This window comes from Sphingomonas gei, assembly GCF_004792685.1.
Classification (GTDB): domain Bacteria; phylum Pseudomonadota; class Alphaproteobacteria; order Sphingomonadales; family Sphingomonadaceae; genus Sphingomonas; species Sphingomonas gei.
This window is the reverse complement of the sequence record NZ_SRXT01000004.1, coordinates 450,086-616,624: the sequence shown is the minus strand read 5'-3', so window position 1 is coordinate 616,624 and position 166,539 is coordinate 450,086. Positions and strand designations below refer to the sequence as shown.

169 protein-coding genes, 1 pseudogene and 1 riboswitch (1 of these 171 running past the window's edge) are annotated in these 166,539 nt (G+C 67.3%); of the genes and pseudogenes, 73 read left to right on the top strand and 97 right to left on the bottom strand.

The features are described 5' to 3' along the window. From E5A73_RS12860 to E5A73_RS12755, 23 genes are all read right to left on the bottom strand, one after another. Positions 1 to 1,807 (bottom strand): ATP-binding protein (locus E5A73_RS12860; RefSeq protein WP_135964204.1); only part of this gene is annotated, 1,807 nt, incomplete at its 3' end. Continuing rightward, entirely contained in the window at positions 1,804 to 3,291 is a 1,488-nt protein-coding gene (locus E5A73_RS12855; RefSeq protein WP_135964203.1) for a hypothetical protein, read from the bottom strand. The genes E5A73_RS12855 and E5A73_RS12860, both read right to left, overlap by 4 nt. Positions 3,292 to 3,295: 4 nt before the next feature. Further along, positions 3,296 to 7,759, bottom strand: a complete 4,464-nt coding sequence (locus tag E5A73_RS12850; RefSeq protein ID WP_135964202.1) for a hypothetical protein — start codon at positions 7,757 to 7,759, stop codon at positions 3,296 to 3,298. 14 nt (positions 7,760 to 7,773) lie between these two features. Further along, positions 7,774 to 10,191 (bottom strand): hypothetical protein, encoded by a 2,418-nt coding sequence (locus tag E5A73_RS12845; protein WP_135964201.1) that lies wholly within the window; start codon positions 10,189 to 10,191, stop codon positions 7,774 to 7,776. A 12-nt stretch (positions 10,192 to 10,203) separates the two neighbouring features. Further along, on the bottom strand, positions 10,204 to 11,067 hold the full coding sequence (locus E5A73_RS12840) for a hypothetical protein (RefSeq protein WP_135964200.1): 864 nt from the start codon (positions 11,065 to 11,067) through the stop codon (positions 10,204 to 10,206). A 9-nt stretch (positions 11,068 to 11,076) separates the two neighbouring features. Beyond that, the gene (locus E5A73_RS12835; RefSeq protein WP_135964199.1) at positions 11,077 to 11,367 is read right to left on the bottom strand and encodes a hypothetical protein; all 291 of its coding nucleotides are present in this window, start codon (positions 11,365 to 11,367) and stop codon (positions 11,077 to 11,079) included. A 5-nt stretch (positions 11,368 to 11,372) separates the two neighbouring features. After that, positions 11,373 to 11,708 carry a hypothetical protein gene (locus E5A73_RS12830; protein ID WP_135964198.1) on the bottom strand — a complete coding sequence of 112 codons (336 nt, stop codon included), beginning with the start codon at positions 11,706 to 11,708 and terminating at the stop codon, positions 11,373 to 11,375. Between the two features lie 12 nt (positions 11,709 to 11,720). Beyond that, entirely contained in the window at positions 11,721 to 14,408 is a 2,688-nt protein-coding gene (locus E5A73_RS12825; protein ID WP_135964197.1) for a phage tail protein, read from the bottom strand. Continuing rightward, a complete protein-coding gene (locus E5A73_RS12820; protein WP_135964196.1) occupies positions 14,408 to 16,624 on the bottom strand; it encodes a putative baseplate assembly protein in 2,217 nt (738 codons plus the stop codon). The genes E5A73_RS12825 and E5A73_RS12820 overlap by 1 nt, the downstream gene beginning before the upstream one ends. Continuing rightward, the gene (locus E5A73_RS12815) at positions 16,624 to 17,043 is read right to left on the bottom strand and encodes a GPW/gp25 family protein (protein ID WP_135964195.1); all 420 of its coding nucleotides are present in this window, start codon (positions 17,041 to 17,043) and stop codon (positions 16,624 to 16,626) included. Before E5A73_RS12815 ends, E5A73_RS12820 begins: the two co-directional genes overlap by 1 nt. Further along, positions 17,040 to 18,683 carry a hypothetical protein gene (locus E5A73_RS12810; RefSeq protein WP_135964194.1) on the bottom strand — a complete coding sequence of 548 codons (1,644 nt, stop codon included), beginning with the start codon at positions 18,681 to 18,683 and terminating at the stop codon, positions 17,040 to 17,042. The genes E5A73_RS12815 and E5A73_RS12810 overlap by 4 nt, the downstream gene beginning before the upstream one ends. Continuing rightward, positions 18,680 to 19,363 carry a phage baseplate assembly protein V gene (locus tag E5A73_RS12805; protein WP_135964193.1) on the bottom strand — a complete coding sequence of 228 codons (684 nt, stop codon included), beginning with the start codon at positions 19,361 to 19,363 and terminating at the stop codon, positions 18,680 to 18,682. Before E5A73_RS12805 ends, E5A73_RS12810 begins: the two co-directional genes overlap by 4 nt. Further along, positions 19,360 to 20,448 carry a phage late control D family protein gene (locus tag E5A73_RS12800; RefSeq protein ID WP_135964192.1) on the bottom strand — a complete coding sequence of 363 codons (1,089 nt, stop codon included), beginning with the start codon at positions 20,446 to 20,448 and terminating at the stop codon, positions 19,360 to 19,362. The genes E5A73_RS12805 and E5A73_RS12800 overlap by 4 nt, the downstream gene beginning before the upstream one ends. A gap of 1 nt (position 20,449) precedes the next feature. After that, positions 20,450 to 20,623: a hypothetical protein gene (locus tag E5A73_RS21400; RefSeq protein ID WP_168355926.1), complete on the bottom strand. Its 174-nt coding sequence runs from the start codon at positions 20,621 to 20,623 to the stop codon at positions 20,450 to 20,452. Between the two features lie 10 nt (positions 20,624 to 20,633). After that, positions 20,634 to 22,040 carry a CIS tube protein gene (locus E5A73_RS12795; RefSeq protein WP_135964191.1) on the bottom strand — a complete coding sequence of 469 codons (1,407 nt, stop codon included), beginning with the start codon at positions 22,038 to 22,040 and terminating at the stop codon, positions 20,634 to 20,636. After that, on the bottom strand, positions 22,037 to 22,639 hold the full coding sequence (locus tag E5A73_RS12790) for a phage tail protein (RefSeq protein WP_135964190.1): 603 nt from the start codon (positions 22,637 to 22,639) through the stop codon (positions 22,037 to 22,039). The genes E5A73_RS12795 and E5A73_RS12790 overlap by 4 nt, the downstream gene beginning before the upstream one ends. Then, complete coding sequence (locus E5A73_RS12785; protein WP_135964189.1) at positions 22,639 to 24,291, bottom strand: phage tail protein; 1,653 nt, start codon at positions 24,289 to 24,291, stop codon at positions 22,639 to 22,641. The genes E5A73_RS12790 and E5A73_RS12785 overlap by 1 nt, the downstream gene beginning before the upstream one ends. A gap of 24 nt (positions 24,292 to 24,315) precedes the next feature. Then, the gene (locus E5A73_RS12780; RefSeq protein WP_135964188.1) at positions 24,316 to 24,768 is read right to left on the bottom strand and encodes a phage tail protein; all 453 of its coding nucleotides are present in this window, start codon (positions 24,766 to 24,768) and stop codon (positions 24,316 to 24,318) included. A gap of 12 nt (positions 24,769 to 24,780) precedes the next feature. Then, entirely contained in the window at positions 24,781 to 26,502 is a 1,722-nt protein-coding gene (locus E5A73_RS12775) for a phage tail sheath family protein (protein ID WP_135964187.1), read from the bottom strand. 34 nt (positions 26,503 to 26,536) lie between these two features. Beyond that, a complete protein-coding gene (locus E5A73_RS12770; RefSeq protein WP_135964186.1) occupies positions 26,537 to 27,337 on the bottom strand; it encodes a hypothetical protein in 801 nt (266 codons plus the stop codon). Next, positions 27,334 to 27,945: a Pvc16 family protein gene (locus E5A73_RS12765; RefSeq protein WP_168355925.1), complete on the bottom strand. Its 612-nt coding sequence runs from the start codon at positions 27,943 to 27,945 to the stop codon at positions 27,334 to 27,336. The genes E5A73_RS12770 and E5A73_RS12765 overlap by 4 nt, the downstream gene beginning before the upstream one ends. After that, positions 27,938 to 28,189 carry a hypothetical protein gene (locus E5A73_RS12760; protein ID WP_135964184.1) on the bottom strand — a complete coding sequence of 84 codons (252 nt, stop codon included), beginning with the start codon at positions 28,187 to 28,189 and terminating at the stop codon, positions 27,938 to 27,940. Before E5A73_RS12760 ends, E5A73_RS12765 begins: the two co-directional genes overlap by 8 nt. A 72-nt stretch (positions 28,190 to 28,261) precedes the next feature. Next, positions 28,262 to 29,275, bottom strand: coding sequence for a sigma-54 interaction domain-containing protein (locus tag E5A73_RS12755; RefSeq protein WP_168355924.1), 1,014 nt, complete (start codon positions 29,273 to 29,275; stop codon positions 28,262 to 28,264). Between the two features lie 540 nt (positions 29,276 to 29,815). On the opposite strand from E5A73_RS12755, the gene E5A73_RS12750 reads away from it, so the two are divergent. From E5A73_RS12750 to E5A73_RS12725, 7 genes are all read left to right on the top strand, one after another. Then, complete coding sequence (locus E5A73_RS12750) at positions 29,816 to 30,118, top strand: UBP-type zinc finger domain-containing protein (protein ID WP_135964182.1); 303 nt, start codon at positions 29,816 to 29,818, stop codon at positions 30,116 to 30,118. Between the two features lie 100 nt (positions 30,119 to 30,218). After that, positions 30,219 to 32,507, top strand: a complete 2,289-nt coding sequence (locus E5A73_RS21605; protein WP_206366480.1) for an FdhF/YdeP family oxidoreductase — start codon at positions 30,219 to 30,221, stop codon at positions 32,505 to 32,507. Further along, complete coding sequence (gene fdhD, locus E5A73_RS21600; protein WP_420822575.1) at positions 32,480 to 33,283, top strand: formate dehydrogenase accessory sulfurtransferase FdhD; 804 nt, start codon at positions 32,480 to 32,482, stop codon at positions 33,281 to 33,283. Before E5A73_RS21605 ends, fdhD begins: the two co-directional genes overlap by 28 nt. Then, positions 33,280 to 33,810, top strand: coding sequence for a molybdenum cofactor guanylyltransferase (gene mobA / locus E5A73_RS12740; RefSeq protein ID WP_135964181.1), 531 nt, complete (start codon positions 33,280 to 33,282; stop codon positions 33,808 to 33,810). The genes fdhD and mobA overlap by 4 nt, the downstream gene beginning before the upstream one ends. Before the next feature lie 220 nt (positions 33,811 to 34,030). Next, positions 34,031 to 35,575, top strand: a complete 1,545-nt coding sequence (locus E5A73_RS12735) for an alginate export family protein (protein ID WP_240700161.1) — start codon at positions 34,031 to 34,033, stop codon at positions 35,573 to 35,575. Positions 35,576 to 35,700: 125 nt separating this feature from the next. Beyond that, positions 35,701 to 37,797, top strand: a complete 2,097-nt coding sequence (locus E5A73_RS12730) for a TonB-dependent receptor (RefSeq protein ID WP_135964180.1) — start codon at positions 35,701 to 35,703, stop codon at positions 37,795 to 37,797. Positions 37,798 to 37,820: 23 nt separating this feature from the next. Next, the gene (locus E5A73_RS12725; RefSeq protein ID WP_135964179.1) at positions 37,821 to 38,534 is read left to right on the top strand and encodes a phosphatase PAP2 family protein; all 714 of its coding nucleotides are present in this window, start codon (positions 37,821 to 37,823) and stop codon (positions 38,532 to 38,534) included. 371 nt (positions 38,535 to 38,905) lie between these two features. Here the strand turns inward: E5A73_RS12725 and galE are convergent, their stop codons facing one another. Then, a complete protein-coding gene (gene galE / locus E5A73_RS12715; protein ID WP_135964178.1) occupies positions 38,906 to 39,904 on the bottom strand; it encodes a UDP-glucose 4-epimerase GalE in 999 nt (332 codons plus the stop codon). 70 nt (positions 39,905 to 39,974) lie between these two features. Here galE and msrA point away from each other — a divergent pair, with 70 nt between their 5' ends. Further along, a complete protein-coding gene (gene msrA / locus E5A73_RS12710; RefSeq protein ID WP_135964177.1) occupies positions 39,975 to 40,520 on the top strand; it encodes a peptide-methionine (S)-S-oxide reductase MsrA in 546 nt (181 codons plus the stop codon). 150 nt (positions 40,521 to 40,670) lie between these two features. Here msrA and E5A73_RS12705 read toward each other — a convergent pair whose 3' ends face one another. Beyond that, entirely contained in the window at positions 40,671 to 41,642 is a 972-nt protein-coding gene (locus E5A73_RS12705; protein ID WP_135964176.1) for an L-threonylcarbamoyladenylate synthase, read from the bottom strand. A 46-nt stretch (positions 41,643 to 41,688) separates the two neighbouring features. On the opposite strand from E5A73_RS12705, the gene E5A73_RS12700 reads away from it, so the two are divergent. Continuing rightward, positions 41,689 to 43,365, top strand: coding sequence for an acyl-CoA dehydrogenase family protein (locus tag E5A73_RS12700; RefSeq protein WP_135964175.1), 1,677 nt, complete (start codon positions 41,689 to 41,691; stop codon positions 43,363 to 43,365). A 97-nt stretch (positions 43,366 to 43,462) separates the two neighbouring features. Here the strand turns inward: E5A73_RS12700 and E5A73_RS12695 are convergent, their stop codons facing one another. Beyond that, complete coding sequence (locus E5A73_RS12695) at positions 43,463 to 44,563, bottom strand: GNAT family N-acetyltransferase (RefSeq protein WP_135964174.1); 1,101 nt, start codon at positions 44,561 to 44,563, stop codon at positions 43,463 to 43,465. An 87-nt stretch (positions 44,564 to 44,650) separates the two neighbouring features. Between E5A73_RS12695 and E5A73_RS12690 the strand changes: the two genes are divergently transcribed. Together E5A73_RS12690 and E5A73_RS12685 are read left to right on the top strand one after the other, a co-directional pair. After that, positions 44,651 to 45,109 carry a DUF2721 domain-containing protein gene (locus E5A73_RS12690; RefSeq protein ID WP_135964252.1) on the top strand — a complete coding sequence of 153 codons (459 nt, stop codon included), beginning with the start codon at positions 44,651 to 44,653 and terminating at the stop codon, positions 45,107 to 45,109. After that, entirely contained in the window at positions 45,106 to 45,513 is a 408-nt protein-coding gene (locus E5A73_RS12685; protein ID WP_135964173.1) for a DUF4345 domain-containing protein, read from the top strand. The genes E5A73_RS12690 and E5A73_RS12685 overlap by 4 nt, the downstream gene beginning before the upstream one ends. Positions 45,514 to 45,522: 9 nt before the next feature. Here the strand turns inward: E5A73_RS12685 and E5A73_RS12680 are convergent, their stop codons facing one another. Beyond that, on the bottom strand, positions 45,523 to 47,127 hold the full coding sequence (locus tag E5A73_RS12680) for an amidase (RefSeq protein ID WP_135964172.1): 1,605 nt from the start codon (positions 47,125 to 47,127) through the stop codon (positions 45,523 to 45,525). Positions 47,128 to 47,714: 587 nt separating this feature from the next. Here E5A73_RS12680 and E5A73_RS12675 point away from each other — a divergent pair. Continuing rightward, positions 47,715 to 49,619 carry a ribonucleoside-diphosphate reductase subunit alpha gene (locus E5A73_RS12675; protein ID WP_135964171.1) on the top strand — a complete coding sequence of 635 codons (1,905 nt, stop codon included), beginning with the start codon at positions 47,715 to 47,717 and terminating at the stop codon, positions 49,617 to 49,619. 64 nt (positions 49,620 to 49,683) lie between these two features. Continuing rightward, positions 49,684 to 50,055, top strand: coding sequence for an endonuclease domain-containing protein (locus tag E5A73_RS12670; protein ID WP_135964170.1), 372 nt, complete (start codon positions 49,684 to 49,686; stop codon positions 50,053 to 50,055). A gap of 68 nt (positions 50,056 to 50,123) precedes the next feature. Here the strand turns inward: E5A73_RS12670 and E5A73_RS12665 are convergent, their stop codons facing one another. Continuing rightward, on the bottom strand, positions 50,124 to 50,393 hold the full coding sequence (locus E5A73_RS12665; RefSeq protein WP_135964169.1) for a DUF2171 domain-containing protein: 270 nt from the start codon (positions 50,391 to 50,393) through the stop codon (positions 50,124 to 50,126). A gap of 68 nt (positions 50,394 to 50,461) precedes the next feature. Between E5A73_RS12665 and E5A73_RS12660 the strand changes: the two genes are divergently transcribed. The 5 genes from E5A73_RS12660 to E5A73_RS12640 are packed head-to-tail and all read left to right on the top strand — an operon-like array spanning position 50,462 to position 53,013. Continuing rightward, positions 50,462 to 50,794, top strand: a complete 333-nt coding sequence (locus tag E5A73_RS12660) for a hypothetical protein (RefSeq protein ID WP_135964168.1) — start codon at positions 50,462 to 50,464, stop codon at positions 50,792 to 50,794. Beyond that, positions 50,791 to 51,009 (top strand): hypothetical protein, encoded by a 219-nt coding sequence (locus tag E5A73_RS12655; protein WP_135964167.1) that lies wholly within the window; start codon positions 50,791 to 50,793, stop codon positions 51,007 to 51,009. The genes E5A73_RS12660 and E5A73_RS12655 overlap by 4 nt, the downstream gene beginning before the upstream one ends. Then, the gene (locus E5A73_RS12650) at positions 51,006 to 51,215 is read left to right on the top strand and encodes a hypothetical protein (RefSeq protein WP_135964166.1); all 210 of its coding nucleotides are present in this window, start codon (positions 51,006 to 51,008) and stop codon (positions 51,213 to 51,215) included. Before E5A73_RS12655 ends, E5A73_RS12650 begins: the two co-directional genes overlap by 4 nt. 5 nt (positions 51,216 to 51,220) lie before the next feature. Beyond that, positions 51,221 to 52,273, top strand: coding sequence for a ribonucleotide-diphosphate reductase subunit beta (locus E5A73_RS12645; protein WP_135964165.1), 1,053 nt, complete (start codon positions 51,221 to 51,223; stop codon positions 52,271 to 52,273). Continuing rightward, positions 52,270 to 53,013, top strand: a complete 744-nt coding sequence (locus E5A73_RS12640) for a hypothetical protein (RefSeq protein ID WP_135964164.1) — start codon at positions 52,270 to 52,272, stop codon at positions 53,011 to 53,013. The genes E5A73_RS12645 and E5A73_RS12640 overlap by 4 nt, the downstream gene beginning before the upstream one ends. A 267-nt stretch (positions 53,014 to 53,280) precedes the next feature. Here E5A73_RS12640 and E5A73_RS12635 read toward each other — a convergent pair whose 3' ends face one another. The 6 genes from E5A73_RS12635 to hrpB form a co-directional block, all read right to left on the bottom strand. Beyond that, the gene (locus tag E5A73_RS12635) at positions 53,281 to 53,592 is read right to left on the bottom strand and encodes a GIY-YIG nuclease family protein (protein ID WP_135964163.1); all 312 of its coding nucleotides are present in this window, start codon (positions 53,590 to 53,592) and stop codon (positions 53,281 to 53,283) included. Positions 53,593 to 53,690: 98 nt separating this feature from the next. Beyond that, positions 53,691 to 54,014 carry a DUF5615 family PIN-like protein gene (locus E5A73_RS12630; RefSeq protein WP_135964162.1) on the bottom strand — a complete coding sequence of 108 codons (324 nt, stop codon included), beginning with the start codon at positions 54,012 to 54,014 and terminating at the stop codon, positions 53,691 to 53,693. After that, entirely contained in the window at positions 54,014 to 54,274 is a 261-nt protein-coding gene (locus E5A73_RS12625; RefSeq protein WP_240700160.1) for a DUF433 domain-containing protein, read from the bottom strand. The genes E5A73_RS12630 and E5A73_RS12625 overlap by 1 nt, the downstream gene beginning before the upstream one ends. A gap of 11 nt (positions 54,275 to 54,285) precedes the next feature. Beyond that, entirely contained in the window at positions 54,286 to 54,870 is a 585-nt protein-coding gene (locus E5A73_RS12620) for a thermonuclease family protein (protein ID WP_240700159.1), read from the bottom strand. A 483-nt stretch (positions 54,871 to 55,353) separates the two neighbouring features. Beyond that, positions 55,354 to 55,635, bottom strand: a complete 282-nt coding sequence (locus E5A73_RS12615; protein WP_135964160.1) for an ETC complex I subunit — start codon at positions 55,633 to 55,635, stop codon at positions 55,354 to 55,356. A gap of 28 nt (positions 55,636 to 55,663) precedes the next feature. Then, entirely contained in the window at positions 55,664 to 58,117 is a 2,454-nt protein-coding gene (gene hrpB, locus E5A73_RS12610) for an ATP-dependent helicase HrpB (protein WP_135964159.1), read from the bottom strand. 61 nt (positions 58,118 to 58,178) lie between these two features. Between hrpB and E5A73_RS12605 the strand changes: the two genes are divergently transcribed. Next, complete coding sequence (locus E5A73_RS12605) at positions 58,179 to 58,394, top strand: hypothetical protein (protein WP_135964158.1); 216 nt, start codon at positions 58,179 to 58,181, stop codon at positions 58,392 to 58,394. A 36-nt stretch (positions 58,395 to 58,430) separates the two neighbouring features. Here the strand turns inward: E5A73_RS12605 and E5A73_RS12600 are convergent, their stop codons facing one another. After that, positions 58,431 to 59,444, bottom strand: a complete 1,014-nt coding sequence (locus E5A73_RS12600) for a polyprenyl synthetase family protein (RefSeq protein WP_135964157.1) — start codon at positions 59,442 to 59,444, stop codon at positions 58,431 to 58,433. 75 nt (positions 59,445 to 59,519) lie between these two features. On the opposite strand from E5A73_RS12600, the gene E5A73_RS12595 reads away from it, so the two are divergent. From E5A73_RS12595 to E5A73_RS12575, 5 genes are all read left to right on the top strand, one after another. Beyond that, positions 59,520 to 59,804, top strand: coding sequence for a chorismate mutase (locus tag E5A73_RS12595; RefSeq protein WP_135964156.1), 285 nt, complete (start codon positions 59,520 to 59,522; stop codon positions 59,802 to 59,804). After that, positions 59,801 to 60,514 carry a hypothetical protein gene (locus E5A73_RS12590; RefSeq protein WP_135964155.1) on the top strand — a complete coding sequence of 238 codons (714 nt, stop codon included), beginning with the start codon at positions 59,801 to 59,803 and terminating at the stop codon, positions 60,512 to 60,514. The genes E5A73_RS12595 and E5A73_RS12590 overlap by 4 nt, the downstream gene beginning before the upstream one ends. Positions 60,515 to 60,527: 13 nt before the next feature. Further along, positions 60,528 to 61,649, top strand: coding sequence for a glycoside hydrolase family 130 protein (locus E5A73_RS12585; RefSeq protein ID WP_135964154.1), 1,122 nt, complete (start codon positions 60,528 to 60,530; stop codon positions 61,647 to 61,649). A gap of 127 nt (positions 61,650 to 61,776) precedes the next feature. After that, entirely contained in the window at positions 61,777 to 63,345 is a 1,569-nt protein-coding gene (locus E5A73_RS12580; protein ID WP_135964153.1) for an alpha-amylase family glycosyl hydrolase, read from the top strand. Continuing rightward, positions 63,342 to 64,343, top strand: coding sequence for a glycosyltransferase family 4 protein (locus E5A73_RS12575; protein WP_135964152.1), 1,002 nt, complete (start codon positions 63,342 to 63,344; stop codon positions 64,341 to 64,343). Before E5A73_RS12580 ends, E5A73_RS12575 begins: the two co-directional genes overlap by 4 nt. Before the next feature lie 141 nt (positions 64,344 to 64,484). Here the strand turns inward: E5A73_RS12575 and smc are convergent, their stop codons facing one another. Genes smc through E5A73_RS12555 form a run of 4 tightly spaced genes read right to left on the bottom strand, consistent with a single transcriptional unit; the run spans position 64,485 to position 69,947 of the window. Next, positions 64,485 to 67,892 (bottom strand): chromosome segregation protein SMC, encoded by a 3,408-nt coding sequence (gene smc, locus E5A73_RS12570; protein ID WP_135964151.1) that lies wholly within the window; start codon positions 67,890 to 67,892, stop codon positions 64,485 to 64,487. A gap of 25 nt (positions 67,893 to 67,917) precedes the next feature. Beyond that, entirely contained in the window at positions 67,918 to 68,667 is a 750-nt protein-coding gene (locus E5A73_RS12565; protein WP_135964150.1) for a thioredoxin domain-containing protein, read from the bottom strand. A 30-nt stretch (positions 68,668 to 68,697) separates the two neighbouring features. After that, entirely contained in the window at positions 68,698 to 69,405 is a 708-nt protein-coding gene (locus E5A73_RS12560; RefSeq protein WP_135964149.1) for a thioredoxin domain-containing protein, read from the bottom strand. Beyond that, entirely contained in the window at positions 69,405 to 69,947 is a 543-nt protein-coding gene (locus E5A73_RS12555; protein WP_135964148.1) for a DUF721 domain-containing protein, read from the bottom strand. The genes E5A73_RS12560 and E5A73_RS12555 overlap by 1 nt, the downstream gene beginning before the upstream one ends. Before the next feature lie 28 nt (positions 69,948 to 69,975). Between E5A73_RS12555 and E5A73_RS12550 the strand changes: the two genes are divergently transcribed. Genes E5A73_RS12550 through nudC form a run of 3 tightly spaced genes read left to right on the top strand, consistent with a single transcriptional unit; the run spans position 69,976 to position 73,181 of the window. Then, the gene (locus E5A73_RS12550) at positions 69,976 to 71,022 is read left to right on the top strand and encodes an A/G-specific adenine glycosylase (protein ID WP_135964147.1); all 1,047 of its coding nucleotides are present in this window, start codon (positions 69,976 to 69,978) and stop codon (positions 71,020 to 71,022) included. Then, positions 71,015 to 72,301, top strand: a complete 1,287-nt coding sequence (locus E5A73_RS12545) for a serine hydrolase domain-containing protein (RefSeq protein ID WP_135964146.1) — start codon at positions 71,015 to 71,017, stop codon at positions 72,299 to 72,301. Before E5A73_RS12550 ends, E5A73_RS12545 begins: the two co-directional genes overlap by 8 nt. A gap of 10 nt (positions 72,302 to 72,311) precedes the next feature. After that, positions 72,312 to 73,181: an NAD(+) diphosphatase gene (gene nudC / locus E5A73_RS12540; protein ID WP_135964145.1), complete on the top strand. Its 870-nt coding sequence runs from the start codon at positions 72,312 to 72,314 to the stop codon at positions 73,179 to 73,181. Between the two features lie 133 nt (positions 73,182 to 73,314). Here nudC and E5A73_RS12535 read toward each other — a convergent pair whose 3' ends face one another. Then, complete coding sequence (locus E5A73_RS12535) at positions 73,315 to 74,205, bottom strand: prephenate dehydratase (protein ID WP_135964144.1); 891 nt, start codon at positions 74,203 to 74,205, stop codon at positions 73,315 to 73,317. Between the two features lie 101 nt (positions 74,206 to 74,306). On the opposite strand from E5A73_RS12535, the gene E5A73_RS12530 reads away from it, so the two are divergent. Continuing rightward, positions 74,307 to 75,005: a c-type cytochrome gene (locus tag E5A73_RS12530; protein ID WP_135964143.1), complete on the top strand. Its 699-nt coding sequence runs from the start codon at positions 74,307 to 74,309 to the stop codon at positions 75,003 to 75,005. A gap of 52 nt (positions 75,006 to 75,057) precedes the next feature. Here E5A73_RS12530 and E5A73_RS12525 read toward each other — a convergent pair whose 3' ends face one another. Then, positions 75,058 to 75,933 carry an LOG family protein gene (locus E5A73_RS12525; protein WP_135964142.1) on the bottom strand — a complete coding sequence of 292 codons (876 nt, stop codon included), beginning with the start codon at positions 75,931 to 75,933 and terminating at the stop codon, positions 75,058 to 75,060. A 33-nt stretch (positions 75,934 to 75,966) separates the two neighbouring features. Beyond that, the gene (locus E5A73_RS12520; RefSeq protein ID WP_135964141.1) at positions 75,967 to 76,629 is read right to left on the bottom strand and encodes an extensin family protein; all 663 of its coding nucleotides are present in this window, start codon (positions 76,627 to 76,629) and stop codon (positions 75,967 to 75,969) included. Positions 76,630 to 76,760: 131 nt separating this feature from the next. On the opposite strand from E5A73_RS12520, the gene E5A73_RS12515 reads away from it, so the two are divergent. The 4 genes from E5A73_RS12515 (at position 76,761) to E5A73_RS12500 (ending at position 81,896) form a co-directional block, all read left to right on the top strand. Next, the gene (locus E5A73_RS12515) at positions 76,761 to 77,639 is read left to right on the top strand and encodes an alpha/beta hydrolase (protein WP_135964140.1); all 879 of its coding nucleotides are present in this window, start codon (positions 76,761 to 76,763) and stop codon (positions 77,637 to 77,639) included. A gap of 202 nt (positions 77,640 to 77,841) precedes the next feature. After that, positions 77,842 to 79,002, top strand: a complete 1,161-nt coding sequence (locus E5A73_RS12510) for a phosphoserine transaminase (protein ID WP_135964139.1) — start codon at positions 77,842 to 77,844, stop codon at positions 79,000 to 79,002. A gap of 98 nt (positions 79,003 to 79,100) precedes the next feature. Further along, positions 79,101 to 80,678, top strand: coding sequence for a phosphoglycerate dehydrogenase (gene serA / locus E5A73_RS12505; RefSeq protein ID WP_135964138.1), 1,578 nt, complete (start codon positions 79,101 to 79,103; stop codon positions 80,676 to 80,678). Between the two features lie 123 nt (positions 80,679 to 80,801). Continuing rightward, positions 80,802 to 81,896, top strand: coding sequence for an ATP phosphoribosyltransferase regulatory subunit (locus E5A73_RS12500; protein WP_206366479.1), 1,095 nt, complete (start codon positions 80,802 to 80,804; stop codon positions 81,894 to 81,896). 24 nt (positions 81,897 to 81,920) lie between these two features. Here the strand turns inward: E5A73_RS12500 and E5A73_RS12495 are convergent, their stop codons facing one another. The 4 genes from E5A73_RS12495 to E5A73_RS12480 all read right to left on the bottom strand — a co-directional run bounded on the left by E5A73_RS12495 (position 81,921) and on the right by E5A73_RS12480 (position 87,081). Then, positions 81,921 to 83,351 carry a mannitol dehydrogenase family protein gene (locus tag E5A73_RS12495; RefSeq protein ID WP_135964137.1) on the bottom strand — a complete coding sequence of 477 codons (1,431 nt, stop codon included), beginning with the start codon at positions 83,349 to 83,351 and terminating at the stop codon, positions 81,921 to 81,923. Positions 83,352 to 83,393: 42 nt separating this feature from the next. Next, positions 83,394 to 84,389: an aspartyl protease family protein gene (locus E5A73_RS12490; protein ID WP_135964136.1), complete on the bottom strand. Its 996-nt coding sequence runs from the start codon at positions 84,387 to 84,389 to the stop codon at positions 83,394 to 83,396. A gap of 41 nt (positions 84,390 to 84,430) precedes the next feature. Next, complete coding sequence (locus tag E5A73_RS12485) at positions 84,431 to 86,818, bottom strand: ligase-associated DNA damage response DEXH box helicase (RefSeq protein ID WP_135964249.1); 2,388 nt, start codon at positions 86,816 to 86,818, stop codon at positions 84,431 to 84,433. 68 nt (positions 86,819 to 86,886) lie between these two features. After that, positions 86,887 to 87,081: a hypothetical protein gene (locus tag E5A73_RS12480; protein WP_135964135.1), complete on the bottom strand. Its 195-nt coding sequence runs from the start codon at positions 87,079 to 87,081 to the stop codon at positions 86,887 to 86,889. 94 nt (positions 87,082 to 87,175) lie between these two features. Between E5A73_RS12480 and E5A73_RS12475 the strand changes: the two genes are divergently transcribed. After that, positions 87,176 to 88,171 (top strand): ligase-associated DNA damage response exonuclease, encoded by a 996-nt coding sequence (locus E5A73_RS12475; RefSeq protein WP_135964134.1) that lies wholly within the window; start codon positions 87,176 to 87,178, stop codon positions 88,169 to 88,171. Between the two features lie 65 nt (positions 88,172 to 88,236). Beyond that, the gene (locus tag E5A73_RS12470) at positions 88,237 to 88,680 is read left to right on the top strand and encodes a hypothetical protein (protein WP_135964133.1); all 444 of its coding nucleotides are present in this window, start codon (positions 88,237 to 88,239) and stop codon (positions 88,678 to 88,680) included. Positions 88,681 to 88,696: 16 nt separating this feature from the next. Here the strand turns inward: E5A73_RS12470 and E5A73_RS12465 are convergent, their stop codons facing one another. After that, positions 88,697 to 89,101 (bottom strand): hypothetical protein, encoded by a 405-nt coding sequence (locus E5A73_RS12465; protein ID WP_135964132.1) that lies wholly within the window; start codon positions 89,099 to 89,101, stop codon positions 88,697 to 88,699. Positions 89,102 to 89,229: 128 nt separating this feature from the next. Between E5A73_RS12465 and E5A73_RS12460 the strand changes: the two genes are divergently transcribed. Then, on the top strand, positions 89,230 to 89,871 hold the full coding sequence (locus tag E5A73_RS12460) for a hypothetical protein (protein ID WP_135964131.1): 642 nt from the start codon (positions 89,230 to 89,232) through the stop codon (positions 89,869 to 89,871). 18 nt (positions 89,872 to 89,889) lie between these two features. Here the strand turns inward: E5A73_RS12460 and rpoN are convergent, their stop codons facing one another. From rpoN to E5A73_RS12430, 6 genes are all read right to left on the bottom strand, one after another. Beyond that, positions 89,890 to 91,398, bottom strand: a complete 1,509-nt coding sequence (rpoN, locus tag E5A73_RS12455; RefSeq protein ID WP_135964130.1) for an RNA polymerase factor sigma-54 — start codon at positions 91,396 to 91,398, stop codon at positions 89,890 to 89,892. Between the two features lie 122 nt (positions 91,399 to 91,520). Then, positions 91,521 to 92,297: an LPS export ABC transporter ATP-binding protein gene (gene lptB / locus E5A73_RS12450; protein WP_206366478.1), complete on the bottom strand. Its 777-nt coding sequence runs from the start codon at positions 92,295 to 92,297 to the stop codon at positions 91,521 to 91,523. A 115-nt stretch (positions 92,298 to 92,412) separates the two neighbouring features. Next, positions 92,413 to 92,967 carry an LptA/OstA family protein gene (locus E5A73_RS12445; protein ID WP_135964129.1) on the bottom strand — a complete coding sequence of 185 codons (555 nt, stop codon included), beginning with the start codon at positions 92,965 to 92,967 and terminating at the stop codon, positions 92,413 to 92,415. A gap of 2 nt (positions 92,968 to 92,969) precedes the next feature. Then, a complete protein-coding gene (gene lptC / locus E5A73_RS12440; RefSeq protein ID WP_135964128.1) occupies positions 92,970 to 93,611 on the bottom strand; it encodes an LPS export ABC transporter periplasmic protein LptC in 642 nt (213 codons plus the stop codon). Between the two features lie 41 nt (positions 93,612 to 93,652). After that, positions 93,653 to 94,273: a ribonuclease D gene (locus E5A73_RS12435; RefSeq protein WP_135964127.1), complete on the bottom strand. Its 621-nt coding sequence runs from the start codon at positions 94,271 to 94,273 to the stop codon at positions 93,653 to 93,655. A gap of 31 nt (positions 94,274 to 94,304) precedes the next feature. Beyond that, positions 94,305 to 95,117: a TerC family protein gene (locus E5A73_RS12430; protein ID WP_135964126.1), complete on the bottom strand. Its 813-nt coding sequence runs from the start codon at positions 95,115 to 95,117 to the stop codon at positions 94,305 to 94,307. A 207-nt stretch (positions 95,118 to 95,324) separates the two neighbouring features. Between E5A73_RS12430 and E5A73_RS21910 the strand changes: the two genes are divergently transcribed. Beyond that, positions 95,325 to 96,176, top strand: coding sequence for a cold-shock protein (locus E5A73_RS21910; RefSeq protein WP_135964125.1), 852 nt, complete (start codon positions 95,325 to 95,327; stop codon positions 96,174 to 96,176). Positions 96,177 to 96,357: 181 nt separating this feature from the next. Here the strand turns inward: E5A73_RS21910 and E5A73_RS12420 are convergent, their stop codons facing one another. The 4 genes from E5A73_RS12420 to E5A73_RS12405 all read right to left on the bottom strand — a co-directional run bounded on the left by E5A73_RS12420 (position 96,358) and on the right by E5A73_RS12405 (position 100,909). Then, complete coding sequence (locus E5A73_RS12420; RefSeq protein ID WP_135964124.1) at positions 96,358 to 96,714, bottom strand: VOC family protein; 357 nt, start codon at positions 96,712 to 96,714, stop codon at positions 96,358 to 96,360. Between the two features lie 428 nt (positions 96,715 to 97,142). After that, positions 97,143 to 97,976: a DMT family transporter gene (locus E5A73_RS12415; RefSeq protein ID WP_240700157.1), complete on the bottom strand. Its 834-nt coding sequence runs from the start codon at positions 97,974 to 97,976 to the stop codon at positions 97,143 to 97,145. After that, positions 97,973 to 99,268 carry a metal-dependent hydrolase family protein gene (locus E5A73_RS12410; RefSeq protein ID WP_135964123.1) on the bottom strand — a complete coding sequence of 432 codons (1,296 nt, stop codon included), beginning with the start codon at positions 99,266 to 99,268 and terminating at the stop codon, positions 97,973 to 97,975. The genes E5A73_RS12415 and E5A73_RS12410 overlap by 4 nt, the downstream gene beginning before the upstream one ends. 57 nt (positions 99,269 to 99,325) lie before the next feature. Then, entirely contained in the window at positions 99,326 to 100,909 is a 1,584-nt protein-coding gene (locus tag E5A73_RS12405) for a cisplatin damage response ATP-dependent DNA ligase (RefSeq protein WP_135964246.1), read from the bottom strand. 56 nt (positions 100,910 to 100,965) lie between these two features. Between E5A73_RS12405 and E5A73_RS12400 the strand changes: the two genes are divergently transcribed. Then, positions 100,966 to 101,790, top strand: a complete 825-nt coding sequence (locus E5A73_RS12400) for a metallophosphoesterase (protein WP_135964122.1) — start codon at positions 100,966 to 100,968, stop codon at positions 101,788 to 101,790. A gap of 152 nt (positions 101,791 to 101,942) precedes the next feature. On the opposite strand, the gene E5A73_RS12395 is transcribed toward E5A73_RS12400, so the two are convergent. Then, complete coding sequence (locus E5A73_RS12395; protein ID WP_135964121.1) at positions 101,943 to 102,299, bottom strand: DUF1428 domain-containing protein; 357 nt, start codon at positions 102,297 to 102,299, stop codon at positions 101,943 to 101,945. Between the two features lie 155 nt (positions 102,300 to 102,454). On the opposite strand from E5A73_RS12395, the gene E5A73_RS12390 reads away from it, so the two are divergent. Further along, the gene (locus E5A73_RS12390; RefSeq protein WP_135964120.1) at positions 102,455 to 102,769 is read left to right on the top strand and encodes a hypothetical protein; all 315 of its coding nucleotides are present in this window, start codon (positions 102,455 to 102,457) and stop codon (positions 102,767 to 102,769) included. A 122-nt stretch (positions 102,770 to 102,891) separates the two neighbouring features. Here the strand turns inward: E5A73_RS12390 and E5A73_RS12385 are convergent, their stop codons facing one another. After that, on the bottom strand, positions 102,892 to 103,386 hold the full coding sequence (locus tag E5A73_RS12385; RefSeq protein ID WP_135964119.1) for a Dps family protein: 495 nt from the start codon (positions 103,384 to 103,386) through the stop codon (positions 102,892 to 102,894). A gap of 111 nt (positions 103,387 to 103,497) precedes the next feature. Next, on the bottom strand, positions 103,498 to 104,052 hold the full coding sequence (locus E5A73_RS12380; protein ID WP_240700156.1) for a TMEM165/GDT1 family protein: 555 nt from the start codon (positions 104,050 to 104,052) through the stop codon (positions 103,498 to 103,500). Between the two features lie 220 nt (positions 104,053 to 104,272). Here E5A73_RS12380 and rpmG point away from each other — a divergent pair, with 220 nt between their 5' ends. From rpmG to thiC, 3 genes are all read left to right on the top strand, one after another. Continuing rightward, positions 104,273 to 104,440: a 50S ribosomal protein L33 gene (rpmG, locus tag E5A73_RS12375; protein WP_025560997.1), complete on the top strand. Its 168-nt coding sequence runs from the start codon at positions 104,273 to 104,275 to the stop codon at positions 104,438 to 104,440. A gap of 106 nt (positions 104,441 to 104,546) precedes the next feature. Next, positions 104,547 to 104,834 carry a hypothetical protein gene (locus tag E5A73_RS12370; protein WP_135964117.1) on the top strand — a complete coding sequence of 96 codons (288 nt, stop codon included), beginning with the start codon at positions 104,547 to 104,549 and terminating at the stop codon, positions 104,832 to 104,834. Between the two features lie 83 nt (positions 104,835 to 104,917). Next, a riboswitch (TPP riboswitch) is annotated at positions 104,918 to 105,028 on the top strand. A gap of 35 nt (positions 105,029 to 105,063) precedes the next feature. After that, positions 105,064 to 106,959: a phosphomethylpyrimidine synthase ThiC gene (gene thiC / locus E5A73_RS12365; RefSeq protein ID WP_135964116.1), complete on the top strand. Its 1,896-nt coding sequence runs from the start codon at positions 105,064 to 105,066 to the stop codon at positions 106,957 to 106,959. Positions 106,960 to 106,992: 33 nt separating this feature from the next. Here the strand turns inward: thiC and E5A73_RS12360 are convergent, their stop codons facing one another. Further along, complete coding sequence (locus tag E5A73_RS12360; RefSeq protein WP_168355923.1) at positions 106,993 to 108,057, bottom strand: ImmA/IrrE family metallo-endopeptidase; 1,065 nt, start codon at positions 108,055 to 108,057, stop codon at positions 106,993 to 106,995. 215 nt (positions 108,058 to 108,272) lie between these two features. Continuing rightward, positions 108,273 to 108,500 (bottom strand): colicin E3/pyocin S6 family cytotoxin, encoded by a 228-nt coding sequence (locus E5A73_RS22020; protein WP_420822574.1) that lies wholly within the window; start codon positions 108,498 to 108,500, stop codon positions 108,273 to 108,275. Positions 108,501 to 108,551: 51 nt separating this feature from the next. Between E5A73_RS22020 and E5A73_RS21395 the strand changes: the two genes are divergently transcribed. Then, positions 108,552 to 108,692: a hypothetical protein gene (locus E5A73_RS21395; protein ID WP_168355922.1), complete on the top strand. Its 141-nt coding sequence runs from the start codon at positions 108,552 to 108,554 to the stop codon at positions 108,690 to 108,692. 104 nt (positions 108,693 to 108,796) lie between these two features. Here the strand turns inward: E5A73_RS21395 and E5A73_RS12345 are convergent, their stop codons facing one another. The 4 genes from E5A73_RS12345 to relB form a co-directional block, all read right to left on the bottom strand. Next, complete coding sequence (locus tag E5A73_RS12345; RefSeq protein WP_135964112.1) at positions 108,797 to 109,102, bottom strand: type II toxin-antitoxin system RelE/ParE family toxin; 306 nt, start codon at positions 109,100 to 109,102, stop codon at positions 108,797 to 108,799. Next, entirely contained in the window at positions 109,092 to 109,355 is a 264-nt protein-coding gene (locus E5A73_RS12340) for a type II toxin-antitoxin system ParD family antitoxin (RefSeq protein WP_135964111.1), read from the bottom strand. The genes E5A73_RS12345 and E5A73_RS12340 overlap by 11 nt, the downstream gene beginning before the upstream one ends. A 69-nt stretch (positions 109,356 to 109,424) precedes the next feature. Further along, positions 109,425 to 109,724 carry a type II toxin-antitoxin system RelE/ParE family toxin gene (locus tag E5A73_RS12335; protein WP_135964110.1) on the bottom strand — a complete coding sequence of 100 codons (300 nt, stop codon included), beginning with the start codon at positions 109,722 to 109,724 and terminating at the stop codon, positions 109,425 to 109,427. Continuing rightward, a complete protein-coding gene (gene relB / locus E5A73_RS12330) occupies positions 109,721 to 110,077 on the bottom strand; it encodes a type II toxin-antitoxin system RelB family antitoxin (RefSeq protein WP_135964109.1) in 357 nt (118 codons plus the stop codon). Before relB ends, E5A73_RS12335 begins: the two co-directional genes overlap by 4 nt. A gap of 164 nt (positions 110,078 to 110,241) precedes the next feature. Between relB and E5A73_RS12325 the strand changes: the two genes are divergently transcribed. From E5A73_RS12325 to E5A73_RS12315, 3 genes are all read left to right on the top strand, one after another. After that, positions 110,242 to 111,165 carry a hypothetical protein gene (locus E5A73_RS12325; RefSeq protein WP_135964108.1) on the top strand — a complete coding sequence of 308 codons (924 nt, stop codon included), beginning with the start codon at positions 110,242 to 110,244 and terminating at the stop codon, positions 111,163 to 111,165. A gap of 193 nt (positions 111,166 to 111,358) precedes the next feature. Beyond that, positions 111,359 to 112,810 (top strand): ATP-binding protein, encoded by a 1,452-nt coding sequence (locus E5A73_RS12320; protein WP_135964107.1) that lies wholly within the window; start codon positions 111,359 to 111,361, stop codon positions 112,808 to 112,810. A gap of 65 nt (positions 112,811 to 112,875) precedes the next feature. Beyond that, positions 112,876 to 113,484 (top strand): hypothetical protein, encoded by a 609-nt coding sequence (locus tag E5A73_RS12315; protein ID WP_135964106.1) that lies wholly within the window; start codon positions 112,876 to 112,878, stop codon positions 113,482 to 113,484. Here E5A73_RS12315 and E5A73_RS12310 read toward each other — a convergent pair. Next, on the bottom strand, positions 113,448 to 114,413 hold the full coding sequence (locus E5A73_RS12310) for an alpha/beta fold hydrolase (RefSeq protein WP_135964105.1): 966 nt from the start codon (positions 114,411 to 114,413) through the stop codon (positions 113,448 to 113,450). The genes E5A73_RS12315 and E5A73_RS12310 overlap by 37 nt on opposite strands. Positions 114,414 to 114,493: 80 nt before the next feature. On the opposite strand from E5A73_RS12310, the gene E5A73_RS12305 reads away from it, so the two are divergent. Then, positions 114,494 to 114,766, top strand: coding sequence for a GNAT family N-acetyltransferase (locus tag E5A73_RS12305; protein ID WP_135964104.1), 273 nt, complete (start codon positions 114,494 to 114,496; stop codon positions 114,764 to 114,766). Position 114,767: 1 nt separating this feature from the next. On the opposite strand, the gene E5A73_RS12300 is transcribed toward E5A73_RS12305, so the two are convergent. Beyond that, complete coding sequence (locus tag E5A73_RS12300; protein ID WP_168355921.1) at positions 114,768 to 116,588, bottom strand: ABCB family ABC transporter ATP-binding protein/permease; 1,821 nt, start codon at positions 116,586 to 116,588, stop codon at positions 114,768 to 114,770. 93 nt (positions 116,589 to 116,681) lie between these two features. On the opposite strand from E5A73_RS12300, the gene E5A73_RS12295 reads away from it, so the two are divergent. Continuing rightward, positions 116,682 to 116,921 (top strand): hypothetical protein, encoded by a 240-nt coding sequence (locus E5A73_RS12295; protein WP_135964103.1) that lies wholly within the window; start codon positions 116,682 to 116,684, stop codon positions 116,919 to 116,921. Here the strand turns inward: E5A73_RS12295 and E5A73_RS12290 are convergent, their stop codons facing one another. The 5 genes from E5A73_RS12290 to E5A73_RS12270 form a co-directional block, all read right to left on the bottom strand. Next, a complete protein-coding gene (locus E5A73_RS12290; protein WP_206366487.1) occupies positions 116,922 to 117,863 on the bottom strand; it encodes a phytoene/squalene synthase family protein in 942 nt (313 codons plus the stop codon). It lies immediately after the preceding gene. Then, entirely contained in the window at positions 117,860 to 118,441 is a 582-nt protein-coding gene (locus E5A73_RS12285) for an LOG family protein (protein ID WP_135964101.1), read from the bottom strand. The genes E5A73_RS12290 and E5A73_RS12285 overlap by 4 nt, the downstream gene beginning before the upstream one ends. Beyond that, positions 118,438 to 119,916 carry a phytoene desaturase gene (locus E5A73_RS12280; protein ID WP_135964100.1) on the bottom strand — a complete coding sequence of 493 codons (1,479 nt, stop codon included), beginning with the start codon at positions 119,914 to 119,916 and terminating at the stop codon, positions 118,438 to 118,440. Before E5A73_RS12280 ends, E5A73_RS12285 begins: the two co-directional genes overlap by 4 nt. Next, positions 119,913 to 121,073, bottom strand: a complete 1,161-nt coding sequence (gene crtY / locus E5A73_RS12275; RefSeq protein WP_135964099.1) for a lycopene beta-cyclase CrtY — start codon at positions 121,071 to 121,073, stop codon at positions 119,913 to 119,915. The genes E5A73_RS12280 and crtY overlap by 4 nt, the downstream gene beginning before the upstream one ends. Positions 121,074 to 121,190: 117 nt before the next feature. Then, a complete protein-coding gene (locus tag E5A73_RS12270; protein ID WP_135964098.1) occupies positions 121,191 to 121,805 on the bottom strand; it encodes a glutathione binding-like protein in 615 nt (204 codons plus the stop codon). 77 nt (positions 121,806 to 121,882) lie between these two features. Here E5A73_RS12270 and E5A73_RS12265 point away from each other — a divergent pair, with 77 nt between their 5' ends. From E5A73_RS12265 to E5A73_RS12250, 4 genes are read left to right on the top strand one after another with little or no spacing between them, the layout of a single operon-like run. Beyond that, positions 121,883 to 122,473, top strand: coding sequence for a TetR/AcrR family transcriptional regulator (locus tag E5A73_RS12265; RefSeq protein WP_135964097.1), 591 nt, complete (start codon positions 121,883 to 121,885; stop codon positions 122,471 to 122,473). 11 nt (positions 122,474 to 122,484) lie between these two features. Beyond that, positions 122,485 to 123,036, top strand: a complete 552-nt coding sequence (locus E5A73_RS12260; protein WP_135964096.1) for a DUF2585 domain-containing protein — start codon at positions 122,485 to 122,487, stop codon at positions 123,034 to 123,036. Positions 123,037 to 123,066: 30 nt separating this feature from the next. After that, entirely contained in the window at positions 123,067 to 123,843 is a 777-nt protein-coding gene (locus tag E5A73_RS12255; protein ID WP_135964095.1) for a sterol desaturase family protein, read from the top strand. Next, positions 123,782 to 124,198: a DUF2141 domain-containing protein gene (locus tag E5A73_RS12250; protein ID WP_338112868.1), complete on the top strand. Its 417-nt coding sequence runs from the start codon at positions 123,782 to 123,784 to the stop codon at positions 124,196 to 124,198. Before E5A73_RS12255 ends, E5A73_RS12250 begins: the two co-directional genes overlap by 62 nt. A 176-nt stretch (positions 124,199 to 124,374) precedes the next feature. Here E5A73_RS12250 and E5A73_RS12245 read toward each other — a convergent pair whose 3' ends face one another. Further along, positions 124,375 to 124,686, bottom strand: a complete 312-nt coding sequence (locus E5A73_RS12245; RefSeq protein WP_240700154.1) for a LysR family transcriptional regulator — start codon at positions 124,684 to 124,686, stop codon at positions 124,375 to 124,377. Between the two features lie 74 nt (positions 124,687 to 124,760). Continuing rightward, the gene (locus E5A73_RS12240) at positions 124,761 to 125,237 is read right to left on the bottom strand and encodes a DUF1579 domain-containing protein (RefSeq protein ID WP_135964094.1); all 477 of its coding nucleotides are present in this window, start codon (positions 125,235 to 125,237) and stop codon (positions 124,761 to 124,763) included. 109 nt (positions 125,238 to 125,346) lie between these two features. Here E5A73_RS12240 and recQ point away from each other — a divergent pair, with 109 nt between their 5' ends. From recQ to E5A73_RS12210, 6 genes are read left to right on the top strand one after another with little or no spacing between them, the layout of a single operon-like run. Then, on the top strand, positions 125,347 to 127,119 hold the full coding sequence (recQ, locus tag E5A73_RS12235; protein WP_135964093.1) for a DNA helicase RecQ: 1,773 nt from the start codon (positions 125,347 to 125,349) through the stop codon (positions 127,117 to 127,119). Continuing rightward, complete coding sequence (locus E5A73_RS12230; RefSeq protein ID WP_135964092.1) at positions 127,116 to 127,607, top strand: hypothetical protein; 492 nt, start codon at positions 127,116 to 127,118, stop codon at positions 127,605 to 127,607. Before recQ ends, E5A73_RS12230 begins: the two co-directional genes overlap by 4 nt. Further along, positions 127,604 to 128,038, top strand: coding sequence for a protein tyrosine phosphatase family protein (locus E5A73_RS12225; RefSeq protein ID WP_135964091.1), 435 nt, complete (start codon positions 127,604 to 127,606; stop codon positions 128,036 to 128,038). The genes E5A73_RS12230 and E5A73_RS12225 overlap by 4 nt, the downstream gene beginning before the upstream one ends. After that, positions 128,035 to 128,424: a hypothetical protein gene (locus tag E5A73_RS12220; RefSeq protein WP_135964090.1), complete on the top strand. Its 390-nt coding sequence runs from the start codon at positions 128,035 to 128,037 to the stop codon at positions 128,422 to 128,424. The genes E5A73_RS12225 and E5A73_RS12220 overlap by 4 nt, the downstream gene beginning before the upstream one ends. A gap of 10 nt (positions 128,425 to 128,434) precedes the next feature. Next, positions 128,435 to 129,394, top strand: a complete 960-nt coding sequence (locus E5A73_RS12215) for a sterol desaturase family protein (RefSeq protein WP_206366475.1) — start codon at positions 128,435 to 128,437, stop codon at positions 129,392 to 129,394. Then, positions 129,331 to 130,911 carry a GMC family oxidoreductase gene (locus E5A73_RS12210; protein WP_206366474.1) on the top strand — a complete coding sequence of 527 codons (1,581 nt, stop codon included), beginning with the start codon at positions 129,331 to 129,333 and terminating at the stop codon, positions 130,909 to 130,911. Before E5A73_RS12215 ends, E5A73_RS12210 begins: the two co-directional genes overlap by 64 nt. Here E5A73_RS12210 and E5A73_RS12205 read toward each other — a convergent pair. From E5A73_RS12205 to E5A73_RS12190, 4 genes are all read right to left on the bottom strand, one after another. Beyond that, positions 130,889 to 131,515, bottom strand: a complete 627-nt coding sequence (locus tag E5A73_RS12205) for a hypothetical protein (RefSeq protein WP_135964088.1) — start codon at positions 131,513 to 131,515, stop codon at positions 130,889 to 130,891. The genes E5A73_RS12210 and E5A73_RS12205 overlap by 23 nt on opposite strands. 157 nt (positions 131,516 to 131,672) lie before the next feature. Then, complete coding sequence (locus E5A73_RS12200) at positions 131,673 to 133,082, bottom strand: ammonium transporter (RefSeq protein ID WP_240700153.1); 1,410 nt, start codon at positions 133,080 to 133,082, stop codon at positions 131,673 to 131,675. 14 nt (positions 133,083 to 133,096) lie between these two features. After that, positions 133,097 to 133,435: a P-II family nitrogen regulator gene (locus E5A73_RS12195; protein ID WP_100283106.1), complete on the bottom strand. Its 339-nt coding sequence runs from the start codon at positions 133,433 to 133,435 to the stop codon at positions 133,097 to 133,099. Between the two features lie 238 nt (positions 133,436 to 133,673). Further along, a complete protein-coding gene (locus E5A73_RS12190; RefSeq protein ID WP_135964086.1) occupies positions 133,674 to 134,354 on the bottom strand; it encodes a hypothetical protein in 681 nt (226 codons plus the stop codon). Between E5A73_RS12190 and E5A73_RS12185 the strand changes: the two genes are divergently transcribed. Continuing rightward, positions 134,353 to 134,568 carry a hypothetical protein gene (locus E5A73_RS12185; RefSeq protein WP_135964085.1) on the top strand — a complete coding sequence of 72 codons (216 nt, stop codon included), beginning with the start codon at positions 134,353 to 134,355 and terminating at the stop codon, positions 134,566 to 134,568. The two genes, E5A73_RS12190 and E5A73_RS12185, sit on opposite strands and share 2 nt — an antisense overlap. A gap of 265 nt (positions 134,569 to 134,833) precedes the next feature. On the opposite strand, the gene E5A73_RS12180 is transcribed toward E5A73_RS12185, so the two are convergent. Beyond that, positions 134,834 to 135,109 carry a hypothetical protein gene (locus E5A73_RS12180; protein ID WP_206366473.1) on the bottom strand — a complete coding sequence of 92 codons (276 nt, stop codon included), beginning with the start codon at positions 135,107 to 135,109 and terminating at the stop codon, positions 134,834 to 134,836. A 38-nt stretch (positions 135,110 to 135,147) separates the two neighbouring features. Further along, positions 135,148 to 138,333: an autotransporter domain-containing protein gene (locus E5A73_RS12175; protein WP_168355920.1), complete on the bottom strand. Its 3,186-nt coding sequence runs from the start codon at positions 138,331 to 138,333 to the stop codon at positions 135,148 to 135,150. Between the two features lie 342 nt (positions 138,334 to 138,675). On the opposite strand from E5A73_RS12175, the gene E5A73_RS12170 reads away from it, so the two are divergent. Together E5A73_RS12170 and E5A73_RS12165 are read left to right on the top strand one after the other, a co-directional pair. Continuing rightward, on the top strand, positions 138,676 to 139,509 hold the full coding sequence (locus E5A73_RS12170; RefSeq protein WP_240700152.1) for a FadR/GntR family transcriptional regulator: 834 nt from the start codon (positions 138,676 to 138,678) through the stop codon (positions 139,507 to 139,509). 90 nt (positions 139,510 to 139,599) lie between these two features. After that, positions 139,600 to 141,171 (top strand): aldehyde dehydrogenase (NADP(+)), encoded by a 1,572-nt coding sequence (locus tag E5A73_RS12165; protein ID WP_135964082.1) that lies wholly within the window; start codon positions 139,600 to 139,602, stop codon positions 141,169 to 141,171. A 67-nt stretch (positions 141,172 to 141,238) separates the two neighbouring features. Here the strand turns inward: E5A73_RS12165 and E5A73_RS12160 are convergent, their stop codons facing one another. The 5 genes from E5A73_RS12160 to E5A73_RS12140 are packed head-to-tail and all read right to left on the bottom strand — an operon-like array spanning position 141,239 to position 147,519. Continuing rightward, entirely contained in the window at positions 141,239 to 141,637 is a 399-nt protein-coding gene (locus E5A73_RS12160) for a GFA family protein (protein ID WP_135964081.1), read from the bottom strand. 44 nt (positions 141,638 to 141,681) lie between these two features. After that, on the bottom strand, positions 141,682 to 142,722 hold the full coding sequence (locus E5A73_RS12155; protein ID WP_168355890.1) for an aldose epimerase family protein: 1,041 nt from the start codon (positions 142,720 to 142,722) through the stop codon (positions 141,682 to 141,684). After that, entirely contained in the window at positions 142,719 to 145,190 is a 2,472-nt protein-coding gene (locus E5A73_RS12150; protein ID WP_135964079.1) for a glycoside hydrolase family 3 protein, read from the bottom strand. Before E5A73_RS12150 ends, E5A73_RS12155 begins: the two co-directional genes overlap by 4 nt. A 41-nt stretch (positions 145,191 to 145,231) precedes the next feature. Beyond that, the gene (locus E5A73_RS12145; RefSeq protein WP_135964078.1) at positions 145,232 to 146,755 is read right to left on the bottom strand and encodes an ABC transporter permease/substrate-binding protein; all 1,524 of its coding nucleotides are present in this window, start codon (positions 146,753 to 146,755) and stop codon (positions 145,232 to 145,234) included. Next, a complete protein-coding gene (locus E5A73_RS12140; RefSeq protein WP_135964077.1) occupies positions 146,752 to 147,519 on the bottom strand; it encodes an ATP-binding cassette domain-containing protein in 768 nt (255 codons plus the stop codon). Before E5A73_RS12140 ends, E5A73_RS12145 begins: the two co-directional genes overlap by 4 nt. A gap of 52 nt (positions 147,520 to 147,571) precedes the next feature. On the opposite strand from E5A73_RS12140, the gene E5A73_RS12135 reads away from it, so the two are divergent. Continuing rightward, the gene (locus tag E5A73_RS12135; protein ID WP_135964076.1) at positions 147,572 to 148,363 is read left to right on the top strand and encodes an SDR family oxidoreductase; all 792 of its coding nucleotides are present in this window, start codon (positions 147,572 to 147,574) and stop codon (positions 148,361 to 148,363) included. Here the strand turns inward: E5A73_RS12135 and E5A73_RS12130 are convergent. Next, positions 148,360 to 148,656 (bottom strand): annotated as a pseudogene (locus E5A73_RS12130) (4a-hydroxytetrahydrobiopterin dehydratase); the annotation flags it as partial. The gene E5A73_RS12135 and the pseudogene E5A73_RS12130 overlap by 4 nt on opposite strands. 38 nt (positions 148,657 to 148,694) lie before the next feature. Here E5A73_RS12130 and E5A73_RS12125 point away from each other — a divergent pair. From E5A73_RS12125 to E5A73_RS12110, 4 genes are read left to right on the top strand one after another with little or no spacing between them, the layout of a single operon-like run. Further along, on the top strand, positions 148,695 to 149,099 hold the full coding sequence (locus tag E5A73_RS12125; protein WP_240700151.1) for a metallopeptidase family protein: 405 nt from the start codon (positions 148,695 to 148,697) through the stop codon (positions 149,097 to 149,099). Next, positions 149,096 to 149,665: a heme ABC exporter ATP-binding protein CcmA gene (ccmA, locus tag E5A73_RS12120; RefSeq protein ID WP_168355889.1), complete on the top strand. Its 570-nt coding sequence runs from the start codon at positions 149,096 to 149,098 to the stop codon at positions 149,663 to 149,665. Before E5A73_RS12125 ends, ccmA begins: the two co-directional genes overlap by 4 nt. After that, the gene (locus tag E5A73_RS12115; RefSeq protein WP_135964072.1) at positions 149,662 to 150,306 is read left to right on the top strand and encodes a heme exporter protein CcmB; all 645 of its coding nucleotides are present in this window, start codon (positions 149,662 to 149,664) and stop codon (positions 150,304 to 150,306) included. The genes ccmA and E5A73_RS12115 overlap by 4 nt, the downstream gene beginning before the upstream one ends. Positions 150,307 to 150,332: 26 nt before the next feature. Beyond that, a complete protein-coding gene (locus tag E5A73_RS12110) occupies positions 150,333 to 151,004 on the top strand; it encodes a hypothetical protein (protein WP_135964071.1) in 672 nt (223 codons plus the stop codon). A 4-nt stretch (positions 151,005 to 151,008) separates the two neighbouring features. Here the strand turns inward: E5A73_RS12110 and E5A73_RS12105 are convergent, their stop codons facing one another. The 10 genes from E5A73_RS12105 to coxB form a co-directional block, all read right to left on the bottom strand. Continuing rightward, positions 151,009 to 151,878 (bottom strand): class I SAM-dependent methyltransferase, encoded by an 870-nt coding sequence (locus E5A73_RS12105; RefSeq protein WP_135964070.1) that lies wholly within the window; start codon positions 151,876 to 151,878, stop codon positions 151,009 to 151,011. 48 nt (positions 151,879 to 151,926) lie between these two features. Beyond that, complete coding sequence (thrC, locus tag E5A73_RS12100; RefSeq protein WP_135964069.1) at positions 151,927 to 153,318, bottom strand: threonine synthase; 1,392 nt, start codon at positions 153,316 to 153,318, stop codon at positions 151,927 to 151,929. Positions 153,319 to 153,434: 116 nt separating this feature from the next. Further along, a complete protein-coding gene (locus tag E5A73_RS12095) occupies positions 153,435 to 154,079 on the bottom strand; it encodes an SURF1 family cytochrome oxidase biogenesis protein (RefSeq protein ID WP_338112866.1) in 645 nt (214 codons plus the stop codon). A 106-nt stretch (positions 154,080 to 154,185) separates the two neighbouring features. Then, positions 154,186 to 155,070: a cytochrome c oxidase subunit 3 gene (locus tag E5A73_RS12090; RefSeq protein WP_135964067.1), complete on the bottom strand. Its 885-nt coding sequence runs from the start codon at positions 155,068 to 155,070 to the stop codon at positions 154,186 to 154,188. Positions 155,071 to 155,104: 34 nt separating this feature from the next. Further along, positions 155,105 to 155,638 carry a cytochrome c oxidase assembly protein gene (locus tag E5A73_RS12085; protein WP_135964066.1) on the bottom strand — a complete coding sequence of 178 codons (534 nt, stop codon included), beginning with the start codon at positions 155,636 to 155,638 and terminating at the stop codon, positions 155,105 to 155,107. Continuing rightward, the gene (locus E5A73_RS21390; protein WP_168355919.1) at positions 155,635 to 155,775 is read right to left on the bottom strand and encodes a hypothetical protein; all 141 of its coding nucleotides are present in this window, start codon (positions 155,773 to 155,775) and stop codon (positions 155,635 to 155,637) included. The genes E5A73_RS12085 and E5A73_RS21390 overlap by 4 nt, the downstream gene beginning before the upstream one ends. After that, positions 155,772 to 156,674 carry a heme o synthase gene (locus tag E5A73_RS12080; protein ID WP_135964065.1) on the bottom strand — a complete coding sequence of 301 codons (903 nt, stop codon included), beginning with the start codon at positions 156,672 to 156,674 and terminating at the stop codon, positions 155,772 to 155,774. The genes E5A73_RS21390 and E5A73_RS12080 overlap by 4 nt, the downstream gene beginning before the upstream one ends. 51 nt (positions 156,675 to 156,725) lie before the next feature. Further along, positions 156,726 to 157,013 carry a hypothetical protein gene (locus E5A73_RS12075; RefSeq protein WP_240700150.1) on the bottom strand — a complete coding sequence of 96 codons (288 nt, stop codon included), beginning with the start codon at positions 157,011 to 157,013 and terminating at the stop codon, positions 156,726 to 156,728. A 139-nt stretch (positions 157,014 to 157,152) separates the two neighbouring features. Then, positions 157,153 to 158,826, bottom strand: coding sequence for a cytochrome c oxidase subunit I (gene ctaD, locus E5A73_RS12070; RefSeq protein WP_135964064.1), 1,674 nt, complete (start codon positions 158,824 to 158,826; stop codon positions 157,153 to 157,155). Between the two features lie 4 nt (positions 158,827 to 158,830). Beyond that, positions 158,831 to 159,967: a cytochrome c oxidase subunit II gene (gene coxB, locus E5A73_RS12065; RefSeq protein WP_135964063.1), complete on the bottom strand. Its 1,137-nt coding sequence runs from the start codon at positions 159,965 to 159,967 to the stop codon at positions 158,831 to 158,833. A gap of 171 nt (positions 159,968 to 160,138) precedes the next feature. Here coxB and pyrE point away from each other — a divergent pair, with 171 nt between their 5' ends. The 8 genes from pyrE to E5A73_RS12025 all read left to right on the top strand — a co-directional run. Continuing rightward, a complete protein-coding gene (pyrE, locus tag E5A73_RS12060) occupies positions 160,139 to 160,723 on the top strand; it encodes an orotate phosphoribosyltransferase (RefSeq protein WP_135964241.1) in 585 nt (194 codons plus the stop codon). Further along, positions 160,720 to 161,445 (top strand): pyridoxine 5'-phosphate synthase, encoded by a 726-nt coding sequence (locus E5A73_RS12055; protein ID WP_135964062.1) that lies wholly within the window; start codon positions 160,720 to 160,722, stop codon positions 161,443 to 161,445. The genes pyrE and E5A73_RS12055 overlap by 4 nt, the downstream gene beginning before the upstream one ends. Next, entirely contained in the window at positions 161,442 to 161,726 is a 285-nt protein-coding gene (locus E5A73_RS12050; protein ID WP_135964061.1) for a hypothetical protein, read from the top strand. The genes E5A73_RS12055 and E5A73_RS12050 overlap by 4 nt, the downstream gene beginning before the upstream one ends. After that, positions 161,723 to 162,136, top strand: a complete 414-nt coding sequence (gene acpS, locus E5A73_RS12045) for a holo-ACP synthase (RefSeq protein WP_135964060.1) — start codon at positions 161,723 to 161,725, stop codon at positions 162,134 to 162,136. The genes E5A73_RS12050 and acpS overlap by 4 nt, the downstream gene beginning before the upstream one ends. Positions 162,137 to 162,141: 5 nt before the next feature. Then, complete coding sequence (lepB, locus tag E5A73_RS12040) at positions 162,142 to 163,017, top strand: signal peptidase I (protein WP_135964240.1); 876 nt, start codon at positions 162,142 to 162,144, stop codon at positions 163,015 to 163,017. Continuing rightward, positions 163,014 to 164,183, top strand: a complete 1,170-nt coding sequence (locus tag E5A73_RS12035) for an AI-2E family transporter (protein WP_135964059.1) — start codon at positions 163,014 to 163,016, stop codon at positions 164,181 to 164,183. Before lepB ends, E5A73_RS12035 begins: the two co-directional genes overlap by 4 nt. Positions 164,184 to 164,198: 15 nt before the next feature. Then, the gene (gene maiA / locus E5A73_RS12030) at positions 164,199 to 164,816 is read left to right on the top strand and encodes a maleylacetoacetate isomerase (RefSeq protein WP_135964058.1); all 618 of its coding nucleotides are present in this window, start codon (positions 164,199 to 164,201) and stop codon (positions 164,814 to 164,816) included. A gap of 113 nt (positions 164,817 to 164,929) precedes the next feature. Next, positions 164,930 to 166,539: the 5' portion of a TonB-dependent receptor gene (locus tag E5A73_RS12025; RefSeq protein WP_135964057.1), read on the top strand. 427 nt of this gene lie beyond the right edge of the window; 1,610 of the gene's 2,037 nt are visible here — the first part of the coding sequence; the start codon lies at positions 164,930 to 164,932; its stop codon lies off the right edge, out of view.

Here is a 166,539-nt window from a genome sequence, read left to right as displayed (position 1 = left end):
CGAGATCGGCGGCGGCGAGCGGACGCCCGGCCCTGCGCGCCCGCGTCGCCGCGCCGAGCACGACGTTGCGGATATGCCCCCCGGCGAGATCGATCGTCACCGAGAGCAAGTCGAGTTCCTCGGCCGCCACGCCGTGCCGGTCGCCTAGATGGGTCTCCCACAATGCCCGCCGGGCCGAAGCGCTCGGCAGCGGGAATTCGAGGATCGCGTCGAGCCTGCGGACAAAGGCGGGATCGAAGCGATCGCGGCTGTTGGTGGCGAGCACCGCGACTCCGTCGAAATCCTCGATTCGCTGGAGCAAGTAATTGGTCTGGGCGTTGGCGAAGCGATCATGCGAATCGCCGACATCGGTGCGCGCGCCGAACAGCGAATCGGCCTCGTCGAAGAACAATACGACATCGGCATGCTGCGCAGCATCGAGTACGCTGGACAGGTTCTTTTCGGTCTCGCCGATCCACTTGCTGGTCATCGCGGCAAGGTCGACACGGTAGAGCGGCAGCCCGACCCGCCGCGCGATCCAGTGCACCGCGAGCGTCTTGCCGGTGCCCGATTCGCCGGTGAACAGCGCACGCACGCCCGGCCGGTAGCGCGCGCGCAGCGAGCTGCCCAAGTCTTCGGAAAGCTGGTCGCGCAGCCGGATCCGGTCGATCAGCAATTCGAGTCCCTCACCCAGCTCGGGCGGCACCACCAGATCCTCGCGCTCGACCTGCGCCGAGGAGCGCCGCGCCAGCGAGTCGAGCTGGCTCGCCCCGGCATCGGCGGCAGCGACGAGGTCGGCCCAGCCCGGGGCGTCGCTGCCGAGCAAGGCGATGCGCTCGGCCACCTCGGCGATCCTGCCCGCGCCCTGGCGATAGGTGGTGGCCGCCTGCTCGGCGAGCGCGGCGTCGACTCCGCCGGCCTGCCACAAGGCGACGCGCTCGGTGCGGTCGGGCAGAGGCAGCGCCCATTCGGTCGACGGCAAGGGCGCTTCGATCACCCCCTCCATCCCGGCGAGCAGCAGCAACGGCCCGTCCCACGCGCCGAAATCCTCGATTCGGCAGCGCTCGCCCGGCCCGAGCGCGCGGCGCAGCACCGGCAGGCTGCCCGAAGCCGCCAGCCAGCAGACATGCTGCGCGACATGCTGCTGCTCGCCCAACACCACCGGCGCGAGCGCAAGCGTCTCGCCGATCAACGCGGCAACCGCCTCGCTCTCGCGCAGGCTCGGCGAGCGCAGCACGAGCAACGCCGGCGCGGCGCGCGCCGCGATCCGCGCGGCCCGCGCCTGCGCTTCGGCGACGATTGCCTCGGGCAGCGCCGTGCATCCGATCCGCAGCGGGTGGATGCCATCGGGCTCGAGCCGCCCGCCGCCCAATGCGGCGACCAGCGCCAGCGGCATGCCGATGCTGCGCTCGGCGAGCGGCGCGGGCTCGTCACCCAAATCGATCAGCCCGATCCGCGCGGCGGGGCCGCTCGCCAGAGTGACGCAATCGAGCCCGAAGGGAGCGAAGATCGTCGCAAGGAACCCGGCGAGCGGGCGCGCGCTGCCGACCGGGTTCTGCGCCTGCGCAACCAGCCGCGCGGTGCCGGCATCGGTCTCGACTGCGAGCATCAGCGCGGCGGCTAGCAACTCGCCGTCGCTCAGGCCGAAGCGGTCGGCCAAGCTGCAAAGCTTCGCGTCGTCATCCGCTGGTGCGCTCCGGATCGCGGCGAGCAGCGAAGCTTCGGAAACCGCCGGGCCGGCCGCGCCCTTCGCGCCGCATATGCTGCGCAGCATATGGAGCGCCAGCGCGCGCAAACTGCGCATCTCGGCAGGCAATGGCGCGGTCATGGTTCGCCCCGCTTTGCGTAGCGATACCGAATACTGAGCCCGAGCCAGTCGGTCCAGCCGGGGTCCACGTCGAGCGCGTGGCGGCGCAGCCGCAGATCGACCGATTCGGGATCGAAGCGGATTGCCAGCCGCTCTTCCGCCTGGCGCAGCCAGCCCGGGCGGCGGACGACTTCGTGGAGGCGAATTCGCGCACGGCGCCAGAGGTGGAAGTCCATCGCAACCCGCCACGGCCGAGCGAAATTGGGGTCGCCGGGTGCGCAGTCGACGAGCGGGAGCATAGCAGCATCCCCGGGTTCGACGTCAAAGTGCCGGCCGATCGCGCGGATCAGCCGCCGCCCGCCATCGGCCGCGGCGCAATCGGGATGATCCGCCAGCCATTCGCGAAAACCGAGCCGGATCAATAGCGGCACCACCAGCCACAGCCCGGCGAACGGGCTTTCGGCTTCGTCGAGCAAGCTCGGCAACGCGGGAGATGCAGCAAGCGCCTTCGCTTCCGACGCCGGGACCTGCGCCGGCTCGGGTATCGGCACCGTAGGCGTTGCCGCGTCGGCCCCACCTGCCGGGCGCGCTTCACTCAGGCGCTCGGCAAATGCTGCCGCAGCCGCATCGGCGTTCCGCTCCACCGCCCGGTGCGCGACCAGGGCCGCAGGAACCCGGCCGGTATCCAGCAGCCCGGCATAGCTGCGTACCGCTGCGGCCAGTTGTCGAGGTGCGAGCTGCAACGAAGGGCTCCCCCGCAACAATATCCGTTCGAGCAGGCGCCGTGCCAAGGGCGCCGCGACGCCGATCCGCAGCACCAGCTGTTCGATCGTCGCCACCAGCTTCTCGGGAAGGTTTTCGCGCATCGCCAGAACCAGCGCGATGGCGGCACGCTCGAGCGCCTGGGGCTCGTCGGCGGTCGTCGCGCTCGCCACGGCCGCATCACGCTCCGCGAGGGGATCAGCGGCGGCGATCGACAGTCGCGCCATACCCGCCACCATCTGCTCGGCTGCGGCGAACAGCAAGTCGATCCCGCCTTCCGCCGCAACTGCCTCGACCAGGGCGACGGGCTCGATCGCCCCGTCCCCCGCCAGCGCTTCGCCCAGTGCCGCCGCCAGCCATTCGCGCGCGGGGACGCCTTGCCAGTCCGGCACTGCCAGCCGCCAGAACCACGCGACCGGTCGGCGCCCGGCGATCAGCTCGCGCAGCAGCAGCCGCCATGCCTCGCCGCGGCTGGCGAACCACACGCAATTGGCGTCGCCGGCGCTGCTGTCGCCGCCGTGACGCCGCCCCTGCGTCGCCGTTTCCCACGCCTGGCGGAATTGCGCGCTGCGCCGGTCGGGCCGCTGGTCGGGCTGCGTGCGCCCGAGCGCGACGCGGCGAATCAGCACCAGCCGCTCGTCGTCGGGCCAGGACGTGCGGATCCCGTCCTCGATCGCGAACCGGGCCATCGCCGCGCGATCGGGGGGGCCGCGGAGCCGCAGCCGCGCGATCGCGACACTCACCGGCTCAGCCGGTCACGAGATGGAAGCGCAAATCGTTGGTCAGCGAAACCAGGCCTCCCAGATTCTGCGTCATCACTGCCATCGCATGCCCATCGACGATATCGTCGATCACCGCGCGCGAGACGATGCGATCGTTGCGGTCGCGGATCACCGTGATCATCCCCTTGCGGATGCGCGTGATGTCGAGCGCCAACTGGAAGCGCGTGCCGAGCACCGCGGGCGCCGGCGCCACTAGTCGCGCCGGGATGATCGCATCGACCGGGGCATGCGCGCTCATCAGCAATGCTATCCGCACCAGCTCGTTGATCGCGTTGACCGCTTCCTGTTGCGAGCGATCGATCCGTGCGAACAGCCAGTCGACAAAGCCCTGCAATGTCCGCCGGTCCGCGAGCGGCACTTCTGGCCAGCCGGGCAGTCCGGCCAGCGAAGCGAGCGGGGCCGGCCGATCGAATTCGGACAATATCTCGGCCCAGCCCAATCGTATCACCGGCGCGACTTCGGCAAAGGCGGCATGGAGGCAGGCAGCGACCTGGCCGATCGCTTCCATCTCGCTCGTCGCCATCCGAGTCAGCGTCGGCTGGCGATGGCGTCCGTCGATCAGATCGCCGATGCTGGCGGTCTGCTGGATCTGGACATGCGTCTGCGCGAGCGAGAGCGCCGTGATCCGGCTATAGTCGATCTGCGCGATCAGCGCGCGGCGGTCCTGCACCACGCGCTGCTGCGCGACGAACGCCTGCTGCACGCCGAACATGATCCGGTTGGTGGGGAAGAAGGTGCGCGCCAGGATCGGCAGCAGCGCGCGGTAGCGCATCGCCTCGATCGCGGCGCGCGCGGCTTCCAGCCGGTCGATCCGCGCCACTTCGCGGGCGATCGGCGGGAACCATTTGACTGGCGCATCGCGCAGCAGCTCGACGTAATCGTCGAGCTCTTCGGGCACGTCGGGATGCTCGCGGCGGCATGCGATGACCGGATCGGGGGCGAGTCCCGACGCCATTTCGAGCACCGGCGCCGAATCGCGATAATCGGCCTCGCGCACCCGGCGCCACGCGATCACCGAGACATGCGTTTCGAGCACGGCGCTGCGCCGGGCGTTGACCGTGGCGACGCGTGCCAGCTCTTCGGCATAAAGCTGTTGCGCGACGGCGACGTCGTGGCGCGCTTCCTCGACTTCGACATCGACGCTGCGCAGCCACGCCGCGACCTGATTGGCCTGGGCAAGGACGACCCCGCGAAGCGCGTCGATGCTGTCGCGCAGGTCCTCGAACAGCGCGAGCCGTCCCTCGACCAGCCGCATGATCGCGATGCTGTTGTCGATCGCCTTCACCGCCGCAGTGAAATAGGTCGATTCGTGCTTGTCCGCCGGCGTCGTGTCCATGTCGACGACTTGCGACACGCCGTCCTTCTTGGGCGGATTGATCACCTGGTCCAGCGTGACGAAGACCGGGGCATCGTCCGTGCTGTCGATCGTTCGGAAGCCGGGCATCGGCAAGTCGCCCAATGCGATGCCGCGGGGACGGAAATTGGCGGCGGTCGCGATGAGCGACGCCAGGGTGCTGATCACCGCCGCCTTGCTGCCGATCGCATAATCGAGCGCCATCGCCGCCGGCGAGGGCTTGATGCGTTCGGCGACGCTCAGCGTCCGCTCGACCAGCCCCGCGACAGGCCGCGATCCGCGGATGTCTGCCGGTTCGTAGCGATTCGAATTGAGGCCGATCTGGGCAAGCCCGATACTGGTCGGCGGTGCGAACGCCGTCGGCGTGTGAATGGCCGATATCGCAGTATTGATCGGCAGGATCGACAGCGGCATCGAGAACGCCATGGCCGTGGGCGCGGCGAATGCAGGTGACGCCAGCGCGTTGGTAGCGCTGGTGGTGAGCAGCCGCTCGCGCGCTTCCGCCACCGCCGCTATCGGTGCAATCGACACCAGGTCCAGCTTTGCGATCTTCGGCACGAACGCCGCCGCGGCCAGCTGGCTGCTCGAAGCTGCGGACTTCGCAGCCGCCGACTTCGCCGACGCTGCAGCCGCCGCCGCTGCGGCCGCGGCCGCTGACGCCGTCCCCCCCGAGGGGGTCGGGGTCGGCTCGATCGGTTCGAACGCCTTGATGCGATCGAGGAAGCCGGCGATCCCCGCGCTGGTTGCGCGCGCGCTTTCATCGCGCGCCGAGAGATCGGCGAGCGTGGGCGAGGTCACCAGCCGCGAGGCGGCGTCGGCGCCGAGCATATATTGGCGAACGCGGTAGATGTCCGAGCGCGCGCGGATGAAGCCGAGATCGATCGCATCGTTGGTCGCGTCGAGCCGCGCCCTGATCTGGCCGAGAAACGCGTCAATGCCCAGTTCCTCGAGCTGGGTGAGGTCCTGCCGCAGGAAGCCCTGCTTCCATTGATCGCGGAACGGATCCAGCGCCGCCACCTCGCGGACGCCATTTGCCTCGGCCGTGCCGAAATCCGGAACGACGATATTCTCGCGCCCGGGCACTGCCTTCCACGGCCAGCCGCTGCTCGGATTGGTCTGGCCGGCGGTGCCGGACATCAAGGCCGCCCCGGCGGGAGCATCGTCGGCGATGAAGGTGGCGACATTGCCGCTGGCGTCGGTCGTGCCGAACGGTCCCCATTCGACTTGCCCGCCGCGCTGGCCGAATTCGACGCCATTGACCAGGAAGCCGTCGAGCCCACCGCCATTGGCATCCCAGGCTTGCGACGCGGGCACCTCGAGCCGGGTCCAGCGGCCGACCGGGGGAAGCGCGCCCCCCGTGAAGAGCTTGCCGAAAAACCCGTCGGCGGCGCCCCAGAACACGCCCTTGCTGAAAATCGCCGTGAAGCTGGGGCTCGTCGCCTCGCCTAGCCGGAGCGACAGCCCGGTGAGTCCGGCCGCCGAATGGATCCGCACCCACACCCACACCGTATCGCTCTTGGCTACCGGCAGCGACGCCGCCGCGCCCGACATGGTGTGCAGCCGCACCGTAGCGCCGCCCTCGTCGAATCGGCGCGTGCGCGTGCATTCCACCGGCGGCTGATCGCCCGGATCGGGACTGTCCTCGCCCAAAGGCAGGTCGGAAGCGGGCCAGCGTACCGGCTGGCCCGAAATCGCCTCGTTGAGCCGGTCGAGCCGGCGGCGGCCGATCTCGCGCGTCGCCAGCCAGCCCGCCCGATCGGCAGCGAACGCGGCCATGGTGGTGGCGAAGCGCGGATCGGCGACTTCGATCTCGAGCAGATGCGGCTCGTAGACCGTGTCGGGCACCGGCACGAGCAGTTCGACTCGGTCGGGCGCACTGCGATTATAGCTGGCGAGCGCCGCTGCCTCGCGGATCGCCATGTCGAGATTGCTCTGCGGCACGGGGATCGCCGAAAGCGCGAAGCTGCCGGGGAAGAAGGTCTGGCGCCGCAGCACCGGATCGAACAAGTCGCGCGGGAGCAGTCCGACCGGGGGCAGCCGCACGAAGGTGTCGCGCAGCAGCACTTCGTCGAACGAGGGCTGCTCGACCAATTGGCCGACGAACTGGTCGATCCGCGCCTGCCACAGCCGTGGGTCGCCGGTCATCGGCACCAAAGCCGTGCGATTGCCCGGCGTGCCCCCGATCCGCACCACGCTGAACCGGTCGACGAATGCCAGCGACCAATCCGGATTGAAGCCGAGCGTGGCGAGCGGCACCCCCCAGGCATCCCAGGGATGCATGTCGTCTTCGCCGAACAATTTCTCGTTGTCGAACGCGGCATAAGCCAGGCGATTGCGCTGCGCCTTGTCGTAGCCGGGCAACGCATAATCGGGACTTCCGTCGGTCGCAGTGACTTCGGCCGGCCACAGGAACAAGGCGAGCTGCGCGCCATCGATGCGCTGCAAGTCGACATAGGCGTCATCGCGCGCATCGGGCGGGCAGGCATCCATCGGCCTGCCGAGGATCGTCGCCGTCACTGGCCGCGCGACGAGCACCGCGACATGCGGCAGCAGCGCACTGCGCGCGCTCGCCGCGAGCCCGCCGAGGCTGCGCCCGATGCGCCGCGGCAGCACCGGCCGCAGCCGATCGCCCCCCACCGGCGGTGAGACGGTGACCACGTCCGGGTCTTCATCCTCCTCGATCGCATCGGCGTGGTCTACGCGCAGAATCACCGGCAGCTCGGCGAGCTTCACCCGGCGGGCACTGCCGATGCTGATATCCTCGCCCGACACCGCGAGCGCGATCCCCGGCGAGACGATCAGCTGGACGAGTTCGGGCACGGCGCCGATCGCGCCCGGCTCGGCGGTCACTTCGAGCCCCGAGACGCTGCCCGGCGCGAGCGATAGGCCGTAGAGCCGCTGCATCCCCGAGCGCACGTCCTGCTCGGCGGTGAGCGCCTTGTCCGACACCGCGCGCCCCGCGAACGGGTGCATCCGCCGCCGCCAGACATTGGGCAGGTCTGGCCGGAGCGGCGGATCGCAGCCGATGACATGCTCGTCGGCGAACGCGCGATCGATGCGCTGGGTGACTTCCATGTGCCGTCCTCCGCTCAGCTCGTCGCGACGCCGCTGGTCAGCGCCTGGTCGATCGCACGCACGTCCTTGCTATCCACTGCCCGGCCGATCGCAGTGGCCAGATCGGGCAGCGCGCTCGCAGCCAGGGTGCGGAAGGCGCTGTCGAGCAGCAGCGCGCGCGCGCTCTCGCCGATCCACACCGCCTGCGCCGCGTTCGGCCAGCTCTCGCCGATCTGCGCCTGGAGCCTTGCCAGCCCCTCGCCCAGCCGCGGGTCGCTATAATCCTGCGCGACATCCATCACTTCGCCGTCGCCGAGCACGATGTCGTTGCCGGCGGCCAGCGTGAGATTGCCCGTCGAGGCAGCCAGCGCCAGCCGGTTGAGCCCGCTGCGCGCAACCGCCAGATCGGCGCTGGCCGGCTGCGCGATCCCGGCCAATGCGGGGTTCACCGTCGCCGCCCGCAACGCGAGCGCGGCCGCCGCGGGAACCAGCGACGGCGTCGCCTCGGCTGCGGCGGCCGCCTCCTTCTTGGTCAACGCCACGGCGGGCGCCGCAGCCATTGCCCTGCTCAGCGACGGCCCGGCGGTGAGCACGCTGGCATCGAGCAATGTCGGCCGCAGTAGCACCGGCGGCTGGACGATGATCGGCGGGGTCTCGCCGGGGGCCGGCTTTGGCTTGGGCGACTCGCCGCTGCTCGGCGTAGGCGCGGGAGTGGTGGTCGGCGCGGGATCGGTCTTGGGCAGATCCGCCTGGGTCGGGATCGCCTTGATCACCGCTTCGAGGTCCGCGATCACCGAGGCGGTGAGGATGTCGGAACCCGACACCGCACGCCCGCCGAGCAGCGCCATCACCCGCGCGGTGCCGAGCGCCGTCGCCCGCGCATTGATCGACGCGAAGCGCTTTTCGAGCTTGAGCCGCTTGAGCGTCTGCGACACCAGCCCGGCGACGATCACGTCGTCGCCGCTGATCGAGACGCCGTTGAGCGCGGCACCATCATACGCGATCGCGCGCCGCCGCGTATACCACAGCAAGGGCGGGCGGCCGTTGGTGGTCGGCAATGCGGCGATCGCTTCCTGCCATGCGGCATGCCAGGCCTGCATGGTCAGCGCCTCCGCCTGCGCCTGCGCTTCGGCCGCGGCGTCGCGCACCGCCGCCTCGATCCGCTTGGTCCGCTTGGCGATCAGGCTCGACAGCATGTCGAATGCCGGCTTCGACGCCGCAGCCGCCGGATCGGCCAGCGCCGGGGTCCGCGTCTTGGGCAAAGCATTGTTGAAGCGCTGGAAGCGCGCCCGCGTCACCGGCACCATCACCAGCACCCCGGTCGCGTCGATCTCCTCGGCAGTCGCCTCGAGATCGATCGGCGGCAGCGACAGCGATTCTTCGACCAATGCGCCGATCTCGTCGACCGGCACGAAGGCGATGTCGACATCCACCGTTGGGGGGAAGTAGAATTGTCGAAAGCCGAAATTGTCGGGCTGGATCGCCGCGGCGGGCAATTGCCCGGCGGGCGGCAGCGCGGCAAAGGCCTGCGCCGCGGGGAATACCGGCGGCATCGAGCGCGCGCGCAACTCGTCGAGCACGTCGTTCAGATGCGTGCGATGCTGGAGCACATGCGCCTCGGCGATCGCCCGCGGGCGCCCGCCGAACGCGACCTGCACCCCCGAATCGGCGCCGGTCTCGCGCCGCACCATCGCCATGTCGATCCAGCGGATCGTGCCGCGATCGAGCCCGATCAGCGCCAGCGGCAGCGCATCCTGCGACACGCCCGCGGGCTTGCCGAGGAAGATCTGCTTGGCCACCGCGCGCCGCGCCGCGCTGAGCGTCGCCGCGCCGCTATGATCGGGATAGGGGATCAGCGTGATCGCCGTCGCCTCGATGATGTCGCCATCCTCGACCGTGCGCTGCCCGGTGATGCTGCGCGGATAGGCGGCGATCGGATTGGCGGTGAACTCGACCGCGCGCAGCGCGAGCACGAACATCCCGCTGCGCCGCCCGAGCGGCACGCGCGGCTCGGCCGAAAGCCCGAGCGCGGCATCGAGCTGGCGAGTCACCGGCATGTCGAGGATCGGCACGTCCTGGCGCTTGCCGAGCATGACGACGTCGCCCGAAGGCGTGAGCCCGACTCCGGCCTGGATGCGCACCGACTGGCCGCGCACGCTGGCGGCGACCGCGACCTGCAGCCCGCTGATCACCCCCGCGCCGCTGGCGCGCGCCATGTCGGCCTGGCGTTGACGGACATAATCCTGGTCGCGGGTGAGATCGGCGCCGGTGAGGAAGCGGCCGTCGAAATAGCGCGGGCGTCGCCGCAGCCCGTCGAGGATCAGCGGACCGCCGGAGAGATCGTCCTCCAGCGAATCGCGCGAGACGGTGCCGCTGCCGGCGAGGCGCGCGGCTTCGGCACTGTCCGCCACTTCGATGATCGAGCGGCCGCTTGCCTTGGCGAGTTCGGTCATGGTCAGTTCCTCTCAAGGTTCGACGAGCGCCCCGGCGGCGGGCGCGCGGCCGCTCCATTTGCCGGGAAGGAAGATGAAGGGGCGGACACGGTTGTCGACCGACGGGCGCGCGGCATCGAGCGCCGGGCGGACGCTGGACGGCGCGTCGGCGGCGAGCTGCACCGGGATCGCCACCCGCGCGAGCAGTACCGCCGAGAGATCGGTGCCGGCGACTTGCTCGGCGAGCGGATCGAGCTCCTCGTCGCCGGCGCCGCTCAGCCCGGTATCCCAGGAACCGAGCACTGCGCTGAGCCTGTCGTCGTGACTGGCGGCGGCATCGGGCCAGTGATTGGCCGGGCTGGGGATCGGATCGGCTTCGGCGCGCAGCACCAATTGGAGCTGCGGCTCCTCGGCGAGCCGCGCCGGGACCAAGGCATCGAGCGCGTCGAACGGCCCCGACGCGACGCTCGGCGTCATCCCGCGGGCGCAGTCCTTGGCCGAAAGGAAGATGTCGGCGACCACCGCCACCGGAAAACCGACATTGGGCGCGCGGTGCACCGCGGTGCGCAGCTTGCCGGTCTCCTGCGCCGCGAACCAGTTCGCCAGGCGGATGCAATAAGGCTCGCCCAGCTCGATCAGCCGGCCATAGCGATCGAGCGCGACCCCGGGCTCGATGCGCAGCTCGAGATCGTTGTTCCCGGCGGCGGGCGCACGCACGCGCAGCCCGGCGATCGTGCCGAAGCCGGCGATATGGCGCAGCGCCATGGCGAGCCGGCCGCGATGATAGGTCTGCTCGTCCTGGAAATCCTCCGCCTGGAGCAGCACCCCGGTCGCGTAATTGACGCGTTCGGGTCTCAGCGGCGCTGCCAGGGGATCGGTGGCGAGGAGCGTGCTCATCGGCGATTCCTATTTCGGTCTGAGGTTGCGGAGGTTGAGGTTGCGCAGCACCGTGGGGCTGAGCGCATCGAAGGAGCGCAGGCTCTCGGGGTCGGGCGCACGCGTCGGCGGCGTCTCGGTCGGGTTTGGTTTGGTCGCCGGTTTCTCGACGCTGACCACCAGGCTGACCGGCGCGCTGGCATTGCCGCTGTCGTCGATCACGACCAGCTCGAACACGTGCCGCCCCGGATCGAGCGCATTCTCCACCACAACCGAGGGCTGCGACGTGGAAAAGGTTTTGCCGGGTGACAGCGTGACCATCGCGGTTACGCCGGATCCATGGTGAAGCGATATTCCTTGATCTTGCCGGTCGCGTCCTTCGAGCGCACGCCGGACAGGATGAAGCTGGCGCCCGGCGCCACCACCAGCGGCAGCGCCAAAATGTTGCCGTTCTTGTCGACAGCATCGAGCACCGCGGTCGGCCGGTCGGTATCCTGGACGATGACGTCGATCGAGACCTTGTCGGACTCGTTGCCGCTATCGTCGACCACGGTGAGAATGAAGGTGTGCTTCCCCGTCGACAGCGGATTCGACGCACTCACGTCGACGCTGACCACCGGGTCCTTCTGGACCACCGGCACATTGGGTTTGAACGTCGCCATTGTCGCTGCTCCTCAATCGTCCCACGTCCAGATGTGGCGGGTAATGTTGCTGCCGGGCGCGCCCTTCGATCCGATCGCGCTCAGCACGAAGCCCTGCCCGGCGCTGACCACGCTCGGCCCGCTGATCCGTGCGCTCGGCCGGATCGCCACCGGCCCGTCGGCGCGCTGGTCGAGCCCGCCCGAACCCGCGACGAAATCGCCCTCGCCAAGAATCGAGCGTCCCAGCCGCACCACTTCGAACGGCTCGGGCTCGTCGAGCCATGAATCGATACCGATCAGCGACGCAGCGCCGATGATCAGCGGGCGGCGCGCCTGATGCATGCTCGCCTCGACATGCGCCGGCACCGCCGCCTCGATGATATCCTTGAGCCGCGCCATTTCGTTCCGGTCGCTCACCCCGCGCACCAGCACGAGCACGCGGTGCGCGAGCCGCGCGTAGAATTGCTGCACCGCCTGGGTATCGCCGCTGCGCGCGCGATCGATCTCGGGGCGGAACAAGGAGAGCAGTTCCTGCCGCGCGACGTCGCCGAGGATCAGCGTATCGCCGACGAAGCTGTTGCCCGACTGAGTCAGCCCGAGCGTCAGCGGGTCCTCTTCCTCGTTGAGATCGGCGCCAAGGATCGTCGAGAAGGTTCGACGCAGGCGGAAGCCCTCGACCACCACGATGCTGCCGCGGGTCACGGCGCCGCCGGCGAGCATCGTACACGAACCGCCCGGCGCCATGCCGAGCGCCAGCGCGCGCGTTGCCGTATCGCCGAGGCTGGCGACGGCGAGCGCGCCCGGCGCCGGGGCACGATCGCCGGGATCGATCCGCGCGCCCTGATAGAGCCGTCCCCCGGTGCCCAATTCGAGCGCGGCGAGCAGCCCGCCCAAGGTGCCGTTGAGCGCGGCGGTATAGGGCGCGGCGAGCAAGGCCTGGCGGGTGCGCTCGGCGCTGTCGGCGGGGTCGATCGGAACCCCGATCCACCCCCCGATCCACGGCAGCGCAGCCTCGGGCGCCGCGGCGGGATCGGTCAGCAGCCAGGATCCGGCGATCCGTCCTTCGGTCTCGGTGAGCACGCCTTCATAGAGATGGAGCATGCGTTCGAGAAAGTCGTTGGGCGTCGCTGGCCCCGCCGCCACTGCATCGGGCCCGCTCAGCGGCTCGCGATAGAATGCCGGCAGATATTGATCCCGCCACGACAGGCGGTTGGCATAGATGCGCAGCGCGGCGAGCTCGGGCGTCGCCTGGCTGTCGCCTTCCAGCGTGACGTGCAGCCACAGATAGCGGCCGGTGACGCGGCGCACCTTGCGGTCGGTGTGCTGCAGCAGCACGGTCCACAGCCCGGCGCCGTTGGGGCGAGGGTCACAGCCCAGAGCGCTTTCGGCGAAGGGCACTTCGCTTGGCTGCGGCACCCAGCTGGCGCTCGGCACACCCTCGGCGCGCACACGGGCGATGCGGTGCGGCGCCCAGCCCGGCGTCTGCACCTCGCCCGGAAGCTTGGGCGGCACGCGGCTCTCGACAGCCAGCGCATGGATCGTGATCGCGCCGCCATCGGGCACCGCCGCATCGGCATACAGCCGGTGCCACACGCAGCCCGGCCGCCCGGCATCGATCGGCCCGATCAGCACCGATCCGGCGCGCGCATATTTGGCGCCCGAGAGCGCGCGGAGCGGGCGCTCGACCGTTGCCACCCCCGCCACCGCTTCGGCGAGATAATGCGGCACGGGGGCCAGGCGATTGGCGAACTTGGCGTCGGTCGGATCGATCAGCGGATGGATCTGCCCGCCCGGCGCGGTGACCAGATCGGGCGTCGGCGCGCCTTCGATCGGGTAGAGGAACGCCTGGCGCGCCGGCTTGCTGGCGTCGCCGGCCAGCACCGCGACGCGATCCTCGCCCGACCAGGCCAGCGAATAAGGGAAACGCAGCCCCTCCAGCCGGAAGCGCCGCGCAAACGCATTGCCTTCGAGCGTGAGGATGCTGGCATCCTCGCCCGGCGCCCATGCCAGCAGCGCGAGCTTTCCGCCGGGAGAGGCCGCCATCGCCACCACTTCATAGTCGCTCGCCAGCGGCGCAACCCGCGCGCGGATCAGCCGCGGCGGATTGCGATTGGGCTCGACCGGGTCGAATTGCGCCGGGTCGGCATCGCGCAGGCCGGCGAATTGCAGCGGATAGCCGCGCGCCCGGCCCAGCCGGCGGTGGAGCCTGTCGAACACCCAGACGCCGCCGCCGGGCATCGGCGCGACCAGGTCGGCACGGAAATCATCGCGCGCGATCCGCGCCGGCCGCCAGCGATCGCGCAAGTCGCGCCAGGTGAGCGCGCCGTCACGCGCGATATAGAGCACGTCGTCATCGCCGAGCGCGAGATCGCTCGCGCCGATCATGCTCGGCGGTTCGGCATAAGGCGGGTCGAGATCGGGCGGAAACAGCTGCATCGCCCCCGGCGCGAAGCCCGCGCTCTGCACAGTCCGTGTGGCACCGTCCCACCAGGCGAAACCGCCGAGCTGGTCGGCGACCGGCGACGGCGCCGAGGCTCGCGCGCGCGCCCAGGTCTCGACTTCGGCCAGCGCCGGCGCCGGCTGCTTTTCGGACAGCAGGACATGGCCGAGCGCGTCCTTGAAATGGAGCCGGTCCGCGATGAAGGGCGGCTTGGCCGAAGGCGCCAGACCGAAGTCCGCGCGTCCGGCAAGCTCCCACATCGGCAGGCCGTTGACGTCCATCAGCAGAGCTCCGGCACGACGGGGATGGCGAGGCCGCCAGCGCCGCTGCCGGCACCGGCATCGGCGCCGGGCGGCAGGCTGGTCGACGACGCGCTGCCGACCCCGACCGAGAGCATCGCCAGTTCGGGCAATTGCCACGCCGAAAGCGTGATCTGCCCGCGCCCGGTGCGATCCTCGGCGACCGGCAGCCAGCTGCGCCCGCGTGCCGAGCGCTGGAACAGCCGCACCGGCGCGACGCTGCGCACCCCGGGGACGCGCGCAATCGCCGTCTCGATCAGCCGGTCGTCGAGCGCGCGGCCGAGCGGCCAGCCCTGCCCGTCGGGGCCGCCCGGCGCGAGCGGCCAGAGGTGGCGGCGGATCACTTCGGAGACCATGTCGAGCACCGCGTCGCGCTGGCTGGCATCGACCAATTCGACCGCCGCGGTGACTCCGACGGGCACATATTCGGGCGCGATGACATAGAGCTCGGTGGCGAGCGGGCGGCGCGAATCGAGCCACGCATAGACGCTTTCGAGCATCGTCCGGTCGGCGCGCGGGCAGGGCTTGGCGGTGCCCGCGCGCTGCGGGATCACCATCACCGAAACCACGCCCGGGATCTCCCCCCGCCGCTGCTGCGGCTTGAACCGCTCGAGCACTTCGACGCGCGCGATCGGAACCCCGGGGGTTCGCAGCGCGAGTTCCTTGATGTCGCTCTTGGTCACCGCGCGACCGCCGTGCCGGATCATCGCCGGGATCCGCGCCTCGGCCTCCTCGATCCGCTCGGCATCGATCCCGCCGGTCATCGGCAGCGGCTGGTTGAGCTTGAGCTTGGGGGCACCGGCAGGCGCCGCCAGTCCCTTGAGCGCGCCGGGCGGGACATTGCCCTGCGTGCCGCCGCCGGCGCGCAGCATCACCACCTGGATCGCGCGGCCGGGCGCCGGCACGGCGCCGCGCACCCCGCTGCCGAAGCGGACCACCCCCGCCTCGCTGTCGAGGCTGTAGACGCGCTCGCCGCGCCCCGCCGCCTCGACATCGGGAACCTGGCGCCACGCGCGCATCCCCTCTTCTTCCTCGACTTCGAGGATCAGGCTGGCGGGATCGACCGAACTCGTCCCCAGCGGATAGCTTTGCCCCGAGCTGCCGGTGCCGCGCCCGATCTGCTGGCGGCCCAGCGTCTGCATCTGCTCGACCATGCCGGCATTCGCGCCCGCCCAGGCGAGCTTGTACGACGTGAGCCGTGCCGCAGGCAGCGGGCGGAGGCGCAGCCATGCGACGATGCGACCCGCCGTCGCCGGATCGTCGATCCGCGGCGGGCGATTGCCGACCCCGGCATTGATGTCGGCGAGCACGTCGTTGGTCGGCACCCCGAAATCGTCGGCGCCGGGCAGCAGCACGCGCGTGGTGCCCGGACGGATCAGCCCGCCGGTGCCGTCGGCGAGGATCTCGAGCGGGACATATTGGTCGCCGCCGCCCTGGCCGGTGCAGATTTCCCAGACATAGGGGATCGGCGCACGCGCCGAGATTGCCTCGAGCGTGCCGGGCATGGTGATCGCCGGCGCCAGGCCCAGGGTCAGCGCGACTCGGCGATTGTCGTCGCCCCCGCCCAAGGTCTTGGCGACCCTCTGGACCAGGGCGGCGTCGGGCGTCGCCGCGAGCAGGGCGATCCACAGGCAGCCGTCGATGCTGTCATGGACGAAGTCGCGCCCGGCCGGTTCGGCCGCGCCGTCAACGAACACCGGGGTGGTGATATAGGCAGTCGGCGTGCCCGGCGCGGTGTAGAGCTGGCGCAGATCGGCGACGAGGTCGGCGAGCCCGGCGCTCTCGCGCGCATCGGGCCGCCGCTTGAGATAGCAGCGCCCGGTCACCGGCTGGACGCTGAGCTCGGAAAGCAATTCGAAATTAACCGGTTTGGCGATCTTCGAGCGGATCGGCAGCACGACCCCATTGCTCTCCAGCGGGTCGTCGATGACGATTTCGACCAGCCCGCCGGCGGGTTCGGCGGCGCGCATCTGTTGGCCGAGCAGGCGCAGGAAAGCGAGCCGCTGGCGCTCGGGGATCAGATTGGCGCGATAGAGGATCGTGTCGCCCAGCCAGGCGAACAGGTCCACCAGCGTGCGTCCCGGGTCGCCTTCGCGGGCGTCGGTCCATTCGGGGGTGTGCGCCGGGATGCGGCGAACCAGATCGGCGACGAGATCGTCGAAGCTGCGATCGTCTAGGGCGGGAGGACGGATGGGCATCAGGCACTCCCCACGGGAACGCGCGCCGCGATCTGCCCGGACGCGCCGGTCGCGCGGATGCGATACGCGATGGTGACGATCAGCTCGCGCGGATCGTCGGCGGCGGCCACCGACACTCGGTCGAGCAGGATGCGCGGCTCCCAGCTGCCGACCGCCGCGGCGATCTGGGCCTGGGTGCGCGCGCGCACTTCGGTGGTGTTGGATTGATGGATCAGCCCCTCGAGCCCGGCACCGAACTCGGGCCGCATCAATTGCTCGCCCGGCGCGGTGCGCAGCACGCACTCGATGCGCTGGCGGATCGACGCCTCGAGATCGGGCCAGCCGAGCCGCCCGTCGCCATCGGGCACCGGCATCAGCGGCCAGCCGAGCGCCGGGCGGATGTCCGCCCCGCGCGACGAAGTGAGGATCGGCCCGCTCATGTGTCGCTCTCCTCGGGCGGCGCCGGCATCGGGATCGGCAGGCAGATCTTGATGAACATCTTCCAGCGCAGAAACAGGTCGAACAGCCCGAGGAAGATGTTGAGCACGATGAAGGCGCACAGGGTGATGATCGGCATCGAGAAGCTGCAGATGAAGCCGAGCGCGGGCCCGCTGGTCTTGCCGTCGCCGTCGGCGAGCTTCTTCAGATCGCCGTTGAGCATGTTCGCGATCGCCGGCGGCATCTCGAACGAGATGTTCGGCTTGACTCGCTTGAGTTGCGACATGTCGGGCAGCTTGATCTTGATGCCGGGGCCGTCGCCGTCCCACCAGGGCAGCACGCGGAAGCGCTCGCTGGGTGCGCTCCACACCAGTTTCTCGGCGCAGCCGTCATGGCCGCGGACGCGAACGAATCCGCGCACGACGAACTGATCGTCGAGCATCTCGAACTTGCCCGGCGAACCGGCGAGATCGGCATGGCGCTTCGAAAGGCAATTGAGCGCGGCCTGGGTGAGCTGGTTGCCAAGCGCGGTCTCGATGCGCGGCCATTCGAGCGGCATCTTGAGCGCGTCGTTCACATTGGGCTCGCGATCGATCAGGATCTTCGCCGCCTTGGCTGCGAAAGTCGCGGCGTCGGTGCTGCTGGTCACGCGGTTGCCGCTCTTGGTCAACGGCAGGCTGCTCGTGCGCAACAGCCCCATCAGCGTGCGCGCTTCGGCGCTGGTGCCGAACGCGTCGAGCTCGACGCTCAATTGCTGGAGGAACGTGCCGAGCGCATTGATCTGTCCCTGGTCCGCGGGCCGCGCGGTGCCGTCGGGGCGGTTGCCCGCGGGCTCGAGTGCATTCCATTTGCGGCGCAGCGCCTGGCCCGCGCGCGGCAGGCTGGTCGGCGCGCGCGGCTTGAGGAATTCGGAGAGGTGGCCGACCAGATCGGTGCGCGCCTGGCCTGACAGGCCGGCATAGTTGATCGGCGTCGGCGGCGCCGAGCTGCGCGCATTGTCCCCGACCGGGATCACGCCGAACAGGATCGTGCGACCCAATTTGGCGCAGATTTCGGGGGGGACGATGTACAGCGGCAGCACGTCCTCATGGAATTGCGGCCTGGCGCGGCGCGCGGCGACCTGCGCGCGCGCCGCGCGATTGGCGGCGTGGAACGCCTGATCGCCGCGAACCCCGGGATCGGCATCGGCATTGGGGATCAAGGTCCAGCCCGCGACCGAACGCGGCGCCTTCATCCAGCCGTCCCAGCGGCTGCCATGGACGCGGCGGATGACCATGCCCTTGTCGGCGAGCTTGCCGGGGTCAAGCCGTGGTGAACCGGGCTGGCGGCAAAACACTTCGAACAGCGCGATCTGCGCCTTGCGATGCGTCGGCAGGCCGAGCTCGAGCAGGTGATCGGTCGCGCCGCGCCGCGCGCCGCGCATCGCCGCCAGCGTGGTGCGCCAGTCGTCGGCATCGAGCTGATCGAACAATGCCTCGACGAAATTCTCGAGCGGCGCGGTCGCGATCAGCGTGGTCGCGTCGCCGCCGCCGAGCGGACGGATCACCGTTTCGTGCGCCGGCTGCGGGGGCAGCTGGCGCGCCAGCCGACGCGCGACGGCGGGATGCGGGCGCGGCGGCGCGGGGAGGAGCGCGGTCGTCACCATACGTTCCCCGTTCCCTGCGAATAGTTCGCCGACACCACCGAGCTGGCGATCAGCGTGTTGCACTGGATCGTTTGCGAGAAGGTCGCCATGCCGGTGTTGACGCTCACCGAGCTGGCGGTGACGGTGACGCTCGATGCCTGGACCTTGCATTGCGACGAGGTCTGGATCGAGATGCCGGAAGTACCCATCTCGATCGTGTTGCCGGCGACCTGGAGCTTGATCGACCCCCCGGCCTGATCGGTCAGCGTCGCCTTGGCGCCCGCCGGCGTCTCGATCTCGACCATTTCCTGGCCCGCGGATTCCTCGACGATCGCGATCCGCGTCCCGTTCTTGCCGCAGATCGCCCAGCGATCGACGGCATTGCCGGGCAAAGTCTCCGGAATCCCCGTCGCGCCGTTCCACAGGGTGCCGATCACGATCGGATTGGCGGTGTCGCCGGCGAGGAACTGGACGATGACCTCGCAACCGACGTCGGGAATGAAGAAGGCGCCGTAATTGTCGCCGGCGAAGGGCACTGCGACGCGCGCCCAGATCGGCGCCTCGCCTTCGGGATCGGCCGACAGCAACTGGATCTGCACCCGCGACTTGGACTGCGGATCCTGCACCGAGACGACCTTGGCGATATGCGCGCCCGCCAGCCATTGCGCAGGCGCGGGGAACAAGCCGACGGGGTTCATGCCGGATCTCCCAGATAGGCGCATTCCGCCTCGAAATCGGTGCGATAGCCGTCATCGCGATCGTAACGATGCACTGCGCGGGTGACGGCATATTGATTGGCGAAGCGCGGATTGAACCCGGCGAGCTCGACCCAGCTGCCGACGCGCAACTGACCATTGCCCTGCGCGGTGCCGAAAGCGCGGACGAAGGCGCGCGCGCGCCGCTCGCACTCGGTTTGCGCGATCGCCTGGGCATCGCCGCTGGTCATCGGCCCGAACCGGCCGAGATGCAGGCTGACCCGCGAGAATTTGGCCGAGAGCGTGTCCGCGCCGGTCTTGCCCGCGCCGGGCCCATAGCCGCCGGCCGGCTTGGTCTCGTTGACCGGATCGCCGCTCTTCGGATCGAAGCTGGCGATGCGGATCTCGCTGACCTGCTCGGATATGTCGGCAGTGACCCGGCAGGCGAGCAGGGTCGAGCCGGTCTGCAGCGGCACCAGCGTGCGCCGGTCCTTGCCCTTGCGCCCGACCTGCAGCTTGGCTGCGACGATCTGCATGTCGCAATCGAAGCGATCGAGGATGCGGCGCAGGAATGCGAGATCGGTCTCGTCGGTCTGCAGCCAGTCGCGCGCGATCGTGTCGACTCCGTCGCGCACTTCGGGGGTGAGGCTGTAATCGCCGGCGACTGCCTTGACGACATCGCCCAGCGCCTGCTGCTCGAACAGCTTCGTCCTGCGCTTGCGGCGCAGCGGGAACAGCCGGTCCTCGGCGAGGACGGTGAGCAAGGGCGGCGCATTCTCGCGGATCTCGGCTTCGAGCCCGGTGATCTGGCCGTCGAAGATCTCCGCCGCGCCGCGCTCGGCCGGGCCGGCGAACAGGCGGATCCCGGCGCCCAGATCGAGCGGCGAGCCGCTGCCCGAGGCGAACGTCACCGTGCCGTCGGCGGCACCGGCCGCGTCGATCACCACCAATTCGAGGCTGGTCATCCCGCCCGGCCCCTCGACGACGCGGAAGCGCTCGAGGTTCGGCGCGATCGACGGGTAATCCATCCCGCCGATTTCCAGCGTCGGTACGAAGCTCAGCAGGCTCTGGGGATCGTCGAGCGCCATGTCAGTCCGCCCACCGCCGCTCGACGCGGTGCTGCCGGCGCCGCATCGCCTGGTCGAGCCGTTCCATATCCATGTCGCGCGCCGGCCCTGCCGAAGCGCCGCCGCTCACGGACGCGGGTGCGGACGCCGCGGCGGGAGCCACTTCGCTCGTCATCTCGTCCACGATCACGCCCATCTCGAACCCCTCAGAAGAATGTCACGCTGCGGCTGGAATAGCTTTCGGCGACCACTGCCCCGCCGCCGACCAGCCGCCCGGTCACGTCGAAGCTCGAGCTCGACGTCACCATCGGCGGCGCCGGCGGGAGCAGGCGCTCGGGCTGGTAGCCCGAGCCCCAGCTCGTCGTCTTCGACACACCGAGCCCGGCAAAAGCGCCCTCGTCGGCGCGCATCCCCGCCGACGACCCGCCGAAGCTGGTCGTCGAGCTGGCGCTGTTGCGCGTGGTGCCGTCGAAGCCGGTGAAGCTGCTGTTGGTGTCGGTGTGGGTGACGCCGTCGAAGCCGGTGACGCTGGTCGTGGTCGAGCTGAACAAGCCGCCGTCGCTCGTACCGCCGAGCCCGCCGCCCATCGACATGCCGACGCCGCCCATCGACCCGCCCATACTCGATCCCATGCCGAACGACGCGCCCGCCCCAAAGCCCGCCGAAGCGCCGGCTCCCGCCGAGAAGCCCGCGCCCCCCGAGAAGCCGGCGCCCGCCGACGCCCCCGCCGAAAAGCCCGCACCCGCGGAGAAGCCTGCGCCGCCGCCGATACCGCCGCCCATCCCCGCGGCCATGCCGACGCCGACACTCCCGCCGATCCCCGCCGACGCGCTGAGCCCCGCCGACGCGCCCATGCCGAAGCCGATCGACGCGCCCGCGCTGACTCCGCCCGACATCGAGAAGCCGGCGGCGGCGGACAAATTGACGCTGGCCCCGGCCATCGCGGTGGCCCCGCCTCCGGCGCGCATATTCTCGACGCCGTTGAACGCCGCCAGTGCGCGGCCCGCTTTGGGGTCGCCCGCGCGCGTCGCCGCGGCGGTGAGGCTGGCGAATTTGGGCTCGGCCGGAAGCACGATCACGTCGGGCGGCGTAAAGGCGGGATCGGAGGCGCTGAAATAGCTCGCCGTCTTGCTCTTATAGTCGAAGAACGCCTTGCCATCGCCCTTCATGCTGAGCGTGATCGTCGCGCGCAGCGGCACGCCGTCCGACGACCAGTAATCGAGCGTCTCGGTCAGCGATTCGATGATGCCGGTGTAGGATGCCGTGCCCCAATGGAACGTGATCTTGGGGAGGCTGAGATTGGCCTCGTCCTTGGCGGCGCCGCCGTTCGCCGGCTTGGGCTTGCCCTTGCCGGTGGTGGCGGGAACGGCGGTGGCGAAGCTGCGCAGCGCCTTGACCTTGTCGCGCACGTCCACCCCGGTCTCGGTGGTGTCGAAGATCAGTTCGACGTCGAGCTTCGCCGCGGTGGCGCGGGCATGCTGCTCGGGCGGGTCCTCGCCGAACTGGTTGGTCAGGGTGACCCGCAGCGACGCGGGATTGAACTGGACGTTGACGTGCGTGTCGGAACCCGGTCCGGTGAAATAGGCGGCGGTGGCTTCGGGGGTGTCGCTCATCCGAGGACTCCCGCCATTTCCAGACCTTCGTGGACGAGGTGCAGTTCCTCGACCGCGACATCGGTGCCCTTGGCATTGAGGTCGCCGACGCGGAACTTGACCGGCATCGCGTTGCGCAGCCGCCAGCCCAAAGCGATCGCCGGCTCGGGCAGCTTCTTCGAATCCATCACGCGCTGGGTCTCGTCGCCGGCGCGGACCAGCCCGATCAGGACATGCCCGCGATTGGCCCTGACCGGGCGTCCGTCGATCGGAACCCCGCCGCCGCCCCGCGCCTCGGCATCGGCGCCGGTGAACACCGACCACCAGCGCCACAGCAATTGGGTGCGGATGATCCCGCGCTTGAGCACGACGGTGCCGAAGGTCACCGGGCCGGCGCGCATCGTCGTGCCGTAATTATGCCCGCCGACCTTGATGACCTTATGCTCCATCACTGCCTCGATCCCCGAGACTTCGGAGAAGCTGCCGACGAGCCCGGCATTGGTCGTGCCCCAGGGCGCGAAGCTCGAACCCTCGACCGGATCGATCGCGAGGTGGAATGCGAAATTGCCGTAGGGGACTCGGTTTTCCTCGGCGAGGTCCTTGCTCCAGCTCAGGGGCATCAGGCCGCCTCCCGCGTCGTCGCCGACGCCGCCTCGATGAGTTGCAGGACGACGGTGATCCGCTCGATCGGCTGCGCCGGCAGGAAGCTCAACGTCGCGATGACGCGGCCATTGTCGATATCGGACTGAGTCATCGTGCTGGCGTCGCAGCTGACGGTGAACGCCTCGTCGCGGCTGCGCCCCGCAAAGGCGCCGAGCGCGCGCAGCGAATCGCACAACGCCTCGAGCGCGGCGCGCATCCGGCCCCACAGGATCGGGCCCGCCGGCTCGAATACCAGATCGTCGCCGAGCGTGCGCGACGCGCGCAACAATATGCCCATCAGCCGCGAGGTGCCACCGGGACGCCAGGCGCGCTGCGGCGCCATCGAACTGTCGCTGAACAATTCGACTCGGCCGCGGCGCACCGCGAACAGCGACAGCCGGTCGCCGAGCCAGTCGGCCTTGCCGGGCAAGCCGCGCGCGAGATCGCTTGCGCCGATTTCGGGGACGAGCGCAGTCACGCTGCGCAGCGGTTCGCCGGCGGCGCTGCGGAACGCACCGCGCTGGATCGCCGAGCGCGCGATCACTGCCGCGAGCGCGCCTTCGGGGCTTTCCAGGCCTTCGGGCAAGTCGACCGAATCGGGTGTGGCGATCCACGGATAAGCGAGCTGCAGCCGCGCATTGCCGACCGCGCCGTCGTCGAGCAGCCGCAGCCCGGGACCGGCGAGATCGGGCCGGTCGAGCAGGGCGAGCGGCCAGCATTCCTCGCCGTCGCTGAACCCGCCTTCGGCGACGAAGGGCAACGGCATCGCCGACACCAGGGTCAAGTCGCGACGATGCGCGGGACCCTTGGGCCGGCCGAGCAAGTCGAGCGCGAAGCGAGTCGCGCGCGACCACATCGCATAGCCCTCGGCGTCGAGCCGCGGGGCGAGCAATGCCGGCCGCGCGACGCGTGCTTCGGGGGCGAGCTCCGGCGCGGCAGGGGCGCAGGGCTTGAAGATCTCGGGCGGCCCCGGCGGCTCCTGCGGCGGCGGCGCCTGGTGCGGCGCGCCGGCGCACAGGTCGATCAGGTCGGGCAGCAGCAGCAACGCCGCGTCCTCGACGGCATAAGCGACTGCGGCGCCGGTCCAGGTCGCCGGATCGGCAGGGTCGCTCGGGGAGCCCAATCCGCCCAGCCCGGCGAGGAGCGGCTGGCGCAAGGCGGCGTCGGCGGGCTTGTTGGTCTTCCAGGCGAGCAGCAGCCTTTTGGCCTTGGTGAACGCTTCGGGTCCCGCGGCGGCATCGTCGAGCGCGATCGGATCGCCGGTGCGCACGACATAGGCCTTGGCGCCGCCCTCGGCGAAGAAGCGCCGGACCGCCAGGCCGAGCGGGCACGGCACGCTCTGGTCCGAGCCGGGCCCCATCGGGCGCTGGTCCCAGGCATAGAGCGCGTCGAACTCCGACCAGCTCTCGACCGGCACCGGCAGCCCGAGCAGGCTGTCCATCCGCGCCGCCGCCGCCTTGAACACCCCCGTCGGGGTCCAGCCATCGGCCTTCAGCGCCTCGCGCACCCCCGCCGGCAGCGCCGCCGCCCGCCGCGCGACGCAGCCGACGAATATGGCGACATCGGCGCGCGACGACAGGCCCGGCGCCTGCGGCCGGCTCGTGGTGAAGGTGATGCCGGGCAACGGCATAAGGATGCTCCCCCTCGCTCGCCGCTATTCGGTGACGAACTCGAGGTCCTCGACCGCGACCACCAGTTCCTCCATCGCGACGTCGCTGCCTCCCTTGGCGGCGAGCGTCGGCCCGGTGAACTTCATCGGCCGCGCGTTGATCAGCTTCCACCGGAGCACCGCGTTGCGCTGCTCGTCCTGCAAGGTGATCATCACCGTGCGCTTGTGCGTGGGATCGACGCGGGTGATGCGGATCCAGTCCCAGAAATTGACCTGGCCCATGATTCCGCGCTTGAGCGTGACGTCGCCCGCCTTGTGCATCCCCGGGATCTTGCGGACCCGGTTCTCCTTGTCGTTGCCCTGGCGGTATTCCATCAGGGTGATCTCGGTGCCGATCCCCGACACGTCGGAGAAGCCGCCGAGGGCAGTATTTGCGGCTTCGTTGCCGTCGAATTCGACGATGAAATTATAGGCGCCGAACGGTGTTTCGCGTGGCATCGGGTTCACTCCTTATCCGCGGGCATCGGCCGTTTTCTGGCCGATGCGGAAGATGACGAATTCGGCGGGCTTGATCGCGGCAACGCCGACCAGACAGATCAGGCGGCCGTTATCCAGGTCGTTCTGGGTCATCGTCGTGCGATCGCAGCGGACGAAGAACGCTTCCTTCGGGCTGGTGCCGAGCAGCGCCCCCGAGACCCACTCATTGTACAGGAAATCGGAGACCGTGGTGCGCACATTGGCCCACAGAGCCTCGCCGTTCGGCTCGAACACCGCCCATTGGGTGCCGCGGTCGATCGACGCCTCCAGATACAGGAAGTATCGGCGGATATTGACGTATTTCCACTCGGGGTCCGAGCTGATCGTGCGCGCGCCCCACACCCTTATGCCGCGCCCGGACAAGGCGCGGATGCAATTGATGCCGAGCGGGTTGAGCACTTCCTGCTCGCCGAAGCGCACGTCGCGCTGCAGCGCCAGCGCGCCCGTCACCGTTTCGTTGGCGGGCGCTTTCCACACCCCGCGCTGGACGTCGTTGCGGGCATAGATGCCGCACACCGCGCCCGAAGGCGGCACGTCGATCAGCGAAGGCTGGCTGGGATCGGTCGCCGCGAGCGGATTGGCGATCGTGATCCACGGATAATAAAGCGCGGCATATTTGCTGTCGATCAGGCTCTTGAGCGACTTGACGCTGGGATCGGCAGTGACTTCGAGCCCCGGCGGGGTATCGAGCACCGCGATACGATAGGCGCGGCGCGCCTCGGCATGGCCGATCAGGCTCTGGTTGACCGCGGCCGGCAGCGGCGCTGCGAAGCTGGAAGCGCCCGGCGCCGCGACGATCGAGACATCCTCGAGCGCGAGCAGCGAATCGAGCGCAGTCTCGTAATCGGCCGAACTCGGGCCGCCGGTGCCGTCGCTGCCGCCGGTGAGCAAGACCACGCGCACGCCATTGGTAGCGGTGTTGATCAGCGCCGCGCGAACTTCGGCCGCGCTCGCCCCGGTGCCGACATCGAGGATGATCGGGTTGGTCAGTGCATCGCTCGCCGAAGCCGGCTTGGCGCCGAGCACGGCGTTGAGGAAGCGCGGATGTTTGGAATGCGCGCCGAGCCCGCCCGCTTCATAGACCGGGCCGGTCGGATCCTCGACCAGGACGCTGTAGCTCAGGATCGAGCAGGCATCGTCGGTCGCCGCGATCACATCGGTGGTGCCGACCACGAACACGTCGGTGCCGACGAGGACCAAAGTCCCCGCGGGCTGCTTGAGCGCCAGCTTCTTGGTCGTCGGCAGCGCGCTCTCGACGATGGTCACGCGGAAATTGGCGTCGCTCCCGGCGATCTTCGCGCCGGCGGCGGTGCGTGCCGAGAGCGTCAATTTCTTGGCGGCCGCCGGGCTGCCCGAATTGAGCACTATGCCCGCACCCGCCGCGGCCGCCGCCCCCAGGATGCGCGCGACATAGAGCCGCCCGCCGCCATTATTGAAGAAGGCCTGCGCCGCGAGCGCGAGGTAATTGCGCGCGGGATTGCCGGCGATGGTGAGGTCGTCGACGCCGCCATAATAGCGTTCATAATCGGCGAAGCTGGTCAGCAGCGGCGGCGTCGGATCGCTCGGCTCGAGGCTGACCGGGCCGCGCGCGGTCATGCCGACGAACGCGCAGGTGCTGGTCCCGACGCCTTCGATCGATTTGGCGCGGAAGCTCGTCTCTTCGACGAACACCGCTGGTGCAAGATATTCGGGCATTAAAGTGCCTCCTTCCGGGTGCGGTTCGGGCGAGTCATGGCGCCGTCCAGGTCAGCGCGAGGGAAAGCTGGCGGCCGGCCGCGATGCGGAGAGCCGTGCCGCTCGGGAAATTCGCCGGGAGCGCCGCGGCAAGCGCATCGGGATCGGGATGTCCGGTGGTTCGCATCGCGGCGTCGCGCGCCGCTGCGGAAACTTCGGCCGGAGAATGGAACAGGGCGACGGCAGGATCGGCATCGACGATCACGCGCGCGGCAATCTCGCGGTCGACCGTCGCGCCGGCGCCGGCGAAGCTCAGCGGCAGCACCGGGAACAGCAGCACCGCCTCGCCGCGCGCGTCGGTGAGCGCGCGCGCGGCGAACAGGCCATTGTCGGTCTGCGCGCGAACCAGGGCATGCTCGACCGCGCGCCCGTCGCCGGAGCGCTTGACCGAGACTCGCAGCAGCACGGCGCTGCCGGTCGGTTTCGCCGTGGCGGCAGCCAGCAATTCGATCGCTACCGGCTGGAACAGCGAACCCGCCTGGTTCAGATGCGCGGGATCGGCATCGCGCGGCAGCTGGAGCTTGAAGCGCCGCGGCAGATAGGCGCGGCTCGCCGGGGTGCAATCGAGCTGGACCGGCGTAGCGGCATGCGCCGGCGCGCTGTCGAAGGTGGAGGCATAGGTCTCGAAGCCCGTGGCCGCGGTCAGCGCATAGCGCCCGCCGCCCTTGGGTACCACCTGCACGCCGTCGCCGCGCACTTGCACCGGCCCGTCGACGGCGCGGCCATAGCCGTCGACAAAGGCGAGCAAGGCGAGTCCGCGGCGATCGAGCAGATCGGGGGCCAGCATCATCGTCACAGCGCCGGCTCCGCGATCGGATCGCCATCGGCGAAGGAGAAGCGGCTGGCCGCGACCGGCGGCGCATCGGCCACGGGCCGGTAACCGATCCGGATAACCCGTGCCTTGTAGAGCGCCGACAGATGATGCTTGAGCTTGAGCGCCTCCCACAGCCGGAACAGCCGCTCGGGATCCGAATCGTCGGGGACGATCTGCACGCTCTCACCGCGCGACCAGGTCGCGCCGCCGAGCAATTGGCCCTGATCGAGGATCGGATAGCGATCGAGTTCGAGCATCGCCCAGCTGAGCAAGGCCTGCTCCTCGAGCGTCGTCGTCGACCAGCAGGCGAGCACATAAGAGAGCTCGAGCGAGATACCCGCGCCTTGCGAGGGATCGCCCATCGGTCCGCGCCCGATCACGCTGTCCGAGCGGCCGACATGGTAGCAAGTCAGCGACAATCCCCCGGTCGGCGGCGAGGCGCCGGTGAGCTTCGACAGCGGGACATGCGCGATTTCCGCCGCTGCCGGCACCGGATCGAGCCGCCCTTCGGCCTGGAGCAGCGAGCGCCGCGCGCGCAGCACCGCCACGATCGACTCGCCGACGAGATTGACTGCGCCAAGCTCAGCCATGCGCATCACTCGCGAGTCTGCCGAATTGCTGCTGGTAGCGATCGATCGCGCCGCCGATCTCGCGCTGCATCGTCAGCAGGTATTCGGGGCTGGTGATCAGGCGGATCTGATGCGTCGGCACTTCGCCCGGCCGGATCTGGCCCAGATCGATCCGCACGTCGGACAGGCCGACCGCGAGGTGCATATGATTGAAGTAGAGACGCGCAGGCGCGCTGCGTGCTTCCCCATCATTGCCCTCGGTCATCCTCGTCCCCCGCACTCGCTGCGTCGCCGGACACTTCGCAACAGCCGTGCCAGTTGGAAAATGCGTGGAGGTTCAGCGCGTTAGCGCCGCCGGCCAGTGTGCCGCGGCGGCAGGGTGTGACAGCGCACCGTCACTCGCAGTGACAGGTGTTACGTCGGCAAAGTCTTCGGCATCGTCGACGCGGGCGCGCTCGAGCCGGCGATACAGAGTCATCCGCGAGCAATTGAGCATGCGGGCGGCCTCGGCCTTCTTGCCCTTGGCCCGCGCCAGCGCGCGCAGCAGCGTTTCGCGTTCGGTGCCTGGCGGAAAGCTCTCCGACGGCACCGGTCCGATGCCGATCGTCGGCGGCAGATCGTCCACGTCGAGCCGATCGGGATCCATCGCGACGACCACGGCGTGTTCGAGCGCATTGCGCATCTCGCGGACATTGCCCGGCCAGCCATGGCCCTCGAGCGCGGCGAGCAGCCCCTTGCTCAACGCCGGCACGGCCACGCCGATCTCCAGGCAGATGCGCTTGAGCAGAGCCCGCGCGATCGGGACGATGTCTTCGCGCCGGTCGCGCAGCGGCGGGACCAGCAACTGGATCACGGCGAGGCGATAATAAAGATCGGCGCGGAAATTGCCCTTCTCTACTTCGCCGGCGAGATCGCGATTGGTCGCCGCGACCACGCGGACATCGACGCGCACCGCCTTGGTCGAGCCGAGCGGGAATACTTCGCCCGATTCGAGCGAACGCAGGATCTTGGCCTGCGCCGCGGCGCTGAGTTCTCCAACTTCGTCGAGAAACAGCGTGCCCTTGTCGGCGAGGCGGAACTTGCCGGGATGCGCATGATTTGCAGAGGAAAATGCGCCCTTTTCATAACCGAACAATTCACCCTCGATCAAAGTCTCGGGGATCGCCGCGCAATTGACCGCGACGAGCGGGGCCTTGGCGCGGGTGCTGTTGCGATGGAGCATCAGCGCGACGACTTCCTTGCCGGTGCCGGTCTCGCCCTGGATCAGGGTCGTGCTGCACGGCCCGCGCAAGCGCCGGATCATGCCGCGGATATGCTCGATCGCGCGGCTTTCGCCGACCAGGTCGGTCACATCCGCCGAAGCGGCGCACGCACCCCTCCCCATGGCGAGCGGTTCGCGAAGATTTTCCATGCCGTCCCCCAAGAACGTAACCCGGTGCGACAACGGAGAATCGCGCGGGACTCGAATGGTCCGCGTCTGGCCCGTTGCCGGCGACAATAGATGCGACTTTGCGACTTGGCTTGGATGGACTCGACAATGCGCGGCCATCGGCAGCGAAGGTACCGCAATGGCAGGCATGATACAACGCAGCGGCCCGCAGCCCGCGCCTGCTACTGCAATTAAATCAACATTATAGTGACATGCCCGCTTTAGTCGACAAGTTCGGACATAATGGAGCAAACGTAGATCTTGTGAGAATTGCCCGACGGCAGTTTCACCCATCTCGCCTCGTCGATGTCTAAAATAACGATTTTGCTTGGGCTTACGGCGCATATCCTACAACCGGCTCGCCCGATTCATTCGAGACGCCGAAATCCGTGCGGGTCTGGCGGGGCGATCCCGTGTCGCATAAATGCAGGGGCGGATGCGCGCGCCGGACCAGGAGATTGCATGAATTCGTGTAGCCACAGCAATACGATCCACAACGTGAGCCCCAGCGCGCGCGGCTGCGAGGAATGCCTCGCGATCGGCAGCGCCTGGCTGCATCTTCGGCTCTGCCGGGAGTGCGGGCATGTCGGCTGCTGCGACCAGTCGCCGCACCGCCACGCCACCGCGCACTTCCACGCGACTCGCCACCCGATCATCGAAGGCTATGACCCGCCTGAAGGCTGGGGCTGGTGCTATGTCGACGAAGTCGAAGTCGACTTGCCCGATCAGACTCCGCAATCGGGCCCGATCCCACGCTATTATTGAAGCGGAAAGGCGCGGCCCGGCTCGCCGGTTCTGATACGAGCCGCCAGCGCGCCGGACCTTTGTCCGGGAAGGGCCGTTCCAAGCGGCGGAAGGTAACGACATGGCGAAGCAGCGTTCGGACAAGCCTGAGATCAAACCCTTTACCGGCCCGGCAGGCGGCTGGGGTTCGGTGCGCTCGCTCGCCGAGATCCTGCCGCGCGAGCAGGTCACGCCCGATGCGCTGCTCCAGCTCGGCCGGCAGAACAAGCCGCACGGCTTCATGTGCGTCAGCTGCGCCTGGCCCAAACCCGCCGATCACCACCCCGCCGAATTCTGCGAGGAAGGCGCGAAGGCGACCGCGTGGGAGCTGACGACGCTGCGCACCACGCCCGAATTCTTCCAGCAGCACACGCTGACCGAGCTGCGCAGCTGGAAGGATTATGATCTGGAGCAGCACGGGCGGCTGACCCATCCGCTGCGCTACGATGCCGCGACCGACAAATATGTCGCATGCAGCTGGGACGAGGCGTTCGACGCGATCGGCGCCGCGCTGCGCCCAGTCGATCCCAAGTCGGTCGCTTTCTATTCGTCGGGGCGGACGAGCCTCGAGGCATCGTACATGTACGGGCTGATGGCGCGGATGTTCGGCAACCAGAACCTGCCCGACAGCTCGAACATGTGCCATGAATCGACGTCGGTCGGGCTCAAGGCGGCGATCGGCGTTCCGGTCGGGACGACGCGGCTCGCCGATTTCGAGGCGTGCGACGCGATCTTCTTCTTCGGCCAGAATGTCGGGTCGAACGCGCCGCGAATGCTCCACGACCTGCGCAGCGCGCGCAAGCGCGGCGTGGAGATCATCACCTTCAACCCGCTCAAGGAGCGCGGGCTCGAACGCTTCACCGATCCGCAGAACCCGATCGAGATGGTCACTGGCGGCGAGACGCAGATCTCGACGCAATATCACCAGGTCAAGGCGGGCGGCGACATCGCCGCGATGCTGGGCATCGCCAAGTTCGTGATCGAGTGGGATGATGCCGCGCGCGCGGTGGGCGACCCGGCGGTGCTCGACCATGATTTCATCGCGCAGCACACCAAGGACTTCCACGCCTTTGCCGACGTTGCGCGCGCCGCCGCATGGGAAGACATCGAACGCGAGTCCGGGCTCGAACGCTCGGCGCTGGAGCAGGCGGCGCGCGTCTATGCGAAGGCGAAGGCCGTGCTCGCCATCTACGGCATGGGGCTGACACAGCATGTGAAAGGCGTCGAGAATGTCCGCATGGTCGTCAACCTGCTGCTGCTGCGCGGCAATATCGGCAAGCCCGGCGCGGGCCCGACTCCGGTGCGCGGCCATTCGAACGTCCAGGGCCAGCGCACCGTCGGCATCACCGAGAAGACCGAACTGGTCCCCGTCGACAAGCTCAGGGAATTGTACGGCTTCGATCCGCCGACCGAAAAGGGGCTCGACACCGTCGAGACTTGCCGCGGCGTGATCGACGGATCGGTCAAGGCGGTGATCGGCCTCGGCGGCAATTTCCTGCGCGCGGTGCCCGAGACCGCGGCGATGGAGGAAGCCTGGCCGCGGCTCGATCTGTCGGTCCAGATCGCCACCAAGCTCAATCGCAACCATCTCTTCGCCGGCAAGGTCACCTATCTGCTGCCCTGTCTCGGCCGCATCGAGGGGGACGTGCAGGCAAGCGGCCCGCAGGCGGTGTCGGTCGAGGATTCGACCAGCTGCATCCACGGCTCGCGCGGCAACGCCAGGCCCGCCAGCCCGCATCTTCTGTCCGAGCCGCGCATCGTTGCCGAGATCGCCAAGCGCATCCTGCCCCCCAATCCGCGAATCGACTGGGACCATTGGGTCGGCGATTATGCGCGGATCCGCGACGCGATCGAAGCGACCTATCCGGCGGTGTTCAAGGACTTCAACCAGCGGCTGTTCACCCCCGGCGGCTTCTGGAAGGGCAACAAGGCCTCCGAGCGGATCTGGCAGACGCCGAGCGGCAAGGCCGAATTCCTCGCGCCCACCGGGCTCAGCGCCACCGGCTTCGCCGACGCCGAGGGCCGCTTCCGGCTGATGACCCTGCGCTCGAACGACCAGTTCAACACGACCATCTACGGCTATCACGATCGCTTCCGCGGGGTGAAGGGCACGCGCGACGTGCTGTTCATCAACCGTGCGGACATGGCCGCGGCGGGCGTGTCGGAAGGACAGATCGTCGCGCTCGAAAGCGACGCCGGCGACGGCATCGCGCGCCGGCGCGACGGCCTGATCGTCACCCCCTACGATATCCCGCGCGGCTGTCTCGGCGCGTATTACCCCGAAGCGAACGTGCTCATGCCGGTCGAGCACCATGCCGAGGAAAGCCACGTTCCAGCCGCCAAATCGGTGCCGGTCCGGATCCGCGCCTGACTTCCTCGCTGCCCCTCGAATTTGAGCGTGTCGGCGCCGACGGGCGAGTCGACGTGCAAAAGCGCGCGATTGCGGAAGAAGTGCCCGTCGCGATCGAATGCAACGGCCTGGGCTATGCCGTGCTGATGGCCAGCCCCGGCGATTTGCTCGACCTCGGCCATGGCTTCGCGCTGACCGAGCGGCTGATCGACGCCGCCGACGACCTGATCGACGCCGAAGTCCACCCCGTCGATCGCGGCATGCTGCTGCGGCTGACCTTGTCGGCGCGCGTGGCTGGGCGCGTGGCCGACCGGGTTCGCCATCGCACCGCCGATTCGTCGTGCGGACTGTGCGGTGTCGAGAGCCTCGAACAGGCACTGCGCCCTTTGCCCCCGCGGCGGGCGCGCTGGTCGGGCGAGGACGCCGCGGTGTTCGCCGCGCTCGCGGCGCTCGACGCGGCCCAGCCCCTCGGCGCCGCGACGCGCGCCGTGCATGCCGCCGCCGCCTGCGCGCCCGATGGGACGATCCGGCGCGTCCGCGAGGATGTCGGCCGCCACAATGCCTTCGACAAGCTCATCGGCGCGATGCTGCGCGAGCGGATGGGCTGGGACCACGGCTTTGCCTTGCTCACGTCGCGTTGCTCGTACGAGCTGGTCGAGAAGGCGGCGCTGTCCGCTTGCCCGATGCTGGCGACCATCTCCGCCCCCACGGCGCTGGCGATCGCGCGTGCGCAGGAGGCCGGACTCGAATTGCGCGTGCTCGCGCGTCCTGATTCGCTGCTGCGGCCGGTGGCATGAAGCTGCTCGGCGCGATCCTCGCCGGCGGCGCCTCGCGCCGTTTCGGCAGCGACAAGGCCGATGCGATGCTGGGCGGCCGCAAGCTGGTCGATCATGTCGCCGACGCGCTGCGCCGCGACTGCGACGCGCTGGTGATCTGCGGACGCACGCACTCGCACATCGCCCGGCTGGAGGATCGCCCGGCCGCGGGGCTCGGGCCGCTCGGCGGGCTCTGCGCCGCGCTCGCATATGGCCGGGACGGCGGCTTCGACGCAGTCTTGAGCGCGCCTTGCGATGCGCCAGGCTTGCCGACAGACCTGTTTTTCCAGCTTTCGAAAGGCGGACCGGCGGCGCACGTCGCTGATCATCCGGTGATCGGGCTCTGGCCGTGCGCGCTCGCCGAGCGGCTGCAATCGCATCTTGAGCAGGGCACCGACCGATCGATGCGCGCCTGGGCACGCATCGCGGAAGCGGCACCGGTCGAACTCGCAGCCGCGATCTTCAACATCAATACGCCCGAGGATCTGGCAAAAGCGGGCCTGACCTAGCCCGCCCGAGGCGCTTTCGCGCGATAGGGAAATACCCGTAAGCCGCCGGGACGGCGCACCGAAGCCTCTATAATCTCTGGATGAACTTCGGAGATCAGTGATGGCGTTGCTTGCGCGGAACGTCGGCAGGCGCCTGCCGACCGGCACGGCAGCGAACGTTCAGTCGCTGCCGGCAATAGCCATGTGCCGTCCCCGCGTTCAATTTGCCGTTGGCGTCTCGTTGCTCGCGCTTCCGATCGCGCCTGCCGCCGCGCAGGCGCTGACGCCGATCGCGACCGAGCCGGCGATGCCAATAAGCGAGATCCTGCTTGTCGCTTCGACCCCAGGCAAGCAGGACCTGCCGCCCGCCCAGCCTTCGACGCCGCCCAGCGAGGCGACCCCCGAGCGCGCGCCCGCCAACCCGGCGGTGCGCGCCTATCCGCGTCAGGCCGACGGCCACGGAATCAAGCTCGGTGGATATAATCTCTCGCGCTGGGCCGAGGATTGGCGGCTGATGCGCGATCCCAAGAAGCGCGACGACATGCTCGACCGGCTCAAGTACCTTCCCTTCGACGACAAGGGCGCGCTTTATTTGACGCTCTCGGGCGAGGCGCGGATGCGCGTCGATTATTATTCGAACCCCGGTCTCGTCGACAGCGAATATCGAGTCGAGGACAAGCTGCGCCTGGTCGTCGGCGCGGATCTCCATGCCGGCCCGCTGCGGGTCTATGGCGAGCTCGCGCATGGCGGCCTTGCCGGACACAATTACGGAACGCCGACCGCCAAGTTCCGCGACGATTTGTTCACCCAGCAATTGTTCGCCGAACTGGGCGGCGCGGTCGGCCCGGCGATGCTGGGCGTACGCTATGGCCGGCAGGAATTCACCGATGGCCCCGCCGCGCTGATTTCGCAGAAGGACAACAACACCATCCGCACCGTCGAGCAAGGCGTGCGCGGCTGGGCGCAGCTCGCCGATGTGCGTATCGACGCGTTCGACTTCGAGCATGTCACGCTCGGCATGCAGGGCCTGAACGACGACATCTCCGATCGCGCAACGCGCTTTTCAGGAGTCACCGCCGGAATCGTGCTGCGCAACGACAAGACCCGCAAGCTGTTCGTCGATCCGTTCATCTGGCGCGAGCGCAACGACCGGCAGCGCTGGGGCAGCGTCACCGCGCGCGAGATCCGCCATTATTATGGCGCCCGCCTGTGGGGCAGCTATGACGCGCTGACGATCGACTGGACGATCGCGCGCCAGGACGGCGACTTCAACGGGCGCGACATCAGCGCGTGGAACGCGTTCCTCGCGCAGACCTGGCTGCTCGACGCGAAGGGCATCGCGCCCAAGGTCGGCGTGCATTTCGATTACGGCAGCGGCGCCGGCAGTTACGGGACCGGCACGCTCCACACCGGCCGCGCAATCACCGCGGGCACGGTCGGCTACAGCTATCAGAGCGCGCTGAGCCCGACCAATTTGCTGCAGGTCTCGCCCAACCTCACGCTCTCGCCGGCCAGGACAATCGACGTCACCATCGAGATCCAGCGCAACTGGCGCGCCAGCGACACCGACGCGGTCTATCGCGGCGCGGGCACTGCCTATGCCGGCACCCAGCGCGCCACCGGCAGCCATATCGGCGACACGCTCCACCTCCAGGGGACGTGGAAGATCACCCCCCGATTGTCGTTCGTCACCCGCTGGGAATATCTCGCCGCGGGCGAGGTGCTCGAGCAGGCCGGCTTCACGGACTCGCTGTTCATCGGCAGCTGGCTCAACTTCCGCTTTTGATCGCGCAATCTCCCCGCGAGGCCGGTGAATCGATTGGCCGTGCTTCGTGAGCGACAAAATCCCTTGATACTATATATCATCGCAGCTACCGCAGCGCAGCACGTCCTATCAGTCCGGGAACTTCCATGCTGCGTACTCTCTTGCTCGCCACCGCCACTCTGATCGCCCTCCCGGCGCACGCCGACGACAGGCCGTCGCCGGCGACATCTCCGGATGCGCCCGCAACCAGCGGTCAGGATCACGACCAGCCCGGCCAGGAAGTTGTCATCACCGGCACCCGCGCCCGCGCCACTGCCGATGTGCTCGGCGGCACGACGATCCTCGCCGCCGAGGAACTCACCCGCGAGATGCGCCCGACGATCGGCGAGACGCTCGCCTCGCAGCCCGGCGTCTCGGCGACATCCTTCGGCCCGAACGCCTCGCGCCCGGTGCTGCGCGGCTTCACCGGCGATCGCGCGCGGCTGCTGATCGACGGGATCGGCAGCATCGACGTGTCGAACACCTCGGCCGATCACGCCGCGATCATCAACCCGCTCACCGCCGACCGCATCGAAGTGCTGCGCGGCCCGTCGGCGCTCCTGTTCAGCCCGTCGTCGATCGGCGGCGTGGTCAACGTGATCGACAGCCGCATCCCGCGCCATTTGCCCGAGAGCCCGCTCCATTTCGACGGCATGGCGACCTATGGCAGCGCGTCGGACGAGCGCTCCGTCTCGGGCGCCGCCGACGTTCCCGTCGCGGGAAAGCTCGTCGTCCACGCCGATGGCAGCTATTCGAAGACCGGCGACCTGCGCAGCGGCGGCTATGTCCTGACTCCCGCATTGCGCGCGCAGGCTGCGGCCAGCGCCGACCCCGACGTCCAGGCGCTCGCCAGCCTCAAGGGCGAGGTCCCCAACACCGCCGCGCGGACCTGGGACATTGCCGGCGGCGCGGCGATCGTCGACGACCGCGGCAGCCTCGGCTTTTCGGTGTCGCGCTATGACAGCCTCTACGGCGTGCCGATCCGCTATTCGCTCGATCCGTCGGTCGAGGCCGAAGCGGTCCAGCTCCACGCCAAGCAGACTCGCCTCGACGTGCGCGGCGACATCACCACCGAGAGCGCGGGGATCCACCAGATCCGCGTCCGCCTCGCCGCCGCCGACTACCGGCACAGCGAAATCGAGGATACCGGCGAAGTCGGCACGACCTTTTACAGCCAGGGGCTCGAGGGCCGGCTCGAACTGGTCCAGGAAACCCATGGCGAGTGGGAAGGCGTCACCGGCGGCCAATTCTCGACGCGCACCACGCGCATCGTCGGCGAAGAGAAGTTCCTGCCGCGCAATCAGGCCGACCAATATGGCCTGTTCACCCTCCAGTCGCTCGATTTCGGCGCGTTGAAGGCCGAGGCGGCGCTGCGCTACGAGCATAGCGCGCTGCGGGCGCAGGCGGATGCGGATATCGGCAACCCGGTCTATGATCGCAGCTTCGACAGCCTGTCGGCGTCGCTCGGCGCGAGCTATGCGCTGGCCGATCATCTGCGCTTCGGCGTCAATGTCTCGCGCAGCGAACGCGCCCCGACCCCCGAGGAATTGTTCGCCAACGGCCCGCATGCCGGCACCCAGGCATTCGAGATCGGCAACCCCGATTTCTCCACCGAAAAGGCTTGGGGCGTCGAAACCACGCTCAAGGGCAGCGGCGACGGCTGGAGCCTGTCGGCAGCAGCCTATTACAACCGGTTCAGCGACTATATCTACGACGCGCCGACGGGGGCGACCGAAGATGGCCTGCCGGTGTTCCAGTACAACCAGGCCGATGCGCGCTATTACGGCTTCGAAATCGAAGGCTCGGCGCGGCTCGCTCAATTGGGCAGCTTCGCGATCAATGCCGACGCATTGTCCGACTTCGTCCATGCCGAGCTGATCGACCAGGGCCCCGTCCCGCGCATCCCGCCGCTGCGCGTGATGGGCGGGCTCGAAGCCCAGTCGGATGCACTCACCGGGCGCATCGAAGCCGAGCACAGCTTCAAGCAGGATCGCGTGACCGATTTCGAGACGCCGACCAGCGGATTTACCCTGATCAACGCATCGATCTCGTGGAAACCGTTCGGCGCGGATTCCAGCACCAGCCTGATGCTTTCGGCGAACAATATCTTCGATGTCGAGGCCCGGCGCCATACCAGCGTGCTCAAGGATTATGCCCCGCTCGCCGGCCGCGACTTGCGCGCGACCTTGCGAGTGCAACTCTAGCCTCGATGCGGCATTAGGGGCGGATGGAGACTCCGCCGCCCCAGCCCGTCACTGGACTCAAGTCCGAAGCCGCATCGTCGCGGCGTATTCCCTGGCCGATCGTCGCGCTGGCGGCGGTGGCGCTGCTGCTGCTCGGGCTGGTCTGGTTCGGGCACGAGATAATGGACGGCGACACCGCCGAGCTCGACCGCGTGGTCATGCTCGCGATGCGCGTCCCCGGCCATCCCGGACAGCCGCTCGGGCCGCACTGGCTGCCCTCGGCGGTGCGCGACGTCACAGCGCTCGGCAGCTCGACCATCCTGACGATGGTCGTGGTCGTCACGGCCTGCTTCCTCGCGCTGCAGGGGCGGTTCCGTTCGGCATTGCTCGTCGTCGCCGCGACCAGCCTGGGTGGGTTGGCAGTCACCTTCGTCAAGGCAGTGATCGCCCGCTCGCGCCCCGACCTGGTCGACCGGCTGATGGAAGAGACCTCGCACAGCTTCCCGAGCGGCCACGCCGCCAACAGCGCGATCGTCTATCTCACGCTGGCGACCCTGTTGTTCCCGCTGGTCCGCGGCTGGCGGATGCGCGGCTTCGTGCTTGCCGTGGCGATGCTGCTGGTCGGACTGATCGGGGTCAGCCGCATCTATCTCGGCGTCCACTGGCCCAGCGACGTGCTCGCCGGCTGGGCCTTCGGTGCCTGCTGGGCGTTGCTGTGGTGGGGCGTGGAGCTCAAGCTGTTCGCGAGGACGCCCTGATCATCCGTCACCCCGCCTTGTGCCGGGGTCCATCGAGCAGCACTGGAATCGCTCGGGCTCCGGAGGAGCCGGTCGCCACTTACGCCTGAAGTTCCCGCGGCAAGTGACCCCGGCACAAGGCCGGGGTGACAGTTAAGGTAGCGGCGCCCTTGCCACTCAGGCGGAATTGGCGTGTCATCGGGAGCGCCCCATTTAGCGACCCACTCCATCACTTTCTCGTGCGGAATCAATCGCCCCGCCACGATGTCCGCGTCGGCCTGCGCGTCGCGCAGAGCGTCCCATTCCTCCTCGGTCATGCCGGGGGCGGAAGCAGCGGGTGGCGCGGTTCGATGTTCACGGCACACGCGATATAGCACGCGCCCCGATCCGCGTCAGCCCTCGCGCTCGGCCAGCTTGCGTTCCCACGCCAGCGCATCCTTGACGATCCCTTCAAGATCGTCGTGCTTCGGCCGCCACGGCAAGGTGCTCAATATCTTGCTGTTGTCCGCGACCAGCGCATCGGGATCGCCCGCGCGGCGACCCTCCAGCTTGCGCTCGATCGTGCGGTTGGTCACGCGGTCGACTGCGTCGAGCACCTGGAGCACCGAGAACCCGCGGCCATAGCCGGCGTTCATCGTGTGGCTCTCCTCGGGCCGCGCGATCAGCAAGTCGAGCGCGTCGACATGCGCCGCGGCGAGATCGGTGACGTGGATGTAATCGCGCACCCCGGTGCCGTCCTCGGTGGCGAAGTCGGTGCCGAACACCGACACCGCGGCGCGCTTCCCCGTCGCCGCCTCGGCGGCGATCTTGATCAGATGCGTGGCGCCTGCGGTCGACTGGCCGCTGCGGCCCTGCGGATCGGCGCCGGCGACGTTGAAATAGCGCAAGGCGGCGTAGTTGATCGGATGCACCGCGGCGACGTCGCGCAGCATGAACTCGGTCATCAGCTTGGACATGCCGTACGGATTGATCGGCGACTTCGGGCTGTCCTCGGACACCGGTACCTGCTCGGGGATGCCATAGGTCGCGGCGGTCGACGAGAAGATGAAATGCTTGACCCCCGATGCCACCGCGCTCTCGATCAGCGAACGGCTGGCGACGGTGTTGTTGCGATAATATTTGAGCGGATCGCTCACGCTCTCGGGCACCACCACCGATCCGGCGAAGTGCATCACGGCGATCACGCCCTCGTCCCGCATCGTCGCGCGGATGGTCGCCTCGTCCTCGATATTCGCGACGACCAGTTTGGCGCGCTGGTCGACTGCCCAGTCGAACCCGGTAACGAGATTGTCGACCACCACGACCTTCCAGCCCGCATCGAGCAACGCCAGAACGGCATGGCTGCCGATATAGCCCGCCCCGCCCGTCACCAACACACTACCGTCGCGCATGCATCATCTCCCGTGGTCGCGATTGCGCATAGACGCGCCGCCCCTACATTTGGAAGCAAAGGAGATCAAAATGACTCAGGAAATCGCAACCCTCGCCGGCGGATGCTTCTGGTGCACCGAAGCGGTGTTCAACGACGTGATCGGCGTGAGCAAGGTCGAGAGCGGCTATATCGGCGGCAAGGTGGCCAACCCGAACTACAAGCAGGTCTGCGGCGGCGACACCGGCCATGCCGAGGCGATCCGGGTCACCTTCGACACCGACCAGATCCGCTATGGCGACTTGCTCGACATCTTCCTCGCGACGCACGACCCGACCCAGCTCAACCGCCAGGGCAACGATGTCGGTACGCAATATCGCTCGGCGATCTTCCCGCATTCCGCGGAACAGGAAGCCGAAGCCAAGGCCGCGATTTCGCGCGCGGCGGCGGATTGGCCCGCGCCGATCGTAACTACGATCGAGCCGCTGTCCGAATGGTATCCCGCCGAGGATTACCATCAGGAATATTGGCAGGGCGAAGGCCAGAGCAGCCCCTATTGCATGGCGGTGATCCCGCCCAAGCTGCGCAAATTGCGCAAGAGCTTCGCCAACCGGCTCAAGGAAAATGCAGCGGCCTGACCTTTTCGCCCCTCCCTGCAAGGGAGGGGATCAAGGGGTGGGTCAGAAAAGGTCGGGCTCGATGCCCGGCCTTTTCTTTTCTTCGAGCAGCTCGGAGGGCTCGCCTTCGGCTCGCACCCACCCCCTACCCCTCCCTCTCAGGGAGGGGAGTTAGCGCGGAAACGCCGCCCGTCGCAGCCGATCGTTGATCGCCACGCCGATCCCGCTCTCGGGCACCGGCGCCACGGCAATCGCCGTCGCTTTCGACGCATCCCCGCGGTGCAGCGCATCGAACAGATTCGCCGCCGCCTCGACTAGGTCGCCGCGGATGGACAGCGTATCGTCCCCGGGCACCGCGCCGAACCCGATCAGCCACTCGCCCGCGCGCCGCATCGTCGCGCCCAGCCGCAGCGGCTTGCCCGGCGCGTAGTGACTGTCGAGTTGGCCGGGTGCGGTAATCTTGTTCCCCTGCGAAGGCAGGGGCCCAGGGTTGGCAAGCGAGTCGCCTGGCGATTCTGGGCCCCTGCCTTCGCAGGGGAACAAGTCTGCCCGGCTCAAAGGCCCCGGCCGCAGGATCGTCCGTCCCATCACGATCGTCGACTCGATCCCAGCGCTCGTCGGCCCATCGTCGATCACCAGCGATATCCGCCCGGCCAGGCTCTTCGCGACATGCTCGGCCCGCGTCGGCGAAATCCCCCCGCTGGCATTGGCCGAAGGCGCCGCCAGCGGCACTCCGCTCGCATCGAGCAACGCCTGCATCGCCCGGTGGTCGGGCACCCGGATCGCGATCGTATCGAGCCCCGCCGTCACCAGCGAGGAAATCCCCGCCTCCCGCCGCACCGGCAGCACCAAGGTCAGCGGCCCCGGCCAGAACCGCCGCGCCAGCTCCCGCGCCGCATCGTCGAACACCGCCACGATCTCCGCCGCCTCGAGATCGGGGACATGCACGATCAGCGGATTGAAACTCGGCCGCCCCTTCGCCGCGTAAATCCCCGCCACCGCCCGCGAATCACTCGCATCGGCGGCGAGCCCATAGACCGTCTCGGTGGGCACCGCGACGCACCCGCCGGCGCGAATCAGCGCAGCAGCTTCGGCAATTGCGGCCTCGCCGTAGGGTAAGATGCGGGGATTTGTCGGGCTCACCCGACGGGCGCTATAGCGCGGCAAACAAGACGACAAGAGAGGCCTGATGTTCACTCCCGCCACTGCCGAGCAGCGCTTCGTACTCGATCACATCGTCCGCCTGTCCGAGATCAGCGCGGAGGCCGGCGAATTGGCCGATGCAGTGCTCGAAGGCGCCGGCGCTTTCGCCGCGGGTGAATGGGCGCCGCTCGACCGGCTCGGCGATACCCATGGCCCCAAATGGAGCGAAGAAGGCGTGACGATGCCCCCGGGCTACGCCGCGGCGTACAAGGCCTATGTCGAGGGCGGCTGGGGCACGATCGGCTCCCCGGCCGAGTTCGGCGGCCAGGGCCTGCCGGTCAGCCTGTCGATCGCCGTGCTCGAGACGCTCGGCACCGCCAATATGGGCTTCGCGCTCGCGCCGATCCTGACGGTGGGCGCGATCGAGGCGCTCGTCCATCACGGCACGCCCGAGCAGCAGGCGCTCTATCTGCCCAGGCTCGCCACCGGCGAATTTACCGGCACGATGAACCTCACCGAGCCGCAGGCGGGGTCCGACGTCGGCGCGCTCAAGTCCAGGGCCGATCCGGTCGGCGACGGGACGTTCCGGATCAAGGGCACCAAGATCTTCATCTCGTTCGGCGATCACGACATGGCCGACAACATCGTCCACCTCGTCCTCGCGCGCACACCGGACGCGCCTGCGGGCACCAAGGGCCTATCGCTGTTCCTCGTCCCCAAGATCCGCCCCGACGGCGCGTTCAACGACGTCCGCGTCATCTCGATCGAGCACAAGATGGGTCTCCACGCCTCGCCGACCTGCGTGCTCAGCTTCGGCGACCACGACGATTGCATCGGCGAGCTGATCGGCGGCGAGATGGGCGGCATCCGCGCGATGTTCACGATGATGAACAACGCCCGGCTCAATGTCGGGCTGCAGGGTGTCCAGGTCGCCGAGCGCGCCACCCAGCGCGCCGTGACCTATGCCCGCGATCGCATCCAGGGCGTCCGCGCCGGCGCGCCCGCCGCGATCGTCGAGCATCCCGATGTCCGCCGCATGCTGCTGCGGATGAAGGCGCAGACCCAGGCGGCGCGCGCTTTGGTCTATTACGCCTTCGGCCAGCTCGATCGCGGCCATGCCGGCGATGCCGCCGCCAAGGCGCGGGTCGAACTGCTCACCCCGCTCGCCAAGGCGCACGCCACCGATCTCGGCAACGAGGTCGCCAGCCTCGGCGTGCAGGTCCATGGCGGAATGGGCTATATCGAAGAGACCGGCGCCGCTCAGCATTTCCGCGACGCTCGCATCACCCCGATCTACGAAGGCACCAACGGCATCCAGGCCGCCGATCTCGTCGGCCGCAAGCTGGGCATGGACAATGGCGGGACGCTGTTCAGTCTGCTCGCCGAGATGCGCGGCGATGCCGAGGATGGCGAGCTCGCCCGGCTGATCGACGCCTGCGAGGAAGTCGGCCGCAACCTGCTCGCCTCGGATACCGACGATCGGCTGGCGGCGAGCTATCCCTTCCTGACGATGCTCTCGGTCGCGGTGTGCGGCTGGCTGATGGAGCAGCAGGGTCGCATCGCGGTACGCTTGGAAGGCGATCCGGCGTTCCTCAGGATGAAGGCCATAGCGGCGCGCTTCTATGTCGAGCAGATCGTGCCGGAGGCCATGGGGCTGAAGGCAGCCGCGATGGCGAAGGCGGACCTGCTCTACGCGATCGATGCCGAGGCGTTCGCGGCCTGAGACCCTCCAGCGTCATCCCGGCGAAAGCCGGGATCCAGACCCACTTGGGACGTCGCTTGTTACCCTGGGGCCCGGCTTTCGCCGGGGTGACGCATGTTTAGTTGAGCTCCGCCCGCCCGCTGCGCCGCCACACCCCGCGGAGCATCCGCCCCGCCAGCGCCGGCAGCCCCGGTCGCACGAACAGCCAGTCGCGGATCGCCGGGCCGCGCTCGGCGCCGATCACCCGCTTGTAGCCGCTGTCGCCCGCGCCCCAGTCGACGGTGGTGATACCATCCTCGATCCCGCGGACGAGGTTGCGATAGTAAAGCAGTTTGCCCGGCGAATGCTTGGCGAAGGCGGGATCGTAGCTGTTGGCGATCGCATATTTGAGCGCGCCGGCGTTGAGATCGAACGAGAAGGCCGCGGGCGCGCCGTCGACGCGCAGCATCGCCGCCCACATCATCCCGGCAACCACCGGATCGGCCGAAGCCGCGCGCCAGAAGCCGCCATGGCCTTCGCGAGTGAACTTGGCGTCCGAACCGTCGGTCCGCGCCGCGATCCAGCTCTTGCGTTCGATCTCGGCCAGCGCGTCGAACGCACCCGCATCCCAATCCCCACCCGAGACAAAGCGCCAGTCGAGCGCGCCATGCTCGCCGAGATGCTTCTCGTGGAAGCGGTTCTTCCGCAGCGTCGAGTTACGCGGCCAGGTGCCCTCGGCCTGCAGCGCTGCGATATCGAGCAGGAAGCTCTCCGCGACGAAGCGGTCGAGCACCGCCCAGCCCTTCGCGGTCGCCGCGGCCTTGAGCAGTTCGAGCGCCGGATCGCCGTCATAGATCGGGCCGATCCGCAGCGCATTGGCTTCGCGCGCCAGCCGCGCGAGCAGCGCCTCCCCCACCTCGACTCCGGCGTCGGAGCGCACCGGAAAGCTGCGGAACGGCCAATAACAGCCGGGCACGCTCGCCAGCCCGAGCCAGCCCGGCCCGGTACGCACGATCGGCAGCGCCGCGGCGGGTTCGCCTTCGCGGGTGACGGTCAGGGTCCGCGCCGCGCCGCCATAGGCCTGCAGCGCCGCGGCGAACCAGCCATAGCGCAGGAAACGGCGCGATTGCGCGGCGTGCGCCGCCACCTGGTCGATCCCCGCCGCCAGCCCGTCGACGCAATCGACCGTCAGCGTGGGCGGCAGGCGCGTGAATTCATCGAGCGGCATCGGCTTGGTCATCCCGCTTTCCTACGCCCGGACCGGTTACCAACCGGTAGATTAACCCGCTTGCGCTCGCCCGCGCGAGCCCGTCATAAACACCCGATGATGTCAGGCCCCTATCTTTCGACTGTCTCCGACACGATCCAGAGCGCGATCGCGCCGGTGTTCCTGCTCGCGGGCATCGGCGCGATCCTCAACGTGATGGTCGGCCGCCTGGCGCGGATCGTCGATCGGGCGCGCAATCTCGAGGAAATCCACCCGCGCTCGACCGGGCCCGAGCATGACCGCCATGTCTGGGAGCTGCGGCTGATCGACCGGCGCATCTCGGTGATCAACCAGGCGATCTTCCTGTGCGTGTCGAGCGCGCTCGCCATCTGCCTCGTCGTCGCCTTGATGTTCGTCTCGCGGCTGTTCGCGCTCCATGTCGGGGCAATCGTCGCGGTGGCGTTCGTCGTCTCGATGCTGCTGCTGATGGCCGGGCTCATCTATTTCCTGATCGAAGTCCGCATGTCGCTCGGCGCGATCCATGTCCGGCAGGAATTGCTCGAGCTCGACAGCAAGTGACTCCACTCGCCGAGAAGCGCCTGCTCCAGGGCGTGATGGCGATAACCCTGCTGCTGCCGCTCAGCGCCGCGATCGCCGGCGTCACCGGCGGCCCGCATTTCCTCGGCCATCCGCCGGTCGTCCCCACCGATCTCGACAGCCATTTCCGCTACGTGTCGGGGCTGTTCCTCGGCATGCTGCTGCTGTTCGCATCGTGCATCCCTGCGGTCGAGCGCAAGGGACCGCGGCTCCGGCTGCTCGCCTTGATGGTGTTCATCGGCGGCTTGTTCCGGCTGCTGTCGCTGGTCGCGATCGGCATGCCGTCGCTCGGCCACCGTATCGGGCTCGGCATCGAACTGGTCGAGCTGCCGCTGCTGCTGCTCTGGCAGATGCGGGTGGCGAAGCGGTTTCGGGCCGCCGACTGAACTACTCCGTTATCGAACTTTCCGCGGCCCCAGATCGGCCGGCACGCTCGGCAGATACCGCGGCGCCACTCGCGCATGCGTCGCCTGCTCATAGGCATAGCCCGCATTCAGCAGCAGCCCGTCGCTATACGCGGTCCCGATAAACGACAGCCCTGCCGGCAGTCCTTCGACCAGCCCCATCGGCACGGTGAGATGCGGATAGCCCGACACCGCGGGAAGCTCGCTCGCCGAGGGGCCGCTGAACTGGTCGCCATGCGCGGGGTCGCTCAGCCACGGCGTGCCATAGGTCGGCGACACCAGGATCTGCGCGTCCGCCGCCTTGAGCATCGCGTCGATCCCCTCGACCCCCGCCAGCCGCGCCGATTTCGCCCGCGCGCCGAGATATTCGGCATCCTTCGTCCCGCGCGTCTTCTCGGCCTTGAGGAAGCTCTCCTGCCCGAAGAACGGCATCTCCGCCGCCTTGTTGGCCTCGTTGAACTTAATGACGTCGGCCAGCGTCCGCACCTCGGACGCCGGCGTGCTCGCCAGATACGCCGCCAGATCGTCCTTCAATTCGGTGTAGAGCACTTCGCTCTCGGCATCGCCGAGCCCCTTCAATTCGGGCATCTTCACTTCGACCGGGATCGCCCCGGCGCCGCGCAATTCGTCCAGCGCCTTGTCGAACCGCGCGGCGAGCACCTCGTCCATCTCGGGCTTCCAATAGCCGACCCGCACCCCCTTTAGCGCGTCCGCCGAAAGCCCGGCGGCATAGTCGCGGCGGTATTTGTCTGCCCCCTTGGTGGCCGCATCCTTGGGATCGCTGCCGACCATCGCCGAGAACAGGATGGCTGCGTCCTTGACGCTGCGCGCCATCGGCCCCGGCGTGTCCTGGCTATGGCTGATCGGCACGACATGCGTCCGGCTGACCAGCCCCAATGTCGGCTTGAGCCCGACCAGCCCGGTCATCGCCGCGGGGCACACCACCGAACCGTCGGTCTCGGTCCCCACTGCGACCGCGGCGAGGCTCGCCGCCACCGCCGCGCCCGAACCGCTCGACGAGCCGCAGGCAGTGCGATCCAGCGCATAGGGGTTCTTCACCAGCCCGCCGACCGCGCTCCATCCGCTCATCGAATGGTTCGAGCGGATGTTGGCCCATTCGCTGAGATTGGTCTTGCCGAGGATCACCGCGCCCTGTGCCCGCAACTGCGCCACCATCGGCGCGTCGCGATTGGTCCGGTTGTCAGCCAGCGCAAGGCTGCCCGCGGTGGTCGGCAGCTCTTTGGTGTCGATATTGTCCTTGATCAGCACCGGGATGCCGTCCAGCGGCCCGCGCAGCCTGCCCGCCTTGCGCCGCGCATCGCTGGCGCGCGCCTGCTCGATCGCGTTGGGCGATACCGCGATCACCGAACGCAAGGTCGGGCCGTTTTGGTCGAGCATCCTGATCCGCTCGATATATAGCTCGGTGATCTGCTCGCTGGTTTGCTCGCCCGAGGCCATCATCGCTTGCTGCTCGTCGATGGACTTTTCCTGGAAGGACGCGACGGAGGACGGCCTTCCGCGTGTCATGACCTCCTGCGCCATCGCCGGCGCCGCAAGAACCATCGCCAATGCCAGCAGTCCCGTCCGCATCCGCATTCCCCCTTCGCGTAACGCGCAGCCTAAGTGGCTGACGCGACGGGCTCAAGCGCCGATAAACCGCCATCGTGCCGCCGCTTGCGCGCAGTCGCAAACTGTCGATGCGCCGGGCGCCAGCGAGGGAACGATCAGCACCCCCTCTTTCCTCCCCGCTGCGCGACGGAAAGGGCAGAACACACTACCCATTGTGTCCACCGATTCCTCCCCCAGTATATTTTTGCAGTTCGCGCTGTGTTCTCTTGCCTTTGCAGGACCCGAGGATTGACCATGCGTCGCGGCAGCCGGCGCCTGCGAACCGAGTCATTTTAGCGACGAAGCGTGTAGTTAAGATTGGATTTAACGCTTGTGCCCGGACTCGGTTTGGCACAATCTGTAGTGGTAAGACTAAGGGGCAGGCTCAATCACTGGTAGAACCCCTTCCGCATCCCCATATGCGGAACAGGTTCTGTCGTGTTCGGCTGCCGGCGCTGAGTTCGTATTTTGTTCTCGCGCGCAGCCTTGGCGATGCGTATCATTGCCGAGCCGCCCCGAGTCGCACCGAGCCTCCCGGAAGGAGGCGCGTGCAGAGTCGAAAAGGGTCGGATGCCATGGAATTCAGGGACACGGAAAACAGCGTGAACGATATTGTCGCCGAAGCCACGCCCCCCGAGACCAAGGCGAAGCCGCGCAAGGATCAGGACACCCGCAGCATCTCGCCGTCGCTCTACACGCTCGAAGTCGATCATTCGCGCGACGCCTTGCTCACCGAGTTCGGCAAGGAGACGCTCAAGGATCGCTATCTCCTCCCCGGCGAGACCTATCAGGACCTGTTCGTCCGCGTCGCCTCGGCCTATGCCGACGATGCCGCGCACGCCCAGCGCATCTATGACTACATCTCCAAGCTCTGGTTCATGCCCGCCACCCCGGTCCTGTCGAACGGGGGGACGGGTCGCGGCCTGCCGATCAGCTGCTTCCTCAATTCGGTGCCCGACAGTCTCAACGGCATCGTCGACACCTGGAACGAGAATGTCTGGCTCGCCTCGCGCGGCGGCGGCATCGGCACCTATTGGGGCAATGTCCGCGGCATCGGCGAGCCGGTCGGCCTCAACGGCAAGACCAGCGGGATCATCCCCTTCGTCCGGGTGATGGATTCGCTGACTCTCGCGATCAGCCAGGGCAGCCTGCGCCGCGGTTCGGCCGCCTGCTATCTCGACATCTCGCACCCCGAGATCGAGGAGTTCCTCGAGATCCGCAAACCGTCGGGCGACTTCAACCGCAAGGCGCTCAATCTACACCACGGCGTGCTCATCCCCGACGCGTTCATGGAAGCGGTGCGCGACGGCGGCGAATGGTCGCTCAAGAGCCCCAAGGACGGTAGCGAGCGCGGCAAGGTCGATGCGCGCGCGCTGTTCCAGAAGCTGGTCGAGACCCGCTTGGCCACCGGCGAGCCGTACATCGTGTTCAGCGATCACGTGAACGATACGATGCCCAAGCATCACCGCGATCTCGGGCTCAAGGTTTCGACTTCGAACCTGTGCAGCGAAATCACCTTGCCCACCGGCAAGGACCATCTCGGCAACGATCGCACCGCGGTCTGCTGCCTCTCGTCGCTCAACCTCGAGAATTGGGACGAGTGGAAGGACGAGAAGGGCTTTGTCGAGGACGTGATGCGCTTCCTCGACAATGTCCTGCAGGACTTCATCGAGCGCGCCGAGCCCGGCATGGAAAAGGCCGCCTATTCGGCCAGCCGCGAGCGCAGCGTCGGCTTGGGCGTGATGGGCTATCACAGCTTCCTCCAGGCGCGCGGGCTCGCCTTCGAAGGCGCGATGGCCAAGAGCTGGAATTTGCGCATGTTCAAACAGATCAAGGCGCAGGTCGACGAAGCGTCGATGCAGCTCGCGATCGAGCGCGGGCCGTGCCCCGACGCCGCCGACATGGGCGTGATGGAGCGGTTCAGCTGCAAGATGGCGATCGCGCCGACCGCGAGCATCTCGATCATCTGCGGCGGCACCAGCGCGTGCATCGAGCCGATCCCGGCCAACATCTACACCCACAAGACCCTGTCGGGCAGCTTCTCGGTCAAGAACCCCTATCTCGAGAAATTGCTGATCGAGAAGAGCAAGAATTCGGACGCGGTGTGGAATTCGATCCTCGAGCAGGGCGGCTCGGTGATGCATCTCGACTTCCTCAGCCAGGAAGAGAAGGATTGCTACAAGACCAGCTTCGAGATCGACCAGCGCTGGATCCTCGAGCTCGCCGGCGATCGCGCGCCCTATATCGACCAGGCGCAGTCGCTCAACCTGTTCATCCCGGCCGATGTCGAGAAATGGGACCTGCTGATGCTCCACTTCCGCGCCTGGGAGCTCGGCATCAAGTCGCTTTACTATCTGCGCTCGAAGTCGGTCCAGCGCGCCGGTTTCGCGGGCGGAGTCGAGGCCGACAACACGATCGAGAAGCCGCAGTTCAATCTCGGCGAGAGCACGGACTATGACGAATGCCTGGCGTGCCAGTGAGCTAATTCCCTCTCCCTCTGGGAGAGGGAGGGAGCCGCCGCAGGCGGCGGAAGGGTGAGGGCAGATGCGCCTCTATGCAAAGCAGCCGATTGGAACGGTCCCTCGCGCGCAGGCACTTCGGCGCGATGCGCCCGAACCTGAGAAGCGGCTGCTGCGCGGGCTACGCGAAGCCTTTCCGGCGTACAAATGGCGGCATCAGACGCCCGTCGGCGGGTTCTTCGCCGACATTCTCTGTTTCTCGGAAGCATTGGTGATCGAAGTGGATGGCGATACGCACGCCGATACAGTCGAATATGATGCTGCGCGCACTGCGGCGATCACAAGCGAAGGTCTTCGCGTGGTGCGTTTCAGCAATGCCGACGTAATGGCAAATCTCGACGGCGTGCTCGCCGTGGTCGCGACCGCACTTGAAACTGGAAAGGGCAACGCCGCATGAGCGACGCTGCCCTCACCCTTCCGGCGCTGCGCGCCTCCCTCCCTCTCCCAAAGGGAGAGGGAGTCAGCTCACCCCTCGGATTCTTCTTCCTCGAAGCTCACCGCCACGTCGGCGTTGGCGCTCAGCCGGACCTTGTCGCCCTCGACTTCGGCAACGAGCCCGAGCGAGATATAGTGATGGTGCCCGGAATGGCTGCCCTCGGCACCCTCGACCTGGGCGCCGCTGTCCTTCTTGGTGAGCTTGATCCGCTCGCCTTCGACCTTGTCGACGGTGCCGACATGGACGCCGTCGGCGCCGATGACTTCCATATGTTCTTGAATTGCGCTGGTATCGGCCATTGGGTCGCTCCTTGGGTTGGTTCGGCTCGGCAACGCACAAGCGCCGCGAACGATGCAGGAGATAGGAAATGAACCGTCTACGTAACAGTGCCGCACTCACCGCCTTGCTGCTGCTCGCCGCATGCGCGACCCAGGTCAGCAGCGGCGTGAGCCCTCAGGCGCCCGGCTTCCTGTGGGGGCTGTGGCACGGCTTCATCTTCCCGGTGGCGTGGTTCCTGTCGCTGATCATGCCCGACGTCGCGGTCTATGCCGTGCCCAACAATGGCGGCTGGTATGATTTCGGCTATTTCCTCGGCATCGTGGTGTTCGGCGTCGGCGCGCATGGCGGCGGCAAGCGAGTCGTCTATCGCGACCGCGTGATCCGCGAAGGCCGCCGCAATACGGTGATCGAGCACGAATGACGCGGAGCCTCGCCTTGATGGCCGGACTGGCCGGCGCCACCGGCGCGCTCGGGCTGACGACGCTGCTGCGCCCGTTGCTCACCCGCGCCGCTTTGCGCCTGCCGCAGGCCGAGGCGACCGGCTATGCGCTGCGCATCGCCGGGATGATGCTGTTCGCGCTGGGGCTGTTCCTCGGCGGCTTCGCGACCGTCGCGACGATGGCGGGGGCGGCATGAACGGGGCCCCTGCTATCGCCTTCACCTTGGTGGCAGGCACGCTTATCATGCTGTCCGGCACGCACATGATGCTCAAGCCCGCCTTTCAGCGTCGCCCAGACAGGCCGCCGCCGTCGCGTGAACTCGTCCGGACGTGGGGCTTCGTCAGCTTCGTTGTCGGAGCGTTCGCAGTTTTTTCCGCTTTTTCTCAGTTCGTCCCGGAGTAACCCGCATGCCTCTTCTCGAAGTCCGCAAGACCTACAAGCCGTTCGAATATCCCTGGGCGTACGAATTCTGGAAGCGCCAGCAGCAGATCCACTGGCTGCCCGAGGAGGTTCCGCTCGGCGAGGATTGCCGCGACTGGGCGCAGAAGCTCTCGGATCACGAGCGCAACCTGCTCACCCAGATCTTCCGCTTCTTCACCCAGGCCGATGTCGAGGTCCAGAATTGCTATCACGAGCAATATGGCCGGGTGTTCAAGCCGACCGAGATCAAGATGATGCTCGCCGCTTTCTCCAACATGGAGACGGTGCACATCGCCGCGTACAGCCATCTGCTCGACACGATCGGCATGCCCGAGAGCGAATACGGCATGTTCCTCGAATATAGCGAGATGAAGGACAAGCACGATTATCTGCAGCAGTTCGGCGTCGACAGCGACGAGGACATCGCCAAGACGCTCGCGATGTTCGGCGGCTTCACCGAGGGGCTCCAGCTGTTCGCCAGCTTCGCGATGCTGATGAACTTCCCGCGCTTCAACAAGATGAAGGGCATGGGCCAGATCGTCAGCTGGTCGGTGCGCGACGAGAGCCTCCACTGCGAAGGCATCATCAAGCTGTTCCACACCTTCGTGAAGGAGCGCGACTGCTACACCAAGAGCGTCAAGTCCGACATTCGCGAGATGTGCCAGACGACGGTGCATCTCGAGGACAATTTCATCGATCTCGCCTTCGAGCAGGGCCCGGTCAACGGGATGACGCCCAAGGAGATCAAGAAGTATATCCGCTACATCGCCGACTGGCGGCTGGGCCAGCTCGGCCTCAAGCCGATCTACATGATCGAGGAGCACCCCCTCCCCTGGCTGGCGCCTTTGCTCAACGGCGTCGAGCACGCCAATTTCTTCGAACAGCGCGCGACGGAGTATTCGAAGGGCGCGACGCGCGGGGCGTGGAACGAAGTGTGGGATTCGTTCGACAAGCGCCAAAAGGCGAAGGTCCCGGCGGCGAACGAAGAGGCGGACGACGGCGCGGATATGTTCTCGAAGGCGGGGATCGCGGCGGAGTGAGCGAGTCGCAAGCTGGGAGCGGAACAAAATCAGTAGCGGAACTGCTGATAGCTGTTCCTATCTTGCATCTTATTGCTACCAGTTTATTTTTAATTGGTTATTATTATTCCTTTGGCGGAAGATTGCATTCCTTCTCCACCTCATCGGATCTATTTGCTACATCTATTGGAAATGTTGGTTTCAATTATATATCTACGCTCTCCCCGGGAATCGTCTTTATCCTTTGGCATAGAGCGAATTTCGGAGCATGGTCTTTGCAGGATTCGGTGGATACGAAGCCTGCAGGGCCGGTGCGCGATGCAGCACTAGAACGTGCCAATTCTGATAGAACGTTTTTTCGATTTTTGGTAGGCCTGATGATAATATGCCAGTTAATTCTGGTAATTATAACTTACTTTAAGTTAGGGCATTTGCCATATTCGTTTATAGGTTTCTTTATCAGCATTCTGACGGTGGCTTATATCGTTTGGTACTCAGGCCGAATTAATATTCCGACCTTAACTATGCACATAATAAATTTTATTGTAATTATGTTGTTAACGTGCCTGTTTAATGGATTAACTAGTGGTCAATTTGACAGACGCTTGCTGTACAAAGACGCGATAAAAAATGCGGTCGTCTGTCCGCTTGGAGCAATATTAAGGCCGATTGGGGATAATTTTTTAGTACTTACTTCGGATAATGATTATGTGGTGAGCGACAAAGAATGCAAGATCGTCGGGAAACTTGCGAGATCATGAGCGCCTTATAGTCCGGTGAATAACTTCCAGAACACCATTAGACTTCAGCCAATGCAAGGTCGCCCAAGCTAGAGCTCTCCAGCTGGATTAAGTTGGGCTTCTACCCCCCGCCGCCAGCACCTCGCGACCCAATCTGCCGCATCGCTCAGCCACACCATGGATCCCGGAACAAGTCCGGGATGACGACGGGAGGGTGGCGGTGGCGAGCCCCGCCCCAAACCCCAAACCGTCACTCCCGCCTCGGGCCGGGGTCCAACGCGCCGCGCATCACTCCGCCAGCGGCGGCAGCCCCAGCCCAACCGCAAGGTCGTTCCATTCCGGGTTCTGTCGCTCGATCAGGTTACGCTTCCAGTCCCGCCGCCAGAGCTTGACCCGCTTCTCGCGGGCGATCGCGCCTTCCATCGAGTCACCGGTCTCGAAATAGACCAGCCGGTGGATGCCATACTTCTTGGTGTGCCCGTCAAACGTGCCTTCGCGGTGCTGGATAATCCGCGCGACCAGGTTCGACGTCACGCCGACATACAGCGCACCGTTATAGCGGTTCGCCAGCAAATAGACGCAAGGCGCGCGCTCGATCATCGGATGCCCAGCCTGACGCCCGATAGACCCCGGCACAAGGCTGGGGTGACTGGAATAGACGTAGATCACACCAATCCGGATGCACTTGGGCCGCCCCCTCAGCGCACCTCCACTAGCCGCTCGCCCTGCTCCAGCCGTTCGAGCAACGGCGCCCATCGCAGCGACAGCCATTCGCGGAGCGCTCGATTGGTGATGTTGCCGCAGCGCAGCCACACAAGCTGATAGTCGAGCGGCGGATAGCGAAGTGCAAAATCATCGTCCTTGGTGATCAGCACCAGCGCTTCGGCAGCCGCGACTTGCGCGATCTCCGCGTCGGCAGTCTGCCCACCGAGCCGCGCAGTGACATGTTCGGCTTCGAATCCGCGCTCCGCGAACCAACTACACAGCGCCGGCGGCAACTGCGCGTCGATCAGGAACCGCATCAGGCGGCTTGCACCACCGAATGGTCGACCGCCCGCGCGCCATAAGCGAGGCAGGCCGAGATATCCTCGCGCGTGAGATAGGGGAAGTCCGAGAGCAGTTCGTCAGCGCCCGCACCGGCTGCCAGCGCGTCGAGTATGTCGGACACCCGCATCCGGGTCCCGGCGACGATGGGCCGGCCGCCGCACACGGCGGGATCGATCACGATGCGCTGTTTCGCCATCCCCGCAAGGTGCGCAGTGAGGCTGGTCAAGTCAACCACCCCAAAACCCCTCAGCACCACGGCCGCCGCCGCCCCTCCCAAGGCCGCGCCAGTCCCTCCGCCACCAGCATCCCGCCCAGCGACTCGCCACCGCGCAGCACCACGCGCAGCTTCCGGCCATAGCGATCGGTATCGCGGTCGGCCATGGCCAGCGTGATCGGCCCCGCGCTCAGCAGCGCCCGCAGCCGCCGCGTCGCCTGCGCGCCGAGCTCGGCCTCCAGCGCGCAACGCGGCGGGTGCGTCTCCGGCGTGTCGATATCGGCGATGCGGATCTTCTCGCCGTCGATCCAGAAGGTGTCGCCATCGACCACGCAGTCGCGTCCGCCGCCGCTGTGACACAGCCCGAACGCGCGCGCCGGCAGTGGCGCCTCGGCGTCGAGCGCAAGCGCCGGTGCGGCATCGACCGCAGGCGCGGCAGCCGGCCGCGCGCCTGCGAACCGGTCGGCGCTGGTCCAGCCGAACCCCAGTGCGCCGGCAATCGCCAGCACGGCGAGCACTCCCTGCGGCGTGGCACGCCGGCGGCGCGGCGCATCGCGCCAGCGGACCGCGTGCCGGCGCGCCGCCGCCTCGCGGTGGAATTCGGGGGAATGGCGCACGCGGCTCTCCGGTACTGGTCGCTGTGCGAGGCTAGCCGGCATGTCCCTGCCAAAGGCTTACCGTCGCCAAGTCAGGGGTGCGGCCGAAGGCGCGTCACCCGGCTGCTGGAAATGTAGGATTTCGCCTGATACGCCAAGGGCGACTCGCCGCCGGGTCCGCTCTTTGCCATCGTCGGATCGATCGATCGCGCATGCCGCGCCTTCGCACCTTTGCCCGCCGCCCCGCCGCAGCCTCGGTGCCGCGAACCCGACGCGCGCATGCCGCGTAGGTGCCGCGTAGGTGCCGCGTAGGTGCCGCGTAGGTGCCGCGTAGGTGCCGCGTAGGTGCCGCGTAGGTGCCGCGTAGGTGCCGCGTAACCGGCGCGAAGCTGCGCGCCGAGTCAACCGCGTCCCGGCATTAATCTCGCTGAAACAACACTTTGCCCAAACCCATCCGCCGGCAAAACCCGCCAGCGAGTCAAGCACGTCTATCCGGCGCGTGCTTCAGCGGAAATTGTCGGCATAGGCCTGCAGCTTGAGCTTGCGTTCGGGCGCCGGCACCACGTGATAGGCATAGCCTTCGCGCTCCGCATGGGCCTTGGCCGCCTCCAGCGTCGGGAAGGCGATGCGGACCTGAGTCGAAGTGTCGCCGCCGCCGTTCCAGCCGGTCAGCGGATCGGCTTCCTGCGGACGCTCGGGCTCGATTTCGAGCAGCCACATATCGGTCCGCGAGCGGCCGGACTGCATGGAATTCTTCGGACGTTGAAAGATGCGGGCGGTCTTCACTGGTGCCTCCGTGGGGATTGCCCTGCCTCTAACGCGCCGCGGCGTTTCTTGCATCCGCCTTTTTGGTGCGCAACGTCGCCGCGGCGCTTGCCGGATCGTCGGGCCAGGGGTGCTTGGGATAGCGCCCGCGCATTTCCTTGGCGACCGCGCTCCAGCTTCCCGCCCAGAAACCGGGCAGATCGCGCGTCGTCTGGATCGGGCGGCCCGCGGGCGAGGTCAGGCTCAGCACCAACGGCGTGCCATCGCCGAGCATCGGATGCGTGGCGAGCCCGAACAAGGCCTGCACCCGCACCTCCACCGTCGGCCCCGCCTCGGCGCCATAATCGATCGCATGGCTCGACCCCGCCGGCGTCTCGAGCCGCGCCGGCGCGAGCCGGTCGAGCGTCTTCTGCCCGTCCCAGCCGAGCAAAGTCTGCAGTGCCTGGGTGAGTCCTTCAGCCGCCACCGCATTGAGCCGCCGCTTGCCTTCAAGGAGAGCCGGCAGCCAATCGTCGAGCGCGGCGAGCAGCGCCGCGTCCTCCAGCGCGGCGATCCCGGCAAACCGCGCCCGCAGCCGCAGCGCCTGCGCAGTCTCGGACCAGGGCAGCAGCGCCAGCCCATGTTCGCGAACCGCTTCGAGCAGCAACGCCGCGGTATCGACCGGCCCGCTATCCGGCCCCGAGGAAAGCCGCAACGCCCCCAGCCGCCGCTCGCGCACAGCCTCCACCCGTCCGGTTGCGGAGTCGAAGCTGGCGCTCCGCCGCGTCTCGATCCGGTCCCCGAACAGCGATTCGATCGTAGCGAAGTCGATCTGCGCCGCCGACAGGATCCGCGCGCCGGAGGCCATGCCCTGCGTCTCGGCCACCGCCAGCCATTCGGAGCGCGCCAGCGGCGAGGCAGGATCGAGCCGGAACCCGCGCCCGCCGACCGACGCCCAATTCTCGCCGGTCGAATCCCGCCGCCGCGCGATCCGGTCGGGGAAAGCGAGCGCGAGGCAAGTAGCGATCTCTGCCCCCTCCCTTCCAGGGAGGGGAGTCGCGCCGGGAGGGGGAGCAAGGCGGGCCCACCTTTCCGCCAACCGCCGCCCATTCTCCGCCCGCGGTCCGCGCTCGCCCCGCCAGCGCCGCAGCCGTAGCTCGAGATCGGCGTCGTTCCCGCCCAGCCCGCGCTCGCCGAGCAAAACCGCGACTTCCGCCGCGGTTTTCGCCAGCCCGATCTCGCCCGCACGGACCAGCATGTGCCCCAGCCGCGGCGGCAGCGGCAGCCGGGCGATCGCCTTGCCGTGCGGCGTAGGCCGGCCGTCGCCGTCGAGCGCTTCAAGCGCGGTCAGCCGCCGCCGCGCTTCGCGCACCGCGGCCTCGGGCGGCGGATCGAGCCAGGCAAGTTCGCGCGGATCGGCGACCCCCCACAAGGCACAGTCGAGCAGCAATGCCGACAGATCGGCCTCCAATATCTCGGGCGGATCGAACCGCGGCAGCCCGGCGGTCGCCGCTTCCTCCCACAAGCGATACGCCACCCCCGGCCCCTGCCGCGCCGCCCGCCCGGCGCGCTGGGCGACCGCCGCCTGGCTCGCCCGCTCGGTGACCAGTCGAGTCATCCCCGCCGCGCGATCGTAGCGCGGCCGCCGCGCCAGCCCCGAATCGACCACCACGCGAATCCCGTCGAGCGTCAGCGACGTCTCGGCGATCGACGTCGCCAGCACGACTTTCCGACGCCCCTCGCGGTCCACCCCGATCGCCGCGCGCTGGGCGGCGGGCTCCATGCTGCCGTGCAGCCGGTGGAGCACCACGCCGCCCAAATCGCCGAGCCGCTCGGCGGTCCGCTCGATCTCCGCGACGCCGGGCAGGAAGGCGAGCACCCCGCCCTCGGCCTCGCGCAGCGCGGTGCGCACCGCCGCGGCCATGCCGTCCTCGATCCGCGCCTCGGCGGCGCGCCCGAGATAAAGATGCGCCAGCGGCCAGCTGCGCCCCTCGCTTTCCACTACTGGCGCGTCCCCCATCAGTGTCGCGAACCGCGACCCGTCGAGCGTGGCGGACATGGCCACCAGCCGCAGATCGGGCCGCAGCGCCGCCTGCGCGTCGAGCGCCAGCGCCAGCCCGAAATCCATGTCGAGGCTGCGCTCATGGACCTCGTCGAACAAAACCGCGGATATCCCCGTCAGCTCGGGATCGCCCTGGATGCGGTTGACGAAGATCCCCTCGGTGATCACCGTCACTCGCGTCGCCGCCGAGCGCTTGCTGTCCATCCGCGTCGCATAGCCGAAGGTCTTGCCCACGGCCTCGCCGGCCAGCGCCGCCATTCGCTCGGCCGCCGCCCGCGCCGCCAGCCGTCGTGGCGACAGCAAAAGAATCTCGCCGCTGCACCAGGGCTCGTCGAGCAAGGCCGGCGCCACTGCCGTGGTCTTGCCCGCACCCGGCGGCGCGACGAGCACGGCATTGCTGCCTGCGCGCAACGCGGCGAGCAATTCGGGCAAAACGGCATGGATCGGCAGAGTATCGCTCATCACGCGCAACCAATTCCCCAAAGCCGTGTTAGGCGCAATCGAAGCCTAAGGAGCATCAGACATGGCACGCACGCTGGCACAGTTCACGATCACCCCGGATAGCGCGGGCGATTACACGCTCCATCTCGAGGACGAAGACGGCGAAACGATGGAATTCACTGCCGGATTCGAGCAGCTCGACCTGATCGTCGAGGCGATCGAGGAGCAGCTCGACAATGATGAGGACGATGCCCTCGCCGTCGATGACGAAGACGAGCCGGCCGCAGAGGAAGAGTGAAGGCGGGCGCCGCTCTCTCGGGAGCGGCGCTTTCTTTCAGTAAGCCCGGGCGACTGCGAACTCGACCGCTTCGACCATCGCATCCTTCGCCGCACCCGGCGCGAAGCCCGCGAGCGCGTCGATCGCCCGCTGGCCGTAATGGCGCGCGCGGGCCAGCGTATCGTCTACTGCACGGCTCGCGCGGACCAAAGCGATTGCTTCGGCGAAGTCGGCGTCGGCAACCCGCCGTCCTGAAATCGCTTCCTTCCAGAAGCCCCGCGCCGCCGCGTCGCCGCGCGCATAAGCGAGGATGACCGGCAGGGTCATCTTCCCCTCGCGGAAATCGTCGCCCGCGTCCTTGCCCATCGTCGAGGCGTCGGAGACATAGTCGATCGCATCGTCGACCAATTGGAACGCGATGCCGAGATTGCGGCCATAGGCGTCGAGCGCCGCCTCTTCGCCTTCGGACCGCTCGGCGACCACCGCGGCGATCCGGCAGGCGGCGGCGAACAATGCCGCGGTCTTGGCGCCGATGATGTCGAGATAGCGCTCCTCGGAAATGTCGAGCCGGCGCACCGCGGTGAGCTGGTTGACTTCGCCCTCGGCGATCACCGCGCTGGCATTGCTCAGGATCTTGAGCACCTTGAGGCTGCCGTCCTCGACCATCAGCTCGAAGCTGCGCGAGAACAGAAAGTCGCCGACCAATACGCTCGCCGGGTTGCCCCAGATGATGTTGGCGGTGCGCTTGCCGCGCCGCAGGTCCGACGAATCGACGACGTCGTCGTGGAGCAGGGTCGCGGTATGGATGAATTCGACCGCGGCGGCGAGCCGGTGGTGCCGGGTCCCCGAATAGCCGAGCAATTGCGAACTCGCGAGCGTCAGCATCGGCCGCATCCTTTTGCCGCCGCCCGCGATCAGATGGCCGGCAAGCTCGGGGATCAGCGGGATGTTCGATTGCATGCGATCGAGGATGACCGCGTTCACCAGATTGAGATCGTGCGCCACCAGCTGCAGCATCGGTTCCAGCGACGGCTCGGGCTTTTGCCCCAAGCGATGGATGGTAGCGCTCATCGCCGCGGCTCTGGCGCGTGACGGCGGCAAAGGCAAGGCTTGCGTAGCGTCGCTGCCCGCGCAAAAGAGGCGGCCATGCCCGACGAGACGCTCAATCGCTTCCGCCAGAGCATCGACAATATCGATGCCGCGCTGATCCACATGCTCGCCGAGCGCTTCAAGGTCACCCAGGCGGTCGGCGCTTACAAGGCCACCCACAACCTGCCCCCGGCGGATCCAACTCGCGAGGACGCGCAGATCGCCCGGCTGCGCGCGCTGGCCAAGCAGGCCGATCTCGACCCCGAATTCTCCGAGAAATTCCTCCGCTTCATCATCGACGAAGTGATTCGCCATCACGAGCGGCTGCGCGACGCGATATGAGCCCCCGGACGCCCGCCTGGGTCGCGCTCGCCGCATTGCTCGCCGGCTGCGATGCCGTGCCGGACAAGCCGACCGCGCCCACCCACAAGGCCAGGCCCAAGGCGATCGCCAGCCCGGCCCCGCTTTCGCCGGCAGAGCGGCTCGCTGCCGCGCTGCGCGTGGTTCCCGTCGGCGACGGCCGCTATGCGTTCGGCAAGGACGACAAGCTCCTCGACACGCCATTCGGCCCGGTGCTGCTGCGCCACGGCCATGCTCCCGACGCAGGTCACCCCGAGGGCGGCGTGATCGCGGCTTATTATCTGCGCGAGGCCGATGGCGGCTTCGTACTCGCCAAGGCGTTTCCCGAAGCCGCGATGAGCGGCAGCTTCGGCGATCTCGCCAAATGGTCGGTGTCGGACAAGTTCGCGACGCTGCCCGTGCTGGTGGTCGAAGGCGGCGGCACCTGGCAGGGCTGCACCGTCGGCGACACCGACCTGATCGAGCTGCGCCCGACCGGCCCAGCCAGCCTGGCGAGCATCCCCACCCTCTTCGACGATAGCGGGATGGCACAGGACAATCCGCAATCGCTGACCGGCAGCCTGACCGATATCGTCCGCGACCAAAGCTTTACCGTGCGCTACGCGGGAACCCGATCGTTCGCCGAGCGATACGTTCGCCGTGGCGACCGCTTCGTGCTCGAGGGCGGCGAGAGCCAGATTCCCGGCTGCTGACCAAGGGGGGCAGATGCCCGACCGCGACGACTATCTGATCTTTCGCCCCGACCAGGTCGACCTGTCCCGCTCTCCGCTCCGGCGCGGCGTCGACGAACCGACGCATGTCCTCGGCGCGTTCAATCCCGGCTTTACCCGGCTGCCGAACGGCAATCTGCTGCTGATGGTCCGCGTCGCCGAAGCGTTGCGCGATCCGGTCGATACCGACGCCGCTCGGGCGATCCGCTGGACGCCAAACGGCTATGTCCTCGATCGTCACCCGGTCCACCAGATCGACATGGACGATCCGCGCCAGTTCGCGCTCAAGGATCGCAATCCGCGCCTGCTCGGGCTGACCTCGCTGTCCTGGCTGCTCCCGGTCGAGCTCGACCGCGAGGGGCGCGAGATCGTCGCGATCCATTACGACAAGGCGATCGCGCCCGGCGCCAGCTATATGGATTACGGCGTCGAGGACGCCCGCATCACCAGGATCGACGGCGCCTATTGGATGACCGCCTGCGGCGTCTCGGCCGAACGCCATTGCACCGCGATGTACCGTTCGGCCAACGGCCTCGACTACGAACTGCTCGGGATTGTGCTCGATCACCAGAACAAGGACATGATCCTGTTCGAGGGAAACATCGGCGGCAAGTTTATGGCGCTCACGCGTCCGCTCGGCGAATGCTATTTCGCCTATCCCGAGGACAGCCCGTGGCTCGGCGGCCCTTCGATCAACATCGCGCAATCGCCCGACGGGCTCCACTGGAAGCCGCTCGACACGCCGGGCATCCGCGCGCGCAAGGGCACGACGAGCACCCAGCGGATCGGCGGCGGCAGCCAGCCGGTGCTGACCCCCGATGGCTGGATGATGATCTATCACGGTGTGGAGAAGCGCGGCGCCGTTGGCATCTATCGCAGCTTCTGGGCATTGCTGGACCGCGACGATCCTTCGAAGATTCTGCGGCTGGAGGACGACGTGCCGCTAATCGAGGCGAATCCGGCGCTCACCGACGAGATCGCACACCAGATGTACCTGCCGACCCCGGTTGTGTTCACCACCGGCCTGGTCGACGCGGGCGATCGCTACATCGTCGCCGGCGGGGAGGCGGACCTGGCCTGCCGGATCACGCATATTTCGAAGGAGCGGTTTAGGTGAAACGGACTATCCTCTCGCCGTTCGCGCTGAGCTTGTCGAAGCGCCGTCCTGCCTTTGCAAAGCGCCGGCCACAGCAAGACCGCCCTTCGACAAGCTCAGCGCGAACGGTAGAAGAGAGGCAGGAGCGATGACCGACCCCCTCTGGTGGCAGCATGGCGTCATCTACCAGATCTATCCGCGCTCGTTCCAGGATTCGAACGGCGACGGGATCGGCGATCTGCGCGGCATCGAATCGCGCCTAGACGACCTCGTCGCATTGGGCGTCGACGCGATCTGGGTCTCGCCGATCTACCCCAGCCCACAAGCCGATTTCGGCTACGACGTCGCCGATTACACCGGGATCGACCCGCGCTTCGGCACGCTCGAGGACTTCGACTCGCTGCTGAACGCCGCGCACGATCGCGGGCTCAAATTGCTGCTCGATTTCGTCCCAAATCACAGCTCGGACCAGCACCCCTGGTTCCTCGAAAGCCGCAGCTCGCGCGACAATCCCAAGCGCGACTGGTACCTATGGCGCGATCCCGCCCCGGGCGGCGGCCCGCCCAATAACTGGATCAGCGATTTCGGCGGCTCGGCGTGGGAATATGACCCAGACATCGGCCAATATTATTACCACGCCTTCCTCAAGGAGCAGCCCGACCTCAACTGGCGCAACCCGGAGCTGCGCGCGGCGATGCTCGACGTGCTGCGCTTCTGGTTCGATCGCGGAGTCGACGGTTTCCGCATCGACGTGCTGTGGCACATGATCAAACACCCCGACTTCCCCGACAATCCGGCCAACCCCGCTTTCACCCCGGCGATGGGCGAGATGCACCAGCTGCTCCAGCTCCATTCGACCGACCAGCCCGAAGTCCACGGCATCGCCGCCGAAATGCGCCGCGTCGCCGACGGCTATCCCGAGCGCGTGCTGATCGGCGAGATCTATCTGCCGGTCGATCGGCTGATGGACTATTACGGCAAGGACCAGCCGGGGGTGCATCTGCCGTTCAACTTCCAGTTGATCGACGCGCCGTGGGAGGCGCGCAGCCTCGCCAGACTGATCGCCGACTACGAGGCCGCTTTGCCCGCCGGCGGCTGGCCCAATTGGGTGCTCGGCAACCACGATCGTCCCCGCGCCGCGACGCGCTTCGGTCCGGCGCAAGCGCGCGTCGCGGCGATGCTGCTGCTCACCCTGCGCGGCACCCCGACGATCTATTATGGCGACGAAATCGGCATGGCCGACGTCGCGATCCCGCCCGGTCAGGTGCAGGATCCGCGCGAGCTGCGCGAGCCCGGCATCGGCCTCGGCCGCGATCCGGTGCGCACGCCGATGGCGTGGGATGCGAGCGCCAATGCCGGCTTCTCGACCGCGGCGCCGTGGCTGCCGCTCCACCAGGACTGGCAGGCGCGCAACCTCGCCGCACAGCGCGACGATCCGCATTCGATGTGGCGACTCCATCACGACCTGCTTGCGCTCCGCCGGAAGCATCGCGCGCTGTCGATCGGCGACTGGCTTCCGATCGACTGCACCGGAAACCTCCTCGCCTACGAACGCCGCCATGGCGATGCGCGCCTGCTGGTCGTGCTCAATCTCGGGGATCGTCCCGAGAGCTTTGCGATACCCGAATGGGCCGAGGGATTGTCGGTTCTACGCACCACCGGGACCGGCGACGATCCCGCGATACTGGGCCCGAACGAAGGCTATATTCTCGGATGAAGATCGCAATGCTGGCGCCGATCGCGTGGCGCACCCCGCCGCGGCATTACGGCCCATGGGAGCTGGTGACGAGCCTGCTTACCGAGGCGCTGGTTGCGCGCGGGATCGACGTGACTTTGTTCGCCACGCAGGATTCGGAGACCGCGGGCACACTCGCCGGGGTGGTGCCGCGCGGCTATGAGGAAGACCCGGCGATCGACGCCAAGGTGTGGGAATATGCCCATCAGTCGCATCTTTTCGCCCGTGCCGGCGACTTCGACCTGATCCACAATCAGGCCGATTTTCCTGCGCATGCCTATACCCCGCTGATCGACACGCCAATGGTCACCACGATCCACGGCTTCTCGTCGGATCGCATCCTGCCGATGTACAAGCCGTTCGAGGACCGCGTCCATTTCGTCGCGATCAGCGCGGCCGATCGCCACCCGTCGCTCAACTACGCCGCGACGATCCACCACGGCATCCGCCTCGACGAATTCCCGTTCGACGCGCAAGGCAGCGACGATCTGCTATTTTTCGGCCGCATGCACCCCGACAAGGGGGCGAAAGAGGCGATCCAGGTCGCTCGGGCGACCGGCCGCCGGCTCGATCTCTACGGCATCGTCCAGGATTCAGGCTATTTCGAGCGCGAGGTGAAACCGCATCTGAACGACCGCATCGTCTATCATGGCCCCGTCGGCGGCGCGGCGCGATTGCAGGCGCTCGGCGGCGCCCGGGCATTGCTGCATCTGATCAGCTTCGACGAACCCTTCGGGCTGTCGGTAATCGAAGCGATGGCATGCGGCACGCCGGTGATCGCGATCGACCGCGGGAGCATGCCTGAGCTGATCACTCCCGAGACCGGGATTTTGGTAGGCTCGACCGACGAGGCCATCGCGGCGATCGACCGGGTGGAACAGATCGATCGCGCCGCCTGCCGCAAGCGCATCGTGGATCACTTCTCGGTCGAAGCAATGGCCGACAAATACATCGCGCTGTACGAGCGGATACTGGCCTGATCTCCCGCTCCCCTCGGGAGCGGGAAGGGGCCCGCGCGCGAAGCGCGTGGGAAGGGTGAGGGCAGCAACTGCTGTCCCGCGCCTGCCCTCAACCTTCCGCCGACTTCGTCGGCTCCCTCCCTCTCCCGACGGGAGAGGGATCTACTCTGCCGCCAGCAAATTCTCCGCCCCGCCAAGATCGACCGACACCAGCCGGCTCACCCCGCGCTCGACCATCGTCACGCCGAACAGCCGGTGCATCCGGCTCATCGTCGCCGCGTTGTGCGTGACGATCAGATAGCGCGTCGCGGTCTCGCGGGTCATCACTTCGAGCAAGTCGCAGAATCGCTCGATATTGGCGTCGTCGAGCGGCGCGTCGACTTCGTCGAGCACGCAGATCGGCGCGGGATTGGTCAGGAACAAAGCAAAGATCAGCGCGACCGCAGTCAGTGCCTGCTCGCCGCCTGAGAGCAACGTGAGCGACTGGAGCCTTTTGCCCGGCGGCTGCGCCATGATCTCCAGCCCCGCCTCGAGCGGATCGTCCGAATCGATCAGTTCGAGATGCGCCTGCCCGCCGTCGAACAGAGTCGAGAACAGGCGGCGGAAATGCAGGTCGACTGCCTCGAACGCCGCGAGCAGCCGCTGGCGCCCCTCGCGGTTGAGCGTGCCGATCGACCCGCGCAGCCGGTGGACCGCCTGCGCCAGTTCGTCACGCTCCTGCGCGTTGCTGGTGAACGCCGCCTCGAGCTCGGCGAGCTCGGCCTCGGCGACCAGGTTAACCGGTCCGATCCGCTCGCGGTCCACGCTGAGCTTCTCGTGCGCGGCGGATTCATCCTGCGGGCTACGCACGCTTTCCGCCTCGAACCCGGCTTTCTGGGGAAGCAGAGGCGGCGGACATTCGAAGCGCTCGCCCGAGAGCCGCCCCATCTCGATCCGGCGCATCTCCTGATTCTCGGCGCGCGCACTCGCCCCTGCCCGCGCCTCCCGCGCTTCGGCCAATGCCTCGTTGGCGGCGCGGACATCGCCTTCGGTCGCGCGGAGCACTGCCTCGGCTTCGCGCTCGGCGGCCTGCGCCGCAGCCGATTCGGCCCGCGTCGCCTCGGTCGTCGCCTCAGCCTCGACAACCGCGGCGTCCAGCTCGGCCGGGCGCGCCGCGATCCCCTCGCTCTCCTCCGCCAGCTCGGCGGCGCGCTTCTCCATCTCGGTCGCCCGCCGCGCCGCCTCGCCCGCGCGGGACTTCCAGCTGCGGCTCTCGGCAGTGGCGGCAGCGAGCCGCTCGCGCGCCTGCCCGATCTCACGCTCCAGCGTGCCCCGCTCGCTGCGGGCATTGGCCGCGGCACTGCGACGCACTTCGGCCTCGGCGGAAAGCGCAGCCACCCGCGCGCGGGTTGCCGAGCCATCGGGCAGCGCCGCCTTGGCTTCCTCGGCACGCGCCAGTTCGCCCGCCGCCTCCGCCTGCTCGGCAGCGACCCGCGCCCGACGCGCTTCGAGATCGGCACGCTGCGCCTCGCGTCGCTCGATCTGCGCGGTCGCACGATCCTCGGCGCGTCCGGCCTCGCGCCCGGCATTCTCGGCATGGTCGAGCAGGCGGCGGCATTCGGCGGCAGCCTGCCGTGCCGAGGCGATGGTCGCATCGATCCGCGCCAGCTCGGCCTCCGCCGCCTCGACCGCACGCACCGCCGCGGGGCGCGCCTTTTCGATCGCGGCCAGCCGATTGACGCGCTCGAGTCGTTCGGCCGCCGCCGCCCCGCCCGATCTGGCGACATAGCCGTCCCACCGCCGCAGTACCCCGGCGAGCGTCACCAGCCGTTGCCCCACCGCCAGCGCCTGGCCGCTATCCTTCTCGGCCACCAGCACTTGCGCAAGCCGGCGCGCGAGCCCCGGCGGCGCTGCGACATGACGCGCCAATGGCGTAGTGTCCGTCGGGGCGGCGGGATCGCCGGCTGCCGGCTCGGCCCCCGCCCAATAGCGCTCGGCCTTGGTATCGAGCCCCGCCTCGAGATCGTCGCCCAGCGCTGCGGCGAGCGCGCGCTCATAGCCCGCATCGACGGTGAGCCGGTCGAGCAGCCGGTCCTTGCCCGAGGGCCGCGTCGCCTTGGCGAGCACCGCCGCCTCGCCGTCGAGCTGGGCGAGTTCGGCGTGCGCGACCGACCGCGCCGATTGAGCGCGATCACGCGATTCGATCGCGCCGCGCTCGGCGGCGTCGGCACGGGCGAGCCCGGCGCGCGCCGTCTCGGCCTGCCGCACCGCCTTCGCGCGCGCTTCGGCCGCACGCGCCTTCTCGGCGTTGAGCGGCTCGGCGCTGCCCAGCGCGGCGACCTCGGCATCGACTCGCGCCTGATCGCGCGCCGCGCGTTCGGCGCGGGTGCGCGCCGCGATCAACGCCGCCTCGGCGACGCGCGCTTCCGCCGCCTCGCTCGCCTGCGCCGCCAGCGCCTGCGCGAGTGCGACTTCGGCGTCGCGCGCGGCGCGTTCGGCATCGGCGAGCGCAGCGTCGAGCGTCGGCATCCGCGCGGTCGTATCGGCGATTCGGCCGTCGAGGCCGCTGGCCTCCTCGGCGAGCCGCGCCAGCGCCTCGGCGGCATCGTGGGCGAGCGCGCCTTCGCGGCCGCGATCGTCGGCAAGCCGGGCCTGCGCGTCGCGCAACTCGCCGATGCGGCGTTCGACTGCGGCCCGCTCGCCGCGCAACGTCGCCAGCCGGTGCATGGCGTCGGTTGCGCGATCGCGCACGCCGAGCGCATCGGCACGCGCCGCGGCGAGCGTCTCGGCAGCCGCCTGCTGACGCGCCGCCGCGGCGTCATGCGCCGCCGCCCGCTCGGCTACCAAGGCCTCCGCCGCCGCGGCCTCCTTCTTCGCCGCATCCGAAGCATTGGCGGCATCGCGCCAGCGCGCGAAGATCATCCGCGCCTCGGCGATGCGGATCCGCTCGGAAAGCTCGCGATAGCGTTCGGCCTGGCGCGCCTGACGCTTGAGTGCGGCGGCACGCGCCTCCTGATCGCCGATCACTTCGTCGAGCCGCGTCAGATTGGCCTCGGTCGCACGCAATTTCTGCTCGGCGTCGCGGCGGCGCACATGCAGCCCGGCGATCCCCGCCGCTTCCTCGAGCATCGCGCGGCGCTCGCCGGGCTTGGCCGAGATGATCGCGCCGATCCGCCCCTGGCTGACCAAAGCCGGCGAGTGCGCGCCGGTCGCCGAATCGGCAAACACCAGGGCGACGTCCTTGGCCCGCACGTCGCGGCCGTTGAGTCGATAGGCAGACCCCGCGCCGCGCTCGATCCGACGGACGACTTCGAGCTCGTCATCCTCGCCGACCTGCTCGGCGAGGATCGACACTTCGGCGAAGTCGCGCGCCGGCCGTGTCGCGGTGCCGGCGAAGATCACGTCTTCCATCCCGGCGCCGCGCATCGACTTCGCGCTGTTCTCGCCCATCGCCCAGCGCAACGCCTCGAGCAGGTTGGACTTGCCGCAGCCATTGGGGCCGACGATCCCGGTCAGGCCGGGCTCGATGCGCAGATCGGCCGGGTCGACGAAGCTCTTGAAGCCGGTCAGCCGCAGCCTTTTGATCTGCATGCCCCGCCCCCCTGCGGCTCGGCCCTTACCGGGCTCCGGCCGCCTGCAACGCCGACTCGACCTGCGACCACATCGACGCTTCGACTTGCTTGCCGTTGATGAAGAAGCTCGGCGTGCCGCTGACGCCGTGCTCGGTGGTCGCGTCGGCATTGACCTTGGCGATCGCCTGGATCGTCTTCTGGTCGCTGAGGCACTGGCGCGCACGCGCATCGGGGATGCCACGCTGCTTCATGAATTCGATATGGCCGAGCGCTTCGGCGAAGCCCGCGGCGGCCTGCGGCGCCGGCAGCTGCTGGAGCTGCTGGAGCTGTTGCGGGTTGCTTTTCTGCAACTCATCGGTGCGCTTGTAGAACGCTTCCTGGTTGGCGAACATCTGGTCGAGGATCGGGAAGAACGCCTCGGTCGGCGCGCATTGGTTGAGCAATGCCAGCGACAGATCGGGCGCGCCGTGGACGAGGAAGTCGCGGAACTCGTAGCTCACCTTGCCGGTCGAGACATATTTCTGACGGAGCGGCTCCACGCCCTCCGCCGCGAAGCGCCCGCAGGTCGGGCAGCTGCGCGAGCCATATTCGAGCAGCTTGATCGGCGCGGCGGGGTTGCCCTGGATATAGCCGCCCTCGGCGGTCTTGCTGACGACATCCACCCATTGCTTGCCTGCGGGCGGCGCGACATTGGCCACCGGCGTGCTCGACGTAACCGGCGCCGAGGCATTGCCGCCATCGCCGCCACAGGCCGCGAGCGCGAGGAGGGGAAGAAAAGCGATGGCAGAACGCATGGTCTTGGGTCTCCGAAAGAAAAGGATCGATCAGCTGTCCGCGGCGCGAAGCTCGGGCTGGAGCTGATCCCAGGTGAAGGCGCGCACCTGGCGGCCGTTGATGAAGAAGCTCGGGGTGCCCTGGACGCCGGCCTTGGTGCCGCGCGAAAAGGTCTCGGCCACACCCTTGATCAGCGCGGAGTTGGACAGGCAGCGCCGCGCCTGCGCCTCGGGCAGCCCGCGCGCCTTCATGAATGCGATCATCCCGAGCGATTCGGCGAACTTGGTCGCGGCCTGCGGCGGGGGAAGCCGCTGCCAGCCCTCGACCAGCTTGGGCTGGGTCTCGATCAGTTTGTGCAGCGGCGCCTCGAAGCTCTCCTGGCTGGCGAACATCTGATCGAGCACCGGGAAGAAGCGCGCTACGGGCACGCACTGGTTGAGCAGCGCCAGCGAGAGATCGGGTACGCCGTGGATCAGAAAGTCGCGAAACTCGTAGCTCAATTTTCCGCTGGCGATCCAATCGCGGCGCAGCGGCTCCACGCCCTCCGCGGCGAAACGCCCGCAGGTCGGGCAGGTGCGCGAGCCATATTCGACCAGCTTGATCCGGGCGTTCGGGTTGCCCTGGCGGAAGCCGCCCTCCGGCGTCTTGGCGACGGTGGCGACCCAATTGGCGACGGGCGCGCGCCGCGCCTGCTGCGCCGTGACGGGGCCGGCACCGACGAGCAACACCAAAGCGGCGGCGAAGAAACGGAGTGTCATCAGTCGATCCTGCCAAGCTTGATGCTCTCCGCCGCCGCCACTCCGGCGGCAAGCGATTCGAGGACGGCCTTGAGTTCGGGGTCGGCGATCCCGCGCAGGCTGTCGCCCATCGCTTCGGAAAGCGGTGCCAGGCTGGCCGGCGGGGCCGCCTTGGCGACGCGCTTGACCTCGCCCTGGCGAATCGCGACGCGCGCCACCGCCGCATAGCCGAAGAAGCGATTGACGCGCTCGATGATCTCGGGCGCGATGTGCTGCATCATCGGGGCATGCGCGCCGCCGACGACGAGGGTCAGCACGCCCTGGGCGCGCTGACCCTGCGGGAAGCGAATCGATTCGGGCACCGACACCCGCGCATAGCGCTCGCCGACGATCTCGCCCCAGCGGCTGACGATCGCATGCTGGACGAAGCCGAATTTGCGGAACGCGGCGCGGCCGACATCGGGCAGCAGCTCGGAAACCGGCCGCGACCGGTTCGAGCGCTGCGGCTCGAGCTTGGGCTGGCGCGTGGTGGCGCGCTTGGGTTTGTCCGGGGCCTTCGTCATTGCCGGCAACCCATGCCATAGGCGGGGCGTGTCCGACAACGTCCCTCGCACCATCGCCGCCCCCTTGCTCAAATGGTACGACGCCCACGCCCGCGATTTGCCGTGGCGCGCGCGGCCGGGAGCGAACGCACCCGATCCCTATCGGGTGTGGCTGAGCGAAGTGATGCTCCAGCAGACCCAGGTCGCCAGCGTCATTCCCTATTTCGAAAAATTCACGGCGCGCTGGCCGAGCTTCGAAGCACTGGCCGCCGCCGAGGACGCCGAACTCATGGCAGCTTGGGCGGGCCTCGGTTATTATGCCCGGGCGCGCAACCTGCTGGCCTGTGCCCGTGCCGTCGCGGCGCGCGGGAGCCTTCCCGAGACCGAAGCCGAACTACTCGGCCTGCCCGGAATAGGTGGCTATACCGCAGCGGCGATCGCCGCGATCGCCTTCGGGCAGCGTGCCGTGGTGGTCGATGCCAATGTCGAGCGGGTAGTGACGCGGCTGTTCGCAGTGACCGCGCCTTTGCCCGGTGCCCGGCCCAGGATCCGCACACTCACCGATTCGATCACCCCGGACGCTCGCGCCGGCGATTTCGCGCAGGCGATGATGGACCTCGGCTCCACCCTCTGCACTGCGCGCGCACCGCGCTGCCTCGCCTGCCCGCTTCGCGAGCAATGCGACGGTTTCGCCACCGGCGCGCCCGAAATGTTCCCGGTCAAGGCCGCCAAGCCGGCCAAGCCGCAACGCTACGGCACGATGTTCTGGATCGAGCGCGCGGGCCGGGTGCTGCTCGTCCGCCGACCCGCGAAAGGCCTGCTCGGCGGCATGTGCGCGCTGCCGACGGGTCCTTGGGCCGATTCGCCGCCGGGCCTCGCCGACGCACCGATTTCGGCCGAGTGGCGCATGCTCGACGAGCAGGTCCGCCACGGTTTCACCCATTTCAACCTCGACGTGGCGCTTGCGGCTGCAACAATCCCGGAGCACACAGACGCGCCGCAGGGCGAATGGTGGCCAATCGCCGAGATTGAATCGGCGGGATTGCCCACCTTATTCGCCAAGGCGGCAAGAACGTTCGGGAGGATGCATGCGTAGCTGGCGGATATTCGGATCGATCGCGGCACTGGCGCTCGCCAGCCCGGCCTGGCCGCAGGCGACGGTCCCGCTGCCGTCGCGCGCCGAGCAGAACCAGTCGGCAACCGAAGCGGTCGCGAAGCGCTACGTCGCCGAGGCCAGGGTTCCGGGCATCGTCATTGTGAGCGGAGTCGGCAATGCGCCACCGCACGTGGTCGCCGAGGGCCGCATCGCGCTCGAGGCGAACGCACCTGCGGCCGACGCCGACAGCCTGTGGCGGGTCTATTCGATGACCAAGCCGATCACCGGCATCGCCGCGATGATCCTCGTCGAGCAAGGCAAGCTCGGGCTCGACCAGCCGATCAGCGACTTCATCCCGGCGTTCAAGGACATGAAAGTCCTGGTCGATCCCACCAAGGACCTGACCAGCCGCCCGGCGACTCGCGCGATCACGGTGCGCAACCTGCTCACCCACACCGCCGGGCTGGAATATGTCCTGCCCGGCAAATCGGGTCCGCTGATCGACGAATATACCCGGCTCGGGATCAACCCCGCGGCGATCAACACGCTGATGGAGCCGAACATGCGCGCGGCGCGGCCGAAAAGCCTCGAGGAATTCGCCGATCGCCTGGCGACGCTCCCGCTGATGGCCGAGCCGGGCAGCAAATGGAGCTATTCGATCGGGCTCGATCTGCTCGGGCGCGTGATCGAAGTCGCCGGCGGCATGCCGTTCGACCGCTTCGTCCAGACCCGCATCTTCGACCCGCTCAAGATGCGCGCGAGCTATTGGACGGTGCCGCAGGACAAGGCACGCATTCTCGCCACCAATTATCTGACCCCCAAGCTGGCGATCGATACCGGGGCAGCCTCGGTCTGGCTCCAGCCGCCGAGCTTCCCGTATGGCGGCGCCGGGCTCGTCATGTCGGCACGCGACTATGACCGCTTCCTCCACATGCTGGTCAATGGCGGCGAACTCGAGGGTGTCCGCATCCTCAAGCCCGCGACGGTGAAGCTGGCGATGTCGGACCTGTTGCCGGCGTCCGTCGATCGCTCGACGCTCGCCAACATGACCGCGGACAGCGGCGTGCCGATGGGCTTCGGCGCGGGCGGTTCGGTCTACCTCGCCGACAAGCCCGGCGGGCCCGGCAAGGGCACCTATGGCTGGGGCGGCGCCGCGGGGACGATCGGCTGGGCCGATCCGGTACACAAATTGCGCGTCACTGCGATGATCAACAGCTTCAGCGACAAGGGGCTCAAGCGCGAAGTCGGCAAGGCGATCTACGACGATCTCGCCCAATGAGCCCTGCCCGGTGACACCACCCGGTTTCACCGGCGGCACCGTCGACCGTGCCGACCGGATTCGCCACGAGCCCGCTCTGCTTCGCGAAGCCGAGTCCGATCCGCGCGCGCGGCTGCTGGTGCTCCACGGGCTCGATCCGGAACTCGACGCTGACGGTCGCCTCGCCTGGACCGGGCTCGACGCGGCGGCGGGCGAGCGGCTGTTCCTCGGCTTCGACCAGGGTGTGCCGCTGTTCGCCACCGCGCCACCGCACGGCCAGCCGTTTCCCGGCGGCCGATCGCCGGCATTGTTCGCGATGCTCGACCGCTTCCACGCCGGCGACGCCGCGCTCTATGCCGCGGCGCGCAGCCTGGTCGACTGGCACGGCCGGCACGGTTTCTGCGCGGTCTGTGGCACCGCTACGGCGATTTTCCGCGCGGGCTGGGCGCGTTCATGTCCCAATTGCCACGCCGAGCATTTCCCGCGCGTCGATCCGGTGGTGATCATGCTCGCCGAGCGCGGCGACAAGGTTCTGCTCGGCCGCCAGCCGCCCTGGCCGGCCGGACGCTATTCGGCACTCGCCGGGTTCCTCGAGGTCGGCGAATCGGTCGAGGAAGCCGTGCGCCGCGAGATATTCGAGGAAGCCGGCATCCGCGTCGGCGCGGTGCGCTATGTCGCCAGCCAGCCCTGGCCGTTCCCGTCGTCGCTGATGATCGCGTGCATCGGCGCGGCCCAGGACGAAGCGATCACGCTCGACGTCAACGAGCTCGAGGATGCACGCTGGTTCACCCGCGAGGATGTGCGGCTGGCACTGGCCGGCGATCCCGCCGCCCCGTTCGGCGCGGCACCGCCTTACGCGATCGCCCACACGCTGCTTACGGCGTGGGTCGACGGCGGCTAGAGTCGACTCCGCCTGCGTTGAAGCTGGTCAGTTCCCCTGCGAAAGCAGGGCCTAGGAACCCGGAGCGCCCCGCTCGTGACCCTTGACCCCTGCTTTCGCAGGGGAACAAGAATAAGCCCAAATGAAACGAGCCCTACGGCCGCTCGCGCGCCTGCGGGTACGTGCCGAGCACGCGCATCCACTTGGAGTGGAACTTCAGTTCCTCGAGCGCGCGGTCGATCGCCGGATCGCCCGGCCCGCCGACGATGTCGGCATAGAATTCGGTCGCCGCGAAGCTGCCGCCGCGCTGATAGCTCTCCAGCTTGGTCATGTTGACGCCGTTGGTCGCGAAGCCGCCCAACGCCTTGTAGAGCGCGGCCGATACGTTGCGCACTTCGAAGATGAAGGTGGTCATCATCGGCCCCTCCGCCGGCACCGCCCGCGCGTCGCGCGCCAGCACGACGAAGCGAGTCATATTATGCTCGGCATCGGCCAGGTCGGTCTCGAGCAGGTTCAGACGGTAGAGCTCCGCCGCCCCCGGCGGCGCCAACGCGGCGATTGCCGGATCCGCGAGCTCGGCGATCACAGCGGCAGCGCCGGCGGTGTCGGGATAGGCGACCGGCGCGATGCCGCGCGCCTTGAGCCAATGCCGGCACTGGCCGAGCGCCTGCGGGTGGCTCATCGCCTCGCGGACCTGATCGATCGTCCCGGTGCCCATCAAACCGTAGCGGATCGGCAGAAAATGCTCGCCGGTGATCGCCAGCCCCGATTCGGGCAGCAGGAAATGGATGTCGGCGACGCGGCCGTGGAGCGAATTCTCGATCGGGATCATCGCGCGGTCGGCGCGGCCTTCCTTCACGGCGTCGATCGCGTCCTCGAACGAGAAGCAGGGCAGCGGCAGCCCGTCGGCAAAGGCTTCGCGCACCGCGATATGCGAATTGGCACCCGGCGCGCCCTGGAACGCGACGGCACGCTGCGGTTCGGCGGAGGCCTTGGCGATCATCTCGGCGACGATCGGACGTGCGGGTGCGGCGAAATTCTCCATGGCATCGCGCGCTAGCGGTGCGCGTTTCCCGCGGCAACCCCGGCTTGCGATAGCAAAAACCGCAGCCTAAAGGGCGAACGACTTTCCTTTAGGGGCGTGTGATGGACGATCGGTTCAATACGATTGCAGGCTGGGCATTGGCGGGCGGCATTGCCGCGCTCGGCCTGTCGATCGCGAGCGGCATGATCTTCCACTCCGAACGCCCCGAGAAGATGGGCTATGCGATCGAAGGCGTCGAGGAAAGCGGCGAGGGCGGCGCTGTTGCCGTCGCGCCGATCGCGACGCGCCTCGCCGCTGCCGACCTCGCCAAGGGCGCCGATGTGTTCAAGCAGTGCACCGCCTGCCACACGATCAACCAGGGCGGCGCTTCGGGCATCGGCCCGAACCTCTATGCCGCGGTTGGCAAGCCCCACGGCCATGTCCCGGGCTTCGCCTATTCGGACGCGCTCAAGGGAGTCCCCGGCAACTGGACGTTCGACGCGCTCGACGCATGGCTGACGTCGCCGCGCAAATATGCCCCGGGCACCAAGATGACCTTCGCCGGCATCGCCAACCCGCAGGATCGCGCGAACGTGATCGCCTATCTCAATTCGCAGGGTTCGAACCTGCCGCTCCCCGCCGCACCGGCGGCAGGCGAAGAACCGGCAGCGGACAACGCCGCCCAGGCGAACGTCGCCGCGGGTGCCGACCCCGCCGAACTCTCGAACCAGGCGACGCCGGCGGAAGGCACCCCCGCCAAGGATCCGCAGGCGGCGATCCAGGCCGAGGAAAAGGCCGGACTGCCCAAGAGCAACAAATAACGAAAAGGCCGCCTCCCGGGCGGCCTTTTTCATTTGGCGATGGCGCCGGCCTTCAGCCGCGCGCTTCGCGGTCGCGCCAGAAATCCTGGACGATCTGCCAGCCCTCTTCCGCGGTCTCGACGAAGTGGAACAGGCCCAGGTCGCGCGGGCCGATCACGCCTTCCTCGCACAGCGCCTCGAAATTGACGACGCGCTCCCAGAACGCCTTGCCGTAGAACAACACCGGGATCGGATCGATCTTGCCGGTCTGGATCAAGGTCAGCAGCTCGAAGCTCTCGTCGAACGTGCCGAACCCGCCGGGGAACACCGCGACGGCGCGCGCATGGAGCAGGAAGTGCATCTTGCGCAGCGCGAAATAGTGGAACTGCATCGACAGCGACGGCGTGACATAGGGGTTCGGCGCCTGTTCGTGCGGCAGCACGATGTTGAGCGCGACGGTGTCGGCACCCACGTCGCGCGCGCCGCGATTCGCCGCCTCCATGATCGACGGCCCGCCGCCCGAACACACCACGAAGTGGCGCTTGCCCGCCTCGTCGAGCGGGAAATTGCTCACCAGCTGCGCCAGCTCGCGCGCGACGGTGTAGTAATGCGACTTCTCGATCAGCCGCTCGGCGATCTTCTTCTGCTCGGGGGTGTCGGCCAGCTCGAGCAACGCCTGGGCCTTTTCGGGCTCGGGGATCCGCGCCGAGCCATAGACCACGAAGGTCGAGGCGATGTTCGCCGCATCGAGGATCAGCTGCGGCTTGAGCAATTCGAGCTGGAAGCGCACCGGGCGCAGATCGTCGCGCAGCAGGAAGTCCATGTCCTGGAAGGCGAGGCGATAGGCCGGGTGCTCGGTCTGGGGCGTGCCGCTGTTGGTGTTGGCGTTTTCCGCTTCTTCCTGCGCGGGGCGGAAGACGCGGCTCGGGACGCGTGTATCGTTGCTCATTTGGGCCGGCTTAGGCCGATCGCGCGGGCTTGCCTAGGCGCAGAACGGTCCGCGGCCCATGTCGAGATGGAGGTGGTTGTAATGCGCGGCGTTATAGTCGGGGCTGAGCACCGTCCGGAAGCGCTTGCAGGCGGAATTGTGGATGACCTGGAAGAACTGGCGCACCGCGGGGTCGTCCGATTTCCACCCGGTCTCGACGCGCACCTTGCGCCCGTCGGCGAGGATGAACGCGCCCACATCCACGGCATTGCCGAGCCCGTGCTCGGACATCCGCCCCGACGCCGCGGCATTGCCGCCGATGATCGCGCGGCACGAATAGCTGCCGAAGCTTTCGACGCGGACGAGTTCGCTGCCGAGGATCTGCTTCGCGGCGGGCGCGACCGCGAAGCGCACCCAGCCAGCGAAGCTGCGCGCCAGCGGGCAGCGCATCGATTTGAGGTTGGTCACCGGCACGCCGATGTCGATCAATTGCACTGCGCCGGTGACGACGCAGCCGCCGCCGAAGTCGCGATCGGGCAATGCCGAATAGCGGACCCGCTCGCGCGACAGATCGGTGAAGCATTGCTGCGTCTCGCGCGGCGTCGGCCGATTGAGCGTGATCGGCCCCGATTTACGCTCGCGAATCGGCGCAGGACGGTCGCCGCCGCCCATGCAGCTGGCGAGAAACAGGGCGAGGAGCACGGTGCCGCGGCGCATCCAGCAGGCATAGCACGGCGATTCCCAAGAATCGCTGCCCCCGGTCGCACCCAGGCACCGGTTTGACTCTGTTTCTGTTACCGCTACCATATCCCAAGCCGCGCAAAGGCAAGTGGCATTTGGAGAGGCCCATGACCAAGCTGTTCGCTGCCCTCGCCTGGGCGCTCGCCCTCGTCGCGTCGCCGGTGCTGGCGCAACAGCCGCCCGCCGCGCCGCAGCGCATCGCCTTATGGGCCGACGGTGCCCCCGGCTTCGAAAGCCGCAAGAACATCCCCGAACAGGCCGAGGCCTATTGGCTCAAGCCGGTCAACGACCCGAGCATCACCTATTTCCCCGCACGCCCCGGCCGCGAGACCGGCGCCGCGGTGCTGCTGATGCCGGGCGGCGCGCACGAATTCCTGGTCATCACCAGCGAAGGCGACAATGCCGCGCGCTGGTTCAACGAGCGCGGCATCGCGGCGTTCGTGCTGCGCTACCGGCTCTTCCGGGGCAAGGATTCGCCCTACAGCTTCGAGCATGCCCGCCAGGATGCCGAGCGCGCGATGCGGACGATCCGGTCGCGGGCGGGCGAATGGAAGCTCGATCCGCACAAGATCGGGGTCGTCGGCTTCTCGGCCGGCGGCGAGCTGGCGCGCGTCACCTTGCTCAGCCCGCCGGTGGCCGCCCCGGGCCGGGGCGACGCGATCGACCGGCTCTCGGCGCGCCCCGATTTCGGCGTGCTCGTCTTCCCGGGACCGCTCCATGCCGAGGAGAAGATCACCCGCGATTCGCCGCCTTTGCTAATGACCGCGACCAATGACGACCAATGCTGCTCGCAACCGATCATCGACCTGCTGAATGCCTATCGCGCCGCCGGTGCCTCGTCCGAGCTTCATATGTATGCAGCGGGCGGGCACGCATTCAACCTGGGCGAAACCACCCCGCTGGTGTCCTTGCGCAACTGGCCGGCGCGGATCACCGACTGGATGACCGACCGCGGGCTGCTCGCCAATTGGCCGCCTGAAAAATAACCGTCACCCCGGCGGAAGCCGGGGCCCAGAGCCAAGCAAGGCCGGGCAGAGTAACTCTGGGCCCCGGCCTTCGCCGGGGTGACGGGGTTGGATGTGGCGTTATGCAATTCCCGCAGGTTGACTTCGCGCCCGCCGCCGCTAGGGCCGTCGGCGGGCCACGCGGTCCCAACGCCGCGCGTGCTCTCTGCGAGGAGAGACTGACATGACTGATTCTGCCGTTACCGACGCCCCAGCTGCGTCCGCCGCCAAGCCCGCCACCAAGCCGGCACGCCCCTTTTTCTCTTCCGGTCCCTGCGCCAAGCCCCCGGGCTGGGATGCGTCGAAGCTCGCCAGCGAATCGCTCGGCCGCTCGCATCGCTCGAAGATCGGCAAGACACGCCTCCAATATGCGATCGACCTGATGCGCGAGCTACTCGGCCTGCCCGACACGCACCGCATCGGCATCGTTCCCGGATCGGACACCGGTGCCTTCGAAATGGCGATGTGGACGATGCTGGGCGCCAGGCCCGTGACGACGCTCGCCTGGGAGAGCTTCGGCGAGGGCTGGGTCACCGATGCGGTCAAGCAGCTCGAGCTCGATCCGACCGTGCTTCGCGCCGATTACGGCCAGCTTCCCGACCTGACCCAGGTGGATTGGTCGAACGACGTGCTGTTCACCTGGAACGGCACCACGTCGGGCGTCCGCGTCCCCAATGGCGACTGGATTCCCGACGACCGCGAAGGCCTGAGCTTCGCCGACGCGACCAGCGCGGTGTTCGCCTATGACCTGCCCTGGGACAAGATCGATGTCGCGACCTTCTCGTGGCAGAAGGTGCTGGGCGGCGAAGGCGGCCACGGCGTGCTGATCCTCGGCCCGCGCGCCGTCGAGCGGCTCGAGAACTACACCCCGGCCCGGCCGCTGCCGAAGGTGTTTCGTCTGGTTTCCAAGGGCAAGCTTGCCGAGGGCGTGTTCAAGGGCGAGACGATCAACACCCCGTCGATGCTCGCCGTCGAGGACGCGATCTTCGCGCTCGAATGGGGCAAGTCGATCGGCGGTGCCAATGGGCTGATCGCGCGCAGCGATGCCAACGCCGCGGCGCTCCAGAAGATCGTCGCCGACCGCGACTGGCTCGGCAATCTCGCCGAAGACGAGGCGATTCGCTCGACGACCAGCGTGTGCCTGACCGTCGAGGGCGCCGACGAAGCGTTCATCAAGACCTTCGCCGGCCTGCTCGACAAGGAAGGCGCGGCGTACGACATCGCCGGCTATCGCGACGCTCCCCCAGGGCTGCGCATCTGGTGCGGCGCCACGGTCGACACCGCCGATATCGAGGCGCTCGGGCCCTGGCTCGACTGGGCTTACGCGACCGCCCGCCACTCTTGATCGTCATCCCGGCGAAAGCCGGGATCCAGAATCACACGCGACACCCTTTGTAACCCTGGGCCCCGGCCTTTGCCGGGGTGACGGGGTGGAGAAATAAAATGCCCAAGGTACTGATCAGCGACAAAATGGACCCCAAGGCCGCCGAGATCTTCCGGCAGCGCGGCGTCGAAGTCGACGAGATCACCGGCAGGACGCCCGAGGAGCTCAAGGCGATCATCGGCCAGTATGACGGCCTCGCGATCCGCAGTTCGACCAAGGTCACCAAGGAAATCCTCGACGCCGCGACCAACCTAAAGGTCGTCGGCCGCGCCGGGATCGGCGTCGACAATGTCGACATCCCCAGCGCCTCGGCCAAGGGCGTAGTGGTGATGAACACCCCGTTCGGCAATTCGATCACCACCGCCGAGCATGCCATCGCCTTGATGTTCGCGCTCGCCCGCGACTTGCCCGAGGCCGACAAGTCGACCCAGGCGGGCAAGTGGGAAAAGAACCGCTTCATGGGCGTCGAAGTCACCGGCAAGACGCTGGGACTGATCGGCGCGGGCAATATCGGCTCGATCGTCGCCGATCGGGCATTGGGCCTCAAGATGAAGGTGATCGCCTATGATCCCTTCCTCACCCCCGAGCGCGCGCTGGAGATGGGCGTCGAGAAGATGACGCTCGACGATCTGCTGCTGCGCGCCGATTTCATCACGTTGCACACGCCGCTGACCGACCAGACCCGCAACATCCTCAGCCGCGAGAATCTCGCCAAGACCAAGAAGGGCGTGCGCATCGTCAATTGCGCGCGCGGCGGGCTGATCGACGAAGCGGCGCTCAAGGAGGGGCTCGATTCGGGCCATATCGGCGGCGCCGCGCTCGACGTGTTCGTGACCGAGCCGGCGAAGGAATCGCCCTTGTTCGGCACGCCGAACTTCATCTCGACGCCGCATCTCGGCGCGTCGACCAACGAAGCCCAGGTCAATGTCGCGATCCAGGTCGCCGAGCAGATGGCCGACTTCCTCGTCTCGGGCGGCGTCACCAACGCGCTCAACGTGCCCTCGTTGTCGGCCGAGGAAGCCCCGCGGCTCAAGCCGTACATGGCGCTCGCCGAGAAGCTCGGCAGCCTGATCGGCCAGCTCGCGCATGGCGAGATCGCCCGCGTCTCGATCCACAGCGAAGGCGCCGCCGCCGAACTGAACCAGAAGCCGATCGTCAGTGCAGTGCTGGCCGGCTTCCTGCGCGTCCATTCGGACACCGTGAACATGGTCAACGCGCCGTTCCTCGCCAAGGAGCGCGGCATGGAAGTGCGCGAAGTCCGCAACGAGAAGGAAGGCGATTACCACACCCTGCTGCGGGTCTCGCTCAAGACCGATGCAGGCGAGCGCTCGGTGGCGGGCACCCTGTTCTCGAACGCGCAGCCGCGGCTGGTCGAATTGTTCGGGATCAAGGTCGAGGCCGATCTGCTCGGCAACATGCTGTACGTCGTCAACGAAGATGCGCCCGGTTTCATCGGCCGGCTCGGCACGTCGCTGGGCGAGGACGGTGTCAACATCGGAACCTTCCACCTCGGCCGCCGCGACACCGGAGGCGAAGCGGTGCTGCTGCTTTCGGTCGACGACGAAGTCACTCCGGAACTGGTCGCACGAGTCCGCGCGCTGCCTGGGGTGAAGACGGCGATGGCGCTGAAGTTCTGAGGCATGGCGCCAACACCGTTCGCCCTGAGCTTGTTGAAGGGCCGTTCTTTCTCGAGAGGAAGCACGGGCTTCGACAGGCTCATCCCGAACGGATATGGGGCAGGCGAAAGGACCTCCATCCGTATGACCGGCCTGCTCCCTGAAGGGTTCCACGATCGCCTTCCTCCCGCCGCCGATGCCGCCACGGGGTTGGAAGCGCGCGTGCTCGGCGTGGCAAGGCTGTATGGCTATGAGCAAGTCGATCCGCCGCTCGTCGAATTCGCCGACGAGCTCGCCTCGCGGCTCAAGGCAGGCGGCGTGCGCGATGCCGTGCGTTTCGTCGATCCGGTGTCGCAGCGGACGCTCGCGATCCGCCCCGATCTTACCGCGCAGATCGGCCGGATCGCCGCGACGCGGATGGGCCACCATCCCCGCCCGGTACGGCTCTCCTACGCCGGCGCCGTGGTCAAGCTCAGTGCCTCAGAGCTCAACCCACAGCGCGCGATGCGCCAGATGGGATGCGAACTGATCGGACTCGATACCGTCGCGGCGGCGATCGAGGTCGTTCGCGTCGCGATCGAAGCGCTGCAGGCCGCCGGGGTGAGCGGCATAGCCCTCGACTTCACGCTTCCCGATCTCGTCGACACGCTGGCGCGCGAGCTCGACCCGCCGACGCTGAACACCTTGCGCGACCGCCTCGACGCGAAGGACGCCGGCGGCGTCGCTGCGATCGACGCGCGCTGGCTGCCGCTGATCGAGGCCGCGGGGCCCTTCGACGCGGCAATGGCGCGGCTCCGCGCGATCGATGCCGGCAATGCATTGGCGAGCCGGCTCGACGCGCTCGCGCAGATCGCCGCGAGCGTGAACGGACAGGCGGCGCTCACCCTCGACCCGACCGAGCGCCACGGCTTCGAATATCAGAGCTGGCTCGGCTTCTCGATCTTCGCGCGCGGGGTACGCGGCGAGATCGGCCGCGGCGGCACCTATACCATCCTCCACGGCGACGGCCACGAGGAGCCGGCGGTAGGCTTCTCGCTGTTTACCGACCCGATCCTTGACGCCGGGCTCAGCGTCGACGAGCGCCGCCGGCTGTTCCTGCCGTTCGGCACGCCAGCCATAGAGGGCACAAGGCTGCGTGCGCAAGGCTGGGTCACCGTCGCCGCGCTCGAAGCCGGGGATACCCCGGAGGCGCAGCTCTGCACCCATGTCCTGGGGGATGGCGGGCCGCGTACTCTCTAACCTTCCGTGGCGATCGGCAAGCGCCTACCGCCCCAGCAGCGGCCCGGCATCGCCCTGCGCGAAATGCTGGTACGCCTCGCGCACCGCGGCGCGAAACCGCTCGTCGGCGCCCAGTTGCGCACCGAACACCGGCTCGAGCGCCAGCATCGCGGTCACCGGATTGGCGCTGATCGCCGCCGCGGCGAGCGTGTCGGCGAGCGGGTCGGTGATCGTCTCGCCCGCCTCGGCCTTGCGCCGCACGAACGCCATCCACGCCGCTACCGGCACCGCCAGCCGCTCGACACTGCGCTCCGCATCGAGCGCGTCGCGCACCGTGTCCAGCAGGCGGTATGGCAGTTTCTGCGACCCGTCCCAGGCGATCTGCGCCAGCAAGTGGCGGATCTCGGGATTGCGGAACCGATCGAGCACCGCGCCGGCATAAGCGGCTTTGTCGAGTCCGTCGACCGGCTTGAGCGACGCGGCGATGTCCCGATGCACCAGCCGCGTGACGAAGCCTTCGAGCGCAGCATCGGACATCGCCTCGAACACAGTCTCGTGCCCGCGCGCGAGCCCGACATAGGCCAGAGTCGAATGCGCGCCGTTGAGGATGCGCAATTTGGCCTGCTCATAGCCACGCACGTCGCCGGTCAGCGTCACCCCCGCCGCGGCGAGATCGGGGCCATCGGCGAGCTCGAAGCGCTGGAGCACCCATTGGGTGAAGCGCTCGCGCTGGACCGCGGCGCGGTCCTCGACCCCGAGCGCATCCTCCACCTTGGCGAGGAAAGCGGCATCGCTCGCCGGGGTGATCGAATCGACCATCGAATCGGGAAACGCCACCGCATCCGCGATCCAGTCGGCGAGCCCGGCATCCCGGGCTCGCGCCAGGGCGACGCAGGCGGCCCGGAGTCTGGCGCCGTTGCCGGTCATGTTGTCGCAGCATAGCATCGCGAACGGCGACAGCCCCGCGTCGCGGCGATCGCCCAGCCCGGCAACGATCCAGCCGATCACGCTCGCCGGCTCGGCCGGCTGGCCGAGGTCATGGACGATGTCGGGATGCGCGAGATCGAGCGTGCCGTCGCCGGCCAGGCAATAGCCTTTCTCGGTGACCGTGCTCGTCGCGATCCGCACCGTGGGATCGGCGAGCAGTTTCCGCAGCCGCGCGCCTTCGCCCGGGCCGATCGCGTCCGAGTGCGCGGCGACGATCCGCAGCGACGGTTCGCGGTCGATCACCGCCAGCGTGTAGAGCCCGTCCTGCGCCCTGAACGCGTCGGTGGTCGTGCCGCTGCGCAGCGACACCGCCGCGATCCCCCAGCGCGGGTCGGACTCGAGCAGCCGGTCGACATAAGCGGCCTGGTGCGCGCGGTGGAACGCACCGGGGCCAAAATGGACGATCCCGGTCCGGATGACGTCGACGGCGCGCGCCGGGCGGGCGACGGTACCGGGGAGCTGGGCGAGCGATGCGCGGGACAAAAGCATGCCGCGAACCAAGCAGGCCGGGCCCGGTCAAGTCAATCCGGACTAATAGGATTGCACCGAGGAACCCGCCGCTCCGCCGGGAAGCCGCGATCCCGTCGTCGGGCGGGGGCGGCTTTCCGAGCCCTCGGGCATCCGGAAACGCACTACCCGGTTGGGAAAGTCGATGTCGACGCGGCGGAAGCTGCGCAGCGCGTCCATGCCGAGCAGCAGGGCCGGTCGCTTGGTCAGCCCGAACCGCTCGAACGGCGCGACATCGGCAAATGCCACCGGCATCGATCCGAACAGCACGTCGCCCACCTTGATGTTGGGCACCGTGGTATAATTGGCCATCGTCTTGGCGCCGGTGACGTCGGTGAGTTCGATCGGCTTGGTGCGATGGCTGCGCGCGACGCGCTTGCGCAGCGCGCTGTTGCCCATGCTCACCGCGCTGCCGGTGTCGAGGACGACCTGGATGCGGACATTGCCGTAATAGGCATCGGTGACGATCAGCTGACCGTACAGGCTCTTCGCCGTCACGACGATCTCGTCCGGCGCGCGCCGGAGGTTCTTGTTACGCTTCTGGCTGGGGCGGACTTCCATCGTGCCACGCTCGAAATCGATCGAGACCTGATGGTCGCGCAGCGTGTCGATTCCGAGCAGCCCGATCGCGCCTAGATTGCGCGCCTCGAGCTTGGGCGCGACCACGCTGTGCAGGATGCCGACCGACTTGATCCTCAGATCGGGCACCAGCACCGTGTCAACCTGGCTGCGTCCGGTCATCGACAGCAACGTCACCGGCGTGCCCGCGCTCAGCCGCAGCGTGTTGGCCAGTTCGCGCGACACCACGGTGCGCTCGGCGCCGGTGTCGATGATGAAATTATACGGCCCCTTGGCATTCACCGCGACGGCGACGGTGAGCCGCCTGTCGCTCTCGCCCAGCGTCAGCAACGTGGCTTCCATCACCGATTCAGGGGTGATCAGCTCGGGATCCTGCACGGGCGCGGCAGGCGGCTCGATCGGCAGCGACAAGAGCAGGAGTGGATAAAGGACTCCAGACATGAAACAGCAATATACCTGCGTATGTTGCGCAGCAATCGAATTCAATCGAGCCGCATCGCCTCCGCCGCAATGCTCTCGGCTTCGATCAGCAGCGCATCCTCGCCGCTGCCCTGGGGCGTCTTCTCGCGGCCGATCATGATCAGCACCGGCACCGCCATCGGGCTCACCCGCGCCAGATCGACGTGCAGCATCGTGTCCGCCGCGGTGTCGAGCAGATGCGCGAGCCGCCCGACATCGGTCATCCGCGCGCGTGCATCGGCCCAGGCCGCCTTGAGCAAAAGATGGTCGGGCTCGTATTTGCGCAGCACGTCGTAGATCAGGTCGGTCGAGAAGGTGACCTGCCGCCCGCTCTTCTTCTTGCCCGGATGCTGGCGCTCGACCAGCCCGCCGATGATCGCCACTTCGCGGAAGGCGCGCTTGAGCAAGGCCGATTGCTGCACCCACTCGACGAACTCGTGCTCGAGGATGTCGGGCGAGAACAAGGCGGCGGGATCGGTGATCTTCTCGAGCCCGTACACCGCCAGCGCATAATCATTGGCGACGAAGCCCAACGGCTTGAGCCCCATCGCCTCCATCCGCCGGGTGATCAACATGCCGAGCGACTGGTGCGCGTTCCAGCCTTCGAAGCTGTAGGCGACCATGTGGTGCTTGCCTTCGTGCGGGAAGGTCTCGACGAGCAATTGCTTCGGCGCGGGGATCGCCGAGCGCAGCTCCTGCATCTCGAGCCATTCGCGGACATCGTCGGGGAAGCGCCGCCATTGGCTGCGGTCGTGCAGGAACACGCGCACGCGATCCGCTAGCGTCGACGTGATTGCCAGCCGCGCGCCCATATAGGAGACGTAGCGCGCCTGCTTGCTGCTCGCATGGACGATCAGGTCGGTCAGCTCGACGCGATCGACTTCCAGGCTCAGTCCGGCGAAGAAGAAGGTGTCGCCGGGCGACAGCTGCGATCCGAACGCCTCCTCGACCTTGCCCAGCCGCCGCCCGTTCTTGAACCGCACGTCGAGCATCGGCGCCTCGACGATGATCCCGGCGTTGAGCCGGTGCTGCGCGATAAAGGCCGGCCTTGTGACTCGCCACAGCCCGTCCTGTCCCTTGGTCAGCCGCTTGAACTTGTCATAGGCGCGCAGCGAATAGCCGCCATCGGCGATGAAGCTCAGCACGCGGTCGAACACGTCCTGCTCGAGCGCAGAATAAGGCAGCGCGGCGCGCACTTCCTGCAGCATTTGCGCAGCATCGAACGGCGCCGCGCAGGCGCAGGCCATGACATGCTGCGCCAGCACGTCGAGCGCGCCGGGGCGGAAGACGTCGGGATCGAGCTCGCCTTGCTCGACGGCGTCGAGCGCTGCGCGCGCCTCGAGATACTCGAAGCGATTGCCGGGGACGAGCACCGCTTCGGATGATTCGTCGAGCCGATGGTTGGCGCGCCCGATCCGCTGGAGCAGCCGCGACGAGCCCTTGGGCGCGCCCATCTGGATCACGCAATCGACATCGCCCCAATCGACGCCGAGATCGAGGCTGGCGGTCGCCACCAATGCGCGCAACTTGCCGTCGGCCATCGCCTGCTCGGCCTTGCGCCGCGCTTCGAGGCTGAGGCTGCCATGATGCACGCCGATCGGCAGCTTCATCTCGTTGGCCTTCCACAGCTGCTGGAAGACGAGTTCGGCGAGCCCGCGGGTGTTGCAGAACACGATCGTCGTGCGGTGCGTCTCGATCTCGGCCATCACCTGCGGAATCGCATAGACCCCCGAATGGCCCGCCCAGGGCACGCGGCCCTCGGGCAGCAGGATGGCGATGTCGGGATCGGCGCCTTTCTCGCCGCGGACCAGCCGCACCTGATCGATATCGCCATCGGGCGCGAGCCAGGCGCGATAGCCGTCGGGATCGGCCACCGTCGCCGACAAGGCGACTCGGCGCATATCGGGCGCGAGCCGCTGGAGCCGCGCCATCGCCAGCGCGAGCAGGTCGCCACGCTTGCCGGTGGCGAAGGCGTGAACCTCGTCGATCACCACGGTCTTCAGCCCGGCGAACATCGTCAAACTGTCTTCGTACGACAGCAACAGGCTCAGCGATTCGGGCGTAGTCAGCAAAATCTCGGGCGGCCGCACCCGCTGGCGCACTTTGCGATCATGCGGCGTGTCGCCGGTGCGCGTCTCGACTCGGATCGACACCCCCATTTCGTCGATCGGGGTGAGCAAATTGCGCTGGACGTCGACCGCGAGTGCTTTGAGCGGCGAGATGTAGAGCGTGTGCAGCCCCTGAGCCGGGCGCTCGATCAATTCGGCAAGGGTCGGCAGGAAGCCGGACAAGGTCTTGCCAGCCCCGGTTGCGGCGACGAGCAGCGCATGCTGCCCGGCACGCGCCGCGTCGAGCATGTCGCGCTGGTGCCGCCGCGGCTGCCAGCCGCGCGCGGTGAACCAGTCGGTCAGGGGTTTGGGCAGATCGGCGTCGGACACAAGCCAGCGTTCGCGCGACTTACCGGTTCAGCGCAAGCCCTTCAAACGACGCCGCCATTGTCGCGCGCCTTGTCCTCGCGGTCCTGTTGGTCGTACAATTCGCGCGTCGCGTTTTCGGTGCGCGCGATATCCTCGCGGCTGCTGCGATTGCGCAACATCGCCCAGGCGATCGCCAGTGCCAGCAGGATCGGCCCGACGATCACCAGGATCCCCTGCAGGGGGCTAGAAAAGTCCATGATGCACCTCGTTTCGCGTTTCACCTGACCAACGAAGCCGCGTGCGCATTCGATCCACTGGGAACCGCAGGCCCGGCCAACCATATAGTCGGGCATGGCAATCGGCAGCTGGATCCAGCCCAACCCCACCGGCATCTACATCCCCGCCGCCGATGCGTGGGTCGATCCCTCCGAGCCGGTGGCGCGCGCATTGATCACCCACGGCCATGCCGATCACGCCCGCGGCGGCCACGGCGAAGTCTGGGCGACTCCCGAGACGCTGGCGATCATGGACTGCCGCTACGGCGCACAGACCGGCCACTCGGTGGCGTACGGCGAATCGCTGCGGATGGGTGATGTCGATATTGGCTTCGTCCCCGCCGGCCATGTCCTCGGCTCGGCGCAGATCGTCCTCGATCATGCCGGCGAGCGGATCGTCGTGTCGGGCGATTACAAGCGCCGCAAGGATCCCACCTGCGCACCGTTCCAACCGGTGCCCTGCGACATCTTCATCACTGAGGCGACGTTCGGGTTGCCGGTATTCCGCCACCCAGAGACGCATGACGAGCTCGACAAATTGCTGGTGGCGCTGCGCGCGAACCCGGCGCGCTGCGTCGTCGTCGGCGCCTATGCGCTCGGTAAGGCGCAGCGCGTGATCCGCGAGCTGCGCGTCATGGGGTTCGACGATCCGATCTACATCCACGGCGCGCTGCAGAGGCTGTGCGACCTCTATGTCGAGCACGGCGTCGATCTCGGCGAGCTGCGCCCCGCCACCGGCGTCGCCAAGGCCGAGTTGCAGGGCCGGATCATCCTCTGCCCGCCCGGCGCACTCAACGATCGCTGGTCGCGGCGGCTGCCCGATCCAATCACCGCGATGGCGTCGGGCTGGATGCGCGTCCGCCAGCGCGCTCGCCAGCGCAACGTCGAGCTGCCGCTGATCCTCTCGGATCACGCCGATTGGGACGAGCTGACCACTACCATCCGCGAGATCGCCCCGCGCGAAGTGTGGGTGACGCATGGTCGCGAGGACGCGCTCGTCCATTGGTGCCGGATGCGCCAGATCAAGGCGCGCGCGCTCGAGCTGGTGGGCTTCGAGGACGAAGACGACTGAGCGATTGCCTGTGCCTTCTGTTAGCGATACCATTGCCGCAAAACAGGACAAACAGGAGAGGTGGGATGCGCATTCTCGAAGTCGCGGCGATGGCTGCCGCGCTGACATTGGCAGGTGCGGCACACGCCCAGGCTGTCGGCAGCGTGCCCCCGGCAAGCGCCCCGGGCGGAGGTGCCCCCGAGATGCGCGGCCCCGACGAACGCATGACCGACTTCAACCGGATGCGCGACGACGTCTCCGGGCGCACCGCCGGCCCCACCCGGTCGACACGCCCGGTCCCCGCGAGCCCGGGGGACATCACCGCCGGCAGCGAAGTGCGGGATTCGAAGGGCGTCGTGATCGGCACGGTCGACAGGGTCGGCACGGGGTTCGCGGTGGTCGCCAGCCCGGGGGGCAAGATCGAGGTCGAATTCGCGTCGTTCGCCAAGAACAACAAGGGGCTGCTGATCAACATGCCCAAAGCCAAATTCGACGCGATCCTGGCCGGCCTCGCCAAGCCGGCGAACTGAGCGGATCGAAGCCGGCTCAGCCGGCGGCGCGCAGCGATCCGCGTATCGCGCCGTGGAACAGCCAGGCCTCGGCCTCGGCAATGCTGTCGAAACAATGCGTATCGGGTCCGCGCCCGGCCAGCGCGCGCTGCAGCTGGCTGCGCGCCAGCGTGCGGCCGATCACGAAGGCGAGCCGCCGCGAGCGATATTCGGGCGCGCCGAGCATGCGCTGAAACCCGGCGACGCTTTCCTGCGGCTGTATCTTCATGCCGCGCAGATCGTTGATCGTCAGATGCTGATTGCGGCCGCAGGTCAGCTTCGCATGCGCGACGTTGCGCGCTTCGTAGAATGCCTCGATATCCTCGGGGCTGAACAGTCCGGCCATCGTGATCCGCACCAGATCGCGTTCGGGCTCGGCATGAATGGAGAAAGTCGCGCTCATCGGTTCATTATAGGAGGAAGGCGTTTCCGTATTCTGAATCCCGGATTTTCGCCCGATTGATCCGAAACCGCGCAAGCCGCGATTGCATACGCGGCCCTCTGGCGCGACCAGTGTCGCGAGGAGGTAGCATGGCAGAGTTCGCACCGCGCAGTCCCGCCGTTGCCCTAGGCAGGAGTCGTGCCCCCTCGGCGGCGGCTTCCGGCCCGCTCGACAATGCGCCGCGCGTCCAGCGGCTGGTCCAGCGCGCCGCCGCCCTCAACGCCGATCCGGCGCCGATCCAGCTGAACGGCAGCGACAAGGACAAGGACAAAGGCAAGAAGAAGCCCAACAACAAGAAGCAGGCGAAGATCAAGGCAGCGGTCGCCGGCAAGGCCAAGGCCAAGGCCAAGAAGGTCGAAAAAATCAAGAAGAGCGCGCGGGGCTATAACGAAACCGACGCAACCGACGCCGAGCTCGACGCGGCGATCAAGGGCGGCAAGCTCAACAAGATGCGCGCCGGGCACCTCAGCAAGAACAAGACCAAGAAGATGAATTCCGGCACCATCGGCACGCTCGCGGGGCTCAACAAGACCATCAAGGACCAGCGCGCGAAAGAGGGCAAGAAAAAGGACGAGAGCGACGACGATTACGAAGAGGAAGACGACGCCTTCGACGACGTCGACTATGAGGACACCGGTCGCAAGCCGCCGCGCAAGGATGACGACGATCCGCCGGCTTCCGGTGCTGCCGGTGCCGCCGGTGCCGCCGGTGCCGCGGGTATCACCGCCTGACCCTCGGCCGGTATCGTCTCAGCCGACGCCCTCCAGCGCCTTTTGCCGCCGCCGCTGCACCGAACTGCCGATCCCGATCGCCTCGCGATATTTCGCCACGGTGCGCCGCGCGATGTCGAATCCCTTGGCGTTGAGCAGTTCGACCAAAGTGTCGTCGGACAGGATCTTCTTGGGATCCTCGGCCTGGATCAGCGCGCGGATCGCGCTCTTCACGGCTTCGGCCGACACTGCGTCGCCGCCTTCCGACGATTGGATGGCGCTGGTGAAGAAATATTTGAGCTCGAACAGCCCGCGCGCGCAGCTCAGATATTTGTTAGACGTGACTCGGCTCACGGTCGATTCGTGCATCTCGATCACGTCGGCGACCTGGCGCAACGTCATCGGCCTGAGATGCGCGACACCGTGCAGGAAGAACGCCTCCTGCTGCGTCACGATCTCGCTCGCCACCTTGATGATCGTGCGCTGGCGCTGATCGAGCGCCTTGACCAGCCAATTGGCGCTGGCGAGCATGTCGGACATCCACGCCTTGCTGGCCTTGTCCTGCTTGCCCGCCGAGATCTCGGCATAATAAGCGCGGTTGACCAGCAATTTGGGCAAGGTCGCCGAATTGATCTCGACTGCCCAGCCCGCGCCGCGGCGCGCGACGAAGATGTCCGGCACCACCGCCATCATCGGCTCGCCGCCATAGCGGCAGCCGGGCTTGGGATCATAGTCGCGCAGCTCGCGGATCATGTCCGCCAGATCCTCGTCGTCGACGTTGCACAGCCGCTTGAGCCGCGCACGATCGCCGCGCGCGACGAGCTCGAGATTGTCGATCAACCGCGCCATGCACGGGTCGTAGCGATCGGCTTCCTTCGCCTGCAGCGCGATGCACTCGGCCAGGTTGCGCGCGCCCACCCCGGTGGGATCGAAGGTCTGGACCTTCGCGAGGACGCCCTCGACCCGCGCCAGCGGCACGTTCAGCCGGCTGGCAATGTCGAGCAGCGAAGCGGTGAGATAGCCGGCCTCGTCGATCTGGTCGATCAGATGCGCGGCGACGAACAAATCGGCGCCGTCGACGCTCGCTCCCGCCTGCGCCATCAGATGGTCGGCGAGGCTGAGCTCCGCGGAGCGCATATTGTCGAAATCAGGCCCGTCTTCGGAGCCGCCCCCGCCCGTCCCGCCCAGCCCGAGGCTGCCGTCGAGCCCGCCGATCGAATCGGCGGCGCTGTCGTGATGGAAGGTCTCCGCGGTGAAATCGACGTCGAGCGCCGCCTCGCCCGCCGTTTCGCCGCCGCCCGCCAGCAGCTCGCCGGCATCGGCGGGGCCGTCGCGCACCGGCTCGAAATCCGGCTCGGGCGCCGCGGGCTCGGCCGAATCGTCGCTACTTCGCTGGGCATCGAGCAGCGGGTTCTTGTCGAGCTCCTCGGCAATGAAGGTCTCGATCTCGAGATTGGACAGCGCCAGCAGCTTGATCGCCTGCTGGAGCTGCGGCGTCATCACCAGCGATTGCGACTGCCGCAGGTCGAGGCGCGGGGCGAGCGACATCAGCCCCTCCGCTCGTCATCCCGGCGAAGGCCGGGATCCAGAGCCGCAAGCGAAACGCCCCGAACCCTGGATCCCGGCCTTCGCCGGGATGACGGGAACAGAGGACGCGCCACGCTCATATCCTAAAGCTCGAAACTCTCGCCGAGGTACAGCCGGCGGACATTCTCGTCGCGGACGAGATCCTCGGGCGAGCCGGCGAACAGCACGCGGCCGTCATAGATGATGTAGCCGCGGTCGACGATGTCGAGCGTCTCGCGGACATTGTGGTCGGTGATCAGCACGCCGATCCCGCGCGACTTGAGCTGGAGCACGAGCTCGCGAATGTCCGAGATCGACAGCGGATCGATCCCCGCGAACGGCTCGTCGAGCAGGATGATCGTCGGGTCGGCGGCAAGCGCGCGCGCGATCTCGGCGCGGCGGCGCTCGCCGCCCGACAGCGCCATCGCCGGCGACGTGCGCAGCCGGGTCAGCCCGAATTCGTCGAGCAATTGCTCGAGCCGCGCCCGCCGCGTCGCCTTGTCGGGCTCGGCGAGCTCGAGCACCGCCAAGATGTTCTGCTCGACCGTCATCCCGCGGAAGATCGACGTCTCCTGCGGCAGATAGCCCAGCCCGAGAATCGCACGGCGATACATCGGCAGCCGGGTGATGTCCTCGCCGTCCAGCATGATCCGGCCCGAATCGGGCTTCACCAGTCCCATCACCGAATAGAAGCAGGTGGTCTTGCCCGCGCCGTTCGGCCCGAGCAGTCCGACCACTTCACCGCGCCCGACCGAGACCGAAACGTCGGTGAGCACCACGCGCTTGTCATAGGATTTGGCGATCGAAACCACCGCCAGCCCCTTGTCGGGGAGCGGGGCTGGATCGACAACCGGGTGCTCGAGCATGGCGACGTCGTTCATCAAGGCTTCCTGCGCGGACTATGCATCTCGCCGCATATAGGCGGTTGGCAGGATTCCTGCAGGAGATTCCTGGCGATGAAAAGCGAAACTGCGGCAGTGCGGTGAAAAACGGCGGCTATTGCCCGTCGCGCTTGGGCACCGAGAAGCGCCCGGTCACCCGTCCGCCGCTGTTCTGCACCCCCGGCTGGCCGGGCGTCGGCGTCCCGCCGCGTACGCCCGAACCGTCGATCGTCGCCCGGCCGGTGTCGAGGTCGATCGACAGGCGGCCGCCGGAAACGGTATTGGTGCCCTGGCGCAAGGTCACGCCGCCGACCATCGTGATCACGCGGCGATTGAGGTCGTAGACGGCATATTGCGAGCGCGCGGTCTGCTCGGGGCGGTTGACCGTCACCCCGCCGGCCGCGTCGAGCCGCGACACCTGCGGCGAGCCTTCGCTCACCTGGCCGGTATAGGTGACGGTCACCCGCGCCGCCGTGAGCGTCATCGCCGCCTGCTTGATCTGGACATTGCCCGAGAGGATCGCGCGGTTGGCGCGGTCCTGCAACTCGATCCGATCGGACGCTACGTCGATCGGCGCGTTGGTGTTGTGGCCCGATTGCGCCAGCGCCGGCGCGGATGCGGCCAGCGTCAGCATCAGCGCGAGGCCGGCCGGAACGGAGCGACAGTTCATCATCATCTATTTGCGCGCCGCGGCTGGATGCGCAAGCGTGCTCTCCCTTCGAGTGAGACAGTACGGCGCTCGAGATCGGCAGTCAGCTTGTTCGCGCTGAACACCCCCGAGGGAGTGCTGCCGGTGACTGCACCGCCGCTTTCGAGCTTGCGGGTCTTGAGATCGACCGTCGCGTTGGTCGTATTCAAGACATAGCCGTCGGCAGCCTGGAACTTGAGCGGACCATCGATCGCGACGCGCTGGTTGCTCATGTTGTAATGTCCACTGTCCGCCTTGATCGAGGCCGGACCGTCGTCGAGCCGGATTTCGGCAGCCAGATCGTTCAGCCGCACGATTGGCTCGGCCGAGCTGCGCTGCACCGCCGAGCCGGCATGCAAGTGGAAGGGGCGGCCCTTGTCGTCACCGCCGCGATATTCGGCGGCATCGATACGCAGGCGCTCGGGGGAAATGTCGACCTTGTTCTTGTCGAGCAGGAAGCTGACGTCGCCGCCCATCAGCAAGGGCGAGATCACGAGGAACGCGCCGAGCACGCCGATCCCCATCGGCAGCACGACCAGCCCCGCGCGCACGAAACGATCGTGGCTGCTGCCGGGATGCGCCCAGCCGCGCTTCTGCGAGCGAAGGCGCGCGGCGACGTCAGACATGGAAGACCATGTCCGACAGATAGGTTTCAATCGGCGTGGCGCTAGATATGCGCAAAGATATCCACCTCGGGCCAGCCGGCAAGATCCAGCTCCGCCCGCCACGGAAGAAAGTCGAAAGCGGCCTGGGCGAGCGGCATCCGCCCTTCACGCTCGAGACGCTTGTCGAGTTCCACTTTCATCGCATGGAGAAAGCGCACGTCCGACGCGGCATAGTCTTTCTGCGCGTCCGACAGCTCGGGGCCGCCCCAGTCCGAGGACTGTTGCTGCTTGGAGATTTCCTGCCCGACCAGTTCGCGCACCAGATCCTTGAGCCCATGTCGGTCGGTATAGGTGCGCACCAGCCGCGACGCGATCTTGGTGCAATAGACCGGCGCTGCCGTGACGCCGAGATAGAAACGGATCGCCGCCAGATCGAACCGCGCGAAATGGTAGAGCTTGAGCCGCTCGGGGTCCGCCAGCACGGCGCGCAGATTGGGCGCATCATATGCCGAGCGCGGCCCGAACCGCACGAGATGCTCGTCGCCGCTGCCGTCGGAAAGCTGGACGACGCACAGGCGGTCGCGCGGCGTGATCAGCCCCATCGTCTCGGTATCTACGGCGATCGACGCACCCGGAGCGAACACGCCCTCGGGCAGGTCTTCTTCATGAAAATGCACAGTCATGCCGCGCGCATAGGCGCGTTGCGCGTTTACCTCAATGCTCTCCGGGCGGCGACGCGTTAACTGCCGCGGCCTTCTTCTCCCGCGCCCGCCGCGACCAGATGTTGAGGATCTCGACTCCGGCCGAAAACGCCATCGCCGTATAGATATAGCCCTTGGGGATATGCGCGCCGAAGCCCTCGGCGATCAGCACCATCCCGATCATCAGCAGGAAGCCGAGCGCCAGCATCACCACGGTCGGGTTGCCGTTGATGAAATTGGCGAGCGGCGTCGCGGCGACCAGCATCACCGTCACGGCGACCACCACTGCGACGTACATGATCTCGACATGCTCGGTCATGCCGACCGCAGTGAGGATCGAATCGATCGAGAAGACGATGTCGAGCAACAGGATCTGGACGATCGCCGCAGTGAAATTGATCGACGCGACATGCTTCTTGTCGAGCAGATCGTCGCTTTGATGCGTGTCGACCGAATGGTGGATCTCCTTGGTCGCCTTCCACACCAGGAACAGCCCGCCAGCGATCAGGATCAGGTCGCGCCACGAGAATTGCGTCTCGAACGCCGGCTCGCCATGCGCCCCGAGCGGTCCGACCAGCCCGAGGTCGAACACCGGCGCCACCAGCCCGACGATCCATGCGATCATCGTCAGCAGCGCGAGCCGCATCACCAGCGCCAGGCTGATGCCGATCGTGCGCGCCTTCTGACGCTGCGCCTCGGGCAGCTTGTTCGACAGAATCGAAATGAAGATCAGATTGTCGATGCCGAGGACGACCTCCATCACGATCAATGTGACGAGCGCGACCCATGCGGCCGGACTGGCGATCAATTCGGCGATTTGCTCCATGACGCACCTGTGCCGTGCGCCGAACCGTGGCGCAAGCGCCGCAGTCTCCGCAAATCTGGCCTAATCAAGTCGATTTTCGGTCGCGCGCTGTACGAATTTGGGCTATGCCGATTCTGTGGCGCTGTTTTTTGTGCCCGAACACCTGCGTTATTCGTCCGGCGCTTGGGTTTTGATTGAGTATGGGCGAACCGGGAAGACGAACAGGGCATGAGTTTTGATCGAGGGCGCCGTGGGGATCGCGGCGGGCGCGGCAGAGACAAGCGCGACGGTTTTGGCGACGAAGGCGGCGGCGGCGGTAGCAGCTTTGGCGGTGGTGATCGCGGCGGCTTCGGCGGCGGCGGTGGCTTCAGCGGCGGCGGCGGCGGTTTCGGTGGTGATCGCGGCGGCTTCAGTGGCGGCGGCTTCAGCGGCGGCGGTGGCGGTGGCTATCGCGGCGGTGGTGGCGGCGGCTTCAGCGGCGGCGGCGGCGGCGGTGGTTTCCGCGGCGGCGGCGGTGGCGGTGGCGGCGGCATGCCCCCCCAGGTCGTCGGCGAAGCGACGGGCGTCGTAAAATTCTTCAATTCGCAAAAGGGCTTCGGCTTCGTCGTTCGCGATGACGGCGGCGAAGACGTGTTCGTCCACATCTCGGCAGTCGAGCAGGCCGGTCTCACCGGTCTCGCCGAAGGCCAGCCGATGGGCTTCACGCTCGTCGATCGTGGCGGCCGCATCTCGGCGACCGATCTCAAGATCGACGGCGAGCCGATGCCGGTGACCGATTCGGGTCCGCCGCGCGATCGCGACGCGGGCCCCGGCGCCCCTCGCGGCGGTGCCGGTGGTGCGGGTGGTCCGCAGCGCCAGCTGACCGGCGAGAAAGCGTCCGGAACGGTCAAGTTCTTCAACGCGATGAAGGGCTTCGGCTTCATTCAGCGCGACGATGGCCAGCCCGACGCATTCGTCCACATCAGCGCCGTCGAGCGCGCCGGCATGCCGACGCTCAACGAAGGCGACCGTCTCGAGTTCGAGCTCGAAGTCGATCGCCGCGGCAAATATGCGGCAGTGAACCTCACGCCCGGCAGCTGATCTCAGCCAAGCCGATAGCGAAAGGGCCGGGCGGCAACGTCCGGCCCTTTTCGTTTGGCTCGGGGCGTAATCTCTAAATCTATCTCGTCACCCCGGCGAAGGCCGGGGCCCAGGGCCACAAGTACTTCGGCCCGCAATTCTGGATCCCGGCCCTCGCCGGGATGACGGCTGCGGGCCCGCTTCAGCCCAGCACCCGCCCCACCCGCACCAACGTCCCGCTCGGATCGCTGACCGCGAATTCGTAGGTACCCCAAGGCTTGCGGTGCGGCGCGCCCGGCTCGATGATCAACTCGCGGACCCGATCGGCCACGGCGTCGACGTCCTCGACATAGAGGTAGAGCCCAAAGGGGTTGTCCTCGAGCTTCGCCGGCCAGCCTTTCATGCGGTTGAGATGCAGGTGCCCGCCGCGCCCGTCCTCCAGAATGCGGTAATCGCCATGATCGCTGACCACGCGGAACCCGAGCCGCTGGTAAAAGCGCTCGCTGGCATCGAGATCGTTGCTCGGCAAGATCGCCACCACGCGGTGTGCTTCGCTCATTCACCGTCTCCTGAAATTGGCGCCGCACCCTGCACCGGCACTGCAGCCCGCGCGAGTTCGAAACCGCAGCAAAAAAACGCCGCTTCCGGACGAAGCTGCCCAAAAGTCCGGCGCGGCAGCCACGCGATGCGCTACATGCGAATCGCGAGGCAGCATGGCGGAAATCGATCCGCGCGCGAGGCGCACCCGCCATGTCTGGGCGCGGCGTGCAGTCGCCCGCATGCTTTTCGAAGGCCGCACCGGCGACAAGCTCCAGCGCCGGCTCGCCGCACTGATCGCGGCGCGATCTGCCCGCACCGGCGACGATGCCGGCATTGGCGGCGGCTGCCGCACAGCTGGCGATCGCCGCTCGTGGCTGAGGGGCGAAGCCGCCTGCCCCGCCGCCGAGCTCGCGACGCAGATGATCGCCTGCGGCCGGATTGGCGCTGCTATCCCGTCAGGATCAGCAAGGCCCCGCCCAGGATCCCCAGCACGCCCGCCGCCCGCCCCGCGGTCACCCGCTCCTTGAGCACGAACGTCGCGATCAGCAGCGCGGTCACCATCCCCGTCTCGCGCAGCGCCGCCAGCGGCGCAGTCGGTCCGAGCGCGAACGCACTGAGCGCCAGCCCATAGGTCAGGATCGACAGCGCGCCCGCCGCCGCGCCGGGGCGCCATTGCGACCGCGCCGAGGCGAAGATCCGCCCGCGCGACAGCAATGCGAACATCGCCACGGTCAGGCTGCCCATCAGCACGAACATCCACACGATGAAGCTCGCCGGCGTCGGCGCCGCGCGCACGCCATGCGCATCGACCACGGTATAGGCCGCGATCATCACCCCGGTGAGCAATGCCCAGCCCAGCCCGGCGCGGCCGATATGCCGCCCACCGACCATCCCGAACAGCGCCGCGCCGATCAGCGCGATTCCTGCCAATTCGCGCCCGCTCGCCGCCTCGCCGAACACCCCGACCGCAAGCGCCGCGGTGACCAAAGGCGCGGTCCCGCGCAGGATCGGATAGGCCGCGGAAAAGTCGCTCGCCTCGAATGCGCGCACCAGGGCGTAGAGATAGAGGCAGTGGATCAACGCGGTCGCCGCCAGCCAGCCCCAGGCTCCCTCCGGCAGCGGCACGAGCAAGGTCGCCGGCAACAGCAGCACCGCGCTCGATCCGTCGATCAGCGCGCGCCCGGCCATCTTGTCCTTGCCGCCCTTGAGGATCGCGTTCACCACCGCGTGGATCGATCCCGAGGCGATCATCATCGCCGGGGCGAGGGTTTCGGCTCTCACTGCAGCGGGATCGGCTTGCCCGCCACCATGACATAGCCGACATGGAGCACCGCGGCGGGGTCGGTCAGCGGATCGCCGTCGACGGCGATCAGATCGGCCGACTTGCCCGGATCCAGCGTGCCGATTTCGGCGGAAAGCCCGAGCAGATCGGCGCCCCCCTTGGTCGCGGCGATCAGCGCGTCGCGCGGCGTTATTCCCGCCTTCGACACCATCAGCCCGATCTCCTCGCCGTTGCGGCCGTGCGGATAGACCGCGGCGTCAGTGCCGAGCGCGATCTTGACCCCCGCTTTGTAGGCGCGGCCCAGCGCCTTGCCCCATTGATCGAGCGTCTGGCGCGCCTTGAACTCGGCATTGGGGCTGAAGATGCCCTTGCCGAGATACAGGTTGAGCCCGCTGAACGCCATCAACGTCGCCGAGAAGTACGTCCCCTTGGCCTTCATCAGCTGGACGTCCACATCGTCGGCGAACGTGCCGTGCTCGATCGAATCGACTCCGGCGCGCACCGCCGCCTCGATCCCGCGCGCGCCATGTGCATGCGCGGCGCATTTGCGGTGCATCTCGTGCGCGGTGTCGCAGATCGCCTTCATCTCGGCGTCGGTGAAATGCTGCTCGAGCCCCATCGCGCCCGCATCGAGCACCCCGCCGGTCGCGTGGAACTTGATCGCATCGACTCCCGCCGCGGCAAGTTTGCGCACCGCCTTGGCGCATTCGGCAGCGCCGGTGCACACCCAAAATTGCGCGCCTTCATGATCGATCGCGTTGCGCAATTCGGGTGCCATCCCGGCGGTCATGTCGCCATGCCCGCCGATGATCGACAGCGCCGGCCCCGAGACGAGGATGCGCGGCCCCGGAAAGCCCCCCTCGGCGACTGCATCGCGCATCGCGAGGCTGGCATCAGTGCCGCCGCCGAGATCGCGCACCGTGGTGAAGCCCGCGCGCGCGGTGATCAGCGCGTTCCTCAGTCCGACCGTCGTCGCATAGGCTTCGGAATATTTGGTGGTCAGCCCCTGATACCAGGGCTCGCCGGCATTCATCGTGAGATGGACATGGACGTCGATCAGCCCTGGCAGCACGGTCTTGCCGCGCATGTCGACCACCGTCGCGCCGGCCGGAGCAGTGGCGCCGTCCTCGACTCGCACGATCCGTCCCTTTTCGACGATCAAGGTCGAAGGCCCGCGCGCCGGCTTTGCCGCGTCGACGATCAGGTGGCCCGCCTGGATCGCATAGGTCTGGGCGATCGCCGGCGGCGCCAGCGCGAGCAGAGCAGTGGCGGCAAGCAGCGTGCGGATCATGGTTGGTCTCCCCCTTTTCCGCCAAGCTTATTGCAAGCCGCCGCGAAGTCGAGGGGGTCAGGTCACCAGTTTCCGAAGCCCCGCGATCGTGTCCGCCTCGCGCGCCGGCTTGTCGGTGCGGATCCGGCTGATCCGCGGGAAGCGCATCGCCAGCCCCGATTTGTGCCGCTTCGATTCGTGGATCGAATCGAACGCCACTTCGAGCACCAGCGACTTGTCGGTCTCGCGCACCGGGCCGAAGCGATTGACCGTGTGGTTGCGGACATGATGGTCGAGCCATTTGAGCTCTTCGTCGGTGAAGCCGAAATAGGCCTTGCCCACCGGGAGCAATTCGCCCGCCTCGGTCCACGCGCCGAACGTGAAGTCCGAATAAAAGGAGCTGCGTTTGCCGTTGCCGCGCTGGGCATACATCAGCACGCAATCGGCGTTGAGCGGATCGCGCTTCCATTTGTACCACAAACCGGCGCGCCGCCCGCCGACATATGGCGAATCGCGCCGCTTGAGCATCACCCCTTCGATCGCCGCGTCACGCGCACCCGCGCGGATTTCCTCGAGCGACGCGAAGTCCGCCGCCTCGATCACCGCCGACACGTCGAACCGCTCGGGGTCGAGCCCGGCGGCGAATGCCTCCAGCCGCCCGCGCCGTTCGGACCAGGGCAATGCGCGCAGATCCTCGAGCCCATCGAACAAGATGTCGTAGAGCCGCACGAATGCCGGATATTCAGCAAGCGTCTTGGCCGCGACAATCTTCCGCCCTAGCCGCTGCTGGAGCGCATTGAAGCTCCCCGCGCCGCCTTCACCGCCCTGCGCATTGCCCTTCACCAGCAATTCGCCGTCGAGCACCCCCGGCGTGACGAACGCCTTCGCCACTTCGGGGAAGCTGTGCGTGATGTCGTCGCCCGCGCGACTGTAGAGCCGCGTCTCGCCCGCGACATGGACGATCTGCACCCGGATCCCGTCCCATTTCCACTCGGCGGCATACTCGTCGAGGCTGACGCTCGCTTCCTCGAGCGGATGCGCGAGCATGAACGGCCGGAACACCGGCACATTCTCCGGCGTCGGCTGGGTGCCGCGCCCCTCGGCCCAGTCGAACAAGGGTGTATAAGGCGGCACCAGCCCGTGCCAAACCTCCTCGACCGCATCGACGTCGAGCCCGAACGCCTGCGCCAGCGCGGTCTTGGCCAGCCGCGCCGACACCCCGACCCGCAGCCCGCCGGTAGCCAGCTTGAGCAAGGCGAAGCGCTCGTCGGCCTCGAGCCGGTCGAGCATCGACGCGAGCGCCGCCGGCGCGTCGGACTTGGAGATCGTGCCGAGTACCTGCACCACTTCGGAAAGCGTCAGCGGCGCCGCCACTACTTTCCCACCCTCGGGCTCGGGCCACAGCAAGGCGACCGTCTCGGCCGAATCGCCGACAAAATCGCGGCTCAATGCGAACAGCACCGGATCGACGCGTGCCTCGATCAGCGCGCGGATCAGCGCGGGCTTGACCGCGGGCAAGTCGAGGCTGCCGGTCAGCGCCGCCATCGCCCAGCCGCGGTCGGGATCGGGCGTGTTCGTCAGATAATCGCCGATCAGCCGCAATTTGGCATTGCGCGAGCGAGTGTAGATCAGGGCATCGAGCAGGTCGGCAAAGGCGCGCATGGCGACGCAACGCATAGCGCGGCCGATGCGCTCCCGTTACGACGTTCGTCATGCGAATGACGAGACTTTTGCCGATCGTGGCGGCGGCGTGCCTGCTCGGCTGCCTTTTATGGGGCTTTCTGGAGGCGCGCGCCGATCCGATCGTGCGGCGCGCCGACATCGCCTTGCCCGATTGGCCCGCCGGCGCGCCACCGCTGCGGCTGGTGCTGCTGAGCGACCTGCATGCCGGCAACCTTGCCGTCACGCCCGCCCGGCTCGGGCGAGTAGTTGCGCAGGTCAATGCGCTGCGCCCCGATCTCATCCTCATCGCCGGCGATTTCACACCGGGAAGCGAGACGATCGACGCGGCGACGGCGAGCGCCACGCTGGCGCCGCTCAAGCGCCTGCGCGCGCGGCTGGGAGTCGTCGCGGTGCCCGGCAATCACGATCACTGGACCGGGCTCGGCGCGGTTCGAACCGCGCTCGATGCGGCGGGGGTGACCTTGCTCGCCAATCAGGCGGCGGTGCGTGGGCCGCTGGCGATCGCGGCGGTGGACGACGACTATTCGGAGCATGCGCGGACCGCGCCGACCCTCGCCGCGGCGCGCCGGCTGCCCGGCGCGAAGCTGGTGCTCAGCCACTCGCCCGACATCGCGCCGCTGCTGCCGCCGGATTTTCCGCTTCTCCTCGCCGGCCACACGCATTGCGGGCAAGTGGTTATCCCGTTTTACGGTTCGCTCGATCCGGTCTCGCGCTACCAGGACCGCTATCGCTGCGGCGTGATCCGCGAAGGCGCGCGCCGAGTGATCGTCACCGCCGGCATCGGCGGCAGCCTGCCCTTCCGCCTCAATGCGCCGCCGGACCTCTGGCTGCTGGCGCTCGGTCCGGCGTCGGGGCGATAAAGTTTGGGTTCCGGCACCTGAAAGACCACGCTGTTCCCCGGCGAAGGCCGGGGCCCAGCATCGGCCCAGTGGCGAGAGAATGGGCCCCTACAGGGCGCTCGCAACTGGGCCCCGGCCTCCGCCGGGGAACAGATCTGGATCTCGCGGCAACTCTAACCCCTGCCCATCGACACGATCGGCACGAAGCAGCCGAGGATCAGCCTCCGGGCATCGAAGGGCGGCTCGCCCGCGCTGTCCATCCGCGGATCGTCGTGCATCCGCGCTTCGGCGGCTTCGAAAAACGCCTTGTCGGGCCAGATTTGCCAGGTGAAGACGATCTTCTCGCCAGCCTCCGCGGCAACCGCGCGACGGAAGTCGGTCTGCTTGCCCTCTGGCACCAGATCCTCCCACGATTCGACGATCTCCAGGCAGCCATATTCCCGGAAGAACCCCGCCCCGCGCTCGGCCCATCGTCGATAGTCGTCGATCCGCTCGGCAGGCACCGGGATCACGAGGCCACAGACATACATCGCGCACGTCCTTCTGCTGTTGCGGAGGCAAGCCTGCCACATTCGCCGGCAATATCGAAGCGGCGCCCCGATCGCCGTTCATGGCGCCGCCACAAAGTTGCGGCTAAGCTCACGCCGCCGGCAGCATGCCGGCTTGGGAAGAGGGTTCCGCACCTATGAAGTTCATCGTTCCGGCCGCCGCCGCGCTTGCGTTTCTCACGCCCGGCGCGTTCGCCCAGACCACGCCCGCACCAGCGCCCGCGCCTGCCGCCGCGACCGCCAAGTTCAGCCTCGACACGCCGATCGAAGCGCTGGTCGCCGATCCGCAGGCGAAGGCCGTGCTCGACGCCGACCTTCCCGGCGTATCGACTCACCCGTCCTACGACATGTTCAAGGGCATGAGCCTGCGCGCGGTCCAGCCGATGTCGAACGGCAAGCTCACCGACGAGGCGCTCAAGAAGGTCGAAACCGACCTCGCCGCGATCAAGTAACCACTTCCCCTCTCCCGTCGGGAGAGGGTTGCGCAGACTTGGGTTTTGCGAAGCAAAGCCTTAGTCGGAGCTGGGTGAGGGGATCCCGCTCTCGATGGCGGGACACCCTCACCTGGCGCCGCTCAGCCCTTGCGGCTGGCCTCGAACAGGAACCAGGCGCGCTCCTCGGCCTGGTCGGTCCACTCGTCGACGATTCCGCTGGTGGCGTTGTCGCCGGCATCCTCGGCGGCCTGCTTCACGGCGCGGAAGCTCTCGACCAGCTTGAGATTGTCGTCGCGCAATTCGGCGAGCATATCGCCCGGCGCGACGAAGTCGGCGTCGTTATCCTGGATCGTCTGGCGCCGCGCGATGTCGCCGATCGAGCGGATCGTGACGTTGCCGGTCTTGCGCACGCGCTCGGCGATTGCATCGGTGACGCCGTAGATCTGCGCCGCCTGATCGTCGAGCAGCAGGTGATAGTCGCGAAAATGCGGCCCCGAGACGTGCCAGTGGAAGTTCTTGGTCTTGAAATAGAGCGCGAAGCTGTCCGCCAGCGCGCTGTTCAGAGCGTCCGCCACGCTCTTGGTGTCGTTGCGATTGAGATCGGTGGGCGTCTGTAGCGCCTTGGTGTCTGCCATCATGTCCTCCGGAAAAACGATACGGTTGCCCAACGAACCCGATATAGGGTTGGCTCCGCCGCCTGCCACGGCAAATTTCGATGACTGCGATCCGCCGCTTCGATCAGCCGGTCAGCCGGTCAGCCGCAGCGCGCCGAGCCCGATGACGATCCCCGCGAGCAGGAACAGCAGAGACGCCGCAAACCGCAGCCAGCGCAGCGGCAGCCGGGTCCATCCGGCCTCGCCCAGCGTCGCGGCGACCATCGCGACGACGAGCGCGCCGAGCGTCGCTCCCGCCGCCGCCAGCCACGGCGTACCGCCCGCCGCCAGCGCAAAGGTGAAGAACTGGGTCTGCTCGCCCAACGCGACCACGAACACCCCGAGCAGTGGCGTGACCAACGGTCCGAAGCGCCACCGATCGAGCCGGCTCGGCAGCTTCGCGCGGATCACCCCGGTGACTGCGCCCGCGACCAGGGCGACCGCGAGCAGCAGCGACTGCGCCTCGGGGGTGAGGCTCGGCCCCACCGCCGCCCCGGCCAGCGCGGCGAGCACGCTGCCGATACCGTGCGCGAGCCCCGCGGCCAGCGCCACGCTGATCGGCCGCTTGAAGCGATCGGCGAGGATAGCCGTCAGCAGCGCCGGCCGGTCCGCCGGCTGGGCGAGCAATGCGAGCAGAAAAGCGGGCACGAGGACTTCCATATGCCCGGCAGGATAGAGTGATTTGGTGAAATTCGGCTAACGACCGGCAGCGCTCGCGCAAATCCTATCCCGCCGGGGGGAGGATTGCGCGGGGATCGGCCAGCCCCGCCTTGACTTTTCCCCGAGACTCGCGCATCCGCCGCGGCCTGACAGCGGTGCGCCCGTGCGCGCCGCTATTTCTTTTCGCACGATTCAAGGGTTTCGGGTCATGGCTAAGCCGACCACTGTCAAGATCAAGCTCGTCAGCACGGCGGACACCGGGTTCTTCTACGTCACCAAGAAGAATCCGCGCACGCAGACCGAGAAATTCTCCTTCCGCAAGTACGATCCCGTCGTGCGCAAGCATGTCGAGTTCAAGGAAGCCAAGATCAAGTAAGCTCGGCAGAGGCCACCCCCGCCCTGCACCCGGAACCTCGCGCGGTTTCGGCGATTGGTGCGCGAGGCCCGGCTCCGGCCGGCCCACGCAACACAAGGGGAATTTCATGAAGTTCATGCTCAAGGCGACCGCGATTGCCGGCCTTCTCGCGCTCGGGGCGTGCGGCGGCAATGCCGACGATCGGGCTGCCGACAATATCGAGGCCGCGGCCGAGAACCAGTCGGACGCGCTCGAGGCGCAGGCCGACGCCGCCAAGGCAGCCGGCAACGATCAGCTCCACGATTCGCTCGAAGCCCAGGCCGACAATGTCGAGGATCGCGGCGACGCCGCAGCCGACAAGGCCGATGACGATGACGACGCCCGCGTCGAGCAGCAGTTCAAGAACACGCTGTAATTCCGCCGCAAGGCACGAAGGGCGCGGGCTGCGAGGCCGGCGCCCTTTTTCGTTTCCCCTCCCGCCCGCATCGGCCTAAGACCCTGCCATCCCCGGGGGACCGCTGGCGCAGCGGTTGAGAGGAGGGCCGCAGCCCTCGACCCGCTGAACCTGATCCGGCTGACACCGGCGTAGGGAGGGAGCGGCTTCCGCCCAGAGGTCCGTTTTCTCCCCAAATGGAGAAGACTCGATGGCCGACCTCCCCGCACGTACCGAAATCGGCGTAACCACCGGCCCGATCCGCGGCTCGAAGAAGATCCATGTCGGCCCGCTCGGCGTCGCGATGCGCGAGATCCAGCTCGATCCGAGCTCGCTCGAGCTGCCGGTCCGCGTCTACGACACCTCCGGCCCCTACACCGATCCGCAAGCCCGCATCGACATCAAGGCCGGCCTGCCCTCGCTCCGCCGCGACTGGATCCTCGCCCGCGGCGATGTCGAGCAGGTCCCCGCGCGCCAGGTCCGCCCCGAGGATAACGGCCAGCTCGGCCCCGATCGCAGCGGCGGCGTCGAGCCCTTCCCCAATGTGCGGAAACAGGTGCTCCGCGCGCGTGCCGGCGCCAATGTCAGCCAGATGCACTATGCCCGCCGCGGCATCATCACCCCCGAGATGGAATATGTCGCGATTCGCGAGAATCTCGGCCGCGAGCGCCTCGCCGAATATGTCCGCGACGGCGAGAGCTTCGGCGCTTCCATCCCCGACTACGTCACCCCCGAATTCGTCCGCGACGAAATCGCGAGGGGCCGCGCGATCATCCCCAACAACATCAACCACCCCGAGAGCGAGCCGATGGCGATCGGCCGCAACTTCCTCGTCAAGATCAACGCCAATATCGGCAATAGCGCGGTCGCCTCGAACGTCGCCGCCGAAGTCGACAAGATGGTCTGGTCGATCCGCTGGGGTGCCGACACGGTGATGGACCTCTCCACCGGCCGCAACATCCACGACACCCGCGAATGGATCCTGCGCAACTCGCCCGTCCCGATCGGCACCGTGCCGATCTACCAGGCGCTCGAAAAGGTCGGCGGCGTCGCCGAGGACCTGACCTGGGAGATCTTCCGCGACACGTTGATCGAGCAGGCCGAGCAGGGCGTCGACTATTTCACCATCCATGCCGGCGTCCGCCTCGGCTATATCCCGATGGCGGCCAAGCGCGTCACCGGCATCGTCAGCCGCGGCGGCAGCATCATGGCCAAATGGTGCCTCGCGCATCACCGCGAATCGTTCCTCTACGAGCGCTTCGACGAGATCACCGAGATCATGAAGGCGTACGACATCGCCTACAGCCTCGGCGACGGCCTGCGCCCCGGCAGCATCGCCGACGCCAATGACGAAGCCCAGTTCAGCGAGCTCTACACGCTCGGCGAGCTCACCCACCGCGCCTGGAAGCAGGACGTCCAGGTGATGATCGAAGGCCCCGGCCATGTGCCGATGCACAAGATCAAGGAGAACATGACCAAGCAGCTCGAGGTCTGCGGCGAGGCGCCGTTCTACACGCTCGGGCCGCTCACCACCGATATCGCCCCCGGCTACGACCATATCACCAGCGGCATCGGCGCGGCGATGATCGGCTGGTACGGCACCGCGATGCTCTGCTACGTCACCCCCAAAGAGCATCTCGGCCTCCCCGACCGCGACGACGTCAAGGTCGGCGTGGTGACCTACAAGCTCGCCGCCCACGCCGCCGATCTCGCCAAGGGCCACCCCGCCGCGCAGGTCCGCGACAATGCGCTGTCAAAGGCCCGCTTCGAGTTCCGCTGGCGCGACCAGTTCAACCTGTCGCTCGATCCCGACACCGCCGAGGAATATCACGACCAGACGCTCCCCGCCGAAGGCGCCAAGACCGCGCATTTCTGCTCGATGTGCGGGCCCAAATTCTGCTCGATGCAGATCAGCCAGGAAGTGCGGGATTTCGCCACCAAGCAGAACCAGGGCGTCGAGGGCTTCATCGCCACCGGGCCGACGGGCGCCGAAACCGCCGCCGCCAGCAAGGCCGCGGCGCTCAAGGGCATGGAAGAGATGAGCCGGGTGTTCAAGGAGAGCGGGAGCGAGCTGTATATGGGAGCCGGCGGGCGGGAGCACGACTGATACTGGGCAAAATACAACAGAGCAGAAGTCGAACTACTGATTCGCCCTGTCCCTTGCGCGCGCTAGTATGTAGTTTTTAAATTCATGGTGCGATACCGCGCGCGCAACCCATTTATTTTGATTTTCTCGATTATGCGCAGCTTCAATACCTCTACGATAAATTCTCCCAACATCGCCACCCTTTGGCTCCCGTCCAATAGCTAATCCAATCATGGCATTCACGCTTGCCCGAGTTTTATATCTATACTCCGCAGGAATTTCGGTCAGTATGCCATCAAGTATCTTACGCCAATCAGGGAGATCTCCACCAGGATCCGCCAAATCCTCTCGCATCTGCCACCAGTAATATAGAACCTCAGTTCCGTGCAAGATACGTGGTTCGTACGCAGCTTCCATTTTAACATGCTCTATCGAAGCATTCACTTCTGGGGGTAGCGAGTAGGTACCTGGAGTTCGTTGGGATCGAACGATAAGGCCATTGCGAACCTCTGCCCCAACGAAACCAGGACGCCCAAATTTCGCTGTCTTTAGAAAGGCGGCCGGAAAGGAAACTTGGGCGATTTGATGTAGGGTGTGCATCAGGCCAGCTGCATGATCTGCTCGTTCGGCAAGACCCGTTGCCCAAGCAGAAGGCATCAGGAGTTCCGCGGCAAACCGATTGGCCTCGGCTTCCATTTCCCGATATTTGTTCTTTTCCCCAGAACTGGGAGCCTCGATATCATCGATGATTGTTCCCCTGTGCCAAGGGATAATTATGTGGCCAATCTCATGGGCGAGAGTGAAGCGTCGTCGAACCGGCGGCATGGCCTTCGAAACCCAAACCTTCGGTCGCTTTCCGGGTATTTTGAGATCAAGGCACAAGCCGTCAATATCGATTGGAAACGTTCTAAAAGAGAGGTCGGCAAGACTATTGCAAAGCTTTTCGACGTCGATGGGCGGAGCCAAGCCCAACCGCTCAACCAAACGAGCCGCCATCCGCTCTTCTGGGTAGCGCAAATCAACGATCGGGTTGGGCAGCGATCCATCTCGAGAGGATAGCGAGTTTTCCAGCTTCATCAGCGCGAGCCGCAATCCGCTCTTGAACTCGTAGGTTGTCATTGACAGCCTCTCTGAGAGGCTGGCCAACATGACGAGCACTCAAGATTACGTCGATAGTATCCGGGTTCGATGCCCATAAGGAGTATTCCTCGAAGCTCATACCGAGGAACTCGTATATTTCTTCCATCGAAGCTGAGGCATGCCAAGCTTCGACGAAATCTTCTATTTCGTCAGACAATACAGTTCCGCGGAGAGCTAATGTCATGAAGGAGGAATCAGACATCGATCTTCCTTCCTTTCACTGCCGGTTTGAAAATGATGCCAGTGAGTGCATCGGCCGCTCCAAGATGGACACCTCTACTCGTGAAAACCTCAATCGCTCCATGGAGGTAGTCCCAAGTATATAGCCGCTTGCCGTTGAAACTGCGCCAGCGTCGAGATCCGTGCACGAACCCCAATGCTTCGCATTCGTCGAGGAAGCATGGGTTCGGCCTGCCCACCATCAACGCCATTAAATCATGAAAACCGAAAATGTGCTAGAGCCTCACGTATCGATGCTCCCACATCGCCCTGATCGTCCGCGACATGACGAAGCGCTTGCCTTCTGCAGCGAAAAGCTCGGCTTCACGCCCATCAAGGACACTCCCGTTGCCACGCACAAGCGCCGGGACCTGATCGAGCACAAGGTCGGCTGAGCCACTTCCGCAGCGACCGCGCCTCGCCCGCGCCGACTCAATGCTTCCCGTCCTTCGGCGCATCCCACGGGTTCACCACCGCCCAAATTCCAGAGACCCAACACCTAACCCAGGCTTCCCCCCGCCTCAAAGCCCCCGCTCGACATCCATCGCCTTGTGCAGGATGCGCACGATACGGATCGTCTCGCCATCGACGGCGTAGAAAAGCCGGTGTGCTGGCAGCCAAGCGACCGAACGCCCGCAAGCTCGGGCCGCACGGCGCCGATTTCGGGGAAATCCAGCACCCGCCGAAATGCCCGTTCCACTGCATCCAGATACGCGACCGCGCGCCCGGTGCCGAACTGTGCGACGCTATAGTCGCGAATATCGTCGAGATCGGCCTGCGCCTCGCGGCTCAGCTCAAGCCGCATCCGCGCTACGCGCCGCCGCGCGCAAACCGTTGCGCATTTCGTCCAGAAGATCGAACGGATCGCGCTCGCTCCCGCCCGACGCCAGTCCCTTGTCGATCGCGGCCTGCAGCGCCTGCAGCTTCTCCGCATGTTCCTGATCCCGCCGCACCAGATCGCGCACATAGTCGCTGGTGCTGCTGTAGCGCCCCTCGGCGACGCGCTGTTCCGCCCAGCCCTTGAGCTTGTCGGGGATCGAGATGTTCATCTGTGCCATGCGGGCCTTATACGATTCTGCGCTAATTTTGCCAAGCGGTCCCGCTCGCGCGCCACCGCCCGCGCTACCTCAAAACCTCGCACCATCCAGCAACCGCGCGATCGCCCGCGCACCATGGATCACGCGGACGATATCCACGCTGTCGCGTTCGATCCGGTAAAGCACGAGGTAGTTGCCGATCGTCACGCTGCGTGCGCCTGCGCCGATTTCGGGCCGCGCCGGGCCGCTTTCGGGGAAGTCGGCAAGCCGTGCGACGCCTGCCGCAATCCGGCCGATCAGGCGTGTCGCGGCGGCGGGATTGTCGGCGGCGATATGGAACCATATGTCATCCACGTCGCGGATCGCCGCGGGGAGGCGGCGGATCCTCAATCGCGGCGGCGCGCGGCGGCCATGCGCTCGCTGCCGCGCCTGGCGATGTCGCCGGCATCGAAATTACCGTCGATCGCCGCGCCGCTCGCCTCGCCCTGCGCCCACAATTTTCGCAGCGAATCGAGCATATCCGCGCGCTCGACCTCAACCCGAGACGGCTGCCCTTCGACAAGCGGGATATCTTGCCCGTTGCGAAAGGAACGCAGCCGCTCCTTGGCGAGATAGAAATCCTCGAGATCGTCGAGATGCGCTAAGATCGCCTCGCGCGCATAGAACGTCTTGGTGCGCCCGGTCCGCGCTGCCAGCGCATCGAGCCGGGCTTCGGTCTCCGCATCCAGACGTACTGCCAACATGATCGCCTCCACTTGCTATACATGTATAGCATTCGCACGCCACTTTCAACGAAAGCGCCATTTCGTGAAAAGCGCCGCGGCCAGTTGCAAGTTTCGTATAAAGTGGAACATACCACGTACAAAAGCCCTTCCAATGTAGGAAATCCTCTGCTCCAAGCTCGTAGATGAGCAAGCGATCAGACCCCGCAGCCTTCGCGCGCGCCGCTGGTGCCGCCGATCCCGTAACCCTTGCCGATCCGGCCCCCGCGCCCGATCCCGCGCCGCCGCCCGAAAGTGCCAACGCGCTCGCGGTAGCCGACGACGACGATGCCCCTCTCGACTACGACCCCGCCGACTATCGCTGGGTCCCCGTCCGCCGCATTCCCCGGACCGACGGCTGGACCGAGGAGAAGCAGCGCCGCTTCATCGAGACGCTCGCCGATACCGGGCTCGTCAATCTCGCCGCCAGGGCCGTCGGCATGTCGCGCGAAAGCGCCTATCGCCTGCGCCGTTCCGCGCACGGTGCCGCGTTCGCGCGCGCCTGGGATGCGGCGCGCCAGCATGCCGGCGGGCTGATCGAGGACATCGCCTTCGAGCGCGCGATCGAAGGCGTCGAGCACGAAGTCTATAACGAATGCGGCGAAGTGGTCGGCGCGCGGCTGGTCCACGACAATCGCCTGCTCAAATATCTGCTCAGCCACTTGAAGCCCGAACGCTACGGCACGCGCAATGGCGAGGGGCGTGCCCCGGCCATGCCGGCCCCCGCCGCGCCGGCCGAGGCGCCGCCGGCGCTGGAGGAGAGCCTGCGCGCGATGGAGCCGGCGCTCCCCGCGCCGCCCGAGCAGTTGCTCGCGCCCGAAGATCTGGCGGCGGCGCTCGAACTGGCCGAAATGGCCGACGGCGTGCTGCCGCACTTCCTGAGCGAGCAGCGACCGCCCAGGTCCGACGCGCAGACCGCGGCTGAGGAAGCCGAGGCGCGCCATGCGCGCGGCGCCGCGGCCATGGCCAGGGAGGAAGCGGGGGAGGCGCTGACCGAGGAGGAATCCGCGGACCAATGCTTTTATCTCGATCCCGTCAGCAATGCGCGCCGCCGCCGGCGATCGCGATAGTGTGACCCTGGTGTGACCTTCGCGCAGCGCCGGCGGCGTCTCCCGTGCCCCATCGCGCCCGGATCGTCCGCGATCATGCGAAGCGCTCGCTTTCCACATCTCCACACCCCCGCCCCGATAGCGCGTACCGCCCACAGTTTTTCGTCCAAGCGAGCTTGCCGCATGGGGCGTGCTTCCCCCAAAGCGGGGGCGAATGACGGTTCGTGTGGAAATGGGCAAGGACAGCGGCGGCGCGCCGGTGTCGATGGATCTCGAGGAGCTCCTGGCCACCCGTCTGCTCGTCCAGGGCAATTCGGGGTCGGGAAAGTCGCATCTGCTGCGCCGGCTGCTCGAGCAATGCGCCGGGCAGGTCCAGCAAGTGGTGATCGATCCCGAGGGCGATTTCGTCACTTTGAGCGATCGCTATGGCCATATCGCGATCGAGGCGTCCGAGCATAGCGAGCGCGACGTCGCGCGCTTTGCCGCCCGGATCCGCGAGCACCGCGCCTCGGTGGTGCTCAGCCTCGAGGGGCTCGAGGCCGAGGGCCAGATGAAATGCGCCGCGGCATTCCTCAACGGGCTGTTCGATGCGCCGCGCGAGCATTGGTATCCGGCCTTGGTGGTGGTCGACGAAGCGCAATTGTTCGCGCCGGCGGGCGGTGGCGAGGTCGCCGAAGAGGTGCGCCGTGCGTCGCTGAGCGCGATGACCAATCTGATGTGCCGCGGGCGCAAGCGCGGGCTCGCCGGCGTGATCGCCACCCAGCGGCTCGCCAAGCTCGCCAAGAATGTTGCCGCCGAGGCCTCGAACTTCCTGATGGGGCGCACCTTTCTCGACATCGACATGGCGCGCGCCGCCGATCTGCTCGGGATGGAGCGCCGCCAAGCCGAAGCGATCCGCGACTTGCAGCGCGGCCATTTCCTCGCGCTCGGGCCGGCAGTGGCGCGGCGGCCGGTGGCGATCGAGATCGGCGCGGTCGAGACCAGCGCGCGCAGCTCGAGCCCCAAGCTGACGCCGCTGCCGCAGGCGGTGGCGGAGGACATGAAGGGATTGCTGCTCGCCCCGGCCGAGCCCGAATGGACCCCGCCCGCGCCCAGCCCGGCGCCGACCCAGATGCCCTCGGAACGACTGATCGAGGCACTCGCCCGCTCGACTCCCGCACCGGTGGACGAAGTGGCGGTGGATCCCGACGAAGCCGCCGGGCGCATTGCGGAGGTGCTGCGCGACATCGTCGAAGATCCCGATTCGACCTATCGCTCGCCTTCGGTGCTCTATCAGGACTTCCTGGTCCGCTGCCGGATGGTCGGGCTGGCGCGGCCGCCGCTCGATCTTTCGGGTTTCGTCCGCCGGCTGTCGGCGGCGCGGGCGGGGATTCACGGCGATCCCGACGCCGATTGGGCGCAGGCGCTCGACGCCGCACGCGCGCTGCCCGACGACATGCTCGGGCCGTTCCTGCTCGTCGCCCGCGCCGCGCGCGAGGGGCTGCCCTGCCCGAGCGACACCGAGTTGGCCGCGACGTACGGCACCAGCTCGCTCGGCCGCGTGCGCCGTCTGCTGACGTATATCGAGAGCCGGGAGCTGTTCGTCACCCGCGTCGACCTTGCCGGCAAGCGTTCGATCACGATTCCCCGGCTCGGCTGGACTACCCAACCGTCCGAAGCGGGTTGAGCGCTGCTTCTATACTTGAGCTGCTTTCATGGTAGCTTCCCGACCAGCACAGGGAGGGAAATATCATGGACAATGGCGCAAGTGATTCGGACGAACCGCGTGGATTCAATTTGGGACGTAGTTCGCTGGCCTTGGCGGGCATCGGGCTGATCTATGGAGCGGTCGCGCTGTTCGGGTTCGTTTGCTATCTGCTGGTGCAGGACGACAGCAAGGCGAGCGAGCGCGCGACCACGCTCGCGGACTTCACCCCCGAACTCATCCTCAGCACGATCGGTTTCGTCGGGGCGTTTCTGGGCATCCAGCTGCTGCGATCGGTGGGGCTTTCGCGCGGGCAGCAGCCGGGGCGCGTGATCAACAGCGAGGAATGGGCGGCGATCTGCGACCAGGTCAAATCCGGGCAGGAAGACGCAGTCACGCAATATATCCGGCTGACCAGCCTGAGCGGCTTCACCGGCGCGTTCACCAAATTGGGGCTGACTGGCCTGCCGCTCGCGACGATCGGGCTGACCCTGTTTTTCTCGCTCCTCGCGATCCGCTTTCCTCCCTTCATGGACATGGCCAAGCTGACGCTCGGCGCGTTCATCGGGTCTTTCGTCCAGAAGCAGGCCGGGGCCGGGTCGGTGAAGCTGCCCGGCGGTCAGCGGCTGTCGGTCAGCGCACCGCCGGTGGCCTGAGGCTTCCCGGCCAGCACGCGCCGCAGCCAGGCCTCGGTTTCGCCGGCGTGGCTGACCGGGAGCATGTGCCCGCCTGCGATCCGGTCGATCGTCGCGCCGGGGATCTCGGCGGCGGTCTTCGCGCCGTTCAATTGCGGGTCGAGCACCTGGTCGTCGCGGCCGTACAGGATGGCGACGGGCACGCGGAAGCTGGCGTAGCGCGCCGCGAGCGCTGTCATTTCGGCGGGTGCGGCGCGAATTTCGAACGATCCCGCCATATAGCTTTTGGGGCGCAGCGACAGCGCGCCGCCGCCGCGCGTCGCGAAGTCGTCGGGCACCGGATCGGGCGCGAACACCGCCTGCGCCACCTTGGCGCCCGACATCGTTCCCGCGGGCACCGCGACCAGCCACGCGATCGCGGGACGTAGCGGCTGCGGCGCGAGCAGGCCGGCAAAGGGCTTGGGCACCGTGCCCACCGGCTGGCTGAGCGGCGCGATCAGCGCGAGCCCGCGGACCAACTCGGGTCGATCGAGCCCGAGCGCGAGCGCCACCGCCCCGCCCATCGAATGGCCGACCAGCAAAGGCGTATCGAGTTCGAGCTGCTCGATCAGCGCGGCGATCATCCCCGCCTGCGCGACGATCCCCGGGCGCGGCCCGTCGATCGTGGAATGCCCCCAGCCCGGGCGGTCGACGAGGATCACGCGGTGGTCCGCCGCCAGCCGCTCCGACAGCGAATGCGAGAAGTTGCGGAGCTGCCCCATCAGCCCGTGGAGCATGACGATCGCAGGCGCATCGCGCGGTCCGATGTCGACATAGTGAAGATGCGCGCCCGGCACTTCGACGAATTGGCCATCGGCCGGCACCATCTCCTCGGCCTTGCGACCGGCATAGGCCGACCATCCGGCTAGCCCAAGGCTAGCCACGCCCAATACGCCCAGAGGAAACAACATCTTTTCGGCTCCTTGCCCGATCCGGGCCGTTCTATAGGGTCCAGTTACGGCGACAACGCGCCGCACAGCAAAGGTGCCCGATGAGCGACGTCCGCGACAATATTGACGAGCAACGTTTCGAACTGACCGAGCAGGGCCATATCGCCTTCGCCGAATATCAGATCGAGGGCGACGTGATTACCTTCACTCACACGGTCGTGCCCGGATCGCTGCAGGGCATGGGCGTCGGTAGCCGGCTCATCGAGGGAGCACTTACCGACGTTCGCAGCCGCGGGCTCAAGGTCCGGCCGCAATGCAGCTTCGTCGCGGCCTATATGGCCAGGCATCCCGAATGGCAGGACCTCAAGGCCTGAGCTATTCGGCCGCGAGTTCGTCGCCTGCCTCGCGTTCCTGCGCCTGACGGGCCCACATTTCGGCATAGATGCCGTTCTGGCGGAGCAAGGCGGCGTGGGTGCCATGCTCGGCGACGCGGCCGGCTTCGAGGACGATGATCCGATCGGCATGGACCACCGTCGACAGGCGATGCGCGATCACGATCGTGGTGCGGCCGCGCTCGATCGCTTCGAGCGTCGCCTGGATGTCGGCTTCGGTACGGCTGTCGAGCGCGCTGGTCGCTTCGTCGAGGATCAGGATCGGCGGGTTCTTGACCAGAGTCCGGGCGATCGCGACACGCTGCTTCTCCCCGCCCGACAGCTTCAGCCCGCGTTCGCCTACCCGCGCGTCGAACCCGTCGGGAAGCGACTGGATGAAGCCGGCGATCGCCGCACCGCGTGCCGCCGACGCGACTTCGTCTGGGGTGGCGCCTTCGCGGCCATAAGCGATGTTGTAGCCGATCGTGTCGTTGAACAGCACGGTATCCTGCGGCACGATACCGATCGCGGCGCGCAGCGAGCTCTGCGTCACGTCGCGAATATCCTGCCCGTCGATCGTGATCCGGCCGCCGGTGACGTCGTAAAAGCGGTAGATCAGCCGGGCGAGCGTCGACTTGCCGGCGCCCGAAGGTCCTACCACCGCCACCGTCGAGCCGGCGGGGATGTCGAGGTCGATCCCCTTGAGGATCTGACGATCGGGATCATAGCCGAACTCGACATTCTCGAAGCGGACATGGCCCTTGCGAACCGCAAGCGGCTGCGCGCCAGGCGAGTCGACGATCTCGGCATGCGTGTCGATCAGGTCGAACATGCTGCCCATGTCGATCACGCCCTGGCGGATCGTGCGATAGACCCAGCCGAGCATATCGAGCGGGCGGAACAGCTGGCTGAGCAGAGTCGAGACGAGCACCACGTCGCCCGCCGTGAACTTGCCCGAGCTCCAACCGAACACCACCAGGGTCATGCCGGCGCCGAGCATCAGATTGGTGATCAGCGCCTGGCCGATATTGAGCCAGGCGAGCGAGTTCTCGGAAGTGACCGCGGCGTTCATGTACGACGCCATTGCCTTGTCGTAGCGCGCCGATTCGCGCGCCTCGGCGTTGAAATATTTGACCGTCTCGAAGTTAAGCAGCGAATCCACCGCATGGGCGACGGCGCCGGTATCGAGGTCGTTCATCTGCTCGCGCAGCTTCGAGCGCCAATCGGTCACCCAGCGGGTGAAGGCGATATACACCACCACCATCACCAACGTGCCGACGACCAGCCACACGCCGAAGCGCGTCCAGAAGATGCCGAGCACGAGCGCGAGTTCGAGGATCGTCGGGGCGATGTTGAATAGTAGAAAATAGAGCATCGTATCGATGCTCTTGGTGCCGCGCTCGACCACCTTGGTGATCGCGCCGGTGCGTCGTTCCAGATGGAAGCGCAGCGACAAATTGTGGAGATGGCGGAACACGTCCGAAGCGAGCCGGCGGGTGGCATCCTGCCCAACCTTCTCGAACACGGCGTTGCGCAGGTTGTCGAACAGTACGCCGCCGAGGCGCGCCGCGGCATAGCCGGCGACCAGGGCGGTCACCAACCACACCGCGTCGCGCGATCCGCTCGCCATCCGATCGATCGCGCCCTGCAGCGCGAACGGCGCGCCATAGACCTGGATCAGCTTGGAGATGACCACGAGAACCAGCGCGATGACGATGCGCGCGCGCAGCCCCGGCGAATCCTTCGGCCACAGATACGGAAGGAAGCGCTTCATCGTCGCGAGCAACGGGCGCTCGGGCGCGGATTCAAGATTTTGTGGAGGCATCAAGTGTCGATCTGGTGCGCCGGGCGCGCGCTTGCAACAGTTTGGCGGAACGCAGCGCCGTCTACTTCGTTTGAAAGGGCGGAAGGAAGAGCGATGGATCAGGTCCTTTACGTGCTGGCGATCATGGGCTGCGGCGATGACACGGCGCAGTGTCAGCAGGCTCGAATCGAACCCGCGCACTACACTTCGATCCAGGCATGCCAGGAGGCGATGCCCGCCGCGCTTCGGCGTAACACTGATATCGACTTCCCCGTCATCAGCGCCGCCTGCCAGCGCCAGACCGGTCAGGTCGCCGACGCGCGCCCGGTCCGGACCCAGCGCAGCGGCAGCTGATTATCGCGGCCTTTTCCAGACCTGAGGCATGAGGTCGACGTCGGCGTAGCGCCGCTTCCGATCGAACGCCTGTACCCCGGATCGCGCGACCCAGCCAATTTTGCCCAATCCCGAAACCGTAACGCGCGTGTCCCATGCAGCCGGTCCGCGTTGCGCGACCTTGCGCGCGATGTCGCCGTAGATGCCGGCGGCGGCGAGCACTGCCCAGGCCGAGCGGAACGACAATGCCGGTGTGCCGGCGCGCGCCTGTGCCCCATATTCGGCGGCGCGGTCGGTGAGTCGCCGGGCTACGGCGGCCAGCTTCACTTTGTCTTCCATCGGGCGATCGGGTGCGATCCCGGCCTCGGCGAGCCAATCATAGGGAAGATAGCAGCGGCCGGCGGCGGCATCCTCGCCCACGTCGCGGGCGATGTTGGCGAGCTGGAAGGCGAGACCGAGGTCGCAGGCGCGGTCGAGCACCCAGTCATTCTCGGGGGGAACTCCCATTACCACGGCCATCATGCAGCCGACCGCGCCGGCGACGTGGTAGCAATATTGCAGCAGATCGGCCTCGCTGCGCGGTCGCCAGCCCGCCGCGTCCAGCGCGAAGCCTTCGACCACGTCCCACACCAGCCGATGCGGCATCGCGGTTTCCGCGACGACGATACGCAGCGCGTCGAAGGCGGGGTCGCCGACCCAGCGCCCTTCTAGTGCCGCCGCGGTGCGCAGGCGGATCGCCTCCAGGCGCGCCGCGGGATCGGCGACTGCTTCCATGCCGTGCCCGTGATCCTGCCCATCGGCGAGATCGTCGCAGGCGCGGCACCAAGCGTAGAGCAGCCAGGCCCGCTCGCGCGTCGGCCGATCGAACAGCCGGCTCGCCGCCGAAAAGCTCTTCGAGCCGCGGCCGATCGACTCACCCGCCGTTGCGACGATGGCGTCGCGCCCGGGCAGAGTTCCGCTCAGAGGTCTTCGCGCTTCATCTGGATGATCGGCACGGCGGGCTCGAAAGTCGCCATCTGCGCGAGCAGCCCATCGAGATTGTCGTCAACCAGCAGCAGCCCCTGGTGCTGCGGCCGCACGAAGCCGACGCTGCCCATGTGCTGCCAGAAGTCGATCAGCTTGTCGTAATAGCCGGCCACGTTGAGCAGCCCGATCGGATCGGCATGATAGCCGAGCTGCGCCCAGCTCAGCGCTTCCCACAATTCGTCCATCGTGCCGGTCCCGCCCGGCAGATTGACGAAGCCGTCGGCGAGCTCGGTGAAGCGCGCCTTGCGCTCGTGCATGGTATCGACGACGTGGAGTTCGGTCAGCCCGCGATGCGCGACTTCGGCATTGACCAGCGCCTGCGGAATCACGCCGATGACCTCGCCGCCGGCTTCAAGCGCCGAATCGGCCACCGCGCCCATCAGCCCGAGCTTGCCGCCGCCATAGACCAGGCCGATGCCGCGCTCGGCGAGGGTCCGCCCGACTTGGCGGGCGGATTCGATGTAGACGGGATTCGCGGGGGTCGCCGAGCCGCAATAGACTGCGACGCGCTTCACCGGGCGTCGCCCAGCATCAGCGCCGCGGTCGCCTTGGCGCTGCCGACCACGCCGGGGATGCCCGCGCCCGGATGCGTGCCCGCACCGACGAAATAGAGATTCGAGATCGCCTCGTCGCGATTGTGGACGCGGAACCAGGCGCTCTGGGTGAGGATCGGCTCGAGGCTGAACGCCGAGCCGAGATGCGCGCGCAGGTCGGTAGCGAAATCGGGCGGCGCGTAGGAGAATTTGGTCACGATACGATCCTTGAGGTCGGGAATCAGCCGGCGCGAGACTTCGGCGAGGATGCGCTCTTCGAGCACCGGGCCGATTTCGCTCCAGTCGGCGGGGAATTTGCCCATGTGCGGCACCGGGGCGAGCGCATAGAAAGTCGAATGCCCCGCCGGCGCCATCGTCGGATCGGTCGCGGTCGGATGATGCAGATAAAGCGAGAAATCCTCGCTCAGCACGCCGTGATCATAGATGTCGGCGAGCAGCCCCTGATAGCGCGGGCCGAACAGGATCGAATGGTGCGGGATCTCGGGGAACGTGCCGCGCACGCCGAAATGAACGAGGAACAGCGACGGCGAGAAGCGCTTCTGCTCGAGCTTCGACGCGGCGCGTTGGGCGCTGCGCGAGCCCTTAAGCAAGTCGCGATAGCTGTGGACGATATCGGCGTTGCTGGCGACGGCATCGACCAGCAACTCGAAGCCGCTCTCGGTGCGCACGCCGGTCGCGCGGTCGCCGAGCGTGTCGATCCCCGCCACGGGATCGCCGAGCCGCATCACGCCGCCCAGCCGCTCGAAATGGCGGACCATCCCGGCGACGAGCTTGTTGGTGCCGCCCTCGGCAAACCAGACTCCGCCGTCGCGCTCCAGCTTGTGGATCAATGCGTAGATCGCGCTCGTCGTCGTCGGATTGCCGCCGACCAGCAGGGTGTGGAAGCTCAGTGCCTGGCGGAGCTTCTCGTTCTTCACGAAATGCGACACCATCGAATAGACCGAGCGCCATGCCTGGTATTTCATCAGCGCCGGCGCGGCGCGGACCATCGATCCGAAATCGAGGAACGCGACATGGCCGAGCTTGAGATAGCCCTCGCGATAGACGCCTTCCGAATATTTGAGGAAGCGGCGATAGCCGTCGACATCGTCGGGATTGAGCCGGGCGATCTCGGCGCCGAGCTGGGCATCGTCATTGCCGTAATCGAACGCAGTGCCGTCGGGCCAGGACAGCCGGTAAAAGGGCAACACCGGCATCAGATTGACGTCTTCCGAAATGTCGTGCCCCGACAGCCGCCACAGTTCCTGCAAGGACTCGGGCGCGGTGATCACGGTGGGGCCGGCATCGAAGACGAAGCCGTCGCGCTCCCAGAAATAGGCGCGCCCGCCGGGCTTGTCGCGCGCTTCGAGGATGGTGGTATCCACGCCCGCCGATTGCAGCCGGATCGCGAGCGCGAGCCCGCCAAATCCTGCACCGATGACTGCTGCTTTTTTCATTCGACCCCCATTATCGCGCGCACCGCCCGGCCGATCGGCACCGGCGGCTTGCCCGTCATCACCCGGATCTTGTCGCCCAGGCTTGAACTGGCCGCATAAAAGCGGCGGATCAGTCCCTCGTCCAGCCGATAGAAGCGCGCGAGGACGCGATAGCGTTCCTCGGGCTCGGCGGCTTTGAACAACATTGCCGCCAGCAAGCGATAGAATCGCCGGGTGCGCCAGATGCGTGCGGCGTAGCCGTGCAGCAAGTCGTGGAGCGCGGCGCCGTCGAAATTGCCGGCATGCGCCACCAGCGATGCGGTGCGCACCGCGTCAGGCAGCGAATAGCTGGTCAGCGGATGGAACAGCCCGGCGCGCATCCCGGCCTTGGCAATTCCTGCGCCGCCCGAACGCCAATAGGCCTGGAAATCGCCGCCGAACGCCACCGGGAGCAAGCCGCTCTCCTCGCGGGCGGTCGAATCGACCTGCCAGCCGCGCGCCGCGCTATAGGCGTCGATCCGGCTGCCGAGCAGGCCCGCGTCGATTGTGCGGTCGTCGCTGTAATAGGTGTCTTCGACGAAGACCCGGTCGGGCGCGAAGGGCAGGCAATAGACGAAGCGATAGCCGTCCTGCTGATCGACGGTCGCGTCCATCACCATCGGACGCTCGAGACCGTGGGGCCCGGCCAGAACCAGCTCGCGGCCGAGGAATTTCTGCCAGCCGAGTTCGAGCGTCGCGAGGTCGCCGGTTCCGCGGCAGTCGATCACGCCCTTCGCCGCAATGCGATCGCCATCGGCGAGCAGCACGCTGGTGCTGGTGACTTCGACCGCCTGGCGCTCGCGCAGGACCGCTTGCTCGGGCAAAGCCGCCAGCATCTCGCGTTCGAACTGGCGCGATTCGATCGAATAATAAGGCGATTTGAGCGTGCGGGCATGGCCGGGAAAGGCGACGTCGTAGCGCGTCCAGCCATGGCTGATCAGCGGGGCGACCAGCCAGCGATCGGCCGGCGTCACGTCGCTGGCGAAGAACGACCACAGATGGTTGCCGCCGAGATGCGGCCCGCCTTCGATCAGGCGGATCTCCGCATGCGGGTGCCGCTGGTGCACCGCGCGGGCGATCAATCCTCCGGCAAGACCGCCGCCGACGATGGCGAGGTCGCAACTGATCGTGGCCGACATTGCCTGCGCCTAGCCCAGCGTGGGCGGACGTTCCAACAAAAACCCTCCCCGGCGCGAGGCCGGAGAGGGCAGGTGTGGCGGGAGCGGAGCGATGCGGCTCGCCCCCGAGAGCTTGTCTCAGGCGGCCTCGAGCAAAGGCCATTCCTCGGCCATCGCCCTGGCGACCGACGGGCGCTGGCGAAGCCGGGTGCGATAATCGAGCAGCACCGGCCAATCGGCGAGCGCCACGCCCGAATGCTCGCACCAGTTCAGGACGGCGAGCAGATAGGCATCCGCGACGGTAAAGCGGTCCTCGATGAACGCGCGGCCCTCGAGCTGGCGGGCCAGCACGTCGAACGGTTTGGCGACGCGCGCCAATGCCGCCGCGCGCTCTTCGGGGCCCGCGCGCTTGCCGAGCAGCGGCGTGAACACCCCTTTGTGCAGCTCGGTGCTGATGAAGTTGAGCCAGGCGAGCATCCGGTAATGCGAATCGGAAAAGCCGGTGAAGCTCAGCGCGCCTTCGGGCGCCAGCTCGGCGATATAGGTGAGCACCGCCGGGCCCTCGGTGAGCACGAAGCCGCCGCGCGTCTCGATCGCGGGGACGTATCCCATCGGGCTCAGCTGGCTGTAATGGCGACCGTCGGGCAGCCGGCCGTCCGCCGGAACCGCGACGAACTCCGCGTCGAGCTCGGCCTCCTCGAGCGCAATCCGCGCCGCCAGCGAGCAGGCGAAGGGACGAAAATAGAGCTTCATGACCAACCTCCCTTGATTTCTGTACGATCTCGCATAAAAATGAGCGGGTCAAGAGATTATTTGCGAGTTCGCATAGAATGACCGTCAAAATGCGGGGACGCCCGCGCGGCTTCGACAAGGACGAGGCGCTCGTGCGCGCCACCGAGCGCTTCCGGACGCACGGCTTTTCGGGCACATCGCTCGACGAATTGTCCGAAGCGACCGGACTGGCGCGACCCAGCCTCGCCGCGGCGTTCGGCGACAAGCGCGCTTTGTACATCGCGGCGATCGACCGGCTGACGGCGCGGGTCGAGCGCCAGCTGGTCCGCCTCGGCGAAGCGAAACTGCCGCTGCGCGAATTGGTCGAGCGCATCCTGATGGGGGGTATTGCATTGTATTTGACCGGCAGCGACGGACCCGAGGGGTGCCTGGTGATCAACACCGCGGCGACGCAGGCGGCCGCCGATCCGCAGGTCCGCGAAAAGCTCGCGGCGTTCCTCGCGATCGAGGATGATCGCATCGCGCGATTGCTGGCGGACGCGGGTAGCCCGGCGCCGGCGGCACAGGGCCGGCTGGTTGCCTCGGTGCTCCACTCGCTCAGCGTGCGCGCGCGCGGCGGCGCACCGCGCGACGAGCTCGAACGCGTCGCGCGCGACTGTGTCGAGCTGATTGCGGGAGGCGGAAACTGACCGCGCTGCGCGTGCCGCGGCGCGCGGCGATCACGGCGCTGCTGCTCGGGTTGGCGGTCGGCGCGATCCTGCTGGCGATGGACCGGCCGCCGATCTGCCCGTGCGGGACGATCAAGCTGTGGCACGGTGCAGTCCAGTCGAGCGAGAACAGCCAGCACCTCGCCGATTTTTACAGCTTCAGCCATGTCATCCACGGCTTCCTGTTCTACGCTGCCGCGCATTTCGCGCTGCGGGGACGCGCGCGCAACTGGGCGCTGCCGATCGCCGTTGTGGTCGAAGGCTTCTGGGAATTGCTCGAAAATTCGCCGATCATCATCAACCGCTACCGCGAGGCGACGATCGCATTGGGCTATTCGGGGGACAGCATCGTCAATTCGCTGGCCGATGTGGGCTGGATGGCGTTCGGCTTCTGGGTCGCCTCGAAACTGCCGGCCTGGGCGACGATCGCGCTGGCGATCGGCTTCGAGCTGATGACGCTGGCGCTGATCCGCGACAATCTGACCCTGAATGTGTTGATGCTCGCCTGGCCGATCGACGCCGTGCGGACCTGGCAAGGCGGGTGACTGCGGCGGGCGGCGGGTGTAGGCGAGGCCATGGCCCTTGCCGTACTCCTCTCCGCGCTGGCGATGACCTTGATCGTCGGGCTGCGCTATCTCGCCGCTTCGGGCGGGTTCGCGCTCGCCACGCGGCTGCGACATCCCGGTCTTTACGCCGGGCTCGACCGGCAGATGCGCCGCGAGATCGGCTGGAGCCTCGCCTCGGCGGCGATCTACGGGATTCCCGCCGGGGTGGTCGCCTGGGGTTGGCAGAATCATGCCTGGACGCGGATCTACACCGATCCCGCCGCATGGCCGCTCTGGTATCTGCCGCTGTCGGTGCTGCTCTATCTGTTCGCGCACGACAGCTGGTTCTACTGGACGCATCGGCTGATGCACCGGCCGCGCTGGTTCCGTATCGCGCATGCCGTACACCATGCCAGCCGCCCGCCCACTGCCTGGGCGGCGATGAGCTTCCATCCGATCGAGGCGCTCACCGGCGCCTTCGTCATTCCGCTGCTCGTCTTCGTCATTCCGATCCATGTCGGCGCGCTCGGGCTGGTGCTGACGATCATGACGGTGATGGGAGTGACCAATCATATGGGCTGGGAGATATTCCCCCGGTTCATGCATAGCGGTCCATTGGGCGCATGGCTGATCACCGCGAGCCATCATCAGCGCCACCACCAGCTTTATGGATGCAATTATGGCCTCTACTTTCGTTTCTGGGACCGGTTGTGCGGCACCGACAAGGGGCTCGGCGACTTCGCGCATCGCGGCGGCGGGGCTGTGCCTCGCGCTGCTTCCCGGAGCGACGCCGCTCGCCAGCCTTGACGTCGAGATCACCGGGCTGCGCTCTGCCAAGGGAGTGATCCAGCTCTGCCTCACCGCCGATGCCGGCGCCTTTCCCGACTGCAAGGCCGGCGGCAACGGCATCAAGCGCACGCTGTCCGCCGCCGCGCCGCACATCCGCTTCGAAGGACTGGCGCCCGGCGAATACGCCGTCGCGGTGATCCACGACGCCAATGGCAATGCCCGGCTCGACACGATGCTCGGCATCCCGCGCGAGGGCTTCGGCTTCTCGCGCAATCCGGCGATCGGCTTCGGCCCCCCGCGCTTCAACGCGGCGCGGTTTGCCGTGGGGGTCGGCGGCGAGACCCAGCAAGTGCGGATGCGCTATCTGCTTTGAAGCGCGGCCAGATTGACTCGGTTGACTCGAAAACGGGTTTTTTTGGCACGCGCCGAGGGGGCCGGGACTGCGACGCGGCAGCTTCGCACCGCATAAGCGCCGACGACGCCGCGGTAACGCAGCAGGAACGCGGCGCTGACGCGGCAGGAACGCGCCACCGTCGCGACACCGGCGCGTCATCGACGCGCCTCCGGCGCGGCGGGCGCGAACGGATCGGCCATCCGCGCGGCGTGCGCCGCGAGCGCGTGCTCCCAGATGCGATCGAACGGCGTGCCGGCGAGCCGCAGGCGCAGCCGCTGCGCGCTCGACCGCGACATCCCCGCGGCACGCGCGGCGCGCACGACGCTGCCGGTCTCGAGCAGGGCGGAAAGGAAGATGCGCTGGCGGGCGGGATTCCATCGCGCGCGCGGCGGCGGCACCGCCGGCGGGTGGGACGGCGCCGGCGCGGCATCGCGCGCGGGCGGGTTGCGATCGGGCTGCTGTTCCATCGATCAGGATGGAGCAGATCAAATCCTACATTGGAAGGGCCTCGTTCCGGGCATGTTCTTCCGGCGCGTGGCGCTCAGGCGGGTTCGAAGTCCATCGTCCAGTTGGTCTCCCAGGTCGCGCCGCCATCGGCCGACAGCGCCTGTTCCCAGCGCGGCGACCGCGTGTCGGTGCGCAGCCACAGGAAACGCAGCCGGACAGGGGCGCCATCCAGCAGATCGTCGGCATGGAAACTGCCGATTCCGTCTTCGAACCGGCCGATCACGGGCACGTCCAGGCGATGCGGCGCGCGCCCGTCGAGCCACCAGATCGCCCAATTGCCGCTCGCTTTATCGTAGGAGCGCAGCGCGATCGCGCGGTAGCTGCCGGCGGGCAAGTGGAGCAGATTGTCCTCGATATTGCCGTTGCCGCCGAGGATCGGGCGCTGCTCGCAAGTGCCGGGAAACTTTTCCCATTCGGTGCAGCCCGCCAGTCGCACTTTGAGCCGGCGGTGGTTCACCCGCCAGCTGCCCTGCTGGAAGTCGAAATCGGGACAAGGTTCGGTGGGGGTCACGCGGCTTTCCTCCAGAGAGAGCGGTTGTGCAGGGTATGGCCTGGTTCGCCGAGGATGGCACTGGTGATCACGCCTTGCTCTGGACGCGCTAGATGGGGATAGGAGCAGCGTGGACCAACCGCTCGACATCCTCCGGAAAACCTTTGGCTTCCCCGATTTCCGCGGCGTGCAGCCGCAGGTGATCGAACGCGTGATGGCGGGCGCCAACACGCTTGCCGTGATGCCCACCGGCGCGGGCAAATCGCTCTGCTATCAGGTGCCCAGCCTCGCGCTCGACGGCACCTGCATCGTCGTCAGCCCGCTGATCGCGCTGATGCACGACCAGCTCCGCGCCGCCGAGGCGGTCGGCATCCGCGCGGCGACGCTGACCTCGGCCGACGACAATCGCGACGAGACGATCGCGCGCTTCCGCGCCGGTGCGCTCGACTTGCTCTACATCGCCCCCGAACGCGCCTCGGGCGAGGGTTTCCGCAACCTGCTGGGCCAGGCCAAGCTGAGCCTGTTCGCGATCGACGAGGCGCATTGCGTCTCCGAATGGGGGCATGATTTCCGCCCCGATTACCGGCTGCTGCGCCCGCTGCTCGACCGCTTCGGCCACGTCCCGCGGCTGGCGCTCACCGCCACCGCCGACGCGCATACCCGCGCCGACATCCTCGAGCAGCTCGGCATTCCGCAGGACGGGCTGATCATCGCCGGGTTCGACCGACCCAATATCCGCTACACGATCACCCCGCGCGAGAACACGACTCGGCAGATCGTCGACCTGATCGCCGAGCAGCCCGGCCCAGGCATCGTCTATGCCCAGACTCGCGCCGGGGTGGAGAAGCTCGCCGCCAAGCTGGGCGAGACCGGGCGCAGCGTGGTGCCCTATCATGCCGGGCTCGACCCCGCCGTCCGCCGCCGCAACCAGTCTGCGTTCGTCGCGTCGGAAGACATGGTGGTGGTCGCCACCGTCGCGTTCGGCATGGGGATCGACAAGCCCGACGTCCGCTTCGTCGCGCATGCCGGGCTGCCCAAATCGATCGAGGCCTATTATCAGGAGACCGGCCGCGCCGGCCGCGACGGCGATCCGGCGGTCGCGCACCTGTTCTGGGGCGCCGAGGATTTCGCCAAGGCGCGCCAGCGGATCGGCGAAGTCGAGCCCGGGCGCCAGGCGGGCGAGCGAGTCCGGCTGACTGCGCTCGGCGCTTTGGTCGAGACAGCCGGGTGCCGGCGCCGCATCCTGCTCCGGCATTTCGGCGAGGACGCCCCTGAAAATTGCGGCAATTGCGACAATTGCCTCACCCCGCCCGCGGCGATCGACGCCACCGTTACCGCGCAGAAATTCCTCTCCGCGGTGTTCCGCACCGGCATGATGTTCGGGGTCGGCTATATCGAGAGCATCCTGCTCGGCCAGTCGAGCGAGCGCAGCCTGATGAACGGGCATGAAAAGCTCTCGGTGTTCGGCATCGTCGACGGCGACGAAGCGGCATTGCTCAAGCCAGTGGCGCGCGCCTTGCTACTGCGCGACGCGCTGCGCGCCAATGCGCATGGCGGGCTCGAATTCGGGCCCGGGGCAAAGCCGATTCTCAAGGAAGGCGCCGATCTCAAGCTGGTGCTGCCGCCGAAGCGCGAGCGCCGCGCGAAACGCGGGCGGACAGGGGACGGGGGAGTCAATCCGATCGGCAATCCGCTGTTCGAGGCACTGCGCGCCAAGCGCCGCGAGATCGCAATGGAGGCGGGACTGCCGCCTTATGTCATCTTCCACGATTCGGTGCTGCGCGACATGGCGCTCACTCGGCCCGACAATCTGTCCCGCCTTGGCGCCATCTCGGGCGTTGGCGCGCGCAAGCTCGAGGCTTATGGTGATGCCTTCCTCAGGGTCATTCGGGAGGCGGCGTGAAGGCGGCAATCGCATTGGCTCTGGTTGCGGCAATCGCTACGAGCACACCGGATACCGTCCCCACACCCGCCACAATCTCGATGGACATGAACAGCTGGGGCAGGCGCGTCTCGGAATGGTCGATCGATCCGCGAGGCAACGGCCATTACGCCGCGGCGGTGCCCAATGGGTTCGCACGCGACGCGCACTGGATCGTACGGCGCGTTGCAGCAGGACCGGAAGGCTATCGCCAGCTTCGCGCGGTGTTATCCGGCGTCGAACGCCGCGCGGGCGGCGCACTGCCCTGCACGGTCGCGATCACCGACGGCGCATATGGCGAGGTCCGCTGGGCTCGACCGGGCGGGAAGCCCCACGCCATCGGCTATCTCGCCGGCTGCCGGGAACCGGCCACCCAGACCGCGGTCGGTGCGATCATCAAAGCCGACGCCCTGGTACGGCGCTGGAGCGCCAAGGGCAGGATCATCGAAGATCGAAAGGTAACATCATGACTCAGCTGCGTCGTATCGACGAGACCCTTTCGGTCGCCTCGCAGATCGCGCCCGAGGACATTCCGATGCTCGCCGAGCAGGGCTTCGGGCTGGTCATCAACAATCGCCCGGACGACGAAGAGGCCGGCCAGCCTTCGAGCGCAGCGATCCGTGCGGCAGCCGAGGCCGCCGGGCTCGGCTATGTCGCGATCCCGACGGTGATGGGCGGCATGTCGTCGCAGCAGGTCGAGGCGATGGCCAAGGCACTCGTGAGCGCGGGCGGCCCCGTACTCGCTTATTGCCGCTCGGGGACGCGCTCGTGCAACCTGTGGGCGCTCGCCGAGGCCAGCCGTGGCGGGGATCCCGCCGTGCTCACCGCCAAGGCGGCGGGTGCCGGCTATGACATTTCGGGCATCCGGCCGCTGCTCGACGCGCTCGCCGGGCGCGCATGAACTGGGTCCAGATCGGCGGGTCGGTCGCCGCCGTCCTGATTCTGGTCCTGGTCTCGTGGTTGCTCAAGCTCGGCGAGAGCCGCATCGCCGACGAGGCGACCGCGCGGCGGATGGCCGAGGACGCGCTGAGCGGCTTCGTCGCGCGCGCCGCTCTGGTCGGCACCAACGGCGCGGCGGCGTTGGTGCTCGGCACCGACGGGATTGCGCTGATCAAGCGCCACGGCGCCAAGGTCGCGGCGCGGCGGCTGGGACGTCCGCTGTGGCGGCGCGCCTCGCCCGAAGGCGTGACGATCGAGACCGGCGAACGGATGTTCGGCCCGGTGCTGCTCTACGGCGTGCTGCCCGAGGATGTCGACGGGCTGGAAGCGCAACTAACAATCATGTAAATAGGCGGGCATGACGCTCGCCGATCCCGTGACGCTGGCGATTCCCGGCTTCGTGCTGCTCGTGCTGGCGGAGATGATCGTCGCGCGGATCAAGGATCGCACGCGCTACGAGCCGCGCGACACACTGACCTCGCTGGCGCTGGGGCTCGGCAGCACGATCGCCGGGGTGCTTTCCGCCGGCGCGGTGTTCGCGCTGGCGACCTGGCTGTGGCAGTTCCGCCTCTTCGACATCGGTTACGCCTGGTATTGGTTCGTCGTCGCGTTCGTGATCGACGATTTCGCTTATTATCTGTTCCACCGCTCGGCGCACCGCGTCCGCTGGTTCTGGGCGAGCCACGTCATCCACCATTCGAGCCAGCATTATAACCTGTCGACCGCGCTGCGGCAGACCTGGACCGGCTTCTTCAGCCTCAATTTCGTGTTCCGGCTGCCGCTGTTCCTGATCGGCTTCCCGCCGGGACTCGTGTTCTTCGTCGCCGGGCTCAACCTGGTCTATCAATTCTGGATCCACACCGAAGCGATCGGCCGGATGCCGCGCTGGTTCGAAGCGGTGATGAACACGCCCTCGCACCACCGCGTCCACCACGCGACCAATCCGCGCTATCTCGACCGCAATTATGCCGGGGTGTTCATCGTCTGGGACCGCTGGCTCGGCACCTTCGAGCCCGAGCGCGACGAGGAGAAGCCACGCTACGGCATCGTCAAGGATCTCGGCAGCTTCAATATCCTGTGGGCGGCGACGCACGAATGGGTCGGCATCGCCAGGGATGTCTGGCACGCGCCTGGCTGGGCCGCGCGGCTCGGCTATATGATCCGACCGCCCGGATGGAGCCACGACGGCAACCGCGATACGTCGGAAACGATAAAGGCACGCTGGGAAGCAACGCGGCACGAGGGGGGACAGGCGTGGAAGCCGACATCGTCGTCATTGGATGCGGATCGGGCGGGAGCGCAGTCGCCGGCCGGCTGAGCGAAGGCGGCAAATATAGCGTCGCCGTGCTTGAGGCAGGCGGACGCAACACCGGCCTCAGGACGATCATGCCCGGCATGATGCCGTTCCAGACCGACAAGACCAACTGGGGCTTCGAGACCGTGCCGCAGCCGGGACTGAACGGGCGGCGCGGATACCAGCCGCGTGGCAAGGGGCTGGGCGGATCGAGCGCGATCAACGCGATGCTCTACATCCGCGGCAATCCCGGCGACTATGACGAGTGGCGCGACGTCGGCTGCACCGGCTGGGGCTGGGACGACGTGCTGCCCTGGTTCCGCCGCTCCGAGCATAATGTCCGCGGCGCCGACGGCTTCCACGGCGACGACGGCCCGCTCTGGGTCAGCGAGCAGGATTCCGCGCATCCGGGCAGCCGCGCCTTCATCGAGGCGGCGTCGCGGCTGCAGATCCCGGTCAATCGCGATTTCAACGGCGCGCATCAGGACGGCGTCGGGCTCTATCAGGTGACGCAGAAGAACGGCGAGCGCTGGACCGCGTCGCGCGCTTATCTGCCGGCGGGCAGGCGCGACAATCTCGACATCGTCTGCGACGCGCTGGTCGAACGGATCCTGTTCGAGGATGGACGCGCCACCGGTGTCGCCTATCGGCAAGGCGGGCAATCCTGCCAGATCCGGGCGCGCCGTGCGCTGGTGCTCGCCGCGGGCGCGTTCCAGACGCCGCAATTGCTGATGCTGTCGGGGATCGGCCCGGCTGCGCATCTCGCTCAATTGGGCCTGCCGGTGCAGCTCGATCGGCCTGCGGTCGGCGCGGACCTGCAGGACCATATCGACTATACTGCGGCGTTCGAGACCGAAGGCAGTTTCTTCCTCGGACGGTCACCGATGGGTACGCTCAAATCCCTGGGTGCGCTCGTCCAGTGGCTGTTCACCCGCGGCGGCGGGATGACTTCGCCTTATGCCGAGGCGGGCGGGTTCCTGCGCACCGCGTTCGCCGGCGACCGCCCCGATATCCAGCTCCATTTCCTGACCGCGATCGTCGAGGATCACGGGCGCACCAAGGTGAAGGGCCATGGCTATAGCTGCCATGCCTGCGTGCTGCGTCCCGAAAGCCGCGGCAGCGTCCGGCTCCAGTCGGCCGATGCCGCCGCGTCGCCGCTGATCGATCCGGCGTTCCTGTCCGACCCGCGCGACATGGCGGTGCTCAAGGCGGGTGTCCGCGCAATGTATCGTATCCTCGATACCCCGCCGCTCGCCGACCATAAGGGGCGCGACCGCTATCCGGTCGACCTCGCCGACGACATTGCGCTCGAAGCGCTGATCCGCGCGCGTGCCGACACCGTCTACCACCCCGTGGGCACTGCCCGAATGGGCTCGGACGACGAGGCGGTGGTCGATCCTCGGCTGAGGGTGCGCGGAGTCGACGGCCTCTATATCGCCGACGCATCGGTGATGCCGCGGCTGATCGGCGGCAACACCAATGCCCCGAGCATCATGATCGGCGAACGCTGCGCCGCGTTCATCGCCGAGGATCTGGGCTAGGCGTCTCGATCAGCACGAGCAGATAGCGATACGCCCATTCGGTGCTCTTGTAGCGGCGTTCGGCGTAGCGGAAGAACGAGGCGAGGGTCAGCGCCGCCGCCAGCGCGGCGAGCAGCGGGCTCGCCGCGAGCAGCACCGCCGTCACCGGGATCACCACGACCAGCGAGCGGAAGAATTTGGAATCGGCTTCGTAGCGCTCGACATCGGCAAGCGCGGCCGGCGCCCGCAGCCGCAGTACCGATTTCGCCCAGGCGAAGCTGTTCATCGGCACATCCCTTTCGAGCGTGCCGAAAAAGGCCTGCCGCGCCTCGGTGGCGCGCAGATAGCAATGATCGGCGCCGCCGCGGAACCGCTTCCACAGCTCGAGCCGGTCATAGACCAGCCCGTCGAGCATCGCGGCAACCAGGAAGACGAAATGGCCCGCGGCATAGGAGGCGAGCGCGAACGCCACCCAATCGGCACCGGCGGGCGCCAGTAGCGAGCGCAACGGCTCGGCAAGTTCGGGATGGAAGCGCCCGACAAGCGCCGCGGTGAGCAAAGCGCCCGGCAACAGGATCGAGAAGAACTCGATCACGCCGATATGGAAGTCGTTCGGCTTCGGCATCGCTGTCCCCCCCGCGGCCCGCGCCGACGATACCGCACGCGCCGCCGACACGCAAAAAGAGGGCCGGCGATCCGAAGATCACCGGCCCAGTCGTCCGCAGGAGGAACGTCGGGTGGGGCGCCGCGCGGGCAGGAGAATGCGCGACGCCCCGAACTTGTCAGTAGTTGTAGGCGCGCTCGCCATGCTCGTTGATGTCGAGCCCTTCGAGCTCGACTTCGACGGTGGGGCGAAGCCCGATGGTGTGCTTGAGCGCCAGGAACAGGATCGCCGAGACGCCGCCCGAGAGCAGCAGGGTCACGCCGACCGCCTTGGCCTGGGTGAGCAATTGCGCGCCCATGTCATAGGTGCCCGCGACCGCCGGGATCACGTTGAAGTCCATGAAGCCCTGGCCGCCGAGCGACGGCGCGGCGACGATCGCAGTGCCGATCGCACCGACGATGCCGCCGATGCAGTGCACCCCGAACACGTCGAGCGTGTCGTCGTACTTCAGCTTGTTCTTCACCGTGGTGACGAAGAAGAAGCACACCGCCGAGGCCACCGCGCCGAGCACGATCGCCGTCATCGGATGCGCGAAGCCGGCGGCCGGGGTGATCGCCACCAGACCGGCGACGACGCCCGATGCCGCGCCGAGCAGCGACGGCTTCTTGTGGATGATCTGTTCGATGATCGCCCAGACTGCGCCCGCAGCAGCGGTTGCCGTCATCGTGTTGACGAAGGCCAATGCGGCGAACTTGTTGGCTTCGAGGTTGGAGCCGGCGTTGAAGCCGAACCAGCCCACCCACAGCAGGGCAGCGCCGATCATCGTCATGGTCAACGAGTGCGGGGGCATCGGATCGGTCTTGTAGCCGGTGCGCTTGCCGATCACGAGGCAGCCGACCAGGCCGGCGATGCCCGCATTGATATGGACCACGGTGCCGCCGGCGAAATCGAGCGCGCCGAGGCCCCAGAGATAGCCGTGATCGTCGGGCAGGCCGGGCTGGAAGTCCGGGCCCGGCCAATACCAGACCATGTGCGCCATCGGGAAATAGACCAGCGTCAGCCATGCGACGACGAACAGGATCAGCGGCGTGAACTTGATGCGCTCGGCGAACGCGCCGACGATCAGCGCCGGGGTGATCATCGCAAAGGTCATCTGGAAGACGATGAATACCGTCTCGGGCAGATAGACGCCATTCGAGAAGGTCGCCGCGAAGGTGTTCGCGTCGACGCCCTTGAGCAGCACCTTCGAGAAGCCGCCGACAAAGGCGTTGAGGCTGCCGCCGTTGGTGAAGGCCATCGAATAGCCCCAGGCGCACCAGACCAGGCCGGCGACGCAGACGATCGTCAGCACCTGCATCAGCACCGACAGCATGTTCTTGGTGCGGACGAGGCCGCCGTAGAAGAGCGCGAGGCCCGGTACCGACATCATCAGCACGAATGCCGCCGAGACGAGCATCCAGGCGACGTCGCCCTTGTTGACCATCGCGTCGGTCGGCACGACCGTCGCCGCTGCGTCTTGCGCCCAGGCGGGCGCCGCCGCGAACAGGGCGACACCCGCCCCCGCGGCCAATGTGGTTGCTAGCTTCATCTGTGCCCCCTTCATCACAAAGCCGTCTCGTCGGTCTCGCCGGTGCGGATGCGCACCGCCTGGCCGAGATCGAGGACGAAAATCTTGCCGTCGCCGATCGCGCCGGTGCTGGCCGCGGCCTGGATCGCCTCGACCGCACGGTCGACGATGTCGGTGCCGCAGGCGATCTCGAGCTTGATCTTGGGCACCATGTTGGTGCTGTACTCGGCGCCCCGATAGATCTCGGTCTGGCCCTTTTGCCGGCCGAAGCCCTTGACCTCGGTGACGGTCATGCCGGCGATCCCCACTTGCGTGAGCGCCTCGCGCACCTCGTCGAGCTTGAACGGTTTTATGATGGCGATGATGAGCTTCATGTCGCCCCCTATTGGCGGTTGACCCCGGCGACACTCAGCAAGGGGCATGCCAATAGCCGAATGGCGTGGTTCCGCGGGCCGCGCGCGTTAAGGAGTGTTACCGGGGCGTAAATTTTTGTGCAGATGCGAAAAGCTGCTCAAAAATCGGGCATCTGTGTACTTGATTTAGCAAGACACGATTCGCCCGAATTTTGAGGCGGAGAAATGGAAGAAGATTCGGGACGGGCCGGCGCTGAGTTCAAAATTCCGGAGGAGATGCGAGCGCGTGTCTTATCCATTCTCCGCGCGTCGGGTTTAGTCGATCATGTGAGCGTATCAGACGCACCGTTAGCTGATCGTATCTGTCGGACAGTCCTGAGCACTGCGCGAGCTTACGAGAGAAGCAACGCAAGCGATCCTCGATGAGGTAGAACGCCTTTCCCAAGTGCTGAATATGGAGAGGCTTGAGGTCATTCCCTGGCGGATTGCTGCCAGTCTCTCTCCACCACCCTGGGCTGCCATACGGAGGCATAAGCCGCGCTTGATGAAAGCGGTCCTCGTCGCTCATGGCAGGGATTACAGTCCAGTGGGCGAGGCGATTTCGTTTCAGAGACAACTTTCTCGTCTTGTCGCGAAGTTTGGCCCACTCCGTTCTGAGATCTTCGGCCCAAACGGCGCTGCCGTACACGCGCGCCAACAAGGCTGCATCAACCAACCCTAGCTTACCGCGGAAGCTCTCTATCGAGTAGAACACAGCGGTAGAGACGCCGCTGTCGATCATCGATGTCGCGCCATCGGATGGTCGGGCTGGGCATGGCGTCACGCAGAGGGTGAAAATGTTGCACAGCACCTGCTCAACGAAACTCCATTGAGTGATGGCACGCCCCACAAGAGCAAACATTTGCTCGGTGGCGACATGGTCCTTATCTTCGTTCGCCATGAGCAACATCGATCCTCAAGAAGACACCTACTCCGAAGCGAAGACGGAGGCCCGTCGCGAGGCGGCGCTAAAGCGGATGCTGGCGACGCCCCACAAGCCGCATTTTGCTGGAGTGGCTAAGACCAGCGCGATCACAACCGTCGAAATAAGAGTGCCCAAGACCGCTAAAATCACGATTCCAGCAGGGCTGCTCATACCAAGCTTTTACTTTTGATACAGCTTTGTGAGAGAGGGAAATCCCGTCCCCTTTGTTCGCGATCGACCTTACGTCGGACATTTGGACGTCGAAGTCAGCTGATGGATCAATGAGAACCCCATCGCCGCCGTTACCTTCGCTGGTGCAACCACTCAATATGATCTTTGGTCTTTTATTTTAGTCGGCTATATCGTCCTACTCCTACTACTGGCAGGATAGTGCACAAGGTTACTGAGTCCAGCGCTTGCGGCTCTCGCCGACCTTGCACGCGGGCTCGTAGTACTTAGGCCGCGAGCTTGTCAGTCCGCCGATAGGTGAGGCGACGGCCCTCGCCACCCTTGAGGATCACGGCAGCGCGCTCGCCGTCGGTCATGCTGCGAGCGTTGTAGCGGCAATCGAACTCGGCGGTGTAGCGGTGCAGATGCGCTTCGCTGAGGGGATGGGTGCCGATCACGCCGCGCTTGACGGCGGAGGCCGACGCACCGACGACAGCGCGACCGGTGTCCCGATAAGCAAGATGTCGACGGAAAGCGGCCCTGCCGATCCGGGCGCGATGCAAGCACGGCGCCGAGTTTCCCCCGGCGCCGTGCCTGAGGCTCAGAAGCGGAACCGCGCGTCGACTACCGCGCGATCGTCGCGATACAGCGCGCGGCCGATCCGGCTCTCGACGCCGGCACCGAACTCGACCGGCCCGTTGACCAGGCGGAAGCCGCCGCGGACTTCGCCATAGCCGGCATCGCCGTTCATCAGCGGGAGCAGCATCGCCACGTCGGGCGCCGCGGCGAAGCGCACCAGCATCGATCCGCGATTGCCCGCCAGTGTCTGGACATAGTCCGCGGTCATCTGCGGCACCAAGGTCCAGCTGCCGATCTGCGCCGATCCGGCGAACTGGACGCCCGCCCGACCGTCGAAGGTCGCCGCGCTCATCCGGTCGACCTGCAGCGCCAGCTCGCCGCCGCCTTCACGGAACGGGGTATAGGCGAACGACGAATAGCCGAACGACACCCGCGGCGTGAGCGTCAGCTTTTGTCCCACCTCCAGGTTGACCCCCGCCTCGGCCCGCGCGGCATAGCGGCTGATGTTGGCGCTGCCCGCCAGCCGATATGCCAGATCGCCCGTGCTCGCCTCGCGGCGTAGCCCGGTGCGGGTCTGTTCGGCCATGCCCAGCCCGGCAAGATAGGCCCCGCCGCCGAGACGGTGCGAGCCATAGACCGCGATCTGCGAGACGCGGGTATCCGCCTCGTCGCTGCCGACGCCCGGACGGCTGGTGCCTTCCGAGAAGCCGACCGCCGTGCCGAACGTCGTATAGTCCGCCACTTCCATCTCGAGGCCCATGCCGACATACCAGCTCTGCTGCCCGTTCAGCTGGCCGCGCACGCCATAGCCCGCGCTGCCATTGGTGAAGCCGCCCGAGATGAAGCCCGACACCTTCTCCGGCAGATTGCCGATGCTCATCGTGCTCGGCAGCAGCGCACGCACGCTGCTCGACCTGGCCGCGGTTTCGCCGCGATCCACGCTGGTCAATCCGCCCAGCGCATCCGGCGTGCCGACGATGCTGAGCTTGCCGGCCATGTCGCCGGTGCCGAGCATCGACAGGCGATCGGTCACGGCACTCAGCATCACGGTCGACTGGCGTTCCTGGAGCGCGCGCGATTCGCCCATGATCGCGGGGTTGAGGCCGCGCAGCGTCGACGCCATCTGCTCGGGCGCCATCAGATCGACCGCGCCGTAGAGGTTGTACAAATTGGTGTAGTGCTTGCCGCGCAGCGCATCCAAGGCGCTGGCGAAGACGCCCGCGGTGCCGCCGCTCTTGCCGAGAAACGCCGCCATCGAGCCCGCCTGGAGCTTCACCGTCACCGAATTCGCGGCGTAGATCACCTGCGGCTGGAGCAGGCCGAGGCTGGTCGCCGTCACGTTGGCGAAGGTGCCGTTGACGCCCCCGGTCGCGGTGAGGAAGACGAAGCTCTGGCCATCGCGCGGCGCAGTCGACATCAATCCACGGTTGAACGCCACGGTGCCGCCGAGCGCGGCGATCCCCGTGTTCAGCGTATCGCCCTGGACGACGAGCCGGTCCCATTGCGACTGGCCGAGGTCGATCGCGAGCGTCGCGCCCGACGACAGGATCAGATCGCCCTTGACCGTGAACGTAGCCGCGATCGGGCCGCCGGGACTGACCGTGGCTGCGCCGACCGTCAGATAGGTCGGATCGATCGTGCCGGTGCCCGTGAGCGTGCCGGTGGCGATCAGTGCCTCGCGCGAGCGCAGCAGGCCGTCCACGTTGCTCCAGCCCGACCATTGAGTGAAGTCGGTGAGGACGTTGAGCTGGCCGGTATTGCGGACGTCGAGCAGATGCGAGCCGCTCACCGTCAGCCGGTCGATCGTGCGGGTGGTGCCGAGGCTGGTGAGGCCTGCCGCCGCCAGCGTCACGTCGTAATACCGCGCCTTCACGCCCAAGGTCGGATTGGCGACGACGTTGTTGGGAACGAAGTTGGTCGTGCCCGGGCCGCCGACGATGTAGATCGGCGTGCCGTTGCCGGTCGGGAACGGCGTCGCCTCGGGATCGTCGGCCAGATCGGTGCAATCGTCGAGGAAGCAGACCGATCCGAACTTGACCGTGCTGCCGCTCACCCCGAGCGCGGGCGTATCGGGCAGGCTGTTGACCAACTGGCCGTTGACCGTGATCGCGTAATTGGGATCCATGTCCTGGATCCAGTGGCTGGCATCGTCCCAATCGGCCGCGCCCGCTTTGGCGCTGGCATAGACATAGCTGTTATTGGCGACGATCGCGTCCCAGAACAGGAACAGCGGCTGATAGAAGCTGTGCGTCCCGTAGGTCGAGAATTTCTGCGCGGCGAAGAAGCGCGAGCCGCCTGACAGCACGCCGACGACCACCGGCTTGTTGAACGCTTGATCCGCGATCAGCGGACCGCCCGAATCGCCGCCCGCGGTGGTGCCCTCGCGAGGCAAAGCGGCGCCGTCGAACAAGTCGAAGTCATAGCGGCCGGCAGCGGAATTATAGGCAGCCTGCCCCGCCGGACTGTCGAAGTCGGACATGTACAGGCTCTGCGGATTGCTGGCCGGCGCCGGGCCGAACAGCCAGTCGTCGCGGTCGTCGAGCGAGCCGAGCACCGAGATCATGTTCTCGGCGACGCGGCGGCGGAAATCGATCCCGGCCTCGCCCGTCGCGCTGGTGCCGCGATTGCCGTAGCCGGTGATGACTGCGTGGGTCTCTTCGGTCAGCGGCGAGAACAGCATCGTCCAGGTGGGAATGCCGGTCGCCGGCGCGTCGAGCGTCGCCAGTGCGACGTCGCCTTCGAGGAAGCTGTTGGCGCTGGGCGTGGTCGAGCGCGGATCGTACCAGACCTGCTCGACATTGTAGAGCGCGTTGGCGGCGTTGGTGGCGTAGTTGCCGGCACCGAGCCATTGCTGGAGCGCGGGCAGATTGTTCGCCTTGAACCCGACGCTGATCCCGGTGCCCCCGGTCGCCTTGCCATAGCTGTCGGCCGGCGCTCCGTTGACGCAGTGCGCGGCGAAGATCACCGTGCGCGGGTTGATCAGCGTTCCGGTGCACAGCCCGACGAATCCATCGCCCTCATCGACGGTGACCTGGCCGACGCCGGTGATGTCGACCGGATCGAGAACCCCGGTCGGCGGCAGCGTGTTGGGATTGAGATCGTTGCGGATGACGATCCCCGGCGTGTTCTCGACCCCGGTGGGCCGCTCCTGTGCAGTGGCAGAGTTGGCGAGCGCGATTGCGCCGAGCGCGGCGGTCCCTTGCAGCACGTGCCGAAGCGCCGTGCGAGCCGGTGTCGAAGCCATAGTCATTAACTCCCCTGTTGGGGACGACTGCCCTCGGCGCGAGCCGCCGTCGCCCCCAAATCGGGACCGGCAAAGCCCAGGCGGGATTCGACAATCCCGGCGACTCGCAACTCCCACGTTAACAGCGATATTTTACCTTGAAAGTGCTTTTGTAATTTTCGTTCACAGTGGATGTTTCATTCCGACATCGTGCCCACGCGCACCGTGATCTATGCGTCTTGTACGGTTGCGGCCGCCTGATCTTGGCCGCGCGCGCCGGCCTTTATGTGCCGCGCAAATGCAGCTAGAGAGCGGCACCGGCAGCCGATGACGAGTCCGGCCGCCTCAGTCAGCCAGGAGCCGATGGCCACCGCCCAGCCCAAGCCGCAGCCCGATGCCAGGCCCAAGCGCGTGCGGCGTCGCCCGCCGCGGCCGCGCTCGCTGCGGCTGCACGGCACGGTGGCGCGCGAGCTCGGCATCCGCATCGTCTCGGGATTGCTCGAGCCCGGCCAGATCCTCGAAGGTGAAATCGCCGCGAGCAGCCAGTTCAACGTCTCGCGCACCGCCTATCGCGAGGCGATCCGCATCCTCGCCGCCAAGGGGCTGGTCAATTCGCGGCCCAAGATCGGGACGCAGGTATCGCCCCGCAAGGAATGGCATTTGCTCGATCCCGACGTGCTCGGCTGGATCTTCGTCGGCGAGCCCGACGAAAGGCTGATCGCGAGCCTGTTCGAGCTCCGCCGCATCGTCGAACCCGACGCCGCGCGGCTCGCCGCCACGCGTCGCACCGCCGAGCAGCTCGCGCGGATGAAGGCGGGGCTCGACGGCGTCGCGCAGCACGGCTTCGCCACCGAGATCGGCCGGCGCTGCGACAAGGAATTCCACTCCGCATTGCTCGAGGCATCGGCGAACGACTTCATCGTCTCGCTGACCAGCGGCGTCGCCGCGGCGATCGCGATCACCACGGCGTTCAAGCAGCACCGGTTGCCCGCGCCGCACGACGCGCTGCCGGTCCACCTCGCAGTCTATGAAGCGATCGAGGCGCAGGATGCCGAGGGTGCCCATGACGCGATGGCGCGGCTGGTCGAACGCGGGCTGACCGACACGATGGAAGCGCGCGATCCGGGCGCCGGGCACGGGCCGGTCGCGGTTTGCTGCTGAGCTTCGGGTTGCACCGCGGCACCCGCATGCTTAAATCCCCGGGTATATTTTGTTACCGCTAACTTCATTTTGTCACATCGGAGAGTTCGCATGGCCCTGACCGGGGAATTGTTTGTCGCATCGAAGCGCGTGGCGCGCGACGGGCCGGGCTTCAAGGCGATCGCCGCCGCCACTGGAGCGGAGATCGAGCCGAGCTTCAGCGTCGCGACCACCGACGATGTCGAGACCGCCGCCGCCGCCGCCGAAGCCGCCGCTCCGGTCTACGCCGCCTTGCCGCGCGAAGACCACGCCAAATTCCTCGAGGCGATCGCCGAGGAAATCGAGGCGCTGGGCGAGGAACTCGTCGAGCGGGCGATGCAGGAAAGCGGCCTGCCCCAGGCGCGCCTCACCGGCGAGCGCGGGCGCACCGCCGGCCAGCTGCGGCTGTTCGCCAAGGAGCTGCGGCTCGGCGACTATCTCCGCGCGCGCATCGACCACGCCATCCCCGACCGCGCGCCGGCGCCCAAGCCCGATCTGCGCCTGCGCATGATCCCGCTCGGCCCGGTCACCGTGTTCGGCGCGTCGAACTTCCCGCTGGCATTCTCGGTCGCCGGCGGTGACACCGCCGCGGCGCTCGCCGCCGGCTGCCCGGTCATCGTCAAGGGCCATTCGGCGCATCCCGGCACGTCGGAACTGGTCGCCGGCGCGATCACCCGCGCCGCGCAGAAGACCGGCATGCCCGCAGGCGTGTTCTCGCTGATCAACGGCGCGGGCAATTCGGTCGGCTCGGCCCTGGTCACCGATCCACGGATCAAGGCAGTCGGCTTCACCGGCTCGCGCGGCGGCGGCATCGCGCTGATGAAGCTCGCGCAGAACCGCCCGGTGCCGATCCCGGTCTATGCCGAGATGAGCAGCATCAATCCGGTCTTCCTGCTCCCCGGCGCGCTCGCCGCGCGCGCGGAGGCGCTGGGCAAGGCATTCGTCGCCTCGCTGACGCTGGGCGCCGGCCAGTTCTGCACCAATCCGGGCCTCGTGCTCGCGCTCGAAGGTCCCGATCTCGACACATTCGTCGCTTCCGCCTCGGAAGCGATGCTCGGAGCGCCGTCGCAGGTGATGCTCACCCCCGGCATCCACAAGGCCTATACCAGCGGCGTCGCGCGCTGGGCCTCGGCACCCGCGCTCAAGCTGGTTGCCGAAGGCCAGGAGCCGTCGGGCCCGACCTCGGGTCGCGGCGCCTTGTTCACGATGACCGGCGCCGACTTCATCGCCGATCCGAGCCATGCCGAGGAAGTGTTCGGTGCCGCCGCTCTGCTCGTCCGCTGCGCCGACGTGGACGAACTGCGCAAGGTGGTGACCCTGCTCGAGGGCCAGCTCACGGCGACGCTGCACCTCGAGGAGAGCGACACCGAGACCGCGCAGCAACTGTTGCCGGTGCTCGAGCGGCTCGCCGGGCGCATTCTCGCCAATGGCTGGCCGACCGGCGTCGAAGTCACCGACGCACAGGTCCATGGCGGACCCTTCCCGTCGACTTCGGACGGCCGCAGCACCTCGGTAGGCACGCTGGCGATCGAGCGCTTCCTGCGCCCGGTGGCCTATCAGGACCTGCCGGCCGCGCTGCTCCCTGCCGAGCTGCGCGACGATTCCTCCGTTCCGCGCCGGGTGAACGGCACGCCGACGCTGTAACGACCATTTGGTCTAGCAAGATCGGGCCGGGCTCCGCGAGGAGTCCGGCCCTTAGCGTTGGTGCCGGTCAGTCGAAATGCTCGATGGCGTCGCCGAGCAGCGCGACCCACGCATGCTTTCGCCCCTCATAGACCGAATAGTGCGGCGGCGGAAAATCGGGATCTGCGAACGCGCCGACGGCGATCGCGGTCATCCCCGGCATCCCCTCGCTGGCATACGCGACCGTCGCGCCGCATCGCGGACAGAAGCGGAAAACCGCGAGTGCGCCGCTATCGCTCCTGTGCGACCATTCACTGCGTTCGCCTTCCAGCCGAACGCTTTCGTCGGGCCACCGCGCCTGAAAGGCGAAAGCGCTGCCGCTGCGCTTCTGGCAATCGAGGCAGTGACAGACCGATATGCGCACCGGCTCTCCGGTGCAGGTCGCCCGCAATTGTCCACAGCGGCAGGTTGCTATGCGAACGGTCATCCCCGCATCCTGACGGCGACGCGCGGCTGCCGCAACCTCCGGCGCTAGCCGAACGCGCCGGCCGCATCCTTCGCCGTTCGAAACCGGAACGCCATGTCGTGGCGATATTCCTGCCCCGGATCGAGCCGCGCCGAAGGGAAAGCCGGCTTGTTGGGGCTGTCGGGGAATTTCTGGGGTTCGAGACACAGCCCGCCGCGCATCGGATAGCTGCCGCCGCCGGTGCCCGGCGCGCCGTTGGCGAGATGGTTGCCGGTGTAGAGCTGCACCCCCGGCTCGGTCGAATGCACGTCCAGCGCGCGGCCCGATTCGGGGTCGAACACAGTCGCGATCCGGCGGACCGTGCCCGCCGCGCCGGCCAGCACGAAATTATGGTCATAGCCGCGGCCGAGCGCGATCTGCGGGTCCGCCGCGTCGATATCGCGCCCCACCGGCTTGGGGGTGCGGAAGTCGAACGGCGTGCCGTCGACCGATTGATATGCGCCGGTCGGAATCAGCGCGGCGTCGACCGGAGTGATCTGGCTCGCCGGGATCTGCAGGACATGATCGAGGATCGTCGTCCCGCTGCCCTCCCCGGCCAGGTTGAAATAAGCGTGGTTGGTCAGATTCACCACCGTCGCGTGATCGGTGGTGGCGCGGAAGCCGATCGCCAGTCCGTCGCCGTCGATCGCATAGCGTACCTGGACATGGAGATTGCCCGGGAAGCCATTGTCGAGGTGCGGGCTCAGCAGCGCGAAGGTCACCGAATGCGCATCGCGCGCTTCGACCTTCCAGTCTTGCAGATCGAACCCGCGCGGCCCCGAATGCAGGTTGTTCGCCCCGCTATTGGCAGGCAGCCGATATTCCACACCGTCCAGGTTGAACCGCGCGCCGCCGATCCGATTGGCGTAGCGCCCCGCGACGACGCCATAGAAACGTGGGTGCGCGCGATACTCTTCGAGGTCGCGATAGCCGAGCACGACATTGGCACGCTTGCCGTCGCGGTCCGGCACTTCGAGCGTGTGCAGCGCCGCGCCGAGCGTGAGCAGCTCGGCGCGGATGCCGCCGCGGGCAATCGCGATCCTTTCGATTGCCGCGGCTTCGCTCAAGGCTTGGCTCCCGGGCAGATCGACGCGTTCGGATCGGAGACGATCCGCACATCGGCGAGGCTCAGCCCGAACGGCCCCGACGCCTGGAGCACCAGTGGCGCGCCGACCTTGGCGAGGTCGACTCCGTTCTGCTGATAGCATTTGAGGAAGATCTTGGCGGTGCGCCACGTGCCGACCTGGCCGTTGAACAGACTGGTCGCGTCGATCGTCCCCTTGTTGGTGCCGCCTTCCATGCTCAGCTGGACCTTGCCCGCCGGGGCGCGATCGACTCGGTAGCTGATCTGCAGCGACAGATCGCCATTGGCCTCGCGGCTCAAATCGAGATCGCCGCCGCCGATCCGCAAGGTCGCCGGGCCGTTCGGCCAGACCAATTGCTGCGCGCCTTCCTGCGTCTGCGGGCCGTCGACCGTCTTGCGCGTGATCCGGCTGTCGGTCGCGAACGAGAACGGCGCCGGCGTGACGCCCTTGGCGAAATAGGTGCTGGTATTGCCGAGCGACGGGTCGATCCCCGCCTCCTCGCTCAGCGCCGGCACCGCGCCGCCTTTGGCATAGCTCAGGCCGTAGCCGAGCGCGAACAAAGGGTCGTAGCCCGGCCTGCCCTTGTTGAGGTTGAACTGGCCGGCGGTCTTCGGCCAGCTGAACGACAGCCGCCCCTTGAAGTCGCTCCGCGGCTTGCCCGCCGCGTCGCCGACCAGCACATCGGCGACTCCGCCGCCCTCGCTGCCCGGCAGCCACGCCGCGACGAACGCGTCCGAGGCGTTGATCTCGGGATTCGCCCAGAGCGGACGCCCGGAGAGGAACACCGAAACCACCGGAACCCCGGCATTTTTGAGCTTCTTGAGCAGCCCCAGCGCCTGTTTGTCGCCGGGCTGGAATTCGAGCGTGCGAATATCCCCCCGCATCTCGGCATAAGGCTGCTCGCCGAACACCACGATCGCCACGTCGGGCTGCGAAGTGAAGGTCCCGTCGGGCGAGAGGGTCGCGGTGCCGCCGGCGGCCTCGACTGCCTTCTTCACGCCCGAAAAGATCGACTCGCCATTGGGGAACAGCTCGTTGCCATTGCCGTCGCCTTGCCAGCTGAGCGTCCAGCCGCCGGTCTGCATTCCCAGCGAATCGGCACCGGGGCCGGTGACCAGTACCTTCGCGCCGGCCTTCACCGGCAGCACGCCTTCATTCTTGAGCAAGACGAGCGATTCAGCCACAGCCTGGCGGGCGATCGCGCGGTGCTCGGGCGATCCCAGCACGTCCGTCTTGCCCTCGACCGGACGGGCCGGATCGAACAATCCGAGCTTGGCCTTGACCCGCAGGATGCGGCGCACCGCATCGTCGACTCGCGCCATCGGGATCGTGCCGTCCTTCACATGGCGCACGGTCGATTCGAACAGCCCCTTCCAGCTGTCCGGCGCCATCGCCATGTCGAGCCCGGCGTTGAAGGTGGCGGCGCAATCGGTCGGCGTGCAGCCGGGGATCTGGCCATGGCCGTTCCAGTCGCCGACGACGAAGCCCTGGAACCCCATCCGGCCCTTGAGCACATCGGTGAGCAGCGACTTGTTGCCGTGCATCTTCGCGCCATTCCAGCTGTTGTACGACGCCATCACCGTCAGCGTGCCGGCTTCGATCGCGTTCGGATAGCCGGCGCCGTGGATCGCGATCAGTTCGTCCTCGCCGACGCGCGTGTCGCCCTGGTCCACGCCGTTGAACGTGCCGCCATCGCCGAGGAAATGCTTGGCCGAAGCGGCGACCTTGCCCTTCTGGATGCGGCCCTTGGTGTCCGGTTCGCCCTGGAGCCCGCGGATCATCTCGCCGGCATAGGAACGGACGATCGCCGGATCCTCCGAATAGCCTTCGTAGCTGCGGCCCCAGCGATCGTCCTGCGGCACTGCCAGGGTCGGCCCGAACGCCCAGTCGGGCCCGGCGGCGGCGGTCTCGGCAGCGGTGGCCGCGCCGATGCGGCGGATCAGCGCCGGATCGTTGGCCGCGCCCAGCCCGATATTGTGCGGAAAGATCGTCGCGCCGATGACGTTGTTGTTGCCGTGCACCGCGTCGACGCCGAAGATCAGCGGGATGGTGACGCTGCCTGGGTGCGGCTCCATCGCGACGGCGCGGAAGGCGCGGGCAGTGGCCACCCAATCGGCCTGGCCCGAGCGATCGTTGCCCGAAAGTGGCGGCGAATTACCGCCAGCGAGGATCGAGCCGAGCGGATATTGGCGCAATTCCTCGGGCTTGATGCTGCCGATATCACCCTGGATCATCTGGCCGACCTTCTGCTCGAGCGTCATTTTGGCGATCAGGCCGGAGACGAACTTCTCGGTATCGGGATCGACCAGGCCCTCGCTCGCCGCCTTCGGCCATTTCGCCGGATCGGCGACGGTCGGGCCGTCAGACAGCGCTGTCGGTGCCTGCTGCGCCAAAGCCGGCGCGGCCCATAGAATCGTGCTCGCAAGCAACAGCTTGGTTCCAGACCGCATCTCAGCTCCTCCGTTATATTTGTGTTAGCGATAACGCAGATTCAGCGCGCGAGTCCACTTGCCAGCCACTTCGCGGCCTGATCGGGGCTTTGCTTGTCCGTGTCGCGATCGACGAGATAATTGGCTTCGCGCATCTTCTCCACTCGAATCGCACCGATCAGCGGGCGCAGCGCTGCCTGGAATCGACTATCCCGAGCCCGCTTCGGTGCAAGCAACAGCATCGCGTCATAGCCCGGGATGGCGCCCTTGGGATCGGAGAGGATGGCGAGCCGATCGGCGACGACGCGCCCGTCCGAAGAGAATGCCGGGATCACGTCGGCCTCGCCGCTCGTCAGCGCGCGGTACATGAAGGTCGGCTGATAGGGCCGCGCCGACTTGAAGCGGATGCCATAAGCGCGGCGCACCGCGGCCCATTCGGAACGCTCGAGGAATTCGACGTCGGTGGCGAAGTCGAGTTCGCCCGCCTGCGCCGCGAGATCGCTGAGGCTCGCGATGCCGCGGCGCCGGGCATCCTCGCCGCGCATCGCGAAGGCATAGGCATTCTCGAACCCCAGCGATCCGAGCGAGGCCACGCCGTGCGTCGCTCTGGCCCATTGGGCGACTCCGTCGACGATCGCCTGGCGTGGCGGGACATCGGCGCGGCGCATCTGGTTGGTCCATAGCGTTCCCGAATAATCGACATAGACGTCGACATCGCCCGCCGCGAGCGCCCCGAACGCCACCGCCGAGCCCAGCCCCTCGCGATAGCGGACCCGATATCCTGCGGCCTCGAGCCGGTGCCCGATCAGCCGGGCGAGAATATATTGCTCGGAAAAGCCCTTGGCGCCGATGGTGACGGTGCCCCGCGCCGCCGGCCATGCCGGTGCGAGCGCAATCGCGGCGATTGCCAGCAAAGCGCCCAGGCTGCCCCAGACCAGTCCGCGCCTTCTCCGCGCGATGCCGAACTCCGCGAGCCCCAGCAGCGCGTCGACTCCCAGCGCCAGCCCGGCAGCGGCGACGCAGCCGGCGAGCACCAGCGTCCAGTTCTGCGTCTGCAGCCCGGCGAAAATCAGATCGCCGAGGCTCGGCTGGCCGACCGTTGTCGACAGCGTCGCTGCGCCGATCGTCCATACCGCGGCAGTGCGGATCCCGGCCATCAGCATGGGCGCGACCAAAGGCGCCTCGACCAGCCGCAGCCGCTGGTTCCGCGTCATCCCCATGCCGTCGGCGGCCTCGATCACCGCGGGATCGAGAGTCGCCAGCCCGGTGACTCCGTTCCGAAGGATCGGCAGCAATGCGTAAAGCGACAACGCGAGCAGCGAAGGCAGGAAGCCGAGCGCCGGGATTCCCCCACCGACCAGCGCCGAGAGCCACAGCAGGATCGGGTAGAACAATGCGAGCAATGCGAGGCTCGGGATCGTCTGGACGAGGCCGGCAAAGCCGAGCGCGATCCGCGCCACGATCTTGTTGCGCGACGACAGCACCACCAGCGGCAGGCTGACGACGAGTCCGAGCAAGAGCGCCGAGAAGGCGAGCAGCAGATGCTGCGCCAGCAGTTCGGGCACGCGGGCGAAGGCGGCGGTCACGTCTCCAGCTCCGCCAGCCGGCGCGCCTGTTCGCGTGGCACTGCGATCAGCGCGTCGGCGGCGGGCCCTGCCTTGCCCGACAGCAATTCGTGCGGCGCTCCATCTGCGACGATACGCCCCGCGGCCATCACCAGCACGCGATCGGCGAGCAGCAGCGCTTCGGCCATGTCGTGCGTGACCAGGATCGTCGTCAGCCCCATCCGCGCGTGCAGCGCGCGGATCGCCTTGCCGAGTCCGTCGCGGGTCACCGGATCGAGCGCGCCGAACGGCTCGTCCATCAGCAGCAACCCCGGCCGGCAGGCAAGCGCGCGCGCCACACCGACGCGCTGGCGCTGCCCGCCCGACAGCGCATCGGGCATGCGTGCCGCCAGTTCGGGCGCGAGTTCGACCAGCGCGAGGAGTTCCGCGACGCGGGCCGCCGCGTCACGTTCGCCGGCGAGCCTGAGCCCGATCGCGATATTCTCGCCGACATTCATGTGCGGGAAGAGCCCGATATTCTGGAAGACATAGCCGATCCGCCGCCGCAGCAAATGCGGCGCTTCGCCATGCACCGGTTCGCCGCCGATCAGGACTTCGCCGGCGCTCGGCTCGATCAGCCGATTGACTGTCTTGAGCAGAGTAGACTTGCCCGACCCCGATGCCCCGACCAAAGCGACGAAGCTGCCCGCCGCGACTTCCAGCGACACCTGGTCGACGGCCTTCGCGCCGCCCGCATAGACCTTACTGACATTTTTGAAGGTAACGCTGCGGGTTTGCTCTGGCATCGGCGGCTTTTGTGCGGGATGAAGTTCAAAAGGTCAAAAGCGGGGGAGCAGGATGGCGAGCGAAAAGGCGATCTTCATCACCGGAGGAGCCTCGGGCATCGGCCAGGCAGTCGCGAAGCTGTTCGCCGCGCGCGGCTGGCGGGTCGGTCTGGCCGACGTCAACGCCGCCGGGCTCGCGGCGACGCAGGCGATGCTCCCCGCCGGCATGGCGACCATTCATGTCATGGACGTGCGTGACCGCGACCAGTGGCGCGAGGCGCTGACGGCGTTCACCCAGGCCAGCGGCGGGCGGCTCGACGTGCTGTTCAACAACGCCGGAATCGCGGTCGGCGGCGCGCTCGCCGGGGCGAGCGACGACGAGATCGACCGGATCGTCGGGATCAATCTGGTCGGCGTGATCAACGGCGCCCGCGCGGGCCACCCCTTCCTCAAGGCCAGTCCGGGCTCGGCACTGGTCAACACCGCGTCCGCGGCGGCAATCTATGGATCGAGCGGGCTCGCGCTCTATGCCGCGGTCAAGTTCGGGGTGCGCGGCCTCTCGGAGGCGCTCGACGCCGAATGGGCGGCCGACGGGATCAAGGTTCGAGTGGTGATGCCGAGCTTCATCGACACGCCGTTGCTCGATTCGAACGTCTCGGGAACCAACCACACCGCGCGCGATTCGGTGCGCGCCGCCGGGCTCGAGTTCACGCCGCTCGACGAAGTGGCGGAAGCGATCTGGAACGGCATTCAGCGCGACAAGATCCATGTCGTGATCGGCAAGACCGCGCGCCGCCTCGCCTTCGCGGCGCGCTGGATGCCGGGCGCGCTTCGCAAGCAGATGCGCCGCAGCGCGATCCGCTAGAGCAACGCGTCGATCGCCTGCGCCATCGCAATGTCACGCTGCGAGAGACCGCCGGCATCGTGCGTGGTGAGCAATATATCCACGCGGTTCCACACGTTCGACCATTCGGGATGGTGATCGGCCTTCTCGGCGATCAGCGCGACTCGCGTCATGAACCCGAACGCCTGGTTGAAATCGGCGAAGGTGAACCGTCGGGCGATCGCGTCGCGGCTCTCGTCATATGTCCAGTCGGGAATCGCAGCGAGCGACTCGCGCCTGTGCCCTTCGGTCAACCGTGCCACCATGATCGCCTCCTTGCCCCGCCTTCGCCCCTCCGCCTATGGGTTCGCAGATGAGCGGGCAAGCGGCTTCCCACGCGCCGGACGCGGCAACGATCGAGGCGCTCGCCCGCGCCGCGCTCGCCCGCATCCCCTCACCCTTCGCCGAGCATCTCGCCGACGTCGTGCTGATCGTCGAGGAATTCGCCGATGACGCGACGCTCGACGCGCTCGGGATCGAGGACCCGTTCGACCTGACCGGCCTCTATCACGGCCGCCCGATCGGCGAGAAATCCTTGTTCGATTCGGGCGCCCTGCCCGATCGCATCCATCTCTATCGCCGCGCGATCCTCGACGAATGGTGCGACACCGGCGTGACCCTCGAGGCTTTGGTCGGCCATATCGTCGTGCACGAGGTGGGCCATCATTTCGGGCTGTCCGACGACGACATGCACGCGCTGGAAGATTCCGCGGGGTGAGCGCCGGCCTGTCCTTCGCCGATGTCGCGTGCGTCCGGGGCGGAAGATCGCTGTTCGAAGGACTGCGCTTCGCGCTGGGGCCCGGCGAGGCGGCGCTGGTAACCGGGCCCAACGGCGCCGGCAAATCGAGCCTGATCCGCATCGCCGCGGGGCTGCTTCCCCCCGCCACAGGCCGCGTAGCGGGGGACGGCGCCCGGGCGCTGCTCGCCGAGACTGCGGCGCTCGATCCTGAGCTCGGCCTCGCCGCCGCCGTGCGCTTCTGGGCGCGGATCGACGGGCATGCCGCGGCGGTCGAGGCAGCTCTCGCGACGGTGGGGCTCGAAAAGCTCGCCCAGGTGCCGGTGCGGCTATTGTCGACCGGCCAGCGCCGCCGCGCCGGCTTTGCCCGGGTGATCGCGAGCGGCGCGCCGGTCTGGCTGCTCGACGAACCCGCCAACGGGCTCGACGCCGGATCGGTGCGAACGCTGGAGACGCTGATCGCGGATCATCGCAGCGGCGGCGGCATCGCACTGGTCGCGACGCATTTGCCGATCGCGCTTCCGCATGCACAGGAAGTGCGGCTGTGAGTGTGTTCATCGCGATCGTCTGGCGCGAGTTGCGCCGGGCGTGGAGCAGCGGCGGGCTGCTGATGCCGATCGCCTTCTTCCTGCTCGTCGCGATCCTGTTTCCGTTCGCAATCGGGCCCGACGGGAGGCTGCTCGCGCGTGTCGGCGGCGGGGTGATCTGGGCGGCGGCGTTGCTCGCGGCGTTGCTCCCGGTCGAGCGGCTGGTGACCCCCGACGCCGAGAGCGGAATGCTCGACCAGTTCGCCGCGCGCGGGCTTTCCGACTCGCTCGTCGCTGCTGCGAAGATGGTCGGACATTGGCTGGGCTTCGCGCCGGCGTTGCTCGTCGCGACTTTGGCGGCCGCCGCGCTGCTGCATTTGCCGGGCAATACGTTAGTGCCGCTGCTGGCGGGACTGGCGATCGGCACGCCCGGCCTTGCCGCGCTGGGTGTCGCCACTGCAGCCCTGGTCGCCGGGCTGCGCGGCGCGGGCGCGCTGGCGGGGCTGGTGATGCTGCCCTTCGCGGTGCCGTTGCTGATCTTCGGCGCGGGCGCAAGCGGCGATCAGCCGGGCGCGTTCAAGCTGCTCGCCGCAGTGAGCCTGTTGCTGGTCGCGGGCTGCCCGTTCGTCGCCGGCGCGGCAATCCGGATGGGGCGGAGCTAGGCCGGCGAGGCGGAGTGGAGGGGCAGATGCACATCGTCATTTCGACCGGGCAGGAAGCTGCGAGCTGGTACGGTGAACTGAAGAGCTGGCAGGGCGCGCTTGGTTCGCTGTTCGGCTTCGTGCTGTTGATTGTCGGCGCGTTGTACAATTTCAGGCTCAACCGCCGCCGCGACGCGTTGCTGCGGCACGAGGAGGCGCAATCGACGGTCTCGGCGCTCTATGCCGAGATGACATTGCTCCGCCGCGAATGCGCGCGCATCGCAAGGCTGGTGACCAACCGATATAACGACCATGGCCTCGGCCGCATTCGCGGGGAGGAGGCGTTCGACCGCCATTTCCTCGAAATGCTCACCTTGCCCGAACCGGTACTGTACCCGGCGCTCGCATCGAAGGTCGGATTGCTGCCACCCGACCTCGCCCTCGCGCTCGTTTCGTTTTATTCTGATTTCGAGGAAGTGCGTGCCGGCATACCAATGCTGTTGTCGGACGAGACGCGCGGTTATCACTACAGCGTTCTCGTCGTGCTTCGGCCGGCGATCGACGCCGTACAGGGCGTACCGCCGACGCTCGACAAAATGGCAAGCTTTGTCGGCAAGACACTGAACGCCGAACAACTCGACCTCGCCGAAGCCGAGGCACTTCGCAGTGAAGAGGAAGAAGGTTTCGAGCAGGCACGCGCCGGGCGCACGACGAATTGACCGATCAGCGGCTCCAGCGCGCGAAGATCGCAGTCGGCAGTTCGAGCCCGCGCGCTTCCTCGCGTACGGTCAGCTCGCCGGCCTCGACCTTGCCGCCCAAATCGCCGAACGACTGGCGGACCAATTCGCCGATCGCCAGCGCCGACATGCGCACCGCATAAACCGTCAGGAACAGGAAGCGCGACTCGGTATCGAGCAGCTTGCGGGTATCGGCGATCAGCGCAGGCAGCCCCTCTTCCAGCTTCCACACTTCGCCATTGGGCCCGCGCCCCCATTTGGGCGGATCGAGGATGATCCCGTCATAGCGCCGCCCGCGCCGCACTTCGCGCGCGACGAACTTGCCGGCATCGTCGATCATCCAGCGGATCGGCAAATCCTCCATTCCCGACAGCGCGGCATTGGCCTTGCCCTCGGCGACCGACTTCTTCGACGCATCGACATGCGTCATCCGCGCGCCCTTCGCCGCCAGCGCCAGCGTGCCCACCCCGGTATAGCCGAACAGGTTCATGCATTCGGCTTCGGGCTTGTCGGCGATTTGCGCCCGCATCCAGTGCCACACCGGCGCCATGTCGGGGAAGAAGCCGAGATGGCGAAACGGCGTGGTCTGCGCCGTGAAGCGCACTTCCTCCCAGGCGAGCTGCCAGCCTTCGCGCGGGGTCGGGGTGTGGAAATGCCAGCGGCCGCCGCCTTCGTCGTCGGGTGCGGGGAGGAACTCGCCATGCGCGTTCCAGTCTTCGGACGCGGGCGCCCACATCGCCTGGGGCTCGGGGCGGATGAAGCGATAGGGGCCGTAGCGCTCGAGCTTGCGGCCATGGCCCGAGTCGATCAGCCCGTAATCGGCCCAGGGCTCGCCGGTGAGAGTGATGAGGTCCATGGGCCTCCCATATCCAGCCTTGGGCTCCTGCGAAAGCAGGAGCCCAGGTTATGGCCGCGGCGTCGCGCGCTCGGCGATATAGGCAGTGATCGCCTCGAACGTGGCGGGCAGCACGTCATAGCGCTCCTGCCGCTCGTGGAGATCCCCGACTCGTGCCGGCACGGGTGGCCGCAGTCCAGTAGCGCGCTCGACCGCCTCGGCGAACTTGGCGGGATGCGCGGTGGCGAGCGTGACCACCGGCACCTCCGCGGGCAAACCGGCACGCCGGGCGGCGGCGAGGCCGATCGCGCTGTGCGGGTCGAGCACCTGGCCTGCTTCGGTATAGGCCCATCGCATCGCGGCGTTCATCGCGTCCGAATCGATCCGGTCGCTGGCGAACAGCGCGGCCGCGCCGTCGCGCTGGGCGTTGGTGAGCTGCATCGCACGGCTCCCTTCGAAGCCGCGCATCTGATCGCCGATCGGCGCGCCGGCCAGATCGGCGAGCAGCCGCTCGAAGTTCGAGCTGACCTGAATGTCCATCGACGGCGCGGCGGTGGGGGTCACCGTTCCGGTCGAATAATCGCCTGTCGACAAAGCGCGGTGGAGGATGTCGTTGACGTTGGTCGCGACGACCAGCCTGGCGATGGGCAGCCCCATCTTCGCCGCGACATAGCCGGCGAACACGTCGCCGAAATTGCCGGTGGGCACCGAAAAGGCGACCGGCTTGTCCGGCGCGCCGAGCCGCACCGCGGCGTAGAAATAATAGACCACCTGCGCCATCAGCCGCGCCCAGTTGATCGAGTTCACCGCAGTCACCTGGAAGCGCCCCGAGAAATCCGCGTCGTTGAACATCGCCTTCACCAGCGCCTGGGCATCGTCGAAGCTGCCCTCGATCGCGATATTGTGGACGTTGGGCGCGAGCACCGTGGTCATCTGGCGGCGCTGGACTTCGGAGACGCGGCCCTTGGGGTGGAGCATGAAGATGTCGACGCCGATCCGCCCGGCAACCGCGTCGATCGCCGCACTGCCGGTGTCGCCCGAAGTCGCGCCGACGATGGTGAGATGCGTCGATCCGCCGATCAGGAACTTCTCGAACAGCAGCCCGAGCAACTGCAGCGCGACGTCCTTGAAGGCGAGCGTCGGGCCGTGGAACAATTCAAGCAGCCAATGCTGGTGGTCGAGCTGGACCAGCGGCGTCACCGCGGCGTGCGAGAAGCGGCCATAGGCCTCGGTGCACAGTTCGCGCAGTTCGTCCTCGGAAAGGTCGGGGCTGACGAAGGGCAGCATCACCCGTACCGCGGTCTCGACATAGGACAGGCCGGCGAGCGCCGCGATCTCGTCGCGGGTCAGGCTCGGCCAGGTCTCGGGGACGTAGAGCCCGCCGTCGCTCGCCAGTCCGGCGAGCGTGACGTCGCGAAAGCCGAGCAGGGGCGCGGCGCCTCGGGTGCTTTGATAGCGCATGCGCGGGGGTTAGCGGGGCGACCCGAGGGGAGCAACCCAAGCAAAACTCCCCTCCCTGAAAGGGAGGGGCTGGGGGTAGGTAGCGCAGCGTCGGGCTCGATGCCCGGCGCTTCGCTTTACGCCGCTGGCGCTGGAGGCTCGCTGGCGCTCGCACCCACCCCCGACCCCTCCCTTTCAGGGAGGGGAGAAGGCTTCCGCCCTCGCCAGCGCAACGCGAGTACGTAGATCACGCTCGCCACCAGCGCGAACAGGAACCATTGCACGCCGTACGCCAGGTGGTTGTTCGGCACAGACGACAGGTCCGGCGCGGCATTGGGCGCGAGCCCCGGCGCCGGCGTGTCGGCCACTAGCAGCAGCCGCTTCGGCGTGCGATCGAACAGCGACGCGAGCATCGAGCGGCCGTCGGGCGCGTGGCTGATCGTGCCGCGCACCGCCCCGCCCTTCCACACCGACTTGGCCAGCGGATCGCGTGTCGTGCCGAGCTGGACGAGCATCCCCGGGCCTTCGGCGCCACCGGTGCGGCATTCGACGATGAAGCGAAAACCAGCGCTCCCCGCACCGGTCAGCCGGCTCGACACCGGCTGCACGCAGAAGCCGCGCGCCTTGCGGAACAGCAACCGGTCGTCGGGAAACCGCGGAAAGGCGATTTCGGGCCGACCCGGGTTACTGGCGAGCTGCTCGATCGCGGCCAGCTTTTGCGGCCGGCGGATCATCAGCTGCCACAGCCCCAACCCGATCATCGCGGCGACGGCGAGCGTCACGATGATTGTCGGGATCAGCGGAATGCGTCCCCGCCCCCTCGAATCAACAAGGGGAGGCAACGCAGTGTTGCCTCCCCCCTGAACGCGGTTCGCTTCGTCGGCCAAATCAGCCGGCGTGAACGGCTGCGCCCCAGCCGCCCCAGACATAGATCGAAGCGAAGAGGAACAGCCACACCACGTCGACGAAGTGCCAATACCAGGCAGCGGCTTCGAAACCGAAATGCTGGCGCGGGGTGAAGTGGCCCTTGTAGACCCGCACGAGGTTGACGATCAGGAAGATCGTGCCGACCAGCACGTGGAAACCGTGGAAGCCGGTCGCCATGAAGAAGGCGCCGCCATAGCTGCTGCCATGCTCGCTCGCCGCCTTGAACGGGAACGGCGCTTCGCTGTATTCGAGCGCCTGCAGCGCCGTGAAGCTGATGCCGAGGATCACGGTGAGCCAGAGACCCTTCTTCACCGAATCATTCTCGCCCACGCCGATCAGCCCCCACAGGCCTTTCATCGCGCCGCCGCGCTCGTTGTGGAGCAGGCCGTGATGCGCCCAGGTGACGGTGCAGCCCGAGCAGAGCAGGATCAGCGTGTTGAGCAAAGGCAGCTTGAACGCATCGAACACTTCCATGCCCTTGGGCGGCCATGTCCCGCCGACTGCCTCGACTGTCGAGGGGAACAGCGAGAAATCGAACCACGCCCAGAACCAGCCGACGAAGAACATCACTTCGGAAGCGATGAACAGGATCATCCCGTAGCGCAGATGGAGCTGGACGATCGGGGTGTGATCGCCGGCATGCGCCTCCTTGATCACGTCCGACCACCAGCCGAAGAAGGTGATCAGGATGCCCGCGACGCCGGCGAAGAACACCAGGTTCGCCGCTGGCATGGTGTGCATCCACATGATGCCGCCCGCGGCGAGCACCAAAGCCGCCATCGCGCCGAACAACGGCCAGATGCTCGGCGGAAGGATGTGATATTGATGGTTCTTGGCACCCGCCATCGGCTCGTCCCTGTTTCTTAGGTTTGGGGCGTCTCTAGCTTGCAGTCTTGCCGGAATCCACCGGGTAAAATGTGTAGGACAGCGTGATCTCGCGGATGTCCTTCGCATCGGGGTCGTTCTGGATTGCCGGGTCGACATAGAAGATCACCGGCATGCGGACTTCCTCCCCCGGCTGGAGCGTCTGCTGGGTGAAGCAGAAGCACTGGATCTTGGTGAAATATTTGCCCGCTGCGGAAGGGGTGACGTTGAACGTCGCCGAACCGGTGATGGGCTTGTCCGACAGGTTCTTCGCCTTGAAGAACGCCATGTCGCGCCCGCCCACGTCGATCGTGTCGGCGCGGCGCTCGGGCGCGAACTTCCAGGGCAGCTTGGGGCTGACATTGCTGTCGAACGCGACGGTGATCTTTTCCCCGGTGGTGCCCGGCGCGCGCAGCCCGCGCTGGGTGGTGCCGTTGAGCCCGGTGACTTCGCAAAACATCCGGTAGAGCGGCACGCTGGCAAAGCCGACGCCGGTCATCGTGCAGACGCCCAGCCCCGCCAGCAGCGCCGTGCGCAGATTGCGGTTCATCCCGAATGGCCGATCTGGATCTTCACGATCGAGATCGCGAAGATCAGGATCACGAAGGCGGCGAGCAGCAGCCCCATGATCCGCGCGCGCGAACGCTGGCGGGCGCGGATCAACTGGGTCTGGTCGAAATCGTTCATGCAAACCACCTATCGACGACGAGCGCGCCGAACATCAGGAAAAGATAGAGAATCGAATATTTGAACAGCCGCCTCTCCGGAAGCATCGTGTCGTCGGGCGCGGAGCGGCGCGTCGCGACCTGCGCGGCATAAGCGAGGAAGATCGCGTTGAGCAGCACGGCGCTCCAGCCATAGATCGCGCCGGCCAGCCCGAGCGGCCAGGGCGCGATCGCTGCGGCGACCATCGGCAGCGTATAGAGCCCGATCTGGGTGCGGGTGCTGCGCTCGCCGGCCACCACCGGCAGCATCGGCACCCCGGCATTGGCGTAATCGGTCTTCACGAACATCGCGAGCGCCCAGAAATGCGGCGGGGTCCACAGGAAGATCAGGGCGAACAGCAGGACCGGCAGCAACGCGACGTCGCCGGTCGCCGCCGCCCAGCCGATCAGCGGTGGAAAGGCGCCGGCGGCACCGCCGATGACGATGTTCTGCGGCGTCCGCCGCTTGAGCCAGATCGTATAGACGAAGACATAGAACAGGATCGAGACCGCGAGGATCAAAGTCGCGGTCAGGTTAATCGCGAAATACATCAGCGCCAGGCTGAAACAGGCGAGCCCCACGCCGAAATGCAGCGCCGACTGGCGGTCCATCCGCCCGGCGGGCAAGGGGCGCTGCTGCGTGCGCTTCATCTTCGCGTCGAGATCGGCCTCATACCATTGGTTGAGCGCCCCCGCCGCGCCCGCACCGAGCGCGATGCACAGGATCGCAGTGAAGCCGAGGATCGGATGGATCGGCGCCGGCGCCGCGAGCATCCCGCACAGCCCGGTGAATACGACGAGCGTCATCACCCGCGGCTTGGTGAGCGCAAGGAAGTCGCGCCACTCGGCGGGAAGCGTGATCGGGGCTGCGGTGGTGGTCATGACTCGTGGGGGCTATAAGCCGCGGTTGGCCAAGGCGAAAGGGGCAGCGTGTCAGCCGAGCCGCGCGCGGTTGGCCTTCACCTTGCGGCTATAGTGGCGCAGCACCTTGCGGGTGCCGGCCAGCGGATCGCTGCCCAGCCGACCGCTGACCAGCGCCGCCTGAAGCTCGAGCGCGGCCTGCATCTTTTCGGAGACCATCAGCCGAGTCTCTTCGGCCACATCGACGCCGCCGGTCGCCATCCGGGCAGTACGCAGGCCGATCACCGCGGACGCTTCCATGCCCAAAGTCCAGGCGTCGATCCCTGCGCTGGCCCAGCCGCCATATGCCCATTTGTACATAGTCGCCCCTTCACACGCGCAGCGAACGAAACCGCGCGCATCCTCAACGAGCCAGTGTGGCGCTCGGGCCCGCGAATGCCCAACGAAAAACGCCCCGGAGTTTCCTCCGGGGCGCTTTTTCCATCTTTACTGCAAATACTTAGTGGCGGTCGCCGCCGTCGATGATCGGCAGCGTCTCGAACTGGTGGAACGGCGGCGGGCTCGACAGCGTCCATTCGAGCGTCGTCGCGCCTTCGCCCCACGGATTGTCGCCCGCCTTCTTGCCCGCGAACAGCGACCAGGCGATGTTGACGAAGAAGATCACCACGCCGGCGAACATGATCATATAGCCATAGGTCGCGACCTGGTTCCAATGCGCATAGGCATCGGGATAGTCCGGATAGCGGCGTGGCATGCCCTGCAGGCCGAGGAAATGCATCGGGAAGAACATCACGTTCACGCCGATGAAGAACACCCAGAAGTGCAGATGGCCAAGCAGCTCGTTGTACATCTTGCCGCTGATTTTCGGGAACCAGTAATAGAAACCCGCAAACAGCGAGAACACCGCGCCGAGGCTGAGCACATAGTGGAAATGCGCCACCACGTAATAGGTGTCCTGCATGTAATCGTCGACGCCGCCATTGGCGAGCACGACGCCGGTCACGCCGCCGACGGTGAACATGAAGATGAAGCCGATCGACCAGACCATCGGGGTCTTGAAGCTCAGCGAGCCACCCCACATCGTCGCGATCCACGAGAAGATCTTCACGCCGGTGGGCACGGCGATCACCATCGTCGCTGCAGTAAAGTACATCTTCACCGTCACCGAAAGCCCGGTGGTGAACATGTGGTGCGCCCATACCACGAAGCCGACCAGCCCGATCGCGACCATGGCATAGGCCATGCCGAGATAGCCGAACACCGGCTTGCGGCTGAACGTCGCGATGATCTGGCTGACGATGCCGAAGCCCGGCAGGATCATGATGTAGACTTCGGGGTGGCCGAAGAACCAGAACAGATGCTGATACAGGATCGGATCGCCACCATAAGCGGGATCGTAGAACGCCGTGCCGAAATTGCGGTCGGTGAGCAGCATGGTGATCGCCGCGGCGAGCACCGGCAGCGCCAGCAGCAGCAGGAAGGCAGTGATCAGCACCGACCAGACGAACAGCGGCATCTTGTGCAGGGTCATGCCCGGCGCGCGCATGTTGAAGATCGTGGTGATGAAGTTGATCGCGCCGAGGATCGAGCTGGCGCCCGCGAGATGGAGCGACAGGATCGCCATGTCCACCGAAGGCCCGGGCTCGCCATAGGTCGAGAGCGGCGCGTACACCGTCCAGCCGGTACCCGCGCCGACGCCGACGAACGGCGAGGCGAGCAGCAGAGTGAAGGCCGGGATCAGCAGCCAGAACGAGATGTTGTTCATCCGCGGGAACGCCATGTCGGGCGCGCCGATCATGATCGGGACGAACCAGTTGCCGAACCCGCCGATCATTGCCGGCATTACCATGAAGAACACCATGATCAGCCCGTGCGCGGTGATCAGCACGTTCCAGAAGTGGAGTGCGTCGTCGAACTTGACGTCGCTGCCGTGGAGGTAGCTCAGCCAGGTCGGCAGATACTGGATGCCGGGATGCATCAGCTCGGCGCGCATCAGCCCCGAGATCCCGCCGCCGATGATGCCGGCGATGATCGCGAAGATCAGATAGAGCGTGCCGATGTCCTTGTGATTGGTGGACATGAACCAGCGCTGGAAGAAGCCCGGCTTGTGATCGGCATCGTGATGATCATGCGCATGGCCGTGGTCGTGCGCGTGGAGTGCGGTGTCGGTCATGGTCTCAATTGCCCGTCTGTCCGAGGCCCGCCGGATTCTGCGTCGCGGGCTCATTGGTGACCGCAGGAGCGGCAGTAGCGTTTACGACCGGTCCGGCTTCGGCGGCGTTGCTGGTTTCGTCGGTGGCATCGTTGCCCGCCGCGGTGGTCGATTGCGGCGCGGCGCCCTTGCTCGGCATCTTGCCGCCCTTCGAGGCGACCCAGCGCGCGAATATTTCGGGCGAAACCGCCTCGACTGCGATCGGCATGTACGCGTGGCGCGCGCCGCACAGCTCCGAGCATTGCCCGAAATAGAGGCCGGGCTTCTCGATGATGAAACTGGTCTCGTTGAGGCGGCCGGGCACCGCGTCGAGCTTGATCCAGAAGGCGGGGACCGCCCAGCTGTGGATCACGTCCTGCGCAGTGGTGACGAGGCGGATCGGCACGCCGACCGGGAGCACGACGCGGGTATCGGCCGCGAGCAGGCGCGGACCATCGGCATCGGTGCGATAGCGCTGGCCGGCGGCGACTTCGGTCTGCTCCTTGAGCATGTTGGCGGTCAGCTTGATGTCGCCATGGTCGGGATATTCGTAGCTCCAGAACCACTGGTTGCCGATCGCCTTCAAGGTCACGGCATTGTCGGGCGCGGGCTTGAACTGCGCGGCGAGCAGGCGAATCGAAGGAACGGCGATCGCGATCAGGATCAGCACCGGCGCCAGCGTCCAGACGATCTCGATGATCGTATTGTGGCTGGTGCGCGACGGCGTCGGGTTGGCGCTGCGGCGATAGCGAATGATCACCCAGATCAGCAGGATGAGCACGAAGATCGAGATGATCGTGATCAGCGGCACCAGGATCCAATTGTGGAACCAGTGCGCCTCGCGGCCATTGGGGGTCACCTGGTCCTGCAGCCCGTACAGCCCGTCCTGGGGCTGGCCGATCGTCTTCGACGGCGTCAGCAGCGGCTTGCCCGCGGCGTCGAGCGTCGGATCGGCCACCGCCGCCTGAGTCGGCGCGGCGGCAGGCGCCGGCGCCGGCGCTGCGGCCGGAGCCGCGGCCTGCTGCGCGTCGGCGGCCGGGGCCGTACTATTCTGGGCGTGGACGGGCGCCCCCAGCGCCAGCCCCGCAGCCAGGACAATCGAAGTCAATCCAAGCATGCGCATCTTCTGTTTTCACCCTGTTCGCGTGGCTGCGCCGTCGGCAAGAAAGGAAAAGGAACCAGCCAGCGCCTATACGCGGCTCAACCCCATTCTCAACCCTTTTTGCATGGCCGTTGCGGTCTCGGGGTGCCGTCCTTAAGAGTCGCGCCGCCTGGAGCATAAGGAGTGCGTGCGTTGACCCGAGACGAGATTCTGGCGGAGTTCCGCGCCGCGGACGCACTGCTCGAGGGTCATTTCATCCTCTCGTCCGGGCTGAGGAGCTCGCGCTATCTCCAGTGCGCGCGCGTGCTGATGGACCCGGCGCGCGGCAGCCGGCTGGCCGAAGCGCTTGCCGCGCGGATCCCCGCGGATCTCCGCGCACGGATTTCCGCGGTGGTTTCGCCGGCGATGGGCGGGGTGATCGCCGGGCATGAAATGGCGCGCGCGCTGGGGGTCGAGGCGATGTTCGTCGAGCGCCCCGGCGGAACCTTCGAGCTGCGCCGCGGCTTCCGCCTCCAGCCAGGCCAGAAGGTGCTGATGATGGAAGATGTCGTCACCACCGGGCTTTCCTCGCGCGAGGCGATCGCGGCGATCGAGCAAGCGGGAGGCCAGGTCATCGCGATGGCCTCGCTGGTCGATCGCTCCGGCGGCAAGGCGGCATTCGAGATCCCGTTCTTCTCGCTGCTGCAACTCGACGTCCCCGCTTACGCCCCCGACGCGCTGCCGCCCGAACTCGCCGCGATCCCGGCGATCAAGCCCGGAAGCCGCGCGGCGGCATGACCAAGCTCCGCCTCGGGCTCAATATCGACCATGTCGCGACCGTGCGGAATGCGCGCGGCTCGGGCTATCCCGATCCCGTGCGTGCGGCTTTGCTCGCCGCGGAGGCCGGCGCCGACGGCATCACTGCGCATCTGCGCGAAGACCGCCGCCACATCACCGACGACGACATCGCCCGGCTCTCGGCCGAGCTCACGATCCCGCTCAACCTCGAAATGGCGGCGACCGACGAGATGCTGGCGATCGCGCTGCGCCATCGTCCGCACGCGGTGTGCATCGTCCCCGAGAAGCGCGAGGAGCGCACCACCGAGGGGGGACTCGACGCGGCGGGGCAGCACAACCATCTCGCGCCGATGGTCGCCAGGCTGCTCGATGCGGGCTGCCGCGTGTCGCTGTTCATCGAGCCCGACGAGCGCCAGATCGACGCGGCGCTGCGGCTGCGCGCGCCGGTGATCGAGCTTCACACCGGCCGCTATTGCGAACTCGCCGAGGACGCGCGCGCCGACGAACTCCGCCGCATCGCCGACGCCGCCGCGCTTGCGGTCAAGGCAGGGCTCGAGCCGCATGCCGGGCATGGGCTGACCTTCGACAATGTCGTGCCGATCGCAGCGATCCCGCAAGTGATGGAACTCAACATCGGCCATTTCCTGATCGGGGAGGCGATCTTCGACGGGCTCGTCCCGGTGGTCCAGCGAATGCGCGCGCTGATGGATTCGGCGCGTTGAAGCTGGGCGCTGCCTTCGGATTCGCGCTCGTTGGCGCGACCGTTACGTCGATGTTCATCTGCATGTTCCCATTAACCAGGGCGCTGAGTAAGATCGGTGGGCTCGATATTGGCTGGTTCATGCTCCACGAAGTGTCGCCTCGCGTCATTATTGCCGCGGTCCTCGTCAGCGTAGCGCTCGTCTTGCATCTACGAGGAACCCGGTGGAGTTGGGCCATGCTGGTGGCAGCGCCGCCGTTGAGTTTCGCTGGCGACCTCTTTTTGATGGCGCTGCCCGGATGATCCTCGGCATCGGCTCGGACCTCTGCAACATCGAGCGGATCCAGAACTCGCTCGACCGCTTCGGCGCGCGCTTCGAGCAGCGCGCCTTCACCGAGATCGAGATCGCAAAAGCAGCGCGCCGGCCACATAATTACGCCGCGACCCTCGCCAAGCGCTTCGCTGCCAAGGAAGCTTATTCCAAGGCGGTCGGAACCGGGTTCAAGAACGGCGTGTTCCTCAAGGACATCGGTGTCGTCAACGCCCCTTCGGGTGCGCCGACGCTGGCGTTGACCGGCGGGGCGAAGGCGAGGCTTGACGCCCTCACCCCCGACGGCCACGTCGCGAAGGTGCATCTGACGCTGACCGACGATCATCCCTGGGCCTTTGCCATGGTGATGATCGAAGCGATCGCGGTCGGGAAGGACGATTGATGGCCATGGCCGCGGACGAGTTGGCGTTGACGCACGAAGACGATTTCGAAGAACGGGACGAAAGCGCACGCCGGGGCACCGACTGGTGGGCCGAACTGCGCGGCATCTTCTGGCTGATCCTCGCGGTGCTCGGCTTCCACAGCCTGATCGCCAAGCCCTTCTACATCCCGTCCGAATCCATGATGCCCGGGCTGCTGGTCGGCGACCGGCTGGTCGTCACCAAATATCCCTACGGCTACAGCTTCGTCACGCCGACCTTTCACTTGCTGCCGTTCATCCCCGGCCGGCTGTTCGGCAGCCTGCCCAAGCGCGGCGACGTCGTGATCGTCACGCCGCCCGGCACCGATACCGACTATATCAAGCGCGTCATCGGGCTGCCCGGCGACACCATCGCCGTGCGTGAGGGCGTGGTCTATCTCAACGGCAAGGCCATCCCGCGCCGCGCCGCGGGCACGCGCGACATTCCGGTCGACGCCAATACCCGCTGCGATCCCGATCATTACCGCGACAGCCTCGTCCGCCTCTCCGACGGCAAGGCAGTATGCCGGCTGCCGATCTTCCGCGAGACTCTCCCCGAGGGGCGCTCGTATGATACGGTCGATCTCGGCTGGAGCCCGGGCGACAATTATCCCGAGACGCGCGTTTCGGCGGGCCGGGTCTTCCTGATGGGCGACAATCGCGACAACAGCGCCGACAGCCGCTTCACCGTCGCGCAGAACGGGCTCGGCGGCCCGGTGCCGTGGGAGAATATCGGCGGCCGCGCCGAATTCCTCACTTTCTCGCTCGACGGCAGCGCCAGCTGGAACCCGCTGAGCTGGCCCGCTTCGCTGCGCAAGGGCCGCGCCGGCACGTCGCTCCACCCGACTCAGGAGGCACGATGACCGCCGATTCCCCGGAAAGCGAAGGCGTCCAGGTCGTCCACGAGCCCGGCCCCAACGAAATGCGCGATCCGATCGTGCGCGCCGAACTCAAGCGCGCGTCGGTGTGGTTCGGACTGGCAATCGGTACGGCGCTGGTGGTGCTGCTGATCCAGCCGCTGCTCATCATCTTCGGCGCTCTCGTCTTCGCGTCGATGCTCGACGGCGGCGTGCGGCTGCTCGGTCGGGTGCTGCCGATCCCGCGCGGGCTGCGGCTGCTGCTCGTCGTATTGTTCGTCATCGCCTTCATCGGCAGCGTCTTCTATCTGACCGGCGTCCAGATCGCGCTGCAGGCGGAACAGCTGCGCACGACGCTCGAAGTCCAGGGCAACCGCGTCGTCGCCTGGATCTCGAGCCTCGGCCTGATGCCTGGCCGCGCCGATTTGACCGGCATGGCGCAGCAGGCGCTGGGTTCGATCGGCCGGCTCACCTCTGCGGTCGGATCGGTGCTCGGCGCCGGCGCGAGCCTGCTGATGGTGATGTCGATCGGGCTGTTCGTCGCGATGGATCCGCGGATCTACGAGCGCGGGCTGCAATGGATGGTACCGATCGCCGCGCGCGACGATTTCTCGGTGACGATCGCCCGCATGGCGCGGATGCTCCGCGTGCTGCTCGCCGGCCGCCTGCTCGGCATGCTGTTCGAAGGCATGCTGACCTTCATCCTGCTGTGGTTCGCCGGAGTGCCGATGGCGCTGCTGCTCGGCATCATCACCGGCATCCTCGCCTTCATTCCCAATATCGGCGCGTTCGTCAGCGGCGTGCTGATGGTCTCGGTCGGCTTCAGCGCCGGCCAGGACCAAGGCCTTTGGGCGATCGCGATCTATTTCGGGGTGCAGACCTTCGACGGCTATGTACTGATCCCATTGGTGGCCAAGCGCACCGTCGATTTGCCGCCGGCGCTGACGCTCTCGGCACAGATCCTCGCCAGCACCTTGTTCGGCGTGATGGGACTGGCGCTTGCCGATCCGATCGTCGCAATGATCAAGGTCGCGCTGGAAAGCGAGGCCGAGCGCGGTGCCAAGGCGCGCGAAAATGCGCCGCGCGGCTTTCACTGGCGCATCCGCCACCGCGATACCGTAGCCGGCACGGCGACGATCGCGGAACCGCCGGGGCAACCCTCGGTGGGCTGAACCAAGGGGAATGCCATGCTGCTCCACGATTATTTCCGCTCGTCCGCGGCATTTCGCGTCCGCATCGCGCTCAACCTGAAAAGTGTCGCCTACCAGCGGCACGACGTGATGCTGCTCGAGAATCAGCAGCGCAGCCCCGAGCATCTCGCGCTGAACCCGCAGGGCTTCGTCCCCGCGCTCGAAGTGGATGGCAAGGTGCTGACGCAGAGCCTCGCGATCATCGACTGGCTCGATGCGAAATATCCCGAGCCGCGGCTGATTCCCGCCGATCCCGATGCCCGCGCCGCCGCGCTGGCCCGCGCGCTGGTGATCGCCGCAGACACCCACCCGCTCAACAATCTGCGCGTGATGCGCCGACTCAAGGCGATGGGAGTCGACGACGACGCCCGCGACGAATGGAGCCGCCACTGGATCGCCGAGGGGTTCGCCGCGCTCGAAGCGATGGCGGGGGACGGACCGTTGCTCGGCGGCGATTCGCCGAACGTGGCCGACATCTTCCTCGTTCCCCAGATGTTCAATGCGCGCCGCTTCGGCGTGGCGCTGGAGGCGTATCCAAAACTGGTCCGCGCCGATGCGGCCGCGCAGGCGATCGAGGCATTCGCCGCGGCACATCCGGATCGCGTGGCGCCGTGAATTCTTCTCGTCACCCCCGCGAAAGCGGGGCCCCATCTCGTGCAAGGGCCAGTCATATCACCGCAGTTTCGACGCGTACCTTCTCCCGGAGATGGGCCCCCGCTTTCGCGGGGGTGACGATCCTTTTCGGAAGCGCTTCTCCCGCGCTCGCGCAGAGCGAACCGCCGGAAATCGTCATCACCGGCCGCGGGCTCGACGCGCCGCCGGGCGAGGCGGCGTACGATGTCGTTACGATCGACCGCGAACGGCTGACCAGCACCGCCAGCAACCGTCTCGAGGACGTTCTGCGCGACGCGGCGGGCGTGGCCCAGTTTCGCCGCTCGGATTCGCGCTCGGCGCATCCGACCAGCCAGGGCGTTACCTTGCGCGGTCTGGGCGGTAACGCATCGAGCCGCGCATTGGTCACGCTCGACGGCGTACCGCAGACCGATCCGTTCGGCGGCTGGGTGGCCTTCCCCGCTTATCTGCCCGAGCGTCTTGCCGCGATCCGCATCACCCGCGGCGGCGGTAGCGGATATGCGGGACCCGGCGCGCTTGCCGGCACCATCGACCTGATCAGCGGCTCGCCGACCGATCTCGGCACGCTCCAGCTGCGCACTGCCTATGGCAGCCGCGACAGCGTCGACGCCACTGCCCTCGCTTCGGCCACGCTCGGCGGCGGCTTCGTCACGCTCGCCGGCCAATATGCCCGCGGCGATGGCCTCATCCCCGTGGTCGAAGAAGATCGCGGCCCCGCCGATCGCGCCGCGCCCTATGAGCAAGCCAGCTTGGCGCTGCGCGGCGTCGTCGATATCGGCGGCGGCACCGAGCTCCAGGCCAATTTGTCGGGCTTCACCGACCGGCGTGATCGCGGCGTCGACTTTACGCGCGTCGCCAGTGACGGCGCCGATGCGAGCATCCGGCTGGTCAAACGCGGCGACTGGGGCTGGTCGGCGCTGGCTTATCTGCAGACGCGCCAGTTCGCGAGCGGCTTCGCCAGCGTCGATGATGCGCGGACCGCGGCATCGCCGACGCTCGACCAGTATAATGTTCCCGCCACCGGCGTGGGCGGGCGGATCGAGATCGCCCCGCCAATCGGCGGAGGCATCACGCTGCGGCTGGGCAGCGATGTCCGGCGGGTGTCGGGGCGAACGCAGGAGCGATACACCTTCGTCGCAGGCGCGCCGACGCGACGGCGCGTGGGAGGCGGCGAAAGCACCACGTTCGGCGGGTTCGCCGATGCGAGCTACGAGGCCGGAGCGCTGACGCTCAACGCCGGCGGACGGCTGGATCATTGGACGATCACCAACGGCTCGCTGGTCGAACGCCCGCTTGCCGGGGGTGCCGCACTCACCAATCTCGCCTTCCCGGATCGCAGCGGCACCGAGGCGACCGGACGCGTCGGCGCTGCGCTCGCCACCGGCGCGGTAACGTTCCGAGCCGCGGGATATCGCGGCTGGCGACTGCCGACCCTCAACGAACTCTATCGCCCGTTCCGCGTCGGCGCCGATGCGACGGCGGCCAATGCCGTGCTCGATCCGGAACGGTTGACCGGCGCCGAGCTCGGGCTCGACTGGCGCCCCGCCGCACAGCTGACGCTCCGCGCCACCGGCTATTGGAACCGCCTCGACGGGGCGATCGCCAATGTTACGCTGGCCAGCGGCCCCGGCACCTTCCCCGGAGTCGGCTTCGTCTCGGCCGCGGGAGTCTATCGCCAGCGCCAGAATCTCGACGCAGTCGAGGC

What these genes read in the sequence shown, in the direction of transcription:
- E5A73_RS12665 (WP_135964169.1), bottom strand. Translation starts at nt 50,393, where the DNA reads ATGGCCGATACCAGCGCAATTCAAGAACATATGGAAGTCATCGGCGCC.
- E5A73_RS12680 (WP_135964172.1), bottom strand. Translation starts at nt 47,127, where the DNA reads ATGCGGATGCGGACGGGACTGCTGGCATTGGCGATGGTTCTTGCGGCG.
- E5A73_RS12430 (WP_135964126.1), bottom strand. Translation starts at nt 95,117, where the DNA reads ATGGAGCAAATCGCCGAATTGATCGCCAGTCCGGCCGCATGGGTCGCG.
- smc (WP_135964151.1), bottom strand. Translation starts at nt 67,892, where the DNA reads ATGCAGATCAAAAGGCTGCGGCTGACCGGCTTCAAGAGCTTCGTCGAC.
- E5A73_RS12245 (WP_240700154.1), bottom strand. Translation starts at nt 124,686, where the DNA reads ATGGAACAGCAGCCCGATCGCAACCCGCCCGCGCGCGATGCCGCGCCG.
- E5A73_RS12465 (WP_135964132.1), bottom strand. Translation starts at nt 89,101, where the DNA reads ATGAGCGCGACTTTCTCCATTCATGCCGAGCCCGAACGCGATCTGGTG.
- msrA (WP_135964177.1), top strand. Translation starts at nt 39,975, where the DNA reads ATGACTCAGGAAATCGCAACCCTCGCCGGCGGATGCTTCTGGTGCACC.
- E5A73_RS12310 (WP_135964105.1), bottom strand. Translation starts at nt 114,413, where the DNA reads ATGTTGTTTCCTCTGGGCGTATTGGGCGTGGCTAGCCTTGGGCTAGCC.
- E5A73_RS12605 (WP_135964158.1), top strand. Translation starts at nt 58,179, where the DNA reads ATGGCACGCACGCTGGCACAGTTCACGATCACCCCGGATAGCGCGGGC.
- E5A73_RS12590 (WP_135964155.1), top strand. Translation starts at nt 59,801, where the DNA reads ATGAGCCCCCGGACGCCCGCCTGGGTCGCGCTCGCCGCATTGCTCGCC.
- E5A73_RS12835 (WP_135964199.1), bottom strand. Translation starts at nt 11,367, where the DNA reads ATGGTCACGCTGTCACCCGGCAAAACCTTTTCCACGTCGCAGCCCTCG.
- E5A73_RS12635 (WP_135964163.1), bottom strand. Translation starts at nt 53,592, where the DNA reads ATGATCGAGCGCGCGCCTTGCGTCTATTTGCTGGCGAACCGCTATAAC.
- E5A73_RS12055 (WP_135964062.1), top strand. Translation starts at nt 160,720, where the DNA reads ATGACCAAGCTCCGCCTCGGGCTCAATATCGACCATGTCGCGACCGTG.
- E5A73_RS12265 (WP_135964097.1), top strand. Translation starts at nt 121,883, where the DNA reads ATGACCGTCAAAATGCGGGGACGCCCGCGCGGCTTCGACAAGGACGAG.
- E5A73_RS12555 (WP_135964148.1), bottom strand. Translation starts at nt 69,947, where the DNA reads ATGACGAAGGCCCCGGACAAACCCAAGCGCGCCACCACGCGCCAGCCC.
- E5A73_RS12545 (WP_135964146.1), top strand. Translation starts at nt 71,015, where the DNA reads ATGCGTAGCTGGCGGATATTCGGATCGATCGCGGCACTGGCGCTCGCC.
- lptB (WP_206366478.1), bottom strand. Translation starts at nt 92,297, where the DNA reads ATGAACGACGTCGCCATGCTCGAGCACCCGGTTGTCGATCCAGCCCCG.
- E5A73_RS12185 (WP_135964085.1), top strand. Translation starts at nt 134,353, where the DNA reads ATGAGCAACATCGATCCTCAAGAAGACACCTACTCCGAAGCGAAGACG.
- E5A73_RS12645 (WP_135964165.1), top strand. Translation starts at nt 51,221, where the DNA reads ATGCCTCTTCTCGAAGTCCGCAAGACCTACAAGCCGTTCGAATATCCC.
- coxB (WP_135964063.1), bottom strand. Translation starts at nt 159,967, where the DNA reads ATGCGCATGCTTGGATTGACTTCGATTGTCCTGGCTGCGGGGCTGGCG.
- E5A73_RS12110 (WP_135964071.1), top strand. Translation starts at nt 150,333, where the DNA reads ATGCACATCGTCATTTCGACCGGGCAGGAAGCTGCGAGCTGGTACGGT.
- E5A73_RS12780 (WP_135964188.1), bottom strand. Translation starts at nt 24,768, where the DNA reads ATGCCACGCGAAACACCGTTCGGCGCCTATAATTTCATCGTCGAATTC.
- thiC (WP_135964116.1), top strand. Translation starts at nt 105,064, where the DNA reads ATGGCCGACCTCCCCGCACGTACCGAAATCGGCGTAACCACCGGCCCG.
- E5A73_RS12135 (WP_135964076.1), top strand. Translation starts at nt 147,572, where the DNA reads ATGGCGAGCGAAAAGGCGATCTTCATCACCGGAGGAGCCTCGGGCATC.
- E5A73_RS12670 (WP_135964170.1), top strand. Translation starts at nt 49,684, where the DNA reads ATGCGCCTCTATGCAAAGCAGCCGATTGGAACGGTCCCTCGCGCGCAG.
- E5A73_RS12795 (WP_135964191.1), bottom strand. Translation starts at nt 22,040, where the DNA reads ATGAGCGACACCCCCGAAGCCACCGCCGCCTATTTCACCGGACCGGGT.
- E5A73_RS12525 (WP_135964142.1), bottom strand. Translation starts at nt 75,933, where the DNA reads ATGAGCAACGATACACGCGTCCCGAGCCGCGTCTTCCGCCCCGCGCAG.
- E5A73_RS12560 (WP_135964149.1), bottom strand. Translation starts at nt 69,405, where the DNA reads ATGACACTCCGTTTCTTCGCCGCCGCTTTGGTGTTGCTCGTCGGTGCC.
- E5A73_RS12200 (WP_240700153.1), bottom strand. Translation starts at nt 133,082, where the DNA reads ATGAAGCTAGCAACCACATTGGCCGCGGGGGCGGGTGTCGCCCTGTTC.
- E5A73_RS22020 (WP_420822574.1), bottom strand. Translation starts at nt 108,500, where the DNA reads ATGGTGGGCAGGCCGAACCCATGCTTCCTCGACGAATGCGAAGCATTG.
- E5A73_RS12255 (WP_135964095.1), top strand. Translation starts at nt 123,067, where the DNA reads ATGGCCCTTGCCGTACTCCTCTCCGCGCTGGCGATGACCTTGATCGTC.
- E5A73_RS12075 (WP_240700150.1), bottom strand. Translation starts at nt 157,013, where the DNA reads ATGTACAAATGGGCATATGGCGGCTGGGCCAGCGCAGGGATCGACGCC.
- E5A73_RS12600 (WP_135964157.1), bottom strand. Translation starts at nt 59,444, where the DNA reads ATGAGCGCTACCATCCATCGCTTGGGGCAAAAGCCCGAGCCGTCGCTG.
- E5A73_RS12105 (WP_135964070.1), bottom strand. Translation starts at nt 151,878, where the DNA reads ATGGACCTCATCACTCTCACCGGCGAGCCCTGGGCCGATTACGGGCTG.
- E5A73_RS12035 (WP_135964059.1), top strand. Translation starts at nt 163,014, where the DNA reads ATGACCGCCGATTCCCCGGAAAGCGAAGGCGTCCAGGTCGTCCACGAG.
- E5A73_RS12585 (WP_135964154.1), top strand. Translation starts at nt 60,528, where the DNA reads ATGCCCGACCGCGACGACTATCTGATCTTTCGCCCCGACCAGGTCGAC.
- E5A73_RS12225 (WP_135964091.1), top strand. Translation starts at nt 127,604, where the DNA reads ATGACTCAGCTGCGTCGTATCGACGAGACCCTTTCGGTCGCCTCGCAG.
- E5A73_RS12305 (WP_135964104.1), top strand. Translation starts at nt 114,494, where the DNA reads ATGAGCGACGTCCGCGACAATATTGACGAGCAACGTTTCGAACTGACC.
- rpmG (WP_025560997.1), top strand. Translation starts at nt 104,273, where the DNA reads ATGGCTAAGCCGACCACTGTCAAGATCAAGCTCGTCAGCACGGCGGAC.
- E5A73_RS12800 (WP_135964192.1), bottom strand. Translation starts at nt 20,448, where the DNA reads ATGGCGCTCGACGATCCCCAGAGCCTGCTGAGCTTCGTACCGACGCTG.
- E5A73_RS12785 (WP_135964189.1), bottom strand. Translation starts at nt 24,291, where the DNA reads ATGCCGTTGCCCGGCATCACCTTCACCACGAGCCGGCCGCAGGCGCCG.
- E5A73_RS12420 (WP_135964124.1), bottom strand. Translation starts at nt 96,714, where the DNA reads ATGAGCGAAGCACACCGCGTGGTGGCGATCTTGCCGAGCAACGATCTC.
- E5A73_RS12495 (WP_135964137.1), bottom strand. Translation starts at nt 83,351, where the DNA reads ATGCTTTTGTCCCGCGCATCGCTCGCCCAGCTCCCCGGTACCGTCGCC.
- E5A73_RS12190 (WP_135964086.1), bottom strand. Translation starts at nt 134,354, where the DNA reads ATGGCGAACGAAGATAAGGACCATGTCGCCACCGAGCAAATGTTTGCT.
- E5A73_RS21390 (WP_168355919.1), bottom strand. Translation starts at nt 155,775, where the DNA reads ATGAACGATTTCGACCAGACCCAGTTGATCCGCGCCCGCCAGCGTTCG.
- E5A73_RS12790 (WP_135964190.1), bottom strand. Translation starts at nt 22,639, where the DNA reads ATGCCCCTGAGCTGGAGCAAGGACCTCGCCGAGGAAAACCGAGTCCCC.
- E5A73_RS12700 (WP_135964175.1), top strand. Translation starts at nt 41,689, where the DNA reads ATGTTCACTCCCGCCACTGCCGAGCAGCGCTTCGTACTCGATCACATC.
- E5A73_RS12470 (WP_135964133.1), top strand. Translation starts at nt 88,237, where the DNA reads ATGCGCATTCTCGAAGTCGCGGCGATGGCTGCCGCGCTGACATTGGCA.
- E5A73_RS12150 (WP_135964079.1), bottom strand. Translation starts at nt 145,190, where the DNA reads ATGCGGTCTGGAACCAAGCTGTTGCTTGCGAGCACGATTCTATGGGCC.
- E5A73_RS12205 (WP_135964088.1), bottom strand. Translation starts at nt 131,515, where the DNA reads ATGCCGAAGCCGAACGACTTCCATATCGGCGTGATCGAGTTCTTCTCG.
- E5A73_RS12650 (WP_135964166.1), top strand. Translation starts at nt 51,006, where the DNA reads ATGAACGGGGCCCCTGCTATCGCCTTCACCTTGGTGGCAGGCACGCTT.
- rpoN (WP_135964130.1), bottom strand. Translation starts at nt 91,398, where the DNA reads ATGTCGCTCGCCCCGCGCCTCGACCTGCGGCAGTCGCAATCGCTGGTG.
- E5A73_RS12730 (WP_135964180.1), top strand. Translation starts at nt 35,701, where the DNA reads ATGCTGCGTACTCTCTTGCTCGCCACCGCCACTCTGATCGCCCTCCCG.
- E5A73_RS12165 (WP_135964082.1), top strand. Translation starts at nt 139,600, where the DNA reads ATGGCCCTGACCGGGGAATTGTTTGTCGCATCGAAGCGCGTGGCGCGC.
- E5A73_RS12695 (WP_135964174.1), bottom strand. Translation starts at nt 44,563, where the DNA reads ATGACCAAGCCGATGCCGCTCGATGAATTCACGCGCCTGCCGCCCACG.
- E5A73_RS12850 (WP_135964202.1), bottom strand. Translation starts at nt 7,759, where the DNA reads ATGGAAGTCACCCAGCGCATCGATCGCGCGTTCGCCGACGAGCATGTC.
- E5A73_RS12535 (WP_135964144.1), bottom strand. Translation starts at nt 74,205, where the DNA reads ATGGAGAATTTCGCCGCACCCGCACGTCCGATCGTCGCCGAGATGATC.
- E5A73_RS12360 (WP_168355923.1), bottom strand. Translation starts at nt 108,057, where the DNA reads ATGACAACCTACGAGTTCAAGAGCGGATTGCGGCTCGCGCTGATGAAG.
- E5A73_RS21605 (WP_206366480.1), top strand. Translation starts at nt 30,219, where the DNA reads ATGGCGAAGCAGCGTTCGGACAAGCCTGAGATCAAACCCTTTACCGGC.
- E5A73_RS12370 (WP_135964117.1), top strand. Translation starts at nt 104,547, where the DNA reads ATGAAGTTCATGCTCAAGGCGACCGCGATTGCCGGCCTTCTCGCGCTC.
- crtY (WP_135964099.1), bottom strand. Translation starts at nt 121,073, where the DNA reads ATGTCGGCCACGATCAGTTGCGACCTCGCCATCGTCGGCGGCGGTCTT.
- E5A73_RS12725 (WP_135964179.1), top strand. Translation starts at nt 37,821, where the DNA reads ATGGAGACTCCGCCGCCCCAGCCCGTCACTGGACTCAAGTCCGAAGCC.
- E5A73_RS12410 (WP_135964123.1), bottom strand. Translation starts at nt 99,268, where the DNA reads ATGATCCGCACGCTGCTTGCCGCCACTGCTCTGCTCGCGCTGGCGCCG.
- E5A73_RS12760 (WP_135964184.1), bottom strand. Translation starts at nt 28,189, where the DNA reads ATGACCGAGGGCAATGATGGGGAAGCACGCAGCGCGCCTGCGCGTCTC.
- E5A73_RS12580 (WP_135964153.1), top strand. Translation starts at nt 61,777, where the DNA reads ATGACCGACCCCCTCTGGTGGCAGCATGGCGTCATCTACCAGATCTAT.
- E5A73_RS12820 (WP_135964196.1), bottom strand. Translation starts at nt 16,624, where the DNA reads ATGCCCATCCGTCCTCCCGCCCTAGACGATCGCAGCTTCGACGATCTC.
- E5A73_RS12830 (WP_135964198.1), bottom strand. Translation starts at nt 11,708, where the DNA reads ATGGCGACGTTCAAACCCAATGTGCCGGTGGTCCAGAAGGACCCGGTG.
- E5A73_RS12390 (WP_135964120.1), top strand. Translation starts at nt 102,455, where the DNA reads ATGAAGTTCATCGTTCCGGCCGCCGCCGCGCTTGCGTTTCTCACGCCC.
- E5A73_RS12655 (WP_135964167.1), top strand. Translation starts at nt 50,791, where the DNA reads ATGACGCGGAGCCTCGCCTTGATGGCCGGACTGGCCGGCGCCACCGGC.
- hrpB (WP_135964159.1), bottom strand. Translation starts at nt 58,117, where the DNA reads ATGAGCGATACTCTGCCGATCCATGCCGTTTTGCCCGAATTGCTCGCC.
- E5A73_RS12490 (WP_135964136.1), bottom strand. Translation starts at nt 84,389, where the DNA reads ATGTCTGGAGTCCTTTATCCACTCCTGCTCTTGTCGCTGCCGATCGAG.
- E5A73_RS12125 (WP_240700151.1), top strand. Translation starts at nt 148,695, where the DNA reads ATGAGCGGGCAAGCGGCTTCCCACGCGCCGGACGCGGCAACGATCGAG.
- E5A73_RS12475 (WP_135964134.1), top strand. Translation starts at nt 87,176, where the DNA reads ATGGCAATCGGCAGCTGGATCCAGCCCAACCCCACCGGCATCTACATC.
- E5A73_RS12775 (WP_135964187.1), bottom strand. Translation starts at nt 26,502, where the DNA reads ATGCCCGAATATCTTGCACCAGCGGTGTTCGTCGAAGAGACGAGCTTC.
- galE (WP_135964178.1), bottom strand. Translation starts at nt 39,904, where the DNA reads ATGCGCGACGGTAGTGTGTTGGTGACGGGCGGGGCGGGCTATATCGGC.
- E5A73_RS12315 (WP_135964106.1), top strand. Translation starts at nt 112,876, where the DNA reads ATGGACAATGGCGCAAGTGATTCGGACGAACCGCGTGGATTCAATTTG.
- acpS (WP_135964060.1), top strand. Translation starts at nt 161,723, where the DNA reads ATGATCCTCGGCATCGGCTCGGACCTCTGCAACATCGAGCGGATCCAG.
- E5A73_RS12195 (WP_100283106.1), bottom strand. Translation starts at nt 133,435, where the DNA reads ATGAAGCTCATCATCGCCATCATAAAACCGTTCAAGCTCGACGAGGTG.
- E5A73_RS12530 (WP_135964143.1), top strand. Translation starts at nt 74,307, where the DNA reads ATGGACGATCGGTTCAATACGATTGCAGGCTGGGCATTGGCGGGCGGC.
- E5A73_RS12515 (WP_135964140.1), top strand. Translation starts at nt 76,761, where the DNA reads ATGACCAAGCTGTTCGCTGCCCTCGCCTGGGCGCTCGCCCTCGTCGCG.
- E5A73_RS12385 (WP_135964119.1), bottom strand. Translation starts at nt 103,386, where the DNA reads ATGGCAGACACCAAGGCGCTACAGACGCCCACCGATCTCAATCGCAAC.
- lepB (WP_135964240.1), top strand. Translation starts at nt 162,142, where the DNA reads ATGGCCGCGGACGAGTTGGCGTTGACGCACGAAGACGATTTCGAAGAA.
- mobA (WP_135964181.1), top strand. Translation starts at nt 33,280, where the DNA reads ATGAAGCTGCTCGGCGCGATCCTCGCCGGCGGCGCCTCGCGCCGTTTC.
- E5A73_RS12750 (WP_135964182.1), top strand. Translation starts at nt 29,816, where the DNA reads ATGAATTCGTGTAGCCACAGCAATACGATCCACAACGTGAGCCCCAGC.
- E5A73_RS12840 (WP_135964200.1), bottom strand. Translation starts at nt 11,067, where the DNA reads ATGAGCACGCTCCTCGCCACCGATCCCCTGGCAGCGCCGCTGAGACCC.
- E5A73_RS12140 (WP_135964077.1), bottom strand. Translation starts at nt 147,519, where the DNA reads ATGCCAGAGCAAACCCGCAGCGTTACCTTCAAAAATGTCAGTAAGGTC.
- E5A73_RS12480 (WP_135964135.1), bottom strand. Translation starts at nt 87,081, where the DNA reads ATGGACTTTTCTAGCCCCCTGCAGGGGATCCTGGTGATCGTCGGGCCG.
- E5A73_RS12460 (WP_135964131.1), top strand. Translation starts at nt 89,230, where the DNA reads ATGGCAGAGTTCGCACCGCGCAGTCCCGCCGTTGCCCTAGGCAGGAGT.
- E5A73_RS12825 (WP_135964197.1), bottom strand. Translation starts at nt 14,408, where the DNA reads ATGGACGTCAACGGCCTGCCGATGTGGGAGCTTGCCGGACGCGCGGAC.
- E5A73_RS12300 (WP_168355921.1), bottom strand. Translation starts at nt 116,588, where the DNA reads ATGCCTCCACAAAATCTTGAATCCGCGCCCGAGCGCCCGTTGCTCGCG.
- E5A73_RS12445 (WP_135964129.1), bottom strand. Translation starts at nt 92,967, where the DNA reads ATGAACTGTCGCTCCGTTCCGGCCGGCCTCGCGCTGATGCTGACGCTG.
- E5A73_RS12405 (WP_135964246.1), bottom strand. Translation starts at nt 100,909, where the DNA reads ATGCGCGCCTTTGCCGACCTGCTCGATGCCCTGATCTACACTCGCTCG.
- E5A73_RS12520 (WP_135964141.1), bottom strand. Translation starts at nt 76,629, where the DNA reads ATGCGCCGCGGCACCGTGCTCCTCGCCCTGTTTCTCGCCAGCTGCATG.
- E5A73_RS12510 (WP_135964139.1), top strand. Translation starts at nt 77,842, where the DNA reads ATGACTGATTCTGCCGTTACCGACGCCCCAGCTGCGTCCGCCGCCAAG.
- E5A73_RS12170 (WP_240700152.1), top strand. Translation starts at nt 138,676, where the DNA reads ATGACGAGTCCGGCCGCCTCAGTCAGCCAGGAGCCGATGGCCACCGCC.
- E5A73_RS12630 (WP_135964162.1), bottom strand. Translation starts at nt 54,014, where the DNA reads ATGCGGTTCCTGATCGACGCGCAGTTGCCGCCGGCGCTGTGTAGTTGG.
- E5A73_RS12085 (WP_135964066.1), bottom strand. Translation starts at nt 155,638, where the DNA reads ATGAACCGCAATCTGCGCACGGCGCTGCTGGCGGGGCTGGGCGTCTGC.
- E5A73_RS12340 (WP_135964111.1), bottom strand. Translation starts at nt 109,355, where the DNA reads ATGGCACAGATGAACATCTCGATCCCCGACAAGCTCAAGGGCTGGGCG.
- E5A73_RS12575 (WP_135964152.1), top strand. Translation starts at nt 63,342, where the DNA reads ATGAAGATCGCAATGCTGGCGCCGATCGCGTGGCGCACCCCGCCGCGG.
- E5A73_RS12395 (WP_135964121.1), bottom strand. Translation starts at nt 102,299, where the DNA reads ATGTATGTCTGTGGCCTCGTGATCCCGGTGCCTGCCGAGCGGATCGAC.
- E5A73_RS21910 (WP_135964125.1), top strand. Translation starts at nt 95,325, where the DNA reads ATGAGTTTTGATCGAGGGCGCCGTGGGGATCGCGGCGGGCGCGGCAGA.
- E5A73_RS12595 (WP_135964156.1), top strand. Translation starts at nt 59,520, where the DNA reads ATGCCCGACGAGACGCTCAATCGCTTCCGCCAGAGCATCGACAATATC.
- E5A73_RS12345 (WP_135964112.1), bottom strand. Translation starts at nt 109,102, where the DNA reads ATGCGGCTTGAGCTGAGCCGCGAGGCGCAGGCCGATCTCGACGATATT.
- E5A73_RS12280 (WP_135964100.1), bottom strand. Translation starts at nt 119,916, where the DNA reads ATGAAAAAAGCAGCAGTCATCGGTGCAGGATTTGGCGGGCTCGCGCTC.
- E5A73_RS12295 (WP_135964103.1), top strand. Translation starts at nt 116,682, where the DNA reads ATGGATCAGGTCCTTTACGTGCTGGCGATCATGGGCTGCGGCGATGAC.
- ctaD (WP_135964064.1), bottom strand. Translation starts at nt 158,826, where the DNA reads ATGACCGACACCGCACTCCACGCGCACGACCACGGCCATGCGCATGAT.
- E5A73_RS12675 (WP_135964171.1), top strand. Translation starts at nt 47,715, where the DNA reads ATGGAATTCAGGGACACGGAAAACAGCGTGAACGATATTGTCGCCGAA.
- E5A73_RS12660 (WP_135964168.1), top strand. Translation starts at nt 50,462, where the DNA reads ATGAACCGTCTACGTAACAGTGCCGCACTCACCGCCTTGCTGCTGCTC.
- E5A73_RS12160 (WP_135964081.1), bottom strand. Translation starts at nt 141,637, where the DNA reads ATGACCGTTCGCATAGCAACCTGCCGCTGTGGACAATTGCGGGCGACC.
- E5A73_RS12565 (WP_135964150.1), bottom strand. Translation starts at nt 68,667, where the DNA reads ATGCGTTCTGCCATCGCTTTTCTTCCCCTCCTCGCGCTCGCGGCCTGT.
- lptC (WP_135964128.1), bottom strand. Translation starts at nt 93,611, where the DNA reads ATGTCTGACGTCGCCGCGCGCCTTCGCTCGCAGAAGCGCGGCTGGGCG.
- E5A73_RS21400 (WP_168355926.1), bottom strand. Translation starts at nt 20,623, where the DNA reads ATGGGCGTGATCGTGGACGAGATGACGAGCGAAGTGGCTCCCGCCGCG.
- E5A73_RS12805 (WP_135964193.1), bottom strand. Translation starts at nt 19,363, where the DNA reads ATGAACCCCGTCGGCTTGTTCCCCGCGCCTGCGCAATGGCTGGCGGGC.
- E5A73_RS12500 (WP_206366479.1), top strand. Translation starts at nt 80,802, where the DNA reads ATGACCGGCCTGCTCCCTGAAGGGTTCCACGATCGCCTTCCTCCCGCC.
- serA (WP_135964138.1), top strand. Translation starts at nt 79,101, where the DNA reads ATGCCCAAGGTACTGATCAGCGACAAAATGGACCCCAAGGCCGCCGAG.
- E5A73_RS12765 (WP_168355925.1), bottom strand. Translation starts at nt 27,945, where the DNA reads ATGGCTGAGCTTGGCGCAGTCAATCTCGTCGGCGAGTCGATCGTGGCG.
- E5A73_RS12815 (WP_135964195.1), bottom strand. Translation starts at nt 17,043, where the DNA reads ATGAGCGGGCCGATCCTCACTTCGTCGCGCGGGGCGGACATCCGCCCG.
- E5A73_RS12400 (WP_135964122.1), top strand. Translation starts at nt 100,966, where the DNA reads ATGACGAGACTTTTGCCGATCGTGGCGGCGGCGTGCCTGCTCGGCTGC.
- E5A73_RS12080 (WP_135964065.1), bottom strand. Translation starts at nt 156,674, where the DNA reads ATGACCACCACCGCAGCCCCGATCACGCTTCCCGCCGAGTGGCGCGAC.
- E5A73_RS12270 (WP_135964098.1), bottom strand. Translation starts at nt 121,805, where the DNA reads ATGAAGCTCTATTTTCGTCCCTTCGCCTGCTCGCTGGCGGCGCGGATT.
- E5A73_RS21395 (WP_168355922.1), top strand. Translation starts at nt 108,552, where the DNA reads ATGCTCCCACATCGCCCTGATCGTCCGCGACATGACGAAGCGCTTGCC.
- E5A73_RS12220 (WP_135964090.1), top strand. Translation starts at nt 128,035, where the DNA reads ATGAACTGGGTCCAGATCGGCGGGTCGGTCGCCGCCGTCCTGATTCTG.
- E5A73_RS12090 (WP_135964067.1), bottom strand. Translation starts at nt 155,070, where the DNA reads ATGGCGGGTGCCAAGAACCATCAATATCACATCCTTCCGCCGAGCATC.
- E5A73_RS12845 (WP_135964201.1), bottom strand. Translation starts at nt 10,191, where the DNA reads ATGACCGAACTCGCCAAGGCAAGCGGCCGCTCGATCATCGAAGTGGCG.
- relB (WP_135964109.1), bottom strand. Translation starts at nt 110,077, where the DNA reads ATGTTGGCAGTACGTCTGGATGCGGAGACCGAAGCCCGGCTCGATGCG.
- E5A73_RS12325 (WP_135964108.1), top strand. Translation starts at nt 110,242, where the DNA reads ATGAGCAAGCGATCAGACCCCGCAGCCTTCGCGCGCGCCGCTGGTGCC.
- E5A73_RS12215 (WP_206366475.1), top strand. Translation starts at nt 128,435, where the DNA reads ATGACGCTCGCCGATCCCGTGACGCTGGCGATTCCCGGCTTCGTGCTG.
- E5A73_RS12690 (WP_135964252.1), top strand. Translation starts at nt 44,651, where the DNA reads ATGTCAGGCCCCTATCTTTCGACTGTCTCCGACACGATCCAGAGCGCG.
- E5A73_RS12320 (WP_135964107.1), top strand. Translation starts at nt 111,359, where the DNA reads ATGACGGTTCGTGTGGAAATGGGCAAGGACAGCGGCGGCGCGCCGGTG.
- maiA (WP_135964058.1), top strand. Translation starts at nt 164,199, where the DNA reads ATGCTGCTCCACGATTATTTCCGCTCGTCCGCGGCATTTCGCGTCCGC.
- thrC (WP_135964069.1), bottom strand. Translation starts at nt 153,318, where the DNA reads ATGCGCTATCAAAGCACCCGAGGCGCCGCGCCCCTGCTCGGCTTTCGC.
- E5A73_RS12435 (WP_135964127.1), bottom strand. Translation starts at nt 94,273, where the DNA reads ATGACTGTGCATTTTCATGAAGAAGACCTGCCCGAGGGCGTGTTCGCT.